The following is a 223646-nucleotide window of genomic DNA, read 5'->3' as shown; positions in this document are numbered from 1 at the left end:
TCTCGCCCTAGGAGATTGCGTCATAGGCGTAAATCGAAACTCTGGCAGTTGACCTCCCGCCTCCCCTCACCGAAACGCAAGCCATGCGCTACCTACTCGCCCTCCCCCTCATCGCCTTGGTCGCCATCGGCTCTGCCTTTTACTATGACCGATTGCGCACCTTCGATGCACTGGTGCCCAAGGACGCGGGCAGTGCGCTGATCGCGGAAGGGATCGCCTATGGCGAGCATCCGCTCCAGCAGCTCGACATCTACGCCCCCGCCACAGCCTCAGACGGCAGCCGCCCGGTGATCTTCTGGCTCTATGGCGGCAGCTGGAACAGTGGGACGCGAAGCGGCTATAGCTGGGTTGGGCGGGCGCTGGCGGCGCAGGGATTTGTCGTCGTGATTGCCGATTACCGTCTCGTCCCCGAAGTGCGCTTTCCCGGTTTTGTCGAGGATAGCGCGGCGGCCTTCCGCTGGGTGCGCGGCAATATCGCGCGCTTTGGCGGCGACGGGGAGCGGATCGTGATTGGCGGGCATTCAGCAGGGGCGTATAATGGTGCGATGCTGGCGCATGATCCGCGATGGCTGGGCGACGACCGCGACGCGGTGGCGGGCTTTGTCGGGCTGGCGGGGCCGTATGATTTCTATCCCTTCGATACCGACTCAACCATTGCCGCCTTCAGCCAGTGGCCGCAGCCGTTGGAGACGCAGCCGGTGACCTATGCCGACGAAACCGCGCCACCCGCGCTGCTGCTGACCGGCGATATCGACACCACGGTCAAACCGCGCAATTCCGAAGCCTTGCGCGCGCGGCTCACGGCTGCGGGGGTGGAGGCGGAGATGGTGGTCTATGCAGACATAGACCATATCGAGATCATCACCGCCATCTCCCGCCCCTTCCGCGACAAAGCGCCGGTGCTGGCGGATATTGCGGAATTCGCACATCGGGTGACACGGGATGCGCGCGCAGACTGAGCCGCGCCTTGGCTTTGGCGTCAACGCGCTGCTACCCAAGGCGCGCGGCGGCGGGGCTTTGCGGATGGGGCTGGCGGCGCTTTCCGAAAGCGAGTGGTTGCAGCCCGAGCCTGATCTCGCCGCGCGCGCGGCGGCGTTCGATGCGCTTCCTGATAGCGTGCAGGTGATGGCCTGCGCGCAAAATGCGGGGGCGGAACTGGCGGTGATGCTCGGCACTACTGTCGGGCTGGAAGGTGCCGCGCGTGCAGCGTGGGAGGATATGTGTCTGCTCATGCCCGATGCTGCGGGTGTCTACCGGCTGGCAGGTGCGGCGGTGGCATTTCCCACCGACTGGCATCCGGCGGACAAGATGGGCCAGCCGCTGATCGGTTTGCACAAGCCAATCCACGGCTATGCCGAGCAATTGGCGAGCGGGGTCGACCATTTTATGGCCTCGCTCAAACCCGGGAGGATTTTCGGGCGCTGCAACTGGTTCGTCGCGCCCACCCCTGCGCTGCGCTGGATCGATACCGAGCCGCAATCGGTCACCTTTGCGGGCGTGACGGCGGAGAATGCGGGCGAGACACTGTTCGTGCGCAGCGAGCGGCAGACCCTGCGACGCCTGCCGCAAACGGGCGCGATCGTGTTCACGATTGGCGTGTATGTGGAGCCGCTGGCTGCTTTGTCTCCCGACAATCTGGCGCGACTGGTGGAAGCAGTGGCAACGATACCGCCAGAGGAAGCGGAGCGACGCGGGGCGGAGTATTGGGCTTCGCAACTTATGCAATACGCGCAATCACAAGAAACCCGACTGCCCTGAGCTTGTCGAAGGGCTGCACTTTCTTCTGAAACTTGGCGCTTAGTCGAAAGAAAAAAGCAGTCCTTCGACAAGCTCAGGACAGACGGGTGTGGTAAGGGTAATCGATCACTAACGCTCCTGCATCGATTGCCGCGTGGTTTTGAGCAGCGGCTTGGTCAGATATTCCCACACTGTCTGGCTGCCGGTCAGGATTTCCGCCGTGGCGGTCATGCCCGGTTGAAGATCGATCCGCTCGCCTTCGTTGCGCGGGCGCATGGTGGCGGTGTCGACTTCCAAATTGACGCGGTAATAGATGTTGACCGTGCCGTCCGCTCCTTCCTCCGACAACGTATCGGGGCTGATGAACACCACTTCGCCATCGCCGCTGCCATAGACGGCGCTGTCATAGGCGTCGAAATTCACCCGCGCGCGCTGGCCCAGCGAGACAAAGGCGATATCGCGCGGCGGCACCTGCGCTTCGACGATCAGCCGTTCGCCCGTCGGCACGATTTGCAGCACCTCGTCACCCGGGCGCAGCACGCCGCCCACGGTGGTGAAGCGGACATTCTTCACAATCCCATCGGTCGGCGCGGTCAACGATGCCCCGCGCAAGCTATCCTGCCGCTGGGTGAGCAATTGCTGCGCGGCGACCAGTTCTTCCTCGGTCTGCGCGAATTCGGTTTGCAGATCGCGGATATATTGCGCGCGGATATTCGAAATGCGCCCTTCCGTCTCGACAATCGCGCGCTGCATCCGGATGATTTCGGACCGCGCGACATCGCCCGTTTCCAGCAGCGGCATATTCAGATCGAGCTCTTCCTGCTGCAAGTCGGCCATGCCCCGCAGCGATCCCGTTTCGGCGACCAGCGCCGCGCGGCGACGCTCGTAAAGCTGCCGCTGGTTGGCGGTGAATTCGGGAAAATCGTTGAGGCTGACAGGAAAGCTCAGCGGCTTGTCGAACAGTTCGGCATCGATCCGCGCCATCCGGCTTTCGAGCGCCGCCACGCGGCCCCGCGCTTCGGCCACGCCCGCGGTCAGCTGCACCGTATCGAGTTCGACCAGCAATTGCCCCGCTTCGACATAATCGCCCTCGCGCACCAGAATGCGGGAAATCGCGCCGCCTTCCTCGCTCTGCACCACCTGCACGCGGGCGTAAGGTACAACGCGGCCCGGCGCGCGGGTCACCTGATCGAGCTCGGCCCATTGCGACCAGGCGACAAAGCCCGCCACGCAAACCGCGATGGTCAGGATGATCCAGTGCGAGGTACGAAAGCGGCTCATGACAATTTCCTGCCTTTGACCGATGCGGTGATCGTGCCCTCGGTAGCGGCTGGCTTGACTGAAGCTGCGCCCGAAGCTGACCCCGGCCCTCTGGCCTGCGCCGCGCGCGCCTGCAATTCCTGTTTGAAGCTTTCGGTAGAACCGTCCTTGGTGATCTGGCCGTTCGCCATCACGATAATGCGGTCGAACCGTTCGAGCAGCTTCATCTTGTGCGTCACCATGACAAGGATCGAATCGGCTTCGAGCTGCGCGAAGATCGCCCCCAGCGCAGCGGTTTCGGTCGCCTCGTCCAGCGCGGCGGTCGGCTCGTCGAGCAGCCAGATTTTGGGTTCGGACAGCAACAGCCGGTTGATGCCCACCATCGCGCGCTGCCCGCCCGACAGGCCGCGCCCGCCTTCCTGGATTTGCAGGCTCAGCCCGTCCTGCTGGCCAGCGATCATCGCGTCGAGCCGCGTTCGGCGGGCGACTTCCATAATCTCTTCATCGGTCACATCGCCGATGCCCATCGCCAGATTGTCGCGCAAGGTGCCGTTGATCAGCCGCGCGTCCTGCGTGACGTAGCCGATGTGGCGACGGGTAATGTCTTCCGCCACTTGCCCCAGATCAAGATTGGCCAGCAGCACGCTGCCCTGTTGCGGCATATACAGCCCGCTCAGCAGCTTGATGAGCGTAGATTTGCCCGAGCCGATGCCGCCGATCACCGCGACCCGTTCGCCCGGTTCGATCTTGAGCGATTCGATCTGCAAGGCCGCGCGCTGCGCTCCGGCATAGCCGAAGGCGACATCTTTCAAGGCATAGCCGCCCTGCAAATTGTCGGGCCGCAGGGCGCCTGCACCGCTCGATGCGTCGAGCGGCAGCGCCATGATCGAATCGAGCGCTTTCAAAGAAGACTTCGCATAGCCCCATTGCACGATCAGATTGGGCAGCTGCGCCACCAGCGGGCCGTTGATGCGCCCGGCAATGATCGAACAGGCCAGCAGCGCGCCGGTGGTGATTTCGCCCTGCGAAGCAAGGAACGCACCCCAGCCCATGAGCGCGACATAGGCCGTCTGTTGCAGCGTGGAGAACAGCGATCCGGCAACCGAGGAGGCCTTCTTCACCGGCAGTTCGTAGTGATGGATTTCGCGCACCAGGCGATTCCAGCGGCCCATCATGAACCAGCCGCCGCGATTGGCCTTGATCGTCTCGGTCGCGTCGAGCGATTCGACCTGCATCCCGTTCTTGCGGTTGCCGCTCACTTGCGCGCGGTCGGTACCGTTGCGGATGATCCGGCTGAGGATAAACGCCAGCAGCATGGCAATCGGCAGGCTGACGATGGGCACCAACGCCAGCTGGCCGCCAATCGTCGCGATGACGACGATAAAGAAGATCGCGAACGGCAGATCGGCGAGCATGAACAGCGAGCCCGAGGACATGACCTGCCGCACTTGCTCTTGCCCGCGCAGCTGGCTGGCCATGGTGCCGATCCCCGGCGGGCGCGCATCAAGCCGGATCGCCTGCGCCCGCGCGAAGAAAAACTCGCTGACCTCGGCATCGATATCCTGCGCCTCGCGCTCGATCAGCAGCGCGCGCAAGCTCCGCAGCACCAGATCGAGTAGCAGCGCGAAGGCAACACCGGCGGTGAGCACGATCAGCGTGTCGTAACTCGCCAGCGGAATCACGCGGTCATACAGCTGCATCGAATAGAGCGAGGTCGCCAGCGTCAGCAGGTTGGCGAACACCGTGGCGAGGCCTGCCATCACCAGCGGCTGCTTGCGGCGCTTGATCGCGCGCCAGAACACCGCCGCCGCGCCGCCTGCATCTTTGGCCAGCGGATCGGGGATGTTGACGGTGAAGAATATCTGTTCGTGGTCGAACGGCAGCACGCCGCGCTCGCCCACCAGCGACATCACCTCTTCGCCATCCCATTGCCGCACCACGGCCCAGCCGACGGTTTCGTCAAAAACGATGAGCGGGAACTGGTCGGGGCGCGGGCGGCCTTTGATACGGCGCGCGGGCTGCCAGCCGATTCTGCCGAGGATCCCGGCCAAAGCATCCACGCCGTCGGGCAGGTTTTCACCCTGTAATTCCGCGTTCCATTGCGGTGCCAGCGGCTTCCCCGTGGCGCGGGCGAAATTGCGGATCGCGGTTTCTGCGGTGCCGTCGCTCATGGCGCGCCCACCCCTGCTTCGGGTTGCCAGCGGCAGGACAGCGCCAGAATGCGCGCGGTGGCCGCCGCCGCGCTAACCCGCGCATCGCTTTCCGACAGCCGCGCATTGGCCGCTTCGCGCACCGCATTCATCACATCGAGCCAGCTGCGCCGCCCGGCGATAAATTGCCGCTGGTAGCTGGCGATGATCTGGTCAGCCGCATCGGTGGCGAGCACGCCCGCCTCGATCCGCCGCTCGGCAGCGCGCACCAGCACATAATCGCGGCGGAGCTGTTCGCGCAGAACCCGCTCGGTTTCGGAAAACTCGGCGAGCGCACGGGTAATCCGCGCATCGCCCGCTTCTACCGCGCGCAATTGCGCATTGCCCGGGCCAAGCTGCGCGCGCAGCACCACGGCGGCACGGGTGCCGGTGATCTCGTTCTGCGAGACTTGCAGCAGCAATTGCGGCCACAGGCTGGAATAGGCGATATCGCGCTGCTCTTCGGCAACGGTGATGAGATTGGTCAGCGCCGCCAGGCTGGGGCTGCATCCGAGCGCATCGGCGAGCGCGACCTCCTCAGCGGGGAGCGAGCGCGAGACGCCGGGCGGCGGCATTTGCGGATCGACCTCCACCCCGCCGGTCAGCTCGGTCAGCCGGATCAGCGCGGTGTCGCGCGCTTCCATCGTGCTGGCGAGATCGAGTTCGACCTGAGCGGTGCGCGACAGGCCCAGCGTGTAATCGGAACGCGGCGAGACTTCCTGCGCCACCCGCCGGCCAATGGCGGCGAGCAGTTCGTTATGTTCCACAAGGCTCGCTTCGAGCACGGTGACCCGCTCCGCTGCCAGCACATAGTCGTAATAGGCGGCGACGACCCGCAGCACGATATCCCGCTCGGCCTCGTCAATCCGGTCTCGCCCGACACGGGAGGAGGCGCGGGCGCGATCGATCTCGTTATTGATCCGTCCCGCTGTCCAGAGCGGCTGTTCGAGCGTGGCGTTGAGCGCGAACCCGTCCTGATCGGAGAAGGACGAGCCTTCGGTAGCCAGCAGCGCCTCCACCGAGACGCTGGGATAGCGGCGGAAGCGGGCCCCACGCAGCTCGGCATCTAGGGCACTGGATTCGGCGGTGGCGGCATCCACCAGCGGATGCGTGTTCGCGGCAATCCGCGCCGCCAGATCAAGCGGATCGGGAATCGCGGCGGGCGTCGCCCCGTATGCCGGAGCAGGTTGCGCGGCGGTGGGGCCATAAACCGGGCCCGCGACCGGGCCGTAGACGGGGCCATCCATAGGGCCAGCTGCAGGCGGCAATTCCTGCCGCTCCTGCGCGCTCAGCCCGGCAGAGAGCGCAAGGCACCCGCATACGGCAATCAGTCTGGCAAGGGCGCGCATAGTCCGTTCGAACTCAAACCCGTTCATTGGGGGAAGCATCCGATGCTTGGCAAGCGAACCGGACCATTCAACCTTGTGTGCGAAACCCCCTCCGCCAGTCACAAGGCGCGTGCCAACGCACACTTTGTTTCGGATGCGCGTTCTCCCCATTTCCGCCATGCAAAGCAACCGCCTATTTGCATTCCGGCAGAAATTGCGACACTGGCGTATTACTCCCACAATACAGTTTGGTCGATAATTGTCGGCGCTTGGTGGATGGGGGACTGGCGTTGGTGCGTAGGGCAAGGCAGCTTTGTTGCTGAAAATCCACGGCTTGGCGGGAGCGGCAGGCTCTGGATAAGTCGCGGTTGGTGCATTGCCCAACACGCGCTAAGCACGGGAAGGGACGCAATATCAGGGGGCTTTCGTACATGGTTCGATCAGGCACAGCGGCGCGGCCCTTGGTGCTCGCCCCTGCCCTGCTGGCGCTGGCCGCCTGCGCCACGCCGCGCGCGGTGGAAGTGCCGACGCCTTCTATCGCCGTGCCCGAAAGCTGGGCGCAGAGCGATCCCACGCCGATCACCGCCGATATCACCGAATACTGGACGCAACTGGGCGATCCGCTGATTGACCGCTTTGTCGAGCAGGCGATTCTCGAAAACCGCGATCTTGCCGTCAGCGCCGCGCGGCTCGATCAGGCGCGCGCATCTTTGGTGCAGGCGCGCGCGGGCTATCTGCCCAGCGTGAGCGGCAGTGGCGGCGTGTCCACCAGCGCGGGCAATCTGTCGAACGAGGATGTGCGCTTCAATATCGGTGCCGATGCGGGGTGGGAGCTTGACCTGTTCGGCCAGATTTCCGGCGGGGTGCGCGCTGCCGAGGCTGATCTGGCGAGCGCCGGATATTCGCTCGCCGATTTGCAGCGGCTGATCGTCGGCCAAGTCGCCATCGCCACCATCAACGCCCGCGCCACCGCGCAGCAATTGCAACTGACGCGCGAGACGCTGGCCTATCAGGACGACAATCTGCAAATCGCCCGCTGGCGGAACCAGGCCGGGCTAGTGAGTAGCCTCGATGTCGAGCAAGCACGCGCGCAGCGGGCGCAAACAGCGGCGCAAATCCCCGCGCTCGAAGCCAGCCTGACGGGCACGGCCAACGCCATTTCGACGCTGATCGGCGAACCGCCGGGCCGCGTGCTCGATGCCATCCTCGCCAGCAGCGCGGCGCCGGTGCCCAATCCGCCCGCACTCGCCGGGTTCGCCGCGCCTGCCGACGTGCTACGCCGCCGCCCCGATGTGCGCGCGGCCGAAGCGACCCTGCTTTCCAGCAGCGCGCGCATCGGCATTGCCCGCGCGCAGTTGCTGCCGCTGGTGCGGCTGACCGGTTCGATCGGTACCGGCTCCAACCCGCTGGAAAGCATCTTTGACGTCATCACGGGCAATGTCTTTGCCAGCGTCAGCCAGTTGATTTTCGATGGTGGGCGCACGCAGGCGCAGGTCGACAGCGCCGAAGCCGGAGCCCGCGCTTCGCTCGCATCGTGGGAGCAGGCGATCCTCAACGCGCTGGAAGATGTGGAAACCGCCGCGGTTGACCAGCGCACCGCGAACGAGCGGGTGGCGCTGAACGAAGAGGCGCTGGATGCCGCCGATATGTCGGCGCTGCTGGCGCGCAGCCAGTATCAGGCGGGGTTGACCGATTTCCGCAATGTCCTCTCTGCCGAAAACCAGCTGCTGTCCGCGCAGAACCAGCTGGTGGCAGCCCAAGCCGACCGCGCCGTGGCCTTTGTCCGCCTGACGCAGGCATTGGGCGGTGGCTGGAACGCTGCAGATTACGATTTTCCGCTGGCCGGCGCGTCCGCCCAGCCCACTGACGGGAATGCCGAATGAGCACGAGTGACACCGCCATCGCCACTGATGGCAACGACATCGCCGACTATCTCGACAGCGCGAAGCCGAAGAAATGGTACAAGCGCAAACGCTGGTGGCTGCTGGCGATCATCATTCTCGCCCTGGTTGGCGCCAGCATTGCGTTCTCGGGTGGGGAGCAGCAGCCCAATTACATCACCGCCGAAGTGGAAGAGCGTTCGCTCGATCTCTCGGTGACCGCCACCGGCAGTCTGCGCCCGACCAACCAGGTGGAAGTCGGCTCCGAAGTTTCGGGCCGGATTGACCGCGTGCTGGTCGATGTGAACGACCGGGTGGAGCGCGGGCAGGTGCTGGCAATCATCAACACCGAAGTCATCAGCGACCAGATCCAGCAGGCCCGCGCTAATCTCAACGCCGCGCAGGCGCAGGTCGGACAAGCGCAGGCGACGCTCGACGGCGACCTCGCGCAGCTCAACCGCCTGCTCGAAGTGCAGCGGCTGTCCGATGGGCGGGTGCCCTCGGCTGCCGAGATCGACCTTGCCCGCGCCGCCGTGAACCGTGGCCGCGCCAGCGTCGCCGCCGCGCAGGCCAATGTCGCCGCCGCGCGCGCGCAGCTTTCGACCGCGCAGGTGAGCCTCGACCGCGCCACCATCCGCTCACCGGTGTCGGGCGTGGTCCTCGCCCGGCAAGTGGAGCCGGGGCAGACCGTGGTCGCCAGCTTCAACACGCCGACCCTGTTCGTACTCGCCGAAGACCTTGCGACGATGCAGTTGCGGGTCAATCTGGACGAGGCGGATGTCGGCCAGGTCGAAGCCGGTCAGGAAGCAAACTTCACCGTCGACGCCTATCCCGGCCGCCGCTTCCCCGCGACGGTGGAGCGGGTAGACCTCGCCTCCAACAATATCGCCACCACCGGACAGGCGCAGTCGGCGCAGGGCCAGCAAGTCGTCAGCTATGAAGCGCGGCTGATCGTCGGCAATGATGACGGCCTGCTGCGCCCCGGCATGACGGCAACCGCAACCATCGCCACACAAAGCACCGGCAGGCAATTGCTCGTGCCCAATGCTGCGCTGCGCTTTACGCCAGACGAGGAAGAGGAAGCGGGCGGAGTGTTCAGCGATCCGGAATTCGGCCTTGAAGAGAATGACGATGCCAGCATCGGCGTCGGCAGCCGACAGCGGGTACACGTTGTCGAAGCTGACGGCACCTTGCGGGCAATCGAAGTGGTCACCGGACAGAGCGACGGGCGCTTTACTGTCGTCACTTCGGAAGAGCTGACCGCCGATATGGAAGTCGTCACCGGCATCCAGGCGGCGACGGGCGGATAGGCGCAAACCGATGGCGTCCCGCCCCCTCAATCAAGAAGAACGCGACGAGCGCGACCGCTCGGCAGGCGCGCTGATCCAGCTTGAAGGCATCACCAAGGTCTTCGGCACCGGCCCGGCGGCATTCCGTGCGCTGAAAGGCGTAAACCTCACCATCGACCGGGGAGATTTCGTTGCGGTGATGGGGCCATCGGGGTCGGGCAAATCGACCACGATGAACATTCTCGGCTGTCTCGATGTGCCCACCAGCGGGGTGTTCAAATTCCGCGGGGTAGAAGTGCAGGCGCTCTCGCGAGACCAGCGCAGCCTGCTGCGGCGGCGCTATCTCGGCTTCGTGTTCCAGGGCTTCAACCTGCTGGCGCGCACTACCGCGCTAGAGAATGTCGAGCTGCCCCTGCTCTATCGCGGCGAAACCAAGAAGGCGCGGCGCATCGCGGCGGAACGCTCGCTCGACAAGGTGGGCCTGCTCCCTTGGGCCGACCACACCCCGGCAGAGCTTTCGGGCGGGCAGCAGCAGCGCGTCGCCATCGCCCGCGCGCTGGTGAGTGATCCCGATGTGCTGCTGGCGGACGAGCCGACGGGCAATCTCGATTCCGAACGCTCAATTGAAATCATGCAATTGCTCACTGAATTGAACCAGCAGGGCATCACCGTGCTGATGGTGACGCATGAGGACGAGATGGCGCAGTTCGCCAAAACCATCGTCCACTTCAAGGACGGGCTGGTGGAGCGTGTTGATCGCGGACGCCTCGCCGGTTCCCCGCTGGAGGAGCACGCCTGATGCGAATGTTCTTCGCTACGCTTCTGCTCGCCATGCGAGAGATACGCCGTCACTTGCTCCGAAGTTTCCTGACGACGTTGGGCATCATTATCGGTGTGGCCTCGGTCGTCACCATGGTCACGCTGGGCCAGGGGCTGACGGCAAACGTGCAGGACGACCTCGCCGGATTGGGATCGAATGTCTTCATCGTCGTCCCCCGCCAGCCCGACATCAACGTTCCGCGCCAGCCGTTCAAGGAAGAAGACATCCAAGCGGTGCGCAACCAGATTGCCGGGGTCGAATTCGCGGCCGGCGCGGTTTTCACCAATGCCACTGCCTTCCACAATGGACAGGACTGGCAGACGAGCATCAACGGCGCGAGCCGTGAATTCTTCTCCGCGCAGAACATCGATATAGGCGAAGGCCGCTCGTTTACTAACGAAGAAGAGGCGCGTGGGGAAAGCGTCTGCATCGTCGGGACAACCATCGTCGAAAAGATCTTCGTCGAGGATCAGGTGCTGGGCGAGGAAATGCGCCTCAACGATGTCTCCTGCACCGTGATCGGCATCGCCGACGAACGCACTGGCGCGAATGTCGGCGGCGGCAATGACGCGAACGATGCAGTCTACATGCCGCTGAAGACAGTGCAGCGCCGCTTTGTCGGCAATGACGATATCCAGTTCTTCGTCATCAAGTACAACGCCGATTACAGCACAGCGACGATCCAGAGCCAGCTGGTTGATCTGCTGCGCGAACGGCGCGTGGTGCAGGAAGGCGAGAACAACAATTTCGACGTGATCGATTCGCAGGAAATCTCCAATACAATTGGCGGGATTTTCCAGGCGATGACGGGCGTGGTGGCGATTATCGCTGCGATCAGCCTTGTTGTCGGTGGCATCGGCATCATGAATATCATGCTGGTGAGCGTGACCGAGCGCACCCGCGAAATCGGCATCCGCCTCGCTATCGGGGCGCTCGCCAAGGAAGTGCGGCTGCAATTCCTGACAGAGGCGGTGGTACTGTGCTGCTTTGGCGGGCTGATCGGCATTGCGTTGGCGCTGGGCCTGTCAATCCTGTTCGCCAGCCTGATCGATCTACCCTTCCTGTTCAATCCCGGCCTCAACCTGATGGCCTTCGCCTTTTGTGCGTTGATGGGAATTATCTTCGGCTTCTATCCCGCCTACCGCGCGAGCAAGCTCGACCCGATTGACGCGCTGCGGCACGAATAACGGCGCGCTTTCCTACATCGCCTTCGCTGTGCCAGCGCAAAGGCCATGGCACTACGCAACCCCTTTGTTTCAAACACAAACCCGCTGCACAGCGCGCGGTGTGCAGGCGGTTTCGTTTTTGCTCCAGGACTGTGTAACAGGTGTAACAGGTTAGTTGGATTACCCCGCGATCACCGCCCGGCATTCCCCCATGCCGATGCGCGCGAACCCGTCGCGCTCGGCATAAGCGCGGATGACGATCTCGTCGCCATCTTCAAGGAAAGTGCGCGTCTCGCCATTGGGCAGGGTGATAGCCTGCTTGCCGCCCTTGGTCAGCTCGATCAGGCTCCCCTCGCCGCCTTCCGCGCCGCTGGTCAGCGTGCCGGTGCCGAGCAGGTCACCCGGTTGCAGATTGCACCCGCCCGCGCTGTGATGCGCGACGAGCTGCGCGGCTGTCCAATACATCGCGGTCATCGGCCCGTGAGACAAGCGATGCGGCGCGTCGCCGCTTTCGCGCATTGTGGGCGTGGTGATGAGCACTTCCATCTGGATGCCGAACGCCGCGGCGCTCATATCGTGTTGCAGATACGGCAGGGGCTCCGGATCGCCAGCGGGACGCGGCGGCTGCGCGGTGCGGAAGGGCGCGAGCGCGTCCATCGTCACCACCCACGGGCTGATCGTCGAGGCGAAGTTCTTGGCGAGGAAGGGCCCCAGCGGCTGATACTCCCACGCTTGGATATCGCGCGCCGACCAGTCATTGAGGATCGAAATCCCGGCAATGTGCTGCTCCGCCTCGGTCACCGGAATCGGTTCGCCCAGAGCATTGCCCCGCCCGATCCAGAACGCCATTTCGAGCTCGTAATCGAGCCGCTTGGTCGGGCCGAAACTCGGCACATCGGCATCGGGCGCCTTGGTCTGCCCGTTGGGCCGCTTCACCGGCGTGCCCGACACGCAAATCGAAGAGCTGCGCCCGTGATAGCCGATGGGCACGTACTTGTAGTTCGGGAGCAGCGGATTGTCCGGACGGAACAGCTTGCCGATATTCTCGGCATGATGGATGCCGGTGTAGAAATCGGTGTAATCGTGGATCAGGAACGGCGCGTGCATGGTGCATTCGCTCGCCGGATAGAGATGCGGTTCCACGTCGGCTCGTTTGCTGTCATCGGTGAGCAGCGCGAAAACCGCCGCGCGCAGCTCCCGCACGGGGCCGCGCCCTTCGGCGAACAGCATATTAAGCACCGGCGCATTGGCGGTGAGCGCCGCATCCTCCGCCGGGTCTTCCAGCAGCATGGCGATGGCGGGCAGATCGAGGATCATATCGCCAATCGCCATGCCCCCACGCGGCGCGCTCTCGCCGTGGGAGAAGACGCCCAGCGGCAGGTTCTGCACCGGAAAATCGGGATGGCCGTTGGCGCTCTCCACCCAGCTGGTGGCGGAGATGTCATGCGTGTGGTCGGTGCGCTCGGTCATTTAGGGAAGTCTCGCTTTCGGAAATCCGCTCCAGCAGGCGTCGTAATCGCTTTGCAGCAGCCCGCCATTGATGGCGAATTCGGTGGTCTGGATGATCGCGCGGCTTTCGAACATGAAAGCGAGCGTGTTGTCGATCTTGTGCGGTTTGAGTTCGGCCGCCATCGCCTTCGCGGTGCTGTCGACATCAGGGCCGTGGCCATTGTGCTGGTTGTGCAGGCTCGCGCCGCCGGGGACGAAGCCTCCCTTACCATCTTTGGCGCCTTCCTTCGCGTCATATTCGCCGTGGATCAGCCCCATGAATTCGCTCATCACATTGCGGTGGAACCATGGCGGGCGGAACGTGTCCTCCCCCACCATCCAGCGCGGCGGGAAGATCACAAAATCGCAATTCGCAGTACCCGGCGTGTCAGACGGGCTGGTGAGGACGGTGAAAATGCTCGGATCGGGATGGTCAAAGCTGACCGTGCCGATGGTGTTGAACCGCGCCAGATCGTAACGATAGGGCGCGGAATTGCCGTGCCATGCCACAACGTCAAAGGGCGAGTGATCGATGGTGGTCGTCCAGAGCGAGCCGTTGAACTTCTGGACGATCTCGCACGGCTCGTCACGGTCTTCGAACCACGCCACCGGCGTTTCGAAATCGCGCGGATTGGCAAGGCCGTTGGCGCCGATGGGGCCGAGATCGGGCAGGCGGAACGGCGCGCCGTAATTCTCGCAGATATAGCCACGCGCAAGGCCGTCGGTGAGTTCGACGCGGCAACGCATTCCCTTGGGGATCACGCAGATGAAACCCGGCGGCACATCCATCCGCCCGCATTCGGTCGTGACCAACAGCGCGCCCTGCTGCGGGACGATGAGCATCTCGCCATCGCTGTTCTGGAAGGCGCGGTTGTCCATGTTCGCACTGGCTGCATAGAGGTGGATCGCAATCCCCTCATTCCCGCCATAGGTCACAAGGCCGTCGACGAAATCGACGCTGGCATCGGGCAAAGGCAGCGCGTCCCAGCGCAGACGATTGGGCGAGGTGTGGGCGGCAGCGGGCGCGGTCAGCAATGGCGCGCCGCCATACGGCAAAAACCGCCCGTGCTGCGTCGTGGGGCGCATCCGGTAAAGCCACGTCCGCCGGTTCTCGGCGCGCGGCGCGGTGAAGGCGCTGCTGCTGAACTGCTCGGCATAAAGGCCGAAAGCCGGGCGCTGCGGCGAATTGCGGCCCTCGGGCAAAGCGCCGGCAACGGCCTCTGTAGCGAAGTGGTTGAGAAACCCCGTTTGATAGCTCATAGTCATATAGTATCAGATGAAACTTTCACGCACAATCGCCTTGCCATGGTAGCACAGTAGCGATCAGGAGGTGACGATGAAACTCTACGGTTATTGGCGCAGCAGCACGAGTTACCGCCTGCGCTGCGCGCTCGAACTGAAAGGGCTCGCCTACGAGAATTGCCCGGTCAACCTGCTGGAATCCGCGCAGAAAGATGCCGCCTTCACTCGCCGCAATCCCTTTGCCGGTGTGCCGATGCTGGAAACCGATAGCGGCGACCGCGCGCAGAGCATGGCGATCATCGAATGGCTCGACGAAGCCTATCCCGCACGCCCGCTGCTGCCCGCCGGTATCGAAGACCGTTTCCGCGCCCGCGAGCTTGCCTATGCCATCGCGACCGAGCTGCACGCGCCGCTCAACCTGCCGGTGCTCAAATATCTCAAAGACCCGCTGGGCCACTCGCAGGACGAAATCGATGCCTGGTACCGCCACTGGCTCGCCAAAACGCTGCATCCGGTCGAGGCGCGGCTGGCACAGTTGGGAAGCGGCGATTTCCTGTTTGGCGCGCCGGGCTTCTTCGAATGCGTGCTGGTGCCGCAGCTCTACAATGCACGGCGGTTCGATTTTGACCTGTCACAATGCCCGCACATCACCCGGATCGAGGCGGCGTGCCTTGCCCTCCCCGCTTTCCAGCGCGCGCATCCTGATAATCAGATGGATGCTGGCTAAAGGACTTCGCCGAGCACCTCGTCAATCGCGCCGAACACCCGCCCCAGCTGCGCCTCGGTGATGCAATATGGCGGCTTCAGATAGATCGTGTTGCCGAGCGGGCGCAGCAGGATATCGCGGGCGTAAAACCCCTGGCGCATCTTCAGGCCGATATCGGCGAGATAGCCGCTCTCCCCGATGTCGACATCCATCGCGATTACCGTGCCCAGCTGGCGCAGATTGGTGATCGGATGCTTGGCGGCGATGGCCTCGAACCCCGCGCGCTCGCGTTTGGCAAGCGTGGCTATGCGTTCCAGCACCGGCTCCTCGCGCCAGATCGCCAGATTGGCATTGGCCGCCGCGCAGGCGATGGGGTTCGCGGTGAAGCTGGAGGAGTGAAAGAACATTTTGCTGCGGTCGGCGGAGTAATGCGCATCGTAAACCGGCGCCGTCGCCATCGTCACCGCCAGCGGCAGCGCGCCGCCCGTCAGCCCTTTGGCGAGGCAAAGGATATCGGGCACCACGCCCGCTTGCTCGCACGCCAGCAACGTGCCCGTGCGGCCCCAGCCGGTCATCACTTCATCGGCGATGAAAAGCACATTGTGGGCCGAGCAGATCTGCCGCATCTGTCGCAACACCTCGGGGGAATAGATCAGCATTCCGCCCGCGCCCAACACCAGCGGCTCGACGATAAACGCCGCTGCGTCGCCGCGCTTGCACGCCGTTTCCAGCGCGTCGAGCGTCGCCTGCTCCTGGCCTTCACGCGGGAAAGGGACGGTTTCGACATCGAACAGCAGCGGGGCATAGGCGCGGTTGAAGACACCGCGCTCCCCCACGCTCATCGCGCCGATCGTGTCGCCGTGATAGGAATGTTCCATGACCACGATTTTTGCGCGCGGTGCGCCGGTATTGGCCCAATAGCCGAGCGCCATTTTTAACGCGACTTCCACGGCGGTGGAGCCGGAATCGGAGAAGAACACATATTCCAGCGCACGCGGCATGATCGCGGTCAAACCGCGCGCCAGATCCTCGGCAGGCTGATGCGTCCATCCGGCGAAGATGAGCTGGTCAAGCTGCGCGGCTTGGCGCTGGATAGCCTCGACAATGCGCGGATGATTATGGCAGTGGGTGATGACCCACCAGCTGGAAATCACGTCCAACACCGCGCGCCCGTCGGAGGTGTGGAGCACCGCACCCTCGGCACGCGCGACGAGTGGAATGTCCTCGCCCAACCCGTGTTGGTGGAAGGGGTGCCAGACGGGGGAATGGCTCATGCGAGTTTGCCTAGGTCGACATTGGCGGCGAATGCCTCTGCCAAAGTGTCCGCGTCGAGCGGATCGAGGAAGGGCAAGCGGCCCAGCACGGGTGCGCCGCCCAGCCGCGCAATCGCCTTTTGCGCGACCGGCTCTTCCTCTCCCACGAACGCCACACCGGCCACCGTCACCCCGCGCGCGCGCAAGACTTCGAGCGTCATCAGCGTGTGGCTGATTGTGCCGAGCATGGTACGCGCCACGACGATGACAGGCAGCCCCCACTGCGCGAATATCTCTGCTGCCAGCATATCATCGGTATACGGCACCAGCGCCCCGCCCGCCCCTTCGACGACCAGCGGACGGTCGGTTTCGGGCAGCGTGAGCCGCGCCAGATCAATCGTCACCCCGTCAATCCGCGCCGCCTCATGCGGGGAGCATGGCGTCACCAGCCGATAGGCTTCGGGAATGATCGCCACATCGCGACCCGCCGTCAGCCGTTCCACCGCCTGCGTATCGGTTTCGTCCTCCAGCCCGCTTTGCACGGGCTTCCAATAGGCACCGCCCAGCGCGCCGGTGACACCGGCGGCAAAGATCGTCTTGCCGATGCCGGTATCGGTGCCGGTGACGATAAAGCCCTTCATTGCAATCCTCTCATCACGTCCAGAACCTTGCCGACCACGTCCGCATCATGCGCGGCGGAGAGCGAGAAGCGGATGCGGCTCGCGCCTTCGGGAACGGTCGGCGGACGGATCGCGACGCCGAGAATGCCCGCCACCTCCAGCGCCGCGCTGGCTGTCAGCGTATCAGCCTCGCTGCCGATCAGCACGGGGATAATCTGCGTCTCGGAGGTTCCGGTATCAAAGCCCAGATCGCGCAAACCCGCGCGCAGTCTTTCCGCCAGTGCCTGCAAATGGGCCCGCTCTGCCGCCATTGCCGGAACGATATCGAGCGCCGCATCCATCGCGCCCAGCACGGCAGGTGGCGGCGCCGTAGTGTACACAAAGCCGGAGGCAGCGTTCACAAGGTAATCGCAAATCTCCCGATCCGCGGCGACATAGGCACCAAATCCGCCCATCGCCTTGCTGAACGTGCCGATCACGATATCGGGCTTGTCCGCGAGCCCTTCGCTCAGCCCCGCCCCGTGCGCGCCGAACACGCCGGTCGCGTGCGCCTCGTCCACCACCAGCAAAGCATCATGCTTGCGGGCGAGCGCGACCAGCGCCGGCATATCCGCCCGGTCGCCATCCATGCTGAACACGCTTTCGGTGATGATGATGCGGGCAGGAGCCTTCGCGCCATGCTCCACCAGCAGCTCTTCCAGATGCGCCAGATCGTTGTGGCGAAAGGCGTGGTGCCGCGTTCGTCCGGCGCGGATGCCGTGATGGATGCTGGCATGGACGAGCCAGTCGGCGAAGACCGCCGCGTCTGGCTCCAGCTTCATCAGCGCTGGAATGATCGCGGCATTGGCCTGCCAGCCGGTGGCGAACAGCAGCGCAGCCTCGGTGCCCTTGAACGCGGCAACCTTCGCCTCGACCCTCTCATGCGCGTCCAGCGTGCCGGTCACCAACCGCGAGCCGCGCGAAGAGGTGCCGTATTGCTGCGTCCACGCCACCGCCCGGCGGGTCAATTCGGGGTGGTGCGCCAGGCCCAAATAGTCATTGCTAGAGAGGTCGATCAGCTCGCGACCGCCGCGCTGCACATGGCCTGCGCGCGCAGGCTGCACAGCTTTCAGCGTGCGCAACCGGTCTGCCGCTTTGCGCTGCGCGATGGCTTCGGCAAATCTTTTCCGCATCGCTCGGGCCTATTCGGCGGGAATGCTCTCCGGCGCGCAGGCTCCGGCACACGCCTTTTCCGCCCGCATCGGCTCTTCGCTTTCCATCGGCTTCAGGCCGAGCCGCGCAAACAGGGCCGCATCGCTATCGTCGCCCGCATTGGGCGCGGTGAGCAGTTTGTCGCCGGTGAAGATCGAATTCGCCCCCGCCATAAAGCAAAGCGCCTGCGTCGCATCGCTCATGCTTTCGCGCCCGGCGGAGAGGCGCACCATGCTCTTGGGCATACAGATGCGCGCCACCGCCACGGTGCGGACAAATTCGATATCGTCGATCTTGGCCATCGGCGTATCGGCCAGCATATCGCCCAGCGGCGTGCCCTTCACCGGCACCAGCGCGTTGACAGGCACGCTTTCGGGATGCCGCTCCAGCGTAGCCAGCGTATGCACAAAGCCGACCCGGTCGGCGCGCGTCTCACCCATGCCGACAATCCCGCCGCTGCACACATTGATGCCCGAATTGCGGACATGGGCCAGCGTATCGAGCCGATCCTGATAATTGCGCGTGGTGATCACACGGTCGTAATATTCCGGCCCGGTGTCGACATTGTGGTTGTAATAATCGAGCCCCGCCTCGGCCAATTGCTCCGCCTGTTCGGGGGAGAGCATTCCCAGCGTCATGCAGGTTTCCATGCCCATGGCGCGCACGCCCTGCACGATCTCCACGATCTTGGGCATATCGCGATCCTTGGGGTTCCGCCACGCAGCGCCCATGCAGAACCGCTGGCTGCCCGCATCCTTGGCCTGTGCGGCGCTTTGCAGAACCGCGCGCACATCCATCAGCTTGGTCGCTTCCACTCCGCTGTCGGCATGGGCGCTTTGCGAGCAATAGCCGCAATCTTCGGGGCAGCCGCCGGTTTTGATCGAGAGCAATGTGCACAATTGCACTTCGTCTGCCGCGTGGTGCGCGCGGTGCGTTTGTGCGGCGCGGAACAGCAATTCGGTGAGGGGCAGATCGAACAGCGCAGCGATTTCCTCGCGCGTCCAGTCGGTGCGGATAATGGCGGCTTCGGGCGGTGTCATGCTCATGCGCAGGCAATGGCGAAAAAGCCTGCGGAGGTAAAGATGTGAGCGGCTGGCAGCTGCGGCATTGCCGCTCTCTACTCCCGCCCCAGACAACGGCAACAGCCGTTAATGTTAGTCACACACTTGTAAAATCTAGTCAAAGTTACAGCCAAATCGGTGCGAAGTGATGGAATGTTGCGCGCACGCTGTGTAAAGCGGAAGTTACGGGAGAAACATAATACGGGGTGCGTTATACCGTGAGAATTGCAATTGCAGACGACGATCTGGAAGTCTTGAACCAGATTTCGTCCTGTCTCGAAGCGGCAGGCTATAATTACGACCGTTTCAATAACGGGAAGGATCTGCTCGTTGCCCTGCGGCGGGAGACGTATGACGTTGTCCTCGTGGACTGGAATATGCCCGGCGCCACCGGAATTGACGTGGTCAAATGGGGCACGGAAAATCTCGACAGCCCGCCCGCATTCATCCTCATCACCAGCCGTTCTGACAAGAGCGATGTGGTCAAGGGACTGGAACAGGGCGCGAGCGATTATATCGTCAAGCCCGAAAGCGAGGAGGTTATCCTTGCCCGGATCGAGGCTGCGGCGCGGCGCAAGCAGCAACCCGCCAAGCCCGAGCGGTTTCAGACCTACGGCCCCTATCGCATCGACCGGCTGAATGACGTGATCGAGCGCAATGGTGAAGCGATCAAGCTGACCGCGAAAGAATTCAAGGTCGCGGCGCTGTTCTTCGAAAATCTCAACCGCCCGCTTTCGCGCAGCTATATCTTCTCGCAGATCTGGGGAAATATGGGCGATATCGCCACGCGCACGCTGGATATGCACGTCAGCCGCGTGCGTTCCAAACTGGAATTGCGCCCGCATAACGGGTTTGCCATTCAAACTGTCTTCGGCTTCGGCTATCGCATGGATGCGTTTTTCGAAGAGGCCGATGATGCACGCGAAGCCGAGACGGTCACCAGCTGATCTGAAAGGTCCGACATTGCGCGCTTTAGGCGCCGCCATAATGGCGTCGGCGATGGCGGGCTGCGCCGTGATAACGCCCGCCAACATCACCTCGACCGAAGGCGCCATGCCGGCGGGTTCCGCCGTCCGGATGGCAGCAAGCGCGCCTGACGGATCGCTCCGCACCGCCTTTGCCACCGCGCTTGAACAATCGTTTCAGACGCATGGTGTGATGCTCGACACTGATGCCGGGATGATCGCCGAATTCGGCATTGCCGCGCGCAGTGCGCAGACCGGCCTCGCCAATCCTGACGCCTCGACCCCCGATGCTATCGTATGGGAATCGCTGCCCGCCGAATCGCATTGGTATAACGAATGCGAGGTGATCCGCCTGCGCGCGACAATGGTGCTGCTGGACCGCGAGGCAGGCACGATTGCCTATCGCGGCGTCGCCGAAAGGGATGTTTGCTCCTACAGTCAGGCCGATTTGCAGCAATTGGCCAACCTTTTGGTGGCCGACGCGCTTTAAGTCTTCCGTTCGAACGGCTGAAATTCGGGCACATCGATGCGGAAGCAAGTGCCCACTCCCGGCGCTGAATCGACCGTGATCGTGCCGTGATGCAGATCGACCACGCGCTTCACAAAGGTCAGCCCCAGCCCCACACTCGGCCCGGCCTGGGTTTCATGCGCCCCGAACCGCGCAAAGGGATTGGTGAGCCGTTCGGGCGGCAGCCCCGGCCCTTCATCGCACACACTCAGCTGCATCACGCTTTCGCTGACTTCGCGCAGGATCACCTTCACCGTGCTCGCTTCGGGCGAGAACTTGATCGCGTTGCCGACCAGATTGTCGAGCAGCCGTGCGATCAGCGAGGCATCGACTTCGGCGAAGAGCAAATCCTCCGGCAGATCGGGCAGCACGGTGATCGCCTTGGCGCGCGCTGCGGCATAGGCACGGTCCGTTGCCTCTTCCACCAGCGCCACCAGATCGGCTTCCTCGAATTGCGGCTTCGTTTCGGCAAGTCGTGCAATCTGCACGAAATCGTCGGCCAGCTTGAGCGTGCGCTCAGCCTGGTTGCGGATGCGCGGGCCGATATCGTGGTCGCTGCCATTGGTGCCGACCTTGCGCGAGAGGCCGATGATCGCGACCTGCGGCGTGCGCATATCGTGCGACAGGAATTCGAGCATTTCGCGCCGCTCCTGTTCGCGCTGGCGGATCTCGGTCACATCGCGCAGTGCCATGATCTCGCCGCTTTGCGCATCGCCTTCCAGCTCGAACCCCGCCCGCGCGACCAGAAATGCGGTGCCATCGGGAAAGGATATCTCGCCATCATCTGGCCTATGCGTTGCCATAGAATCCGCCAGCAAATCGGCGAGCGGTGCGGGTGTCTCCTCGGCAAAGCCGGGAAACAGCCGCTTGGCCGACTGGTTGGCCATCGTAACCAGCCCTTCGCGGTCTAGCACCAGAATGGCATCGGGCGCGGCCTCGATCACCTTGCCCAGAAAGGCAAAGCTGCGGCTGACGTAGTTCACCAGACGGCGCATCCGCGCCACCTGCCGCGCGAGCTGGTCAAACCCCTCGACATCGGCCTTCTGCGCGCCCGCCGGACGCAAGAAGGCGGCTTCCTCTTCCAGATAGGCGCTGACCGAAGTGAGTCGCCGCCAGCTCCACAAGGGATAGGCAAACAGCACCGCCAGCAGCGCGACGCCCGGACCGACCCAGAAATGGGTGAGCGGCACCAGCAGCACGGCGATCGCCAGCAAGGCGGCGCTGATCGAAATCGTCGCAATCAGCCCCGCACGGGCCGAGAGCTTCCAGAACACGAGGAACTGGATAAGCAATGCCAGCGCGCCCAGCAGCGCCGACCACAGCGCCGATGCATCACGCACAAGCGCGCCCTGCCGCAAGGCGTCGAGCAGATTGGCCTGCGTTTCGACCCCCGGCATCACGGCGACGCCGCCCGCGCCGACCGAATAGCGGTCTCCCATGCCTTGCGCGGTCGCCCCCACCAGCACCGTTTTGCCGCGTAGAAATTCGGCCGGAACCGTGCCGCTCAGGATGGCAGCAGCAGAATGGCGGGCATAGGCGCCGTCGCTGTGGAAGGAGACGATGGCGGCCTCGGGTGCATCAGCGGGTGTCACCCCGCTTGCCGCCAACACGAAATGGGGAAACGCTGCGCCATCGATGTCCCGCACCAGATCGAACCGGCGCAACACGCCGTCAGCATCGGGTGCGCTGGCGACATGGCCCACGCCCGCCGCCGCCTCTGCCAAAACAGGGATCGGCAAAGCCGGATCGATGGCGGATTGGGTATTTGCACGCGGGGCAAAGGTGTGCGGTAGATACACCGCGCCATGGCGTCGCATGGCAGCGGCTAGCGCGGCGTCGTCTGCGGGCGCGGTCGGCTCCAGAAACAGCACGTCGAACAGGATCGGCCCCGCTCCCGCTTCCGCCAAAGCATCGATCAGCGCGGCATGGCGCGCGCGCGGCCAGGGCCATGGGCCGATCGTTTCGAGGCTCGGATCGTCAAAAGCGACAACAACAATGTCCTCCGCCGGTGCCGGTCGGGCGAGTCCAGCGGCGCGGTCGAGCAGGCCCGCATCAAACCGCGCCATCAGATCGGCACGGGTGCCGAGCGCCACGAAAATCAGGCCGAGCGCAAGAAGTATTACCCATTCGGCAAGGAGCCTGCGAAACATGATTGGCCCTTATCGTGGCAAGCGGATGTGCAAAAACTACTCGGTGTCCACCGGCAAACGGGTGGGTTCGCTCCAGACCGTCAACAGGCCTTCCTCGGCATCGGTCTGCATCGCGCCGATACGCCAGACATACACACCGGGTTCGAGCGCGGTGACAAGGGTTGCGTCCCCCGGCAGCGCGATTTCGTCATAGAGCAGGACGCCGGGCTCGCCTTCGCGCCACAGCTGGAAGGCGAAATGCGTCAGTCCAGTGCCCTGCGCCGACCAGACAAAGCGGAACCCGTCCGCCAGCGTCGATTGTTCCACCGATCCTTCCGCCCCCAGCCGTTTGCGGCGGAAGCGGAATTCTTCGGAAAGGCCTTCCAGCCCGTTTTCCGCCACGCCGCGCACCCGCACGAGATAGCGTCCGTCTTCGAGCCCTGCAAAGCTGAAGGAGCCATCGCTGGAGAGGTCTTCGGCGATGACTTCGACGAAGGTTTCGTCGCGTGCGATCTGCACCCGGCTCGCAGCTCCGCCAGCAGGCGGCGCAACGGTGAAATCGACCGTCTCGGCCATTTGCACCGAAGCGATCTCCCCGACTTCGGGCGGCGGCAAAAGCTGCTCGACTTCGCCGACGCCTGCTTGCGATGCCGCGACGCCAAAACCAGCCTCGGGCAGGACTTCGCTGGCGAAGCTCTCATCTGCGGCGACAGCCACGCGGCCCTCGGTCACTTCGGCAGTGCCGATGCCGGTCGTGTCGTCATAGGACACGCGGTATTCGGTCCCGCGGACCGCCGTCACCGCCACCGGCGTGGAGGTGCGGAACCGTTCGTCGGTGCGCAAGACAGGCGCGCGGATTTCGCCGCGCCCGTCCAGCAAATCGAACTGGATGTCGCGCAAGTCGCCAAGCGCGTAAATCCGCGAACAGGCCAGCTGCGCGCGGGCATTGGCAGGCAGCGTGATCGTGGTGCTCCCGTCCGCCGATTGCAGCGTCAGGAAACTACCCGCGCTCGTTTCGATGCGCCCGCCATCGGGCACTTGCATGGCGCGGTTGGCCTGCACGCCGTTGATCTGCACCGTTCCGCTGGAATGGCGCACTTGCAGCCCGGCATCGCGATAGGTCAGATAGCGGCGCGGAATGCGCAATTCGGTGCCGACCGGGATGCGGCGCGGGTTGCGGATGCCGTTGAGCCGGGCGATCTGGCCGACCGCCGTCACGCCTCTGAAATACCGCTCGCTCAGGCCATACAGGGTATCGCCCTCCTGCATCCGGTAAGTAACATACCCGCTGTCGCATTCTGCCGCTGCGCCATTGGGCAGTGCCGCCAGCGCGAGCGGCGACACCGCAAGCATAGCGGCCTGGCGAAGCGGTCTGGTTAGCTTAGGCATAGTCGGTCTCTTACCTGTCTCTTGAAATGCACCATACGCGAAAAAAGCGCGCCGGGGAGGGGGGCTCCCCGACGCGCTTCCAGTTTTCCGGCAAGGCACCGACTTTGCTCGTACCTCGAATGCGACCTCGAAGGACTCAGCGTGCAAGGCGATGCTGGATGCGTGCATTTCACCAGGGGGGCTAGCGTGATGCGGCATCCGCCGGAAGTTGTAACTCTTGTGCCTGTTGATCGGCGGCTTCGGCAGGCGGGCCGGAAAGCATGGACGCAGCGAAAAAGCATCCGACCACGGCCATCCCCACCAGCGCCACGCCTAAACGCATGGCTACCCGTGACTTGGGCGATTTCTGCGCTGCGCCAACCATGCCTGTGCTCCCCTCTCCACCGGACTTCCGTTTGCAATACCACCGTCCGCAGCCGAGACCGAGTAAAGGCTTGTAAAGCTGGGTTCGCGGAGAAAAGCAGCACATTCCCATAAATCGGGGATTCCGCTTGCCCTGACGCTTAGACTTGTCCAGATTAGTGGACAGATGAGCCGTTTCCCATTTTCCGCCATCGTCGGCCAAGACGAAATGAAGTTGGCGCTGCTGATTGCGGCGGTCGATCCGGCGGTGGGCGGCGTGATGGTCTTCGGCGACCGTGGAACGGGCAAAAGCACGGCAGCGCGCGCGCTGGCGGCCTTACTCCCGCCCATCCCGATTGCCGATGGCTGCCGCTATGGCTGCACGCCCGATCAGGCGGGCACTTGCCCCGATCCCTGCACGTCAACGCGCGCGCGCAAAAGCCCCGTTCCCTTTGTCGATCTGCCGCTTGGCGCCACGGAAGACCGCGTGCTCGGCGCGCTCGATCTCGAAAAGGCGCTGCGTTCGGGCGAGAAGGCGTTCGAGCCGGGCCTGCTCGCCAAGGCGCATCGCGGTTTCCTCTACATTGACGAGATCAACCTGCTGGAAGACCATCTGGTCGATTTGCTGCTCGACGTCGCCGCTTCGGGCGAGAATGTCGTCGAGCGCGAAGGCCTGTCGATCCGCCACCGCGCGCGCTTCGTGCTGATCGGCAGCGGGAACCCGGAGGAAGGCGAATTGCGCCCGCAATTGCTCGACCGGTTTGGCCTTTCTGTGGAAGTGCGCACGCCCAAGGACATTCCCAGCCGCGTCGAAATCATGCGCCGCTGCGCCGCGCAGGAAGCCGATGCCACCGCCTTTGCTGCCGAATGGGCTGAGGAAGAGGGGAAAATCCTCAAGCAAATCGCGCGCGGCCAGAAGAAGGTGGCTTCGCTCACCGTGCCCGATGATGTGCTGACCGATGCGGCAGAACTTTGCGCGGCTGTGGGGGCAGATGGGCTACGGGGTGAACTTACGCTGATGCGCGCGGCCAAGGCGCTGGCGGCGCTGCGGGGCGCGAAAGCGGTGCGGCGGGAACATCTGGTCGATGTCGCCCCGCTGGCGCTGCGCCACCGCCTGCGCCGCGACGTGCTCGACGAGACGGGTTCGACTGTCAGGATCGAGCGCGCGATCGCCGAATTGTTCGGATGACGCATCCGGCGAATCCCCTCGCCGACGCCCTGCTCGCCGCGAAACTGCTTCTCGCTGCTCCGACGCGCCTTCGCGGCATGGTGCTGCGCGGCAGCGGCCCGGCGCGCGACGTGGTGCTCGATTACCTGCGCCAGCACGCCACCACCCGCCGCCTCCCCCCGCATATTGACGAGGCGCGGCTGCTCGGCGGGGTCGATATCGCGGCCAGCCTGACTGCCGGAAAGCCTGTCATGCAAAGCGGTTTGCTGGCCGAAATGGCGGGCGGCGTGCTGATCGCACCGATGGCCGAGCGGATGGGCGATGCGCTCGCCGGACGGTTGGCGCAGGCGATGGACGGTGCGGCGGACTTTGCGCTGGTGTTGCTCGACGACGGAGTCGAAGCGGACGAGCGTCCTCCGGCTGCGCTCATGGACCGCGTGGCGTTTCATTGCGATCTGTCAGGCGTCACCTCACTCGACATTGCGCCTGCGGACACAACGCTCTTTGCTGGCGCGGGAGCGGCAGAGGATTGCCTGCTTCCCCTCGCCAACGTGGCGACCGCTCTGGGCATCGACTCGGTGCGCGCGCTGCTTTTCGCGCAATCGGCTGCGGCTGCCCATGCGGCCGTGGCGGGGCGCGAGGATGTGGTGCAGGACGATGTGGCCGCCGCCGCGCGGCTGGTGCTCGCGCCGCGCGCGACCCGCCTGCCCCCGCCGCCAGCGCAGGACGAGGGTGAGGAAGCGCCCCCTCCCCCGCCCGAAAGCGGCGAGGATGCGGGCGACACCGATCGCGACGCGCTTTCGGAGATACCCGAGGACGTGATCCTCGAAGCCGCGCTCGCCGCGATCCCGCCTGACGTGCTCGAAATGATCGCCGGCAATGCCAAGCAGCGCCGCGCTTCGGGCGGTGGTTCGGGCAAGCGAACCAAGTCCAAGCTGCGCGGCAAGCTGCTAGGCGCGCGGCCCGGTATGCCGCGCGATGGCGCACGCCTCGCACTGATCGACACGCTACGCGCCGCTGTCCCTTTCCAGGAATTGCGCCGGAGGGAGCGCCGGAATGGCACAGGCTTCACTGCGCTTCAGGTTCGCAAAGAGGATTTGCGCATTCACCGGTTCGAGGAACGCGCCGCCAGCGTCACGGTTTTTTGCGTCGATGCGTCGGGCTCGGCAGCGGCGGCGCGGCTGGCGGAGGCGAAGGGCGCGGTCGAGCTGATCCTTGCGCAGGCCTATGTCAAACGCAGCGAGGTTGCGCTGATCGCCTTTCGCAAGGAAGGTGCGGAATTGCTCCTCCCGCCCACCCGCTCGCTCACCCGCGCAAGGCGCGCGCTGGCAGGGCTTCCGGGCGGCGGCGGCACGCCGCTTGCGTCGGGGCTTGCCCTCGCCCGCGAACTCGGCGCGACCATTGCCAGCCGTGGCAACACGCCATTCCTTGTCTTCCTGACAGATGGCAGCGCCAATATCGCCGCCGATGGCACGCCGGGCCGCAAGCAGGCGGGCGAGGACGCGGAAGCTGCGGCCAAAGCGATTGCGTCGAGCAGGCTGGATGCGGTGGTGATCGACATTTCCCCGCGCCCGCGCCCCGATGCGCGCAAGCTGGCAGAGACTATGCGCGCGCGATATTTGCCGCTGCCGGTGGCCGATGCGCAGTCCTTAAGCAAGGTCATCATGGCCGCACAGCCCGAAAGCGCCGCAGCATGAGCAGCGCTCTCGCTTGGGAGCGCGAAGGCAAGCTCTGGCCGCACCGCGAGGCCTCGCAATTTGTGACCGCTGGCGGACTGGACTGGCACGTCCAGCGGATGGGCAGCGGGCCGGAGCTGCTGCTGCTCCACGGCACCGGCGCGAGTTGCCATAGCTGGCAGGGGATGATGCCGCTGCTGGCGGAGCATTTTTCGCTGATCGTGCCCGACCTGCCCGGCCATGCCTTTACCGTTGGCCGTCTGCGCGGCGGGCCTAGCCTTGCCAATATGACCCGCGCGATTGGCGCGTTGCTGGCGGAGCTGGGCGCAACGCCTGCGGCCATTGCCGGCCATTCGGCAGGCGTTGCCATCGCGCTCGACCATGCGCGGCAGACCGATCCGGCGTTGCCAGTGATCGGCGTCGCCCCCGCCATCACCCCTTTCCCCGGCCTTGCCGCAAAGCTGTTTCCGGCGATGGCGAAGTTGCTCTTCGTCAATCCGCTGGTGCCCCGCATTTTTGCTGCCAGCACCCGCTTTCCCGGCGAGGCCAAGCGGTTCGTCTTCCGCTCCACCGGATCGCATACGGGCGCAGTGGAACTCGCCTGCTACGAGGCGCTATTGGGCAATGCGCGCCATTGCGAGGGCGCGCTCGAAATGATGGCGAACTGGGATCTGGAGGCGTTTGCCGAATCTCTGCCCGACATCGCCAATCCCCTGCTTCTGGTGCATGGAAACAAAGACAAGGCGGTTCCATACACGGCTGCCGAAGCGGCAGCTGAGTGCATCCCGAATTGTATTTTTGCTACTATTCATGGCGGGCATCTTTGCCATGAAGAGCAACCGGAATTGGTTTCTCGCCTGTTGGTCGGTCAAGGCCGCAAACATGGAATTCTGCCGCCGAAGGAGAGCGCATGAAAGAATTCATCAGCGCCAATCTCGGCCTTATCGAACTGGTCTTCTCGGCTAGCGTCGCGCTGGGGTTTGGCATCTGGCAATATGTCTCGATCAGCCGCGAGATTGCGCGCGACAAGGCGAAAAAGGCCGAAGAAGAAACTGCCTGCGAAGCCGACTAAACCCGCGGCATCCGGAACGGCAGCATGAATTGCACCACAGGAGAGGTGAAGCGGTCGAGATCGAGGCTTTCCTGCACTCCCACCACCCGCTCGCCATACAGCTGGGCGATGAAGGATGAGCGGGCGTAGAAGGGCGAATCCTCCCACGTATCCAGCACCCTTGCCTGCCCCTCATCCGCCCGCGTTCGCCGCTGCACCTGCCACAGTGTGTTGGGCAGCCGCGCCACATCGGGCAGTTCGGCAGGCTCGGGCGAGCCATGGCGGTCAAACCGCAGTGCGCTGGCGAAAGATGACCCGTCGCGGCGAAGGCCTTCATAATTCACCACGCTGCCATCACGGGTATGCGCGCGCGACCAGTGCCACATACGGAAACCGGCTTCCAATGACTCCTCGCCGAAATTGGAATCGAGATAGCCGTCGCCTTTCCAGCTGACATCGGGCTGGTGCATATCGACTTCGACATGGGCGCGCGGGGCGAGGCAATGCCAGCGGTGGCGCGCTGCGGGATCAAGGCCAAAGGCGACCGTGTTGACGGCTTTCGGGATCACCCGCACCGTGCCGCGCACCCGCCGGTGGATGGGGTTGAACAGCCGCGTATCACGCTCGACAATATCGATTTCCAGCGCCTCTCCCGTCCAGCGCAGATTGCTCGGCCCGATGGACAATTGGTCAGCCGTTTGCACCGCTGCGCCGCGTCCGCGCTCGGTCATCACCCAGCGCGCCTTGGGGCCGTAAAGCGCAACGTTAAGGCACACATGGTCAAGCGGATCACCGCGACCGCTGCGCTTGTAATAGGGGCTGAAGACGCTGCCGATGAAGGCGATGATCGTCAGGCCGTATTTTCCGTCCTTGCTGATCGCATCGACATACCACCAGCCATAGCCGCCGGGAGGAACCTCCGCGTCGAAGTGAGGTCGGCCATCACGGTTCGGGCTGCCAACTGCCCGGACAAGGCGGCCATCGGGACCCCGGCCCCCGGATGGGTGCTTCCCCCGGCGCAATACAGCCCCTTGATCCGCGTCCGCGTGCCTTGCCGCAGGAAGGAGGCCGCCCAGCCGTGCGACACGCGACCATAGATCGCTCCGCCCGTTCCCGGCAGGAAGTCCGCCCAGTCGTTGGGCGTCAGCAGGCGGTGTTGCCAGCTCTCCTCCAGCGTCAGACCGCAGCGGGCGAGGCGCTTCCTCATCGCTTGGGTGCATTGCTCTTTCTCCTCGGGTGAATAGGTGCGGGCGTCGCCATTGGCGGGCGCGTTGACGATGATTTGCAGGCGCTCTTTTCCATCCGGCTTGGCCGCGCCGAAACTTTCGCGGTCTTGCGCGCAGATATAGACGGTGGGGTCGACGGGCGGGCGACCCGCAGCGATATCGCCAAACTCGCGGGCGTAATCGGGGGAAAAGAACACGTTGTGATGCTTGAGCTCAAACCCGCTGGTTTGGGTATGGCCGAGCCAGACCATGGCGGAAAGCGACCGCTTGGCAGGCTTCAACGCGCCCACCGCACGCCGCGCATCCTCGCCCAGCAGACCCGCGCCGAGTGCAGCCGGATCGGCGTTGACGATCACCCTGTCCGCCGCGATCTGCTCGCCGCTTGCCAGCACAACGCCGGTGGCTTTGCCGCCGCTGGTCACGATCCGCTCGACCGCCGTGCCGAAGCGGTAACTTGCCCCCTGCCGCTCTCCGATAGTGCGCAGCGCCTTCGCCAAGGCCGCGATCCCGCCGTCGATCAGCCACACGCCTTGCGCCTCGACATGGGCGATCAGCATCAGCGTGGCAGGGCAATCGAAGGGCGAGGAGCCGCAATAGGTGGCGTAGCGGGCGTACAACTGGCGCAGGCGCGGATCGGCAAAATGCTCGCCCAGCACCTTCCACATGGTCTCGTAAGGCCGCGCCGCGCTGAGTTCGAAAAAGCGCGAGAGGCCGATGCGGAAGAGGAATTGCGGCGGCAGGTGGATTTTGCCTGCGCGGATGAAGCTGTGATCGAGCAGGTTGTAAATCCGCGCCGCCTCGGCCCGCATGGCGCGGTATCCGCGCGCGGCGTCGGCTCCGGCAAGGTCACCAATCGCTGCCTCGCTGCGCTGCGGATCGGCGAACAGGTCGAGCCGCTCGGTCTCGCTCCATGCATGGCGGGCCAGCGTTTCGGCAGGGCGCGTCGTGACATGATCGTCCAGCCGCTCTCCACAGGCATCGAAAATCGTGTCGAACACATCGCGCAAGGTAAAAACCGTCGGCCCTGCAGCAACCTGCGTATCGCCCACAGGCAGGGTTCGAGCCTTGCCGCCGGGCACCGGTTCCTTTTCGATCACCGTCACTCGCAGCCCCTTCGCCGCCAGCAGCGCGGCGGCAGAAAGTCCGCCAATCCCGGCGCCGATAATGGCCACATGAGTGGTAGGCGGTGCGCCCAAACGGAGTCTCCCTTACGCCAAGATCATTGACCTTTACAGTTCATCTGTCCAGTTGATTGGACATATGGGCAAAAATCATCTCTCGTGGAAAGCCCGCTGGCTGGCCTGGCGCAACCGGCTTTACGGCTCGCCAAGCTTCCAGAAATACAGTGCGGCAATCTGGCCGATCAGCCATGTGGCGCGGGCGCGCGCAGGCGGACTGTTCGATCTGGTGGCGGGCTTTGCTTACACGCAGACCCTGCTCGCCTGTGTCGAATCGGGGTTATTGGAGCTGCTGGCCGATGGCCCCGCCAATGTCCCCGCGATTGCGCGGCACTGTGATCTGTCCGCCGATGCCGCCGAGCGACTGGTGCGTGCGGCGGCGGGGCTGGAGCTGGCGGAGGTGGCGGGCGCGGACTGCTGGATGCTCGGCAAGCACGGCGCGGCCTTGCAGGCCAACCCCGGCGCGGTGGCGATGATCCGCCATCACCGGCTGCTCTACGCCGACCTCGCCGATCCGCTCGCCCTGCTGCGCGCCGACCGCCAAGAGGCGACGCAGTTGAGCCGCTTCTGGGCCTATGAAGGGGCGATCAACGGAGAGAAAGCTGCCGAATATTCGCAGCTGATGGCCGTATCGCACGCGATGGTGGCGGAGCAGACTTTCGCGGCTTACGACTTCTCCCGCCACCGGGCGGTGTTAGATGTGGGCGGCGGACACGGGGCCTTCGCCATGGCGCTTGCCAACCATGCGCCTGATGCGCGGATCGGGATTTTCGATCTGCCCGCCGTGTTGGACGGTACGACCGAAGTCTTGTCCCAAAAAGGCCTGACGGAGCGCATCACCCTGCATCCCGGTGATTTCTTCGCCACTGCTTTGCCCAGCGGGTATGATTGCATCACGCTCAACCGCATCCTGCACGATCATGACGATGCAGCAGCGCTGGCGATCCTGCGCGCGATCCGCGCGACTCTGCCCGCAGGCGGCCGACTGTTGATTGCCGAACCGATGGCCGAAACGCCCGGTGCACGGGCCATGGGGGACACCTATTTCGGCCTGTATCTCTGGGCGATGAATTCGGGGAAACCCCGCTCGGCTAAAGCGATCGGCACCCTACTGCGCGAGGCCGGATTTGCCAGCTGGCGCCAACGGCAAACGGCCCAACCGATCATCTCCAGCTGTGTTGTCAGTTTTGTATGACATCAAATAGTGTCGAGTTTAATTGACACTCTTCGGCTTTGCTCTAAAGTGAACCTTCGAGAAAGAGCATCTTCCGAGATGCCAGGGGCCCAAGGGTCGGAAAGGGGACGGAGCGAATGGATGCCATGGCAGTAACGCTACAGGCTCCCCGTCGCCTATCGATACAGCGCCATGCGCTGTGCGATTGCGGCCCGTCCGATTGCGTGGTCGATATCCATTATTCCGGCATCAGCACCGGCACCGAAAAACTCTTATGGAACGGGGAGATGCCGCGGTTTCCGGGCATGGGCTACCCGCTGGTTCCGGGGTACGAATCGGTGGGCCGTGTGGTTGATGCAGGGGCCGATGCGCAAGCGCGGATTGGCGAATGGGTCTTCGTGCCCGGCGCTACCTGCTATCAGGATGCGAAGGGGCTGTTCGGCGGCACAGCGGAGCGAGTCGTTGTTTCCAGCGCCCGCGCCCTGCCTGTTTCCGAGTCGCTGGGCCGTGACGGTACCTTGTTCGCCCTCGCCGCGACCGCGCTGCACGCACTTTCGGGGGAAAAGCCGCCCGAACTGATTGTCGGCCACGGCACGCTGGGCCGTCTGCTCGCTCGCCTGACCATTGCCATGGGCGCACCTGCGCCGGTGGTGTGGGACAACAAGGCCGAACGCCGCACCGGCGGGGTCGGCTATGATGTCATCGCTCCCAAGGATGATGACCGGCACAATTACGCCGCGATCTACGATGCCAGCGGCTATGCCGACGGGATCGACGTGCTGATTGGCCGCCTCGCCCATCGCGGCGAGCTGGTGCTGGCAGGATTTTACGCCAACCGCCCCAGCTTCGCCTTTCCTGCCGCCTTCCGCGCCGAAGCCCGCCTTCGGGTCGCCGCCGAATGGCAGCCGGACGATCTCGCAGCAACGCGCACCCTGATTGAAGACGGTGCGCTCGATCTCGCGGGCCTGATTTCGCACACCGCCCCGGCGGGCGCTGCGGAAGCAGCCTACCCCACCGCCTTTCACGATCCCGATTGCCTGAAAATGGTGCTCGACTGGAGCCAAGCCGCATGACTATGCTCGACGCCGATACTGCCCTTCGCGAAGAAGCCGCAATCGAACCCGATCCCGTACCCACGGGCGAGGTGAAGTCCGAAACGCAGATCATCGCGATCTACGGCAAGGGCGGCAGCGGCAAGAGCTTCGCGCTGTCCAATCTCAGCTACATGATGGCGCAGCAAGGCAAGCGCGTGCTGCTGATCGGATGCGATCCCAAATCGGACACCACCAGCCTGCTGTTCGGTGGCAAGAGCTGCCCGACGATCATCGAAACCTCCTCCGCCAAAAAGCTGGCGGGCGAAGAAGTGGCCATCGAAGATGTCTGCTTCCAGCGTGACGGCGTGTTCGCAATGGAGCTGGGCGGGCCCGAAGTCGGGCGCGGCTGCGGGGGGCGCGGGATTATCCATGGCTTCGAACTGCTGGAAAAGCTCGGCTTCCACGATTGGGGTTTCGATTACGTCCTGCTCGATTTCCTCGGCGATGTGGTGTGCGGCGGCTTCGGCCTGCCGATTGCCCGCGATATGTGCCAGAAGGTGATCGTGGTCGGATCGAACGATCTGCAATCGCTCTACGTCGCCAACAATGTTTGCAAGGCGGTCGAATACTTCCGCAAGATGGGCGGCAATGTCGGCGTGGCCGGCATGATTATCAACAAGGATGATGGCACGGGGGAGGCGCAGGCCTTTGCCGATGCGGTGGGCATTCCGGTGCTGACAGCCATCCCGGCGGATGAGGATATCCGCCGCAAATCCGCCAATTACCAGATTATCGGTAAGCCTGGTGGCGAATGGAGCGGGCTCTTTGAAGAGCTCGCCACCAACGTCGCCGAGGCTCCGCCGCGCCAACCCGCTCCTCTGGACCAGGACGGTTTGCTTGGCCTCTTCTCCCCTGAAGACACGGGTGGCAGCGTCACTTTGATGCCAGCCACACAGGCCGATATGCGCGGCGGTTCTTTCGAACCCAAGCCCTCCCTCGAAGTCATCTACGATGAGGTGTAGGCCATGACCGACATTAGCACATCTGTGCGCGAGCGCGATAGGCTCGATATCGGTTCTGCCGAAGGTGGCGGATGCAGCAGTGCGTCCACCATGCAGGAAGCCGCGCGCAAAGCGGGCAAGAGCGAGATTCTCGATCAATATGCGGCCGATTATCCCGTCGGCCCGCACGACCAGCCGCAAAGTATGTGCCCGGCTTTCGGGTCATTGCGCGTCGGTCTGCGGATGCGGCGCACCGCGACCGTGCTTTCGGGCTCGGCCTGCTGCGTTTACGGCCTCACCTTCACCAGCCATTTCTACGGCGCGCGGCGGACGGTGGGTTATGTGCCCTTCAGTTCGGAAACGCTCGTCACCGGCAAGCTGTTCGAAGACATCAAGGAAGCGGTCGAAAACCTCGCCGATCCGGAGAAATACGACACCATCATCGTCACCAATCTGTGCGTCCCCACCGCCAGCGGCGTGCCGCTACGGCTGCTCGCTGACCAGATCAACGGTGTGCGGGTGATAGGCATCGATGTGCCCGGTTTCGGCATCCCGACCCACGCCGAAGCCAAGGACGTGCTGGCAGGCGCGATGCTGAAATATGCGCGCGAAGAAGTGGCCGCCGGGCCGGTTGCCGCTCCGCGCGAGAAATCCGACAAGCCGACGATCGCTTTGCTGGGCGAAATGTTCCCCGCTGATCCGGTCGGCATTGGCATGATGCTGGAACCGCTCGGCCTTGCCGCCGGGCCAGTCGTCCCGACCCGCGAATGGCGCGAACTCTATTCCGCGCTCGATTGCGCGGCCGTGGGGGCAATCCACCCCTTCTACACCGCGAGCGTGCGCGAATTCGAAGCCGCTGGCCGCGCGATTGTCGGTTCAGCGCCGGTTGGCGCGGAAGGGACCGCCGCCTGGCTCGATGCCATTGGTGCTGCCTGCGGGGTCAAGCAGGCGCATATCGACGCCTCGAAGAACGCCTTTGTCGGCGCGATCCGGGGTGCGCTCGCGGCGAACCCGATCAAGGGCCGTATCACCGTTTCGGGCTACGAAGGCTCCGAATTGCTGGTGGCCCGGCTGCTGATCGAAAGCGGCGCGGATGTGCCCTATGTCGGCTCTGCCTGCCCCAAAACGCGCTGGTCCGATCCGGACCGCGAATGGCTGGAAGCAAAGGGCGTGCGGGTGAATTTCCGCGCCAGCCTCGAAGAAGATATCGCCGCCATTTCGGAATTCGGCCCTGATCTCGCCATCGGCACCACCCCCGTGGTGCAGCACGCGAAGCAGCGAGCGATCCCCTCGCTTTATTTCACCAACCTCATTTCCGCCCGCCCGCTGATGGGTGTGGCTGGCGCTGGCAGTCTGGCGCAGGTCATCAATGGTGCGCTGGCAAACAAGGGCCGGATGGACACGATGGCCGCCTTCTTCGATGGCGTCGGCACCGATCATGCGACCGGCGTGTGGGAAGACACCCCGCAGGATCGCCCCAATTTCAAAGCGAAATACGCGGCAATCAACGAAGCGGCGCGCAAGGCGGCGGAGGCGGTGGGCACATGAGCTACGTCCTCGATCACGATCGCGCCGGTGGATATTGGGGCGCAACCTACGTCTTCACTGCAGTGAAGGGCTTGCAGGTTATCATCGATGGCCCGGTCGGCTGCGAAAACCTGCCGGTCACGTCCGTGCTGCACTATACCGACGGCCTGCCGCCGCATGAACTGCCCATCGTGGTAACGGGTCTGGGCGAGGAAGAGCTCGGCAAAACCGGTACCGAAGGCGCGATGATGCGGGCGTGGAAGACGCTCGATCCCGAACTGCCCTGCGTAGTGGTCACCGGCTCGATTGCCGAAATGATCGGCGGCGGGGTGACGCCCGAAGGCACCAATATCAAGCGGTTCCTGCCGCGCACGATCGACGAAGACCAGTGGCAAAGCGCCGACCGCGCAATGAGCTGGCTGTGGACCGAATTCGGCCCGAAGAAAGTGCCCGCTTTGCGTCCGCGCAAGGAAGGCGCGAAGCCCAAGGTCAATATCCTCGGCCCCGCCTACGGGATGTTCAACATGGCAAGCGACCTTGCCGAAATCCGCCGTCTGATCGAAGGGATCGGCGCGGAAGTGAACATGGTTTTCCCGCTGGGCAGCCATCTGGCCGACATCCGCCGCCTCGCCGATGCAGAGGCCAATGTCTGTATGTACCGCGAGTTCGGCCGCAATCTGTGCGAGCTGATGGAGCGGCCCTTTTACCAGGCGCCTGTCGGTCTCGACAGCACCACCAAGTTCCTGCGTGCGCTGGGCGATGAGCTCGGGCTTGACCCCGAACCCTTTATCGAGCGCGAGAAGCACACCACGATCAAACCCTTGTGGGATCTGTGGCGCTCGGTCACGCAGGATTTCTTCGCTACCGCCAGCTTCGGCATTGTGGCGAACGAAACCTATGCGCGCGGCATCCGCAAATTCCTTGAAGACGATATGGGCCTGCCCTGCGCTTTCGCTTTCAGCCGGTCTGCGGGGGTCAAGCCCGACAACCAGGCTGTGCGCGCCGCAATCCATGCCAATCCGCCGCTGGTCGTGTTCGGCAGCTATAACGAGCGGATGTATATGGCCGAGTGCGGTTCGCGCGGGATTTACATTCCCGCCAGCTTCCCCGGTGCCGCAATCCGTCGCCACACGGGCACGCCCTTTATGGGCTATTCGGGCGCGACCTATCTGGTGCAGGAAGTGTGCAATGCGCTGTTCGATGCGCTGTTCCACATCATCCCGCTCAGCACCGATCTTGACCGGATCGATCCCACTCCGGCGCGTGCCGCCATGGCGTGGGATGCCGAAGCCAAGGCCAAGCTCGATGCGCTGGTCGACGCGCAGCCGGTGCTGATCCGCATTTCTGCCGCCAAACGGCTGCGCGACGCCGCCGAACAGGCCGCACGCAAAGCGGGCGAGGCGCGCGTTTCGGCAGACCGCCTTGCCGACATTTTGCTGACGGAGGGCGCGTTCTGATGCCCGCCTTCGCCACCACCAGATTACAAGTTTCGTATTACCCGGGTCCAGCGGGTTGCAGCCATCCACGCATCGTTTCGGCGGGCGCGGATAAACAGGAGGCATTTCGCCTCTCGCACAACAAACCTACTGGAGAAAAACTATGAGTGATCCCGATGATCGCTTCGGTGTTCGGACATATCTGACGCCGGAAGAGGCCAAGGAATTTCACAAGATTTTCATGGGCTGGTTCGTGGGCTACGTGGCGATCGCAGTCGTCGCACACGCCCTGATCTGGGCCTGGCGTCCGTGGATCGGCTGATCCGCATACCGGCTTGAGTTTCGTTTCAAGCCGCAGCCTTTGAAAAAACAAAAGGAATATTACCATGTGGAAAACTTGGACGATGTACGATCCACGTACGGCATTGGTTGGACTTCACGTCTTCCTCGCCGTGCTGGCTTTCACCATCCACTTCATCCTGCTTAGCACGGATACCTACAACTGGATGGATGGCCCCAACGCACGCGCAACGGCTCAGCTCACGGTTACCGAGTAGAGCCGGGACGTAACGTTTAGACCATTTGACTGTGCGAGAGGTGCGGCTGGCGTCAGCCAGCCGTGCCTCACAGTCGAAACAGCTGATCAACAATGGGCCCGCCAGCAGTGGCGGGGGAGGTATGGGCTATGGCGCTCCTCAGTTTTGAGCGAAAATATCGTGTGCGTGGCGGCACGCTGATCGGTGGAGATATGTTCGACTTCTGGGTCGGCCCCTTTTACGTGGGCTTGTTCGGAATCGTGACCGCTATCTTTGCCACTTTGGGGACGATGCTGATTTTCTATGCAGCATCCCAGGGGCCAACCTGGAACCCGTGGTTGATCAGTATTGCCCCGCCCGACTTGTCTTACGGTCTGGGCTTTGCGCCTTTGAACGAAGGCGGTTTCTGGCAGGTCATCACCGTTTGCGCGCTGATTTCCTTTACATCCTGGGCGCTCAGGGAAGTAGAAATCTGCCGCAAATTGGGCATGGGCTATCATGTGCCCTTTGCCTTTGGCATGGCAATCTTTGCCTATTTCACACTGGTGGTTATCCGCCCCGTGCTGATGGGCGGGTGGCATTTCGGCTTCCCTTACGGGATCTGGAGCCACCTCGATTGGGTGTCCAATACCGGCTACCAATATCTGCACTTCCATTACAATCCGGCGCATATGCTGGCGGTGAGCTTCTTCTTCACCACCACTCTGGCGCTGGCACTCCACGGCGCGCTGGTGCTCTCCGCCACGAACCCGGCTGCTGGCGAGGAAGTGAAGACTCCCGAATATGAAGACACCTTCTTCCGCGATCTCATCGGCTATTCGGTCGGCACGCTCGGTATCCACCGGGTTGGCCTGCTGCTGGCGCTGAATGCCGGTTTCTGGAGCGCGGTGTGCATCGTCATCAGTGGACCGTTGTGGACCAAAGGCTGGCCCGAATGGTGGACCTGGTGGCTCAACCTCCCGATCTGGTCGTGAAGGGGCACTGATCCATGGCACAATATCAAAACATCTTCACCCAGGTTCAGCTGACCGCCACGCCCGAAATGGGCATTCCGACAGCTGACTCGGGCCGCTCGCGCACCACACGCGCTACTTTCAACCATTGGCTGGGCCTGATCGGCCAGGCGCAGATCGGGCCGGTTTATCTCGGCTGGTGCGGCGTCCTGTCGCTCGTGCTGGGCTTGCTCGCTTTCGAGATCATCGGTTTCAATATGCTGGCTTCGGTCGGCTGGGATCCGGTGCAGTTCGTGCGCCAGCTGTTCTGGCTGTCGCTGGAGCCGCCGGGGCCGGAATACGGCTTTTCTCCCTTCGTGCCTTTGGCCGAGGGCGGATGGTTCATCCTCGCAGGCGCCTGCTTCTCGCTTTCGGTGATCTTGTGGTGGGTGCGCACTTATCGCCGCGCTTCGGCGCTTGGCATGGGCAAGCACGTGAGCTGGGCCTTTGCTTCCGCCATCTTCCTGATGCTGGTGCTGGGCTTTATCCGCCCGATGCTGATGGGCAGCTGGGCCGAAGCGGTGCCATACGGCGTCTTCCCGCACCTTGACTGGACGGCAGCCTTCTCGATCCGATACGGTAACCTGTTCTACAACCCGTTCCACGCGCTCTCGATTGTCTTCCTTTACGGTTCGACACTGCTGTTCGCGATGCACGGCGCCACCATTCTCGCCGTTGGTCGGTATGGCGGTGAACGCGAAATCGAGCAGATTACCGATCGCGGTACAGCTTCCGAGCGTGCAGCCCTTTTCTGGCGCTGGACGATGGGCTGGAACGCCACGATGGAATCGGTGCACCGCTGGGCCTGGTGGTTTGCTGTGCTGACGACGCTGACCGGCGGCATCGGCATTCTGTTGACGGGCACCGTGGTCGATAACTGGTATCTGTGGGCGCAGGAGCATGGCTACGCACCCGCATATCCCGACACCGGCGTGGTTGATCCCGCTGCCGCACCTGTAGGGGAGTAAGGACGATGGGTAAGATAAAGCTTCATCACATCGCTTTGCTGGCGGCGCCGCTTGCGCTCACCGCTTGCGAGCTTGCTCCCAAGACGACCGAGCAGGACGGGTTTCGCGGAACCGGCATGAATGCGGTGTATGTCACCGACTCTCGGGTGCCCGGCGACGTGCCGCCTCCGCCTTACGAGCTGGTGGTTGCGGAAGACGGGCCGCTGGCCTCCGAAGTCTATGAGAATGTCCAAGTGCTGGGCAATCTTTCAGCGGACGAGTTCAACTATCTGATGGCAGCGATCACCGAATGGGTCGCGCCGGAGCAAGGCTGCAATTACTGCCACAACCCCGCTAACATGGCCTCGGACGAGCTTTACACCAAGGGTGTGGCGCGTTCGATGCTGCTGATGACGCAGGATGTGAACCAGAACTGGCAAAGCCACGTTGCGCAAACCGGCGTCACCTGCTGGACGTGCCACCGCGGGAACAACATCCCGCAAGAAGTGTGGACTTTGCCCGAACCAGAGAATGCAGGCTCGATCGCCAATAACCGCCGCGGGCAAAACACCCCGATTGCGGCCAATGGCTACAGCTCGCTGCCCTATGGCGCGGTGGCGCGCTATCTGCTCGATGGCAGCTCGGCCGAAGGTATCCGCGTGGCTTCCACCGGAATGCATCCGGGCGACAATGCGACAACGACGATGGAAACAGAGGCGACCTATTCGCTGATGATGCATATGTCGCAGTCGCTGGGGGTGAACTGCACCTTCTGCCACAACACGCAGGCGTTCAGCAGCTGGAGCAATTCCACGCCGCAACGCACCACGGCGTGGCACGGCATCCGCATGGCGGGCAACATCAACGAGACCTACATTACGCCGCTGACCGATGTGTTCCCGGCGAACCGTCTCGGCCCGATGGGTGATCCCTACAAGGTCAACTGCACGACCTGCCACCAGGGCCTGAACCTTCCGATGGGCGGAGCGCGCATGGTGGCCGATTATCCGGGCCTGCAACGCCTGCTTATCAGCAATGATGCGAGCGATGCGGTAGAAGTCGAAGCGGTGCCCGCCACCGAGATGACCGACACCAACTGATCCGTCAGGGTCGCAAATGACAGGGGAAAGGGGAGCCTTCGCGCTCCCCTTTTTTTTGCGCTCAATCGCGGCGGCGCGCGCGGCGGGCGACATCCAACAGATGGACAGGGAAGGACAGCGCCAGTGGCAGGGCGATCCATAGCCACCCGGCGCCCGTCAAGGCAGCGCGCAGGCCCAGCAGCATCAGCACGCCGGGCAGCAGCAGCAGCGCGATATCACCCAACGCCCAGCCCCGGCTCTTCAGGTAAACCGCTTCCACCAGCATTACCGCCAGCACGATATCGACCGCGTGGCCGCTGGCGAACAGTTGCTGCATCACATGGCCAGCGTCGTTAGCCGAAGGGAGCGTTCAGCTGGACGATCTGCCAGTTGAGCGCGCCTGCTATCGTGACCCAGGCCAGATAAGGCAGCAGCACGAGGCTCGCCAGTTTCGACACGCGCCAGCAATAGACAATCAGCACTGCGATCGAGAGCCAGAGCAAGGTCAGCTCCCAGAACGCCCAATCGGGCCGCTGGATGCGGAAGAACAGCAGGCTCCAGGTTATGTTGAGGAAGGAATTGGCGGCAAACAGCCCAATCAGCGTATCGGCCACCTTGGTGCTGGTTGCCTTCCACCAAGCGGTGGTGAAGGAAATCACGGCAAAGCCGAACACCGTTGTCCAGACAATCGGGAAAACGAAAGCGGGCGGGTTCCAGTCGGGCTTTTCCAGCGCCTGATACCACGGCCCCAGATCGGTCAGCGTCCCGCCAATCGCGGCGACCGCAAAGGCGGCGAGCCCCGCCAGCACGGCGGGCATGATCCAGCTTTTGCTCATCGCGCGACGGGCTTCAGGCCGAGCAGATGCGCGGTATCTTTGAGGAAAATCCGCAAGTGCGCCATCGGCTTCGCGCGCACCAGCCGCTTGTTCATATAGGCCTGCCAGGTCAGCTGCTGCACATCCTTGTCGTCGCACATATCGACGAAGCGTTCGCGCCTTTTGTCGCTCGAATACCAGAAGTGCTGCATGATGCCGAGCACCCAGAACACGCGGCCATGTTCCTTCATGAACGCCTTGCGGGCCTTCTTCAGCACCGCGGGATTGGCAGTGCGCACAAACTCATCCGCCGTTTGCGCGGCGATGCGGCCGCATGTCATGGCGTAGTAGATGCCCTCGCCCGAGGCGGGAGCAACCACGCCTGCAGCATCGCCTGCCACCAGCACGTCGCGGCCATTGTCCCACTTTTTGAGCGGCTTCATCGGAATGGGCGCGCCTTCGCAGCGAACAGTCTCGCAGCTATCAAGGCCCATGTCCTCGCGCATGGTTTCCACAGCTCCCCGCAGCGAGAAGCCCTTGTGCGCGCTGCCCACGCCCACGCTCGCCTGTTCGCCATGCGGGAAGACCCAGGCGTAGAAATCGGGCGAGAGGTGGCCCTGATACAGCACATCGCAGCGCGAACCGTCAAAGCCCTGCGGCGTGCTTTCGGGCACGGCGATGACCTCGTGATAGGCGAAGACGCAGCGCATCTTCTCCGCATCCTTGATATTCTCGCGCGCCACGGCGGAGCGGGCACCGTCGGCCCCGATCACCAGCTTGGTACGCACACGCTGGAAATCGCCGCCACGTTCGGTGCGGAAGCACACGATTGCGCCTGCGCCTGCGTCGCGCTCGATGTGATCGAACGTGCCCGTTTGCCGCACCGCGCCCGCTGCGGCGGCCCGGCTGCGCAGCCATTCGTCGAACTCGTCGCGGTCCACCATGCCGACAAAGCCGATCTCGCCCACCGGCATATCGACCGCGCGGCCCGATGGCGCGACCATACGCGCGGACTTGGCCTTGGCCACCAGCAGGCTTTCGGGAACGGCGAAGTCTTCCAGCAGGCGGGGCGGCACTGCGCCGCCGCATGGCTTGATCCGTCCGGCCCGGTCGAGCAGCATCACCTTGCGACCGGCGCGTGCCAGATCGCAGGCAGCGGTTGCGCCCGAAGGCCCGCCACCGACAACGACCACGTCGTATACTGTCTCACTCATGCAAAAACCTCCCGCTCGCTATCTGTTGTGGGCTGCTCGCCCGCTGCCATGCTCGCGCGGACGGCTGCACCGCCCGTCGCCTTGATGGCGAGTATTGCTGCCAGCACGAAGGCCGCTGCTTCCAGGCTAAAAATCAGCTGGAACGCGCTGCCGTCATCGCTCATCGCGCGGCGCGCCAGATCGACGCCGACCGCGCCGGTCAGCCCGCCCAGCCCGAAGGCGATGGCTTGCGATGCGCCCCACACGCCCATGCGCACGCCTTCGCGCGTCGTCGCGCCCGCGCCTGCCAGCCCCATCATCGCGCCGATGGAGGACACGGCGAACACGCCATTGCCCAGCCCCAGCAGAAACACATTGAGTGCCAGCGGCCAGCCCGGCCCTGCCACCGCTGCCAGACCCAGCGCAGCCAGTGCCACGCCGGACATCAGACAGCCGCTCACCACCCAGATGCGCAGGCCATCGGGCCGCTTGCCGGTAAAGGCGCTGCCGCCGACACCGACGATAATCATGCCGAGAAGAATGCCGCCCTGATGCTGCCCGCCAAGTTGGGTGGACTCGCCGGGTGTCATGCCGAAGATCAATCCGGCAAAGGGCTCCAGAATCAGATCCTGCATCGAGAAGGCGATCATCGATACGAAAATGAAGATGGTGAACCGCCGCGCGGCGGGCTCGTGCCAAATCTCGGAAATTGCAGCGCGGAAATCAGGTGCGGCGTCATCCTTCGCAGCGTTGCCGAACTGCCCCGCCTGCCGCTCCAGCCGCCACGTGGCGAGCACGGTAAGCGCGAATGTGACGACCGCCAGTCCGGCAGCGACAAGCAGCAGGCGATCGGGCGAAAAGGGCTTGAGCAAAGCCCCCACCGTGATCGCCGAGACGACAATGCCAGCCACCATCATGATCCATGTTACCGCCGCAGCGGCAGCGCGGCGCTGCGGGGCGACGCCCGATGCGAGCAGCGCCAGTGCCGATGTGCCACCTGCGCCCACGCCCACGCCGATCAGTGTGTAGGCCAGCACCGCGAGGCTGAAGCCCAACACCGGCGCGCTCGCCAACAGCAAGGTGGCCTGTGTCGCCAGCAAAGATGCCGCGCCCAGCAGAGCGACGCCGCCGATGATCCACGGCGTGCGCGCGCGTCCTTTGTCCGATCCGTGGCCGAACAGCGGGCGGGCAAGCTGCACAGCGTAATGCCACGCGACCAATCCCGCCGGGATGGCCGCCGCCAGCGCGAATTCGACCACCATCAGCCGGTTGAGCACCGTGGTCGCCAGCATCACCAGCGCGCCGATGCTCGCCTGCACCAGTCCGATGCGGACAATTCCCAGCCAGCCAAAGCCGGTGGAAGCTGGCGCAGGCGAAAGCGAGCCATGCATCAGATATATCCCCCCAGCCCCAGCGCCGCCGCGAGCATTCCCAGCACATAAAGCGTCACGCCGGTGGCATTGTACCACGGCGCATATTTCGCCGGATCGCGCAGCATCTTGGGCATACAGGCTAGTTGCGCGGCGAGCAGCAGGCTGACCGTGAGCGGCGAAATCGCCAGATCCCAGCGCCACAAAAGCACGATCACCACAATCTGCGGCAGCGCCATCACCACGCAGGCCAGTTTGGCCGCGCGCTCCACGCCCAGCGTTACCGGCAGTGAGCGCAGGCCCGTCGCCCGGTCACCTTCCACCGCTTTGAAATCGTTGAGCGTCATAATCCCGTGCGCGCCCAGACTGTAGAGGCCGAGCACCAGCAGGATCGGCAGCGCAGGCAGCGCGCCTGCCATCACGCTCGCACCGGTAAACCAGCTTAGGCCCTCATAGGTCAGGCCGACCACGGCGGGGCCGATCCAGCCGCTGGTTTTGAAGCGGAACGGCGGCGCGGAGTAGGCCCATGCGGCGGCAAGCCCGAACACGGTGGCGGCAAACACCCATGGGCCGATCAGCCAGCCGGTGAGCAGGGACAGGCCCGTCCACAGGATAGCGATGCGCAGCCCCCAGTTGCCAGCAACGCGGCCCGAGGGGATCGGGCGGTCCGGTTCGTTAATGGCATCGACGTGCCGGTCAAACCAGTCATTGACCGCTTGGCTTGTCCCGCACACCAGTGGCCCGGTGAGGAGAATTCCGGCGATCAGCAACGGCCAGCGGCCATCCAGCCCCACGCCCGAAGACACCACGCCGCACATAAAGGCCCACATCGGCGGGAACCATGTGATCGGCTTGAGCAAGGCCAGCACATCGCGCGCGGCAGGCGGCGAAACGGGCGGAGTCGAAGCAACATGGTGGACCATTGCGAGAGGCTATGCCTGACGCAGCAAGGTGTCAAATTAAATGGACACTTGCGACCGGTTCGGGCTACTCGCCATCCGTCCCGAGATTGCCCAACCCGTGGCGGTGGAGCTTGGAATAGAGGCTCTGCCGGCTGAGGCCGAGAATTTCCGCCGCCGATGCGCGGTTGTCTGCTGTGCGGGACAGCGCCGCCTCGATACACAGGCGTTCGATCAGATCGGTGGATTCGCGGACGATGTCTTTCAGCGACATCCGGCCCACAAGTTCGGTCAGTTGCTCGACCGAGCGCGGCGTCTCGGCAGCCGCCGGTTGCAAGTCCCGCAGCCGCCGCCCCACAGGCCGGATCACCATGCCCAGATGCGGATCGTCGCTTTCGGTCTGCACGGCCGAAAGTTCCACTGGCTCGCCCTGGAAATCATCATTCGCGCCCACCACGGTGCTGACATTACGGGCCACGCCGTCCTTCGCCAATTGGCCTTTGACGAGCTCCAGATCGATACCCGGGCGGCCGATAAAGTGCCCCAGCGGCTTGCCGATCAGCTGATCGCTGTGCGCGGCACCCACCAGTTCGGCAAATTCGGTGTTTACGGCAACGATCTGCATCGCCGAATTGGCGAGCACAAAGGCATCGGGCATTCGCTGCACTATATCGAGCATCCGGTGCGCATCGCCGACTTGAGTCGGGGCAGTGATGCGGACGAACAGGTAAGGCTTGCCGCGCTGGCGAAACGTGACTGTGGACAAGGCGACTTCGCTATCATCGCTCGCCAAGGCCAGCGAGAGCGGCGACACGGTTTGCGTGGCGGTGGCCGCACCCAGAAAACCGATCAGCGCATCGCGCGATCCGCGTGCAAACACGCCAGACAGGCGGTTGCCGACAAGTTCACCCTGCGCGATCTTTAAAACGCGATGCGCCGCCGGATTCGCTTCGCGGATGCGGTGGGTGTCGGCTTCGACCACCAGCACGGCGTCGGTGACTTCATCAAACAGCAGGCGGTATCGCTGCTCTGCCTGCCGCAGCCGCAGATAATCGCGTTCAAGTGCCTGTTGCGCCTGCAGGAAACGCTGCTGCAACGCAGCTTCCTCGCGCATATCGCGGCCCAGTGCGAGACAGCGATCGGTGTTCTCGAACGAAACGATGGCATAGCGCACGGGAATATCCGCACCATTGCCATGGTGGTTGATCTGCCGCCAACGCTGCTGCCGGCCTGCGTGCATCGAGGCGATTAGATCGTTCACCTTGCCGCGACTATCCGCCGTGACTGTATCGAGCCACGCCTGACCGATCCAGCCTTCAAGCTCGGGATACAAGACCGGATCGGCACTGCCGCCCAGGATCACGCCGTCGCGGTCGATTACCAGACTGATATCGCCGGCAATAAGCGCAAGCTTGGCGGCTGCTTCGGGATCGCAGTCGTCAAAGATTCCAGCGAAATCGCCGAAGTGCAGCTTGCCTTCAATGCTGTGTTTGCGCGTGAGCATCCAGAAATGTAAACGCCATAGAGGACAGTTTATCCCGCAAATGCGGGCAACGGAACCAGCCGATCCGCCAGAGCAAGAGCAGTCTCGGCGGAACCCGCCGTACCGTCCGCGCCAGTTCTTTCGACCAGCGAAGGATCGGCCTGGACCGCCTGTCCTCCTATAATGACCTTGATCCCGGGAAGCTGGGAAACGCTACGGATCGCAGTCACCAGATTGGCTATGTCGCCGCTATGACAGTCGGTTGAGACCGTCAATCCCACAAGGTCAAATGCGTGTTCGCTGCATATTTGCAGCAATTGCGGACGCGCCGTCTCCGGCAGGACTTCGCTGTCCCAACCGGCGCGGGCGAAAAATTCTTCGAGCATCAATGCCCCGAAACTGTGCTGATCGCCTGGCATCGGAGCAAAAAGCGCGCTGCGCATCTGGGCGCTGCCGCGGGCGTGAACGGGGTAGCGCAAAGCGATTTCACGCATCAGTTCCTGCAATCGCCACAGGCCCATCGTCACATCGACGAAATCGCAGCTATCGTCTTCCCAGTATTCGCCCAATTTGCGCGCCGTGGGTGCCAGCAGATCGACAAAGATCGATTCGACTCGAACTCCGCGGGCAAGCATCGATTCTATCTGTTGGAAGAGCGCTTCGACTTCGACATCGAGGATCTTGGCGACAAAGCCGCGAATCTCTTCGCGCGTGAGTACGCTCGATTCGCTGCGCGCAATCGGAGCCGCGCGAACGGAGGCAATTGCACTGTGTGCTACCAGCAATCGCGGCAAGATTTCCCGCTCCACCATTTCGCCAAGAGACTTGGGATCGTCGATCAAACCGGCCCTGACATTGACCGCATCCGCCGGGAAAGCCGCTGATTTGCGGCGATAATCCCGCTCGGCATCGCCTAGATTGCGAGTTCGGTTGAAAGCTGGTCTCCCCGCTGGTCCGGATTGAGATGCCATAGCCGACCCTCCCAGGAATCGACGCGCATTGCGCTTTGTTCGAGCCACCTAGAACCGTCCAGGCACTGCAGCGAACACCAAGGAGCCTACGCCCATTTGTCCAATCTGGCAAACATTCCTGTGTCCATTTTTATTGTCGTCCAGTTTAGTTGACACATAGGCGTGTAAAGGCGTAGGTTCCTCTCTTAACGAGCGGAAGGCCAGTTCTGTGAAAGAAGTGGTCGCGCAATGAGGGGACAGGATTGGTGATGCGGAACGGGGCGATTACCCACGGGAAGCAAACCAGCGGCAAAGCGCCCGCTGCACCCCTTTACACGCCCGAGCAGCGCAAGCGCCGGGATGAAAGCTATTGGACGCTTGTCCAGGGCCTGCTCGCGCCGCTGCAATTTGTCGTCTTCCTCATCAGCGTGGTGCTGGTGTTGCGCTTTCTGGACACAGGGCGCGGCGCCTTCGCGGCTGATCTTTCGGTCGTGATCAAAACACTGGTGCTCTACACCATCATGATAACCGGCTCGATCTGGGAGAAGGTCGTGTTCGGCAAATGGCTGTTTGCCAAACCGTTCTTCTGGGAAGACGTGTTCTCCATGCTCGTGCTCGCGCTGCACACCGCCTATCTGGTGATGCTGCTGGCCGGGATCGGCACAATGGAGCAGCGGCTGTTCGTCGCACTGGCAGCCTACGCCACCTACGTTATCAACGCCGCGCAATTCATCATCAAGCTGCGCGCCGCCCGGATCGATGCATCGAGAGCGCGCCGCGCCGAAATGGCGACCGCATGACCGCCGGGCACACTGCCCCGATCACCCAGGGCGCGGACTGCGCTCCGGTGCTGCGGGAAAGAGGCCAGCGCGAAGTCTTTTGCGGCCTCACCGGCATTATCTGGCTCCACCGCAAGATGCAGGACGCCTTCTTCCTCGTCGTCGGCTCGCGCACCTGCGCCCACCTTTTGCAATCAGCCGCCGGGGTGATGATTTTCGCCGAGCCGCGCTTTGCCACCGCCATCATGGAAGAGCGCGATCTGGCCGGAATGGTCGATGCGCAGGACGAGCTTGACCGGATTGTCGAGCAATTGCTCGCCCGCCGTCCCGACATCAGCACGCTGTTCCTTGTCGGCTCCTGCCCGTCAGAAGTGATCAAGATGGATCTTGGCAAGGCGGCCCAGCGACTCGGCACCAAATATGCGGGGCGCACACGCATTCTCAACTATTCGGGCAGCGGGATCGAGACGACCTTTACCGAGGGCGAGGACGCCTGCCTTGCCTGCCTCGTTCCCGAAATGCCCGCGGGCGAGCCTGATGCAGCGCCCGAGCTGCTGATCGTTGGCGCGCTTCCCGATATCGTCGAGGACCAGTTCCTTCGCCTGTTTGCAGAGCTCGGCATCGAACGCGTGCATTGTCTGCCCGCGCGCCGTGCGAGCGACCTCCCCTCGGTCGGCACGCATACGCGCTATCTTTTGGCCCAGCCTTTCCTGACGGAAACCGCGCTGGCGCTGGAAGATCGCGGTGCGCAGCGGCTCGATGCCCTTTTTCCGTTCGGCGCGGAAGGCACGACTGATTGGCTGCGCGCCGCCGCCAATGCCTTTGGCGTCGATGAAATGCATTTCAACCGCGTGGTTGCACCGGGTCGCGAACGGGCCAAGCGCGCCATCGAACACAGCCGCGAACGGTTGGCGGGCAAGCGCATTACCTTCCTGCCCGATTCGCAGCTGGAAGTGCCGCTGGCGCGCTTTTTGGCGACCGAGCTTGGCATGGTGCCGGTCGAAGTGGGCACGCCTTACCTCCACCGCCATCACACCGCGAAAGAGCTGGCGCTGCTGCCCGCTGCCACGCGCATTTCCGAAGGCCAGGATGTCGACAAGCAGCTCGACCGGGTGCGCGCGGACAAGCCCGACCTCACCGTGTGCGGCCTTGGCCTCGCCAACCCGCTGGAGGCCGAGGGCTTCTCTACCAAATGGGCGATCGAACTCGTTTTCTCCCCCATCCATGGCTTCGAGCAGGCAGGCGACCTCGCCGAGCTCTTCGCCCGTCCGCTCCGGCGGCGTGATGTGTTGGAGGTGTAGGGGCAATGCAGCTTTCCGTCTGGACATATGAAGGCCCACCCCATGTCGGCGCGATGCGCGTCGCCACCGCGATGGAGCATATGCATTACGTGCTCCACGCGCCGCAGGGCGATACCTATGCCGATCTGCTGTTCACGATGATCGAGCGGCGCGCCAAGCGCCCGCCGGTCACCTACACCACGTTCCAGGCGCGCGATCTGGGCAAGGATACCGCGCAACTGTTCCAGGATGCCGCGCGCCAGGCGGTGGAACGCTTCCAGCCGCAGGCGATGCTGGTTGGCGCAAGCTGCACGGCGGAACTGATCCAGGACGATCCCGCCGGGATGGCCGAGGCGATGCAACTGCCCTGCCCCGTCATTCCGCTCGAACTGCCGAGCTACCAGCGCAAGGAAAACTGGGGCGCGGCGGAAACCTTCTATCAGGTAGTGCGCACGCTCGCCGACCCGTCGGTGACCCCGCGCGGCGAGAAGACCGCGCTGGTCAATATTCTCGGCCCCGCAGCGCTCGGCTTCCGCCACCGCGATGACGTAATCGAAATCCGCAAAATCCTTGATGCGCTGGGTATCGAGGTCAACATGGTGGCCCCGCTCGGCGCCAGCCCGGCGGACATTGCCCGCATCGGTGCGGCCGACTTCAACGTGGTGCTCTATCCCGAAATCGGGGATGAAGCCGCGCGCTGGCTGGAAAAGACCTTCCACCAGCCCGCCATCCGCACCGTTCCCATCGGCGTGGGCGCAACCCGGGAATTCATCACCGCCGTCGCTGCGCTTGCCGGTGTCGATCCGGCTCCGGCGCTGGGCGATAGCGGCAGCCGGATGCCGTGGTGGAGCCGTTCGGTCGATTCGACCTATCTCACCGGCAAACGGGTTTTCATTTTTGGCGATGCCACCCACGCCGTTGCCGCCGCCCGCATCGCGCATGAGGAGCTCGGCTTCGAGGTCTGCGGCCTTGGCTGTTACAACCGCGAATTTGCCCGCGATGTGCGTGCTGCCGCCAAGCTCTACGGTGTCGAGCCGCTGATTACCGACGACCATCTGGTGGTGGAAGACGCCATCACCGCCGCCGCGCCCGAACTGGTGCTCGGCACGCAGATGGAACGGCATATCGCCAAGCGTCTGGGCCTTGCCTGCGCGGTCATTTCCTCGCCCGTCCATGTGCAGGATTTCCCTGCCCGGCACAGCCCGCAAATGGGCTTTGAAGGCGCGAATGTCATTTTCGACAGCTGGGTGCACCCGCTGGTGATGGGGCTGGAAGAGCATCTGCTCACCATGTTCCGCGACGATTTCGAATTTTCGGACGAGGCGGGGCCGTCGCACCATGCGGCGCACGCTCCGAAAAAGGCCGAAGCGCATGCCGTGGTGGAAGAGCCCGTATTCGCAGGCGAACTCTGGACCGCCGAAGCCGAGCGCGAGCTCAAGAAAATTCCGTTTTTCGTGCGCGGCAAGGCGCGGCGCAACACCGAAGCATTTGCTGCCGACCAGGGTCGTGCGCGGATCGATCTCGACACGCTCTACGACGCAAAGGCGCATTATGCTCGGTAATCGCAAAGCCCCCGTGCGCGTTACCATCGTGACGCTGGACAATCACCTGAAAGGCGCCGTCGAGCGCGCCGGTGAAACCTTGCGCGACAGCGGCGTTTCGCTCTCGCTCCATGCCGCAGCGGACTGGGATCGCGGCAGCGCGCTGGAAGACACGAAGCGCGCCATTGCCGAGGCCGATTTCGTCATCGTCACCATGCTGTTCCTCGACGATCACGTGCGCACCATCCTGCCCGATCTGGAAGCACGGCGCGAACAGTGCGACGCCATGGTCTGCATGATGTCGACGGGCGAGGTCGTGAAACTGACCCGCATGGGGCAATACCGCATGGATGCCCCCGCCAAAGGGCCGCTGGCGCTGCTCAAAAAGCTGCGCGGCTCCAAGAAGGCAGGTTCCAGCTCGGGCGCGGGGCAAATGAAAATGCTGCGCCGCCTGCCCAAGATCCTCAAATTCATTCCCGGCACCGCGCAGGATGTGCGCGCCTATTTCCTCACCCTGCAATACTGGCTGGCCGGATCGGACGAGAATGTCGTGCACATGGTGCGCGCGCTCATCAACCGTTACGCCACCGGCGACCGCGCATGGCGCGCGGGCGAGGAAAAGGTCGAGGCACCGCGCGAATATCCCGAATGCGGGGTCTATCACCCGCGCACCGACCAGAAGATCAGCGAAAGCCTGCGGCTGCTGCCGCGCAAGGGCGGCGAGAACGGCACGGTCGGGCTGCTGCTGCTGCGCTCTTATCTGCTGGGCAAGGATGCCGGGCATTACGATGGCATGATCGCCGCGCTCGAGACGGCGGGCCTCCGTGTGATCCCCGCCTTTGCCAGCGGCCTTGATGCCCGCCCGGCGATAGAGAAATTCTTCGTCCGCGAAGGCCAGCCGACGGTGGACGCGGTCATCAACCTTACCGGCTTCTCGCTGGTGGGTGGCCCCGCCTATAACGATTCCGAAGCCGCGGTAGAGACCTTGGCGGGGCTCAACCTGCCCTATCTGGCCGCCCACGCCATCGAATTCCAAACCTTGGGCGAATGGCGCAAGCGCGATCAGGGCCTGCTGCCGCTGGAAGCGACGATGATGGTCGCGCTGCCCGAACTCGACGGTTCGATCTGCCCCAGCGTGTTTGGCGGCCGCTCCGATCCCGGCGGGCATTGCGAAGGGTGCGAGCGCCACTGCGCGACGCCTTCCACCGGAAATATCCGCGCGATGATGTGCTGCGAGGAGCGCGCCGAGGCTTTGTCCGCGAAGACGGTCAAGCTCATCCGCCAGAGCCGCGCCAAGCGGGCAGAGCGGCGTCTCGCCATCACGCTGTTCAATTTCCCGCCCAATGCCGGGGCCACCGGCACGGCAGCCTTCCTCGCGGTGTGGGAATCGCTGTTCGCCACGCTTTCCCGCCTCAAGACTGAAGGGTATGCGGTGCAGCTGCCCGCCTCGGTCGATGCGCTGCGCGAAGCGGTGCTGGTCGGCAATGCCGAACGCTACGGCGCGGACGCCAATGTCGCGGCGCGGATTGCGGCCGACGATCACGTACGGCGCGAACCGCATCTGGCCGAAATCGAAGCGCAATGGGGCCCGGCACCGGGCAAGATCCAGTCCGACGGGGCGAGCATCCATGTGCTCGGCGCGCATTTCGGCAATGTGTTTGTCGGCATCCAGCCGGCCTTCGGTTACGAAGGCGACCCGATGCGGCTGCTGTTTGACGGCACGTTCTCTCCCACCCACGCCTTTGCCGCCTATTACCGCTATCTGCGCGAGGATTTCCGCGCCCATGCCGTGCTGCATTTCGGCACGCATGGCGCACTCGAATTCATGCCCGGCAAGCAGTCGGGACTGTCGGGGGATTGCTGGCCCGAACGGCTGATCGGCGATCTGCCGAATTACTACCTCTACGCCTCGAACAACCCGTCCGAAGGCATTCTCGCCAAGCGCCGGTCTGGCGCGACATTGATCAGCTATCTGACGCCGAGCCTTGCCAAAGCGGGACTCTACAAAGGCTTTGCCGAGCTGAAGGCGAGCGTGGAACGTTGGCGCAGCCTGCCCGATGGCGCGGAGCGCGTGTCGCTAGAGGCGCTGATTGCTGACCAGTGCGACGTGCTGGACATCGATTGCGCCAATCCGGAAGATCTCGCCGCGCAGTTGTACGAGATGGAGCGCGCGCTGATCCCGCAGGGCCTGCACGTCCTCGGCCAGTCACCCGCCGGAACCGAGCGTGAGGAACTGCTCGACGCCATGATCGAGGCCGATCCGGAAGCCGATGCCAAGGCTCTCGGCGCCGCGTTTGACGCCTGTGACGAGCTGGGCGCGGTGATCCATGCGCTGGACGGCGGCTATACCAAGCCCGCACCGGGCGGCGATCTGCTCGCCAATCCAGACGTGCTGCCCACGGGCCGCAACATTCACGGCTTCGATCCTTTCCGCATCCCCAGCCGCTTCGCTTGCGAGGAAGGCCGCGTGCAGGCCGAAGGGCTGATCGCCCGCCATGTCTCCACCGGCCAGCCCTATCCCGAAAGCCTCGCCATGGTGCTGTGGGGCACGGACAATATGAAGAGCGAAGGCGTGCAGATTGCGCAGGCGATGACCCTGCTCGGCGCGCGCCCGCGGCATGATGGCTATGGCCGTCTATGCGGTGCGGAGCTGATCCCGCTGGCAGAGCTCGGCCGCCCGCGTATCGACGTCGTGATGACATTGTCGGGCATTTTCCGCGATCTCCTCCCGCTGCAAACGCGAATGCTGGCAGAGGCCGCTTTGCTCGCCGCGCAGGCGGACGAGCCTGCCGAGCAGAACTTCGTGCGCAAGAATTCGCTCGCCCATGCGGCAAAGCATGATTGCGACATGGAAACCGCCGCTTTGCGGGTCTTCTCCAATGCCGAGGGGATGTATGGCGCGAATGTGAACCAGATGATCGAGGGCGGCGTATGGGCCGATCCCGACGAGCTGGCGAACGCGTTCGAGACGCACAAAGGCTATGCCTACGGGGTGAACGGCGCGCCGGTGGCGCAGCGCGAGTTGCTCCGCAGCGCGCTCGCCGAAGTCGAATTTACCTACCAGAACCTCGAAAGCGTCGAAGTCGGGATTACCGATCTCGATCAATATGTTGACGGGCTTGGCGGGATCAGCCGTTCGGTGGCGCGGGCCAAGGGGCATGACGCGCCTGTCTATATTCTCGACGCGACGCAAGGCGCTGCCAAAGTCCGCACGCTGGCCGAGCAGGTCGCGCTCGAAACGCGCAGCCGCACGCTCAATCCCAAATGGTTCGAAGGGATGCTGAAGCACGGCTATGAAGGCGTGAAATATATTGAAGACCATGTGACGAACACGTTCGGCTGGTCTGCCACCACCGGCCAGGTTGACCCCTGGGTTTACCAAAAGATTTCCGAGACCTTCGTGCTCGATCCCGAAATGCGCGAGCGGTTGGCCGCGCTTAACCCAAAAAGCTCGGCGCGGGTTGCCACACGCCTGCTCGAAGCCTGCGAACGCCGTTTGTGGGAGCCGGATGACGAGACGCTGGAGGCGCTGCAAGCGGCCTCCAACGATCTTGAAGACCGGCTCGAAGGCATAGTCGCGGCTGAATGAGGACAATGTAATGAACTTGATGACACCCCCCAAAGCAATGCAGGCCGATGGCGAAGGATCGGTGCAAGTGCAGCTTGATCCGCAAGACAAGATCAAGGGCGCGAAAGTGTTCGCCGTTTATGGCAAGGGCGGGATCGGCAAATCGACCACTTCGTCCAATCTTTCCGCCGCTTTCAGCAAGCTGGGCCACCGCGTGCTGCAAATCGGCTGCGACCCCAAGCATGACAGCACTTTCACGCTCACCAAGAAGCTGATGCCGACGGTGATCGACGTGCTGGAAAGCGTGGAATTCCACTCCGAAGAGCTGCGCCCCGAAGATTATATGTTCGAAGGCTATAACGGGGTGATGTGCGTCGAGGCGGGCGGCCCCCCGGCGGGCACCGGCTGCGGCGGCTATGTGGTCGGCCAGACCGTCAAATTGCTCAAACAGCATCACCTGCTCGAAGATACCGATGTGGTGATTTTCGACGTGCTGGGCGATGTCGTGTGCGGCGGCTTTGCCGCACCCTTGCAGCACGCCGAGCGCGCGCTGGTGGTCGCCGCGAACGATTTTGACAGCATTTTCGCGATGAACCGCATCGTCGCCGCCATCGGCGCGAAAGCGAAGAATTACGAAGTCCGGCTGGCAGGCGTCATCGCCAACCGCTCTGCCGCCACCGACGAGATTGACCGCTTCGCCGATGCCATCGGCATGCAGCGCCTCGCCCATTTCAAGGATCTCGACGCGATCCGCCGCAGCCGCCTGAAAAAGTGCACCCTGTTCGAGATGGGCGGTGACGATCCCGAAGTTCTCGCCGCGCAGATGGAATATATGCGGCTGGCGCAAATGCTCTGGGACGGGGTGGAACCGCAGGTCGCCCAACCGATGAAAGACCGCGACATCTTTGACTTCCTGGGGTTCGAATAATGGCCAGCCATGCACCCACCCAATATGACGCGCAGCGCGAAAAGCTTGCCGCCTATTTCGACGGAACGGCGCGCAAAGCGTGGATCGATCTCACCTCGGATGCCAAGGTCAGCGGTATCCGTGCCACCGTGCGCGCAGGGCGTGACGAGATGCGCGGCACTTTGCTCGGCTGGCTGCCGGTCGATATGCGCCGCACCAGCCTGCTTGATGCGGGTTGCGGCACTGGTGCGCTCAGCATGGAAGCGGCGTGCAGGGGCGCGGAAATCACCGCGATCGACGTTGCTGGCGGGCTGGTAGACATCGCCGCGCGGCGCGCTGGCGGCTTTACCGGCCACGGCAAAATCCACTGGCGCACGGGCGATATGCTCGATCCCGCGCTGGGCACTTTCGATCACATCGTCGCCATGGATTCGCTGATCCATTATTCGCCCGACGATATGGTAACGACGCTCGCCAATCTCTCTCTGCGGTGCCGCCAATCGATCCTCTTTACCTTTGCCCCGCACACGCCGTTGCTCGGCGCGATGCACAAGGTCGGCAAGGTGTTTCCGCGCAGCGACCGCTCGCCCGCGATTGTGCCGGTGGCGGAAAAGCGCCTGCGCGAACGGCTGGTCGCCCTCGCCGATTGGCGCGTGGCGCGCAGCCATCGCGTGTCGAGCGGTTTCTACAAGTCCCAAGCATTCGAGCTGGTGCGCCGCTGATGGCTGGACGCGCTCCCCTTTCGGCAAAATGGACGCGGGTCGCGACGGCCTGGCTGCCCTTTGCCGATGCGGCGAGCACCGAGCTGCCGCTCGGCCAGTTGCTGCGCCTGTCGCTGTTCCAGGTGAGCGTGGGCATGGCGCTGGTGCTGCTGAACGGCACGCTCAACCGCGTGATGATTGTCGAGCTGGGCATTCCCGCGTGGCTGGTCGCGCTGATGATCGCGGTGCCGCTGCTGGTGGCCCCCTTTCGCGCGGCGCTGGGTCACCGTTCGGACAATCACCGGTCAGTGCTCGGCTGGAAGCGGGTGCCCTATATCTGGTTCGGCACGCTGGGGCAGTTTGGCGGCCTGGCCATCATGCCCTTCGCCCTCATCCTGATGAGCGGCCCGGAAACCTTTACGCTCGGCGTGATCGCCAGCATGGGCGCATTCCTGCTTGCCGGAGCGGGAATGCACACCACGCAAACCGCTGGGCTGGCGCTGGCGACCGATCTCGCCCCCGCAGGCAAGCGCCCGCGCGCCGTGGCGCTGCTTTATGTAATGCTGCTGGTCGGCATGATGTTCGCTGCCTTTGTCATCGGCGGGATGCTGCAGGATTATTCGCATACGCGGCTCGTGCAGGTGATCCAGAGCTGCGCGGTGATTACCGTGCTCTTGAACATGACCGCGCTGTGGAAGCAGGAAGCCCGCAACCGCGCGGCGACCGATATTGCCGAAGCGCCGCCCGCCTTTGCCACGGTTTGGCGCGAATACACTGCCCGGCCCAGCACGGTGCGGTTGCTGGTCGCGATTGCGCTGGGCACGATGGGCTTTGCTATGCAGGATGCGCTGCTCGAACCCTTTGGCGGCGAGATTCTTGGCCTCTCGGTGGGCGCGACAACGCGGCTGACCGGCGCATGGGCAATGGGCGCGCTGATCGGCTTTGCCTGGTCGGGCCACCGCCTGACTCGCGGCGGCGATCCGCTGCGCCTCTCAGGCGCGGGCGGTGTGATCGGCGTCACCGCCTTCCTGATCGTGCTGTTTGCAGCCCCGCTGTCCGCTCCCTTCCTCCTCACCGTTGGCGCGCTGATGATCGGCCTTGGCGTCGGAATGTTTTCGGTCGGCACGCTGGTGGCCGCGATGGATCTGGCGAAAGACCACAAGGCGGGCCTCGCGCTCGGCGCGTGGGGCGCGGTGCAGGCGACGGCGACTGGCGTTGCCATCGCCATGGGCGGCGCGATGCGCGATCTGATCGGCGATTATGCCGTGGCCGACGGTTTTGGTGCCGCGATGGCGGGCCGCGCGACCGGCTACACGGCGGTCTACACTCTCGAAATTCTTCTTTTGCTGGGCACGCTGGTTGTGCTCGGCCCCCTTGTCGGACGCAACCGCACCGACGCTTCCACGCCCGGAAGCGCCCGGTTCGGCTTGCAGGAGTTTCCGACATGATCCTCGTGAAAGGAACAAGCGATGGCTGACGGTAATATTGTTGGGTCGATAGACCTTGCGGAGATAGCACTTTCGCTATTCTTCCTGTTCTTTCTGGCGCTCGTCTTCTGGCTGCGGCGCGAAGACCGGCGCGAAGGCTATCCGCTGGAAGATGCGGTAACCGGCCATGTCGGGCAGTATGGTGGCCCGCTTAGCACGGCTGCGCCCAAGACCTTCAAACTGCCTTTCGGAAAGGGCACCGTGTCCTATCCGCGCAGCCGCCGCGAAGGGCGCGAGCCGGTGGAAATCGCCGCACGGCGCCGCGAAAACTTCGCCGGTGCGCCCTACTTCCCCACCGGCAATCCGCTGGCTGACGGCGTTGGCCCTGCCAGCTACGCCCAGCGTCAGGACTATCCGGACATGACCGCGCACGGCACGACGCGCATCGTGCCGATGTCGAGCGATGCCGACTTTGGTGTCGCCCACTTCCTGCTCAACATCGATCCGCGCGGGCTCGACGTGATCGGCGCAGACAAGAAGGTGGCGGGCAAGGTGCGCGACCTGTGGGTTGACCGCTCTGAACACATCGTGCGCTATCTCGAAGTCGATATCGGCGAGAAGACCGTGCTCGCACCGATGGCCATGGCGGTGGTGAAGCGCGGCTATGTCGAAATCGATGCGATCAATGCGGCGGATTATGCCGGGGTGCCTGCGCTCGCATCGGCGACCGAAATCACCCGCCTCGAAGAAGAGCGGGTCATCGGTTACTTCGGCGGCGGCTACCTTTACGCGAAGGAATGCCGGCAGGAGCCGCTGATATGATGGAATATGAGCACGAGCCGGTGCGCGGCCTGCCGGGGGAGCTGCCGCAAGGCGAGCGTATCCTCTGGCAGGGCGCGCCGGACTGGCGGATCTTCCTGCGCAGCGCGCTCTATTCGCGCTGGATCGCGCTCTATTTCGCCGCGCTTGCTCTGGTGAGCCTGGCGAGCGGATCGGTCGGCGGTACGATTGCAAGCGTGGTCGGCGGGCTGGGCACACTTGGCCTGCTGGCAGGCTTTGCCGTGCTGGTGGCGCGCACGACGGTCTACACCATCACCAACCGCCGCATCGTCCTGCGCATCGGTGTGGCATTGAACGCCTGCGTCAATCTGCCCTTGAAGATGATCGGCTCTGCCCATTTGCGATCGCAGCAGGGCGAGACGGGCGATATCGCGCTGGAGCTCGTGGGGCGTCACGGGCTTGGCTATGCGATGCTCTGGCCGCACGCGCGGCCGTGGCGGATCAGCCCGGCACAACCGATGCTGCGCGCTGTGCCCGATGCGCAAAACGTCGCCGCACTGCTCCGCGATGCCTGCTTTGCCGTCGCACCCAATGCGCGCGGCGCAGCGGATGCTTCGACGGACAAGGTTACACGCGGCGGGCTGGAGGAGGCCGCAGCATGAGCCATACGCACGATCACGAAAACACCGTCCCCGGCCCCGCGCTGGCCAGCGCCATGGCACTGGTGCTCGCTTGCCTCGGCCTAGCCACGGCATCCTCATTGGGCTTTGTCGACCGGCTCGCCGTGCCCGAGGTAACGCGGGCAGAAGCCAATGTCGGCGCGGTAGTCGAACGCAGCCTGCGCTTCACCGACCAAGCGGATGGCACCGTGCTTGTCAGCGATGCGGACAATGGGGAAACGGTGGCCGTGATCGATATGGAAACGCAAAGCGGCGGCTTCGTGCGCGGCGTGATGCGCGGCATGGCGCGCGAACGGCGAATGCATTCCGTCGGTGCCGAACCGCCCTTTGCACTCACCCTTTGGGAAGACGGCTCGCTCTCGCTTGTCGATACAGCGACCAGCCGCAGTATCGAACTGGGCGCATTCGGCCCCGACAACCGCACCGTCTTCCTCGAAATGCTCGACCAAGGGGATGCATCATGAACGCCCGCAGTTTCGATCTGCCTTGCCGCATCAGCGTGGAGCAGAGTGCGAACCACTTTCACGCCCATGTAGAACTGGCGGGCGATGTCGCCATCGAGCCCGGTGATAGCGTGCGGGTGCACGGCGCTCCGATCCAGATCGCGTTCGGCGAAACCGCCGTGTTCGACCGCATGGCCACCGTCACCCGCGCCACGCCGCTTGGCCGCGCATGGACGCGCCTTTCCGCCTATTTCGATCTCAAAGAGCTGTACGAAGTCAGCTTCAACCCGGGGAGGGTGCGATGAACGCCCACACACCAATTACCAGTGACGACACCATGGCGATGGCCACGCACGAGACCGTGCTATCCCCGCGCTTCTACACCACCGATTTCGCCGCGCTCGACGCGATCGACGTATCGCTGGTGCGCCGCGAATGGGATGCGCTGATCGCGGAAATGGTGGGCGACCCGAACAAGCAGCACTTCAAGAAGGATGACAGCTTCAAAGGCGCCATCGCCCGGCTGGAACCCGAACTGCGCGCCGAGTTTATCGACTTCCTCGTCAGCTCGCTCACTGCCGAATTCTCGGGCTGCGTGCTCTACGCCGAAATCGCCAAGCGGACGAAGAATCCGGACGTCAAGCAGCTGTTCAAACTGCTCGCCCGCGATGAAAGCCGCCATGCCGGTTTCATCAATGAAAGCCTGAAGGATGCCGGGATCGGGATTGATCTGGGCTTCCTGACGCGGACGAAGAAATACACTTTCTTCAAGCCGAAATTCATCTGGTACGCGGTCTATCTGTCGGAAAAGATCGGCTATTCGCGCTATATCACGATTTTCCGCCATCTCGCCGCCAACCCCGACAAGCAGATCCACCCGATCTTCAGCTGGTTCGAGGAATGGTGCAATGACGAGTTCCGTCATGGCGAGGCTTTCGCGCTGCTGATGCACGCCGATCCCAAGCTGCTGAAAGGCCACAACAAGCTGTGGATCCGCTTCTTCCTGCTCTCGGTCTATGCCACCATGTATGTGCGCGATCACGACCGGCCGGTGTTCCACGCCGCGCTGGGCATCGATCCGACCGAGTATGACTACAAGGTCTTCAACATCTGCAACCAGATTTGCCGCCAGGTCTTCCCGGTGGAGCTGGACATCGACAGCCCGGCCTTCCGCACGCAGATGGAAGCACTGCGCCGTGCCAATGACACGATCCAGGCGGGCAAGGAAAAAGGCGGTGTCGGCGGATATTTGACCCAGATCAATGGAATGGCGCGCGCGGGATGGCATTTCGCACGGATGTACTTCCACCGCACCAAGCCCAATACGGTCGACCAGCCGGTCATGCTGCGCCCGGCATGGTAAGCTGGAGCGGCCACATTCTGCCGGTTCTGGCGACCATTGCGATCTGGTTCATCGCCACAGGGCTTGTGGCGTGGCTGGATAATCGCGGCGAAAACACGTTCCCGCGCAGCCTCGCCTGGGGCGGGGCCGCTGGGCTGCTGGGTCTGTGCATCGTATTCCTCAGCATGGGCTCAGTCAGCGTGTGGGCGGCCTATGCCGCGTTTGGCGGCGCGCTGATGGTGTGGACTTGGCACGAGATCGGCTTCCTCACCGGCGCGGTCTCCGGCCCACGGCGTGTCGCCTGCGACCCGCACGTGAGCGGCTGGGAACGCTTCCGGCAGGCGAGCGAGACGCTGGTGCACCACGAAATCACGCTGGCGGTCACCGCCGTCCTGCTGATCTCGCTGACATGGAACGCCCCCAACCAGATCGCCGCGATGACCTTTGCCATGCTGTATACAATGCGGCTGTCGACCAAGCTCAACATCTTCCACGGCGTGCCCAATTCGGCGACCGATATCCTGCCGCCGCATCTGGCCTATCTGAAGAGCTATTACGGCCCGCAGCGGTTCAGCTGGCCGCTGATCGGCGCGATTGCCGCTGCCGCATCGCTCAGCTTCTGGCTGGGCACGCTGGCGATCGCTGCACCGGCGGGCAGCGCGGAGGCGGTGGGCGCAAGCCTGCTGTTCGCCTTCGCCGCGCTCGGCACGCTCGAACATCTGTTTCTCGCCCTGCCCTTCCGCGACGGTGTTTTGTGGGGCTGGGCCCTGCCGCGCCGCGCATCCGGAAAGGCGGCGCACCACACGATTACCAAAGGGGAATTATAGTCATGGATTTTGACGGCTTTTTCGCCAGCCAGTTGCAGGCCGTGCGGGAAGAAGGGCGCTACCGCGTCTTCACCGATATCGAGCGCAAGCGCGGGGCCTTTCCCCACGCTACCCGCTATGTGAATGACGGCACGCAGGAAGTCACCGTGTGGTGCTCCAATGACTATCTCGGCATGGGCCAGCATCCGGTGGTGCTGGAAGCGATGCACGAGGCGCTCGACAAATGCGGCGCCGGCGCGGGCGGCACGCGCAATATCTCGGGCACCAATCACAACCACGTGCTGCTGGAGGCGGAACTCGCCGATCTGCACGGCAAGGAAGCCGCGCTGCTGTTCACCAGCGGTTATGTTTCCAATTGGGCGGGCCTCGGCACGCTGGCAGGCAAGATCCCCGGCTGCGTCGTGTTTTCGGACGCGCTCAACCATGCGAGCATGATCGAGGGCATCCGCCACAGCCGCGCCGAATACAAGATCTGGAAACACAATGATCCGGCCGATCTTGACCGGCACCTGTCCGCCTACGGGCCCGATGTGCCCAAGCTGGTGGCGTTTGAAAGTGTCTACTCGATGGACGGGGACATCGCCCCCATCGCCGAGATTCTCGACGTGTGCGAAAAGCATGGCGCCATGAGCTATATCGACGAAGTCCATGCGGTCGGCCTGTACGGCCCGCGCGGCGGCGGCATCGCCGAACGCGAAGGGCTGATGGATCGCATCACCGTGATCGAAGGCACTTTGGGCAAGGCGTTCGGGGTGATGGGCGGCTATATCGCCGCTTCTGCTGATCTCGTTGATTTCGTGCGCACTTTCGCCAGCGGCTTTATCTTCTCGACTGCCCTGCCCCCGGCAGTCGCTGCAGGCGCCTGCGCCAGCATCAAGCATCTCAAGGCGAGCGAAGTCGAGCGCGAGAAGCAGCGCGACCGGGTGGAAACCGTGCGCCGCAAGCTCGATATGCTGGGCATTCCGCACCTGCCCAATCCCAGCCACATCATTCCGGTGATGGTGGGCGATGCGCGCAAGTGCAAGATGATCAGCGACTGGCTGATGGACAATCACGGCATCTATGTGCAGCCGATCAATTATCCGACCGTGCCGGTGGGCACCGAACGGCTGCGGCTGACGCCTTCGCCGGTGCATAATGATGGCGATATCGACCGTCTGATCCACGCGCTGAGCGACATCTGGTCGCAATGCGAACTGGCGCGCGGCCAGATCGCCGCCTGACCCCATCGCCAGACACAAAAAGGGGCGCGAACCTGTTGGTTCGCGCCCCTTTTGTTTGGCTTAAGCCGGAGCTTACTGGCCGGTCGAGGCGAGGTAAGCGATCACGTCCGCACGGTCCTGCGGGTTGGGCAGGCCGGCGAAGGCCATCTTCGTGCCGGGCACGACGCGGGCCGGATTTTCCAGATACTGGAACATCTTCTCGGCCGTCCAAGTGATGCCGCTGTTGGCATTGGCCGGCGTGTAGTTGTAGCCTTCGACCGAACCGGCCGCGCGGCCAACGATGCCGGCAAGCGACGGGCCCGTGCGGTTCACGCCGGGTTCCACAACGTGGCAGGCCGAGCACTGCGCAAAAATGGTTTCGCCATTCGCAGCATCGCCGGTAAAATCGGCAAACACGCTGCCATCGACAGTGGCAACATCGTCAGCAGCCGGCGCTTCGGGTGCGGCAGCAGCCGAGGCATCAGCGGCACCGGCAGCGCCATCGGCTGCGGGCGCATCGCCTTCATTGGCCGGAGCCGGAGCGTCAGAGCCCCCGCACGCGGCAAGCAGGCTGACGCCCGCGACAAGCGAAAGATACTGCAAACGGATTTTCATGTGATCCAAACCCCTTCTTTTTTCTGTCCAACCACGGCGAGAATAACAACACCATGAGGCACCGGAACGCCCTATATCGCAAACGGTGCCCGCAATAGAAGGATTTTTCTACAATCTTGCACAGCATCCGCGAAACTTGGGCTTTGGGCTAGGTGCGCCTTTACGCCGCTACCCTTGGAAGTCGGGCTTGCGCTTCTGTCTGAAAGCAGCAGTGCCTTCGGTGAAATCGGGTCCGCGAAACATGGCGGCAAAGCTGGCGAGCGAGTCGGCATCGTCCTCCCCCTGCCCGCCCTGCACCCGAGCCACGAAGCCCTTGAGCACCCTGATCGATTGCGGGCTCCCGGCGAGAACCGCGTCGAGCAGCGCCGCGCAATCATCCTCCAGCACTTCCACCAGCCCGATTCGCAAAGCCTCTGCTGCATCGATCAGCGCGCCGGTGAACAGCAGCCGCTTCGCCTGCCCCGGCCCGACCAGATCGACCAGCAGCTTCACATCGTGCAGCGGATAGGCGAGCCCCAAGCGCGAAGGCGTGATGCCGAAGCGCGCTTGCGGCGTGGCGACCCGGATATCGCAGGCCATGGCGAGCGCGCAGCCGCCGCCAATCGCATCGCCTTCGACAAAGGCGATGGTCGGCAGCGCAAAGCGAGCGAGCGCCAGTTGCGCGGCATTGATCGCCGCCTGCTGGCCAGCACACCAGTCGGCATCCGCCGCATTCTCCGCCATTCCGGCAATATCCGCGCCGGCGCAGAACACACCTCCCGGCGTTGCCGAGCGCAGTACTAGCGCGCGAACGCCTTCCGTAGCCGCGATCTCTTGCAGCAATTCCGGCACTGCTTCCCACATGGCGCGAGTGAAGGCGTTGCGCTTATCCACCCGGTCGATCAGCAAATGGGCAGTGCGCCCCTCGATTGCGAAGCGCAGGCTCATCCGCCCGCAGCGTCTGGATCGAGCGAGAAGCTGGCGGGGAGCAGCTCTGCGATGGTGTAGTGTTCGCGCGCCTCGCCTGCCGCGTCGCAGCAGATCACAGCGATATCGGCCTTCGCCCTGCCCGCCGCCTCGGCAATCGCTTGACGGCACCCGCCGCACGGAGTGATCGCGCCATTGCCGCCCGCCGTGTCCGTCCGGTGTCCGCCGACAATCGCGATCCGCGCGACATTCTCCAGCCCGAAGGCCTGCTGCGCTGCTGTGAGCGCGGATTGCTCGGCGCATACGCCCAGCCGGTAACAGGCGTTTTCCATATTCGCGCCAACCGCGATTTCGCCGCTGGTGCTCTCCGCCGCCGCGCCGACATAGAACTGCGAATAGGGCGCATGCGCCCGCATCCGTGCGGCCTTGGCGGCGGCGACAAGCGCGTCCTCGCTCATCGCTGGTCGAGCCGCTTGGCCAGCGCCACCGCGCCCGCAATCAGGAACGGCACCAGCACGAAGGACAGCGCAATCTTGGCGATGGCCTGGCCCACCAGCAGCTCGCCAATCGGGAACTCGCCGTAGAAAGCCAGCGTGATGAAGATCACCGTATCAATCGCCTGACTGATCGCCGAAGCAATCGCGCCGCGCGCCATCAGCCAGATCCCGCCGCCGTCGCCCGTCCCGCGCAATTTGTTGAAAATCCACACATTGAGCAACAGCGATACGCCATAAGCCACCGGCCCTGCCGCCATGATGCGCGGCGTTTGACCATGCACCCGCTCGAACGCGGCGAGGTTTTCGGCGGGCATATCGGGCGAGGCGGGGAGCGCCAGCACGATGCCGATCAGCACGATGGAGAAAGCCAGCGGAAGGAAGCCCCAGAGCACCAGCCGGTCTGCCGCCGCCTTGCCGTGGATTTGCGCAATCGCGCTGGAAATCACCACCAGCATCAGGAAGGCCAGAATACCGGCCTCGACTTTCAGCGGCCCGATGGCGAATTGCTTGAAGGCGAGCACGCCCGCAATCACCGTCATCCCACCGTAAAGCAGGGTCAACACGAACATGGAGCGGGTGATCGGTGCGGCCGGAGCCGGAGGGGCGGTGTCTGTCATGGGCGATGGCTAGGAAAGAATCACCGATATTGGCAAGCCTCACCGCGCGCAGGGCTGGGAATAGAATCGGCAAAAGCGTTGATTGCCGTCACACAATAGGCAAGACACCGCGTCATCCACCTGTTCAGGAGTTGCCGTGCCCCCGCAATTGATGTCGCTCGCCGGGATTGTTGTCATCCTGCTGATCGCTTTCCTGCTGTCGACGGGGAAGAAGCGGATCAAGCCCCGCGTGGTCGGCGCGGCCTTTGCCTTGCAGGCGGCGATGGCGGTGCTGGTGCTGTATGTGCCGTGGGGGCAGAGCGCGATCCAATTCCTGTCCAATGGCGTCATCGCGCTGCTCGATTATTCCAAGGTCGGGATCGAATCGGTGTTCGGCCCGATGGACGCCAACCCCTTCACCAACACCTTCGTTATCGCCGCGCTGCCGGTGATCGTGTTCTTCGCCGCTATCGTCTCGATCCTGTATCACTGGGGCGTGATGCAGCGGCTGGTGCGCTGGGTGGGCGGCGCGATTGGCTGGATTACCGGGATCAGTCAGGTGGAAGCGCTGGGCAGCGCGGCGAATATCTTTGTCGGCCAGTCGGAAAGCCCGCTGGTCGTCCGCCCCTATCTCGCCAGCCTGTCGCCTAGCCGCCTTTTCACGTTGATGACCGTGGGCATGGCGGGTGTCGCGGGCACTATTCTTGCCGCCTATGCCAGCTTTATCGGCGACGAAGCGGTGCCGATCCTGCTGGCGGCCGCCTTCATGTCGGCGCCGGGCGGGATCCTGATGGCGAAGATCATCATGCCCGATGACGAGAGCGACCTTGCCCGCGATGCGGCGGGAATGGCGGACATCAAGCTCCCCGATGCGCGCATCAGCGCCGAAGGCCCCGCCGCGATCACCGAGGGCGGCAAGGCGCATGAAGTGCAGATGGCCGAGACTTTCGAGGAAGGGCATAAGCCCGCCAATGTGATCGAAGCCGCCGCGCAAGGCACGCAGACTGGCGTGAAGCTGGCGGTGGCGGTCGGCGCGATGGTGATGGTGTTTGTGGCGCTGGTGGCACTGGCGAACGGCATTCTGGGCGGCGTTGGCGGCTGGGTCGGCTATCCTGACCTGACCTTCCAGCAAATGCTTGGCTATGTGTTCCAGCCGGTGATGTTCCTGATCGGCGTGCCGTGGGCAGAGGCTGACATCGCGGGCGGGCTGTTTGGCACCAAGATCGTGCTCAACGAATTTGTCGCCTTCATCGAACTGGGCGCGCTGGAGCAAGGCACGTTCTCTCCCCGCACCGCCGCGATTGTCACCTTTGCGCTGTGCGGCTTTGCCAATTTCAGCTCGATTGCGATACAGATGGCGGTGACCGGTGGCCTCGCTCCCAACCAGCGGCCCGTGATTGCCAAGCTGGGCCTGCGCGCGCTGGCAGCAGGGTCACTGGCCAATTTGATGAGCGCGGCTCTGGCGGGACTCATTCTGCCGGTTTAAGAGGCGCTTTATGTCCGAACTTGCATCAATTTCCCTCGCCCGCCCGCTGCCCGAAATCTCTGACGAACTGGGCCGCAGTTTCGCCGAATTCGGCTTTGCCATCGTGCGCGATCATGGCATCCCGCAGGACTTGATCGACCGCGCGGAGGCGATGGCGAAGGCCTTCTTCGCGCTGCCCGAGGAGGTGAAGCGTTCCTACATCGTCGCAGGCGGCGGCGGCGCGCGCGGATACACGCCGTTCGGCAAAGAAATCGCCAAGGATGCGCTGGTTCACGATCTGAAGGAATTCTGGCACGTGGGCCGCAGCTTGCCCGCAGGTCACGCGCTGGCCGATGTGATGGCCCCCAATCTGTGGCCCGCCGAGATCGACGGTTTCCGCGAGACGTTCGAAGCACTCTACCGCGAATTCGAGATTGCGGGCGACCGCATCCTGCGCGCTATCGCGCTGCACCTGAATCTGCCGGAAGACTGGTTCGCCAGCACGGTGGAAGACGGCAATTCGGTGATGCGCCTGCTGCATTATCCGCCGCTTGGCGATGATGCCCCCGCGGGCGCGGTGCGCGCGGCGGCGCATGGCGATATCAACACCATCACGCTGCTATTGGGCGCGGAAGAAGCCGGGCTAGAACTGCTCAACACGCAGGGCGAATGGGTGCCGGTGTCCCCGCCCAAGGGCGCGCTGGCGGTGAATGTCGGCGATATGCTCGACCGGCTGACCAATAGCCGCTTGCGTTCGACCACCCACCGCGTGGTCAATCCCGCAGGCGAGCGGGCGCGGCATTCGCGCTATTCCATGCCCTTCTTCCTGCATTTCCGGCCCGATTTCATGATCGAGCCGCTGCCGCAATGCGTGGCCGCAGGCGACACGCCGCCCGAACCGATTTCCGCGCACGAATTCCTGCAACAGCGGTTGCGCGAAATCGGCCTCGCCTGAGCGCACCACGAAGAAATTCGCGAGTCATGTTGCGTTGCAGCAACAGGCTCCGGAAAACCGGCTCTTCATGAGCGGTTCATGCTCAATTTATGTCAGCAATGTGTCCGCGAGACATTTACTTGCAACAAAACTGTCCCGAAAAGCGCCTACAGGCGCGGGGGAGCTCCGCAAGGACGATTCCTTCCGCGCGGAACTGCGACTCGTTCACTTCTCTCAACTCACGTCCACGAAGGAAACCAGGGACATGAAAATCAAGTATCTCCTTGCGGCCAGCGTCGCCAGCATTGCTGGTGTGGCTGTCCTGCCTGCTGTTGCCCATGCGCAGCAGATTACCTCGGGTATCCAGGGCACCGTCACCGATGTGGACGGCAACACCCTGCCCGGTGCCACTGTCACCGTGACCGACACCCGTACCGATGCCAGCCGCACCGCGACGGCCGACAATAGCGGCGCGTTCCGCTTCACCAACCTGGTTTCCGGCGGCCCCTACACCGTCACTGTGACTGCCCCCGGCTTCGAAGGCCAGACGGTGGAAAACCAGTTCATCAACATTTCGGGTAACACCAGCTACAGCTTCCAGCTGACCTCGGCTGCGGTTGCCGGCAACACCAACGTGATCGTCGTGACCGGCGCGCGTGCCGGTGCGCAGCAGCTCGCTGTTGGCCCGGGCACGGCCTTCGGCCAGCAGGTGCTGGAAGACTTCCCGTCGATCACGCGCGACGTGCGCGACATCATCCGCATCGACCCGCGCGTCAGCCTTGACCGCGACAACGAAGTTGACCGTATCTCCTGCCTCGGCGGCAATGATCGCGGCAACACCTTCACCGTTGACGGCACCATCCAGGCCGACGTGTTCGGCCTGAACGGCACGCCGTTCGCTGCCCGTAACGCGTTGCCGCTGCCGTTCGACACGATCCGTGAAACCTCGGTGGAATTCGCCCCGTTCGACGTTGAATATTCGGACTTCACCGGCTGTTTGGTGAACGTGGTGACCAAGTCGGGCACGAACCGCTTCTCCGGCTCGGCCTTCTTCTCCTACCGCGATTCGGCGCTGCGCGGCGATACGCTGAATGGCGACGACTTCTCGGTCGATCCGTTCCAGGAAAAGCGCTGGGGCGCGACGCTGGGCGGGCCGATCATCCCCGATCGCCTGTTCTTCTTCGCCGGTTATGAAGAAACCGATCTGGGCAGCGCCAATGATTTCGGCCCTGCCGGCGGCAACTTCCCCAACGAAGCGACCTTCGCCACGCAAGACCAGTTTGACGAGTTCTCGGAAATTGCTTCGGGCGTTTACGGTCAGGAAACCGGCGGATATCCGCGCAACCTGCCGCAAAGCTCGGTGCGTTATTTCGGCCGTCTCGATGCCTACATCAATGACGACCACCGCGTTGAAGCGACCTACCAGCGTCTGGAAGAAACCAATGTCGAAAGCGATTTCGGTGGCGACAACCTGACCGGTTTCAACTCGTTCGAAGATGAAGGCACGGTTTCGGATTACTACGCGCTGCGCCTGTATTCGCAGTGGAGCGATGTGCTTTCGACCGAAATCCGCCTGAGCCGTGCCGACGTGTCGGACGTGCAGGGCCCGGTCGGCGGCGGTGAAGCCCAGTCGGAAAGCCCGATTGTGCGTCTGGCTGTCGGCGTGACCGGCCCCGGTAATGACGGCATCCTCGGCAACGCCGATGACCGCGCCGGTATCCTCTCGACCGGCCCCGGCATTTTCCGTTCGGCCAACGCGCTGGAAACCAATATCGACCAGATCCGCGCGCAGGCGAACCTCGATCTTGATCGTCACACGATCAAGTTCGGCGCCGAAGTCAACGATCTGGAAGTGTACAACCTGTTCGCTGTGAACGCGACCGGTACGCTTTACTTCCGCAACCTCGCCGATTTCCGCGAAGGCATTCTGTCCAACGGAACCACGCTGTTCCCGAATGCCGGCCAGATCGGTTCGGGCGCTGCTGCGGGGGCGGACATCAACGCCACACCCACCGGTGACATCAACGAAGCAGCTGCGACCTTCAACCGTCGCATCTATTCGCTCTACATCCAGGACGAATTCCAGGCGACCGACCAGCTGACGCTGCTCGCCGGCCTGCGCTACCAGTTCTATGATGGCGATGCACCGCGCGAAAACCCCGAATTCATCAATCGCTATGGTTTCTCCAACGCGTTTTCGTTCAGCGATCTCGATCCGCTGTTCCTCCCGCGTCTTTCGGCAACCTACGAATTCGACAATGACGGGTTCTTCTCGGGCACCAGCATCACGGGCGGCGTCGGTCGCTTCGCTGGCGGCGATCCGGTGGTGTATTTCTCCAACGCCTTCTCGAACAACGGTTTCTCGACCGGTCTTGGCACCTCGCTGGATTGCGCTGTGAGGCCGACGGATGTCGTCGTGAACGGCCAGTTCACCGGCTTCCCGGATTGCGTCACGGACGCGGGTTCGGACCAGGCTGCGCGCGGCCTTGCCGACACCCAGTCGACCGATCCGGAGTTCAACATTCCGAGCGTGTGGCGCGCCAACCTTGGTCTCGCGACCGATTTCGGCACCGAAGGCGGGTTCTTCAGCGATTGGCGTCTGAACCTTGACTACATCTATAGCCGCTATGTCGACACGCTGAACTTCGTTGACCTGTCGCAGACGCCGCACGTTGGTCGTGGCCTGAACGGCTTCACCGTTGACGGTCGCCCGATCTATCAGGCGATTGACCCGACCGACTCGGACGCTGTGGGTTGTAACGCCAATCTGGTCTATGCTGGCGGCACTCCGCCGGTGTGGAACAACGTCACCACGGCCTGCTTCAACCGCATTGGCCGCGATGACGAAATCCAGCTGACCAACGGCCCGTCCTATGAAAGCCACTCGTTCTCGGCGATCCTGTCGAAGACGTTTGACGGCGGTCTGATCACCGATGGCGGCAGCGTGCGCTTCAATGTCGGCTATGCCTACACTGACGCGCAGAACAACCGGAACAACGGTTCGTCGACCGCGACCTCGTCTTATGACGTGACCGCAGCCTTCGACCGCCAGAACCCGGCTGTTTCGACCAGCAACTACGAAAGCCGTCACAACATCACCGTTGCGCTGTCGCTGCGTGAGGAGTTCTTCGACGGGTACGACACGGGCATTGGGATCTTCTTCAACGCACGTGCAGGCCGTCCGTACAGCCTCACCTTCAACAATGGCGGTGTGTTCAACGACAGCGCGTCGGGTAACGACAATGCGCTGCTCTACATCCCGACGGGCATTACCGATCCCAACCTCGCGCCGAATTCGGATATGGCGGCCGTTACGGCGCTGCTGAACTACCTCGGCACCAGCGAAGTTGGCGAGCAGTGCGATTTCGAACTGGGCCAGACCATTGAACGCAACACCTGCCGCAATGACTGGTCGTACGACATGGATCTGCGTTTCAGCCAGGAACTGCCGTTCCTAGGTTCGCTGACCGGTCTGGTTGATGATCGCATCGAAGCCTTCTTCGATTTCGACAACTTCCTGAACTTCATCGACGATGGCGCCAACATTTCGGCGCGTCGCGGCGGGTTCCAGCAGACTGTCGAACTGATCGATGCGGGCGGTGTTGATTCGCAGGGCCGTTACATCCTGCGCAACTTCAACCCGAACGATGAGGAATTCATCGGCCTCTCGGCTTCGATCTGGCGCATCCAGGTTGGTGTCCGTTACGAGTTCTAATCGGGCTCCCGGATAACCGGAAAGATCAGGCGGCGGCGTTCGAAAGAGCGCCGCCGCCTTTCTTTTGTCATCATCGCGGGTAAGACTGCACGGCATGACCCGTACCGTCCTCTTCGCCGCGCTCGCCAGCGTCTCGCTCGCCGCCTGCGCCACCACGCCCGCACCGCGGACCGAAAACGCACCGTCAATGGTGGAGGTGCAGATACTCGCCATCAATGATTTCCACGGCAATCTGGAAACCCCGCAAAGCCCGACGCGCTATCTCGACAACGGGACGGAGCAGAGCGCCCGACTGGGCGGCGCAAGCGCCCTCGCCGCAACATTGCAGCTGCTGCGCCGCGAAAACACCGTCACCGTTGCGGCAGGCGATCTGATCGGCGCGAGCCCGCTCGTCTCCTCGCTCTTCCTCGACGAACCCTCGATCAGCGCGCTCTCAACAATGGGGCTCGATATCGCGGCGGTGGGCAATCACGAATTCGATCGCGGCATTGCCGAATTGCGACGCATCCAGAATGGCGGCTGCGAACAGCACACGCGGCGCGAGCCTTGCGCGGTTGAACCATTCATGGGGGCGGGATTCCGCTATCTTGCGGCCAATGTGGTGGACGAAAACACCACCACGCTCTTCCCCGGCACCGAGCTGCGCCGCTTTGGCGACGTGGTGATCGGCTTTGTCGGCATGACGCTGGAAGGAACGCCCAGCCTTGTCGCGGCGCAGGCGACGGAAGGCTACGCCTTCCTCGACGAGGCAAGCACCGCCAATGCCGCCGCCCGCGCGCTGCTGGCCGACGGGGCAGACACGGTCGTGCTGCTGATCCACGAAGGCGGCGATGTTGATCCGCGCTTCAATATCGAAGGCTGCCCCGGCCTAAGCGGCCCCATCGTGCCGATTATCGAAGCGCTCGATCCGGCGATTTCGGTGGTAGTCTCCGGCCACACGCATCAGGCCTATGTCTGCAATGTCGCCACCAGTCAGGGGAGCGAAGTGCTGCTGACATCGGGCGGGCGGTATGGCGGCTTCGTAACCGATATCACCATGATGATTGATCCCGCTGCGAACCGTGTGACTGCGCTGGAAGCGCGCAACGTGCCCGTCGATGGCAGCGCGGGAGAGGACGCTGGCGTCGCCGCCCATGTCGCGCGTTATGCCGAGGCTGCAGGCCCTGTCGCCAACCGCGCTGTCGGCAGCATCACCGACAGCGGCGAGCGCGGAGAGGATTGCGGGGATCGCCCCGCCGACGGGTTGATCGCTGATGCTTATCAGGCGCAAGCGAGCGCGGCGATGGACGCGCCGGTCGATCTGGCGCTGGTCAATTCGGGCGGCGTGCGCACCGATCTTTCCGGCGCGGCGGACGGCGTGCTGACCTTTGGCGAGCTGGCCGCGATGGCCCCGTTCGGCAATAGCGTGCTGGTGCTGGAGATGACCGGCGCGGAGATCAGCGCAGTGCTGGAACAGCAATTCTGCGCCGAGAACGGCGCCATCGGCGTGTGCGATTCCATCATCGTCCCCTCGGCCAGCCTTGCCTACCGCGTCGATCTGACCCGGCCGCTCGGCCAGAATGTGGTCGACCTCATGCTAAATGGTGAGCCGATCGATCCTGCCGCCACCTATCGCCTCGCCACCAACAACTTTCTTGCCGGCGGCGGGGACGGTTTCACCCTGTTCACGCAGGCCAGCACCATCGCCAATACCGGTTTCGATATTGACGGGCTGGAAGCCTATGTCGCGCGCGGTGATCTCAGCGTGCCGGTGTGCGGCCGCGTGCGCGGGATTGCGCCGGTCGACTGATCGCTATCGCAGCGGCGGCTCGTCAAAGCTGCGCAGCTTGCGGCTGTGGAAGCTGTCGCCTTCCTGGCTCAACAGCGCGAGCGTTTCGATACCGATGCGCAAATGCTGGCTGATCGAGCGTTCGTAGAAGGCATTGGCCTGCCCCGGCAGCTTGATCTCACCATGCAACGGCTTGTCGCTGACGCATAGCAGCGTTCCGTAAGGCACGCGGAAGCGATAGCCTTGCGCGGCGACCGTGGCGCTCTCCATGTCAATCGCCACCGCCCGGCTCTGGTTGAAGCGCAGCGCCGAGCGGGTGTAGTGCAGTTCCCAGTTGCGATCATCGGTTGTGACCACCGTGCCGGTGCGCAGCCGCCGCTTCAGCGCCTCTTCGCCATCGCCGGTAATCTTGAGCGCAGCCTCGAACATCGCCGTCTGCACCTCGGCAATCGGCGGGATCGGAATCTCCGGCGGAATTTCCGTGTCGAGCACATGGTCGTCTCGCAGATAAGCGTGGGCGAGCACATAATCGCCAATCGTCTGGCTGGGACGCAGCCCACCGCAATGGCCGATCATCAACCACACTTGCGGCCGCAGCACCGCGATATGGTCACAAATCGTTTTCGCGTTGGACGGGCCGACGCCGATATTCACCAGCGTGATCCCCGAATTGTCCGGCCCGACTAGGTGATAGGCGGGCATCTGGTGCTTGCGCCATGTGCCCTCGGACACCTTCTCGCGCGCGCCATCCAGATCGCCCTTTTCAATCACCGCGCCGGGGCCGGAGAAATGGGTGTAAGGGCTGTCCGGATCGGCCAGTGCCGCCAGCGATACGTCAATGAATTCCTCGACATATCGGATATAGTTGGTGAACAGCACATATTTCTGGAAATGCTGCGCAGGCGTGCCCGAATAATGCCGCAGGCGCGCGAGACTGAAATCGGTGCGCAAAGCATCAAACAAAGCGAGCGGGCGGTGTCCACCGCCATCGCCCATCCACGTGCCGTCAACCACTTCATCGCCAATCTTGACGAGATCGGAGGCGGGGAAATGCCGAGTCAGTTCGGCGCTGCTGACGCCTTCCACATCCTTGCCCGTGCCATCAAGCACATACTGATAGGGAATCTCGTCGCTTGAACGGCTGACTGCCAGATCGACCGGATAGTCGCGCACCAGATGGGTCAGCTGCTCTTTCAGATAGGGGCGAAACAGGCCCGGCTCCGCGATAGAGCTGCAATAGGTGCCCTCCTGGTTGAGGCGGGCATAGGAACGTGCCGGGTGGGCAATCGGCCCGGCACTGTGGAACCGCAGCGTCAATTGCGGATAGGCGAAGCACCCTTCCTTGCGCGCCGATGGGCTGGGCGCAGTACCATCCGCTTTATACGCCGCCAGTGCATCGACAAGATTGCTGCGTGACCGGTCCGAAATCGCTTCGAGCTGGTCGAGAATGCCGTCAATATCGTCGATGGAAGTGGCCACATATGTTCCTTTGTGTTGTCGGGGTTTGCGATGCCGCTAGCAGAGGTGTCGCCCCCTGTCAGGCCTGATCAGCGAACACCTGGTCAAGATAGGCGGCCAGACGGATGCCCGATTGCGCCAGCCGTTCCTCTGCCGTGCCGACCCATTCCCACTGATAGCGGTAGCGCAGAACGCTGGGCGATTCCGCTGTGCCGAAACCGAATTCGTCGCTTGTGGCGGGGTAAATTCGGTCACGCAAAGCCGCGCTTTCGGCCATCCATGTGTCAGGATTGGCGTCCCACCACAGCAAAGTTTCCTCCGGCCCGATGCGGGTTTGCAGCCGCGCGGTGTACTCGCTGTAGGAGAGCTGCTGGCGGAGCAGCATACCTTCGTCCCACACCCAATGCAGGTTCGTCACCTCGTCGAACCAGTCGACGATAAAGTCATTCCCGCCGCGATCGCTGCCATTGCCCACATGGAGCGGCATATGCAGATCGGACACGATATGGACGATAAAGCGCAGCGCCAGCGCCTTGTCTTCCTGCGAGGCACCGGGATCGCGCAGCACGGCGGAGAATCGTTCGAGCGCGGTGGCCGCATCGCCTTCGGGCGGATGTTCCAACTGCTCGATCGTGCGGTCTTCGGGCAAGGTCACATAGTGATACGGCCCTGCTTCCTGCTGCCAGAAATCGAGCGGATTGCTGCGCTGCTCGTCCGGCCAGGTGCCCGCTTCGGCTAGGCTTTCATGCCCCAGAATGCGGCGGATTTCCGCCCGCGTGCGGCCCGAAATATTGGCCTCGGCAATTTCAGAAGTAATGCGGTGGCCGGTCGGCCCCCAAGCCTGTGCGGGAGCGGACAGCGCCAGCGAAGCGGCGGCGAGCGAGAGCGCGAATGTCTTGGTCATCATCCCTCCCTATTGGCGCGTGATGACAGAGCTGTGAAGAGGGATTGACCTACACACCTCACAAGCAAGCGCCGCGCGGCGACATCTGCGGTCTTATTGCTCCTGCGAGGTCAAACGGGAGTCGAGACTTTGCCTGCGTGTTCAACAATTCGCCTCTTGCGCGAAAATCACCATTCTGGGCATCCGCGAAGAGCGTGAGTGTTGTGCCGCCAATTTGCGTCCCGTTTGCGCCCTGCGGTGCGCTGGCACCGCCTTCCAAATGATTGTCGCTTATTTCAACCTGCGGGACAGGCGCGCCACCAAGCTGCATATGCTTGGCTACGTTGGCGGCGAGGAGATTATGCGTACCGATGGTCGATTGAGCCGGGTCCGGGATCCGAATACCTTGCCCGACGACGCTGTTGTGCACGATGACTACATGACTCGCATTACCACTAAAAGTGTCCATCCTTCCACCTTCATGGAACGGGCTGGCGGGATCGTGATGCCAAGCGTTGTTCACAAAGAACGCATCACGAAGATAGCCGGATCGCGCTGACCCCATGAATAGCGTGGCGTAGCTACCGCCAACGGCAGAATTTCCATAAAAGACTACGTTTTCCATCTCGGCGTCGTTGGGGCGCTGGTAAAAGTCGCCATGAATGTCGAAGTGCGTGAAGAGCTGCAATCCATCCGAACCAATCGCGGTGGGCGCAATTTGTGCTGAACGGCCATCGAGAAGTGACAAGGATGCTCCAAAGCGAGAATCGTCGTGCAGTTCGGCACTCCATCCGGGCAATGAAGCATTGATCCAAGCGGCCAGATTGGAAACATGATAGGTTCCGGACGGGCTGTTTTCAGGCGAGAGCGCATAGGCTTCTGCAGTGTTTGTAAGTGGCATTATTCCGACCGTTTGCCCGTCCTCCTTGAAAACAAAGGTCTTCCCCGGCGACAGGCTTTCTATTGTCGCAACAGAGGCCGTTCCCGCATAGCGTATTCTAATCGCGGGCAGGTACGTGCGAAGGCTATCATTCAGGTGACGCAGGCTGGTGCAACCGACAAGACAGGCCGCTCCCTGTGCGAAATCCTCTCTGGTGTCAGAAACTTGTACGCCCCGGGCCAAAGCAACCTTGTCGAGCGGATTGAAGATATTGGATATGCGGCTTTCCGTGTGCCAAGGTTGCCCTCTTACCGTAAAGGCAAGCAATCGGCGCGGCATTTTCCGCCATAGGCTGTCAGGCCCAGCAGAATTGGTTATCTGACATCCGTCGAACCAGTAATCGACATTTGCACCGGCATCGAGTTCGGCTGTCGCACGAAAATCGATCACGATGCCCTCGCCGCGAAAGCGGGTACGAATTCCTGCTGACATTCGTGGCGTATCGGCCTCGGTGGGCGTGCCATGCTGTACAAAACGCGCCTGCACTCCAGCTGCTGCTTCAACAGTTAGCCAGCCATTGATCCAGACCGAGTTGAGCCAATAGTCCAAGGCATATTCAGCGCTTTCGCTCACCAAAATGCGCGGATGCTGCGCCCCGCTGGCATAGGCGTACTGCACTGCATCTTTGCAGGTTTGAAAACGCCGCCCCGCAATGGCGGCCTGTGTGGGAGCAACTTCCAACTCCAGATCATATTCGCTTGTCGACGGAAAGAAACTGAACGGGCCAATTACCCGACGCTGCATTGCCCGATCGCGGGGAACTGCTTCGAAATATAAGTGGCCTTCGCCTTTGGCGTCGGATTGTCCGAGCTTGGCCCACCACCCGGCATATTTGACCTCACGCCCATTGGCATCACGAAATGCCTCAACTGTGGGTTCGGTCAATTCCACTCTCCCGCCCTCATAATGCACGATTACCTTTTCGAGGCCGAAGGCTTCGAACATGGTGCCACCGTTGTTGGCCATTGCGATTACACCGACCAGAAGAGTTTCGCTGAAGCGTTGGCGCGGCGGCACGAGCAGGCGACAGGCAGGCTTCGCCGTCGTTCGCTGCGGATCGGTCGGAACATTCGCGAAACCGCTACCTGCAACACCGTTCCATTGCGGTGAGGGCCTGACGACGGGCGGGCCACTTTGCGTGACGATATTGGTGTTTAGCGTTAAACCGGATGAGTTTGATGATGACTGCGAGGAGGATGACTCTCCCCCACAGCCTACCAGCAAACCCGCAATTGCTGCCGAGCTGCCCATAACGAAATGACGACGGCTGAGCGTGCACAGGACAGGGCCGTACGCTCCGCGAAACGAGCAGTGGTCCATCTTTGCTTCTCCCGATGCTTAGCAGCGATCTAGAAGAGCAAGTGATACGAACAGGACTTAGCTCGCCATCCGTAACAATGCCTAAGTAGCTTCACGGTTTGCGCAATCGAGGTTCCAACAAGCGCGGTCTTCGCGTTGTTGAAAGCAGGTCTGGCGGCTGTATGACGCGCAGAAATGGCAAACTCTGCGACACTGATTGGAGCCGAAAAAAGGGTATGTCCAACGCTGTCATAATGCGATAGCAATTGCGCCATGGGCGGATCGATCACATTCACACTCGTAACCTGCATCGCGGTGATGGCCGCCATTGCATGGATCAGCTGGCTGAAAACGCGCGGAGGAGCCGAGACGCGCGACGGATATTTTCTCGCCGGGCGCGGGTTGACGGCGGGGTTTATCGCCGGATCGCTGTTGCTGACGAACCTTTCGGCAGAACAGCTCATCGGCCTCAATGGCTCGGCCTATGGCTACAACCTGTCGAGCATGGCGTGGGAAGTGACCGCTGCGGTGGCGACAGTGGCGATGGCATTTCTGTTCCTGCCCAAATATCTCGCCGGTGCCTTCACCACCCTGCCCGAATTTCTTGCCGAACGCTTCGATGCGAGCGTCCGGCGGATGTCGGTGCTGCTTTTCATGCTCGGCTACGGCTTCGTCACCATTCCCTCGGTGCTCTATTCGGGGTCGCTGGCTGTGATGCGCTTCTTCGATGTGCCCGCCATGACTGGGCTCGACCTGTTCCCCGCGCTGGTGGCGACAGTGGTCGTGATCGGCGTGACGGGCGCGGCCTACGCCGTGTTCGGCGGGCTGCGCGCGGTGGCTGTGTCCGATACGCTAAACGGGATCGGCCTACTGGTGATAGGCTCGCTGGTGCCCATTCTCGGCCTGATCGCGCTGGGCGAAGGCAGCCTTGCCGAAGGGTTCAACCGCCTGCTGGTCGATCATCCGGAAAAACTGAACGCGATTGGCAGCGCGGATGATCCGACGCCATTCGGTACGATCTTTACCGGAATGATCTTCGCCAATCTGTTTTACTGGTGCACCAACCAGTATGTGATCCAGCGGGCGCTGGGCGCGCAGTCGCTCGCGGCGGGGCAGAAGGGCGTGCTCGCATCGGGCTTTTTCAAAGTGCTGGTGCCGTTCATGATGATGATCCCCGGGGTGATCGCCTTCCACCTCTACGGCCCCGGCTTCGCCTCGATTGACGAGGCCTATCCGCGACTGGTCGCCGATCTGCTGCCCGCCTATCTGGGCGGGATTTTCCTCGCTGTGCTGCTGGGCGCGGTGTTCAGCTCGTTCAACTCGCTGCTCAACAGCGCAGCGACACTGTTCACGCTCGACATTTACGCGCCCGCTTTGCGCAATCCGCCCAGCGATGCGCATCTGGTGCGGGTGGCAAAAATTGCGAGCGTCGTGATCGCGCTGTTTTCTTTCGCGGTCGCGCCCATGCTCTATTTTGCCGAGGAAGGGCTGTGGCAGGTGGTGCGCGTCTTCACCGGCTTCTACAACATCCCAACCGTCGTGATCGTGATCATCGGACTGTTCACCACGCGCGTTCCGGCGCTGGGAGCGAAGCTGGTGATCGTGTTCCACGTCATCACCTATGGTTTGCTGCGCTTCGTCTTCGATGATGTGGTGACGCTGCACTTCATCCACCAATATGCGGTGCTGTTCGTGCTCGAGATCGGCATCATGCTGGCGGCAGGATATTGGCGCCCGCGCGCCGAAGCCTATGTGCCGGCAGACCGGCACGCGGTCGATATGACAGAGTGGCGCTTTGCCCGCCCCACCGCATTTACCCTGCTGTCCTGCGTGGTGGGTCTCTATCTGGTGTTCTCGCCGATCGGATATGCCAGTGCAGACGGCCCGGGGACGACCTTCGCGGTGCTGATGGCGGCCCTGGCGGCGGCCAATGCGGCGGTCTGGGCAATGGCGTTGCGGCGGCGCGCGAGCGCCTGAGCACTTGGCGCAAAACGCGCATACATCATCCGCCAATCAGGTGCATTTGCTCTGGCAGGGCCATCATTTGCGCTTCCAAGCGGCAGATTTTGCCCTGCGCGACACCTCAAGGAAGTGCTCCGAATCTTCGTCGGCTGGATGAAACACAAAGCCGTCTGCTTCAGGCTCTTCCCAGTCCGCTATAGTCATTTCGCCGCCCGTTAGCCTCTGCCATATGCCGGGCTCGGGAAAGCGGTTCTGCGCGGCGTCGCGGCGCTGGCGGTCGCGCGCCAGACGTGCCACGAAGTCCTCCAGTTCGTGATCGCGCCCGGCCCAATCAACCCAGCCGGTGCGATTGTCTTGGCAATAGGCGTTGTTGTTGCCCGCTTGGCTGCGCCGAAACTCGTCACCGGCGGTGAGCATGATCGTGCCGGTCGAGGCGAACAGCGTGGCGAGCAGGGCGCGCTGATAGGCGCTTCGATGCGCTATGACTTCAGGATCGGTGGTTGGCCCCTCCACACCGCAGTTCCATGAGTGGTTTTCGCCATGGCCGTCCCGGTTGTCCTCTCCATTGGCGTGATTATGCCGCTCGGCATAGGAGACGGTATCGGCCAGCGTGAAGCCGTCATGCGCTGCGAGGAAATTGACGCTCCGGCAGTCACCTCCGAACAGGTCAGACGAACCGGCGAGCCGTGTGGCCAGCGCTCCGATCCCGCCGTCGCCGCGCCAGAACCGGCGCACATCGTCGCGAAAGAGATCATTCCATTCGAGCCAGCCGGGCGGGAATTGGCCCAGCTGGTAGCCTCCTGGCCCGATGTCCCACGGCTCGGCGATCAGTATGCGGTCGGCGAGCACGGGGTCGTCGGCCAGTTCGGCAAATATCGGTGCATCTTTCGAAAAGCCCGGCCCACGCGCCATGATCGTTGCCAGATCGAACCGGAAGCCGTCGATCCCGCAGCGGCGCACAAAGTGCCGCAGGGTTGCCAAGGTCAGCGCGCGAACGGCGGGATTGGCGAAATCGAGCGTGTTGCCGCAGCCTGTATCATTGATCAGCGTGCCATCAGCGGCATGGGCGTAGGCGGCATTGTCGAGCCCGCGCAGCGAAAGCACACCGCCTTGGCAATCGCTTTCGCCGGTGTGATTGAACACAAGGTCGAGGATCACGTCGATGCCTGCCTTGTGCAGCGCGGCCACGGTCTCGCGCAGTTCCGCGACCCCGCCGGGGCACAGGCCCGGATCGAGCGCCATCGGCACCACCGGGTTGTATCCCCAGGCATTGGTGAGGCCGATCGGCGGCAGGTGTCGCTCGTCAATCCAGGCCGTAACCGGCATCAGCTCGACTGCGCTGACCCGCAGCTTGCGCAAATGCGCCACCACCGCAGGGTGCGCCAGCGCCGCCACGGTGCCGCGCTGCGCTGCGGGAATGTCCGGATGGAGCATGGTAAAGCCGCGGACGTTGATTTCGTAAATCAGTCCGCCGCGCACAAAGCGCGGCTTGCGGCGCCGCACATTGGGCATGGCGCCGGGAACGAAAGCGCGCGGCACCAATGCCGCCGTATCCGCCCTATAGACGCCCAAGCTGGGGTGCTGGACGAAACGCCGGTCAAGCTCCAGCGCGTGCGGATCAACCAGCAGCTTTGCAGGATCAAACCACAGCCCGCGCTCGGGTGCCCATTCGCCCTCGGCGCGGTAGCCATAGCGTTGGCCAGCAAGATTTCCGGGAAGGTGGGCGAGCCAGTCATCGCCCTCACGCTGCATCGCAATGCGCGTTTCGGCCTCTCCATCAAACAGGCAGAGCCAGACTGCCAATGCGAGTGGCGAACGGACGGCGAAGTGCGTTTTGTTTTTGCCCGCTCGCGCGCCGTATTCGCGCGTCACGTCACGACGTCGGGTCTGGTGCGGCCGGTATAGTGCGCAATCCCGGCGATTGCCTCTGCCGCCGCGATTAGGCCGGTGAGCATATCCGGCGTGTCGCGATCAAGATCACCGCCTACGGGTTCGTAGCGTTCAAGATAGACCCGCAGCGTCGCGCCCTCGGTGCCGGTGCCGGAAAGGCGGAACACCACACGCGAACCGCCTGCGAACAACACCCGAATGCCCTGGTTGGCGCTGGTCGATCCGTCGACCGGATCGGTATAGGCAAAGCTGTCCGCTTCGCTAACGGTCAGCTCGCCGAAACGTTTGCCCGGCAAGCCGGGCAGCGATGCGATCAGCTGGCCCATCAAAGCATCAGCGCGTGCGGTCTCGATCGCTTCATAATCGTGGCGGGCGTAGTAATTGCGCCCGAACCTGGCCCAATGTTCGCGGGCGAGCGCATCAACGCCGATTTTCCGCACCACCAGAATGTTGAGCCATAGCAGCACGGCCCAGAGCCCGTCCTTTTCGCGAACGTGGTCAGAACCGGTTCCGGCGCTTTCTTCGCCGCAAATCGTCGCTTTGTCGCCATCGAGCAGCGTGCCGAAGAATTTCCATCCGGTCGGGGTCTCGAAACACGGCACGCCCAGCGCCTCTGCAACGCGGTCTGCGGCAGCACTTGTCGGCATGGAGCGGGCAATGCCCTTAAGCCCGCCCGCATAGCCCGGCGCAAGGTGGGCATTGGCGGCGAGCATCGCCAGGGAGTCCGAAGGCGTTACGAAGCGGTGCCTGCCAATAATCAGGTTGCGGTCGCCATCACCGTCCGAGGCTGCGCCGAAGTCGGGCGCATCGGGCGCCATCATCAGATCGTAGAGCGCTTTGGCATGGACCAGATTGGGATCGGGATGATCGCCGCCAAAGTCTTCCAGCGGCTGGCCATTGCGCACCGTTCCCGGCGCAAAGCCCAGCCGCCGTTCGAGGATTTCGGTCGCATAAGGGCCGGTCACCGCGCTCATGGCGTCGAAGGCCATGGTGAAGCCGCCTGCCACCGCCTGCCGGATCGCATCGAAATCGAACAGCTCCTCCATCAGCGCGGCATAGTCGGCAACCGGATCGATGACTTCGACCGCCATGCCGCCAACTTCGCAGCTGCCCAGCGTATCGAGATCGATGTCGGCTGCCTCGACCGCCATCCAGCGCTCGATGGTCTGTGTCCGGGCATAGATCGCTTCGGTCACCGCTTCGGGCGCGGGGCCGCCATTGGCGATGTTGTACTTGATCCCGAAATCTTCCTCGGGCCCGCCGGGATTGTGGCTGGCCGAGAGGATCAAGCCGCCGTTCGCGCCGTATTTGCGGATCACATGGCTGGCAGCAGGCGTAGACAAAATGCCGCCTTGGCCGACCAGAACCCGGCCATAGCCGTTGGCAGCCGCGATACGGATCGCAATCTGGATGACGGTGCGGTTGTGAAAGCGCCCGTCGCCGCCAATCACCAGCGTTGAACCAGCCGGAGCCCCGACCGCGTCAAACGTCGCCTGTATGAAGTTTTCGGCATAGTTGGGCTGCTGGAACACGCGGACTTTCTTGCGCAAGCCCGAAGTGCCCGGCTTTTGTCCGGCAATGGGCGTGGTAGCGTGGGTTATTGCCGTCATTGTGCACTCACCAATTCGCGATAAAGCTCGGCATAGGCGCTGCCGCTACTGTTCCATGAGAAATCGGCCTTCATGGCGTTGCGCTGGATCGCCCGCCACACGTCTGGCTGGTGATAGAGCGCCACTGTCCGGCTGACCGCTGCTGCAAGCGTGGGATAGTCGACTCCGGAGAACTGCACACCGGTTGCCGCACCCGCCGCGATTGCGGCAAGGTTGGCATCGATCACAGTGTCGGCCAGCCCGCCAGTCCGCGCCACCACCGGCACGCAGCCATAGGCCAAGCCATAAAGTTGTGTCAGCCCGCAGGGTTCGAACCGGCTCGGCACGAGGATAGCATCGCCGCCGCCCTGCATACGGTGCGACAGGCCTTCGTCATAACCGATGCGCACGCCGATCCGGCCGGGATGGCGCGCTGCGGCGGCGGCGAGTTCGGCCTCCATCGCGCGGTCGCCCGAACCCAGCAGGGCCAGCCTGCCGCCGATCCCCACCAGATGGTCAAGCACTTCGAGCAGCACGTCCATGCCCTTTTGCCAGGTCAGGCGGCTGACGACGATGAACAGCGGGCCATCGCCCGGCTCCAGCCCGAATTCTTCTTCGAGTGCGCGCTTGTTGGCGGCACGTTTGCCAAGGGATCGCGCGGTAAAATTCGCGGGAAGCTGCGCGTCATGGGCCGGGTTCCACTCGGCGTGGTCGATGCCGTTGACGATCCCGCGCACGCGGTCACCGCGGCTGACGACAAGCCCTTCCAAGCCCATGCCGAATTCGGCGCTCCGAATCTCGCGGGCGTAGGTCGGGCTGACCGTGGTGATGACACTCGCCGCTTCCATCCCCGCTTTGAGAAAGCTGACGCCCTTGTGATACTCGACCCCGTCGATCGCCCAAGCCCGCTTTGGCAGGCCCAGATACTTGAACACCTCGCGCGCATAATAGCCTTGAAAGGCCATGTTATGAACGGTCATCACCGAAGGCACGGGCGCGCTTCCGGCAACAGGCGCGAAGCGCAGATAGGCAGGCGCCATCCCGGCCTGCCAGTCATGCGCGTGGAGCAGATCGAACTTTGGCAGTTTGACCATCCCGCCGACAACGTCCGCCGCGGCCCGGCCCAGCGCGGCAAAGCGGCGCCAATTGTCGTCCCAGTCCTTGCCTGCCGGATCGCCATAGAGGCCGCCTTCGCGGGCATAGAACCCGGGCGCGTCGAGCACGATCATTGGATGATCGCCGAGCTTGCTGGAAAGCAGCCGCGCCGGTTCGCCCAGCAGGCTGTCATAGGTGTGCAGCACCTTGCCGCGCTTGACCGTCCGCATCACCGCCGGATAGCCCGGGAGCAGCGTTGTCAATCGCACCCCATGTGGCGCGAGCGCGGCAGGGAGCGCGCCCGCGACATCGGCCAGCCCGCCAGTCTTGACCAAAGGCACCGCTTCGGAAGCGACCGAGAGGACGTTGAGCGCCATCGTCAGGCCTTGAGTTGCTCGATCATGGCGCGGGTGATCAGGCATACGCCGCTCTCGCTGCGGCGGAACCGCTTGGCATCGAGCTCCGGATCTTCGCCGACCACCATACCCTCGGGGATGCGAACCCCCGAGTCGAGGATGACCCGGTTGAGGCGCGCACCGCGACCAATGTTGCAGTGCGGCAGGATCACCGCCTCATTGACACTGGAAAAGCTGCCCATCTTGACGCCGGTAAACAGCAAGCTGCGCTGCGCCACCGCGCCCGAAACGATACAATCCTGACTGATCAGCGAGGAGATCGCGTGGCCTCTGCGGCCCTCCTCGTCATGGACGAACTTGGCCGGAGCTGCGACGATCTGGTCAGTCCAGATCGGCCAATCGCGATCGTACAGATTGAGTTTGGGGACGGTGTCGGTCAGATCAAGATTGGCATCGAAATAGGCGTCAAGCGTTCCGACATCGCGCCAGTATTCCTCGATCTGCTCGGCAGCGCGGACGCAACTGTCGGTGAACCGGTGGGCCACCGCCTTGCCGTGCTTGACGATGTAGGGGATGATGTCGCCGCCGAAATCGCGTTTTGACCCCGGCGTGGCTGCATCGCGGCGCAGCTGTTCGAACAGGAAGGCGGTCTCGAAAACGTAGATCCCCATCGAAGCAAGGGCATGGTCGGGATCGCCGGGAATGGCGGGCGGGTCCGCAGGCTTTTCGACAAAATCTGTGATCACACCCTTCTTGTCGACCGCCATCACGCCGAAGCCAGTCGCTTCTTCGCGCGGCACGACAAGGCAGCCCACCGTCACATCCGCGCCCGAATTGACGTGCTGTTGCAGCATCAGCTCGTAATCCATCTTGTAGATGTGATCGCCCGCCAGAATGACCATGTATTTGGGCATATGCGACTGGATGATATCGATGTTCTGGTACACCGCATCCGCTGTGCCTTCGTACCAAAGCTGCTCAGAAATGCGCTGCGAGGCGGGCAGGATGTCGAAACTTTCATTGCGTTCGGGCCGCATGAAGTTCCAGGCGCGGTTCATATGCCGGATCAGCGAGTGCGCCTTGTACTGGGTGGCGACGCCGATACGGCGAATGCCCGAATTGATCGCGTTTGACAGGGCGAAATCGATAATCCGCGACATCCCGCCGAAATAGACGGCCGGTTTGGCCCGGCGGTCCGTCAATTCGAGCAGGCGGCTTCCGCGCCCGCCTGCCAGAACATAGGCCATTGCATCACGCGCCAGCGGCGATTGTCGTATCTCGACCATACCTACTCTCTCCCGGTTCACGCCATTCTGGCGTTTGTTATCCTGCAAATTCGAACATCACCGTTGCGAGCGGCGGCAGCACGATTTGCGCTGCGCCATGCTCTACCTTGATCGCGCCAAGGTTCCCCTGGCCGCTGCCGCCATAAATCTCCGCATCGCTGTTGAGCACTTCGCGCCACGTCCCATCGCAGGGCAATGGCAACCGGTAGTGGCTGTGGAGCGCCGGCGTCATATTGCTGACGACCGCAATCGGCGGCGCGCCGGGGGCCTTGCGGAGCCACGCGAAGACCGAGGCAGAAGCATCATCAACCACCAGCCATTCGAAGCCCTCTGCCTCGCAGTCGCGTGCATGGAGCGCCGGCTTTTCGCGATAGAGGTGATTGAGATCCTGCACCAAGCGGCTCACGCCCGCGTGTGCGGGGCTATCCAACAGTTCCCAGTCGAGCGCGCGTTCCTCACTCCATTCGCGGCGCTGGGCAAATTCCTGTCCCATAAACAGCAGCTTCTTGCCAGGATAGCCCCACATCAGCCCATAGTAAGCGCGCAGATTGGCGAATTTCTGCCAGTCGTCCCCGCTCATCTTGCTGAGCAGCGAGCCCTTTCCATGAACGACTTCGTCATGGCTGAGCGGCAGGACGAAATTTTCGCTGAAGGCATAAACCAGCCCGAACGTGATCTCGTCGTGATGGAATTTCCGGTGCACCGGATCACGCGCCATATATTGCAGCGTGTCATGCATGAAACCCATGTTCCACTTGAACCCGAAACCAAGACCGTCTTCATGCACCGGCTTGGAGACTCCGGGCCATGAGGTCGATTCCTCGGCAATCGTCACAATCCCGGCGTGGCTGCCATACAGCGCCGTGTTCATCTGCCGCAGGAAATCGACCGCTTCCCAGTTTTCACGGCCGCCTTGCGCGTTGGGAATCCATTCCCCGTCCTTGCGGCTGTAATCGCGGTAAAGCATCGAGGCGACCGCATCGACGCGCAGTCCATCGACATGGTAGTGCTCGGCCCAGAACAGTGCGTTGTTGACAAGGAAGCTGGCCACTTCGCGCCGCCCGAAATTGTAAATCGCCGTGTTCCAGTCGGGATGAAAGCCGAGCCGGGGATCTTCGTGTTCGTAAAGCGCAGTGCCATCGAACAGGGCCAGCCCGTGTTCGTCGACGGGAAAGTGCGCCGGAACCCAGTCGATCAGCACCGAAATCCCCGCGCGGTGCGCACCGTCGATGAACCGCGCGAACCCGTCAGGCCCGCCAAACCGCGCTGACGGAGCGTATAGCCCGGTGGTCTGATAACCCCAGCTCGGATCGTAGGGATGCTCGCTGACCGGGAGGAACTCGATATGGGTGAAGCCCATCTTAGCCGCATAGGGGATCAGCGTCTCGGCCATGGTGTCCCACGTCTGGAACCAGCCATTCTCGTCGCGCTGCCACGATCCGGGGTGAACCTCGTAAATCGACATGGGCTCGCGGCGGGCGTCGGCACTGGCCCAATGCGCGCGGTGCGCGGCGTCGCCCCAATCGGGCTTGGCTGGCTGCTCGGTTACCGATGCGGTGGCGGGGCGCAGTTCGGCGGCGAAGGCATAGGGATCGGCCTTGAGCGGCAGCACAGTGCCATCGGCTGCAACAATCCTGAACTTGTAGGCCCGACCGGCGCCGATATCCGGAATGAAGATCTCCCACACCCCGATATCGACGCGCAGACGCATCGGGTGGCGGCGATGATCCCAATCGTTGAAGTCACCGACCAGGCTGACGAGCCTGGCATTGGGTGCCCAGACGGCGAAGTGGACGCCGCTCGCGCCCTGATGCTCGATCAGATGCGCCCCAAGTTTGTCGAACAGGCGCAGATGCGTGCCTTCGGCGATCAGGAAATCGTCGGTCGGGCCCAGCACCGGGCCGAAGCTGTAGGCATCGGTCACCCACCATTCGTGCGTGCCTGCAGTGCAGCGGTATTTGACCGGTTGGCGGGCACCTTTGACCTTGCCTTCGAACAGGCCGCGATCATCGCTGCGCTTCAGCTTGCCCAGCTTCTTGCCCGAGAGGTCATGCGCCTCTGCGGTTTCTGCCCCGGGCAACACCGCCCGGGCGAAAGAACCGTCCGGCCCGTCGTGAACGCCAAGCAGCGAGAAGGGGTCGGCGTGGGTCCCTTCCAGCAACGCAGCAATAGCCTCTCCCGATGGCTTCATGAGCCTCAGACTTTCCAGATATCCTTCGCATATTCCGCGATGGTGCGGTCGGACGAAAACCAGCCGACATTGGCGATGTTGTGTATTGCGCTCTTGCGCCAGCCTTGCTGGTCGCGCCAGCGACGCTCGACGTCGCGCTGCGCGGCGGCGTAGCTTTCGAAATCGGCGGCGAGCATGAACCAGTCGCTGTTGTAGAGCCCGTCCATCAAGCCGGTGTAGCGATGCGGGTCGTCTGGCGAGAATACGCCCAAAGAAATCGCCTCCACCGCCTGGTGCAGCTCGCGGTTGCCTTCGATCAGCGCGCGCGGGTCATAACCGTTCGCCCGCTGCGCGGCGACTTCATCCGCAGTCAGGCCGAAGATCACGATATTCTCGTCTCCGACACGATCCTTGATTTCGATATTGGCCCCGTCGAGCGTGCCGATCGTCAGCGCGCCGTTCAAGGCGAACTTCATATTGCCCGTGCCCGAGGCTTCCATCCCGGCGGTCGAAATCTGTTCGGACAGGTCAGCGGCCGGAATGATCCGCTCGGCCAGACTGACATTGTAATTGGGGACGAACACCACTTTGAGCACGCCGCCAACCGACGGGTCGGCGTTGATCCGCCGCGCGATGTCGTTGGCCAGTTTGATGATCAGCTTGGCGTTGTGATAGCTCGACGCTGCCTTGCCGCCGAAAATTTTCACCCGCGGCACCCAATCGCGCTCCGGGTGGCTGCGGATCTGGTCATAGAGCGCGACGGTCTCGACAAGGTTGAGCAGTTGCCGCTTGTATTCGTGAATGCGTTTGACTTGAACATCGAACAGAGCGTCGGGGTTCAGGCGGATGCCCGTGAGGTCTTTCAAATGGGCGGCAAGCGCCACCTTGTTGGCACGCTTCACCTCGGCAATACGTTCACCGAGAATTGCGTCACCCGCCACCGCGTTGAGCGCAACAAGCTGCTCTGCATCGTCGAGGAAGGCATCGCCAATCGCATCGCGCAGCGTTGCCGTCAGCCCGGGATTGCACTGTTGCAGCCAGCGGCGCGGCGTAACGCCGTTGGTCTTGTTGTTGATCTTGCCGGGGTACAGCTTGTGCAGGCTGGAAAACACCGTGCTTTTCATCAGATCGGTGTGCAGCGCCGCAACCCCGTTGACGCTATGCGCGCCGGCAAAGGCAAGGTTGGCCATCCGCACCCGGCGGTCTCCACCTTCGTCGATCAGCGAGATCGCCGAGACCTCGGCGTCATCCATGCCGATTTTGCGCGCTTCACGCAGCACGCGGGAATTGATCGCATAGATGATCTGCATATGGCGCGGCAGCAGCCGCTCGAACAGCGGCAGCGGCCAGGATTCGAGCGCTTCAGGCAGCAGGGTATGGTTGGTGTAGCCGACGGTCCGCTGCGTAATATCCCATGCCTCATCATACCCCAGCGCATGAATGTCGATCAGGATGCGCATGATCTCAGCCACGGCGACAGCCGGGTGCGTATCGTTGAGCTGGATCGCCGCCTTGTCTGGCAAAGTGCGGACATCGCCGTGATGCTGCATATGGCGGCGGAAAATGTCCTGGATTGAAGCCGACGTGAAAAAGTATTCCTGCCGCAGCCGCAGTTCCTGCCCGGCCGGACTGGAGTCCGCCGGATACAGCACCCGCACCAGACTGTCCGCGCGCATCTGGTCAGCCAGCGCGCCAAGGTGATCGCCCGCGTTGAACGCATCGAGCCGGATCGGATCGAGCGCACTGGCGCTCCACAGCCGCAGCGTATTGACCCGCTTCCCGCGCCAACCGACGACCGGGGTATCAAACGCCGTGGCTTCAACCTGCTCGGCGGGCCGCCATGCCACAGCGTCACCATCGGCGATGACCTCGCCGCCATAGCCGATCCTGTAGGAACTCTCGCGCCGTTCGAATTCCCACGGGTTACCATGTGCCAGCCAGGTTTCCGGCAGTTCCACCTGCCAGCCATCGTCTACGCGCTGGCGGAACATCCCGTTCACATAACGGATGCCGTATCCGTAAGCGGGGATATCGAGGCTGGCGAGGCTTTCCATAAAACATGCAGCCAGACGGCCAAGCCCGCCATTACCCAGAGCAGCGTCAGGCTCCAGCTCTTCCAAGGCGGATAGATCGAGCCCGTGCCCCCGCAGCGCCTGTTCCATCTCGCGCACCAGCCCGAGATTGGTCATGGCATCGCGAAGCAGGCGACCGATCAGGAATTCAAGGCTGAGGTAATAGACCCGCTTACCATCAGCCTCGTAGGTCTTGCGGGTCGATTCCATCCAGCGATCGATCACATCGTCGCGGAGCGCCAATACGGCGGCGTTAAACCAGTCATGCGGTTTGGCAGCGCGCTCGTCTTTACCGACCCGGTGCCTTAGAACGTCAAGAATTCGCGCTTCGAGCAGTTCGGCCTCGGGATTGGGACTGATTTGCACGAACCACAGACTCCTGGACACGATTGGCACGGCGAGCCGAAGGCGGCCCCCGCAGATTTCAGGCTTGATTTGGATTACCCTTGCCCTGCCGCAGACTAGTCTGTGTGCCGTGCGGATAGCAACCGCAGATTTGTCTATGCCTTCGTATTCATGCCCGCATTTGGCGCGCCAGACGGTTGCCAAACCCTAGGCTGGGCGGGATGTTGATGGCGCTATGGCCAAAGCGACGAATCCCGAATTGCACGAACTGGCGGCGGCGGCGGGTCTCGCGCGCCACTGGCGGGATGTCGATGGATGCGATCAGCAGGTTGACGACGATGCATTGACCGCCATTCTGGATGCGCTGGGCCATGAGACCACGAGCACACGCCAGATCAAGGCGAGCCTTGCACGGCTTGCCGAGCGCGGTAACGGCCTTCCGCCCATGGTGGTAACCGATGCGGGATTGCCGACACCTATGCACACACGCGCGATCAGCGCCGAGCTAACGGACGAAGACGGCACGCGCGAAGTGCTGCCCATCACGGACGGCCAGTTGGCCCCTATCTTCAAGCCCGGCTATTACGACATGGCCATTGATCGCCAGCACCTCCGTCTGGCAGTCGCGCCGCGCCAGTGCCCGCTACCCACCGGCGATGGGCGGCGCTTTTGGGGCACCTCGATCCAGATCCCGGCTTTGCGCGGAGAGGGAGCGCAAGCCTTCGGCGGATTTGGCGAACTGGCAGGTGCCGTCCAAACGCTTGGCCGTCTGGGCTGCGGTGCCGTGGCGATCAATCCGGTGCACGCCCTGTTTCCGGGGGTGGGCGAGGATTTCAGCCCCTACTCGCCTTCCAGCCGGACTTTCCTCAACACGGCGATGGGCGATCCGGCGCTTCTGGGTCTGCCGCCCCTCGACAGCAGCCCGCAAACCGCAGAACTCATCGACTGGCCCAAGGCCATGCCAGGCCGGCTCGCCGCGCTGCGCAAGAGCTTTGCCGCTCTCGGCGCGGACAAGCGTGCGTTGATAAAAGCGGCGAGCGCGGACGAAGGCCCGGCCTTGCACCGGCACGCGCTGTTCGACGCGCTCTATTGCCACTTCCGCGCCCTTGGCAGCGCCGACTGGCGCGCATGGCCGGCGGAGTACAGGAGTCCTGACAGCGCGGCGGTGCAACGTTTCGCGTCGGAAAACAGCGAGGAAGTGGCAATCCACCTCTACGCGCAGTGGCTGGCCCGCGAAGGACTGGACACAGCGCAGCGCGAAGCGACCGCCGCAGGCATGGCGATAGGCCTCGTCACCGACCTTGCCGTTGGCGTGCATTGCGGCGGCAGCGATTGCTGGTCGATGCCTGATACCATGTTGCAGGGCCTCACGATCGGCGCTCCGCCGGATCCGTTAGGGCCGCTCGGGCAGAACTGGTCGATCACGGGGTTTTCCCCCGACGGCCTGCGTAGCAGCGGCTATTCCCCGTGGATCGCCATGCTGAGATCGGCGCTGCGCAGCGCAGGCGGTCTGCGGATCGACCATGCATTTGGCCTTGCGCGTCTGTGGGTCATTCCCGCTGGCGGCAGTTCGGCGCAGGGCGCCTATCTCAGCTATCCGTTTCACGATCTCTTGCGTCTGGTCACACTCGAAGCCCACCGCGCTTCAGCGCTGATCATCGCCGAGGATCTGGGCACCAGTCCGCATGGGTTCACCGAGGCCGTTTCCGAGCGCAACATGCTGGGAATGCGGGTCCTGTGGTTTGAGCGCGCCGCCGATAACGGTTTCATCGGCGCAAGCGATTATCCGGCCAACAGCGTGGCAATGACCGGAACGCACGATACGCCGACGGTCGCCGGATGGTGGCGCGGACGCGATCTTGATTGGGCCGACACGCTCGGTCGTCTGCCCGACGATGTTGACCGTCAGAAGGCCGAAGAGATTCGGGACTGGGACCGGGGACTTTTGTGGTCGACAATGGCCGAGGGGCCGCGGCCAGCCCCTGATGATCCCGAACCTGTTGTTATTGCAGCCCTCGATCATGTCGCCAAAACGCCCGCCTTGCTCGCCATCGCGCCGCTGGAGGACTTGCTGGCAGAGGCCGAACAGCCCAATCTGCCGGGTACCACAACCGAACATCCCAATTGGCGTCGCAGACTGTCCGCCCCGCTCGATGAACTCCTGCAAGAACCGCAAGTATCGGCACGGGTGGCAGCGATAGCCAACCGAAATTGATGCATGGCCTCGGGTGCTTGGCGGAGCAGTCGGTCTGCTGCGAACCGCTCTCTGCGTAATTTTCCCATGTCCGTGGGAAAGTAGTGGGAAAACCGGCTAGTCCGGCACGTGATGAGGCGTTCCGGGAAGACGCAAGCCGCAGATTTCCGTGCTTTGTCGGCCGTTTCCCATGTTTGGGTTGCTGGGAAGATTGACGCCCTTGCCGGGAAGTCCCCGAGTTTCTCATGGCAATCGAGCAAGTTTCGGGTTGCCTCTTCCCAGACTGTTCTGTATTTGATCTGACGTCCAAAGACGCAAACCCACCACAGAAAACGTGATTGAAACGCTTTTCGAAAGGTGGCTTGCTATGCCCAAATCAAATTTCCCGCAGTTTACCGAGCTGAGCATCCGGTGGTGCTCGGTTGATGATCTTAAGCCGTATTCGGACAACCCCCGGACGCACTCGCGCGCTCAAATCCGGAAACTGCAAAGAAGCCTCGAGACCAGGGGCTGGACCAACCCCCTGCTTATCGATGATGGTGGCAACCTGCTTGCCGGCCACGGACGCCTTGAAGCAGCTATCCAGAGCGGTGAGACCCACGTTCCAGTAATCAGCCTGGGGCAGATGAGCGAGGCTGAAAGGCGGGCCTATATCATCGCAGACAACAAGCTCGCTGAGGCCGCCGGCTGGTCAAAGGAACTGCTGCGCTCGGAACTCTCGGGTCTGATCGAGCTCGGCTACGATGTTGAGCTCACAGGGTTCGACACGTTCGAGATCGATGGCCTTCTCTCATTCGATGATGACGTTGTCGACGAAGACAGCGTCGAACTGCTTGATGACAAGGCCGTTCCGGTGTGTCGCACCGGCGACCGCTGGTCAATTGGTGATCACAAGCTTGCAGTCGGTGACTGCCGCAACAGCGAATTGATCGCCGGGTTACTGGATGGCGAACTCGTCCGGATGGTCCTGACCGATCCGCCTTATGGGTGCCGTATCAAGAACAACGTCTCGGGCAATGGCAGGGTCAAACACGATGACTTCCTGGCGGGGGCAGGTGATGTCCCACTCCCCGAGTTCGGCGCTACACTGATCCGTCCAGCGTTTGCTGCTGTGGCACCGCATTGTCTTGCAGGTGCCCTCTGTTATGTGTTCACCGATTGGCGGGCGGCACCTTACATGTTCGCGGCAGCCGATGGGATATTTCTTGAAACAAAGAACCTGATCGTCTGGGTCAAGGATCCGGGCATGGGCAACTTCTACCGCTCTGCCCACGAACTCTGCTACGTCTTCAAGGTCAGCGCAGGCGATCACACCAGCAATATCGNGCGCCGCTGGCCGATCCGACATACCCTGCATTGCGGGCCCGGTCGTGAATGAAATACACCCCGCGCCACTGCGCAAGCGCCGCCTTCCACGAGGATGGCATGCTGCCAAGCTCGGCCCATGACAGGACAATGTCGCGCCAGTCGGGAACAGCAACGGTGAAGAGATTGTCGGTAGCGATCGAGGATACCGGAATGGCGCCCCGCCCTCCCCAGCGCCACCACTGCTGGTAGGGCGGCGGCCAGGTAACCGAGAGCCTGCCGATCCAGTCATCATGGAAAGGCTTTGGTTGCAGATCAAATGCGAGGCAGTCGGGCATGTCTTCGCGGCGACCCGTCATTCCCAGTTTTTCGAGCTCGGCATTGCCAGGGAATGTTCGGTACCCCTCATGATCGAGCACCTCCCAATCGCCGATGGTGTAGAAGCCTGCAAATGTGGCCGATGCAGCTTCAAGGCCAATGAACGAAGCGATATGGCTTGCCCGCGCCATTGCCTTCTCGAAACTGGCCCACTGGATCCGCTGGTACGCCAGCCAGAGATCAGGGCGCTCCACCACCAGCCATGGGAGCACACGCGTCAGATCCTTCTCAACGGGCGCATGGCGGACGATCAGAGTGGTGACAGGATCGTAGCCAGCCAGTTCGAGCAGGCTATTGAGGTCGAGCGACCGGGTTCGATCATGCGAATACACACTATAGTTGATAAATAAGACCGCGGCACATCGCCAATGGTTTCTGGCATGGATATGCGGAAACTTGTTGGCGATAACTGTGCCCGGCTCCGCAAGGCAAAAGGGTGGACACAGGAACAGCTCGCCGAGCGCTCGGGGTTCTCCCAGCAATATCTCTCCGATCTGGAGCGCGGTGAGCGTAACCCGACCATCGTGACCATCTATGAGATCGCCCAAGCGCTGGACGTGTCGCATATCGAGCTCGTGGCACCGGCAGACGACGGGTAGTGCCGACGGCGCCATTTTCCGCCTGCAGATGACTTGTCGTCGCCGCACCCTGTGATCGCGTTAAGTCGGGCTTTGATCTCTCCTGTTGCCCTCGCGAGCATCAGCGCTGCGTGGTTCCACCTTCCGGACACAGGGCCGGGTTCGCAAGCGCCTCACGCGCTACGTCCATGCACAATTGTGATCGTGAAGGCCGATAGCGTGTGTTCGAACCTACTGAGCATTGTGAGATGGCAAAGCGATGACTCCTGTGTGCGCTACTTACTCCGGCGGTCGGCGGCGCATGGTGGATTGAGGGTGCTGTCAGTCTAACCGCAACGTGTCTCTGGTCGGCGCAGCTATCCCTTACCCGCTGTGAGATCAGGCCATAACATTCTGCCAGTGAGCCAGTGCGGCTGAGCGGGGTTCTTGTAGGCTTCTCTGTCGATCAGGTGGCGTTCGAGGTTGAGGTGGTTGTGGACGTTGGCATGGACCGATGCGAACTTCTGTAGCGATCGCATCTGCCGGAACCGCAGCATTGCCCGCTCTCGTCGTCGGAACGGCAGGTGGCTGTTCTCCACCCGGTTGTTGGCCCAGAGCATCACCTCCTGCATGTCGGGGTTCCCGAGCTCGGTCATTGCCGCCCTGTAGGAACGCAGCCCATCGGTGGTGATTGTCTCAGGTGAGCCGTGACGTTCAGCGCCTTCTTCATGAAGCTCAGCGCTGCCTGCTTGTCCCTTGTCTTGGTGACATAGCTCTCCAGCACCTCGCCTTCCTGGTCGACTGCTCGCCACAGGTAATGCATCTCGCCGTTGATCTTTACGTAGACCTCGTCGAGGTGCCATCTCCACTGCCTGAAGCCCTTCATCCGGCTCACCCGCTGGCGGCGAACATCGGCAGCAAACAGCGGGCCGAACCAGTTCCATCAATACCGCACAGTCTCGTGGCAGATGTCGATCCCGCGCTCGGCAAGCAGGTCTTCAGCATACCGCAGGATCAGCGGGAGGCGGACATACAGCATCACAACCAGGCGGATGATCTCTGGAGACGAGTGGAAATAGCGGAGCGGGCTGGCTAGCTTTAGCGGGCGTAGCTTTCCACCCCCCATTGCTCCAGTTGCGCCACTTGTCCATTTGCTCTGACAGGGCCCGGCTGGCCCGATCAGCACGAGATGTTCGGTTTCTAAGCCAACAACCAAACACTCATCCCGTGCCGCCCAGATGGCGAGGAGAGAAACTCTCCATTCCGGCGCGCAATCAAGGTTTTCCCAGGTTCTCTACGGTACCGAAATGGGCGCGGAATGAAGCAATTCTGCAGGATTTTAGCGGCCCATCTTATTACTTTATATCAATGTTTTAAGTAGTAGCAGCGCGGGGGGGGAGTCTCGAAAAGGTCACCTAACACACTGTTTCAGAAATGCCTGTTTGAATTCCAAATAAATTTCGGCCACCCTTGTTGCCCCCAATAGACTTTAGCAGCTGGATCTGCCGAGGCGCTCTGGCGTGGATCACGTTCATACACAGTGCTTTAGTTGATGATCGGCATTCCGCAGAAGTTCAGGCGCGACTTCTGCGCGCGCTTCCACCAGCTTGCGGCCTTGGACGTAGTCCTTCATCGCATTGACGCAGTCGAGTGCAACGACCTTGCCTGCCTTTAGATAGATTACCGAGAAGCTGCGGGTAGCGGGATCGCCGCGCAGCACAGTCTGGTCATGGCCGACAGAAAGACCAACCGTCTGGAGCTTCAAGTCATACTGGTTGGACCAAAACCATGGTGTGGCCTCGTAAGGCACCGGATTGCCACAAATATCCCTGGCTGCCGTGTTCGCCATGTCATTCGCGTTCTGCACGCTTTCCAGCCGGATCATCGCGCCTTCGGCAAAGCTGTTGGCGTGAAGCGCAAGGTCGCCGATTGCATGTACATGCGGCAGGCTGGAGCGGCAAAATTCGTCTACGGCCACGCCGTTTGGTGCATTGGCCCCAGCATCCACAAGGACACCCACCGCAGGAACGATTCCGATCCCAACGATCACGATATCGCAAGCGATGACTTCGCCGTCTGCTAGCTTGACGCCAGTGACCCGGCTGCCGTCGCCCTCAATGCAATCGACCAGAGCGCCGAGTCGCAGGTCCACACCCTGGCGACGGTGTTCGTTCTCAAAGAAGCGGGACAGTTCCTCGCCGGCGACGCGTGCGAGGACGCGATCCAGCGCCTCGAGCAGAACGACATCGCAGCCGAGCTTGCGCAACACCGCCGCAGCTTCAAGGCCGATATAGCCGCCCCCGATTACGACCGCCCGCCTCGCGCCATTGTCAAGCTGGCATATAATGGCGTCGACATCGGATTTGTCGCGCACGGCATGCACACCAGCCAGCTCGGCGCCAGAGCAAGTAAGCTTTCGCGGCGACCCCCCGGCTGCCCAGATCAGTTCGCTGTATTCCAGCATGCGACCATCATGCAGAGAAATGATCTTCGCCTGCGCATCTATGACCACCACTTCGCTTTCGAGCAGCAAATCGATCTGCTTGTCTTCCCAGAATTTTGCCGGGCGGATCAGTATGCGTTCGAACTCCTTTTCCCGCGCGAGGTATTCCTTGCTCAGCGGCGGACGCTCGTAAGGCGGCTCCTTGTCGCGGCCGACCATCGCGATGCTGCCCGTAAACCCGTTCTGGCGCAGCGCCAGCGCAGCCTGTGCTCCGCCATGTCCGGTGCCGACGACAATGGCGTCGTAGTGCTCCATGATCAATCCTCTTCGGCGATGCGCACCTTGATGCCATCGTGTGACGCGTCGAGCCTGATCTGGCACGAAAGGCGCGAAGCCCCGTCGCGATGGTCCGAGCTTTCGAGCAGGTCGTCCTCATCGTCACTTATGGGACGCAACTTTTCAGCGAAGGCGGGATCGACATGGACATGGCACGTTGCACAGGAGCAGCAACCTCCACAAAGAGCCAGCAGCTGATCGAAGCCGTTGTCGCGAATGGCTTCCATCAGTGTCAGGCCTTCTTCGACCGAGATTTCGCTGCTCTCCCCATCACGGGTGGTAACGCTAAGTTTGATCATCCTAGAATCCTTGAAATCTTGTTGAGCAGGGTCGATCAGCTGACGTAGTGTGCTGTGGTCTTCGCCGCCACTTCCTCGGCGGTTACACCGGGGGCCATTTCGATCAGCCGGAACGGGCTGTCATGGTCGGGCCGGTGGAACACGGCGAGATCGGTGATGATCATGTCAACGACATTGGTGCCGGTCAGCGGCAGGGTGCATTCGGGGATGAATTTGGGGTCACCATGCTTGCTGGTGTGTTCCATCACCACGATGATCTTCTTGACGCCCGCAACCAGATCCATCGCGCCGCCCATGCCCTTCACCATTTTGCCCGGGATCATCCAGTTGGCGATATCGCCGTTCTGCGCCACTTCCATCGCGCCCAGCACCGTCAGGTCTATATGCCCGCCACGGATCATGCCGAAGCTGGTCGCGCTGTCGAAATAGGCGCTGTGCGGCAGTTCGCTGATGGTTTGCTTGCCCGCATTGATGAGGTCGGCATCCACTTCGTCCGCGTAGGGGAACGGGCCGATGCCGAGCATCCCGTTCTCGCTTTGCAGCGTCACCTGCATCCCTTCGGGAATATGGTTTGCCACCAGCGTGGGAATGCCGATGCCGAGATTGACGTAGTAGCCGTCTTGCAGCTCCTTGGCGGCGCGGGCGGCCATTTCATCGCGGGTCCAGGGCATTATGCGGTCTCCCTTTCCCGCGTGGTCACGAACTCGATCTTCTTGTCATACGGCGCGCCCACGATCATGCGCTGCACGAAGACGCCGGGCAGGTGGATGCTGTCGGGGTCGAGCGCGCCTGCGGGCACCACTTCCTCGACTTCCACCACGCATACCTTGCCGCAGGTGGCGGCGGGCTGGTTGAAATTGCGCGCGGTCTTGCGGAAGACGAGATTGCCTGTCTCGTCCGCTTTCCACGCCTTGACGATAGCCAGGTCGGCGAAGATGCCGTGTTCAAGGATGTAGGTTTCACCGTTGAAATCCTTGTGCTCCTTGCCCTCGGCCACCTGCGTGCCGACACCGGTTTTGGTGTAGAAGCCGGGAATACCCGCGCCTCCCGCGCGCATCCGTTCGGCCAAAGTGCCTTGCGGACAGAATTCGACTTCCAGCTCGCCCGCCAGATATTGCCGTTCGAATTCCTTGTTCTCACCGACATAGCTGGAGATCATTTTCGACACCTGCTTGGTGCGCAGCAGCTTGCCGATGCCTTCATTGTCGATCCCTGCATTGTTGCTGGCGAAGGTCAGGTTCTTCACCCCGCTCGCCTGGATCGCATCGAGCAGCCGTTCGGGAATGCCGCACAGGCCGAACCCGCCCGAAGCGACAAACAGACCGTCTTTCAGCAAGCCGTCAAGGGCGGCTTCGGAGGTGGGATAAAGTTTATGCATCAAACCTTCTCCGTCAGCTCCGGCACTGCGGTGAACAGATCCGCCACAAGGCCGATATCTGCCACCTGGAAGATCGGAGCGTCGGGGTCCTTGTTGATCGCGACGATCACCTTGGAATCTTTCATGCCCGCCAGATGCTGGATCGCGCCCGAAATGCCGACCGCGACGTAGAGTTCCGGCGCAACGATTTTACCCGTCTGCCCGACCTGGTAATCATTGGGCACATAGCCCGCATCCACTGCCGCGCGCGAGGCACCGATGGCGGCGCCCAGCTTGTCGGCGAGCGGGGTGATATATTGCTCGAACGTCGGCCCGTCCTTCAGCGCGCGTCCACCCGAGACGATGATCCCGGCGCTGGTCAGCTCGGGGCGGTCGCTCTTCACCGCGTCCAGCTTCACGAACTGCGAAATCCCCGCATCGCCTGCGCCTGCAACCGCCTCGACTCTGGCTGAACCGCCTTCGGCAGCCGCCTTTTCAAACGCGGTGGTGCGTACGGTGATGACCAGTTTCGGATCAGAGGATTCGACGGTCGCAATGGCGTTCCCGGCATAGATCGGGCGCTTGAAGGCCTTGGGGCCGTCCACCGCGATAATATCCGACAGCTGCATCACATCGAGCATCGCGGCGACGCGCGGCAGCACGTTCTTGCCGGTGGTGGTGGCCGGCGCGAGCACCGCGTCATAGCCGTCCATCAGCCCCGCGATCAGCGGCGCGACGTTTTCGGCAAGGCTGTTCGCATAGGCTGCATCGACGGCATGGAGAACTTTCGACACGCCAACGATCTTTGCGGCGGCATCTGCGGCGGCCGCAGACCCGGCGACCAGCACGTGAACATCGCCGCCAAGCTGGGCAGCAGCGGTGACAGTCGCGAGAGTTGCATCAGCGATGGCATCGCCAGCGGTTTCAGCAAGGACAAGATTGGCCATTGTATTCCTACCTCAAAATCCGTTCGCCCTGAGCCTGTCGAAGGGCTGCACTGCAATTTCTAAACCCCGCTCCGAAAGAAAGGACAGTCCTTCGACAAGCTCAGGACGCGCGGGGGATGTGTCTTACGTCACCCCGAGCGCTTTGAGTTTGGCGACCAGCGCGTCCACATCGGCGACGATCTCGCCTGCCTTGCGCACCGGCGGTTCGGCCACATGAATGGTGGTGATGCGCGGGGTGGTGTCCACGCCGTAATCGGCGGGGGTTTTGACCGCGAGTTCCTTCTTCTTCGCCTTCATGATGTTGGGCAGGCTGGCATAGCGCGGCTCGTTCAGGCGCAGATCGGTGGTGACGATTGCGGGAAGGGTGAGCTTCACCGTTTCCAGCCCGCCATCGACTTCGCGGGTGACGCTGACGCTGTCGCCCTCGATAGCCACTTCGCTGGCGAAGGTGCCCTGCGGTCGCCCCATCAGCGCGGCGAGCATCTGCCCGGTCTGGTTCGAATCATCGTCAATCGCCTGCTTGCCGAGCATCACCAGCCCCGGCTGTTCCTCATCGGCGATGGCCTTGAGGATCTTGGCGACCGCGAGCGGCTCCACCGCATCCTCGGTTTCCACCAGAATCGCGCGATCCGCCCCCATGGCGAGCGCGGTGCGCAGCGTTTCCTGCGCCTTGGCCGGGCCGACGCTGACCGCGATGATTTCTTCCGCCTTGCCCGCTTCCTTCAGCCGGATCGCCTCTTCCACGGCGATTTCGCAGAACGGATTCATGCTCATTTTGACATTGGCGAGATCGACGCCCGAGCCGTCCGCTTTGACGCGCGGCTTCACATTGTAATCAATCACCCGTTTGACGGGGACGAGAATTTTCATCGCTGTGCCCTCTCTAATTGGGAAATCTCAGGTAACCTCGGCTGCGGCCTTCTCCTTCGTTGCGCAGCCACCCGAGCAGCCGCCGACGGTGCGCATCGGCTCCTGGCCTTCCATCGGCTTGAGGCCAAGGCGTGCAAACAGCGCTGAGTCGCTGTCATCGCCAGCATTGGGCGCGGTGAGCAGGCGATCGCCGGTGAAGATCGAATTCGCGCCTGCGAGGAAGCACAGCGCCTGCGTCACTTCGCTCATGCTTTCGCGCCCGGCGGAGAGACGCACCATGCTGAGCGGCATGGCGATCCGCGCTACTGCGACGGTGCGGACGAATTCGATATCGTCGATCTTCGCCAGCGGCGAATCTTCCAGCATGTCCCCCAGAACCGTGCCTTTGACCGGTACCAGCGCGTTGACCGGCACGGACTCGGGATGGCGTTCAAGCGTCGCTAGCGTGTGCACAAAACCCACGCGATCTGCCCGTGTCTCACCCATGCCGACGATCCCGCCGCTGCACACGTTGATCCCCGCCTGCCGGACATTGTCCAGCGTCGCAAGCCGGTCCTCGTACTTGCGGGTGGTGATGACGCGCTCGTAATATTCGGGGCCGGTATCGACATTATGGTTGTAGTAATCGAGCCCCGCTTCGGCGAGCTGTTCGGCCTGCTTAGGCGTCAGCATACCCAATGTCATGCAGGTTTCCAGCCCCATAGCTCGGACGCCTTTCACGATTTCGACTATCGCGGGCATGTCCCGGTCCTTGGGATTGCGCCAGGCGGCACCCATGCAGAACCGCTGTGATCCGGCATCCCGCGCCTGCGCCGCGCTTTGCAGCACCTGTCGCACATCCATCAATTTGGTCGCTTCGACCCCGCTGTCGGCCGAGGCGCTTTGCGAGCAATAGCCGCAATCTTCCGGGCAACCACCGGTCTTGATGCTGAGCAGCGTGCACAGCTGCACCTCGTCCGCCGCGTGGTGCTGGTGGTGCACGCTGGCTGCGCGGAACAGCAGTTTGGTAAAGGACAGGTCGAACAGCGCTGCGATCTCCTCGCGGGTCCAGTCGGTGCGGATTGAGCCTGTCATGATATCGTCCGCTGCTCCACAATCGAGAGACCATGCCCTTCCAGCGCGACAAGCGACTTCGGCGTGTTGGTCAGGAGGATCATTGCCTGCACACCCAGATCACTCAGGATCTGGGCCCCTCCGCCATAGTCACGCAGTTCCTGTGCGCCTTTGAGCGGACCATCCATTGGCACCAGCGTCCTGCTGACGTAGTCGGATACGAACCGGTTGATGAGGACGATTACCCCGGCACCTTCTTCGGCAATTTTTCGCATCGACGCTTCCAATAGTCCGGTTCTGGCGGCGTCTTCGGCGAAGACATCGTGAAATATCGACAGCAGATGCATTCTGACGAGCGTCGGGCGCTCGGGTGCGATATCGCCTAATACCATAGCAAGCGTTTCTTCCCCGTTGGCCTTGTTCCGGTATGCAATGGCTCGCCACTCGCCGCCAAAACGACTTCTGACAGATCGCTCGCCAACTTGTTCAAGCATGCGGTCATTTGTCCGACGATAGGCGATGAGGTCCCTTACCGACGTAATCCGCAAGTCGTGTTCGGAAGCAAGTTCGCGAATTTCCGGCAATCGCGCCACGTCGCCGGCAGCGTTCATGATCTTGCAGATTGCAGCCGAGGGGTTTAGCCCGGCCAGCCTTGCAATATCTACAGCGGCTTCAACCTGGCCCGCCCGCATTAGCACGCCGCCGGGACTAGCGACGACCGGGAACACGTGCCCCGGCGTGACGATGTCGTCTGGGCCCTTGCCCGCATCGATAGCCACGGAAATTGTTCGCGCACGGTCTTCCGCGCTGATCCCTGTCGTGACGCCCTTTCGTGCCTCGATGGAAGTCGCAAAGCACTCGTCCGGTCGCGACCGGTTGCGCGCATGCATAAGGTTCAGGCCGAGCTGTTCAATGCGATCCTGCTGCAGCGCGAGACAAATAAGTCCCCTTCCGTGTGCAGCCATGAAGTTGACCGCAATCGGTGTCGCCATCTGCCCAACAACGACGAGCGCGCCCGTACTCGCCGGCTCATTCTCATCAACGAGGATGAAGATGCGCCCTGCACGAGCCTCTTCAAGGATTTCCTCAATCGGAGTGATGGCCGTTCTCCCCTTGGTGCAACTTTGCGCAGACTTGGCTTGCTTTCTGCAAAACCCGTTATAAAGTAATCCGACGTTTATTCGGAATTATATGGCGATGTCAAACAGCGAAATCAAAGCTCCATCCCCGGAAAGTCACCGGACTCAGTTCGTCACCCAAATGCGCCGGGTTCCAGGCCCTGTCGCTATCATCTCCTCGGCAGACGGCGAAGATCGCACGGGCATGGCCGCAACCGCTTGGAATTCGCTGTGTGCTGATCCTCCGTTGATGCTCGTATGCGTAAACCGCAACGCGAGTGTGCATCCGCTGATCGTGCGTACCAGACTGTTTTCGCTGAATCTCCTGCAAGCCAACGAAGTAGAGACTGTTGCAATCTTCTCGGCACAAAAGGGGCTGGAGGGGCGCGACCGGTTTATCAACGGTAAGTGGGTCGATTCCCCGGCTGGACAGCCCTTTCTGAAGGGTGCGACCGCCTCCTTCGAATGCGAACTGCTCGATAGTCATGTGTACGAAACACACGAGATATTCATTGGAAAGGTTCGCCACATGGGGATGGCCGAAACATTCGATCCTATGCTCTACTTTAACGGAGCCTTCTGCCGCGCGACACCAATCGAAGCGCCGACAAGCTAAAACCAGCAGGTGTCGCGCTGGACGAAGTGCCAAAGACAGCTTGCGAAATATCCTCACATCTCTACTATATCCGAAAAGTTATCGGAATTTGGAGTGATGCAAGGTGATCGACAAGCAGGCCAGTACAGTCGCGCAGGCCCTGACGGGTTTGCAGGATGGAGCCGCCATTATGATCGGCGGCTTCGGCGAGGCCGGCGTGCCCGCAGAACTGGTTGAAGGCGTTGTGGCGCAAGGCGCTACCGACCTGACCATCATCAGCAATAACGCGGGCACCGGCGATGTTGGCATCGCTGCCCTGATTGGTGCGGGCAGAGTGCGCAAGATTATCTGCTCCTACCCGCGCATGGTCGGGTCCCGCCATTTCGAGGAACGCTATCGCGCCGGCGAACTGGAGCTGGAGCTTGTTCCGCAAGGTAATCTCGCCGCACGCATCCAGGCGGCGGGCTCGGGCCTTGGGGCCATATTCACGCCAACCGGCTTCGGGACCAAGCTGGCCAAGGGCAAGGAAACCCGCGAAATCGACGGGCGCCACTATGTCCTGGAATATCCGATTCATGCCGATCTGGCGCTCGTGAAGGCCCACAGGGCCGATCGTTGGGGGAACCTCGTCTACCGCAAGGCAGCACGAAATTTTGGCCCGATCATGGCCATGGCTGGTAAGACCACCGTAGTTCAGGTGGAAGAGATTGATCCGCTCGGATCGCTCGATCCGGAAACCGTGGTCACACCGGGAATTTTCGTGGACCACATCGTGCAGATCGCAGAAGCAGGAAAGGCCGCCGCATGAGCGCCGCAGACGCAATCCAGCGCCTTGACAAGCAGCAGCTGGCAAAGCGAGTTTCCCAAGACATTCCCGAAGGCGCTTACGTCAACCTCGGCATCGGTCTGCCGACCCAGGTCGCCAATTACCTTGAGCAGGATGGCGACTATTTCCTGCACAGCGAAAACGGCATTCTCGGCATGGGTCCTGCACCCGACGAGGCCGACATCGACTGGGATCTGATCAACGCAGGCAAACAGCCCGTTACGCTACTGAACGGCGGCTGCTTCTTCCATCACGGTGACAGCTTCTCGATGATGCGCGGCGGCCATATCGATATCTGCGTGATGGGCGCCTATCAGGTTTCCACGCACGGCGACCTAGCAAACTGGCATACCGGCGACCCCGATGCGATCCCGGCGGTCGGCGGGGCCATGGACTTGGCAATCGGCGCCAAGCAGGTTTTCGTGATGATGAACCTCCTCACCAAGACCGGCGAAAGCAAGCTGGTTGAGGAATGCACATATCCACTGACGGGCCTTGGCTGCGTTTCGCGGATCTACTGCGAGCTGGGCGTTATTGATCTCGGTCCGGACGGGGCGAAGGTGGTGGAACTGGTCGAAGGACTGACGCTGGAAGAGTTACGGGAGATGACCGGCGTGAACCTGACAATGGCATCCTGATGTACGGAAAAGAGAGCACCGATGCCGTCAAGTTCGGCGCGTTCTCGATCGAATTGCGCGACAATGGTGTTGCCCTCGTCACCTTCTCGCGTCCGCCGGTCAACGCTCTATCGCTCGAAACCTATGAAGACATCCGGGCTTTCGCCGACTACGTTTCCGAAAACGACCGGATAAAGGTGATCGTGATTGCTGCGCCCGACGATGCGCGCGCGTGGTGCGGCGGTGCGGACTTGCGCGAATTCGAAGGGATGACAGCCGCGCGCCGCAAGGAACGCTACGACTTCATCAACGAATGCCTGCCGCGTTTTCACCGCATTGATCGCCCGATGATCGCCGCCATTCGCAGCGCCGCGGTCGGCGTCGGCGTTATGCTGGCGGGAATGTGTGACTTGCGGATAGCCAGCACCAATGCCCGGTTTGCTTGTCCCGAAGTCGACTATGGCCTGATCGGCGGTAGCGCGGGTCTGCTGGCAAGCCTTGGAATGCCCGAAGCCAAGGTGCGCGAAATGGTCTACACCGGCCGCGCTTTCACCGCGAAGGAACTGGAAGATACCGGCTTCTTCAATTACGTCGTGCCGCCGTCAGCGGTGCTGCCACTGGCGCTCGACCTTGCCGATACGATCGCGTCAAAGTCCCTTCCCGCGCTCAAGGCCAGAAAGCTTGCCTCACTGATGTTCGAAGGGCCCGAATGGATGGACGCCTATCTCAAGGCGCAAGAGGCTTCCTCGGCGCTTGTCGAGAATCCGGAAAGCAATGCCGCAGTGCGCGCGGCGCTGGGCAAAGACGACGAGGAATGAGCAATTGCGAGCGGATCGGCGACTTCGAACTTGAAGTGCTGCCGTCGGGCGTAGCCGTCGCGACCTTTAGCCGACCGCCGGTCAACGCATTTTCGCTCGCGGTCTACGAAGCGCTTGGCAAGCTGACCGATCGCATTGCCGCCGATGACGCGATCAAGGCGCTGGTCATGCGCGCTCCGGAGGAGGCGCGAGCCTGGTGCGGCGGGGCTGACCTGAAGGACTTCGAGGGCATTACCAAGACGCAGCGCGAGGAACGCTACGCCTTCATCAATCGCCAGCTGCCCAAGTTCCATGCGCTGGACCGCCCGACAATCGCGGCAATTGCCAAGCCTGCCGTGGGCATCGGCATGGTGCTGTCGAGCCTGTTCGATTTCCGGGTCGCCGCGCGCGAAGCGAAATTCGCTCTGCCAGAAGTGGACTTCGGGTTGTTGAGCGGCTGCGCGGGGCGCTTTGTGGCCCTGCGCCTGCCTGAGCCGAAGCTACGCGAAATGCTCTATACCGGACGTAAGTATACCGCCGCCGAACTCCAGCCGACGGGATTCTTCAACTACGTGGTCGACGCCGATGACGTGCTGCCGCGCGCCATGGCGCTGGCGGAGGAGGTGGCGGCGAAGGACAGCGCGATAATGCGCGCGCGCAAACACGATTCGCTCAAGCTGGAAGGCGACGCCTGGTTCGAGGCCTATCTTGCCGCGCAGCAAGGTTCTGCCGCGATGGTCGAGAACGATGCCAGCCGTGCTGGCGTTGCCGCCGCCTTGCACCGCAAAGGCTAGTCCCGGCCCGCGAGCATTCCTTGCAACCGGTCTGCAATAATCGCCCGCGCTTCATCCATGATCCCCGAAATCAGCGCATCGCAGGTCGGGATGTCGTGGATCAGGCCTTGCGCCATGCTCGCCCAGAAAATGCCGCTGTCGAGGTCGCCGCTCTCCAGCAACAGCTTGCCGCGTTGGCCTGAGACCAGGTCTGCCACGTCTTCGAAGGCTGGATTAGTGCCCGCGGTTCGCTCCAGAACTTCCTGCGACATCGCGTTGCGGCCCACACGGGCGCTGTTTCTAAAGGGCCGAAGGATAAGGTCCGTCTGTCGTTCGTCATTGGCGACATAGGCCTGCTTCACATTCTCATGAATCTCGGCCTCTTGCGTGGCACAAAACCGCGTCCCCATGTTGACGGCATCGGCCCCGAGAGAGAGCGCGGCGACCAGCCCACGGGCATCGGCAATGCCCCCGCTGGCGATCACCGGAATCTCCAGCTTGTCGACCGCCGCCGGGATGAGGACGAGGCCGGGAATGTCGTCTTCGCCCGGATGGCCGGCACATTCGAAGCCGTCGATCGAAATCATGTCGACGCCGTGCCGCTGCGATGACAGCGCGTGCCGCACCGACGTGCACTTGTGAATGATCCTGATGTCGTGGGCCTTCAGCAGCTTCCAGACATCCCGCACCTCGGGCGTCCCCGCAGTCTCTACCGTTTCGATTCCGGAATCAGCGATGACCTGGACGATCTCGCCATAGTCAGGCGGGCGCATGGTCGGGAAGACCGAGATATTCACCGCGAACGGTGCCGAGGTGAGTTGGCGGCACAGCGCGATCTCTTCAGCCAGCGCCTGCGGGGTCGGGAAAGTAAGCGCGGTTATCATGCCCAGCCCGCCAGCTTGCGAAACCGCCGCCGCCAGCCGCGCGCGCCCGACATTCTGCATGCCGCCCTGGATGATCGGGTGGCGGATCCCGAGAAGCTCGGTAACCCGGGTCTTCAGCGGCCCGACCATTCCGGGTCACGCTTTTCGAGGAAAGCGGCAACGCCTTCCTTTTTGTCAGCCGTCCCGAAAAGGGCCGAGAACGCCTGACGCTCCATCGCCAGATGGGCGGTCTGCGGCGTCTCAAAAGCAGCGCGGACCATTGCCTTGCCCTGTTGCATGGCAACCGGCGCACGGGCGGCGATTCTGGCCGCAAGGGCCAGAGCCGTTTCCAGTGCCTTGCCGGCTTCAACGACTTCGCAGATCAGTCCGGCGGCAAGTGCCTCCTGGGCAGAAATCGGTTCGCCCAGCAGCACCATCTTCATTGCGCGTGTCCGGCCGACGAGCCGGGGCAAGGTCGCGGTTCCGCCCGCGCCGGGAATGATACCGAGGTTGGTTTCCGGCTGCCCGAACTTGCCCTTCTCACCGCTCACAGCGAGGTCGCAGCACATGACCAGCTCGTTGCCAGCACCGAGCGACCAGCCCTCCACGGCCGCAATCAGCGGCTTCGGAAATGCCCGAATGCGCGCCCACAGGCCAGGGCGCGGATCAGCCAGGGCACCATCAGTATCGCGTTGCGCTAGCTCGTTGATGTCAGCACCCGCCGCAAACACCTTGTCCGAGCCGGTAATGACGGCAGCTCGCACTTCTGGATCGCCCGCGACAGCATCCAGCGCGTCGGCAATTTCGGCCAGCAGGTCCGTTGCCAGCGCATTGGACTTCTCCGGCCGGTTAAGCCGAAGCAACAGGACCATATCGCTTCGCTTTTCGCTCAGCAGGATCTCGGAAGCTCTCACTTGACGCTCCAGTATTGGGAGGGTTGATACATCGGCTGCCCCGATTCGTCGGCGATATTGCGGAGGGACGCGATAAGGCTCTCGCGCCCCACGCGGTCAGCAAATGCGAACGGTCCGAATGGATAGTTCACACCATAGCGCATGGCCAAATCGATGCCTTCTTCGTCAGCAACGTGCTCGAATACGGCGTCGCCTGCGGCATTGGCAATCTGGGCAAGGGTACGAAACACGATCAGGCCAGGTCGGTCTGTCAAGCGCACGGCTGATCGCCGAAGACCTGCTGCGACCGCTTGCGCGACGTGCTCCGGACCATCGTCAGACACGGCGTAGCCTAACGGTCCGTCATTGTCGGGGTCGATAAGGTCGAACAGCACGACCGGCTTACCGGCGGTCCTCGCTTCGTTTGCAGCAGTCTTCCCGCGCGTCAGGCCGAGCAGAACACCATCGCTTTCAAGCAGGGTTCCGGCTTTGAGGCCAAGCACCTTGCCAGCCAGCTCACGATCTGCACCGCTTGGGTCTCGCGGCTTGGCGTTCAGCTCACTCGCATCCGCCCGATCACTGTAGCTGTACACGCCCTGCCCCGTTTTCCGCCCAAGCCAGCCGGCGTCGACTAGCGCGGCCTGGCGTAGCTGGGGAACAAACCGCGTCTGGCCGAAATAGGAATCGAAAATCGAGCGAGCGACCGAGTAATTCACATCCTGGCCAATCAAGTCAGTCAACTCGAGCGGCCCCATGCGAAAACCGTTAGCACGGAACAGGGCATCGATCACATGCGGCTGCGCGACCTGTTCGTTGAACGCAGTAAAGGCCTCTCCATAGAAGGGCCGAGCCACCCGATTGACGATAAAACCCGGGACATCGGCCACCGGAATGGCTACCTTGCCCCAGGCCCTCGCGGTTTCCGCCACTGTGTCCGCGACTGACGGATCGGTAGCAGGGCCAGACACCACTTCAACCAGTTTCATGATTGTTGCCGGATTGAAGAAGTGCATGCCGCAGAACCGGGCAGAATTCCGCAAATTGCGCGCGAGGCGGCCGATAGGAAGCGAAGAGGTGTTACTGGCGATAATTGCATCGTCCGGCAGGACATCTTCGAGCCCGCCAAAGAGGCTCGCCTTGATATCGGCATCCTCGATCACCGCCTCGATCACAAGCTCGCGATCAGCCATCTCCGCAAGATCGCCGATCCACTGCATGCGCTGCAGCGCCTCATCACCCTGTGCGCTCGTCAGTTTGCCCTTTTCGACAAGACGCGCGATCGACTTTCCGATCATGGCCTCGCTGCTCTTTAGAGCATCCGCATTAACATCGAATACCTTCACGTCGGCACCGCGCTGCGCCGCGACCTCGGCAATGCCCGAGCCCATGGCCCCGGCACCGCAGACGCCGATGCGTTTGGCTACACTTGCTGTCATTCTTCTGCCGCAATCTGTAGGATGGTGATGCCAAATTCGACCAGCTCGCCGACCGCCACATCCACACCGGCCACACGACCGTCATTCGATGCCCGGATTTCAGTGACCTCATCGAGGACCGACAGGCGTGCCAGCGGCTTGCCAGCGGCAAAAACCGTGCCCGGCTCTGCCACCCAGGCAATCGTCGCCACATGCGGCGCAGCAATCACAGTGACCTGAGTTGTTGCAGCGGACGCGGGCGACGCGGAAGAATCAATGGCGGTGAACATAGGGTTCGGCCCACCGCCATCGCGGGCTAAAAACAGCTCGAAATCGTCGCCGGAAATGTGCAGTTCCTGCCAATCGCTTGCCAGAATTGCATCGATGAATGCACGCGCGTCGTCGATCGCTGCGGCGACTGCGGGATCGTTCTTGCCGCTCATGCCGCATCCTTTCCGAACCGGGGCAGCAGCACCTGTTCGAGCCAGCGGGTGTGAATATTGTTGGCAACGAAATCGGGATGCGTTGCAATCGCGCGTTGTAAACCGAGCGTGGTGGGTACACCTTCGATGACGAAGTCATCGATTGCCCCGACAAGCCTGTCGATTGCCTCGGCGCGGTCCTTCCCATGCGCGATCAGCTTGCCGACCATGCTGTCGTAGAACGGCGGAATCATGGCGCCCTCGGTCATATGGCTATCCAGCCTGATGCCTTCACCTGACGGTGCATCCCAACGGGTAATACGGCCCGGCGATGGTGCAAAATCCCGTTCGGCATCCTCGGCATTGATACGGCATTCGATTGCATGGCCTGACAACACGATGTCGTCCTGACCGACCGAAAGATCAGCGCCGCCTGCGATGCGGAGCTGTTCCTGCACTAGGTCGAAGCCCGAGATCATTTCGCTTACCGGATGCTCAACCTGGATACGCGCGTTGACCTCGATGAAATAGAATTCCTGCCGCCGCACATCGAACAGGAACTCGGCGGTTCCAGCGTTGCGGTAATTCACGCTCGCCGCCAGATCGACGGCAGACTGGTGAAGACGGGCGCGCAATTCGTCTGACATGGCCGCACAGGGCGCTTCCTCGATCAGCTTCTGATAGCGTCGTTGCACCGAGCAGTCGCGTTCGCCAAAGTGGAGGACTTTACCCTTGCCATCGCCCATCAGCTGGACTTCGACATGGCGCGCTTCGGGCACGAAGCGTTCCATGAACATCGTGCCATCGCCGAAGGCAGCTTGTGCTTCGGAAGAGGCGCGCTGGAATCCCGCCTCGGCCTCGTCACCATTGTTGGCAATCACCATGCCGCGACCGCCGCCACCGGCCGCAGCCTTGAGCAACACCGGATAGCCGATGCGGTCACCTTCCCGGCGAGCATCAGCAGGACTGGCAATGTTTTCGCTGCCCGGAACGAGCGGAACGCCCGCCGCCCCCGCCAACGCGCGTGCCTGCAACTTGTCGCCCAGCGAGTCGATGACGTCTGGCCGCGGACCGACGAAGGCAATGCCATGCTGTTCGCACAGGCGCGGCAGGATCGCCCGTTCCGACAGGAATCCGTAACCGGGATGCAGGCCATCGCAGCCGCTTTCACGCGCGGCGTGCACGATCAGGCGCGGGTCGAGATAGCTCTTGGCGGCCGCGGCCGGACCGATCACAATGGCGCGATCCGCCAGCGCGGCAGCCGCACTGTCACGATCTGCATCGGACACCGCCACAACCGTCTCGATGTTCAAGGCCTGCGCGGCCCTGACTATGCGCAGGGCGATTTCTCCGCGATTGGCAACAAATAGTCGCTTGATCGGCATCAGGCTTCCCTCACCGCGAACAGCGGTTGGCCGGCTTCGACCATCGAGCCGTCTTCCACCAATACGGCCTCCACCGTCCCCGCCACTTCGCATTTGACGGTCGTAAAAAGCTTCATCACCTCAATCAGGCACATTTCCGCGCCGGCGGCGATCTGCTGTCCGACTTCCACGAAGGGTGGAGTGCCGGGCTTGGGCGAGCGATAGAAGGTCCCCAGGTTCGGCGCCGAAATCACGATCGTCCCTTCAGGAGCGTTTCGGGTAAACGAGCCGCCTTTGGCAGGCGCGGCCTCGGCCACCTTTCGTGCCGGAGTCGGGGCCTCGACTTTGCTCGGCACAGCGCTGGCTTGGCGCCGCGGCGCGCGGATTGCCGTATCGGCGTGGGATAGCAGAACTTCGAAATCGCCCTTTCGGATGTGCAGTTCGCGTAAGCCGGAGCGATTGAACTCCTCGATCAGGTAACGGAGATTTTCGGGGAGGTCGTGATCGGTCATGTTCGGGCTTTCCACAAGGAAACGGGCACGATCTTCCGCCAAAAAGACCGTGCCCGCAACTTTCGATCCATCAATACCGGTAGCTGATTGAGGCTCCATAGGTCGAGGGCGCGCCCCGGTACCGGATCAGCGTATCCAGGAAAGTTGACACCGCCGTAGTGTACGATTCGTTGGTCACGTTTTCGCCGAAAAGCGTGAAGCGCCACCGGTCATCATCGGTTGCAAGGCCGGCACGAAGTCCTAGCAAGGTCCGCGATTCGATCACGAAGTCGTCCGCCGGGAGCAGCGGGGTCACAAAGCTCGCGTTCTGCTCACCCTGGTACACCAGCGTCCCGCCAAGGAAGGCGTTCATCGACGACGACACGGGGAATTCGTACTGCGCATCAAAGGTGGCGCTGAAATCGGGCGTGTAAGGCAGTTCCGATCCGGCAAAGTCGCCGGTGTAACCCGCCGCGTTGTAGACCGCCGAACCGTCGGGCGTTTCGGTGAAGGTGCCGGTGACTTCGGAATTGAGCCAGGTTGCGCTGAGCGACAGGTTCAGCCCGTCCACCGGTCGTGCGACGAATTCGCCTTCGATACCCCAGATGTAGGATTCGGGCACATTAAGCATCTTTTCGAGCAAGCCGAAGACGACGTCCTGGACGCGGCCACGAACCTGCTTGTCGCTGTAATCGTAGTAGAAGGCAGCGGCGTTGAACTGGATCGCATCATCGGCCAGCGGGAGCTTGAAACCGGCTTCATAGGCGATCACCCGTTCCTGCGTTGCAGGATCGTATTGCAGCACGCGCGAGGCGCCGATGGCCGAGAAAATCCCCGCCTTGTAACCCTGGCTCACGTTGGCATAGAGTAGAGCGCCGCTGTCAAAGCTGTAACTGGCACCCAGGCGGAAAGAAATGTTATCCTCGTCGAACGCCCTTTCGACCGGATCGATAGTCGACGCCGCAGTTCCCAGCAGCAGGTCGCCCGTGGTCGGAAAACACTCGCCGGGATTGATGGTGATCGGCACACTGTTGAGGGCAGCGCCAAAGAGGGTTGCCGTGCCTTGAGCCGTATCCTCTGGCGGATCGTTGTAGCAGTAGTCGGCTTCCAGGTCGTTCTGCGTGTAGCGGATGCCGCCCTGCAAGGTCAGATTGTCGGTAATATCGTATTCGATGTTCCCGAACACCGCATAACTGCGCGACCGCGAATTGAAGTTGTTCAAGGTCAGCGTGATGAGGTCGGCGTTGGCAGAATAATCGCCGAGGAAGAAGAAGTTGTTCTGCGAGGTGCGGACATTGTCATAGGACACGCCGACAATCGCATAGGCCGTCCCGTCATCATAGGCGACGCGCAATTCCTGGTTAAAGCTGCGGACGTCGCCGAACAGCGGCACGTCGACCACGCGCGCTGTTGTCCCGTCGAGATCCTGAGCGTAGTCTAGATCCTTTTCCGCGAGTGCGGTGATCGAAGTCAGAGTGATCGTTTCGGAAAGGTCGAGATCGACGCGTCCGGCAAGCTGGTAATACGAGTTGTCCGATGCCCCCAGCAGACCGGGGGTCCACTCGGCATCGCGAGTGTTATCGCTGATCGGCGTGCCCAGCAGAGCGCGCGCACCCGCGGCAACAGAAGCGTTGGGGGACGACAGGCGGCCAACGACTACCGACTGACGACCGAGGAAGCTAGCATCGAAGCCGGCAGAAGTCGGGGTCGTCAGATCGGCGTACCGCTGCGCGTCCACCACGGCGAAGGGATTGCCGGAAGCGGCGGCCGCTGCCGGTGTCGGATAGAGATTGAGCAGCGTTCCGGCATATTGCGGAGCGAGCGGATCGGACTCGTCGATCGCGGCAGTACCAGTCAGCTGGATGGTCAGGCCATCGGTCGGCTCGATATCGACCGTCAGTCGTCCTGCGTAACGACGCTGGTCGCCGTTTTCGTCATCGGGGCGGGAAATGCTGCGCTGCCAGGCCCCACCGTTGACGACGCCAAGCGCGAGGCGTGCGTTGACGCCTTCGGTGATCGGGCCGCTGACGAAGCCGCTCGCCTCGATCCGGTCAAAGCGCTCGTATGAGGCGTTGAAGCCGGCCTCGAAGGTATCGGTCGGCTGCCCGAGTACGTAGTTCACGGCACCGCCGGTGGCACTCTGGCCGAACAGGGTTCCCTGTGGCCCCTTGAGCACCTCGACCCGCTCGACATCGAGATTGAGCGCATCGGACATCGTCGGTACGTTGCGCGGAATCTGATCGGTGTAAATGGCCACCGAAGGCGATGCGCCGAATGTTGCATCGTACAAGCCGATGCCTCGCAGGGTGTAGACCGGGGTTGAATATAGCGACTGCGTAAAGGTGAAACCAGGAACCAGATTGCCGAGGTCTTCCGGACCGTTGATGCCGCGCGCGATCAAGGCCTCTCCAGATGCGGCCGTGATGGTGAGGCCGACATCGTTGACCGCCTCTTCGCGCTTGGTCGCGGTCACGATGATCGTATTGGGGTTGTTGTCCTCGGCTTCTGCCGTTTGACCTTGGCTATCCTGCGCGAAAGCCGGAATCGCAATCACCAACGAAAGGCCGCTTACGGTCGCTTTCAATACGTTTTTTAACTGCATATTATCCTCCCCAGGATGGGTTCATTATTGCTGCTGGCAATTCGGGGCCGGCTAACCCGCGATCATGGCACCGTCGACGACGTGTTCGGCACCACTTACGAAACTCGATTCATCTGAAGCCAGAAACAGGACCACCCGCGTAACTTCGTCGGGTTTTGCGAGACGTCCCAGCGGGATGACTTCTTTCGCCCCGCCGCCTTCCTCATCGGTTGCGGCGATCATCATCGGCGTGAGAATGTAGCCGGGGTGCACCGAATTGACGCGGATTCCGGCATGGCCCCATTGCGCGGCGATCAGTTTGCTCATCCCGCGCACGGCAAATTTGGTCGAACAGTAGGCGGCGTTGGACGAGGCCCGCGTGCCCAACATTCCGGCGATCGATGAGATATTGACGATCGATCCGCCGCCTGCCGCGATCATATCCGGCAGCACGGCCTTCATACCGAGGAACACGCCGAGCTCGTTGACCTTGAAGACCTCGGTAAATTCTTCCGCCGAGAAGTCGAGGATGCCCTTTACCGGTCCAATGATCCCGGCATTGTTGACTAACACATTAACGGGGCCGAAGCGATCATGCGCCTGCACCATCACCGCGTCCCATCCGGCGGGATCGCCGACATCGTGGCTCAAACCAAGGGCATTCTCGCCGAGTTCATCGGCCAGCCGCCGCACGCCATCGCCGTTCACATCGGTTAGGATGACTCGCGCACCCTCGGCCGCGAAGGCGCGGGCGTGCGCCTCGCCCATTCCTTGAGCGGCCCCGGTAATAATCGCCGTCTTGCCGACAAGCCGATCGAGTGCACGCGCCATTGTTAGGCTGCTCCGGTCCCGATGTGCGGGGCAACTTCGTTCACCAGCAGGTCCATCGAATGCTCCCAAGGTTCGGGATCATCGATGTAATCGTGGCTGTAGATTAGCAGCGTGCCGAACGGTCCGCCCAATTCATCCATCCAGTGGCTAAGCTTCTGTCGGACGGTCTCGACAGAACCGACGATCCAGACGTGCTCGGCCAAGTATTCGGCATCGACATCGGCAGGGTCAACACTCGGATCGTGGAGCAGACCCTTGAGAACGCCGAAGCGCTCGTAAGTCGGTTTGAGATATTCCGCCCAGGCGAGGCCCAGACCGCTGTCGATCGCGAGGCGGCGCGCCTCGGCATCGGTTTCCGCGACCACCACATCACGAACAACGCGGTGCGCAGAGCGATCGGACTCGCGTCCCGCCTTGCTCATTTCTTCGCGATAGGTTTCGAAGTGGCTCTTGAGAAAGTCGTTTCCGGCGTAGACCGAGGCCGGGATAAAGCCGTTCTTGCCGGCAAAACCGATCGATGGCGAGGGAGCCGAGAGGCCGGTCATGGCCATCTGGATATCGTCACCCCACGGGCGGATATCGCGCAGCGGCTTCTTGCCGTCGTTCTCGGGATAGCCCGCGTTCCAGAACTTGCCTTCGAATTGGAAAGGTTCTGCCTTCCAGACCTTCTGCATGATGTCGATCGCCTCGAGCATCATCTCGTGGTTCTGCTTCATGTCGGTGATGCCACGCAGCGCCGCGTCCGTCGGATAGGCGCCAGTGGCGACGCCGAGCATGTAACGACCTTCGAGGATCTGGCTGAGCCAGGCCGTCTGGACTGCGAGGGTTGCCGGATGGTGATAGGGCAGCAAGTGGGCAAGCGGCCCGAACTTGATCTGCTCGGTCTGCAGGGCGGCGGCCGCAATTACCAGCTCGGGACTGGGAATGCCTTCCCAGTTGAGGGTGCCATGCTCGCCAACCCAGTACTCGCTGAAACCGATCTTGTCGGCATGAACGGCCTGCCGCAGCGCCCATTGAAAAACCTGGCGCGGCGACCGCTCGGGCCTGACGAACGGCGTTTGAAACATTCCGACTTTCATTGCGATTTCTCCACTCTCGTGTCTTGTCTGGGCTATTCGGATTCGCCGATCAGCCGTAGTCCTTCCACTCGACGAGCAACCCCTCGTCATTAAAGCGCATGACGCTGCAGAATTTCAGGCGGAAGCTTTCGCCTGCATCGCCAAATCCCGGTAAGTCCACCTTCGTTGTGCCGACGTACCAAGACTCGAGCACTGCCGTATCGCCGCACTCAGTTATCCGCTCCGAAGGCTCGAAATGACGTTCGGCCATATAATCGGTCACGAAGGTTTCGAGCACCGCGATCAATTCGTCACGCTTTTTCAAGGAGAAGCCGCGATTGAAATGGGCGAAATCGAGGTCTTCGACGATCAGGGCGCGCATTCCCTCGAAGTCCTGGCGGTTGTAGGCATCTATGAGCCTCTTGGCGCATTCGGCAGGGCTGCTCATCGACCAGCCTCCACCGCAATGCAGTTGCGCAACATGGGCCAAACTTGAAGGCAGGGTTTGAAGCCTGAAATCATCGACATCTCTCCAACGAGGGTTTTTCACCCCTTCATTTGCGATGGTCGGTCTATCCAGCCCAAGCGCCAGCGTCAAATAAAATCGAAAAATAGTCGGAAAAAATCTCTTGGGGTCCCGACAAACCGGTAGACGCCTGTGCTCCGCCCTCGGCCTCATATCTTCTATCAAAGGGGCGAATTTGCTTGTTAGAGTGAGAACAAGCGAGACAGATTGGTCGATGCTTGACGCATCGCCGCAGTCGTGCAAAGTCGACGAAATTTCCGAAATGGGTAAGAGTCTTGGCAAGCGAAGTGCAAATTGGGCCCGAATCTTTCACAGCGGCAAAAGCACCCGAGGCAGCGCCAGAGTGGGACCTTCTGCTCGACGATGTAATCGCGCGCTCAAGCCGGGAGTCCGAGCGCAAGCAGGATCGCAGTCGTCGAACCGAGAAACAGATCCTCAACGCCGCACTGCGCGTTTTCGGCCGCGACGGAATATCTCGCGCCCGCATTGCCGACATCGCTGCAGAGGCAGGTATTTCGACCTCTACGCTCTATGAATACTACGCGAGCAAGGAGGATCTCGCATACGAAATCCCCATGACGCACCTGTCGGAATTCTTTTGTTCCTATCGCGATGCTACAAATGCGGAGATGTCGGCACGCGACAGGCTGCTGATCTATCTGACCATGTCAGCTGATTACGCGCGCGAACACTCGGAGTGGGCGCGCCTGCTCTACCTAGAAATCTGGCCCAGCGTGTTCGTTGGCGAGACGGGCCTTAAGGCCAATATTGACGACTTTACGCGGATCATTCGTCACCTTGTCGAGCAAGGTATGGACGAAGGCTGGATCACGCGTAAAGCCAACAAGTACGAAACGGCAGCACTGATCGTCGGCAGCACCAACCAGACAATCATAACCTGGTTGCTTTATCGCAAGCCCAGGAACCTCACCAAGGCCGGCACCGAGATGGCCGAACGGATCATCCGGATGCTGGAAATCGAAGCATCGCAGGCCTGATCCGTAGCGCTTCTCAACCCGCGGGACTCCATACTAGGTTGAATGGCTTGACGCTGCCTACGATTCCGTTGGTGTAGGACAGCGGCTCTTCGTTCTCGAGCGTAAATTCAGGAATCCGGGCAAACCATTCGCGCAGGACGATCTTCATTTCCATTCGCGCCAGATGTGCACCAGGGCAGGTGTGCGACCCCTTGCCAAAGGTTGAATGTTTGCGCCCCGGGCGATGGATCTGGAAATCCAAAGGACTGTCCGCACTGGCCGTGTCCATCGCGACCACGATCGTGGGGCACATGACCATGTCGCCAGCGCGCAGATGCACACCCGCCCATGCTGTATCGCGCTTCACTTCGCGCGAAGAGGAAACCACCGGGAAGCGGCGGAAGAATTCAAGCAATGCATCGCCAATTAGATCGGGATCGGCGGCAATGGACCGTCGCAATTCGTGATCGCGTGCAAGATAGGAAAATGTGAAGCCAAGCATGTTTACGACTGTATCGAGCCCGCCCACCAGCACCTGTGTACAGATATTCAGCGCTTCGATCTCTGTCATGGGTCGATCATCGACTGGGGCGTTGATGACCTGCGTGATAAGGTCTTGCTCGCCCCCACCTCTGCGCGCTTCCAGCACGGGCGTGAGGTAGTCGCGAAAGGCCTGCAGAACCTCAGGATAGGTCATCGAGCCATCGGGGCGCGTGAACTGGTCTGCAAGATGCTTCAGCTTCGGCAGGTCGGCAATAGGCAAGTCGACCAGCATCATGAAGATGGTGACCGGCAACCGTTCCGCAAAATCGGTTACAAAGTTGCAGCGGCCCTTGTCCTTGAAACTTTCGATCAGCTCGATGGTCAGCTGCTCGATGGGCTCCTCGAATGCGCGCAACGGCTTCGGGCCAAGGTTATCGTTCAGCAATTTGCGGAAAGGCCGGTGCTCCGGCGGATCGAGCGACAGGGGAATCAGGCGATAGGCCTCGCCTGCCGTTTCCTTGGGCACGAGCACGGTGTTGTTGGAAAACGGATCGGGCTCGGACATGACCTGGTCCGAAAGCTCCGCCGATAAGGCGACCCAATGCCCTTCATTATGGGGTGTCCACATCACGTCGAAAGGCGCCGCATCCATGACCTCTCGCCAGAATGCATGGAAGTCCATCCCGTCAGGGATATCGCGATAGATATCGAAGTCGAACACTCGCTCAGCTGGAACATTCTCCGGTCTTGGCATCGCCAGAATGTCATCGGGGCGCAGGGATGCAACTTCCATAAAAAATTCCTCTTCCAGCTTGTGACCTTTAACCTAACGCGAATGCTGGACAGAAAAAAGAATTTTTTTCGGATTTTGACTGAAGATGTAGATTTATCATCAGCCTTTGCTAAAGTCCCCTAGGTTTTTCCGATGAACTTTCGGTTTAGGAGAGGTGGAATGGGACGTCTTGAAGGCAAAGTTGCGATAATCACTGGTGCAGCACAGGGCATGGGAGCGGAACACGCGCGTCGCTTTGTTGCCGAAGGTGCAAAGACCGTGTTTACCGATATCAACGCCGAGGCGGGCGCTGCGCTGGAGGCCGAGCTTGGCGAGAACGCCATGTTCGTCAAACACGACGTCGGCAGCGAAGCGGAATGGCAAGCTGTAGTTGAAGCCACCGGCAGGAGATTTGGTCCGGTCAATGTGCTGATCAATAATGCTGGGATACTTGGCCCTGGCGCCAAAGCCGCCGACCTGTCTGTCGAGGATTTCGAGAAGGTCTGCCTGATCAACCAGACGGCAATTTTCCTTGGCACCAAGCACGTCATCCCGGCGATGATCGCTGCCGGTGGCGGTTCGATCGTCAACATCTCGTCGATTTCAGGGATCGTGGCGATCTACGGCACACCCAATGTCGCCTATGCCGCCAGCAAGTTTGCCGTGCGCGGAATCACCAAGCAGGTGGCTATCGAATATGGCGAGAACAACATCCGCGCCAACTCGGTGCACCCCGGCTACATCCGCACACCGATGATGACCGCTGCTCTGGACGAAGAGCAGATCAAGATCGCCAGCGCCTCGGTGCCGATCAAGCGGGTCGGCGAAGTCGAGGACGTGTCCAATCTCGCGGTGTTCCTCGCCTCGGACGAGTCCGGCTTCATTACCGGCAGCGAGTATATCATCGACGGTGGCCTTACCGCGCTGTGACACCTGTCAGCATGCCTGCGTCGGCACGCGGGGAATGGGGGCGCAATTGGCCGCTAGTCATTCTGACCGCTCTGGCTCTGACCAGTTCCCCTGCCACGCTGCCGGTCTATTCGATCGGGGTCCTTACGGAACCGCTGCAGGCGGAATTCGGCTGGAGCCGTGCGACCATACAGGCGGCGATCACCTTCAGCACCGGGCTTGGGCTATTCGGCGGGCCGCTTGGAGGCTGGATGATCGAAAGGTTTGGCGTCAGGAAATCCATCCTTGGCGGTATCGTCGGCTTGAGTGCGTCCGTGCTGGCCTGCGCTGCGATGACCGGCAGCGCGTGGCAACTCTACCTGTTCTACGCAGCAATGGCCCTGCTGGGCGCTGGTGCCGGAGCGGTTAGCTGGACCTTCCTGATCGCAGACAGGTTCATCAGGAGCCGCGGACTGGCTCTCGGCGTGGCCTTGTCCGGGACGGGTCTGGCAGCAGTCGTCGCACCCAGGGTTGCCACCGCAGGGCTGGCGTGGGGAGGATGGCAAGGAGCCTATCTCTTCCTGGCCGGATACGGTGTGCTGATGATCCTGCCCCTGTGCCTGCTGGGTCTGCCGCGCAGGCGGGGGCAACCAGAGGCGCAGAACCTGCCCGAGGTGGCCGCGCCGCGCTTGGGGCTGACGCTGGGCGAAGCCGTGCGCGGTTATCGCTTCTGGCTGATCGGCGTGGCGACGTTCTGCATCTATGTTGCCGTTGGAGGCCTCATTCCGAACATGGTACCCGCCCTTACTGACAGCGGTCTTTCCCAGAGTGAAGCCGTTTCTATCATGGGTTTTTTCGGGCTGTCGATCATTGCCGGAAGGATCCTCGTCGGCTTTCTGGTCGATATCTACTGGGCGCCGCTTGTTGCCGCAGCCGTATTGATACCGGCGGCTATTGCCTGCTTCATGATCCAGCAACCGATGGGCTTCCTCGCCTATGCCACCGCCGCGATGGTGATTGGCATGGCCACTGGCATGGAATTCGACATGCTGGGCTTTCTTGCGGCACGCTACCTGGGGCTGGCCTATTTCGCCCGCATCTACGGCAGGCTCTACATCTTCGTGGCGCTCGGCGCGGGGCTCGCGCCGCCGGCATTCGGCTTCGCCTACGACACCTTCGGCAACTATGCTTGGCCGCTGACCATTTCGGCAGGCCTGCTCGTGCTAGGGGCGACCTGTTTCCTTGCGCTCGGACGTTATCCGACCGAGGAGTAATTCAGCCTATCGGCGCAGCGATATATCCAGCCCGGCAGTCTTGACTTCTACGACCGGAGACTTGGCAATTCGCATTAGCTTACGCGCCTGTTCTAGTTCGGGCGAGGACAGCAGCGGATAGTCCCGTCGTACCGGCCCGGCCGCGCGCATCTTGTCGATATCGGCTTGCGGAACCGTGGCGCGATAGATGAGTTCATCAAGGTCTTCGGTCCCATACTGCTTTTTGAGCTCGTCGAGATCGGGGTCCGGCGGAGGATTGTCGAGGACTTCCTTGGCGCGCGGAGCGTTCATGATGCGATCCATCACATCAGGATCGACCGGGGCCACGGTTTCCCCATAGAAACCTGCAGCATACTGTACAACTTCATCGGGCACCGTGCCGTAGCGCTCACCGGTAACGATGTTGAGCACCGCCTGGATGCCGACCAGCTGGCTGAACGGTGTCGCCATTCCGGGATAGCCAAGGTCGCGCCGGACGGCGGCGACTTCATCCAGTACGTCAGACAGGCGATCCATCATATTGTGCTGCGCCAGCTGCGCCTTGAAGGTGCCCATCATCCCGCCGGGGATCTGGTGCTCTTCGGAAAAGGCATCGTATTCCGCAAACTGGTCGACGAGGAACCCGGCCGACTTGCCGACAGCGCGGAAATGGTCGGCCACTGGCTGGAACAGGCTCTTGTCGAGCGAGTGGGTGTGCCCCTTCAGCTCCATGTTGCGGGCCGTGATTTCGGTCGACGGCACCGAAGGGCCGTTCGCCATTGGCTTGCTGGCCGTATGCAAGACGCTCACCCCCAGGTCAACGGCATCGCAGTAGGCCTTGCCCGACAGACCCAACAGGTTGTTGGCGTGGAATTCGATCGGCTTGCCTTTGGCCTGTGCCACCAACTTGGGCAGCAGGCCTTCGAGCCGTTCCTTCTCCAGCACACCGGCCGTGTCGTAGAGCAGGATGGAATCGATATCGGGGCTGCTGGCGAGCTGGCGAACCTTGTCGGCGAAGTAATCGTTGGTGTGGACCGGCGAGAGCGCGAACATGATCGCGCCGGCCACCTTGGCATCTGATTCCTTGGCCACTTTTGCCAGGCGCAGCATGTTGTCCATGCCGAACAACACGTCGTAGATCCAGAACGAGCGGATACCATGGGCACACAGACGGCGCACCCACAAGTCCATAAGCGCGCGCGGGCTGACGCTGAAAGTGACATTGGCATTGGCACGAAGGCCCGCGCGCAAAGGGGTCTCGGGCATGGCTTCGACCAGCAGGTCAAGCCCTTCCCAATAGTTCTCCTGGCAATAGCGGGTCAGCACGTCGAGCATGCCGCCGCCGGTCAGGTCGATGGTGGAGAAGCCCGTCTGGTCAAGCAGCGGTGCGACCGGCAAAGCCATGCCTGCCCGCATCCGCAAGCCCCACAGGCTTTGCTGACCATCCCGCATGGTCTCGTCCAGAAATTCTACATGGGCCATTGTCAGTTCCTCTCGCCGACAGCCGTGTCGACCGGCATTCTATTCAAGTTCGATATACATCAGCGGCTGGCCGCCCTCGACGAGTTCGGCATCGGCGGCGGCGATGTGGCGAATTGTGCCTGTCTGGTCCGCGCGTACCGAGGTGAACAGCTTCATCACCTCGATCAGGCACAGCTCTGCGCCACTTGCCACCTTCTGCCCCACTTCTACAAACGCGGGAGAACCGGGCTTTGGCGAGCGGTAGAAGGTGCCAAGATTAGGGGCTTTCACGACCGCCCAAGCGGGGTCAATGTCGCCGGACGTTGCTTGCAGAGGCGCGGATGGCTCTGCCGTCGCCAGCTTTTCCTCCGCGATTGGCGCTGCCTGGCGAGCAGCTGCGCGCTCACCGGGAACTTCGCCCGGCGTTTGCGAAAGGTTGACAATCAGGTTGTCGCTGACGACGCGCAGACTCTTCCAGCCACCCTCTTCCATCAGGCCGGTCAGGATCTCCAGATCTCGCAGAAACTTTTCGTCCATGGCCGGTCAGGCTGCGTCTCGATGCGCCGCGTTCTCGACTTCACGCGCGGCGAGGGCCTCGGTCACCACGCGATCGTAATGCCATGCGCGGCTGCCCACCGCATGTTCGATCACCTGAGCCCTGCGCAAATAGCGGTGCAGGCCGAGTTCCCAGGTGAACCCCATGCCGCCGTGCACCTGGATCGCGTCATTGCATGCATTGCAGCCGATTTCTCCGCAATAGGCCTTGGCCGCAGAGGCCGCGCCGGACCGATCCTCGGAATTCTCCGAACACGCCCAGAAGGCATAGTGCGATGTTGCCTTGCCAGCTTCGACGGCGACCGCAAGATCGGCGCAACGATGCTTAATCGCCTGAAATGAACCGATGGGCTTGCCAAATTGTTCGCGCTGTGAGGCAAAGGCGACGCTGCGCCTTAGCATGACTTCGGCAATCCCCATGGCCATCCCGGAGTGGACCGTTGCACCCAGGTCAACGAGCGTGTCCAAGGCGTCGATCGAGGCCCTGGCGAGTTGCTGTCCAGCAGCGACGGCGACATTGTCGAACACGACGCGGCACAGACCAGCGGAGGGATCAATATCCGAGTGAGCCGTGATTGTCACACCCGCTGCATCGGTTGGCACCAGAACAAGCACAGGTGCGCTTTCAGTCCGAGCAATGACCAGCAACTCTTGCGCCACATCGGCGCCCGCTACAGCGATCTTCTTGCCTGACAGCTTGCCATCGAGCAGGCGACACTCGGCAAAGAACGGGTCTTTGCCCCGGCCCAGTTCGGCAGAGGCAATTGCAATCGCGGTTTCCCCGATGGCGATTTCCGGCAGCAGCTTCGCGCGTTGGTCTGACGATCCGAGCCGTTTGATTGCCTCGGTCGCCACGAGGGTGGAGGCGATCAGAGGAGACGCGAGACCCGAACCCAGCGCTTCGATGGAGGGTGCAAGGTCCACGAAGGCCAGGCCGACGCCGTCATGCTCTTCAGGCACGAGCAGGGAAAACAGACCAAGCTCGGCCAGCGCGCCCCAAACCTCCGCCTCACTATCGCGAGACGGGTCGGGCGCAGTCAGCGCAGCAAAGTCGGCAAGGACTTGCCCAACGGTCTCGCCAAGGCTGGTCTGCTCTTCATTGAACAGGAAATTCATCTGGAAGTCCTTCCTACCTCGGCAGGCCGAGCATACGCTCACCGATTATGTTGCGCTGGATTTCCGACGAACCGGAATAGATCGAGAATGCCTTGGATTGCAGGTAGCTGGTCTGGAAACGACCACTGGCTTTGGCATCTTCATCACCCTCGGCCAACACGGCAGTGGGACCAAGAATGTCCAGCGCTGCTTCGTTCATGCGCTGCGCTGCATGGCTCCAATAGAGCTTGATGACCGAAGCATCCGGTCCGCGCTCGTCGCCTGCATGGATGCGGCTGAAACTCTTGAGAGCGACGAGCCGCATTGCTTCGATTTCCACGATCGACCGGCCCAGTTTCTGGCGGACGATGGGGTCGTCGGACAAGACGCCGTTCGCGGTCGGCTCTGCCGAGCAAACTTCGAGCAGCTTTTCCATTTCCTGCTTGAAGCGCACCTGGCGACCAAGGCAGTCTTCTGGGCCACGCTCGTAGGCGAGAGTTGTCATGGCTATACGCCAGCCATCATTCTCTTCACCAACGAGGTTCTCGACAGGCACTTCGACATCTTCGAAGAATGTCTCGTTGAATTCGGACTCGCCAGAGATCTGGCGCAGCGGCCGGATTAAGATTCCCGGACTTTTCATGTCGATCAGCAGGAAGCTGAGCCCCTTGTGCTTGGGCGCGTCTACATCGGTCCGCACCAGCGCAAAGCACCATTGCGAGTATTGTGCGTAGCTCGTCCAGATCTTCTGACCGTTGACGATGTATTTGTCGCCGTGGCGCACTGCCTTGGTGCGGACCGAAGCCAGGTCAGAACCCGCGTTGGGTTCGGAAAAACCCTGGCACCAGATCTCGTCATTGGCGATTATCGGCGGCAGAAAGCGATCCTTCTGCGCTTGGGTACCGTGATGCAGGATGGTGGTCCCGGCAAGGTTGTGGCCGATTATGTTGAGGCTTTCCGGCGCCTTGGCACGCGCCATTTCCTCGGCGAAGATGCCACGTTCAACCAGTGTCGCGCCCCGACCGCCGTACTCGACGGGCCAGTTGATTCCGGACCAGCCGCCCGAACTCAGCTTCTTGTCCCAATCCCTGCGAAAGAGATAGCGCTCTTCCTCGTCTTCCGGTTCGAAGACCGTGTCGCCCCAACCAGCGGGAAGGGCGGAAGCCAGCCAGTCGCGCAGTTCAAAGCGGAACTTGCGCTCTTCATCTGTGTAATTGAAGTCCACACCAAATCTCCCGTACGCTCAGCGCCATGTCTCGTTGTCTGTTTGCGCGGGGCCGCCCTTGAACTCTGGCTTGCGTTTTTCGCGGAACGCCGTGACCCCTTCCATGTAGTCCGGAGACACGAACGCCGCAGTCTGGGCATAGGCCTCGAATTCCACCATCTGGTCGAATGTCGAATAGTCCGACTTGTTGATGAGAGTCTTCATCATCCCGACTGCAGTCGGCGCGTTGCGAGCGATAGCTAAAGCCGTTTCGCGCGCTGCAGAAAGCAGTTCGTCGTGCGGTACAACCTTCTGCACCAAACCCATCTCTAGTGCTTCGTTCGCATCAACCTTGCGGGCGGTAAAGACCAACTCCTTGGCCCGAGCCCTTCCGACTGCGCGCTGCAGAAAGAACAGTCCGCCGAGATCGGCAACAAGGCCGACCCGCGCAAAGGCCTGCGTGAAGCTCGCATTCTCGCTGGCGTAGGCGAAATCGCAGGCCAGAGGGATATTGGCGCCCGCCCCGGCTGCTGCGCCGTTTACCGCCGCGATAACCGGTTTCTCCATTTCGTAGAGAGGCCGCAGCACGTTGGTGAGGATCCAGCGGTGACGTGCACTCAATTGCAGTGGCGTCAGGTCCGTTCGCCGGTTCTTGAGATCGGCTCCGGCACAGAAGCCCCGGCCCGCACCCGTAAGGATCACGCAGGCGACTTCGGGATTGGTGCGCAATTGCGGCAACAATTCCGCTAGCTCGCCATAAAGACCGTCAGTCGTTGCGTTAAGCGCGTCGGGCCGGTTCAACGTAACCGTCGCAATACGGTCCTCGATCTCAAGCAGAACATTTTCCATTTTCATGACTGTCCTTTGGCCAATTCTTCAGTTTCGCGATCAGGGGGAACGCCGGCCAGGTCGCCGTCATTGCTTTCGGGAATTTCCCACCAGTCGTCCGGAATGCGGACCGGGATGCGAAAGTCGTGCGCCGGGATCACGATGTCGGATTCGGATTGCACGCGGCGCATCGCTGCTTGCCAGTCGCGCTCGCTTTCGCTGCGGATGTTGCCCGTCAGGTAAGCATCGGCAAGCGAACGCTGAGGCCGCTTGGTCGCGCGTGCATCGGCCGGAAACCAGTAGCGATAATGATCGCCAAGATCCGAAGCGATGGCCACGTCACCTTTCGCCGTCGTCAGGATCGGCACCTGCATTCCCGGCGTGTGGCTTGGCACCTTGAGGATACGAAAGCCGGGAAACAGTTGGCAGTCGCCGTCCAGCGTGCGAATCTGCTGCTGGCGGCGGCGCGCCACCAGGTTTTCGATCGTAGTGTTCCAGTAGAAGATGCGCTGCGACGGCACCGGATCGGTGGCATGGGCCAGCTCAGCGCGCTGGATAACGACGCAGGCATCAGGGAACAGGTCGAGATTGTCGGCGTGATCGAAATGACCGTGGGTCAGCACGATATGGTCGATATCCGACGGCGCAAGACCCTCGGCTGCCAGCGCCCTGGTCAGATATGCGTGGCCGCCGCCCCAGCCTTCGACCTTGAGCCGCTTGTTGACCATGGCGATGTCGGTCATGCCAGTGTCGACCAGCACGTTGTGCTCGCCGTCGCGGGCCAGCCAGCAATGTATCGGGTCGCGCTGTATCGCCCCGTCGTGCGGCAGGTAGATTTCGCCTATGCGCAGCGACGTAACGGTCCAGTTGCTCACTCGTCGATAACCTCGAAACGCTCGATGTCGGCCATCGAGCCCTTGCGCTCGCCTTGGGTCCAGATCGCCCGTACGCGCGTGCCGGGGCCGATGTTCTTTTTGGCATATTCCACGTCGTCGATCTCGATGAAGTGGATCAGGCGTGTCGAGGCACCGTCAAGCACGATCTCGGCATAGACATAGGGCGGCTTCAGGGTCTGCCCGATGAATTCCATGTTGATGATCGAGCAGCCGCGGATCGTGCCGGTGTCGGCGCAAGTCTTCCACGTACCGGTCGGCTTGTGCGTGATGTCATCGATTTCGCGCGGCGGCAGCAGGGCATCGTCGTTGCTGGACCCGCGAACACCCATGACCCGGCCAAAGCCTTTGATCTCGTCGAACATGCGCCCGTAATACGGGCCATAGGCATGCTCATATTGCAGCGCCATCGAATAGGGGAGCGAACCGATAGCCTCCTCGACCTCATCGAGTGCGCGCACTGTTCCCACCTCTGCATCGGGCGCAAGCACGAAGCCCTTGATCGCCAGGATGGACTGCTCGACGCCGTCCTCCCACTCGGCCTTTACCCGGGCGCCGATCTTCACATTGTCAAGTTGATCGAGGATACGATGGGGAAACTGATTGCTGCATCCATCAAGACGGATGAAGGCAATGATATTGCCGTCCACTCGCGTAAAGGCAGTGATCTCGCCAGTCTGCGGTGCTTCGACAAAGTTTGTCATCGGCTCGCCATCGCTCGCGGAGAAGTCCTGCGCAGGCGCAACTATATCGCCATTCGCCATGCGCGACCCGACAATCCGCTTGTTCTTCATTTCGGCAAGGAACGTGCCAGCCGCGCGGCCTGGCGTAAGCGTATAGGGAAGACTGATTTCCGCGTGAAAGGTGGGCATGTCCAAAGGCATCGATTCAGGTGCTGAAAACATCTTCGCTCTCCCTTATGCGCTCAGCACGGCACAGCCGCGCAGATTGGCCCAGCCGCCGCCGGACTGCACCAGAGCCAACTTGGCATCTTTGATCTGGTGACTCTCGTTGCGCCCCATGACTTGGGTTGCAGCTTCAATCAAGCGAACCACCCCGACAGCACCGATAGGATTAGCCCCCATGCAGCCGCCTGACGGGTTGACCGGAATGTCGCCATCAAGATCGGTGGCACCCGAGGCAACGAGGTCTGCGGCTTCACCGGGCGGGCAGAGGCCCAGGCTCTCGTAATAATTGAGCTCGAAGCAGGAGTAGGGCTCTTGCACCTCCACCACGTCGAACTGGCGACGCGGGTTGGTAATGCCGGCGGCCCGATAGACTTTCTTTGCCGCAATCGCGAGCGGTTCCGAGATCATCAGCGAGCGCTCGGGCGCATTGTCCGCCTCGCAGCAATAGGCCATGCCCTTGATGATGGCGGGCCGCTGCGTGGATTTGGCCGCAAGTTTCTCGTTCGAGAGCACAATGGCGGCCGCGCCGTCCGAGATCGGCGGCACGTCAAGCAGCTTGATCGGCCAGCACAGTGGCTTGGAATTGAGCACGTCCTCGACGGTCACTTCCTTTTTCATATGCGCATAGGGATTGGCGATGGAATTGCGCCGGTTCTTGACCGAAACCATTGCTGCGGCTTCCTCGGTATGACCAAGGACATCCATCCGGGCACGCCAGTATGCTGCGGAAAAGCCCATGATCCCGACTGCGAACTCCCGGCCCCAGAAGGGATCGTAGAGCGTCGAAATCGAATATTGCAGTGGCCCTTCGGACAATTTGTCATAAGCCACCACCAGCGTGCGCCCGGCATAGCCGCCCGCCACCTGATAATAGCCTGCCAGTGCGCCGGCGAATCCGGCGCCGCCGCCACTGGTGACGCGCACGATCGGCTTGCCTTGTGCGCCAATCGCATTCGCCACCCAAAGTTCGGGATGGTTTACTGCGCCGAACAGGACGGGACCGGTGGCGACCACTATCGTGTCGATATCGCCCATTTCCATGTTCGCGTCAGCCAGCGCCCGGTCGACCGCTTCACGGACGAGACCTGCCTGGCTTACATCTGTACGCCGGCGGGCATGATGCGTCTGGCCCACCCCGACGATTGCTACATGATGACCCATGTTCCTAAACCTCCAGCGTCATGACGCAATTGTTCTGCATGCCCACGCCTTGCGTGCCGTGCACCAAGGCGCGCGACGGAGAGCCGCCGTCGTAGAGCTGCGGTTCGCGCAATTGCCGCACCGCTTCGACGGCCCGGCACAGGCCGGTTGCCATGATCGGATCGGCGGGCAGCGCACCGCCGGAGCGATTCACAGCCGCCTTGCCTTCATCGAGACCGAGTATTTCGATCGCCAGCATCTCGCCAACCACGGACGGAGCCGACAATTCCACGATGTCGGCCTCTTTGGCAGACCAGCCCGCAGCCCGTGCAGCCATGGCGGCCGCCGCTTCAAGCGAAGTGAGTTTCAGCGGATCGCGGTCAGCATAGGCGTGGCTATCGGTGCCACTGCCCATTCCGGTGATGAAGACGGGATTGTTGCCTGCGCGGCGAGCCGAGGCTTCGTCGACGATCAGCATGGCAATCGCGCCGTCAACCGGACGCGACATCATCAATTGCGTCAATGGCAAGGCACTTTCACTGGATGCGAGCACGGCTTCGGCATCGGGCAGGTCGTCAATCTGGACCCGGGCGTTCGCCTTAGCATCCGCCCACCGGCGCGCCGCAAACTCAGCAAGGTCACGCACCGAACGACCGCGGTCCGCCAGATAGCGCTGGGCCTGGATGCCTGCCGCAGCCCGTTGGGAGAAACCGACCGGGCGCTGGTAGAACGGCTCCACTTGGGAAGCCCAATAGTTTTCCACCATCGATTCCGATGGCTTGGAGTAAGCAACGATCAGGCCGACCGACGACGCACCCGAGCGGATCTTGTTGACGCCGTATTGCAGCGCCCAGATGCCGTCCGCCTCCACACGGGCCTCTTCTTTGTGATGCGCACCCAGAGCGCCAAGGAAACCGCAGTTGGAAATCGAGCGGCCGTCGAGCACGTCGCTGCCAGAGTCGATCACGAAATCTACATCGTCGATCGAAAAGCCGGTTCCCTTGAACACCGACCTAACCACCGCCGAAATCAGGTCGATATGCTGCGCCTCACCCCAGACGGGTCGCAATTCGGTCTGGGCGGTCCCGACGATCGCCACTTTTCCAAGCGCCATTGAGCACTCCTGTCATCTTCCGGCATCTAACTTCAGGACGGTAGGCAAGGCACCATACCGCGGCCGGCTCGGCAATGTTGTTATGGACGTGGAATTGTCCGGTCAAGTTTTTTCGACGTTTTTTCGGTTTTTGTTGATTGGATCGATTTTGCGGTATAGTGCATACAAATAAGGCAGTTCAGTCCTAGGCGATTTGTTCGCCTGCTGATCGGAGTCGGAAAAACCCGAAAGAACATCGGGAGAGGAGGATCTGGGTTTGGGCCTCGATGTCACCGGCCAATACCGTTATCCGCCACCCGATCCGGAGTGGCTCGCGCTTTCACGTGAGAGCGTGCTCGAACCCGAATTACCTATTGTCGATACTCACCATCACCTGTGGGAGCAACACGACGAACCATACTTACTTCAAGCCTTCGAGGAAGATCTGCGCGACGGGCACAATGTGGTCGCCAGTGTCTGCGTCGAGGCGCATTACGGTTATCGCACCGAAGGACCGGATTCCCTTGCACCTGTCGGCGAGACCGAGAAAATCATGGCAATGCGCAGTGCTGCTCGCCAGAACTCTGCGCCGATTCTGGTGGCCGAGGGCATCGTGGCGAAAGCCGATTTGTCGCTCGGCGAGGCTGTTGACGAGGTTCTCGACGCCCACGAGGCATTGGCGGGCGAAGCCCTGGTAGGCATCCGCCACAGCGTTTCGAGGGATGAGAATTTCCCCGATGGCATCGTGTTGCGTCCCGGTCCGGCAGCACTTCTTGGCGATCCAGACTACCGCAAGGGCCTTTCCCGCCTAGCAACGCGAGGCCTGACATATGACGCAATGCTTTATCACCAGCAGTTACCGGAACTGACAGCAATGGCTCGCGCCACGCCCGATTTGCAGATCGTGCTCGATCATATCGGCTCGATTATCGGCGTCGGACCCTATGAACTGTGTGAGGAAGAAGTGCGCAAGGCCTGGGCACTGGACATGCAAGACCTCGCCCAATGCCCGAACGTGTCCGTCAAGATCGGCGGCTTCGGCATGATCATCGGCGGCGCGAAGTGGCATCTGGCCGAATCTCCGCCATCTTCGGAAAGGCTCGCCAACGCCTGGCGCCCCTATGTCGAGACCTGCATCGATCTGTTCGGGCCGCAGCGCTGCATGTTCGAGAGCAACTTCCCGGTCGACAAGGCGATGTACTCCTATCGCACGCTCTGGAACGCCTTCAAGCGACTGGCACAGCAGTACAGCATGGACGAGAAGGAAGCTCTTTTTCTCGGCTCGGCACGGCAAGCCTACCGCCTGGGTGAGGTTACCGCTCCGGTGTCGGCAGATGGCTAATCGCGCGGCCCACCTGTTTCGGCGCGCCGAAGAAATGGCCGACAAGCCCGCAATCATTTTCGGACAGGAAAGCCTGACTTTCGGGGAACTGGCTTCGCGTGTCCGGGCGATGGCGGCGGCGCTGGCAAACCTCGGGATCGGCAAGGGTGCGCGAGTAGGCATCTACTTGCCCTCGTCCCCGGATATCGTGGTCGTTCAGCAGGCCCTCTTTGTCCTCGGCGCAACGGTCACGCCCTTGAATGTCATGTATCGTACCGGCGAGATCGCCCACGCAATCGCATGCTGTGAACTCCACTTCATCCTCACCGATGATGCGCTTGGCGCACCCATTGCCTGTGAGGCTGAACGGCTGGACTGTCGGGCTTTCTCGATCGACGACGAAGTGCTCCAGGCTTTGAATAAACTGAACGCGCCGGGGCAGCCAGCCGAGGTTTCTCCTGCCGATCCCGCCATGCTCCTGCTCACCAGCGCAACCACTGGCAAGGCAAAAGGCGTGATCCTCAGCGCAGCGAACCTTGCCGCAAATTACGACGCGACGCCCAACTGGCTGGGCCTGTCCAGCGAAGACACGATCCTGTGTGCGCTGCCACTCTACAACACCTTCGGCCTGAATCAGGGCATCAATGCCATGCTGGTGACGGGGGCAACGATGATCCTGCTTCCGCGGTTCGACGTGGAGCAGGTAATCGCCGCGATAAGTCATCATGCATGCACATTCCTGCCTGCCGTTCCCACGATGCTCCAACGCATCTTCGACCACCCTGAAGCTTCGGATGGATCACTGCGCTCATTGCGCCGGATCATGACGGGTGGCGCGCCCGTGCCAGGGGCATTGTTGGCTCGCATTCTCGAAAAGGCTCCCGAGGTCGAAGTCTTGACAGGATACGGCCTGACAGAAGCCACCGCGCTCGTGACACTTGCCAAGGTCGAACTCGGGCAAGACGGCGAATTGCTGCACGGCCGCACGATCGGCCGCGTACTTGACGGCATGCGCCTGGCCATTCGCGACGACCGGGGGCAGGACTGTGCCGCGGGATACTCCGGCGAAATAGTCGTCCAAGGTCCGAACGTGATGCAAGGTTATCACAAGGCACCGGACGATACGGCATCTGTCTTGCGCGATGGATGGCTTCACACTGGAGACATCGGTTACCTTGATGCAGATGGCTATGCCTTCATTGTCGATCGCAAGAAGGACGTGATCATACGCGGTGGGCAGAATATCTACCCGATTGAAATTGAAGACGTTCTTTATCGCTGTAGCAATGTCGCCGAAGCCGCGGTGATTGCCGGCGATGACGAGGATCTTGGCGAAGTACCGGTTGCCTTCGTCGCCCCGACTGCCGGTTGCCGGATCGACACGAATGAACTTGCGGAATGCTGCCGGGCAGAACTGGCGCACTACAAACGTCCAGCAGCAATCCACGTGCTCGACGAATTGCCCAAAGGGCCCACCGGCAAGATCCTGCGGCGCGCCTTGCGCGAAATGGCCTTATAACGATGATGCGACCCGAAAGCCGCTTTGTCAGACCGGGTGAAATCCGCTTGCATGTCACCACATGGGGGGACGAAAACGCGCCGCCGGTGCTGCTGGTGCACGGCCTGTGGGATCACAATCGCAGCTGGGATTGGATCGCGGCGAAGCTTGCCCAGTCCCATTACGTCATCGCCCCCGATTTGCGCGGCCATGGTGATAGTCAGTGGGCAGGACCGGATGGCTACACGCTCGGCGCCTATGTTCTGGACCTCGCTGACCTGATCGACGCGATGGAGTTGGATGACCTGCTGCTCGTCGGTCATTCGCTTGGCGGTGCACTGGGCCTCCGGCTTGCGGCCGCATACCCGGACCGCATTGCGGCGCTGTTCGGGATAGAATGCGTCACTCTGCCGATCCAGCGCGACGAAATGGCCGCACCCACACCCTATCCGAGCCGGTTGCGCGAATGGATCGAAAAGCGTCGCGAGAAGCGATCGACCGCGCGTACCCGGTTCGCAAATGAAGAAGAAGCACGGCAGCGCCTCGCCAGCAATCATCCCAGCCTTGATGCGGACACCATCAAACGGCTCGTCGTCTACGGCCTGCGCGAACTTCCCGACGGCGGCTACGCCTGGAAGTTCGATCCCTTGGTGCGGGGCCGCCCGCCCGAAGACCAGAGGGCCTACGACCTTCGCGACGTACTCGCAGGCGTCGCCTGCCCTACCCTCCTCGTCTACGGCGACAGCGCCAAGCGCCCCGCCCCCGGCCCGGACCTGCTTGCCCTGATGCGCGACGTACGGCTGGAAATCATGCCGGGCGGCTCACACTCGCTGCATCACCAAATGCGCGATGCATTACTCGACCTTCTCACTCCATTTCTCGAACAACACTCCCGAAAGGCCTGCCATGCGTGAAGCTGCAATCGTCTCAACCGCACGTACGGGCGTCGCCCGCGCTTTCAAGGGCGCCCTCAACGACACCGATGCTCCCGAATTCACCGGCCATGTGATGAAGGCAGCGATCGAACGGGCGGGCATCGATCCTGAACGCATCGACGACGTTCTCATCGGCGTGGGAACACAATACGGCACGCAAGGCAGCAATCTTGCCCGCACAGCCATTTTTGCGGCAGGTCTGCCGATTTCGCTCCCAGGGACGACGCTTGACCGCAAATGCGGCTCCGGCCTCACCACCCTCGCCTTCGGCGCGCGCGGCATTATGGCGAATGATATGGATGTCGCGCTGACGGGCGGAGCGGAAAGCATTACGCATACGCGCAACAACCACATGCCAACCTATCGGGCTCAGCCGCAGGCGGTCACCGATCGGCAGCCGCACGCCTACATGGCGATGATCGAAACTGCCGAGATCGTGGCGGACAAATATGGAATCAGTCGTGAAGAGCAGGATGCCATCGCCGCAATCAGCCACCAGCGCGCGGCGGCCGCGACCGAGGCAGGAAGATTGGGCGAGGAAATCGCGCCGATGACTGTTATCCAGAACATCATCGCAAAGGACGGCAGCGTGGCTGGCCACGAAGAGGTCACGCTAGCGGCCGACGAGGGAATCCGCGCAGAAACGACAGCAGAGAAGCTGGCGGGACTGAAGCCTGTCTGGAAGGACGGGCAGGTCGTCAAGCAAGGTCAACACGTGACCGCTGGCAACGCCAGCCAGCTTTCTGACGGCGCGGCTGCCCAGGTCCTGATGGAACGCAGCCTGGCGGAAGCCGAAGGCAAGGACATTCTCGGCATCTTCCGCGGCTTCCAGTCAGCCGGTTGTGCGCCGGAGGAGATGGGCATCGGCCCGGTCTTCGCCATTCCCAAGCTGCTCCATCGCGCGGGGCTGAAGGTGGAGGATATCGGCCTGTGGGAAATCAACGAGGCTTTTGCCAGCCAGTACCTTTATTGCCGCGACAAGCTCGGCATCGATCCGGAGAAGATCAACGTCAACGGGGGCGCGATTGCACTTGGCCATCCGTTCGGGATGACAGGTGCGCGCCTAACTGGCAGCATATTGCTGGAAGCGCGTCGCCGCGGTGTTCGTTACGCCGTGGTGTCCATGTGTGTCGCGGGCGGCATGGGTTCGGCTGGTCTCTTTGAAATCCCCGGCTGAGCGAAATCAGCATGAGAAATCCGCTGGAAGTCAGCCCGTTCAGTCCAGCTGAATTGCTCGCCGAGGCAAGCAGCCGCGACGAACGCGAATGGATTCCGGCGAGCATCGAAGGCGTGTGGCTTCGGCCGCTGCTGTTCGATACGGTTGCCGGAGCCTGGGCGAATGTGACGCGGATCGCGCGTGAAGGTTTCATCAGTCGGCACGCCCACCCTTGCCCCGTCCACGCCTATGTCCTGTCCGGATCGTGGAAATATGCGGAGCGCGACTGGACGGCTAAAGCAGGTGCCTACCTGTTTGAGCCTCCAGGCGACATTCACACGCTGATCGGCCTGCCCGGCGGATCGGAGACGCTTTTCTGGATTGGCGGCGCTCTGATCGAGCTGGATGAAGAAGGTCGTACGCTCGGGCATTCGGACGTCTTCACCCGGATCGAGCAGGCTGCCGATCACTTCGCCGCAGCAGGACTTGGGCGCGACTACGTGAAGCAATTCATCAGATGAGCAGAATTCGACAAGGAGAGGGAAATGACAATGCGGTTTGACGACGACGTCGTGATTGTAACCGGCGCGGGACAAGGTCTTGGCCGGGAATATGCACTCGCCTTCGCCGCGCGCGGAGCAAGCGTCGTGGTCAACGACATCGATCCGGACGTGGCGGGGAAAGTGGTAGCAGAAATCGAAGACGCCGGCGGCAAGGCTGTCGCCGACACCAATTCTGTCGCCGAGCGTGAGGGCGCGCGAGCGATCGTGGCCACTGCTACCGAGCAGTTCGGAAAGCTTACAGTGCTGGTCAACAATGCTGGGATCATAAACTTCGCCGCGATTCCCGACATTAGCGAGGACGATTGGCGGACAATGCAATCGGTGACGCTGGACGGCGCGTTTCACATGTGCGCCGCGGCTTGGCCGCACATGGTCAAGAATGGTTACGGCAGGATCGTCAACACCACCTCGAACGCGGGGTTCGCCGGAAATGAAACGCTGGGTGCCTACGGGGCGGCAAAACTTGCGGTAGCCGGGCTGACCAAATGTGCGGCGCAGGATGCGATCAGCACCGGTATCACGGTCAACGCCGTTGCCCCCATGGCCGTTACCCGGATGAACCGCGACGCCTTCTTTGGGGGCAAGGAGTCCGAAGGCGAAGACTGGCGCGAGGATATTGCACAAGGGAAGGTCCCGATGGGGCCGCCCTCCATCGTGGCACCCACCGTCCTGTGGCTCGCGCATCGCGACACCCAGATCAACGGCGAGATCTTTTCCAGTTCATCTGGCAAGGTGGCAAGGGTCGGGTTCGTCGTCGGCGAGGGCTATTTCAACCCGGACCACTCGCCCGAGGACCTGGCAAAGCACGAAGCGCAAATCCGCGAGCTAGGCGAATACCTCGATCCGAAATCGACTGGAGAGGAACTGCTCGTCATCCCACCGCTTTTTGTAAAGGGCTGACGCAGGCGAGCGGCTCAGCGTCACCTGCCCGCGCTGTTGGCGCCACGGGGCAGGACGGCGATTGCTTGAACCATCATGTCTAGCAATTCGTCGTACCAGCGCTCCACGGGTATAGCGTAGCGAGACGGGTTTGCTGCAAATTCGACCATGCCGAGCAGGAACATGGTTCCGACACACTCAAGCCTGCGTGTAGGAAGATCTGGGCCAAGCACAGCGAGCCGCCTGTCGAGCAGGTCCATTGCCTCGCGCATGGCCGATGTAGCCGGGCTTGCCCGGTCGACCGGATGATCCACGCCGCGCGGCCTGTGCGTCGTCAGGTAAGCCGCGTGGCAGCGCATGTAGGAAATGTTTCCGTTCTCGGCGTACATCCGGAAATTTGGCTCGAACAGAACACGCAGGATCTGGCGCAGGTCCCCTGTCAATCCGTGCTCCCTGGTCTCTTCCAGAATGGCGAGGCGTTGTGGTTGCAGCTGCTCTTCACGGTATTCGAAAACGGCGTAGAGAAGGCCCTCCAAGTCGCCGAAATGGTACTGTACCGAGCCTGCGAATTTCTGGCCGGCCGCCTCACAGATCATGCGCATGGTCACGCCATCAATCCCCTTTTCCGCGAACAGCCGCTCGGCTTCGAGAATCAGGCGCTCGCGAGTCTCAATTTGCGGTTCGGCTTTGGGTTTCGAGAGGGTTTTTGTCGACATCTGCTGGGCGTGCTCCACAACGGCTCAGCTGTCAAGGATAGGACATGTGTAATATATATTGCACATAATCGGCGGAATCCAACACCAATCAATTGACACGTTCGCTATATAATATAACAGGTGTGCTAATCAGGTGAAAATGACCGATGGAGGATGTCATGGAAGTAGGAATGTTTCAGACCCCTTTTTTGCCGCCCGAGCGCACACCGGCGGAGGTGTTCGACTGGGCCGTCAACCAGGCGATCGTTGCCGATAAGGTGGGCTTTTCGGAATACTGGGTAGGCGAACACGTCACTCTGAACTGGGAAGCCATTCCCAGCCCGGAACTGGTGGTCGCGGCGGCCGCGCGCGAAACAACGCGAATCAAGCTCGGCCCGCTCGCCCACCTGCTGCCCTACTATCACCCCGCAACACTCGCAGCGCAGGCCGCCTGGCTGAGCCAGATCCTGAAGGGCCGCTACCAAATGGGCGTGGCACCTGGTGCCTATCCCACCGACGCCAAATTGCGCGGGCTCAACGACATGAAGCAGAACCATAGGATGATGCAGGAGTCGGTCCAGATTATGGAAATGCTGTGGAAGGGCGAGCCGTTCGAATATCAGGGCGAGTTCTGGAGCGCGGCCCTGCCCGAAGGCGACGAAGCTCACCCGATCCGCGACCAAACGCCTTGGGGCGGCTCCATGCCTATGGCCATGACCGGCCTTAGCCCCAATTCGCCGTCGATTCGCTATGCCGGTGCCCACGGCTACTCGCCCGCATCAGTCTATTCGAGCAATTCGGCGCTGCTTGACCACTTCAAGGTCTATCGCGAAGCTGCCGCCGAAGCCGGTCGCCACGGCGACCGCTCGATGCACCGCGTGGTCCGTGACATCTTCATTGCTGACACGGATGCCGAAGCGCGCAAGCTCGCGCTTGAAGGCGGCATGGGACGTGCGTGGAAGGAATACCTGCTGCCCACCTATCATTCTTTCGGGCTGGCCGAAGCGATGACCGAAGGAACCGGCTATGCGGTCTCCGACGTGACACCGGAATTCCTGGCTGACCACTTCTGGATCGTCGGTTCAGTAGAAACCGTTCGCGAGAAGTTCGAGAGTTGGATGGACAAACTCGGCGGCGGCTTCGGCACGCTCCTGACCTATAGCTACGACTACATCGACAATCCCACGCCGTGGGAAGAATCGATGGCACGGCTGGCGCAGGATGTTGTCCCGAACCTGCCAGCTGGCGCACTCGAAGCAGCGGAGTAAAGCCATGACCGATGCCGCGATCGCCCAACCGGAAGCGGCGATCAGGCCTGCGGGCCTGCCAGACGGCCGGGTAGTGTACTTCAGGTATACAATCCGTACCATGGCGGACATAACCTGCATGAAGCTTGGACCCAGCTAAGGGATTCCACGCACTATGCCATCGTCTGGACGCCGCACAATGAAGGACATTGGATGGCACTCTCGCCGGAACTGATCTGCGAAGTCTATTCCGATTCCTCGCGCTTTTCGAGCCGGGTCGTGCAGGTGCCGAAGTCGACTGCAGGGGAGGCTTATATCGACCTGCTGCCACTGTCTCTCTATCCGCCGATCCACCGCCCTTATCGCAAGGTGCTGAACAACAAACTCTATCGTTCGACGATCAAGCCGTTCGAACCGAAGCGGCGAAAGCTCACCGCAGAATGGATCGACGGCTTATTCGCCAACGGACGCTGCGATTTCGTTCATGAATGCGTAGAGCAACTTTAGGGTCCGGACCCATAAACGGGCTTCACAAGGGCGTCATCATGTGATTCATCTGCTTCCAGCGAGGAGGCGGTTTGAATGGCGGATTTCTTCTGGTTTTCAGATGATCGGTGGGCGCGGATTGAACCGTTGCTACCGACCGACACGCGGGGCATGCCGAGGGTCGAGGACCGGCGCGTGCTCTCGGGGATTGTCCACGCTCTGAAGAGCGGCGGTCGCTGGGGCGATTGCCCGGAGCATGTCTACGGGCCGAAGAAGACGCTCTACAACCGCTTCCGGCGCTGGGCCGAACGCGGCGTGTGGGAACGGATCTTCACCTAACTCGCCGGGGTCGATGGCGTCCCGGGCAGGCTGTTCATCGACAGTAGCTGCATCAAGGTCCATCACACCGCTGGAGGCGCAAAAGAGGGGCCTTGGCTCATGGTATCGGCATCAGCAAAGGCGGACGCAACACCAAGCTCCATGCCGTCTGCGACGAGAAAGGCCGCCTCCACGTCCTCCTGCTGACGCCCGGCAATACGCATGATGCCAAGGTCGTCATGCTGGCGATCAATGCCGTGCTGCCAGCAGAGTACCTCGTTGCCGACAAGGGCTATGACAGCAACGCATTGCGCTCCGGGCTGATCGAGCGCGGCACCATGCCGGTCATCCCCGCCAAGTCCAACCGCAAGATGCACATCGAGCACGACCGGCAAATATACCGACAGCGCAACGTCGTCGAACGCATGTTCTGCCGCTTCAAGGACTGGCGCCGCGTCCCAACTCGCTTCGACCGCAACATCAAGACCGTCATAGCCACCATCGCCATCGCCGCCTACGGCACATGGTGGCTCTAATGAGTCCGGACCCTAGACTAGGGCGCGAAGCAGCCAACGCTAGAAAGCTGCGTCTCGACTTCAGCGCGGGTTAGGCCATGTGCAGGTCATGCCGACTCTTGAATCAGACCTGCACAACGAACTGATCGCTGCACTTGTTCTCAAATTCGGCAGGCTCGTTGAGGATGCAGCGCCCGGTCTCGCACGCGAGTGGCCCAGCCATCCAGGGATGCAGCAGCAACGCCTGACCGAGCTTTCGGAGCTGGCAGCGGCGCTTGGTGCCCTTGCTGCGGCTGCATCCACCCTGCACCGGCTGCAATCGACAAAATCAGGCTGAGAGGGCCACATTCCATTCGACTTCCAAGCAAAGTCAGGGATTGGTGTCATCACTGAATTGTTCCGCTCAGGCGGTGTAGCCCCCCGGCGAGTTCGAACTCGCGGGGCTTGCGGTGGTGGGAACAGCATGTCGCTGCTCCTGAGAAGGAGAACCACCGATGACAAAGACAACCAACAATAAGCCCAAGCGCCGCTATGCCCGCACGCAAAAACCGGCACAGGAAGTAGGGACAGAGCCCACTTCGACCATTGAGGCGGATACACCGCGGCGCGAGACCAAAATCGGCAAGGTCATTACCATGCTTGGCCGCGAGGAAGGGGCCACGCTCGACCAGATCGTGGCGGCAACCGGATGGCAAGCCCACACGGCGCGCGCTGCAATGACCGGCCTCAAGAAGAAGGGCCACACGATCGTGCGCGAAGCGGTGGACGGTATCTCACACTACCGCATCAGCGCGGCCACTAAGGCATGACCATGCTCGATGAGCAGCTTGCTGCGCTTGAGAAGCTCGGCAAGTCTGAGCTTGGTGACCGGTGGGCAAAGCTCACCGGTCAACCACCCCCCAATGTCAGCGCAGCCCTGCTGCGCCTTGCGGTCGGATATGAGCTGCAGGCAAGGACGCTGGGTAAGCTGTCGCGTAAGACGAGCAAGGCGCTTGAGGCTGGTACGAGCAGCAAGGCGACCACTCGCGGCATCCGGCCCGGCATGCGGCTGGCGCGCGAGCATGGTGGCAAGGTCCATGTGGTCACCATCGGTGATGCGGGCGAGATCATCTGGAATAGCCGGCAGTGGAACTCTCTGAGCGAGGTCGCCCGAGCGATCACCGGCACGCGCTGGTCAGGCCCTGCCTTCTTCGGGTTGCGACAAACGGCCAAGGCAGCGTGAAGAAGGTCCGCTGCGCCATCTACACCCGCAAGTCGAGCGAGGAGGGTCTGGAGCAGGACTTCAACTCGCTCCATGCGCAGCGCGAAGCGTGCGAGGCCTACATCAGAAGTCAGGCATCCGAGGGCTGGTCGCTGATCGACACAAGCTTTGATGATGGCGGCCTGTCTGGCGGGACCATGCAGCGCCCTGCCCTGCAGCGCCTGCTGGACGATATCCGCGCTGGCAAGATCGACATTGTGGTCGTCTACAAGGTTGATCGGCTGACCCGTTCACTTCTCGACTTCGCGAAGCTGGTCGAGACCATGGACAAGGCCGAGGTCAGCTTTGTCTCGGTAACCCAATCGTTCAACACCACCACCAGCATGGGACGGTTGACGCTCAATATGCTGCTATCGTTCGCGCAGTTCGAACGCGAGGTGACCGCCGAACGGATCCGCGACAAGATCGCAGCTTCCAAAGCCAGAGGCATGTGGATGGGCGGGATACCACCGCTGGGCTACGAACCTGATGGACGATCGCTGCGCATTGTCGAAGATCACGCTGCAATCATCCGTGACCTGTTCGAACGCTATCGGGGGCTCGGTAATGTTCGACTGGTGTTTGAACAGCTGGCAAACGAACAGGCCAAGGTCCCACGGCGCACTCTGAGCACAGGCAAGATCATCGGCGGCGGCAGCTTTACCCGTGGACAGATCTACAAGATCCTCTCCAACCCGATCTATGTCGGCGAGATCCACCACGCTGGCAAAGCCTACAAGGGTCAGCACGATCCCATCATCGAGCGCGAGCTGTGGATCGCCGTTCAGTGCAAGCTTGGGGAGAACAGGCAAGGCGAGCAGCGCGCAGCGACGATCCGGTCACCCAGCTTGCTCGCCGGAAAGGTGTTCGACCAGAACGGCGAGCCGTTGGTCGCCAGCCATGCCTGCAAGGGCAAGGTGCGCTATCGCTATTATGTCAGCATGTCGCTCCAGCACGATGGAGAGAGCACGAAGGATAGCTGGAGGATCCCTGCCAGGGAACTCGAAGGAACGGTCATCGAGCGATTGGCAAGCGAGCTTCAGCAGCCGCTTGGATTGATCGACGAGATGGGTGTTGACCTCACCGCCAACAGCTTCTTGACGCTCACACACAAAGCTGAGGATCTGATCTCGCGCATTCGCAGGAAGAGGGTGTCATCGATTCGTCCGCTTATTGAGCGCGTGCAGGTCTCACTCGAGAGGCTGACTATAACGCTTGATGCAGCCGAGCTTTGCTCCGAGCTGGGCATCCCTGCCACCATGGCTACTCGCAACCCTGAGCTCGTGGTCCACGTCAGTCTCAAGCGAACAGGCATGGCACTCCAACTCGTTCACTCCAACGGGCGTAGTGATAACCGGCTGGTCGATACCACGCTCCTGCAACTCATCCAGCAGGGCAGAACCTGGTGGGACGAAATCGTATCGAGCCGAAAGTCGGTCGCCCAGTTCGCGCGCGACAATAATGTCACCGCCTCCTACGTCACCCGTATTGTCAGGCTCGCATTTCTCTCTCCTCGTGTCATCGAAGCCATCACCGCAGGCACGCAGCCGGTGTCGATAACTGCCGACCGGCTCCGCCGCATCGAGCTCCCAGCAAGCTGGTCCGATCAGCACGAGATATTCGGCCTCTAAGCCATCAACCAAACTCACATCCCGTACTGCCGAAATGGCGAGCAGAGAAACTCTCCATTCTGGCGCGCAACGATGGTTTTCTCAGGCTCTCTGCGGTACCGGGATGGGCGCAGAATGGCGCAGTTCTGCGGGGTTCTGGCGAACCCATTTATTATTCTATAACAGTGGCTTAAGTAGTGGCGGAGCGGGAGGGATTCGAACCCTCGATACGGGGTTACCGTATACACACTTTCCAGGCGTGCGCCTTCGACCACTCGGCCACCGCTCCGCATTCTTGTTGGCGCTACCGCTTCGCTACTTGAGCGCGGCGGGGTCAGACAAGAGCGCGGGCATCTAGCGGGGGTTGGGGCGGATGACAAGCGCCCTTCGGTCTCCTAGTAAGTCAGCCATGACCCGCACCATTGCCCTCGCCCCCTCGATTGCCGAAATGCAGGCCACGGCAGAGGCTGCGCTGCGCCAATTGCCGTCCGCGTTTGCAGCGCGGTTGGGCGACATCGTGCTGGTGGTGGAGGACTGGCCGGACGAGGAAACATTGGCCGAGCTGGGGATCGACAACCACTACGAGCTCACCGGCGTGTATGAAGGCCTGCCGCTTACCGAACGCAGCATCGAGCATTCGGGCACCCTGCCCGACCGCGTGCGCCTGTTCCGCCGCCCGATCCTCGACGAATGGGCCGAGCGCGGGGACGAGACGCTGGAGCATCTCGTCGCCCATGTGGTGGTGCACGAAATCGGGCATCACTTCGGGCTTTCGGACGAGGATATGCATGCGCTGGAGGAGATGGTGGGGTGATGCCCCCTCAAATCCGACCGTGCTGAGCTTGTCGGATGCGAAGCTGGCCAGGGGCCTACGACTGTTTTTCTTCTCTTGGCCAACGAGTTTGAAGCGAAAGTACAGCCCTTCGACAAGCTCAGGGCAATCGGGGTTTGGTTTTCCAAGAATTCGTGCAAATCTGCGCAGATGAAAAAGCTACTTACCTTGTCCGCCCTTCTCCTCGCCACACCCGCCGCCGCGCAGGAGGCAGGCGAGCCTGCCACGCCCGGATCGGTGATCGCAGGGGCGACGGCGGAAGAATGGCTCCCCATCGCGCCTGATGATCTGCTGGTGATGGAACTTGCGCCAGACAGCACGGGTCGGCCGCGCACAATTATCATCCAGCTGATCCGGCCGCCCTTCAGCCAGCCCTGGGTGGAGAACATCCGCACCCTCGCCCGAGCGCATTGGTGGGACGGGACGAGCGTCAACCGGGTGCAGGACAATTACGTCACGCAATGGGGCGATGTGACCGAGCAGAAGCCGCTGCCCGAGGGGGTGGTGGCTCCGATGGCTACCTATGTCGCTGAACCGATACCAGCTAGCCTCAACGAGTTGGCACTTGACTTAGGGAATGCCGAGTATCCGGAGCTCCTTGCTAATCTTGACTCTTACTCCGAGGGAACGATGCACTGGTCAGGTTGGCCCGTCGCTTCCGACTTTCAATCCGCCTGGCCCATCCACTGCTACGGCTATGTCGGCGTCGGGCGCGGCTATGCGCCCGATACCGGTACCGGAGCCGAACTCTACACCATTATCGGCCAGCCGCAGCGGCATATGGATCGCAACCTTGCGGTGGTCGGGAGAGTGATCGAGGGGATGGAGCATCTCTCCAGCCTGCCGCGCGGCTCGGGCGATCTGGGGTTCTACACCGAGGAGGAAGCGGACTTGCGCGTGCCGATCCTCTCGGTGCGGCTGGGGAGCGAAGTGCCCGATGCTCCGGCTTTTGAGTATCTCGACACGTCGAGCGAAAGCTTCGCCCGCCTTGTCCAGGTGCGCGCCAATCGTGACGATGCCTTCTACACCGTGCCCGCAGGCGGCGTGGATATTTGCAGCGTCGGCGTCCCCGTGCGCCGGGCGGAGTGAGAAAAACACCCCTCCCGTTAGGGAGGGGCAGCGAGACTTGGCGAGCGAAGCGAGGCTAGTCGCAGCGGGGTGGGTTTGCCGCGTTCGATAAACGGGCGGCAGTACCCCCATCCCCCGACCCCTTCCCCTAGGGGAAGGGGAGTTTGTTCTCCACACTACCTCACCAGACCTAAATCCTGTCCGTCTGCGCCACCGCGTCAGTCGCGCGCAGACTGCTCATAATGCGGGTCAAATGCGCCAAATCCTGCACTTCCAGATCGACCTCGTAGGTATGGAACGGATCGTCGCGCTGGGTCAGTTCGAGGTTCATCACATTGGCGTTGTTCTTGGCGAAGACCCCCGCCATTTCCGCCAGCGTACCGGGGCGGTTATAGAGCACCACACTGAGCCGTCCGACCGCGCCGTGCGAGCGTTCGCCCCATGACAGATCGACCCAGTCGGCATCCACGCCATTGGCCAGATCGAGGCAGTCAATCGCATGGACTTCCACGCCTACGCCCTTGCGCCTTAGCCCCACGATCCGGTCGCCGGGCACCGGATGGCAGCATTCGGCCAGCGTGAAGCCGACACCTGCCGTCAGCCCCTTGATCGAAATGGCGCGTTCCTGCGACGGCTCCTCGGGCAGATCGGCGGTGCTGCCGGGCACCAGCGCTTCCATCACTTCGCGGTCGGAGAGTTTGGCAGACCCGATGGCGTACATCAGGTCTTCCTCTTCCTCCAGCTCCAGCCGCTCGACCGCCTGCCTGATGGCCTTCTTGCCGACTTTGGTGGGCAGGTGGACAGCGATTTCGTCGAACAGTTTGCGGCCGATTTCGGCCACTTCTTCGCGCTCTTTCAGCCGCACCGCGCGGCGGATGCTGGCGCGCGCCTTGCCGGTGACGACAAAGCCCAGCCACGACAATTGCGGCTCGGCATTCTTGCTTTTGATGATTTCCACGACGTCGCCATTTTGCATCTGCGTGCGCAGCGGCATATGGCGGCCATTTATCTTCGCCCCCACCGTCTGCGCGCCCAGATCGGTGTGGACGGCGAAGGCGAAATCCACCGGCGTTGCCCCCTTGGGCAGCTGGAACAGCGCGCCCTTGGGGGTGAACGCGAAAATCCTGTCCTGGTAAATCGCCAGCTTGGTGTGTTCGAGCAGTTCCTCCGCATCGTGGCTGGCATCGACGATTTCAATCAGGTCGCGCAGCCAGCCCACCGCGCCATCGGGCCGGTCGCCCTGCTTGTAGGCCCAGTGCGCCGCGAGGCCGAATTCGTTGGTCTGGTTCATCTCGCGGGTGCGGATCTGCACCTCGACCCGCATCGACTGGTCGTAAAACAAGGTCGTGTGCAGGCTTCGATAGCCATTGTTTTTGGGGGTGGAGATATAGTCCTTGAAGCGGCCGGGCACGAATTGGAACGTGGTGTGCAGAATGCCCAGCGCGCGGTAGCAATCCTCCACCTTGGGAGCCACCACGCGGAAAGCCATAATATCGGTCACCTGTTCGAACGGCAGGTGGCGCTCGGCCATCTTCTTCCAGATCGAATAGGGATGCTTCTCGCGCCCCCAGACTTCGACTTCCAAGCCCGCCTCGCTCAAAGCCTGCTTGATGTCGAGCGCGATCCGGTCAACCTGCCCGGTGTCCGATGTGCGCAGCTGTTCGAGCCGCTTGGTGATAGTATGATACGCTTCGGGCTCCAGCTGCTCGAAAGCGAGCAGCTGCATCTCGCGCATATATTCATACATCCCCACCCGCTCGGCCAGCGGGGCGTAGATATCCATCGTTTCGCGGGCGATGCGCTGGCGCTTTTCCAGCTTCTTGATGTGGTGCAGCGTGCGCATATTGTGCAGCCGGTCTGCCAGCTTGACCAGCAGCACGCGCAGATCTTCGGACATGGCGAGGAGGAATTTGCGCAGGTTTTCAGCCGCCCGCTCGTTCTCCGGCATCTGCTCGATTTTGGAAAGCTTGGTAACGCCGTCCACCAGCCGCGCGACTTCCGGCCCGAAATTCTTCTCCACATCTTCGATCGTGGCGAGCGTATCCTCCACCGTATCATGGAGCAGCGCGGTGATGATGGTTTCCTGATCCAGCTTCAGATCGGTCATCAACCCTGCGACTTCGACCGGATGGCTGAAATAGGGATCCCCCGATGCGCGTAGCTGGCTGCCATGCTTCTGCACCGTATAGACATAGGCACGGTTGAGCATCGCCTCGTCAGCGTCGGGGTCATAGGCCTTGACCCGTTCAACAAGTTCGTATTGGCGCAACATCGTTTTGCGAATGTGCGGTTTCGCGTGCTTTTCGGCAAGCGGAAATGCGGGGTGCGGGGAATTCAGGTTGAATATCTGCGATTGGCGCGTTATAACTTCTGTATGAACGCAAAAGCCAAGGTCACCAAGGTCGGAAATTCGGCAGCAGTCATTCTGTCGAAGGAAATGCTTGCCCGCTTGCGGGTCGAGATTGGCGACACCATCCATTTCAGCGAAGCGCCGGATGGATGGCGGATCACGCCATATGATCCGGAATTCGAGCGGCAGATGAAGATCGCCGAAGATATCATGCGTGAAGACCGCGAAATCCTTCGCGAGCTTGCCAAGTAGCCATTCGCCATGACCGACGAACGGAGGGAGCCGATCTGGCTCGATGCACGGTTCGCGCTAGCCGTACATGACCGCCAATTGGCCGAGCATGGCGGCGCATCCGGAATACGCGATGCCAATGCGTTGGAATCTGCCTTGTCACGCCCGGTCAATCGATGGGCTTATGGCGAGGATGAACTAGCGGCACTCACAGCGGCCTACGCATTCGGCATCGCGCGCAACCACCCGTTTGCAGACGGCAACAAGCGAACCGCTTGGGTTGTCGCACGTACTTTCCTCAGATTGAACGGCGCAGCCCTTTCGTTCGAACAGGTAGATGCTGTGCTAACTGTCCAAGCCCTCGCCGCCGGGGAACTCAGCGAGGAAGAACTCGCCGACTGGTTTCGCCAGCGGATCGCCGCAACTTCCCCCTAAGTCGCCGCAAACGCCTCGATGGCTTCGACCCGGCCTGACACCACCAGCACATCGCCGGGCAGGATCAGCGTATCGGGATCGGCGTGGATAAAGTCCTCGCCCGCGCGCTTCACGCCGATCACCGTCACGTCATGCCGTTTGCGGCATTCGCTCGTCATCAGTGGCAGGCCGACAATCGGCGATGGCGCGACCAGTTTGGCAATCGCGTAATCATTGTCGAAGGCGATGAAATCGAGCAGGTTTTCGTTGAGCAACCGCGCCACCCGCTCGCCCATTTTCTGTTCTGGGAAGATGACGTGATGCGCGCCGGTCTTCTCCAGAATGCGGCCGTGCTTTTCATTGGTGGCCTTGGCCCAGATCGATGCAACACCAAGGTCTGACAGCGCCAGCACTGTCAGCACGCTGGCTTCGATGTTGGAGCCGATGCCGACGACAGCAGAGGTAAACTCGCTCGCGCCAAGACTTTCCAGGCAACCGGGATCGGTGCAATCGGCCTGCACTACGTGGGTCAGCCTGTCGGCGTGTTCCTGTACCAATTCCTCATTGGTATCCACGCCGAGCACTTCGTGGCCCATGCGTTCGAGCGCTTGCGCCACCGCGCCGCCAAATCTGCCCAGCCCGATGACCAGAACGGGTTTGCGTTTAGCCGACAATGGGAGTCTCCTCTGGATAACGATAGGGGCGCTGTTTCGCCCCGCCAAGCGCAAGGGCGGTGGCAACCGTAATGGTTCCCACGCGGCCCACAAACATCAACACGCACAACACGAATAGTGAGGATCGCGGCAGATCGGCGGTGATTCCGGTGGACAGGCCGACGGTCGAAAAGGCGGAGATGGTTTCAAACAGGACGTCGCGGATAGGCAGATTGGTGACGCTCAGGATATACATGGTGGCGACCATAATCAGCAGCGCGGCCAACATGGTGATGGCCAGCGCCTGCCGCTCCACCGGGTGCCCCATGCGCCGCCCGAAGATCGCCGCGTCGCGCTGCCGCCGGGCCTCTGCCCAGACTATTACAAGCAGCACCACAAAGGTGGTGATCTTGATGCCGCCTGCCGTACCCGCGCTGCCCCCGCCGATGAACATCAGCACGTAGTTCAGCATAATGCTCTCACCGCGCATTTCGGCCATGTCGAGCGAGTTGAAACCGGCGGTGCGCGGCATCACCGAATGGAACATCGCGTTGAGCATTTTCGCCCCCGGCTCCAGCGCACCCAGCGTCCCCGGATTGTGCCATTCCTTCGCCAGCAGCGAGAGAAAACCGATGGCGAGCAGCACCCCGGTCGCGGTGACAGTGATCTTGGAATGCACCGTCCATTTGCGGAAGGCAAAGCCCTTGGCGCGCACTTCCTGCATCACAGGAAAGCCGAGCGCGGTGATGATGACCGACAGCATGATCGGTACCAGCACCACAGCATCGGTCTGGAACCCCATCAGGCTGTCCGAGAAGGTCGAGAATCCCGCATTGTTGAACGCGCTCACCGAGTGGAACAGGCCGTGCCACACTGCCTCGCCCAACGGGAAATCATAGGTCGTGGCAAAACGCCAGACGAGAACCGCCGCCACCAGCAGTTCCACGCTGATCGTGATGCCGAGGATAAGTCGAAGCACCGAACCTGTGTCGCCAAATTGCAAGCGGCCCCGCTCCACCTGCGTTGCCAGCCGGTCGCGGAGGCCAAAGCCCCGCCCCGCCATAATGCCGAGCAAGGTCGCCGCTGCCATGATCCCGAAGCCGCCGATCTGGAACATGAGCAGGATCACCACCTGCCCGAAGCCAGACCAGTACGTGCCGGTATCGACCACCACCAGACCGGTCACCGCAACCGCGCTGGTGGCGGTGAAAAAGGCCGTCATCAGCGGCGGCTGTTCGCCGCTGGCGGTGGCGAGCGGGTTCCACAAAAGCAGCGTGCCGATCATGATCGCCGCCGCAAACAGCAGCGGGATCAGCCGGACGGGATCGCGGGTGACATGCATTGCGCGCCGCTATACGCGCAAGCCCTTGCGGCAGCCAGAGTCAATCGTCAGCCGGACAATCACCCTCGCCCATTGACCACGCAATGCCGCCAGTAATCAGGCTGCGCATCCCTTCTTCGGAATAGCTGGATGCCGTGTGACCCATCGCATTGTAGAAGCTGCGCCCTTCACCGACACAACGCATCCAGACGATGGGGTGATCTTCCGCCGTGGAAATAGCCGAGCCGTCCACCCAGCTACCGCGGACATAACTGCTGTTGTCCAGCGTTGCGAGGACGTGGAACTTGCCGCGTGCACTTGCATCGAAGCTGTACCATTCGTCGGTGCGGTACCATGTTTCGGGCAGGCCCTGCGTTGCGGGATGGTCGGTATCCTCGATCCGCAGTGTGCCGGTGCGCTCTCCGGGATTAAGCGGGTGGCCGATAAAGCGCGGCCCGATCAGCTCGCTCTGGTACCAGTCCCAGTCGAGGCTGGCGTCGCCCGCCGAATGCAGGCCGACGAAACCCCCGCCATTCTCCACGAAGGCGCGGAAGCTCGCCTGCTGCTCTCCGGTCAGCGAATTGCCCGAGGACAGCGCGAATACGACGGTGTCGAAGGCGGCGATCCGGTCAGCCTCGAGCCAGCGGGCATCCTCGGTGAAGGTGACGCTCCAGCCTTGCTCGTGGGCGATATCCGCGATGGCAGACCATGCCGCATCGATACTGTCATGGCGCCAGCCGACAGTGCGGCTGTAGACGAGGATCGAACCCTGTTCGCCGTCAATCGCCGGGCTGGGCGTGTTGATTTGCGCGGCAACCGGGCTCGCCATCGCGCCCAGCGCAAAGGCGGCGATAGCCGCGAGCGCGCGGTTCATTCGCCTTGCGCCTGATACCCCACAATCTCGTCCACATTGCCGCGCGTGTAGCTGTGATAACCACCGCGTGTCGTTGCGTAGAGCGCGCTCGCCTTGGGCTGGCCCCAGGCGCCCGTGCCCCACATCGCGCGGAACAGCGGGGCGACGAACTTGTTGCGGCCGACGCGGGCGAGGAATTCCTCAGCCTGCGGGACGGCTGGATCGTAGGAATTGCGCATCGCTGCCTCCAGCCACAGGAACAGCACTTCGTTATTGCCGCTTTCCGACAGGCCTAGCGTATCGTTGAGCGCAGCAAGCTGCTCGTCGCCCAGTTCGTCGGGCAGGGTTTCGAGGAAACGGCGCTGCGAGGCGGCCGTCCATTCGCCCCATGAGTCGGTATCCGGCAAAGTGCCGTCCGCTGCATAGGCTGCCGCCGCCGCATCAGCATCGGCGAAGGCTTCCGGATCGGGCGCCAGCGCGTTCGCCGGAATGCCCGTGCCATACACCCACTCGTCCAGCATCAGCGCTTCTTCCAGCTCGGCATTATCGCCGATGAGGTTGGCACGCATATCGGCGAGCAACATTTCGGACGTGACCGGCTGGAATGCATGGCTGTCGAACCACTGCGTCAGCCACGCATCGAATTCCTCGCGGCCGACGATATTCTCGACCGTGCGCAGGAACACTGTGCCCTTGTCGTAAATCGCGGGGCCGACCGTGTCGAACGGGCTGGTGCCGGCGGGCGTGCGCATCGCGGTGGTCGGCGCGTCCGTTCCCGCTTCCTCGACGGCTTCGACCAGCGAGGCATAGCTCAGCGTGTATTCCTGCTCGGCGCGCAGCTCGCCATACACCGCTTCGGTGATGCGGTTCTCGATATAGCTGGTGACGCCTTCGTTCAGCCACCCGTCGCGCCAGCTGGCATAGGTGGTGAGATTGCCCGACCAGCTATGCGCCAGCTCATGCGCAACCAGGCCATTGTTCGACCGGTCGCCCGCAATGAATGTGGGGGTGAGGAAGGTCATCACCGGATTTTCCATCCCGCCATAGGGGAAGGCGGGCGGCAGGATGATCATGTCATAGCGGCCCCAGCGATATTCGCCGAACAGGTCGATCCCGGCATCGATCAGCTCTTCGGTATCGCCCAGTTCCTGCTCTGCCGCAGCGATCATTTCGGGTTCTGCCCATACGCCCGAGCGCGGGCCAAGTTCGGCAAATTCGATATTCCCCGCCGCAATCGCGACCAGATAGGGCGGTACCGAATTGTCCATCACGAATTCAAAAACGCGCAGGCCTTCCGCGCCGTCCACCGTTTCGGGATCGCCGCGGCTGATGCCCGACATCACCACGGTGAGCGGTTCGGGCGCGGTGATGCGCGCTTCCCATGTCTGGCGGATGCCCGGGCTGTCCTGCGTCGGGATCCACGTACGGTTGAGGATCGCCTGGCCTTGGCTGAAGACGAAGGGATGCTCCCCGCCCTCGGTCTGTTCGGGATCGAGCCATTGCAGCGCGGCGGCTTCCGGCCCGCTGGCATAGGTGATGACGATCTGCTGCAATTCCGGCCCGGTCAGCTCGCCCAGTTGCACGGTGATCGGCTCACCCTTTTCGGCGTTCTCCGCATCGGCTTCACCGATGGTGAAGTCGAGCGCATTGCCGTTCCCGTCGGTCACCCCGCCGATGACGAGGCCGTTCGAATCGAGCACGATTTCGGTCGCGCCTTCTGCCGCCTGGATATCCAACGTGGCGGTGCCTTCGACCTTCATGGCTTCGAAATCGAGCGCCAAATCGAGCGCCACGTGCGTCACCCGCGCCTCGGTCGGGCGGGCATAGGTGAACTCGTCAAACGCCTGTTCGGTGGTCAGGATCGGGGCGACGACCCGCTCGCTTTCGCCCAGCCCTTCCACCGTGCAGCCGGTGATGACGAGCGCCGCAAAAGCGACAATAGCGGGACGGGAAAAGGCGGTGAAGGCCATGGGAACTCCGCGAAATAATATCAGTGTCGGGCGCGTGTCATAGGCGCGCAATCGTGCCCTGTCATCTCACGCTGTCATCTTACCCTGCCATCTGTCGATAGGATTAGGCACTTGAACGAGAGCATAATGCGGGAAACTTTGCTATCGTTCAGGCATTATCCAGCGAGCGCAGCGTGTTATGCGCGCGCTTTCCTTTTAAGAGCGAGACCCGATCCGATGCCTCTCAATCGCTTCCTCCGCCGCAGCGCCGCCTTGGCGTGCGCGCTCCCGCTGTTCGTGGCGGCCCCCGCTTTGGCGCAGGACGCCATCATCGTTGAGGGCGAGCGGATCGAAACTGCCGACATCCGCAACACCGCGCGCGATATCACCATCGGTTCCTACTCCGCGCAGGTGCCGATCGCCCGCTTCCAGCGCCCCGTATGCCCCGGCGTGTGGGGTCTAACCGAGGAAAACGCGCAGGCCGTGCTCGACCGGATCGTGTTCAACGCGCTGGAGGCTGACATTCCGGTGTCGGACGAGCCTGATTGCGGCGCGAATGTCTGGGTGATCGTGGTCGATGATGCGCCCGCCACCTTCGAACGGCTGCGCGATGAGGATTCCTTCCTCACCCGCCACCTCACCCGCTATCAGGAGCGCAAGGTGCGCGATCAGGAGGGCGCGGTGCGCGGCTGGAACCTTATCTCCACCCGCAATCCGGAAACCGGCGTCGTCCAGCCCGACGGGTTTGAACTGGCGAGCGCGTTTCAGGAAGCTATCACCAACGGCACCCCGCCGCCGGTCAACGAGGTGAACCGCATTTCGCGGCTCGATCTGGGAATCCGTACCGACATCGAATTGTCGGTCGTGCTGGTCGAACGCTCCGCGCTGGCGGGCGTGGATAGCGTCGCGCTGGCCGATTACGCGACCATGCGGCTGCTCGCCTATACCGAACCGCCATCGGAAGACGGTCCTGTATCGACCGTGCTGACGCTGTTCGCGCCGGGTGAAGCGGGCGAATTCGCGCCCGAGCGGATGACCGCGTTCGACCGCGCCTATCTCCGTGCCATCTACCGCAGCAGCCCGACGCGGCCTGCGCGCATGGCGCTGGGCAATATTGCCGGTGCGATGGAGAACATCGAAACGCCGTAGGATTGGGAACCTGACCAGAAAGTGAAACTCAAGGATGCCGGATTTTCACCAATACTTTAGAATCGCTTGCGGGATGGCAACCGCGCTCCCGTTCCTGGCAGCCACACCGTCCATTGCGCAGAATACGATCACCGTCCAAGGCGAGAGCATAGAGACCGCCGACGTGCGCAGCACCGCGCGAGAAATTACGGTAGGCTCCTTTTCGGCGCAGTTCCCCCTTGCGCGTTTCCAGCGCCCCGTCTGCCCCGGCGTCTGGGGCATGACCGAAGAGAATGCGCAGGCCGTGCTCGACCGGATTGTGTTCAACGCGCTGGAGGCGGACATTCCGGTGTCGGACGAGCCTGATTGCGGCGCCAATGTCTGGGTGATCGTCGTCGAAGATGCCAATGCCACGTTCGAGCAGCTTCTCGAGGAGGATTCTTTCCTCACCCGCCATCTCACGCGATTCCAGCTGCGTCAGGTGCGCGGCGAGGAAGGCGCGGCTCGCGGCTGGAACCTGATTTCGACACGCAATCCGGCAACCGGAGTCACACTGCCCGACGGGTTCTACATGGCGTCGGAATTCCAGGAGGCCCTGACACGCGGCCCGATTACTCGGGGCAGCGCTATCAATCCACCCGTGAACGAGCGCGAAAGCGCGTCGCGCCTCGAACTTGCCATCCGCACCGACATCGAGCTGTCGGTCGTTCTGGTCGAGCGCGCTGCACTGGCCGAAATCGACAGCCATGCGCTCGCCGATTATGCGACGATGCGGCTGCTTGCCCACACGCAGCCGCCCGAAGGCGAAGGGTCCGTCGCGACCGTCTTGAGGCTGTTCGCACCGGGAGCGGAGGGCGGCTCTGCCCAGCAGCGCATGACCGAGTTCGACCGCGCCTATCTACGGGCGCTCTACCGCAGCAGCCCGGTCCGGCCCGGGTATATGGCGCTGGGCAATATTGCCGGTGCGATGGAGACAATCGAAACGCCGTAGGGCCTTAAGAAAGGCGCGTGACAAGCGCGGGCGCGCGCGTTACATCTTTGATATGAGAACGTTCACATCCTCGCTCGCCCTGCTTCCCGCGCTCACCCTCACCGCCTGTCAGGCGACCGCTCCGGCGGGCGGTGATGGCGCGTCACCCACCTTGCGCGCGGATCGCGAGCTGATCTTTGCTGACGAATTCAACACCGGCGAGCTCGACCGCAGCAAGTGGACGCCGGTCGGCATGGAATTCTGGGTCAACCAGGAAGAGCAGGCCTATGTCGATTCGCCCGAAACGATCCAGTTCGCCGACAATGTAGAAGGCGCGGATGGCGGCGTTCTGGTGCTGCGCCCGGTGTTCCAGCCGGGGCAAGATACCAATGCCGAACGCAATGCCGATTTCCTCTCCGGCCGGATCGAGAGCATCGGCAATTTCGAATTCACCTATGGCCGCGCCGAAGCGCGCATCCGGATGCCCGATGCGACCGGCGTGTGGCCCGCCTTCTGGCTGCTGGGCGATGCGCCCTGGCCGAGCGAGGGCGAGATCGACATTATGGAATATATCGGCGAGGCCGACTGGACAGGCGTCGCCGTGCACGGCCCCGGCTATTCGGGCGATATGGGCATTGCCGACCGGCAGTATTTCCCTGAAGGCACGGACGTCACCGACTGGCACGTCTACGCCGCCGAATGGACGCCGGAGGAAATCCGCTTCTACGTGGACGACGTGCTGACCTTCCGCGTGCCCAAGGCCAACACCGAATTCTTCGGCGAATGGGTGTTCGATCATCCCCAATATGTGATCCTGAACTTCGCCGTGGGCGGCATCTACCCGCGCAAGATCAACGGCATTACAGAGCCCTATGTGGGAATGCCGCAAGCGACAGCCGACCGGATCGCGGCGGGCGAGATCAGCATGGAAGTGGACTGGGTGCGGGTTTATTCTGGGGAGTAGTCTACATTACGGGAGTCCGTATTCTGGCCTCAACTCATTCCACATCTGGAGTATCTCCTCGTACCTGCTCCGAAAAAGAAACTCCTCATTGCCCTTTAAGCTCAGGTTGGCTCCTCGAAATCCTGTACCTCGAAGAACATCCAACACGTCCATCTCGACTATCGAAAGATCGGGGAAGGCTTCTGTCATCATCCAGAGGCCGACACGCGCCCACTGCTCACTCAAGGGCGGGGCTTTAGCGAAGTATGGGTAAATTAACCGAAATTTATCTTTTCCAATCTCGAGGCCAATAAGATTGTCGACCTTGACGACTAAAGCCATGTCCGAAAACTCAACATGCTTGTGAAACTTTGCGTCTGACCAACCGACTGTTTCGTTAGTCGCTCGCTTTAGGCCGTCAAACCACTTCAAGAAACCGGCACATAGTTTTGGATACAGGTTCTTCCTCTGACCCGAAGCCTCCACCCTTATGGTAGTCAACTCGGTCAACTGGGCTTTGCCTTTTACATGGTCTTTCGCATCTGCCCAGAATGGAGTGTAAAAGTCCATCCCGCCTTCATCTGAACCATCGAGTCTATCTCGCTCGCGGCGCAACTCGGTTCTTAGCTCAGAAATCAGTTTGTTCTCTGGAAGTGCAAAAAACTTCAAAATCTTACTCAAGTGGATCGTCTTCTTAGACATACGAATCTCCTCGCAAGATGCGGTTCAGACCCTCCCCTTGATTCTTTTGTTTCGCATTCCTTAGCACTCTCGCAAGAAGAGTGCTAGATTCATTTTTTGTTCTATCTCCAAAATGGACCTAACTCCAAACCGCCTCAGGCGGCAGGCTCATCAAAATCGCGTCGATATTGCCGCCGGTCTTCAGGCCGAACAGCGTCCCCCGGTCATACACCAGATTGAACTCCGCATAGCGACCGCGCCATTCGAGTTGTTGCAGCTTTTCCGCGTCGTTCCATTCCATATCCATCCGCCCGCGGACCAGCTTGGGGTAGATATCGAGGAAGGCCTCGCCCACATCGCGGGTGAAGGCAAAGTTGCGGTCGAAGCTCGGATCGTCGTCGCATTCCAGATGGTCGTAGAAAATCCCGCCCACGCCGCGCGCCACATTGCGGTGGGGAATGAAGAAATACTCGTCCGCCCATTGCTTGAAACGGTCGTAATAGGTCGGGTTGTGCGCCGCGCAGGCCGCGCGCAGGCGGGCGTGGAAGGCCTCGGTGTCCTCGGCGTAAGGCAGCGCGGGGTTCAAATCCGCCCCGCCGCCAAACCACGCCTTCTGCGTCGTCAGGAATCGGGTGTTCATATGCACATTGGGCGCATGCGGATTGCGCATATGCGCGACCAGCGAAATGCCGGTGGCGGTGAAATGCGGATGCTCCTCGCTCGCGCCGTTCACTTGCGCGGCGAATTGCGGAGAGAAGGTGCCGGAAACGGTGGAGACGTTGACGCCGACCTTCTCGAACACCTTGCCCTTCATCAGCCCCTGCGTGCCGCCGCCGCCATGCGAGCCGTCCTCGGTCTCGCGGTCCCACGCAGTGTATGCGAAGCTGGCGTCAGAGCCTGCATCGCGCTCGATTGATTCGAAGGCTGCGCAGATTTGATCGCGCAGGCTTTCAAACCATGTGCGGGCCTGCTGGGTTTCGTTCGTCCAATCCATAAGAAAACCGATCATCCTGAGCTTGTCGAAGGATTGCCCTTCTCTTTGGAAACACCACTAGAAGAAAAAGCAGTCCTTCGACAAGCTCAGGACAAACGGAAAAGGAGGCTTGTGCAACTCCCTCAAGATTGTCAGTAAGAAGTCATGGTTCCCCTTTCGTTCACCTTCCCCTTTTGCGGCGACGAATTCGTGCTGGTGCCGCAGCACGGCGGCGCAAAGGCGCTGTTCTGGCCGGGGGAGAATGCGCTGCTGGTGGCCGATCTGCATCTGGAAAAGGCGAGCTTCTACGCCCGCCACGGGCAGATGCTGCCCCCCTATGACAGCCGCGAGACGCTGGAACGGGTGGCCGATGCGATTCGGCTGACGGGCGCGCGGCGGGTGTATACGCTGGGGGACAATTTTCACGATTCGGATGGCTCGCAGCGGTTGGAGGAACACGCCGCCGGAATGCTCGCCGCCCTTACCCGCGCGGTCGACTGGGTGTGGATTACCGGCAACCATGATAGCGAGATGGAGGCGAAATCGGGCGGCACGGTGGTCGAGGAGCTGGAGGTGGGCGGCACCGTGCTGCGCCACATCGCCAAGCCGGGCGAGACGCGACCCGAACTCTCCGGCCATTTCCACCCCAAGCTACAGGTCGAAATCCGCAATCGCCGGATTCGCCGCGCGTGCGCGGTCGTCTCGTCGAGCGAGAATGGTGCAGGCCGCATGATCCTCCCCGCCTTCGGCGCGCTGACCGGCGGGATGGATGCCGCAGACCCCGCGATCCTCGCCGCGCTGCAACCCGCAAACAGCGTTGATGCGCTGGTTCCGGCAGGCAAGAAGCTGGCAAGATTTCCCTTGTATAGAAACGCCGCTTGAAGCTCTGGCGTTTATCGCCGTTTCGCCTTACATAGCGCGCACAATCCGCAATTTCAGGAGCAGCAACATACCACGTCCACCCCGCCGCACTATGGCACCGCCGATCAAATCCGGCCCGAAATACGATCACTTCATCCAAGCAGAGAAAGTCCGCGTCATTGATGGCGAGGGCGAGAACCTTGGCGTGATGTACACCAACGAAGCGATCGAGCAGGCCAACGAAGCTGGCCTCAATCTTGTCGAGGTTTCGCCCAATGCGAACCCGCCGGTGTGCAAATTCCTCGATGTCGGCAAGTACCGCTACGAAGCGCAGAAAAAGGCCAACGCCGCGCGCAAGTCGCAGAAGACGCAGGACATCAAGGAAATCAAGATGCGTCCCAACATCGATGATCACGATTACGATGTGAAGATGCGCGCGATGAACAAGTTTATCGACAATGGCGACAAGGTGAAGGTCACCCTGCGCTTCCGTGGCCGCGAAATGGCGCACCAGCACTTGGGCATGGACCTGCTGAAGCGGGTACAGGACGATATGGCCGAAACCGCCAAGATCGAAGCCTTCCCAAGGCTGGAAGGGCGGCAGATGCTGATGGTGCTGTCGCCGAAATAGGCCTAGCACACAAAAGCCCTTCCCTAGGGGGAAGGGTTGGGATGGGGGCTCCACGTTCCTGAAGCGGCGCAACAGCTCGGATGTCGTACCCCCACCCCCGACCCCTCCCCTTAGGGAGGGGAGAAGAGGTGCGAGCAGCTTTGCGCCTAACCCTGCCCCAGCTCGCGTAGCAGCTCCACAAACCAGTCCTGCGACGGATCGAAGTGCTTCCCGCCCTTGATCCGGGCAAATTCGATGGCGCGCAGGGTATCGCCGCGTTCCTCGTCTTGCCCCACCACGCCGGACTCGCCGCGCAGGGCCGCGTCCACCGCGTAATCGGTGCAGGCACGGATCAGCGCGAGGTCCGCGGCGTTGGCCGGGGCCGAGCGGGAGAAATAGCCCGATTTCTGCACCAGCACCTTTTCCGCGCCCACCGCTTCAGCCAGCTTGGTGGCGAACCATTGGCCGGGGTTCACCTTGTCCAATTTCACATGGCCGAAGGCATCGCGCGGCACCTCCTCGCCCGCCGCTTCCATCGCGGCGACGATCTCTGCCACCCCCGCGCCTTCGGAGATGAACAGGTTCACCCCGTCCTGCGCGTCCATCACCGCGCGCAATCGCGCCGCTTCGGCAGCGATGTCGAAAGCGCGTTCGGGGATGTAGACCCCGTGCACATCCCAGCGCGCTGCAGCGTTTTCGGGCCACTCGGCAAAGGGCGCAGCTTTAACCCAGTCGTGATGCGCAGCGGCGGTGGCGGCGGTGAGCCAGCCGCAGTGACGACCCATCACCTCATGCACGATGAGCATACGAGGGTTGGCCGAGTGTTCGGCAATGATGTTGCGGGCATAGACCACGCCCTGCTCCGCCGCCGTGAAGGCGCCCAATGACTGCTTGATCGGGATCACGTCATTATCGATGGTCTTGGGCAGACCGACCACGGTGAGCGCGTAGCCATTGACTTTCAGATAGGCCGCCAAGTCCGCAGCCGCCGTATTGGTATCGTCCCCGCCAATGGTGTGGAGCACATCCACTCCGTCGCGCGTCAACTGCTCTGCGGCGACCGCGAGCGGGTTCTGCCCTTCCTGAACCAGCCCGCGCTTCACGCAGTCATCGACATTGGTAAGCTTGACCCGGCTGTTGCCGATGGGTGAGCCGCCAAAAGCATGGAGTCTTCCAGCGGTTGCACGAACGCTGTCGGGCACTTCGACATAATCGCCGGTCAGCAGTCCGGCATAGCCGTTGCGGTACGCGATCAGCCGGATGTCGGGCGCGACCTCGGTATACCGCTCGATCAACCCGCCAACAGCGGAAGAAAGACAGGGCGCGAGCCCCCCGGCGGTGAGCATTGCTACGGTTTTGACAGCCATACGGTGCGTTCTGCCAAGGGATGCAGGGGGACGCTAGGGGTTAGTTTCGCAAGTGGGGTGGAATGACGCCATCGACAGTACGCGCGTTCACATCGCGCTGACGACGAACGACCTCGAAAATTTCATGAACCTGTCGTTGAAATTGCCCAAAATCCTCCGGTGAGCGTAGCTCGGAACCGCATGCTTCGCTGACTCCCGAAAGAAGAAGGCGAGTTTCGCGGTCGACCGTGGCAAAGTTTTCTGCATCGGATTTCGTTTCAAAGTCAGCGGACGGCAATTCCCACTCGAGACGGGTCTCGCATCCGTCGTGTCCAACATTCACTCGAAAATACAATTGATCATAGCTGGGGCCGTCGTCATCGCGGAACAGTACGAATAGAGTTGTGCCGTCCAGACAAGATACTCTGTCGCCTTGGAGGTGGTGGAAAGCCGTCGCAGAGAAGTTCTGGCTACCGCCCAAACTCCGGTCTCCGTTTGAGCAATCACCATAGTTTTCCCACTTGCTAACGGGCCTTACTCCGGGATGTCCAAGTAGCGCCTCTGCCGGTGTCCCATCGGCGACTTCGATAGTCACTCGGTCGTTCTCAGGGTTAGGAGAACAGCCAGCGGCAAGTGCCAGAAATCCGATAACTGCGACCACCAGCCGCATCACCCCGCCTCCCAAAGCTCCACCGGATTGCCGTCGCAGTCCTCGATGCGGGCGAATTCGCCGACGCCGTCCATGCCTTCGCGGTGGGTGTGCTCCACGCCTGCTTCGGCCAGCTTCTCCAACAGCGCCTCCAGCCCTTCCACCCGCAGATTGAGCATCACTTGCCGGTCTGCCGCGAAGTAATCGCTATCCGCCTTGAAGCCCGCAAACACCGTTGGCCCGGCTTCTTGCATCCACACCCATTCGCCTTCGGGCGTCGGCTCCCCGCTGGCAGTCGCCGCGATGCCGAGGTGGTCGCGGTACCATGCCGCCAAGCGCTGCGGATCGGCCGAGCGGATGAAGAGCCCGCCAATTCCAACGACTTTGCCTTCTGCCATTATCCCCTCCCTTGCGATTATCCCGTTTCCGCTTAACACTCGTGCCACAAAACGGGGATGAGGGAAATGCGAAGGCTATGACCGCAGAACGCATCGGCTTCTGGCTAGGCCCGGCGCTGTTTATCCTGACCCTGCTCACCACGCCGCCCGGAGACATGGGTGCGCCCGCTTGGGCAGCGGCGGGGCTGACCGCGTGGATGGCGGTGTGGTGGACGACGCAGGCGGTGCCGCTGCCGGTGACCGGCCTCCTTCCTTTCACCATTGCACCGTTCTTCGGCGGGGGCAGTGCGAATGATGTGGCGGGGGATTACTATTCTCCGATCATCTTCCTGCTGCTGGGCGGGGCCTTTATCGCCCTCGCTATCGAACGGACAGGGCTGCACAAGCGGCTGGCGGCGTGGATCCTCGACACGACCGGCGGGCGCGGGGGCGAGTTCGGGCTGCTACTGGGATTTATGGCGGCGGCGGCGATCCTTTCCGGAATTATCAGCAACACCTCGACCGCGCTCATCATGATGCCGATGGTGCTGGCAGTGCTGGCAGGTGGTGCGATGGGAGAAGAGGACGCTCCCCATAATGAGGGGTTATTTGGAGCCTTGCCGATGGGCCTTGCTTTTGCAGCGTCAATTGGCGGGCTTGGCACTATCATCGGCTCCCCCACCAACGCCATCGGGGCAGACCTGTTGCGCGAGATTTCCGGCCTGCAAATCACCTTCGCCACATGGTCGCTGTTCGGCCTGCCGGTTGTGCTGATGGGCGTGCCGCTTGCCGCGATCATCATCGCCAAGGTGCAGCGGATTGCCGATCACCCCTTCGATATACGCGCCGCACGCGCGGCGATTGATCCGCCGGGGGAATGGAGCAGCGCGGAACGGCGCGTTGTGCCGGTGATTGCTGCGGCCTTTGTCGCATGGATGCTGAGCAGCTTTGTCGGGCCTTACCTCCCTGACGACTCGCTCACCGATGGCACCATCGCCATCGCCGCCAGCCTGGCGCTGTTCGTGCTGCCCGATGGCACGGGCCGCCGCCTGCTCGATTGGCGCGAGGCGGATCAGGCACCGTGGGGCGTCTTGCTGATGTTTGGCGGCGGGCTGGCGCTGGCGGGGGTGATGACGCGCACGGGGTTGGCAGATTCGCTGGGGCAGGCGCTCCTGCCGCTGGCGGGTGTGCCGCTGGTCGTGATCGCGCTGGCGCTGGTGGCGATGGTGATCCTCGTCACCGAATTTGCCAGCAATGTGGCGACCGCGAGCGGGATCATGCCCGTGGTCGCGGCCTTGGCAGTGGCGCTGGGCGGAGACACCGAAACGATCCTGCTTCTCGCCATGCCGGTGGCGCTGGCGGCGAGCTGGGGCTTTGTCCTCCCCGCGGGCACCGGCCCCAATGCGATTGCCTGGGCAACGGGCCGCGTCGCGCTGCCGCGCCTGATCAAAGCGGGGCTGACGCTGGACGTACTCGGCGCGTTCCTGATTGTCGGCGTCGTCTTCGCTGTGGGCCCACTGATCCACTGAGGCTTGCCCCGACTCGCCGCTCAATATAATTGCGCGTGAAACCGGTTGCCGGGCAGTTGCGCTTCTGTGGAGGTTAGGAGCGGGTGGCGCGGCAGGCCGTATGGCCCCTGCCTTCCTAGGGGTGAAACACATGGAAGGATGCCAGCATCATGGCCGACCAGCACGACGATCCGCGCGATGACCCCTTGGGTTCCGTCACTCCCCCCACCCCGCGCCGCAAGCCCAAGCCCAAGGTGACGACAATCGGCGGCCGCCCGCTGAAGCCGTCCACACTGATGATGGGCCACGGGTTCGATCCGGCGCTCTCCGAAGGATCGCTCAAAGCCCCGATTTTCCTCACCAGCACTTTCGCGTTCGAGAATGCAGCGGCGGGCAAGCGGCATTTTGAAGGCATTACCGGCAAGCGACCCGGCGGCGCGGAAGGGCTGGTCTACTCGCGTTTCAACGGGCCGAACCAGGAAATCCTCGAAGACCGCCTCGCCATCTGGGACGGGGCGGAGGATGCTTTGTGCTTCTCCAGCGGCATGACCGCGATTGCCGTGCTGATGCTAGCGGCGTGCAATGCGGGCGATGTGATCGTGCATTCCGGCCCGCTTTACGCCGCATCCGAAGGCTTCGTTGCGAAGGTGATGGCGAAATACGGCGTCACCTATATCGCCTTCCCCGCCGGTGCGACGCGCGAAGAACTGGACGCCGTTATGGTGGAAGCCAAGGCCAAGGCCGAGGCGCAGGGCGGCGAAGTGCCGCTGATCTATCTCGAAAGCCCCGGCAACCCGACCAATGCGCTGGTCGATATCGAAGCGGTGCGCGATGCGCGCGATGCGCACTTCGATCCGGACCGCTGCCCGATTGCGATCGACAATACGTTCCTCGGCCCCCTGTGGCAGCGCCCGCTGGAACACGGTGCCGATCTGGTGGTCTATTCGCTCACCAAATATGTCGGCGGGCATTCCGATCTGGTCGCGGGCAGTATTGCGGGCGGCAAGAAGTGGGTGAATGCGGTGCGCGCTCTGCGCAACACGATGGGCGGCATCGCCGATCCGCACACCGCATGGATGCTGCTGCGCTCGCTCGAAACCGTGGAATTGCGGATGCAGCGCGCGGGCGAAAATGCGGCGAAGGTGTGCGAATTCCTGACAAGCCACCCCAAGGTGGAAGGCCTCGGTTATCTCGGGATGATTGCGGATGCGCGCCAGCAGGACATTTACGACCGCCACTGTTTGGGCGCAGGCTCCACCTTCTCGGTGTTTATCAAGGGCGGGGAGGCGGAATGCTTTGCCTTCCTCGACGCGCTCAAAGTCGCCAAGCTGGCGGTGAGCCTGGGTGGGACCGAAACGCTCGCCAGCCATCCGGCCAGCATGACGCACCTATCGGTGCCCGATGAACGCAAGGCAATGCTGGGGATCACCGACAATCTGGTGCGCATTTCCATCGGGATCGAAGATGCGGACGATCTGATCGCCGACTTCGCGCAAGCGCTGGACGCGGTATGAGCGGATTGCCGGTGCGGGTGGGGTTCCTCGCCTGCGAGACCACCCTCCCCGGCTCCCCCATCCGCCGCAGCGATGCTTTCGAGCATGATTTGCAAGTTGCCGCGCTCGCGCCTGCTCTGGCGGCGCACGGCATCGGCATGGTCGAACTCGACTGGGTGGGGCCGCTCGAGAGCTTTACCGGTATCGAGCTTGTGATGATCGGCACATCGTGGAACTATCAGGACAGGCAAGAGGAATTCCTCACCCGCCTCGACACGCTGGCGGCGCGCGGCATCGTCGTTTGCAATCCGCCTGAAGTGGTGCGCTGGAATATCGGCAAGGCCTATTTGCGCGAACTCGCCGAAGCGGGCGCGGTGACGATCCCGACTTTGTGGCCCGATGCCGCAGGGCCGGAGGATATCGCCCGCGCTTTCGATCATTTCGGCTGCGACCGCGTGGTCATCAAGCGGCAGGTGGGTGCGGGCGCGATGGGGCAGGAGATGTTCTCCCGTGCCGCACCGCCTGCCGCCGGTTGGCGTTTTGACCGGCCCGCGATGATCCAGCCGTTACAGCATGCGATTCGCGAGGAAGGCGAGTATTCGTTCCTCTTCTTCGACGGCGCGTTCAGCCACGCGATCCTGAAACAGGCACAGCCGGGCGAATATCGTATCCAGTCGATGTATGGCGGGAGCGAGCTGGCGATCACGCCGGAAGCCGGGCAAGTTGCAGCCGCCGCCGATGTGATCGCCAAGCTGCCTTTCCCCGCCCCGCTCTATGCCCGCGTCGATATGCTGCGGCTGGATGACGGGCGCATGGCGGTGATCGAAGTGGAGATGATCGAGCCCTATCTCTACCCCGAACAGGGGCCGCAAATGGGTGAAATGCTGGCCAATGGCATCGCCCAGCGGATCGGCTGACGCGGCGAGTGGCACATTAAGCGGCAAACGCCGCTTGCCCCGCGCCGTGCCAGACAGCTAAGGGACAGGTTCGGCGGCGTAAAGGTCGCATTGCTCTACGGGTTACAGACGGGAATTATCGTGCTCCGGAAAATCGGTCTTCTGCTTGGCGCTGCTTCACTTGGCGTATTGGTTACTTCTTGCGGCGATGACGAAACGCCAACGCCCACGCCGACTTCTGCGGATACGAGCACCCCAACCCCGACGCCGACGCCGACCTCTACCGCACCGATTGCCTTTTCGGTGACGCAGGATTTTGCGGCCAGCTCCGCCAATACCAACGCGATTGTCGGCTTCTTCACGCCCGATGGCAGCACCAGCGAAGTGTTCAGCAGCGCGGCACGGGTCAACGGCACGGCCGTGATCGAATTGGACACGACGCCCGATACGGCCAGCTTCGGCTTTCCCGATATCGCCACTCTGCTGGTGTTCGCCGCTGCCGATTTCGTGAGCGTCAGCGCGACCGAACGCCGCTATGCGCGCGGGGACGAGGCGCTCACGTTGTTCCTGCCTGCCACCCACATCATGCGCGTAACCTATGATCTGGACGACCAGGCGTTCACCCGCGACAATGTGGCGGGCACGCTGCGCAGCCGCCGCTCGTCCTTGTTCTTCAATCCGGTGACGACGACTGACGACATCACTGCTGCGCTCACCTATACCGGAACCGCAGAGGCTTTTGGCGGCGCACCGGGAGTGACTCCTTCGGGCATTCTGACCGTCACCGCGACCAATCTGGTTGTCACGCCGGGCGCAACTGCCACCGCGGCGGACACGGTGACAATCACGATCGAAATCTTCGAAACCGTAAACAACGTCTCCACCCGCGTCGCCACGCTGGTGATGACCGATGATGTTACGACCAACGGCACGTTCTTTGGTGATATCGACGACAACACTTTCGGCCTCGACGGCGAATTTGCCGGCTCACTGGCCGGGCCAAACCGCGAAGAGGCGTTTCTGGTGTTCTCGGTAACCGATGATGATCCTGCCGATGCCGATAACCGCCGCTTTGTCGGTTCGTGGATCGGCGCGCGCTAAGGCCCCAGCCAGCCTTTTCGGATCAGCCTTTCCAGACGCGCCGTTCCTCGGCAGCTTTCAGCACTTCATAGGCGAGCTGAAGCTTCTGGAATTCGTCCGCAGCGGCCTTGTCCCCCGGCTTCACATCCGGGTGAACCTTCTTTGCCCGCGCACGCCATTCGCGCTTGATCGCGTCGAAATCGGCATCGGCTTCCAGCTCCAGCACTTCGAGCGCGCGCATTTCATCGGCTGAGCGGGAGCCGTCGCCGCTGCTCGCCCAGCCGTAATGTTGCGCCTCGGCATAGCCTGCGCTCTCGGTCTGTTCGGCCTTGGCGCGGGCCTTCGCCTCTTCCTTGTCGAGCCCTTCGAAATAGTCCCAGCCCTTGTTGTATTCGGCTGCATGGCGCTGGCAGAAATACCAGCGTTCCTTGCTGTTGGGACTTTTCGGAGCGGGGCAATCGCCCTTCTCGTTGCAGCCATAGCGGTCGCACAAGCGCACTTCGACAGCTTCCCGGCTGTCTTCATAACCGCGCCAGCGCGGGAAGCCCCAATCGTTGGAGCGTGCCATCAGGAAAGGCTCGAAACACTGTTCATGCGAGGCCTATAGGCGAGCCGAGGCGATTGGTGAACCTTGTTGCTGCCTTGCTTGGACTTTAGTCCATGGGCGGGAACCGTTCATCGGTGTGCAACGTCTGTTCACATAATGCTGCAATGCACCATCGCGCTGGCGCGCTAGTCCGCAGCGGTGACAACCAAGGACAAATTGTGAGCAAGCAACTGGCCATTTCCGCAGCCGCATCGATCATGGCGATGGCGAGCTTTGCCGTGCTTGCGACGCCCACGCCTTCGCCAGATAACGCCTATGCCGCCCACGAAAAAGGCGCGCAGACCGAAGTCCACGCGCCCTTTATCGTGCTTGGCGAATAGCTCAGCGGCCGATCATCACCGTCACCGAACGCCGGTTCTGCGCCCAGGCTGCTTCGTTCGAAGCGGTCGCGCGCGGGCGTTCTTCGCCATAGCTCACCGTACGCAAGCGGCTTTCGGGCACGCCCAGGCTAACCAGATAGTTCTTCGCCGCATTGGCGCGGCGTTCGCCCAGCGCAAGGTTATAGTCGCGCGTGCCGCGTTCGTCCGCATGGCCTTCTACCGTGGCAGTGGCGGTGGGATATTGCAGCAGATATTCGGCCTGACGGCGCAGAGCCGCCGCGTCCTCGCTATCGATGTTGAAGCGATCAGTATCGAACAGGATCGTATCCGCCCCCATCATCGCTGAAGCGAAGTGTGCTTGGCTGCCGGGCAGCGGCACGGTGGAGACCGGCGTGGTGCTCCCAGTGGTGGGCGTATTGGTCGCAACATCCTGCGGCACGGGCGGGGTGCTTTCGGGCGGCGTACGGCTGCACGCGGCGAGCGCCAGCGCGCTGGTGAGGGACAGGGCAATCATATTACGCTTCTTCATATCGCTCTCCTTGGATCATGCGGCCCTTTGGGGTATAAAACGCTGTCAGTTCAGAACCGGCCCCCATGCCGGGTCTGATGCTCCCACCGGCGTGCGCAGGCGACGTTCGTTCTCTCCGGTGAGATCCACCTGATAGATCGCGGAATCGCCCGAACCTTGCTCGGTACGGAAGAACTGGATGATGCGGCCATTGGGCGCCCAGCTGGGGCCTTCGTCGTGCCAAGCATCGGTCAACTGTCGCATATTGCGTCCTTCCGGCGTCATCACCGCGATGCGGAAATTGCCGGCAATGTGAGTGAAGGCGATCTGGTCACCGCGCGGGCTCCATTCGGGGCTGGCACAGCGGCCGCCGAAAAAGCTGATGCGCCGCTGATTGGTGCCGTCGGCATCCATCACATAGCATTGCTGGCTGCCCGACTGGTCGCTTTCGAACACGATCCGGCTGCCATCGGGGGAGAAGGAACCGCCCACTTCGATTGAAGGCTGGTTGGTGAGCCGCAGCGGCGTGCCGGAGCCATCTGCGCGGATGCGGTAGATGTCGGTATTGCCCGCCACCGCCATGGAATAGAGGATGTAGCGGCCATCGGGGCTCCAGCGCGGGGCGAAGGTCGGATTGCTGCTCTCGGTCACCAGAGTCTGCCGCCCGCTGTCGATTTCGTAGACATAGATGCGCGGATTGCCGTCCTGATAGGAGAGGTAGGCGATGCGCGAATAATCGGGCGAGTAGCGGGGCGAAAGCGCGGTTGACTGGCCGTTGGTTATGAAGCGGTGGTTGGCCCCGTCGCTATCCATAATGGCGAGCCGCTTCACGCGGTTATCCTTCGGCCCGGTCTCTGCGATATAGGCGATGCGGCTGTCAAAGAACGGGCTTTCGCCCGAGAGGCGCGAATAGACGAGATCGGCACAGCGGTGTGCGGCACGGCGCCATTCGCCGGGCGCGACTTCCCAGCCTTCGCGCACCAGCTCGGTCTGCAACACGACGTCATACAGATAGCAGCCGACGGTCAGATTGCCGTTGTCATTGGCGCGGACAAAGCCGTGGACGAGCATTTCTGCCGAACGCCCGCTCCACGTGCTCCAGGCAGGCGCGGTCGTCTGGGCATAGGTCGGGCGCGGCAGCGCATCGGGGCCGACAGGGCGGAACAGGCCGTTGAAGCGCAGATCGTTGTAAACGACGCTCGCCAGCTCAAACCCCAGCGCGGCGGTGCCGTTCGCATTGGCGGGGGTGGCCACATCCCGATTGGTGGCGAAGGAGGCGATGGCGATGCCGATATCCTGCCATGCCGAATCGTCGGTGACGACAACCGAGATGCCGCCCTCATCATCCGGATCGGCTTCCTGCGCCATCGCGGGCACGGCTCCGAAGACGAAAAACAGCGCGGCAAAAACAAGCTTTTTCATCACTCACAACCTTCGGTCGAATTGGGACGTAACGGTACGCCATTGATCGTAGAACTGTTCGGGCAAATTGAAAGGCGCAGCAAGCCGGACGGCGCGGACGGCGCGCTCGCAATGCACAGAGACTTGCGCGCGGTTGCTGGGCGTTTCGCCCGACTGTCGGATACAGGACGGTTCCCCGTTCAGGCTGCCATTGCGGTTGAGGCGGAAGCGGACAACTGTAACGAGCAACTCCGCATCCGCCCCCTGCGGCGCTGTCCAATGCGGGCGCAATTCGCGCTGGATAGCGGCGTTGAGCGAGGCTGCTTCGGTCGGGCCGAAATTCGCCGCAGGCTGGCCGGTGTCATTGGTGTTTTGCGTCCCTGTGCCGGGGCTAAAGGCCTCATTAAAGCGGCTTCCGCCGCCACGTCGCGAAGGCGATGGCGTTGGTGTAGGGCGCGGTGCTGACGAGCGGCTGGGCGTAGGCGTCGGGCGGGGCGCGTTGGAGCGGGTCGGCGTGGGTCGCGGCGCGGCGCTGCGGGTGGCAGTGGGTGCTGGGCGTGGCGGAGGCGCAGTCGTGCGCGGGGTTCGCGTCGGCACAGCCTCTGGTTCCGGCGGCGCCAGTTCGGACTCCGGCGGGGCGGGTAATTCGCTCACCACCGGCGCAAAGCTGGCGGCAGGCTCGGCGCTGGGATCGGGCGCGGTGCTTTCCAGGCTGATTTCGGTCGCGAGGCTCACATCGATCCGCTCGGGCGGCTTGATCGGCTCGACCTCTTGCATTGCGTGCCACACCAGCAAAGCCGCCAGCGCGCCGTGCGCCACAACGGCCACGCCGATGCCAAGGCCTTCTTCGCCGGAAAGGGACGCGGGATTGCTCATATCACCCGGTAGGCTGGCTTTCAGCGGCTGAACCGTCACTGACCGGCGCGGCTTCTTCGATCACCTCGGCCGGAACACTGTCCACGCTCTCGATGGAATCACCAGCAGGCATCGCCGAAGGTTCGGGCGCGCTGGTGGTAATCATCGAGATCGAGGTGAAACCGGCGCGATTGAGCTCGCCCATCACCGCCATCACGCGGCCATAGTCAATCGTGCGGTCGGCGCGCAGATTGATAAGCGGCGGCTCCCCGCCCCCGCCCGCCGCCAGCGATTCGAGCAATTCGGGAAACGATCCGGTTTCCACCCGCATACTCTCGATATCGGTGGATTCGATGTAGATGAAGCCTTCGCGGTCGATGGTCACGCTCACCTGATCGGGTTCCTGATCCACCGGATTGGCGCGGCTTTCGGGCAGGTTCACCGGCACTCCGGCCGCCAGCAGCGGCGCGGTGACCATGAAGATGATGAGCAGCACCAGCATCACATCGACAAACGGCGTGACGTTGATTTCCGCCATCGGCGCGCGCTTGCTGCCGCGGCCTCTCCGGCCCGAGGAGGCGATACCCATCGCCATGGCTACACCGCCTCCATTTCGCGGCTGACCTGCGCGTGCACACGGTCGGCAAAGCGGGTCATGCGCGCTTCGAAGCCGTTCACCGTGTGCGAGAGGCGGTTATAGGCGATCACCGCCGGAATGGCCGCGAACAGGCCGATGGCGGTCGCAAACAGCGCCTCGGCAATCCCCGGCGCCACCACGGCGAGCGAGCTGTTCTGCTGGATGCCGATCTGGAAGAAGCTGTTCATGATGCCCCAAACGGTGCCGAACAGACCGACAAACGGCGCGACCGAGCCGACCGTCGCCAGAAAACCCAGCCGGTCTGCCAGCGCATCGGCTTCGAACGCCACTTGCCCGTCCATCGCCTGCGCAATGCGCGCGCGCGCCGCGTCCCGATCGCGCAAGCCCGCCTTGTGGCTGCGGCGGAATTCGTTGATCCCGGCAGCGGCGATACGCGCCGAGGGGTTGTCCTTCTTCCCCCGCCCGTCGAGCAGCGCGTCAAGATCGGCATTGCTCCAGAACTCGTCTTCAAACGCGCTGCATTTGCGCTTCACATTGGCCATTTTCAGCGAGAAGCCGAAAATGATCGCCCACACCCAGATCGAGGCAAGCACCAGGCCGACAATCACCGCCTGCACGATGATATCGGCAGCCATGAACAGCTCGACCGGATCGAGCCGCGTGGGGGCAGCCGCGGCGGCGGCGGAAAGCGTGGCAAAAAGGCTCATTCAGGGTCTTTCTGGACAAAAGTTGCAAAGGCCGCGCGCCAGGCAGCAGGTTGGCGCTGCGGGCGGCCTTCGGAGGAGAGAAAAGCGGCGGTAATGGCAATCTCGGCGAGCAATTCCTCGCCGCGCATGACGCGCTGTAGCATATGCGCACTGGCGGCGCGAAGTTTTGTGCAGGTGGTCTCCACAAGCAGCACATCGTCAAGGCCCGCCGGAAGTTTCCACTTTATGTTGGCTTCGGAGACGGCGTAATAGCCCTCCCCTGCTTCCATCGCCGCGCGCTGGTCTATGCCGAGCACGCGCAACAGATCGCTGCGCGCGCGTTCGCACCATTTCAGGTAATTGGCGTGGTAAGCGATGCCGGACAAATCGGTATCCTCAAAGAAAACGCGCACCGCATAAAGGTGCCGCGTCCCGTCGATAAAACCTGAGGGAGGATACAATTGGTCGCGCATGGCTGAATGCTCGCTTACAGCGCGGTCGGGCGTAAAAAAAGAGGGTTAAGCGGCAGAGCGAATCTTTGCTGCGGTAGGCGGAACGCGCGCCGGAGGATCAGCCCGCCAGCATCGGCCCCAGCGGCCCTCCGCCGAACAGGTGGATGTGCAGATGCGGCACTTCCTGCCCGCCATTGCGCCCGATATTGCCGAGCAGCCGGTATCCGCGCACCACCAGCCCCTGCTCGCGCGCGACATGGCCCACCGCGCGCACGAAACCGGCGATCTCCGCTTCGCTCGCGCTGGCGGAAAAATCGTCCCAGCTAACATAGGCGCCCTTGGGCACCACCAGAATATGCACCGGCGCCTGCGGGTTGATGTCGTGGAAGGCGAGCGCGTGCTCATCCTCATACACCGTGTTGCAGGGGATTTCCCCGCGCAGGATTTTGGCGAAGATATTGTCTGGATCGTACGGCTTGGCCGGATCGACTGTCATGCGGTTTCCCCCCTTGCGGCCTTTTCGGCGAGGCCCGAAACGCCTTCCCTGCGCTCCAGTTCGGCCAGAACATCGGCGAGCGCAATCCCTTTTGCGCCGAGCAGCACGAGCAGGTGGAACAGCAGGTCTGCCGCTTCGCCGGTCAGATCGGCATCGCCACCCACCAGCGCGGCGACGACGGTTTCGGTCGCTTCCTCGCCCAGTTTCTCGGCGATTTTGGGCAGGCCCTTCGCGTGCAGGCTGGCGACATAGCTTGCATCGGGTGCGGCGCTACGGCGCGCGGCGATCAAGGCTTCGAGGCGGGTGAGAGTGTCCATCGCCACGGCCTTGCCACGGCGCGCCGGACAGTCAAGCGGTCAGTCGTCCCTGTCCGACCGGCGCGTCGACAAACGCCGCCCGACAATCACGCCGAGCACTCCGAGCGCGAAGAGCGTGATGCTGTTGGCCTCGGGAATTTGGGCAAAGCCCTGCGCTGCTGCGGGGGAAGCGGCGATCAGGACAAGCGCGGCGGGGGCAAACCAGTGTGTCATGCGGGGCAGCAAATCCGCCTTTTTGCCGCATTGCACAAGCGCGCTGGCGGGGCTGTCCCGCCATGGCACTGGCAGACTGCGAAGGTGTAAATTGTCGTATCGAATCAGACGCCTCTTGCAGGCAATCCGGCAGCACGCAGGGCGGCGTGGGCTTCGGCAATCGTGTGCGCTCCGAAGTGGAAAATGCTCGCCGCCAGCACCGCGCTTGCGCCGCCCTTGGTGACGCCCTCGACCAGATGCTGGAGATTGCCGACGCCGCCGCTCGCGACCACCGGAATGCTCACCGCATCGGAGATGGCGCGGGTGAGGGCGAGATCATATCCCGCCTGCGTTCCGTCGCCATCCATGCTGGTGACGAGCAATTCGCCCGCGCCCAGTTCGGCGAGCCTGACCGCATGTTCGAGCGCATCGATGCCCGTCGCGCGCCGCCCGCCATGGGTGAAGATTTCCCAGCGTCCTGGCTCGACCCTGCGCGCATCCACGCTGGCGACCGCGCATTGGCTGCCCATCCGGTCGGCAATATCGGCCATGATTTCGGGGCGTTTCACCGCAGCGGAGTTCACTGCCACCTTGTCCGCGCCAGCCAGCAGCAGCTTGCGCGCATCTTCCACGCTCGAGACGCCGCCGCCTACGGTTAGCGGCATAAAGCACACTTCCGCCGTGCGGCGCACAATATCGAGCAGCGTCCCGCGCCCTTCATGGCTGGCGGAAATGTCGAGAAAACACAGCTCGTCCGCCCCCGCCGCATCATAGGCCTGCGCCTGCTCGACCGGATCGCCCGCGTCCTTAAGGTCGACGAAATTCACACCCTTCACCACGCGGCCGTCGGCAACGTCGAGACATGGGATGACGCGGATGCGGACGGTCATGTGATAATTCGCTCTATTGTCAGCCATCCAACGGTAAGAAGTTGGCATACACAGGCTAGGGTGAACAGAGCGAACATACCCCAGAATCCAACCGGATCGCGACTTCGCGTGAAAGCATAGCCGTCAGGTGAGAAGAAGCTCCCAGACAGGAAGCTGCGCCAAACCCAGATAATGGACATGATGCAGCTCACCGCAGCAGCAATATGAAGCCAAAGCGGAATCACCGGTTCGCCATCGCAATCGCGGTCGCCAGATCGAGCCGGCCTTCATAGAGCGCCCGCCCCGTAATCACGCCCTCGATCCCCTCGTTGCGGTGCAGCGCGAGCATGTGGATGTCGTCCAGCCCTTTCACGCCGCCGCTGGCGATAACCGGAATATCCACGCTGCGCGCCAGATCGACCGTCGCTTGCACGTTGCAGCCTTTCAGCAGCCCGTCGCGCCCGATATCGGTGAAAAGCAGGCTCGCAACGCCCGCATCCTCGAACCGGCGCGCCATCTCGGTGACCGGAACGTCGGATACTTCAGCCCAGCCCTCGGTCGCCACCATGCCGTCCCGCGCATCGACGGCAACAACGATGCCGCCTTCCCATTCACGCGCCATGTCCTTGACGAAATCGGGGTTCTTGAGCGCGGCAGAACCCATCACGATGCGCGCCACGCCAAGGTTGAACCACGCTTCCACCTGCGCCGCGTTGCGGATGCCGCCGCCCAGTTGGACATAGCCGGGGAAGGCTTTGACAATCGCCTCCACCGCCTCGCGGTTTTTCGTCTCGCCCGCAAAGCTACCGTCGAGATCGACCACATGGAGATGCTGCGCGCCTGCCCCGGCAAAGATCATCGCCTGCGCGGCGGGATCGTCTCCATAAAAAGTGGCGCGATCCATATCGCCCTCGGCAAGGCGCACGACTTCGCCACTTTTGAGGTCGATGGCGGGGAATACGATCATGGCTTCCACTCCAGAAACCGGGCGAGCAAATCCAGCCCGTAACGCTGGCTCTTTTCGGGATGGAACTGCACGCCGAGAATATTGTCACGCGCCACCGCGGCGACAAGGCCTCCGCCGTGATCGGTCATCGCGGCGATATCGTGGCCATTTTCGGGCGCGAAGTGGTAGGAATGGAGGAAATAGGCCTCGCCCTCCTCCAGCGGCGGATGCGCCCGCGCATGCGGCGTGAGCGCAACATCGTTCCAGCCCATATGCGGGACTTTGATTAGCGGGTCGGTGCGCTCGATCAGTTTCACATCGCCCGCTATCCAGCCGAGCCCCTTATGCGTGCCGTGCTCCAGCCCGCGTGTGGCGAGCAGCTGCATCCCGACGCAAATGCCGAGGAAGGGGACGCCTTTCTCGATAACGCGCTCTTCCAGCGCCTCGATCATGCCGGGGATCGCCCAGAGGCCCTTGCGGCACGCGCCGAAAGCTCCCACGCCAGGCAGCACAATGCGCTGCGCGCCGCGCACCAGCTTGGGATCGGCGGTGACAGCTACGTGCCCCGCTCCCGCAGCGTTCAGGGCGTTGTAGACAGAATGCAAGTTGCCCGCGCCGTAATCGATGAGGGCGATTGCTTCAGACATTTTTGTTTTGCGCATGCCCATCCGGGCGCGCTTCCTCGCTAGACGGCCTCCGCTCCGCTGCGGCCCCGCTGCGGGCGGGCGGTCGCCCTTGCGATCCTGCGGATCGTTCAACCACCAAGCTGGCCCTTGGTCGAAGGCACCGCCCCGCCTTTGCGCGGGTCGAGCTCCACCGCTTGGCGCATCGCGCGGGCGAAACCTTTGTAGATGCTCTCGCAAATATGGTGGTTGTTGCTTCCGTAGAGCAGCTGGATGTGCAGCGTCAGACCCGCTGTCTGCGCGACAGAGTGGAACCAGTGCTCGATTAGCTCGGTGTCCCATTCGCCCAGCTTTTCCTGCGTGAAACGGGCTTTCCACACCAGATAGGGCCGGCCCGAAATATCGAGCACAACGCGCGCCAGCGTCTCGTCCATCGGCGAATGCGCTTCGCCGTAGCGGCCGATGCCGCCCTTGTCGCCCATCGCCGCCGCCAAGGCCTGCCCCAAAGCCAGGGCGCTGTCTTCGGTGGTGTGGTGCTGGTCGATATGCAGATCGCCGTCGACTTTCATGGTCACGTCGATCAGCGAATGGCGGCTTAATTGTTCCACCATATGATCGAGAAAGCCGATCCCGGTGTGAATATCATAGGTGCCCGTCCCGTCGAGATTGACCTCTACGAGGATGTCGGTTTCCTTGGTTTTGCGTTCTATCCGGCCTGTTCGCATGGCGCTTGCCTATAGGCCGCCTGTCGCGTCGCGCAAGCCATCTGAAAGCCCGCATAACCGCCGATTGCCGCTTGACCTGAGCAATTGCCGCCGCCACCTAGCGGATATGAGCGACAACACGCCCGATAGCCTTATTCCGTATGACGAGATCGTGCAGGAAGCCCTGCGCGCGGTGGTGGGGCGCGTGCTCGGATCGGTGCAGGAAACCGGCGGATCGCTGCCGGGGGCGCACCATTTCTATATCACGTTCAAAACCGGCGCGCCGGGGGTGGATATTCCCAAGTCCCTGCGCGAACGCTTCCCCGATGAAATGACCATCGTGTTGCAGAACAAGTTCTGGGATTTGAACGTGCGCGAGGACGGATTTTCGGTGGGGCTGAGCTTCAACCAGATCCCGTCGAAGCTGAATATTCCCTTCGCCGCGATCACCGCTTTCGTCGATCCGGCGGTCGATTTCGGGCTGCAATTCCAGGCGATTGTGGAAGATGACACGCCCGCCGAGCATGACGATGCGACCAATGACGGTTCTGCCGACGGGGACGGCCCCGATTTGGCCGATATCACGTCGAGCGAGGACGGCTCCAATGTCGTCACAGTGGATTTCGGGCGGAAGAAGTAGCGGCAACGGAGTGTAAGGCGATGGCGAGTTCGGATGACCAGCGTGACGCGCCCGATACGGTGCCCGCGCTTGGCCCCAGCCCCAATCCGGACACCAATCTGCTGATTGCCGAAATCGTGCTCGGTGCAGTTACCTTTGTCTCGCGCGAGGCGGCAGCGCGGGCCTTGCTTGGACAGCAATATTCGCGAGCCTTTGCCAAGAAGGCGATGAAAAGCCGCTCCACAGCTCACCGCGTCACCCGCTTTGCCGCCACGCGGCTCGCGGCGCGATCATTGCCCGGCCTCGCACTGGTGGGCACCGGCCTTGTCGCCAAGACGTTGTTCGATCGCAGCCAGCTCAAGCGCAAGGCAAAGCAGCAGCGCGCGCCCCGCGATTAACCGCGCATAGCAGCGAAGGACGCTTGATTTCGGGTGCTCCCCTGCGGCAGAGGCAGACAATGGCTCGATCGGACAATCTTCAACGCCGCGGACTGATGTTCATCCTCTCCTCGCCATCGGGGACGGGCAAGACGACGATTGCCCGCCGCCTGCTGGCCGAGGACGCGGACATCGCCATGTCGGTATCGGTCACCACCCGCCCGCCGCGCCCGGGCGAAGTCGACGGGGTGGATTACCACTTTATCGACGAGGCCGAGTTCCAGCGGATGGTCGAAGCGGGCGAGCTGGTTGAATGGGCCGAGGTGTTCGGCAACAATTACGGCACGCCCAAGGCGCAGATCAAAGCGGGCCTGAAGGAAGGCTGCGATTTCCTCTTCGATATCGACTGGCAGGGCACCCAGCAGCTTTACCAGCGGATGGAGACGGATGTTGTCCGCGTGTTCCTGCTGCCGCCCAGCATTGACGAATTGGAAGAGCGCCTGCGCGGCCGCGCGACCGACAGCGACGCGGTGATCGAAAGCCGGATGGCGCGGGCGCGCAACGAAATCAGCCATTGGGACGGCTATGACTATGTCGTCGTCAATGACGATATCGACGCCTGCTTTGCCAAGGTGCGGATGATCCTCGAAGCCGAGCGGATGCGCCGCGCGCGGCAGACGGGCCTTGTTGATTTCACCCGAAACCTGATGCGTTGAACCGGCTCTAGAAAGCGCGCGACCATCGCACGGCTACGCCGATATCCGCGGGCTGGCGGGCGAAATGCCCCGGCTGGTGGCGGTAGAACAGGCTCGCACCGCCAAAGCCGTACAGCAACCGACCGCGCCACGCCAATTCGCCGGTCAGCTCACGCCCGTCAGGCGAGAGGCTGAGCGTGCGGATCGTATAGGCATCGGGTTGCAGGGTTTCGTAGCTGAAACTGCTCGGCAAGAGCAGGTTGAGCCCGCCATCGCTGACCCGCAGCGGCTGCGACAGGCGCAGCGCCAGCGTGTCGTCCGATGCGAGGAAGCCCCGGCGTTCGACATCCATGCTCCAGCCATAGCTGGTCAGCCGTGACCCCTCGCCCACCAGTGGCGCGTCGCGCAGCGACGTAAAGCCGTGCCGCCAACTTGCCCCCAGCCGCCAGTGCGGATCGATGCGCCAGCCGATATCGGCATCGGCAAACAGCGTGTCGCTGCCTGCAAGGCCGAACCCTTCGTGGAAGCGCGCGCCAAGCACGGTCTGCTCCTCGGCGAGCCAGGTGAGGCCGAAGGCGGTTTCGAGCGTGCCCAGCCGCCGGTCGAGCGCAAGGCCGAAGCTCGCCACGTTCTCGTCCAGCCGCTGTCCACGCAGCAAGGCCGCATGGCGGACAGTGGCGGCGGTGTATGTCGAACCGCTTTCGGCACTCACCGTCAGTCCCCACGGCCCGATCTGCTGGCGCACAGCAATCGCCGCATCGTGGCTTTTCAGCCCGCCGCTGTCACCGCGCGGCGAGGCGGCGATCATAAAGGCCGGGCGATCCTGCCCTTGCAAGCCCGCCACCACGCCATCCGCGCTCTGCCGGTAACCGAAAGCCAACTGCGTTTCGGGCGCGAGGTGCAGCGCAACCTGCGCGGCCAGCACCCGCGCGGTTTCGGCTTCGGTGCGGGTCAGTTGCAAGGGCTGCGGCCCGCGATCATCGATGGTGAAGGCGAGACTCGCCCCGCCCACCCCGCCGGAGAGCGAGCGCGTCTGCCCGCCCACCGCCCCGTGCAGGCGCGGCCGCAGTTCGGCGCTGCGCACCGTGCCACCCAGATCGGTCTCGAACGCCCGTTGGTAACGGTCGGTCACCAGCGTGGGGAGCGAGGCCGTGCCCAGCGCATCGCCCATCGCGGGCGAACCGACCAACGTGCTGTCTGCCAGCGCAAGGCCGACATTCTGCCCCGCAATCGCCGTGGCTCCCAACGGCCGGAACGCTGCCGCAATATCAAGAATGCCGCGCCCGAACACCGGATCGGCTCCCGCTGCGCCTGCATCGAAGGCGGTTTCGAGCAGGATCTCGGCAATCTGCCGCCCGGTCAAATGCGGGAAGGCCTGCGCCAGCAACGCAGCGGCACCGGCAACTTGCGGGGAGGCGAAGCTGGTGCCCGAAAACAGGAAGACAAAGCCTTCATCGTCCACGAATAGCTGGCCATCCTGATAGACGCAGCAAATGCTGCTCCCTCTGGCGGACAAGAACCTGTCCGCATCCTGTCCGGCGCGGTTGGTGAAATCCGAAACGGAATAATCCTCGTCAACCGATCCCACGATGATCAGCCCGCCATCGCCTGCAGCGGCCAATTGCCGTCCGAACCCGTCCAGTTCGTCCATCCCGTCATTGCCCGAGGCAACGACGATGAGGACACCGGCATCGACTGCATTGATGACGGAGGTGCGCAGTTGCGCAGAAATCCCGTCCGACCCGCCGAGCGAGATATTGATGACCTTCGCCCCGTTTGCCACCGCATGGTCAATCCCCGCAGCAATATCCTCGTCGAAGAAAGAGCAGGTGAGATCGGAAGACGCACCGTTTTCCTGACAGCTCCCGACCGAATCGGCGCGGATCGCAAGGATGGTCGCATCGAAGGCGATCCCCTGAATGCCGGTATCATCGCGCGCGGCGGCAGCAACGAGCGAGACCAGCGTGCCGTGATCGTCCGGCGCTTCGAGCCCGCGATCGGCGACAATATCGATCGAGGCGGGGGAAAGACGCCCCGCAAATTCGGGATTGTCGGGGTCAATGCCGGTATCGATCACCGCGATGGTGACCGCTTGCCCGGTTGCACCTTGCGCCCATGCGCTGGCGGCATTGTGCTGGCCCGGCCCGTCAGACTGGCGGAATTCGCGGGTGTTGAACGCGGGCGGCACCGCCTGCACCGGAAAGCCGCCGACAGGGGGCGGAGTCGGAGTGGGCGTCGGAGTTGGCGTGGGAGTAGGTGTCGGTGTCGGTGTCGGTGTCGGCACGGGCGCGGGGCGACTGATCGGCGGGCGCGCGCCTGCCCCGCCGCCGCACGCCGTCAGCGCCAGCAGCGCGGCACCGGCGACACCGCAATGCCAGCTTCGCCACACTGTCGAAGATTCCAAACGTCCCAATCGCGACCCCGTTTTTGCGGACTTACTGCCTGCCAGATATCGCCATAACCAGCAATGAACACGCAAGCGTTCCCCGCAGCTTGCCGCCAAGCGGGCTTGTGCCGCCTTCCGCAAGTGGCTAGCCGCTTCAGCAAATGTTCGCCGCAAGGGAAAGGCCAGTTACATGAGCGCAGAATTGATCGCAGGTATCGAAGCCGCGTGGGAAGACCGCACCAATGTAACCCCTGCCAGCACCGATGTGCGGCGCATGGTCGAAGAAGCGATCGAACTGCTCGACAAGGGCGAGGCGCGCGTGGCCGAGCCGGTCGATGGCGGCAGCTGGCAAGTGAACCAGTGGCTCAAGAAGGCGGTGCTCTTGTCGTTCCGGCTGTCGGACAACCGCGTGATCGAAGGCGGCAGCGCGGGGCATCCTGCCTATGACAAGGTGCCGAGCAAATTTGCCGGTTGGGGCAAGGATCGCTTTGCCGAGGCAGGCTTCCGCGTGGTGCCGGGCGCAGTGGCGCGCCGCGGTGCTTACATTGCGCCGAACACGGTGCTGATGCCCAGCTTCGTCAATATCGGCGCCTATGTCGATGAAGGGACGATGGTGGACACCTGGGCCACGGTCGGCTCCTGCGCGCAAATCGGCAAGAATGTGCATATCTCCGGCGGCGCGGGGATTGGCGGGGTGCTCGAACCCTTGCAGGCCGGCCCGGTGATCATCGGCGACGGTGCCTTTATCGGCGCGCGCGCAGAAGTGGCCGAGGGCGTGCGCGTGGGCGAAGGCGCGGTGCTCTCCATGGGCGTGTATCTGGGCGCGTCGACCAAGATCGTGAACCGCGAAACGGGCGAAGTGCATCGCGGCGAAGTGCCGCCCTATGCGGTGGTCGTTCCCGGCGCGCTGCCTGGCAAGCCGCTTCCCGATGGCACGCCGGGGCCGAGCCTGTATTGCGCCGTGATCGTCAAAACGGTGGACGCGCAAACCCGCTCCAAAACCGGCATTAACGAGCTTTTGCGCGACTAGGCCTGCGGGGATTTGCGGAACCTCGCGCCTTCCCGTCCGTAAATCCGGTTAGGACAACCGAAACGGACGGAAAGGCATGGCTATGAGCGAGCAAGACAAGGACCAAATCCACATCGAGGATGACGATGCGATGGCGGGCGAAAAGACCGGCCATGTCCGCTGGATTCTGGCGGTCAGCCTGCTGGCGACAATCGGTATCCTGTCCGCCATCTGGATTTTCGGGGCGTTTTCGCAAGGCGGCTGAACCGCGCGCCTTCCGGCAATGTAAAACGGGCGGGTAGCCTGCTGGCCGCCCGCCCGTTTTTCGTGTCAGTCTGATAGCAGAGCGATCAGCTCATGTGCTTGGAAACGGCACCCGTCATCTTGAACATCGAGATTTGCTCAGTGCCGATCACCGCGCCCAGCTTGGCGTCGGGATTGATCATGCGCTTGTCCTTGGAATCCTGCAGGCTGTTCGCCTTGATGTGATCCCACACCTTTTTGGTAACTTCGGCGCGGGTCATCGGGCCTTTGCCTACGACGGCCTCCAACTCCGATGACAGGTTCACCGGCTTGTTGAGAGCATTGTTCTTGGCAGCCATTGTTGAATTTTCCTTTCAGTCAAAAATGCCGGAGACGGGTCTATACGCTTCAATCGGCCTCGTCTTCGCCTTCCCAGTCGTAATCCCCGCCTTCTTCACGGGCATAAGTTGCTGTAACCATTGCCAAGCCGATCACATGGCCATCCATGGCCGCGATCAGCTCCTCCCGATTCGCGCCCGGCATCAGTGTCAGAGGCAGGTCGAGCGCGAAAAGCTGGAATACATAATCATGCGGTTTGTCGCCCGTTGGCGGGTCGGGCAGCAGCCATTCGGAATTGCCGAAAGCGTTCTTGCCCACGCGCGGCGGAGCCTCGCCTTCGAGCAGCTTGCCCTGCTGGCCGGGCAATCCCCACACCAGCCAGTGGCAGAACGGCTCCCCCGTCTGGAAATCGGCGTCCTCGACGATCAGCACCAGTTCCATCGTGCCCGCAGGCGGCGCTGTCCATTCGAGCGGCGGGGCGACCGAGTCCTCCTCATCAGCAGTAAAGGACGGATCGAGTTCCCCGCCCGCTCGGAAGGCGGGGGAGGACAGGGTAAAGCCGGATTTCCCCGTCACCTCTGCCGAGCCAAACCGCGCGGCGACGAGCTTGCCATGGCCCTGGCGCAGTTCGCCCGCGCCTTTGCCCAGCGCGGCGGCGAGCCATTGGGGGGGAGTGTCTGCCATGCGTAACATCCTGCAACTTGCGCGCTGCCCTTTTGCAGCGCCGGTAAAGGCGAATCCGCAAGAGGCTCTGCCGCCTGCCCCGCGCCAATGCAAGACTGCGCTTCGTTCAGCCTGTCGAAGGAATCGGCTTGGCAGAAGGGGCGGCGGAATTTGACACAGCTTGACTTGCCACCGCCCCGCGCCAGCGATAGGCTTCGCGACGGTGGGGACATGACAGGCACCTGAAAGAGAACCGGTTTCTATGCGCACTTCGAAAATCGCACTCGCCATCGCCACAGCTGCTATGCTGGTTTCCTGCGGCGGCGGCAGCAGCCCGACACCAACTCCGATTGCCACGGGCGGCGGGGGCGGCGGCGGAGGTGGCACCGGCTGCACCATCGGCCAACGGCTCGACTTTATCGATGACGTGATGGAAGACTGGTATCTCTTCCCCAATCTGGTCGCCAGCAATGTCAGCCGTGCCGGGATTACCGACCCGCAGGATTATATCGATGATCTGGTCGCCCCCGCGCGGGCGCAGAATATCGACCGCTTCTTCAGCTTCATCACCTCCATCCAGGAAGAAGAGGCCTTCAACAATAGCGGGGCGACCGCCGGGTTCGGCTTCCGCCTCGCATATGACAGCGGCAATCGCCGCGCTTTTGTGATCGAAACGTTCGAAGGCACTCCGGCACTCGGCGCGAATATTGATCGCGGTTCGGAAATTCTCGCCATTGGCACCAGTTCCGCGAACCTGCAGACCGTCAATTCGCTGTTCGCCACTGGCGGCGCGGCGGCGGTGTCCAATGCGCTTGGCCCCAGCACGCCGGGCACCAGCCGCGTATTGCGCGTGCTAGACCAGGACGGGGTGACGCGTGAAGTTACGCTCGCCAAGGCCGATTTCTCGCTCGATCCGGTATCGGACCGCTATGGCGCGCTCATCATCAATGATGGCGGCAAGCAGGTTGGTTATATCAATCTGCGCACCTTCTCGGTGGAAAGCGCCAATGACGATCTGCGCACCGCTTTCCGCAGCTTCCGCGCGGCCGGGATTACCGAGCTGATTATCGACTTCCGCTATAACGGCGGCGGTCGGATTTCGGTGGCCGATGTGATGGGTGATCTGATGGGCGCGGGCCTGACAGGCCAGATCTACAGCCAGATCGAATTCCGGCAGGAACGGGCGAACAACAACTCGGTACACCGCTTCGCACCCACCGCCGATTCGATTGCGCCGACCAAGATCGCTTTCATCGGCACCCGCTCCACCGCCTCGGCGAGCGAGCTCGTCATCAATTCGATGCAGCCTTATGTCGACATCGCGCTGATCGGCGAAAACACCTTCGGCAAGCCGGTGGGGCAATCGGGGTTCGATCTCGCGGCGTGCGATGACCGGTTCCGCCCGGTGACAATCCAGATCACCAATCGCGACGGGTTGGGCGAATATTTCACCGGCCTTGCCAGCACCGTGCCCAATAGCTGCCGCGCCAATGACGATATCTTCACCCAGCTGGGTGATCCGAGCGAGACGATGATCGCCACCGCGCTCGATTATCTCGCCGGGCGTAGCTGCACCGCGATTGCCGGTGGTGGCGTGGGCGTGCAGTCGGTGGATGATGCAGGCCCGCTCACGCCGAACCTGCGCGATATGAGCTATGCGCAATACGAGGTGCCGGGGCTGTTTTAAGGCAGCTTACGGCTCCCCGAGCGCGTCAACGCCCTCGCGCCAGGCGCAGCCTTCGCGCGTCTCTCCGCCGATCTGCACGACGGCGAAGAAGGGATAGGTGCGGTCGCTCATTCCGTCCGAACAGTCCCCCGGCACGATGGAGATATCGAGCGCCGCGCCCTCCAGCTCGCCGCTGAAAGACAAGCCGCCGCGCCCTGCAAAGCGGGTGATCGGCACGGTGATGCCATCGGGCAATTCGGACGTTGACCATTGCAGCGTATCACCGGCAATCGTTGCGCCCCAGAACGGCTCTGTGCCGGTCAGCCGCAAAGTGTCTTCGGGCGCGATTGCGGCAAAGGGTTCCATATCCCCGGTATCGCCGGGCGCGGCATCGGACACGGCATTGCTGCACCCCGCTAGCGCGAACGCGGCCAATACGGCAGCGCGGGCAGCCCGCCTCGCAATACAAACCGTCATCACCCACGCTCCTTCATGCCGCAACATCTTGACCCTGTCCGCCCTGCCTATAATGCAAGCGGCGGGAGAGGCCATGATATCGCTCGTATATGTCAGCACAAGCAGCGGCGCGCTAGCCGCTGAGGAGCTTGCCGCATTACAGGCGCAGGCCTCGCGCACCAATGCCCGCTGCGGGGTTACCGGAATGCTGGTGTATGATGGCGCGCGCTTCATGCAATTGCTCGAAGGAGCGGAGCGGGTGGTCAACGCCACCATGGGCCGCATCCAACAGGATAGCCGCCATCAGGGCCTCAGCATCCTGCGCCGTGACGAGATCACCGAACGCGAATGCCCCGACTGGTCGATGCGGGTCATCGCCCTGCCCTTGACCGCCGCGGGAAGCGCCACCGAATTCGCGGGCAGCCTGCCGGGCGAGATGGCGCCCGAAACACGGATGCTGTTCACCAGCTTCGCCTCCTCGGCGGGCAAAGAACGCTAAAGCTAGTTTCCCTAGCCTACGGCGAGCGCCAGCGTCGCAAGGCCCAATCCCAGCGACAGGGGGACGCGCAGGCCCATCCACCATACAGGGCGGATCGTGACCAGCCGCGTGTCCACCAGCGGGCTCAACAGAATGCCAATGCCGAGCACCAACAGTGACGGAATGGGCCAAGTGTAACCAAACACCCATGGGGCGAAGGTAGCAAAAGCAATCAGGCTGGGGACGACTGCCGCGAACCAGATCCAGGCAGGCGCACGGCGGGCCTCGTCAGGAGAACCGGCAGCCAGACCCCACCACAATCCGCCCAGAAAGCTGAAGATCAACGCGGCATAGGCCCAGCCCATCGCCAAGGCTGTCCAGCGCCATTCCTCCGGCCCGAACCATATGGCGAGCGCGCAGGCCAGTTGGGGGAGCAGCCCGGCAAAGCCGAGCAGGCGGGCAAGCGGCGGTGTCATGGGCCAAATCCTGTTAGCAAGGCGATGTCGGGCAAGAAAAAGGCGGGCCGCAACCGACCCGCCTTTTCCCTTTGTGTCATGCAATGCCCAATTACTGCGGCATCAGCACCGTATCGATGACGTGGATCACGCCGTTCGACGCGGCCACATCGGTGGCAACCACGGTCGAGGTGCCGCCAGCGGCGTCGGTCAGCACCACGTTCTCGCCGTCGAGCGTCGCGGTCAGCGTGCCGCCACCCACGGTGGTGACGGTGTAACCCGCATCGCCCGCATCCGTGATCGCCTGCACCAGCGTCGCCGCATCCACATTGCCTTCCACCACGTGATAGGTGAGGATCGCGGTCAGCGTATCGGTGTCGTTGGTGGTCAGTTCGGTCAGCGTTTCAGCCGGAATCTTGGCGAAAGCGGCGTTGTTCGGCGCGAAAACGGTGAACGGGCCTTCACCCGAAAGCGTTTCACCCAGACCCGCTTCGGTCACAGCCGCGACCAGCGTCGAGAAGTCTTCATTGCCGCTGGCAACATCCACGATCGTGCCGGTGGCGGGCGCGTCGGTCATCGTCTCATCCGCCATTGCGGTTTCGTCGGCGGCGGTGTCGGTTTCTTCAGCGGGGGTGCCACAGGCGACCAGCGCCAGCGATGCAGCAGAAGCGAGAACAAGAGTAAGCTTTTTCATCATGCGTCCTTTCGGAAATTTTCCGGTTTGCGAGATGGTAGAAACGAGCGTCACGCGCAGATTATTTCGCGCAAGCGTTCGGGCCATCAACGCCAGCTACGTAGCGATGTTCCGAATAAGTGCGCCGCCTGCCCTAAATCCCGTAGGCGGCGCCAAAGGGTCGCGGAAATCGCGCGGGCGGCGGGAACGCAATCGCCTCTCCTCCGGTTGAAGCCGCATGGATTTTGCCCCCAACCGCTCCACCGGATTGAACCGGCTTTACGGCTTTGTCTCCCATGCCGGGCGCAAATATGCTGCATCCCGCAATCACGATAACGGCGTGAAGCGGGACAATGTCTCGCAATTGTCCCCGTGGCTGCACGCCGGCCTGCTGGGCGAGCGCGAAGTGCTGGCGGCCGTGCTGACCAAGCACTCGCCCGATCAGGCCGAGAAGTTCATCGCCGAGGTGTTCTGGCGCCTTTATTTCAAAGGCTATCTGGAACAGCGTCCGTCCATCTGGGCAGCCTATGGTCGCCAGCGGGACGAAGCTTTCGCCGCGTTGACGGGCAATGCGGGTTTGACGAAAGCCTATGCCGAAGCCATCGAGGGCCGCACCGGCATCGCCGCGTTCGATCATTGGGCGCGCGAACTGGTGGCGACAGGCTATCTCCACAACCACGCGCGGATGTGGTTCGCCAGCATCTGGATTTTCACGCTGAAGCTCGACTGGGCCTTGGGCGCTGATTTCTTTTTGCGGCATTTGATGGACGGCGATGCGGCCTCCAACACACTGAGCTGGCGCTGGGTCGGCGGGCTGCATACGGTGGGCAAAACCTATCTGGCGCGGGCCGAGAATATTGCCCGCTATACGGAGCATCACCCCGACGGGCCGCTGACAGCAGAGGGGCTTGCGCGGCACGTCGAACCGCTCACCGAAGGGGAACAGCATGGCCGCCAAAGACTCGGCCTGCCACCCGCGCCCTATCCGTCCGCCTTCGCGCAGCCTTTTGCGCTGCTGTTGCACGATGAAGGCGCGAGCCATTGCCTGCTCGACCTGCCGCATCCCCCGGCGCTGGTGATCGGTGCCGCGCGGCCCCACGCCCGCTCGCCGCAGCCCGTCGGCACCTATGCAAGCGACTTCGCACATGGCGCGGTGCGCAGCGGGATGGAAGCGGCGGGCGCGGCTTTTGCCTGCCCGACAGCGGAATGGACGCAGGAAACATCGCTGGCTTCGCTGTTGGAGAATGCAGGCCTTACCCGGATCGTCACCCCCTACCTGCCCACCGGATGGACGCGCGATGCGCTCTGGCCGGGGCTGGAGCGTCATGCCCCCATCCAGCTATTGCCCGAAACCAGCCGCCAAACCTTCCCCCACGCCCGCGCGGGCTTCTTCGCGGTGAAGAAGGAAATCCCGCAGATCCTGCACGCCACGAGGCTAGCTTAGAAGGGAGCCGCTGCGGAACGCTGTGCTCTTTGAGGCATTGAGCTTGCATGACACCCCGCATCGCCATCGCCGCCGCACTTGCCCTTTCGCTTCCCGCCTGCGTCGGTTCGCCCGGCCCTGTCGGCAATGTGGCTGTGCCCGAGCCCGCGCAGCCGGTGGCGCTGGAGGCCTATCTTGGCACATGGTACGAATATGGCCGCTACGAAGCCCCGTTCCAACGTGGCTGCGAAGGCGTGACTGCCGAATACTCGCTGCGCGAGACCAGCGGCGCGTCGACCATCCGCGTGGTCAATTCCTGCTATCAGGACGGGCTCGACGGCGAATTCCGCCAGTCCGAAGGGCGTGCAAGGGTGGTGGATGGCAGCAATGGCGCGAAGCTGGAAGTCAGCTTCTTCGGCCCCTTCTTCGGCGACTACTGGGTGCTCGACCGCGGGGAACCCGACGCCAGCGGACAGTATAGCTGGTCGATCGTGGGCGAGCCGAGCGGGCGATATCTGTGGATGCTGACCCGCGAAGCGCAGCCCGATGCCGCCACCCGCGCGCTCCTCGAAGCGCGGGTGCGCGAACTGGGTTATGACTGGAGCCTTGTACGGCTAACGCAGCAACCGGAAGGTTAACCTCTATTCGCCTCGCGCAGCCTCAATGGCCGCGAGCAACGGTGCGTAATCGACATAATCCCGATGCTCGGTGACCTTGCCATCCGCCACGGTTAGCAAAACCACCATCGGGGTGACACTATCCACGATGGTGCCGTTCCCCAGATCAAGGCCCCAATGCAGCACACCTTCATAAATCCCGTTCTCACCCGAAACGATGCGGGTGCCGTGCGTGAACTCCATATGCGTGATACTGGCATAGCTGACGCGGAAGCGCTGCATAATGGCTTCGCGCCCCTCTGACAGGACCGGGCCGAACAGCCGCGTTGCGGTTGTATCGGAGAAGCGCGCATCATCGGCCAGCAGCGGCTCCAGCGCATCCCAGTCGCGGCGGGTGTAAGCGGCGATATAGGCATCGGTAACCGGCGCGGTTTCGACAGAGACCTGCGTATAATCGGGCGTCTCCTGCGCCGCAGCAGGGATCGCGAACGCCAGCGCAGCACCGGCGAGTATCATTCTGAGCATAGTGTGTTTCCCTTCACCGTCCCACCCACTGCTTAAAGCATTTCCTCCAACAGAGCTAAACCCCGCCCCTTGCACCACTTGGCGATTTGGCGCAGCATTGCGCGCATGGGCACCAACCGTTTCACGACCTTCGAACAGTTCTGGCCGTTCTATTTGCAGGAACACGCGCGGCCTTTGACGCGTGCGCTGCATTATGTCGGCACCAGCCTTGTCTTCATCATAGCCGCTTTCGCCTTGGCCAGCGGCAATCTGTGGTGGCTTTTCGCCATGCCGCTCGCCGGATATTTCTTCGCGTGGCTCGCCCATTTCACCGTCGAGAAGAACCGTCCGGCAACCTTCACCTATCCCGGCTGGAGCCTGCGCGCCGATTTCCAAATGTACTTTATGTGGCTCACCGGCAGGCTGGGGCCAGAGCTGCGCAAGGCCGGGGTGGCTGGCTGAACAAAGCAGTCAACAAGCGGTCATTGCGCGTTCAGAAGGCGCGTGCCAGCTTTCGAATTGCCCGATGCGACCATGGGCCAGACTAGGGGGAGTAACAGAGTATGAAACGCGCACACCGCACAACCCGTCGATCCTTTCTCGTCCGCGTGGCGGGCGCGGCTGCCGTCGGCTCGGGCCTCTCGGGCTGTGTCGGCATCGGGCCGACAGATGCCGATAGCGGGCCCTACGCCGATCCCGCCGGAATGGGGCGCGGCACTGCCGGCCGCTATGGCACATCGGGCATTACCGACAGCGATGCCGGGCAATATGCCGACCCCGCTGGCAATGGCCGGGGTGGAGGCTATTCCACCGGCGTGACCGACAGCGATAGCGGCCAGTATGCCGATCCTGCAGGGCGCGGGCGCGGCACGGGCGTGACCGACAGCGACAGCGGCGCCTATGCCGACCCCGCCGGACAAGGGCGCGGGCGAGGCAGCTACCAGTCGGGCCTGACCGATAGCGATTCTGGCCAATATGCCGACCCGGCGGGCAATGGCCGCGGCACCGGCTATACCGACCGCGATTCGGGCCAATATGCCGACCCTGCCGGACGAGGACGCGGGCCCGGCTAACCTGTGTGAGCGCATCCGCGCTCACATCCTCGGTGCTGTTCGCTCAGCCGGGACTACGTTCCGGCTGCGCGGCACCTGCGGGTCGCGCCTTGCGCTCGGTCGGTCGCAAAGCGCCCGAATTGAGTGCAACTCGCCCCGTCCGCGCCCGCCTTACATCACCTTGTCGGGCCGCGGATCGTGCTTGTGCTTGGCTTCCTTGCCGAGCACGCGTTCGAGCCGCTGCACCATCGTGTTCGCCGCCTTGCGCGCCGCATCGTCGACCTTCGCCGCGTGTTCGGTGACGCCAATCGGCTTGCCACCGCGCGGACGCGCTTCGATCATGCAGGCCTTGTCTTCCCCGCCGCCCTTGCGCCCGTTTTCGTCCGAGACATGGACTTCGAGCCGCGTCAGCCGGTCGGCAAAGCGCGCGAATTTGTCGTGCAGCATGGCCTCGATCCGCGCGGCCACTTCCTGCGTGCCCATTACCGAACTGTCGGAATTGAACTGGATGGTCAGGTTCTCGGTCATCGGGGGGATGCTCCTCTCATATGTGATGGTATCTCACCGATATGGGGAGCGATGCGGCAGGTTCCAGCGATTTCGGCGCGGATTCCGAACGGTTCGGGTGACAAAGGTGACACCGCGTCACTTTTCATGCTCCGCATCAAACGCCTGTAAATGCGCGATAAGCTCTGCGTCGGACAGGCCGGACGGACAGGGCAAGGCAGCCGTGTTTGCGCGCGCCATCCCGCCGATCCGCAACCCGTCAAACTCGCCCGGATCCTCCGGCGTCAGCGCACCCGTTGCCACCGCCTCCCCGTTTTCGAGCCTCGCCAGCAGCGCCTCGAAATCGCGCGCATGGCACTCGGTCGTCGCGCCCGGCCGCCCGAAGGCGGGATTGCCGCCCATGGTGAAGCGCGCCAGCAGCGCCACCGTCAGCCGCTCGTCATATTTGCGATAGCTGCCGACCTGCTCGCCCTGGAAGAACACCGGCACTTCCACCCCGTTCAGCGCCCGCTCCAGCGCGGCATGGGCGAGCACATCGTAGGAATGGTGGAACGCGACTTCCCACGCGAGATCGAACGCCTGCCCCTTCAATCGCGAGCGCAGCCGATAGGCCGACTGCCGCGACATCCCGACAGACCGCGCCGCCTCGGTCACCGAGTGGGTGGCGGAAAGCTGGCGCAGAAACGCCGCCTGCTTGGCGAGCGACCAGCCATCATGGCGGGTGGCGGGGTTGTCAGAAGGGGCGGCGGAGGGGTGATCGTGCTTGCTCATCCGGCAGGATGAGGCACAGATTGGGGTGTGTAGGAAAGGGTTTTAGAATCATCGATTTCGGACATAATCATATGGTACGGCTTGCCCAGATTCGCGGAACTCTGTAGACCCTAATGGGGCGGAACAAAGGAGGTTCGTTTTGTCGCAGTTTTCGGCACTAAGGGAAGAGGCTGGTGTTGAAATTCACGACATTGTCGACGAATTCTCAGCGAGCTACCATGATGTTTTAGAATGGGAAACGGGTCGCAAGTCGCCGCCACCAGAACTTATGAGAGCGTTGAGAACTAAAGAGACCACGAGCACAGTTTGTAAGGCAGATCAATATATAAACACTCTCTTTGAGGGTGATTGCCTTGATATACTTCCAACAATTCCGGATGAATCGGTCAATCTTGTGCTTTGCGACCTCCCCTACGGCACTACACAGAACAAGTGGGACTCTGTCATAAATCTTGAGCGACTGTGGGCAGAGTATCGGCGTGTTCTCAAGGATAACGGTGTCGTTGTCCTTACGTCTCAAGGCATTTTTACGGCGAAACTGATCCTCTCCAATGAAGAGTGGTTCAAATACAAAATCGTATGGGAAAAATCAAAGTCGACCAATTTTCTCAATGCCAAAAAGCAGCCCCTTCGAAAGCACGAAGATATCTGCGTATTCTACGGAAAGCCTCCAACATATAATCCGCAGATGAAAGCCGGGAAGCCGTACGACAAAGGTGTACGCAAGGATCAGCTTTCGGGATGTTACGGCGACTTCCAGCCGGTTCATGTGAAAAGCGAAGGCTCAAGATATCCTTCAGATATTGTCTATTTTAAAACTGCAGAAAGCGAACCCGGTCGCCAAGTATGGCACCCCACGCAGAAGCCCTTGGACCTAGGACGCTACTTGGTGAGAACATACACAAATGTAGGTGACGTAGTACTCGACAACGCCTTCGGTAGCGGTAGCTTCCTTTTAGCAGCGGCGTTGGAAGAGCGGCGCTTCATTGGAATTGAGAGGAACCAAGAATCCGTCCAATTCAAGAACAAACCTGCTGATTTCATTGAGATAGCTGACTCTAGACTACGGGACGCAAGGGTTTCGCCGCACCTGGTTCGTCGTATCTAAAAAACTCCGTAGTTCCGACCTCCCACTCCCGGCTTCGTGCGGCCAGAAAGCTTCCCATCCTCGGCCCGAACGACCAATTTCTTGTATTCGTCACTGTCAAGCTCAACGAAACTGACCAGAAAAGTGGCTTCGGCCGTCGGATCGTCCGACAACAGAACTGCTTTGGTAGATGGTTGCAGCTTTCCATTTGCCTTCATTCGGAGCCTGTCCGAGCCCGGTATTTCCTTTGGAATGTGAATTCTCCACATCCCATTGTCTTCACGAAACTTGAATGTCGCCGCAACTACATCACCAGCCTTACCCCTGAGGGAAACTTCGACCGGAGCCTTCCCTTGAGCAGGCAAGCCAAGGTATTGCGTCATTGCCTTCGGGAATTCGATTTCCCGCCCGTTGGCCATGGCCGAGCGAATGTCGATCCAACGAACCCCATTATGCGCAAGAGGCTCGTCCTTCTTGGACTCAAGTTCCCCGTCCCCCAAAATAGCAAGCTTTGATTTCTTCGAGGTTTTCGAACGTGATTTCTTGGCTCGTTTGTACTCTACCTCGTACTCGGCGAGCCGTTCCGCGCTGAGATTTTCGCCAAATGATATTAGGGAATTCCAAGCTCTCCGATGTTGTTTTGCTTCATTGTTGGTTTGAGCCAGTAGAAGCGCTCCAGCCTCGGCGTTCCTCTTAAGGCCGTGGTTGGTCAAGTTCCCGCTGCCAAGCAGTAGGGCCGATCTCTTCGCATTGTGACTAGACCAGAAACGAAATACCTTCGGGTGAAAACGTCGTCTGGGGCCTAATGAGCAAACATTCAGAAGACTGTCTTCCCTATCCCAAAGAAGCTTGAGCACACTTGGCTGGGTTATCGCATCATCAAGTCCAAGCAACCAAGTAATCTGAAAATCACGTCCCTCTATCGCGTCCAATACGATATTTACGCCACCGGTGGTCGCATAAGCAACAGCTACATCCAGCCGATCAAACTTACCTTCTTGGACGATTTCTTGGATCGTGTCGGCAAAGGTTGTGCCTCCCACACCTCCTTGTACATAGAGACTTGTTTCCATCACTCACCCCTCCCGCACATACAAATCCCCGCCCTCGCGGAATTTCGCACTCATCTCCTCCATCCCCCGCAGCGCCGCCTGGCGGCTTTCCTCGGCCGTATCCGCGCCGGATTTGGTCGAGGCGAGGAAGCTGTCGGGGTCGCTGTCCTCCATCACCGCCCGATTACGCCGCTTTTGGCGCAGGAGCGCCGCGCAGCAGGCCTTCGGTGCTCAGGTCTTCGTCGAGATCGGGCCAGTGGATGCCGTAGCCGCCGCCGCAGGTCTGCCAGTTGGCGCGCTGCTCGGGAGAAGCGCCTGCGAGGCGGGGATACCAGGCGAGCGGCACGGTGATTGTGCGGCCATCCATCAGATCGACAACCAGCGCGTCCTCGGTGCAGCGAACATCGCTGACGCGCTCGTCAGTCAGTCGTTCCGAAATACTCATGCCACGCCTCCTTCAAACTGGCCCGGTGCTCGCTCACAATCGCCAATATGGCATTGATCCCTTTCGGGCGAAAGCCACGACTGCGCGCGAGCGAAACGTCTGCCAGCCAGACCTTTGCCGTCGCCTCGTCGCGATCGAGATGAATATGCGGCGGTTCGTTCGGTTCGTGGCTGTAGAAATAGAAGCGGTACGGGCCGATCCGGAGAACGGTGGGCATCAGTCATCCGATTTCACATACAAATCCCCGCCCTCGCGGAATTTCGCACTCATCTCCTCCATCCCCCGTAGCGCCGCCTGGCGGCTTTCCTCGGCGGTATCCGCGCCGGATTTGGTCGAGGCGAGGAAGCTGTCGGGGTCGCTGTTCTGCTTGGAGGCAAAATCGCGCACGTCCTGGCTGATCTTCATCGAGCAGAATTTCGGCCCGCACATCGAACAGAAATGCGCCGTCTTCGCGCCTTCGGCGGGGAGGGTCTGGTCGTGGAAGGCTTCCGCCGTGTCGGGGTCGAGTGACAGGTTGAACTGGTCGCGCCAGCGGAATTCGAAGCGCGCTTTGCTCAGCGCATCGTCGCGCACTTGCGCTGCCGGATGGCCCTTCGCCAGATCCGCCGCGTGGGCGGCCAGCTTGTAGGTCACCACGCCCACCTTCACATCGTCGCGGTCGGGCAGGCCGAGATGCTCCTTCGGCGTCACGTAGCAAAGCATCGCCGTGCCGTACCAGCCGATCTGCGCCGCGCCGATGCCGCTGGTGATATGGTCATATCCCGGCGCGATATCGGTGACGAGCGGCCCCAGCGTGTAGAACGGCGCTTCGCCGCACACCTCCAGCTGCTTTTCCATATTCTCCTTGATCTTGTGCATGGGCACATGGCCCGGCCCTTCGATCATCACCTGCACATCCTGCTTCCACGCGCGGTGGGTAAGCTCGCCCAGCGTGTAGAGCTCGGCAAATTGCGCTTCGTCATTGGCGTCCGCGATGCTGCCGGGGCGCAGGCCGTCACCCAGCGAATAGGCGATGTCATACGCCTTCATGATCTCGGTGATCTCGTCGAACTTCTCGTAGAGGAAACTCTCCTTGTGATGCGCAAGGCACCATTTCGCCATGATGCTGCCGCCGCGCGAGACGATGCCGGTCACGCGCTTGGCGGCCATCGGCACATAGGGCAGGCGCACGCCCGCATGGATGGTGAAATAGTCGACGCCCTGCTCGGCCTGCTCGATCAGCGTATCGCGGAAAATCTCCCAGGTGAGGTCTTCGGCGACGCCGCCGACCTTCTCCAGCGCCTGATAGATCGGCACGGTGCCGATGGGGACGGGGGAGTTGCGGATGATCCATTCGCGGGTGTCGTGGATGTTGCGGCCGGTGGAGAGATCCATGACGGTGTCCGCGCCCCAGCGGATCGACCAGACCATCTTATCGACTTCGTTCGCCACGTCGGATGCGACGGCGCTGTTCCCGATATTGGCGTTGATCTTGACGAGGAAGTTGCGGCCAATCGCCATCGGCTCGCATTCGGGGTGGTTGACGTTGGAGGGGATGATGGCGCGGCCCCTGGCGACTTCATCACGCACAAATTCGGGGGTGACATAGTCGGGGATGCTGGCGCCCCAGCTTTGCCCGCGATCATGGCTCGCTTGGCGCAGCTGCGCGCGGCCAAGATTCTCGCGCTCCGCCACATATTCCATTTCCGGCGTGATGATCCCGCGCCGGGCGTAGTGCATTTGCGAGAGGTTCGCACCGGGTTTGGCGCGCAGCACGCGCTTGGCAACATTGGGGAATGCGGGGACGCCGCCGCTGCGGTCGGGGCCGAGTTGGCCGTTATCCTCCGGCTTGATTTCGCGCGCGTCATATTCCTCGACATCGCCGCGTTCCAGCTGCCATTCGCGGCGCAGCTTGGGCAGGCCGGCGCGGATATCGATCTTCGCTTCTGGGTCGGTATAGGGGCCGGACGTGTCATACACCCGCACCGGCGGCTCGCCCGAAGTCGGCTCCAGATCGATCTCCCGCATAGCGACGCGGCGATCCCCGACATAGATCTTGCGGCTGCCGCGAATGGGGCCTGTCGTTACGCCGATTTCGAACTGCGAATTGATGTCGGCCATGTGCTCTCTCTCCAAAAGGCAGAGGGAATGCGGGCCTTAAAGACTGCCCTTCCCTCCGCCCGTGCTAACGGGTTCAGGTTCAACGGGTCGTGGGTTGCGAAACCCACCTCTCAGCCGCGCGGCTCCCCGGGGATGGCAGTGGTGTAGGGTCTTGGAGTGGCGAAGTCTAGGTGGTCTGAGATTGCCTGTCGTGAAGCAGGCCGATTGTCATGAGGCCCAAAGCAACCATCGCCCAGAAGCCGCCGAGCAGATCAAGGCGAAAGGCTTCCATGGGGACGAAGGTGGCAGAAATCGCAAGGATGGTGATGACGGCGTGAATACCGGCGAACCAGATAGGCCAGTACCGATCGCTGCGAAGAGCGAAGCGCACTAGAAAGATGAGGAGGACAAGGTCGATTAGCGCGACCGATTCTTCGATTAACGAAGGGGCGAACAGAAACTCGGCAACCAAAGAAGCGAACGCCGATAAGGCAATGACCGCGACGAGTTGCCTATCGTTGCGGGTGCCCGCTTGCCATCCAAGAGCCAGCGCAGTGCAAAGAAGCGCAAGGAAGACAAGCGGCAACACCATAGCAGCAACTACTCCGAAGATTGCAAAACCGGATGATCGGTGAGGCTTCCGGATGTCCGCCGGTCACCCGGACAACCAAAGTCCATCTTTTCCAAGTTCGACTTGCGCTGGATTGCTGTCAGTTCGCGCGTGGCGGCGGCGATGTCTGCACGGCTGGCGATCATGCTGTTCAGGCTCGCCCCGGCATTGGCCAGCGCCGCCTGTGCGGTGCCGACTGGCATATTCGACGCCGTGCTTACCTCAATGATGCTGGCGCATAGCGTCGCGAGGCTGGCGACGGCCTGATCGACCGCTTCGACCGAAGCGCGCGTGTCCCCGGCAATGACCTGTCCGGCGGTTTTCTCGATTGTCTGCATGATAGTCTCCGTTGCGACCGCACCCGGAATGGGCCGGTTTGGAATGGAGACCGCGAAAGCCGTCATTGCGCCATCTCGATTAGCCCGAGAATGGACAGAATTGCCGCACAAGTCAGCATCATCGCGCAAAGTGCAATACGCACTATCCAGCCCAACCGGATGGCAATCGGTGCCTGATTGGCTGAACCGCCAATTCGCGGCAGAAGCGGCCATTCAGCACGCGCTTTGGGCGCACCCTTGGTCGCAGGCACGTCGCACGCGATAAGGTCTGCTTCAACAGGCGAGGATGGCACACGCAGCATCATCGGCGCGTCTTCAACCGGCGGGGCCTTCTGCCTTTTCATTGCAAGGTAACGCGTCACAGCATCCAGCCGGTTTTTTGCCCCCAGCGCGCCAATCGCCGCCGCGATATGCTGCTCTACAGTGCGGTGGGAAATATTGAGCTCACGCGCAATATGCTTGGCGGTGAAACCTTGTGTTACCCATTCCATACATTCTTTTTGGCGCCGTGTCAGGCAGGATGAAAACGCATCGCTTTGCATTTCCCGATAATGTCCAAAACGGAGCAAATTTGTAAAATTAAATGCCTGCAACCTCTTTTGGGACAGCGCGCAAGATTTGTCGGCTGGCGACTCTACTCCACCCCGCCCGCCGCTTGCCACTCTGCAATCGCGTCTATGGGAAACAGCAGCATGATGACGTTCAGCGTCAGTCCGTCGCGCACCACGTAACCGGCGACAAGCTCGCCGATAATCGCCAGCGCCACCGTCACCCGCACCGGCAGGCGCAAAGCGAGCCAGAAGCCGAACGCCATCCAGCCGATATCGGCGGCGGAGTTCAAAACGCTGTCGCCCGAATAGCCGAAATTGGCGGTGACCGAGCGGAAGCGGTTGATGACCATTTCGGTGTTCTCCAGCACTTCCCACGCCGCCTCTAGCAGCACGGCGAGCGGCAGGCCCCAGCGCACCGCATTCACCCCGCCGATCCCCCGCCGGGCAAACAGCCACCAGCCGAGCGCGTAGAAGATCATCCCGTGGATGATGTGGCTGGGCGTATACCAGTCGGAAATATGCTGGCTGTTGCCCGCATCGTTGATCTGCCCGTGCCACAGCTTGACGTATCCGCACTCGCAAATCGGCGGGCGGTTCATCAGCAGCAGGATGGCGATGGCGGCGATGGTGATCGCCAGCGCGACGAGGATCGTGCGGCGGTTCGGAACGAGTTGGCCCATGCGCCTATGGCTAGAGCAAATCGCTGATCTGGCAAGCTGCGCGCAGCGCGTTCTGCGCACATACGGTCATCCCCCAGTCATATGCAGGCCTTGAGTATCGCGCCAATGCCGCTACGCAAAGCAATCCGCCATCCCGCGACCCTTACCGAGGCCTCCCGATGACCGAACTCCCCGCCACCACCACGCAATACGCCAAAGGCAAGCGCAATGCCTTCACCCGCTTTCTCGACGGGGTAGAATGGTTGGGGAACCTGCTGCCGCATCCGGTGACTCTGTTCGCGCTGCTTGCGGTGGGCATCGTCCTGCTCTCCGGCCTGCTCGGCTGGCTGGGTGTGGCGGTGGACGACCCGCGACCCGCAGGATCGAATGGCGTCGCGGAAGACGGGATGATCCGCGCGGTCAGCCTGCTAAATGGCGACGGAGTGCGGCGAATTTTCACCGGGCTGGTCGACAATTTCACCGGCTTTGCGCCCCTGGGCGTGGTGCTGGTGGCCATGCTGGGGGTGGGCGTGGCGGAGAAATCCGGGCTGCTCAGCGCCGCTGTGCGCGCCATGGTGATGAACGCGCCGCCCAAGCTGGTGACCTTTGCCATCGTCTTTGCCGGAATCATCTCCAACACGGCGAGCGAGGTCGGCTATGTCGTGCTGATCCCGCTCGGCGGAGCGGTCTATTACGCGCTGGGGCGGCATCCGCTGGCGGGCATGGCGGCGGCCTTTGCCGGGGTTTCGGGCGGCTATTCGGCGAATTTGCTGATTGGCACGATCGATCCGCTGCTGGCAGGCATCACGCAGGAGGCCGCGCAGCTGATCGATCCCGACTATACCGTGCTCGCCACCGCGAACTGGTATTTCATGTTCGCCTCCACCTTCCTGATCGCCGGTATCGGCACGCTGGTGAGCCTGTACATCGTCGAGCCCAAGCTGGGCGAATTCGACGCAAGCAAGGCGGAACCGGAAATCCTTGACGACGCGATGATGCAGCCGATCACCGATACCGAGCGCAAGGGCCTGCGCTGGGCAGGGCTGGCGCTGCTCGGCGTGCTCGGTCTGATGGCGCTGACGCTGGTTCCGGACTGGGGTGTGCTGCGCAATGCAGAGACGGGCGACCGGATGGACTCGCCCTTCTTTGACGGGTTCGTGGTGTGGATCCTCATCTTCTTCATCGCCATCGGTTATGCCTATGGCCGCGCGGCGGGCACGATGAAAACCGACCGCGACGTGATCGACGCGATGGCGGCGGCTCTGTCCTCGCTTGGCCTGTATATCGTGCTGGTGTTCTTCGCCGCGCAGTTCGTGGCCTTTTTCGGCTGGACGAATATGGGCGCAATCTCGGCGGTGACGGGGGCGAATTTCCTGCAGGAAACGGGCATGACCGGCCCCGCGCTGTTCTTCGCGTTCATCCTGATTTGCGCGATTATCAATCTCTCACTGGGCAGCGCCAGCGCGCAATGGGCGGTGACCGCGCCGATCTTTGTGCCGATGCTGATGCTGATCGGCTATTCCCCCGAAGCGATCCAGGCCGCCTATCGCATCGGTGACAGCACCACCAATGTCATCACCCCCATGATGAGCTATTTCGGGCTGATCCTCGCTTGGGCAACGCGCTACCAGAAGGATCTGGGCGTGGGCACGATGATCGCGATGATGCTGCCCTACACGATCTTCTTCCTGACCGCGTGGAGCCTGTTCTTCTACCTCTGGACATTCGTGCTGGGCCTTCCGGTGGGGCCGGGTTCGCCGACCTATTACACGGTTCCGGGATAGACAGACGGCGCGGCGCGCCGACAGTTGGGATGGGGGTGCAGCGTCACCACCGGACGAAATTTATTTCTGTCAGCGCCGACGGTTTAACCAGTTGTTAGCTACGATTTCCTAGCACAGCAGGCCTAACCGGAGTGACAGTCCATGAATGCGCCGCTGAACGTTCTTGACCAATATGAAGGCCAGCAGCAAGCGGGCGAGAGCCTGCCTGCCCGCACGTCGTCCGGTGTGGCGCTCAAGTTCTCACGCGCCCTTGGGCGGCGGCCGCTGATGGAGAAGATCGGCTTCTACAACAAAAGCCTGCTCGCGATCCTCGGCGTGCTGGTGGCTTGCGACCTGATCATCATGTTCTGGAGCGACTACCAAGCCCCGGCCAAAATCGCCGCGCTGGCGATCACGCTGGGCGCGGTTTTCTGGATCACCTTCGTCAACCGGATGATGCAGCGCGATGTTGCTGCGCCCGTCTTTGCCATCACCGCCGAGATGCGCCGCCTGTCGCAGGGCGCGCGCGATATCACCATTACCGGCCAGCGGCGGCAGGACGAGATCGGCGAACTGGCGCGGGCGCTGGGGGCGTTCACCAACGACTATGCGCGGCTCGATGCGCTGCTGGCAGAGCGCGAGGCGAACGAACAGCTCGCTGCCCAGATCGCCGAGGAGCGCCAGCGTGAACTGGTGCGGCTTGCTGCCGACTTCGAAACGACTGTGGGCGAGATCGCTGGCAGCGTCGCGGCGGCTGCCACGCAATTGAACGCCACTGCGGCTGCCATGGCGCAGACCGCGCATGGCTCCTCGCAAACCGCGCAGCTGGTCGCCGATGCAGTCAAGCGCGCTTCGAGCGGGGCGACTGCGGCGGCTGCGGCCTCGGACGAGTTTGCGCTCTCGATTGAAGAAATCAGCCGTCAGGCTACCCAGTCCGAAGAACTGGCGCGCAACGCCGCGCGGGTGACCGAGGAAACCGACCAGACCATTTCGACCCTCGCTAGCTCAGCGAAGGAAGTCAGCCAGATCGTTGAACTGATCCAGGCGATTGCCAGCCGCACCAATTTGCTCGCCTTGAACGCTTCGATCGAAGCGGCGCGCGGCGGGGAAAGCGGGCGCGGCTTTGCCGTGGTGGCCTCCGAAGTGAAGGAGCTTGCCGCACAAACCAGCCGCGCGACGCAGGATGTCAGCGGCCAGATCCGCACCATGCAGCAATCGACCGACACCGGCGTTGCCGAACTGCGCGCGATTGGCGAGCGTATCCGCGAGTTGGAAACAACGTCGGTCTCCATCGCCGCCGCGGTCGATCAGCAATCGGTGGCGGGCAAGGAGCTGGCGCGCAGCATCGATATGTCGGCACGCGAAACGGGCGATGTGGAAAGCCACGCCAACGAATTGCTGGCGCAGGCAACCAGCGTCGGCTCGGCAGCCGACCAGTTGCTCGGCTCTTCGAAGGACCTGGAAGCGCAGGCGAGTATGCTGACCGAACGCGCGCGCACTTTCGTCGAACGCATCCGCGCCGCCTAAGGGTGCGGTTGACACCCGCGCTGCTGGCCCGCAATCACGCGGGGCATGAGCCAAGCCCAAGTCGATATCCAGCGCCTCGGAAATGAAGGCGAGCCACTCGTCATTATCGACGGGTTCAGCGGCATTCCCGGCGAGTTGCTGGAGCGCGGACGCAGCGCGACCTATCAGGATGCGGGCGCGATGTATCCGGGCCTTCGCAGCTGGTGCGAGCCCGACTATCTCGACCGCAACCGCGATCTGATGTTCCAGGTGCTGCAGCAGGTGTTCGGCTTCCGGCAGGGGATCAGCCTCGATGTCTCCACCTTCTCGCTGGTGACGCTGGCGCCGGAGGACTTGGCCCCCATCCAGCGCATCCCGCATTACGACCATGCCAGCGGCGAAGTCGTGGCGATCATGCATTACCTGCTCGGCCCCGAAACCGGCGGGACGGCGTTTTACCGCCACAAGCGCACCGGCTTCGAGACGATCACCGATGACCGCGAGGCGGCGTATAACGCGGGGTTGGAAGCCGACGAGGCCGAATACGGGATGCCGCCGCCCGAATATTGCTACGGCGACAGCGACCGCTACGAACTGATCGGCGAAGTCGAAGCGCGGCCCGACCGGCTGGTGCTTTACCGCGGGCGGCAATTGCATTCGGGCGTCATCCCCAACCCGCACGAGCTGAGCACAGACCCCAAGACGGGGCGGCTGACGATCAATATGTTCCTGCGCGGACGGTGAGGGCCGCGTGACGACGCTCTATCGCTGCGATGCCGATGCGGGCGCGATTGCGTCCACTTTCGGCATAGCGGCGGGCGAGGATCCGTGGAGCGGCGGCTATGTCGCGCCGGGCAGGTTTGCGCCGGTGATTACTGCGGGCCGCGAGTTTGTCGCCGGGCCGGGAGGGGAACGCCAGCCATGGCGGATGGTGCCACGCCTGTGGGGCGTCCCCCCGCCCCGCACCGCGCATGATGCGGGCCGCCCGGTATTGCGCGTGCGCAATCCCGACAGCCCGTTCTGGATCGGAAGCCTGCGCAATCCCGAATTCCGCTGCCTTGTGCCAGCCACGGCGATCATGGAATGGGGTTTGGAGGGACGCAACGCGAAGCGCCGCCAGCACTGGCTCGCCTGCACCGACCAGCAAGTGTTCGCGATGGCGGGCGTGTGGATGGACAGCGAGGTGCCCTCGTTTGCGCTGCTGACTGCGGAGCCGAACGCGGTTTTCAAGCGGCTGAGGCGCGATGCGATGCCCGCGATCCTGCCGCCCGATCCGCGCGTGTGGCGGGCTTGGCTGCATGGCGGCTGGGATGCGGCGAGCGGGTTACTCCAGCCGTATTCGTCAGGGTTGATGGGGGAATTTGATCCCAACATCCGCTCGTCCTGAGCTTGTCGAAGGACGTTGGAGTTTCCCCTAAACCCGACTGCCCTGAGCTTGTCGAAGGGCTGTACTTTCTTTTTGGAGCTTGGCGCTTGGAAAAAGAAAAAGCAGTCCTTCGACAAGCTCAGGACGAGCGTATTCTTAGGTTCTGCCTAAAGACAAAACCGGTCCCCCCGCCGTGCGACATTGAACCCGCGCGCTTCAACCTCGCGGCTCTCGGGCGAGTCGGGGTCGCGGATGGAGTTGGTGTGGTTGTAGTGAATGAAATGCACCTTGGCGCGCTCGCTGGCGGGCAGGTCTTGCAGCAAGTCCATCGTTGCGGTGACGCGCGGATGCGGGATTTCGCTCATATCGCGCCCGGGCAGTTCGTTATCGTCCCAGAAGGTCGCATCGATGAAGGCATAATCCAACTGCGGCAGAATCTGGCGAAGGAAATTACCGCCCTCCACTTCCTGCCAGTAGTCGATATCGGGAAGATACAGCACATTCCCCAGTTCCGGCTGATAAAAAACGAAAGCCGCCGTTTCCGAAAATTCGTCACGATGAGGTACCGGGACCGCGCTAACAAAAATGCGCCCACCGGCTGACAATGGGGTCATTTCAACCATCTCTTGCAGGCGAATATTCCCCAGTTCCACCAACTGGCTCCACGGCCCGTTGCTGCGCAGAAACTCCGCCATGCGCGGCATCGCGTAGACCGGCACCCCGCTCGCCCCCGCCGCTTCACGCCCGAAATAGGCGAGGCCGAGATAGTGGCCGATATGCGCGTGGGTGAGGAAGACTCCGTCCACGCCTAGCCCTTGCGCAGGCGGCTCGATCGCGTCGAGCATGGCGAGTTGCTCGGTGATCGCGGGGGTTGCATCGAACAGGTAGCGGCGGCCCGCCATGCGGTCGATCAGGCCGAGCGAGCTTGGCAGCAAGCCCGGCCCGGTATCCTCAGCATTGCCGATCTGCGGCGCACCCGCATCCTGCCCTGCGCCGAGCACGACCAGCTCGTAATCGCAGGGCGCGTCCGCCTCTTGCGCAAACAAAGGGCTGGCAAGCGCCAGTGAAGACACCGCCAGCCCCAAAGTGATCGCTCTTTTCATGCCCCGCGCCCCTCCATCTTTGAGGAGGCACGCTAGGCTATTCGCTTAGGCTTCGGAAGGCGCTTTCACGAAGAACAGCGCGAGCGCGAGCAAGGCCGCCGCCGCCGTGCCCGCCGCGCCTGCGGGGAACATCAGGTCGCTCGCGGGGAACACCGCCGCCGTGTTGATCACAATCGCTGCAAGCCCCGTCAGCCCCGCCAGCGCGCCGACGATCTTGCCCGCACCGCTTGTCGCCCACAGCGCAACCGCCGCCGCCACCGCTGCCACGCCAAAGGCGATTTTCGCGGTGAAATAGAGCAGGAAAGCCATCGCCAGCACCGCGCTGAACACGGGCGCCAATGCCTCGCCACCCTCCATTAGGGGGCCGAACATCACGAGCCCCATCCCGGCCTGAATGGTGTTGAGAATGCCGCCCGTCGCCAGCCCCGCGCCGATCAGCGGGCGCGCCGGAAGCAGGGCAAGCCCGGAGATGGCAATGCCGACAAACAAAATCGTCTCCACCGACCAGATAATGTCGCGCGGCGGCGTCCCTCCGCCATTGCTGATGGTGATGTAGATGATCTGCGTCACCACTGTGATGAGGAGCGCGATGGCGGCAATTTGCGCCGCCCCTTTGAAACCGGTCGTCATATGGTGCATTCCCCTTGTTGTGATGTCGCCCGTCATTCGCGCTTCAGGTGCAGGCGGTTACATCGGCAACTTTCCAGCGGGCGCAGCAGCCGCTATGCCGTGCCGCGCCAGTTACTACGAGAGGATAGAGATGACCCATTTCCGCCCCGCTTTGCTCGCCACGGCGCTGATCCTGCCCGCCGTCCCCGCTGCAGCGCAAGAGGTAATGACGCCCGCCGATGTCGCGCGCATCGAAAGCACCGGCACCATCGCGCTCAGCAATGACGGTTCCACCATCGCCTACACCCGCGTCCACGCACCCGATGTGTCGCAGGGCGAGCCTGATGGCGGTTCGCGCCAGCAGCTGATGCTCGCCGAAGGCCCGATGGATGTGGCCGCGTGGCTGCCCGAGGATATGCGCATTTCCGGCGTGGACTTCACGCCCGATGGCAGCATGGTGACCTTCCTCTGGACGCCCACCGGCGGGGATCGCGGCGTCTATGGCGTTCCGGTGGGCGGCGGTGCCTATCGCCAGCTCGGCGGCGTAGCGGGGGCAGGCGTGCAGGCCTATGGCTTCGCGCCCGATGGCAGCCAGCTGTATATGCTGGTCGGCCCCGCTTCCAACCCGCAGCGCGCCGCTGAAAGTCGCGCGGGCTTTGATGCGGTCGTTTACGAGGAAGAGCTGCAATTTAACCGGATGTTCGTCGCCAACACCGGCGACAGCGTAGACACCGCTCCGCGCGAAATCGCCATTCCCGGCTATGTCGACAGTTTCCAGATCGCGCCGGGCGGGGATTGGGCGCTGATCACCAGCGCGCCGACGCCGCTGGTGGATGACAGCTACACCGCCAAGCGCCCGCATATCCTCAATCTGACCGATGGCAGCCTGCTGACGATCGAGACGCCGGGCAAGCTGGGCGATCTGGAAATCTCCCCTGACGGCCGCCAGCTTTCCATGATCGCAGGCGTTTCGGCCAACGATCCGGCGGATACCACGCTCCACCTCGTCGATACCGCAACAGGCGCTTTCCGCGCGATCAATGCGGGCGCTGCCGAAGCGGCGACCGATACCGAGTGGATGGCCGATGGCCGCTTGGCCGTCAGCGTCGATGTCGGCGTGCAGAGCGTGCTGCGCTTCTATTCCGCCGACGGCGCCCTGCTGCGCGAATATGATACGGACGGGCTGATCCTCACCGGTCTGGAGCAGGGCGGCAACCGGCTGGCGGTGGAAGCCAATTCGCCGAGCCATCCCAACGAGCTGTTCCTGTTCACCGGACGCGGGTTTGAACGCTGGACCGATCACAATCCGTGGCTGGAGAATATCGCTATGGGTGCCCAGCGCGCCTACACCTATACCGCGCGTGACGGTGCCGAGATCGAAGGCGTGCTGATCGAGCCGGTGGGCGGCGTGCCCGAAGGCGGCGCTCCGCTGATCCTCGATGTGCATGGCGGGCCGGAAGCGCATGAAAGCAATGGCTGGGTCACCAATTATTCCGGCCCCGGCCAGGTCGCTGCGGGACAGGGCTATGCCGTGTTCCTGCCCAATTATCGCGGCTCCACCGCCTACGGCACGGAATTTTCCATGCAGCATCAAGGCGATGCGGCGGGCGTAGAATTTGACGATCTGGTCGATGCCAAGCGCGCACTGGTGGCAGAGGGCATCGCCGATGCCGACCGCACCGGCGTGACCGGCGGCTCCTATGGCGGCTATGCCACCGCGTGGAGCAGCACGCATTATTCGGAGGAATTTGCCGCAGGCGTGATGTTTGTCGGCATTTCCAACATCCTCTCCAAATGGGGGACCACCGATATTCCGACCGAGGAATACAATGTTCACGCCCGCCGCTATCCGTGGGAGGAATACGAACAGACCTTGCAGCGCAGCCCCGTCTATTGGGCCGACCGCGCCGATACGCCTTTGCTGATCCTCCACGGCGATGCCGACCCGCGCGTTAGCCCGACGCAGAGCGCGGAACTGTATCGCCACATCCGCGTGCGTCGTCCCGACACGCCGGTGCGGCTGGTGTGGTATCCCGATGAAGGCCACGGCAATGCCATGGCGGCGGCCCGCTATGACTACAATCTGCGAATGATGGAGTGGTTCGACACCTATCTGAAGACAGGCGACCGCGACGCCCCAATGCCCGCCCCGCGCCCTGATCTCGGGTTGGGTGACTGATCGGCAATGCGCGGCAGTGCAGGATAGCAACACGCCTGCGCTGCCGCGACAGTAACACGCGATGAACTTTCAGGCCTTCCTTCTGATCACCGCCATCGGGATTGGCCTTGCAGCTTTCGCGCTCACCGGAGTGACGGCGGGAGGAACTGATGCGTCTTTATTGGCCCGCGCTGCTGTTGCCCCATTGGCTGCGCTTTGCCTGTGGGGCGGCTTATCTGGCCTGCATTCGATCTGGCGGGCGCACCGTGCTCGCAAGGCCGGAACACCCGTAAGCGGGCATCTCTACGGCTGGTTCTCGGCCCGTGAGGGGCGTTCGCGTGCGGTGACTTGCCTGTTCGTCGCCGACGGCGCGGTCTACAGGATGAGCATTCTGGAAGAGCGATACGATCTGCGTGCGCACCCTCTCGGAACCGGGCATCCGGTGAAGGCGTGGATTGACGCGGGCGAAATCGTTGCAATCGACCGCAACGGCATTCCCATGCGCCTTCAAGCGCCGGGGCCAGAGATTGATCCCGAAGAACAGTACGCCCTGCCGCCCGGCCTGCTCTCGCAGCTGGATGGCCGCGCAAGCCGGATTTGAACGAGCTTACAACCCGAACGTGTAAGTCAGTCCGATCCCGCCCAGAAACTGGTCGCGCGAGCCGCGCAGGCTGGTGAAGGGCGTTTCCGCCGCGTCGCCCAGCAGGCGCGAATATCCGGCGATCACGATCACGCCCAGCCCGCCATTCAGCGCATTGCCATCAAGATCGAAGCCCAGCAGCAGCGTGCTGCTGACCGAGCGGAAGCCTCCACTGTCCGGCTCGAACGCGGGCAGCGCGTCCTGCGCCGGGCCGGTGAAGGCGAGCGGATCGGAGCGAAGGTAGTAATCCTGGAAATTCTCGTCCGCCCATTCGGCCCCGAACGTCAGATTGGCAAAAATGCCGAGGCTCAAGGGAGTGCTATAGGACACGGTCGGATTGACCGTAAAACCGTCATGCGCGCCCGCCACATCGAACAATACCGCCGTCCCGACACTGATCGAATCGACCGGGATCAGCACGCCGTCAAAGCTGACGCTGGCGTGCGGGCCGACTTCGATCGCGGTATCAAGCTCGCCATATTGCTCGGCAATCTCGTCCTCGATGCGGCCATTGCGATCCCCGCGAACCCGCGCGGCAAGGCCGAAATCGAACGACACATCGCCCTCACCGTCGGGGATGAAATCGATCTGCACGCCGCCCGCACTGGGGTTGATATCGACGCCGCCGATGGAGCCAATAATCACCGGCAAGACATTGGGCGTGTAATCGTCAGAGCCCGAATAGGACGGGGAAAGCGCGCCGCCCACGCCTACGGTCACAAAATCGCCGCCCAGCACCGAGTTTGCAAAGTCAATCTGCGGGCGACCGCTGGGGCTATCCTCGCTCTCTTGCGCATGCGCGGCGGCGGGGATGGCGAATGCAAGCAGGGCCGCGCAGGAGGCGGCGGGGCGAAGAAACATGGTGCAACAATTCCCGTCTAATGTGCTGCTGAAACTGCCCAGCGGGGCAAGCGGTTCCGTGCTGGGGTAAATTCTTGGCACCGCATCACGCGGCACTTTGCCCGTTCGCGTCCCGGTGGTATCACAGGGCCATGCACAAACTCCTCCTCGCAGCCGCTGCCACGCTCGCCTTTTTGCCCGCCCCTGCGGCCTTTGCTGCTCCGGCAGCCGCAAACTCCACCGTGCTCGCCCCGCAGACCGAGGGGTATGAGCGGCTTTACCGCGTGCTGGTGTCCGATCCGGATGATCTGGGCGCGCGGCGGCTGGCGGATATTATGGTGGACATCATGGGCGCAGCCACCCCGCTCCATGCGGAGATCGAGACCGCCCATCCCGGGTTCGAAGCGGCTTTGGCCGATGCGATGATGCCGCTGGTGACCGCTTACATGACCCGCAACCGCGCGCTCCATCAGGATGACTTTCTCGCCGCCATTGCCCCGCTGATGAGCGAGGAGGAAGCGGTGGAAATCGCCGAATTCTACGAAAGCGAAATGGGCCAGCGGATGCTGCGCGCCGCGCGGCGCAATTACCAGCTGTCCATAAGCCAGGAACGGCTGATGTCGGACGAGGAATTTACCCGCGAAGACGCGCAGCGGTCGGTCGAAGCCACCCGCGCCAGCGCGATGCAGGATCTCTCGCCGGCCGAATTCGATGCCATCGGAGACACCCTCATGGCCAATCCGCGCCTGCTGCAAAACATCATGGCGTTGCGCGAACCGATGCTCGCCATCCGCGTGTCGATGGATAACGAGCCGATGACCGGTGCCGAGGAAGCGCAGCTGGAAGCGATCTACACCACCGTTCTGGCCCGTTACGGCTACTGACGAGGCAGGACTGCCAAGCGGGGCATTGCGCCCGCCCCGTGATACGCTAAGGCACAGCGCATGAGCGGTCGCACCTGTGATATTGCCATTATCGGCGGCGGATTGTCGGGCGGGCTGATCGCGCTCGCGCTTCGCCAGCAGCGCCCTGAATTGACCGTGCGCGTCATCGAAGGCGGCCCGGCGATTGGCGGTAACCACCGCTGGAGCTGGTTTTCCACCGACCTTTCGCCTGCGGGCGAGGCGCTGATGGCCCCTTTCCGCAAGACCGAATGGACGCACGGCTATGACGTGCGCTTTCCGGGACTCGAACGCACACTCGAAGCCGATTACCGCTCGCTCGCCAGCCCCGATTTCGCCGCGACGCTGGCCCGCGAACTGGCTCCCGGCACGCTGCTGACGAACCGGCCCGTCGCGCAGATCGCAGCAGACCGCGTGCTGCTGGAAAGCGGCGAGGAGATCACCGCGCGCTGCGTGATCGATTGCCGCGGCTTTACCCCGTCCGCAACGCTGCGCGGCGGCTGGCAGGTGTTCATGGGCCGCCATATCCGCACCGCCGGGCCGCATGGCATCACCCGCCCGGTCATCATGGACGCGCAGGTTGACCAGTTGGCCCCGGCGGGCAATGGCGGGGCCTACCGCTTCGTCTATGTCCTGCCGCTGGGGCTGGAAGAGGTGTTTGTCGAGGACACCTATTACGCCGATACGCCGCAGCTTGATCGCAGCGCGCTGTCGGGCCGGATCGACCAATATTGCCGCGCGCATGGCATTGATGGCGAGCCTGTGGGGTTCGAGACCGGCGTGCTGCCCGTCATCACCGGCGGCGATTTTGCCGCCTATCAGGCAGAGCAGCGCATTCCCGGCGTGGCGATTGCGGGCGGGCGCGGCGGGTTTGTCCACCCGCTCACCAGCTACACCCTGCCGATCGCGGTCAATATCGCGCTGGCAATTGCCGAAGACGCGGATTTGCCCGGCGAACAACTCGCTGCCAAGCTGGAAAGCGCCGCGCGCCAGCATTGGCGCCGGATGGGCTTTTACCGCGCGCTGGGCCGGATGCTGTTCCACGGCGCGGCGGCGCACCAGCGATACCGCATTTTTGGACGGTTTTACGGACTGCCCGAGCCGCTTATCGAGCGCTTCTATGCCGGGGGCTCGACACTTTTTGACAAGTTGCGCGTTCTCTCCGGCAAACCGCCCATACCCATCCATCGCGGCGCGCGGGCACTGCTGGCCAAATCGCCCAGCCTCCTCGCGCCAGACACCAAGGACATTCGATGAGCACTCCTGAAGGAAGCACCGCCAAGGGGCGCACTGCCTGCGTGATCGGCGCGGGGTTCGGCGGCATGGCGCTCGCCATGCGGCTGCAAAGCGCAGGGATCGCCACCACCGTGATCGAAGGCCGCGATAAGGTGGGCGGGCGCGCTTATCATTGGCAGCAGGACGGCTTCACCTTTGACGCCGGCCCCACCGTCATCACCGATCCCCCCTGCCTGAAAGAGCTGTGGGAGCTGACCGGCCACGATATGGCGGAAGACGTCGAGCTGATGAATGTCATGCCGTTCTACCGCCTCAACTGGCCCGACGGCACGAACTTCGATTATTCGAATGACGAGGTCGATCTGCGCAAGAATATCGCCAAGCTCGATCCCGCCGATGTCGCAGGTTACGACCGCTTCCTGCAATATTCGGCCGATGTGCACCGCGAAGGCTATCTGAAGCTGGGCACGGTGCCCTTCCTCGATTTCAAGTCGATGCTGAAAGCCGCCCCTGCGCTCGCCAAGTATCAGGCATGGCGCAGCGTTTACGCGACCGTCAGCCGCTTTGTCCGCAACGAGAAGCTGCGCGAGGCGCTCTCCTTCCACACGCTGCTGGTCGGCGGCAGCCCGTTCAAGACAAGCGGCATCTACGCGCTGATCCACAAGCTGGAAAAGGATGGCGGCGTGTGGTGGGCGCGCGGCGGCACCAACCGCCTGATCGCCGGAATGGTGCGCCATTTCGAGCGGCTGGGCGGCACAATGATCGTCGGCGATCCGGTGGAAAAGGTCGAAACCCTGGGCAACCGCGCCACTGGCGTCATCACCAAAAGCGGCTGGCAGGGCAAATTCGATGCGGTGGCCAGCAATGCCGACATCATGCACTCGTACAAAGACCTGCTGGGTGACAGCCAGCGCGGCAAAAGCTACGCCAAGTCGCTGAAGCGCAAGAGCTTCTCGCCCTCGCTCTTCGTCGTGCATTTCGGGCTCGAAGGCACCTGGCCGGGCATTCCGCACCACATGATCCTGTTCGGCCCGCGCTATAAGGGACTGGTGGACGATATCTACGCCAAGGGCACGCTGCCCGCCGATTTCTCGATCTATCTGCACCACCCGACCGTCACCGATCCGAGCATGGCGCCCGAAGGCAAGAGCACGTTCTACGCGCTGGTGCCGGTCGCCAATATGGGCAAGATGCCGATCGACTGGGACACGGTGGGGCCGGAGCTGGAGAAGCGCGTGCTCGACGAGGTGGGCCGCCGCCTGATCCCCGATATCCACGACCGTATCGTGACCAAGTTCCACTATGCGCCGAAGGACTTCGCGCAGGATCTGAACGCGCATCTGGGCAGCGCCTTCAGTCTTGAGCCGGTGCTGTGGCAAAGCGCCTATTTCCGCGGCCACAACCGCGATGATGTGATCAACAACTTCTATCTGGTGGGCGCAGGCACACATCCGGGCGCGGGTATTCCGGGCGTGGTCGGCAGCGCGAAGGCGACCGCCGGGTTGATGGTGGAGGATTTGCTGGGGTGAATTGCGTCAAACGGCGACGCGGAGAAGCGGTGGGACACGGCGGCGAAGCCGCTGTTGGTTTCATTCGCTCGCAGAGGCGCAGAGGCGCAGAGACGTTGCGCACCACCTCGGCGCCTCTGCGCCTCTGCGAGCGCCTAAATGTTTCAAGCGCCTACGGAGTAATTGAACCTCCCTCCGTTTCTCTGCATCTCCGCGTAAATCAACATCGGAGTGCATTATGAACCGCATCGCTGTCTATTGCGGCTCTGCCTCGCCCGCAGACCCGCGTTATATCGAACTCGCCCGCGAAGTCGGCACCACGCTGGCGACACGCGGAATTGGCGTTGTCTATGGCGGCGGCAAGGCGGGCCTTATGGGCGCGATTGCCTATGCCGCGCTCGAAGCGGGGGGCGAAGTGATCGGGGTTATCCCGCAGGCGCTTGTCGATATGGAAGTCGCCAATCACGATTGCACCGAACTCCACGTCGTGCAGACCATGCACCAGCGCAAGCAGCTCTTCACCGATCTGTCGGACGGGTTCATCACCCTGCCCGGCGGGGTCGGCACGATGGACGAATTGTGGGAAGCGATCAGCTGGGCGCAATTGGGCTATCACAGCGATCCGGTGGGGCTGCTCAACGCCTTTGGCTATTATGACGGGCTGGTCGAATTCTACGCCAAGATGGCGGAAACGGGCTTCGTCCGCCCGATGCACAAAGACATTATGATCGTCGCCGAAACGCTGCCTGATCTCCTCGCCCGGATGGAAGCCTTCGAGCCGATCCAGACCATCGTGCAGATGAAGGTCGAGGATTTGTGAAGCGGATAAAGCCGCGCCCCCTAGTCGCCAGCCATGTGGTGAAAGCCACGCCGCGGCAGGTGGGCGGCGGGCGGCCCCGCGCGGCGCTGGTCGAAAAGGCCAAGGCGAGCATCGCCAAGGGTTCCAAAAGTTTTGCCGTCGCGTCCATGCTGCTCGACCGGACGACGCGCGAGCGCACGCATCTGCTCTACGCTTGGTGCCGCCGCTGCGATGATATTGCCGACGGGCAGGATCATGGCGGCGAATTGTCGCTCGACAAAGCCAGCGCGCTTGACCGCGTGGAGGCCATCCGCATCCTCACCCACCGCGCGCTGGACGGGCAGCCGACCGCCGATGTGGCGTTTGACGCGCTGGGGCAAGTCGCCAGCGAGGTCGGACTCACGCGGCAAATGGCGGATGATGTGATCGACGGGTTCCAGCTGGATGCCGAAGGCTGGCGGCCGCGTAGCGAGGCTGACCTGATGCGCTATTGCTACCACGTCGCGGGCGCAGTGGGCGTGATGATGGCGCAGGTGATGGGCGTGCCCGCTGACGCCGAAGACACGCTCGACCGTGCCTGCGATCTGGGCCTTGCCTTCCAGCTCAACAATATCGTGCGCGATATCTGGGAGGATGACGCGGCGGGCCGCTGCTACATCCCCGAAGAATGGCTGGTGGAGGCGGATATTCCCCCCGGCCAGCACATGAAAGTCACGAACCGCGACGCGCTGGTGGCGATTGTGCAGCGGATGGTCGATATGGCGCGGCTGCACGATGCCCATGCGCGCATCGGCGCAGGGCACCTCGCTTTTCGGCAACGCTGGGCAATTCTGGCGGCAGCGAATATTTATGGCGAGATCGGGCGCGAGGTTGTCGCGCAAGGGCCTGCCGCGTGGGATCACCGCGTCCACACCGGCAGTTTGCAAAAGCTGGGACTGGTGGGTGCGGGGCTGGTCGAAGCGGTCAGCGGCTCCTACCCGCCCGAGGCCGAGCCTGTATGGACGCGCGGCAAGCTGATCGCCCTGGCGCGCAAAGATCGCCCCGCACCCGATATCCGCGAGACCCCTCTGCCCGACGAGGGTGTGCGCCCCGCCTGACGCCGCGACGTTCATCGGCTTTCGGTTGCAATTGCAGGCCGCCACGGGCATCTCTGCGCCGGAGGAGGAACCCCGATGAAACGCCTGTTTGCACCCCTTTTTGCAGCGCTTGCCCTGCTTGTTGCCCCCGCCACGCTCCACGCACAGGACGCCGGGCCGGAAGCGACCGTGATCGCCTTTATGGACGCCTTCAGCGCCAAGGACGCCGAGACGATGACCGCGCTGATGATGCCGGATACGGTGGTCGCATCGGTGCAGGAGCTGGAGGGGCCCGATGATGTCGGCTTCAGCCCGATGGCCGATCTGGTCGCGCAATTGGCGGGCCTGCCCTTCGACATTGCCGAGCCACTGTGGGATCTGCGCACGGAGGAATTCGGCACGGTGGCGGTGGTTTCGGCCAGCTATGACTTCCTTATCAGCGGCAATCGCAGCCATTGCGGGACGGATATTTTCACGCTGATGCGGGTCGACGGCGCGTGGAAAATCGCCACCATTACCTACAGCCACGAAACCGAAGGCTGCGAGGGGCCGCCCGCCGAATGATTGCCAAACTCCTGATCGCCAATCGCGGCGAGATTGCCTGCCGGATTATCCGCACCGCCCGCGCGCTGGGCGTGGCGACGGTGGCGGTCTATTCGGATGCCGATGCCAAGGCGCTGCACGTGCGCCAAGCGGATGAAGCGGTGCATATCGGCCCCTCGCCCGCTGCCGAGAGCTATCTGGTGGGCGAGCGGATTATCGCGGCGGCCAAAGCGACGGGCGCGGAGGCGGTTCACCCTGGTTACGGGTTCCTGAGCGAGAACGCCGACTTCGCGCAGGCGGTGCTGGATGCAGGGCTGATCTGGGTCGGCCCCAAGCCCGCCAGCATCCGCGCGATGGGTCTGAAGGACGCGGCCAAACAGCTGATGCGCGCGGCGGGCGTGCCAGTGACGCCGGGCTATGACGGCTCCGACCAGTCGGTCGAACGGCTCACCAAGGAGGCCGAGGCGATAGGCTACCCCGTGCTCATCAAAGCCGTGGCAGGCGGCGGCGGCAAGGGGATGCGCAAGGTCGATGCGCCCGAGGATTTCGTGGCCGCGCTGGAATCCTGCCGCCGCGAGGCCAAGGCCAGCTTCGGCAATGACGAAGTTCTGCTCGAAAAGTGGATCACCTCGCCCCGCCATATCGAGGTGCAGGTGTTCGGCGACGCCCACGGCAACGTAGTCCACCTGTTCGAACGCGACTGCTCGCTCCAGCGACGCCACCAGAAGGTGATCGAGGAGGCCCCCGCCCCCGGCATGGACGCCGCCACCCGCGAAGCGATCTGCGCCGCCGCCGTGCGCGCCGCGAAAGCGGTCGATTACGAAGGCGCGGGCACCATCGAATTCATCGCCGATGCCAGCGAAGGCCTGCGCGCCGACCGCATATTCTTCATGGAGATGAACACCCGCCTGCAGGTCGAACACCCCGTCACCGAGGAAATCACCGGGGTCGATCTGGTCGAATGGCAGTTGCGCGTGGCGAGCGGTGAGCCGGTTCCGCTCCGCCAAGAAGAGCTGAGTATCAACGGCTGGGCCATCGAGGCGCGGCTATATGCCGAGGACCCGGCGAAGGGGTTTCTGCCGAGCCCCGGCAGGATCGACGCCCTCTTCTTAGATAATCGCGCTCGGATAGAGACGGGGGTCGAAGATGGTGACGAGGTCAATGCCTTTTACGATCCAATGATCGCAAAAATCGTCGTTCACGGGGAGGATCGTGAAGCAGCACGACAGGCATTACTGTCGGCTCTCAACAACAGTTATGTCGCGCCGCTGCAAACGAACCAAGGGTTCCTGTTTGAATGCGCTGCACTTGATGAGTTCGCGCATGAGGAACTCGATACCGGACTGATCGAGCGCGAAGGCGATGCGCTAATGCCAGACACTGAGCCGCCTCAGACCGTAATCGACGCCGCCGCCCGTCGTTATCGCCGCGATTACTTGGACTGGTCCCAACCCTCGTTCACTCCCGAGGGAGCCTTGCGCTCGGAGTTGTTTGGCTTTCGCCTTAATGCCGATGGGCGCCAAACCGTCGTTCTTCACACGAGCAAAGGCGCAAAGTCCGGCGATAGTAGCCGCCACGACGAGGACTTTGGTATCCCGACTACCATGACTTCGGACGGCGTGATTTTTGTCACCGAGCGCGGCCAAACGTATGTGTTCTCAGTGCGTGGGGACAATTCCGAAGGTGCAACCGCCGCCCACGACGGCGATATCCTCGCACCCATGCCGGGCAAGGTCATCGCGGTCGATGTCAGCGAAGGCCAAGCCGTCACCGCCGGGCAGCGGCTGCTGGTGCTCGAAGCGATGAAGATGGAGCACGCCCTCACCGCGCCCTTCGACGGGGTGGTGGCGGAGCTTTCCGCCAGCGAAGGCGCGCAGGTTCAGGTCGAGGCTTTGCTCGCGCGGGTAGTGGCGGCAGAATAGCCGCCTCCCCGGCTCCGGCTCCTAGCGTTCGGGCGGCGGCACCACCGGCATCCGCTTGCCGATATTCACCCGCCGGAACAAATGCCCGCGCTCGCTGAACAGCACCACGGCGAGCGCCAGCAGCGCGCAGCCCAGCATCGAGAAGGCGAGCGGCTGCGCGGTGCCGTTATACAGCCCGCCGATCACCGCCCCCAGCACCGCGCCGGTCGTCATCCGCACCGCGGTTTGCGCGCTGCTCGCCGCGCCCGCGATGTGATAAAACGGCTGCATCGCGATGGAGCTGAAATTCGCCCCGATAAAGCCGAGCATCGCCATCGAAACGCTCATCAGCACGATAAACTGCCACAAGGGCTGCACCGCCTGCCCCGCGCTCCACACCTGCACGATGCTGGTGACGATAAACACGATCAGCGCGCTCTGGCTCACCCGCCGCGCGCCGAAATTCTCGACAATCCGCGAATTGGTGAAATTGGCCGCGACCATGCCCAGCACCGCGCCGCCGAAAATCAGCGCGAAGTAATCGCCTTGCCCGAAGGTTTCGGAAATCAGCTGCTGGCTGGAATTGAGGAAGCCGAACAAGGAGCCAAACACCAGCGCGCTGCCAATGACGTAACCGATGCTCTCCCGCGCCCAGAGCGCCTGGCCCATATTGCGCAGAATAGTCCCGACGCGCACATCCTGCACATTGTCCTCATTCAAGGTTTCGGGCAGCCGCGCCCACGCCCACAGGCCCACCACTGTGCCCATGATCGCCATCACGCCGAAAATCGCGCGCCAGCCGAGAAAGTGCATGATCGCCTGCCCGATGGCAGGGGCCAGCAGCGGGACGACGAGGAAAATCATCATGATAAGGCTCATCAAGCGCGCCATCTTGTCGCCGCCCACCTGGTCGCGGACAATCGCGGCGGGCACCACGGTCAGCCCCGCGCAGAGCACGCCCTGAAGCAGCCGGAAGGCGAGCAGCAGCGTGTAATCGGTCACCAGCGAACAGGCGAGCGAGAGCACGACATAGCTGATGATCGCCAGCGCCAGCACCGGGCGGCGGCCAAAGCGGTCGGCAAAGGCTCCGGGGAAAAACGCCCCGATCCCGCCGCCGAGGAAATAGGCGCCGATGACATATTGCCGCGCATTGCCGGTCACCCCCATATCGGTGGCGATCTGGCCGAGCGCGGGCAGCATCGAATCGATGCCGAAGGCCTGCAGGCTCATCAGCGAGGCCATCAGCACGATCATCTCGCGCTCGCTCAAGGGTTTGCCGCGATGGGCGGGAAGGCTGGGCGCACTGCTCATGCCAGCGTTCTTGCGCGTATGGGTTGCAAAAGGAAAGCCTTTTGCCCCGCGCCTTTCGTCTGCCTATATCGCGGCCATGGCGGATGCGCATGACAGCGATGGCGAGGAAGAGGCGAACGGCCTGCGCAAGATCATCCATGTCGATATGGACGCCTTTTTTGCCAGCGTGGAGCAGCGCGACCATCCCGAATTGCGCGGCAAGCCGGTCGCGGTAGGCGGCGCAGGCGGGCGCGGCGTGGTGGCGGCGGCGAGTTACGAGGCGCGCAAATTCGGCGTCAAAAGCGCAATGCCCGGCATCACCGCGCGGCGCAAATGCCCCGATCTGATTTTCGTCAAGCACCGCTTTGAAGTGTACCGCGAAGTCTCGGCGCAAATCCGCGCGATCTTCCACCACCACACCCCGCTGGTCGAGCCGCTGAGCCTCGACGAGGCCTATCTCGATGTGACCGAGGATATCCACGGCATCGGCAGCGCCACCGCCATCGCGCAGGCGATCCGCAAGGCCATCCGCGAACAGACGCAGCTGACCGCGAGTGCGGGGGTGAGTTACAACAAATTCCTCGCCAAGCTGGCGAGCGACCAGAACAAGCCCGATGGCCTGTGCGTCATCCGCCCCGGCGAAGGCGCGGCCTTCGTCCAATCGCTCCCCGTGCGGCGGTTCCACGGTGTGGGGCCGAAGGGCGCGGAAAAGATGGCGCGGCTCGGCATCGAAACGGGGGCCGATCTGGCGGCGAAGGATGCCGACTGGCTGCGCGCGCATTTCGGCAGCTTTGGCGACTATCTGTTCCAGGCGGCGCGCGGCATTGACCTGCGCCCCGTGCGCGCGAACCGCATCCGCAAGAGCATTGGCGGCGAACGCACCTTTGGCGAGGATTTGTCGTCCGGCAGCGCGCTGCGCGAGACGCTGGACGGGATTATCGACATCGTGTGGGAGCGGATTGCCGAGAAGGACGCGCAGGGGCGCACGGTGACGTTGAAGCTCAAATTCACCGACTTCCAAACGATGACCCGCGCCCGCTCGCTCGACCGCGCGGTGGCGCACAAGGCGGAGTTTGCGCGCCTGGCGCATGAGCTGCTGGCGGCAGAATTGCCGCTGAGACTGCCGATCCGGCTGATGGGGCTCACGCTCAGTAATCTGGAGCAGGAGGCGGAGGAGGAGCCGCGCGAGGATCGCCAGCTTTCGCTCCTGTAAAAGCACCCCTCCCTGCAGGGAGGGGCAGCGAGACTTAACGAGCGAAGCGAGGTTAGTCGCAGCGGGGTGGGCTAGCGGCGCTGGTTTAGCGACAGGCCCTCCCCCGGCCCCTCCCGCAAGCGGGAGGGGAGGCTATAGCAGCCCCACCGCCGCCAAGCGCTCCCGCGTCACCCGCGTCAGTCTGGCCGCCGCCAGTTCCTCGACGACAAACCAGCGGGCTTCGGCCAGTTCGCGGCCATCGACCACCGGTTCGCGGGCAGGGCGCGCGGTGAACAGGTGCCCGGTATGCGCCGCGCCCGAAATCGCTTCGGAGAACGTCCGCAGCAGCGCCAACTCCTGCAATTCGCAGCCCAGCTCCTCGCGCATTTCGCGGCGGGCTCCCTCTGCAGGATCGTCATGACGGCCGATGCCGCCTCCGGGCAGCGCCCAGCCGTCAGGGCCATAGCTGTGCCGCACCAGCAGCACCCGCCCCGCTTCATCGCGCAGCAGCACGGCGACCCCGAACAGGTCGGGCCGCACAATCTTGCGGAACTGCCGCCGTACGCGGTGCGCCCATTGCAGGCCCAGCCGGTGCAGCGGCGCGGGGATCAGGTGAAGCATACCACTTTCTGATTGGCCGCGCCGAGCAGCCGCGCCACCGGCAAATCATGCCCGCCCGCCGCGCCCGCATCGAAAACGCTGCGCTTTTCGTCCCCGCGGATAACGAACATCAGTGCGTCGCTGTTCAGCAGCGCGGGGATGGTGAGCGTTATGCGATCGAAGGGTGCTTCGGGCGGCAGCGGATCGGGGGTGAGGCGCTTGATTGGCGCGGGCTCGTCCACCTGCGGATCGGTATTGGGAAAGAGCGATGCGATATGCCCGTCCGCCCCCATGCCGAGCCACACCAGCGCAAAGCGCGGCGGCTGGGCGGTCTCGGAAAGCGTCACAACACTGGCGCCCACCGGCTCCAGCAAAGCGCGGATTTTGCCGGTATTGCTCGCGGGGTGGTCTTCCGGAACGATCCGGTCATCGCCCGGCCATACATCGATAAGCGACCAGTCGAGGCCGGTATTGGTCAGCGCCGCAAAAATCGGGAACGGGGTGGAGCCGCCCGGCACGCTGATGGCGATGCGGCCTTCGGTTTGGCCAAGGCAGCCTTGCAGATAGTCCTCCAGAAACGCGGCAATCTGCGCGTCACTGGCGTTTTCGATGATGTCGATGTCAGCCATACCTCTGCCCTAAACACAAAACCGCCACCGGGCGAGACCCGGCGGCGGTTTTCGATACGTATGCGCGGGGCGCGCCGTTAGCTCAGCGTCGAGCTGAGGAACCACACGCGCTCCTCGGCCATATCCGTCCAGTCATCGAGCAGCCCGTCGGTCGCATTATCACCCGCCGCCTCGGCGTGCTTCTTCAGCGCCTTCAGCCGTTCGACCAGCTTCTGGTTATCATCGCGCAGCTCTTCGATCATCGCTTCGGCCTTGAGCGTGGTATCGTCCTGATCGGCGATCTGCGTGTGCTGCGCCACCGAGCCGATGCTGGTGAGCGTCATCGCGCCGTTCTTGCGCACCCGCTCTCCAATCGCATCGATCTGGTCACGGATTTCGATCGCCTGCTCGTCAAACAGCAAATGCAGGTCGCGGAAGCGCGGCCCGGTGACGTGCCAGTGAAAATTCTTGGTCTTGAAATAGAGCGCCAGGTGATCGGCCAGAAGGCCGTTCAGCCCGTCGATCAGTGCGGTTTTCGAATTGTCTCCGGCGTGTGCCATAAATGTGTCCTTTCAATGTCTTCTTTGCCCTACCAACGGGCGAGGACGGGACATTGTTCCGGAAAACAATCGACAGTCTTGATCGCTTTTGACGATTACTGGAGCGCCGCAGGCGGGAAGAATACGATTATTGCGCCAGCCGCCAGCAGCACACCACCAACCGCAAAGCGCAAGGGCACGCGGGGCAATTTGTACCAATCCTCGCCCGCCAGCGCGGCAAAGCCAGTGACGATAATAACCGCCAAAGCGGCGCCAATGGCTACGAGCACCGGCTCTGCCGTCGCCACCGCAAGCGACAGGATCACCAGGCCGCTGGCATCGGCGAGGACACCGGCAAACAGCACAATGCCCAGCGCGCCAAGCGACCGGGTCGGTTCCTTGGGAGCGGGCGGCGCGTCGAGGAATATGACTTCCAGCCCGGCAAACACCAGCGCGGCGGCGACAAACCAGCTTTGCTGGCGCGGTGTAAAGAGCGGCGCAAACTCGCCCGCGAGCCATGCCGCCAGCGCGCAGGCACCGATGGAAACCAGCGTGATAAGGACGAGCAATGCGGGCGCAGATGCCCCCGCCGCCGAAAACCGCGCCACCCGCACCGCCTCTCGCCCCGCCAGCATGGCAAGCGCGGTGGCGAGGAAGGCGAGGAAGAGAGCGGTGATGGCGGCAGCTCCGCATTTTCTGGAGCGGGTGAAGGGAATCGAACCCTCGTCGTCAGCTTGGGAAGCTGCTGCTCTACCATTGAGCTACACCCGCGTTCCGCCCGTCCGATACTAGCGACGTGCGTGGTGGTCAATCGGGCGCGATCAATCAGGTGGGGCGGCGGTTTTGCAGGCTTGTGCGCTGACAACTCGCCACCAGCGTCCCTTGCTGGTTGTAGGCGCGGTGAGCGAAGGTGACGATGCCTTGCGCCGGGCGGCTCTTGCTTTCGCGCAGCGCCAGCACTTCGGTTTCTATCCGCAGCGTATCGCCGACAAACACCGGCGCGGGGAAGCGCACTTCGTCCCAGCCGAGATTGGCCGCGGCTGTCCCTTGCGTAGTGTCATTGACGCTGATCCCCACCATCAGGCTGAGGGTGAAGCACGAATTGACCAGCACGCGGCCATATTCGGTGCCCTTCATATATTCGGCATCCAGATGCAGCGCGGCGGGATTGTGCGTCATGGTGGTGATGATGACATTATCGGTTTCGGTCACCGTGCGCCGCAGCGGGTGATCGAATCTTTGCCCGACAGTAAATTCCTCGAACCACAAACCGGCCATAAGCGCACCTCTCCTCTGGCACAGCCGCCTAGCGGGTTTGCGCGCTTTGCGCTAGAATGCGGGGTATGAAACAGCTTTGCACCATCCTCGCCCTACCCTTGCTCGCCGCCTGCGCCACCACTGCGCCTGATACGGGCGAAGACCCGCCGATGCGCGCCGCGCCGGAGGGCGAATGCGATGCGACCCGCGCGCAAGCGCATCTGGGGGAGCGCGCCACCGCCGAATTGGGCCAGCACCTGCTGGGCGCAACCGGCGCGCGCTCGCTGCGCTGGATCCCCCCGCGCTCTGCCGTGACGATGGATTACCGAATGGACCGGGTGAATGTGGAATATGACGATTCCTTCACCATCACGCGGATATCTTGTGGCTGAACCCCTATGCGAATCACTTGTTACGAGAGGCACGATGCATCCGCTGAAACCTGTCTCCCTGCTCGTTCTGCCGCTGCTGTTGACGGCTTGCGGCGATGATCTGGAAAGCCGCAATGCGGCGCTGGGCCTCGATAGCGATGACCGCCCCTTGCCTGTCGCCGAGCGCACCGTCAGCGATGCGGACGCGGCGAGCAATCGCGAACCGCAAACCGCCAGTGCTGCCGAAGCAGACGATGGCGAAGGCCCGCCCACCGTGCTGGCGGAGCCGCGCGATCTGGTAATCGGCACCGAAGGTTTTGCGCCCGAACCGATGGATGATGCGACCGGCTTTGCACCCGAACCAACCGCGCCCGAGCCGTTCAACCCCAATCCGGTTCCCGAACAACCGGTGCCGGTGCAGCGCCCGCAATAATACCGCCCATTAATACGGCCCATTGCAATGGTTGCACCTGCAATCGCTTCCTGACATTGGGAGCCGCAGGAGAGACATTTGCGATGACCGGACAATTCCAGCTCAATGAAGACCAACTCGCCATTCAGGACATGGCGCAGCGTTTCACGGCGGACAATATCACCCCCCATGCGGGCGAGTGGGACGAGCAACACCATTTCCCCGTCGATCTCATCAAAAGCACGGCAGAGCTGGGCTTTGGCGGGATTTATGTCAGCGAAGAATCGGGCGGTATTGGCCTCGGCCGGTTGGAAGCCGCACTCATCATGGAAGCCATGGCCTATGGCTGCCCGACGACGAGCGCGTTCATCTCGATCCACAATATGGCCGCGTGGATGATCGACACGTTCGGCTCGGACGATCTCAAATCCCGCTATCTCGCCGATCTGATCGCGATGGAAAAGCTGGCGAGCTATTGCCTGACCGAGCCGGGCAGCGGTTCGGATGCGGCGGCGCTCACCACCAGCGCGCGGCTCGATGGAGAGCATTATGTGCTCAACGGCACCAAGCAGTTCATCAGCGGCGGCGGGGTGAACGATATCTATGTCGTGATGGTGCGCACGGGCGAACACAAGACGCGCGGCATTACCTGCCTGGTGGTGGACAAGGACACGCCCGGCGTGAGCTTCGGCGCGCCGGAGAAGAAGCTCGGCTGGAATGCCAGCCCCACCGCGCAGGTGATTTTTGAAGACGCGCGCGTGCCGCTGGCAAACCGCGTGGGCGGCGAAGGCGAAGGCTTTAGCTTTGCGATGGCGGGGCTGGATGGCGGTCGGCTGAATATCGGCGCGTGCTCGCTGGGCGGGGCGCAGCGTTGCCTTGATGAAGCGATTGCTTACGCCAAGGATCGCCAGCAATTCGGCCAGCCGATTGCCGATTTCCAGAACACCCAGTTCATGCTTGCTGACATGGCAACCGAGCTGGAAGCGGCGCGCGCGCTGCTTTACCTCGCGGCGGCGAAAGTGACCGATGGCGCGCCCGACAAAACCCGCTTCTCCGCCATGGCCAAGCGGCTGGCGACCGATAGCGGATCGAACGTCGTCAACAATGCGCTGCAGATTTTCGGCGGCTACGGCTATCTGAAAGACTACCCCATCGAACGCTTCTGGCGCGATCTGCGGGTGCATTCGATCCTCGAAGGCACCAATCAGGTGATGCGGATGATAGTCGGGCGGGATTTGCTGCGGCAGTAGGAGAAAATCCTCCCTCCTCTTTAGGGGAGGGATAACGAGACTTGGCGGCTTGCCGCCTAGTCGCAGTAGGGTGGGGCTTGCAGCCCCAGCGGCTCGCCCCGCTCCCCGCCCCCACCCCTTAATCC

General features: G+C 62.5%; 221 protein-coding genes, 2 tRNA genes, 3 pseudogenes and 1 riboswitch. Of the genes and pseudogenes, 109 read left to right on the top strand and 117 right to left on the bottom strand.

From position 1 onward, the window contains the following. Window positions 1-83 precede the first annotated feature (83 nt). Window positions 84-959, top strand: a complete 876-nt coding sequence (locus GC121_RS08765) for an alpha/beta hydrolase (protein ID WP_151973919.1) — start codon at window positions 84-86, stop codon at window positions 957-959. Then, window positions 943-1758, top strand: coding sequence for a DUF3445 domain-containing protein (locus tag GC121_RS08760; RefSeq protein ID WP_151973918.1), 816 nt, complete (start codon window positions 943-945; stop codon window positions 1756-1758). The genes GC121_RS08765 and GC121_RS08760 overlap by 17 nt, the downstream gene beginning before the upstream one ends. A gap of 108 nt (window positions 1759-1866) precedes the next feature. On the opposite strand, the gene GC121_RS08755 is transcribed toward GC121_RS08760, so the two are convergent. The 3 genes from GC121_RS08755 to GC121_RS08745 are packed head-to-tail and all read right to left on the bottom strand — an operon-like array spanning window position 1867 to window position 6562. Beyond that, a complete protein-coding gene (locus tag GC121_RS08755) occupies window positions 1867-3018 on the bottom strand; it encodes an HlyD family efflux transporter periplasmic adaptor subunit (protein WP_151973917.1) in 1152 nt (383 codons plus the stop codon). Further along, a complete protein-coding gene (locus GC121_RS08750; RefSeq protein WP_151973916.1) occupies window positions 3015-5168 on the bottom strand; it encodes an ATP-binding cassette domain-containing protein in 2154 nt (717 codons plus the stop codon). The genes GC121_RS08755 and GC121_RS08750 overlap by 4 nt, the downstream gene beginning before the upstream one ends. Continuing rightward, on the bottom strand, window positions 5165-6562 hold the full coding sequence (locus GC121_RS08745) for a TolC family protein (RefSeq protein ID WP_199857812.1): 1398 nt from the start codon (window positions 6560-6562) through the stop codon (window positions 5165-5167). The genes GC121_RS08750 and GC121_RS08745 overlap by 4 nt, the downstream gene beginning before the upstream one ends. Before the next feature lie 383 nt (window positions 6563-6945). Between GC121_RS08745 and GC121_RS08740 the strand changes: the two genes are divergently transcribed. The 4 genes from GC121_RS08740 to GC121_RS08725 are packed head-to-tail and all read left to right on the top strand — an operon-like array spanning window position 6946 to window position 11690. Further along, window positions 6946-8397 (top strand): efflux transporter outer membrane subunit, encoded by a 1452-nt coding sequence (locus GC121_RS08740; protein WP_151973914.1) that lies wholly within the window; start codon window positions 6946-6948, stop codon window positions 8395-8397. Further along, window positions 8394-9704 (top strand): efflux RND transporter periplasmic adaptor subunit, encoded by a 1311-nt coding sequence (locus GC121_RS08735; protein ID WP_151973913.1) that lies wholly within the window; start codon window positions 8394-8396, stop codon window positions 9702-9704. The genes GC121_RS08740 and GC121_RS08735 overlap by 4 nt, the downstream gene beginning before the upstream one ends. A 10-nt stretch (window positions 9705-9714) precedes the next feature. Further along, a complete protein-coding gene (locus GC121_RS08730) occupies window positions 9715-10482 on the top strand; it encodes an ABC transporter ATP-binding protein (protein WP_151973912.1) in 768 nt (255 codons plus the stop codon). Between the two features lie 5 nt (window positions 10483-10487). Then, a complete protein-coding gene (locus GC121_RS08725; RefSeq protein ID WP_151975671.1) occupies window positions 10488-11690 on the top strand; it encodes an ABC transporter permease in 1203 nt (400 codons plus the stop codon). Window positions 11691-11849: 159 nt separating this feature from the next. Here GC121_RS08725 and fahA read toward each other — a convergent pair whose 3' ends face one another. Then, window positions 11850-13139 carry a fumarylacetoacetase gene (fahA, locus tag GC121_RS08720; protein WP_151973911.1) on the bottom strand — a complete coding sequence of 430 codons (1290 nt, stop codon included), beginning with the start codon at window positions 13137-13139 and terminating at the stop codon, window positions 11850-11852. Beyond that, entirely contained in the window at window positions 13140-14423 is a 1284-nt protein-coding gene (gene hmgA, locus GC121_RS08715) for a homogentisate 1,2-dioxygenase (protein ID WP_151973910.1), read from the bottom strand. A 70-nt stretch (window positions 14424-14493) separates the two neighbouring features. Between hmgA and maiA the strand changes: the two genes are divergently transcribed. Next, window positions 14494-15126 carry a maleylacetoacetate isomerase gene (gene maiA / locus GC121_RS08710; RefSeq protein ID WP_151973909.1) on the top strand — a complete coding sequence of 211 codons (633 nt, stop codon included), beginning with the start codon at window positions 14494-14496 and terminating at the stop codon, window positions 15124-15126. On the opposite strand, the gene GC121_RS08705 is transcribed toward maiA, so the two are convergent. The 4 genes from GC121_RS08705 to bioB (GC121_RS08690) are packed head-to-tail and all read right to left on the bottom strand — an operon-like array spanning window position 15123 to window position 19209. After that, window positions 15123-16379: an adenosylmethionine--8-amino-7-oxononanoate transaminase gene (locus tag GC121_RS08705; protein WP_151973908.1), complete on the bottom strand. Its 1257-nt coding sequence runs from the start codon at window positions 16377-16379 to the stop codon at window positions 15123-15125. The genes maiA and GC121_RS08705 overlap by 4 nt on opposite strands. Next, the gene (gene bioD, locus GC121_RS08700) at window positions 16376-16999 is read right to left on the bottom strand and encodes a dethiobiotin synthase (protein WP_151973907.1); all 624 of its coding nucleotides are present in this window, start codon (window positions 16997-16999) and stop codon (window positions 16376-16378) included. The genes GC121_RS08705 and bioD overlap by 4 nt, the downstream gene beginning before the upstream one ends. Further along, window positions 16996-18150, bottom strand: coding sequence for an 8-amino-7-oxononanoate synthase (locus GC121_RS08695; protein ID WP_151973906.1), 1155 nt, complete (start codon window positions 18148-18150; stop codon window positions 16996-16998). The genes bioD and GC121_RS08695 overlap by 4 nt, the downstream gene beginning before the upstream one ends. Window positions 18151-18159: 9 nt before the next feature. Beyond that, window positions 18160-19209 (bottom strand): biotin synthase BioB, encoded by a 1050-nt coding sequence (gene bioB / locus GC121_RS08690; protein WP_151975670.1) that lies wholly within the window; start codon window positions 19207-19209, stop codon window positions 18160-18162. A gap of 239 nt (window positions 19210-19448) precedes the next feature. Here bioB (GC121_RS08690) and GC121_RS08685 point away from each other — a divergent pair, with 239 nt between their 5' ends. Next, window positions 19449-20177, top strand: a complete 729-nt coding sequence (locus GC121_RS08685) for a response regulator transcription factor (RefSeq protein ID WP_151973905.1) — start codon at window positions 19449-19451, stop codon at window positions 20175-20177. A 40-nt stretch (window positions 20178-20217) separates the two neighbouring features. After that, window positions 20218-20685, top strand: a complete 468-nt coding sequence (locus GC121_RS08680) for a hypothetical protein (RefSeq protein WP_151973904.1) — start codon at window positions 20218-20220, stop codon at window positions 20683-20685. On the opposite strand, the gene GC121_RS08675 is transcribed toward GC121_RS08680, so the two are convergent. The 3 genes from GC121_RS08675 to GC121_RS15315 form a co-directional block, all read right to left on the bottom strand. Then, window positions 20682-22853 carry a CHASE2 domain-containing protein gene (locus GC121_RS08675; RefSeq protein ID WP_151973903.1) on the bottom strand — a complete coding sequence of 724 codons (2172 nt, stop codon included), beginning with the start codon at window positions 22851-22853 and terminating at the stop codon, window positions 20682-20684. The genes GC121_RS08680 and GC121_RS08675 overlap by 4 nt on opposite strands. 36 nt (window positions 22854-22889) lie before the next feature. After that, window positions 22890-24185, bottom strand: a complete 1296-nt coding sequence (locus tag GC121_RS08670; RefSeq protein ID WP_199857811.1) for a LysM peptidoglycan-binding domain-containing protein — start codon at window positions 24183-24185, stop codon at window positions 22890-22892. Window positions 24186-24402: 217 nt separating this feature from the next. Further along, a complete protein-coding gene (locus tag GC121_RS15315; RefSeq protein WP_199857810.1) occupies window positions 24403-24543 on the bottom strand; it encodes a hypothetical protein in 141 nt (46 codons plus the stop codon). A 207-nt stretch (window positions 24544-24750) separates the two neighbouring features. Here GC121_RS15315 and bchI point away from each other — a divergent pair, with 207 nt between their 5' ends. From bchI to GC121_RS15310, 4 genes are read left to right on the top strand one after another with little or no spacing between them, the layout of a single operon-like run. Continuing rightward, window positions 24751-25752: a magnesium chelatase ATPase subunit I gene (gene bchI / locus GC121_RS08665; RefSeq protein WP_151973901.1), complete on the top strand. Its 1002-nt coding sequence runs from the start codon at window positions 24751-24753 to the stop codon at window positions 25750-25752. Then, a complete protein-coding gene (locus GC121_RS08660; protein ID WP_151973900.1) occupies window positions 25749-27428 on the top strand; it encodes a magnesium chelatase subunit D in 1680 nt (559 codons plus the stop codon). Before bchI ends, GC121_RS08660 begins: the two co-directional genes overlap by 4 nt. Next, window positions 27425-28321: an alpha/beta fold hydrolase BchO gene (bchO, locus tag GC121_RS08655; protein WP_151973899.1), complete on the top strand. Its 897-nt coding sequence runs from the start codon at window positions 27425-27427 to the stop codon at window positions 28319-28321. Before GC121_RS08660 ends, bchO begins: the two co-directional genes overlap by 4 nt. After that, a complete protein-coding gene (locus tag GC121_RS15310) occupies window positions 28318-28479 on the top strand; it encodes a hypothetical protein (RefSeq protein WP_199857809.1) in 162 nt (53 codons plus the stop codon). Before bchO ends, GC121_RS15310 begins: the two co-directional genes overlap by 4 nt. Here the strand turns inward: GC121_RS15310 and GC121_RS08650 are convergent. Further along, a complete protein-coding gene (locus GC121_RS08650; RefSeq protein ID WP_151973898.1) occupies window positions 28476-29189 on the bottom strand; it encodes a hydroxyneurosporene dehydrogenase in 714 nt (237 codons plus the stop codon). The two genes, GC121_RS15310 and GC121_RS08650, sit on opposite strands and share 4 nt — an antisense overlap. A 119-nt stretch (window positions 29190-29308) precedes the next feature. Then, complete coding sequence (crtD, locus tag GC121_RS08645; RefSeq protein WP_151973897.1) at window positions 29309-30856, bottom strand: 1-hydroxycarotenoid 3,4-desaturase CrtD; 1548 nt, start codon at window positions 30854-30856, stop codon at window positions 29309-29311. A gap of 88 nt (window positions 30857-30944) precedes the next feature. Here crtD and GC121_RS08640 point away from each other — a divergent pair, with 88 nt between their 5' ends. The 10 genes from GC121_RS08640 to pufC all read left to right on the top strand — a co-directional run bounded on the left by GC121_RS08640 (window position 30945) and on the right by pufC (window position 40609). Next, entirely contained in the window at window positions 30945-32057 is a 1113-nt protein-coding gene (locus GC121_RS08640; RefSeq protein ID WP_151973896.1) for a methyltransferase, read from the top strand. A gap of 116 nt (window positions 32058-32173) precedes the next feature. Next, the gene (gene bchC / locus GC121_RS08635) at window positions 32174-33109 is read left to right on the top strand and encodes a chlorophyll synthesis pathway protein BchC (RefSeq protein WP_151973895.1); all 936 of its coding nucleotides are present in this window, start codon (window positions 32174-32176) and stop codon (window positions 33107-33109) included. Further along, window positions 33106-34092: a chlorophyllide a reductase iron protein subunit X gene (locus tag GC121_RS08630; protein WP_151973894.1), complete on the top strand. Its 987-nt coding sequence runs from the start codon at window positions 33106-33108 to the stop codon at window positions 34090-34092. Before bchC ends, GC121_RS08630 begins: the two co-directional genes overlap by 4 nt. A gap of 3 nt (window positions 34093-34095) precedes the next feature. Further along, window positions 34096-35619, top strand: a complete 1524-nt coding sequence (bchY, locus tag GC121_RS08625; RefSeq protein ID WP_151973893.1) for a chlorophyllide a reductase subunit Y — start codon at window positions 34096-34098, stop codon at window positions 35617-35619. Further along, the gene (gene bchZ / locus GC121_RS08620) at window positions 35616-37055 is read left to right on the top strand and encodes a chlorophyllide a reductase subunit Z (protein ID WP_151973892.1); all 1440 of its coding nucleotides are present in this window, start codon (window positions 35616-35618) and stop codon (window positions 37053-37055) included. Before bchY ends, bchZ begins: the two co-directional genes overlap by 4 nt. Window positions 37056-37197: 142 nt before the next feature. Continuing rightward, on the top strand, window positions 37198-37356 hold the full coding sequence (gene pufB, locus GC121_RS08615; protein ID WP_151973891.1) for a light-harvesting antenna LH1, beta subunit: 159 nt from the start codon (window positions 37198-37200) through the stop codon (window positions 37354-37356). Window positions 37357-37420: 64 nt separating this feature from the next. Next, window positions 37421-37591 (top strand): light-harvesting antenna LH1, alpha subunit, encoded by a 171-nt coding sequence (gene pufA / locus GC121_RS08610; protein WP_151973890.1) that lies wholly within the window; start codon window positions 37421-37423, stop codon window positions 37589-37591. Between the two features lie 128 nt (window positions 37592-37719). After that, complete coding sequence (gene pufL, locus GC121_RS08605; protein ID WP_151973889.1) at window positions 37720-38544, top strand: photosynthetic reaction center subunit L; 825 nt, start codon at window positions 37720-37722, stop codon at window positions 38542-38544. A gap of 14 nt (window positions 38545-38558) precedes the next feature. After that, window positions 38559-39530 (top strand): photosynthetic reaction center subunit M, encoded by a 972-nt coding sequence (pufM, locus tag GC121_RS08600; protein WP_151973888.1) that lies wholly within the window; start codon window positions 38559-38561, stop codon window positions 39528-39530. A gap of 5 nt (window positions 39531-39535) precedes the next feature. Beyond that, window positions 39536-40609: a photosynthetic reaction center cytochrome PufC gene (gene pufC, locus GC121_RS08595; RefSeq protein ID WP_151973887.1), complete on the top strand. Its 1074-nt coding sequence runs from the start codon at window positions 39536-39538 to the stop codon at window positions 40607-40609. A gap of 61 nt (window positions 40610-40670) precedes the next feature. Here the strand turns inward: pufC and GC121_RS08590 are convergent, their stop codons facing one another. The 7 genes from GC121_RS08590 to GC121_RS08560 form a co-directional block, all read right to left on the bottom strand. Then, a complete protein-coding gene (locus tag GC121_RS08590) occupies window positions 40671-40925 on the bottom strand; it encodes a hypothetical protein (protein ID WP_151973886.1) in 255 nt (84 codons plus the stop codon). Window positions 40926-40941: 16 nt separating this feature from the next. Next, on the bottom strand, window positions 40942-41424 hold the full coding sequence (locus GC121_RS08585) for a TspO/MBR family protein (protein WP_151973885.1): 483 nt from the start codon (window positions 41422-41424) through the stop codon (window positions 40942-40944). Beyond that, on the bottom strand, window positions 41421-42617 hold the full coding sequence (locus GC121_RS08580; protein WP_151973884.1) for a geranylgeranyl diphosphate reductase: 1197 nt from the start codon (window positions 42615-42617) through the stop codon (window positions 41421-41423). The genes GC121_RS08585 and GC121_RS08580 overlap by 4 nt, the downstream gene beginning before the upstream one ends. Next, the gene (locus GC121_RS08575; RefSeq protein ID WP_151973883.1) at window positions 42614-43987 is read right to left on the bottom strand and encodes a BCD family MFS transporter; all 1374 of its coding nucleotides are present in this window, start codon (window positions 43985-43987) and stop codon (window positions 42614-42616) included. Before GC121_RS08575 ends, GC121_RS08580 begins: the two co-directional genes overlap by 4 nt. Beyond that, entirely contained in the window at window positions 43987-44889 is a 903-nt protein-coding gene (gene chlG / locus GC121_RS08570) for a chlorophyll synthase ChlG (protein WP_151973882.1), read from the bottom strand. Before chlG ends, GC121_RS08575 begins: the two co-directional genes overlap by 1 nt. A 64-nt stretch (window positions 44890-44953) precedes the next feature. After that, on the bottom strand, window positions 44954-46369 hold the full coding sequence (ppsR, locus tag GC121_RS08565) for a transcriptional regulator PpsR (protein WP_151973881.1): 1416 nt from the start codon (window positions 46367-46369) through the stop codon (window positions 44954-44956). 29 nt (window positions 46370-46398) lie between these two features. Further along, window positions 46399-47319, bottom strand: a complete 921-nt coding sequence (locus GC121_RS08560) for a B12-binding domain-containing protein (protein WP_151973880.1) — start codon at window positions 47317-47319, stop codon at window positions 46399-46401. Window positions 47320-47567: 248 nt separating this feature from the next. Between GC121_RS08560 and bchF the strand changes: the two genes are divergently transcribed. The 14 genes from bchF to hemA are packed head-to-tail and all read left to right on the top strand — an operon-like array spanning window position 47568 to window position 62796. Further along, entirely contained in the window at window positions 47568-48098 is a 531-nt protein-coding gene (gene bchF / locus GC121_RS08555) for a 2-vinyl bacteriochlorophyllide hydratase (protein WP_151973879.1), read from the top strand. Further along, a complete protein-coding gene (locus tag GC121_RS08550; protein ID WP_151973878.1) occupies window positions 48095-49378 on the top strand; it encodes a ferredoxin:protochlorophyllide reductase (ATP-dependent) subunit N in 1284 nt (427 codons plus the stop codon). Before bchF ends, GC121_RS08550 begins: the two co-directional genes overlap by 4 nt. A gap of 5 nt (window positions 49379-49383) precedes the next feature. After that, entirely contained in the window at window positions 49384-50919 is a 1536-nt protein-coding gene (bchB, locus tag GC121_RS08545) for a ferredoxin:protochlorophyllide reductase (ATP-dependent) subunit B (RefSeq protein ID WP_151973877.1), read from the top strand. Continuing rightward, complete coding sequence (locus tag GC121_RS08540) at window positions 50909-54487, top strand: magnesium chelatase subunit H (RefSeq protein ID WP_151973876.1); 3579 nt, start codon at window positions 50909-50911, stop codon at window positions 54485-54487. Before bchB ends, GC121_RS08540 begins: the two co-directional genes overlap by 11 nt. A 10-nt stretch (window positions 54488-54497) precedes the next feature. After that, a complete protein-coding gene (gene bchL, locus GC121_RS08535) occupies window positions 54498-55394 on the top strand; it encodes a ferredoxin:protochlorophyllide reductase (ATP-dependent) iron-sulfur ATP-binding protein (protein WP_199857808.1) in 897 nt (298 codons plus the stop codon). Further along, window positions 55394-56095, top strand: a complete 702-nt coding sequence (bchM, locus tag GC121_RS08530; protein ID WP_151973875.1) for a magnesium protoporphyrin IX methyltransferase — start codon at window positions 55394-55396, stop codon at window positions 56093-56095. Before bchL ends, bchM begins: the two co-directional genes overlap by 1 nt. After that, window positions 56095-57522 carry a BCD family MFS transporter gene (locus GC121_RS08525; RefSeq protein ID WP_151973874.1) on the top strand — a complete coding sequence of 476 codons (1428 nt, stop codon included), beginning with the start codon at window positions 56095-56097 and terminating at the stop codon, window positions 57520-57522. The genes bchM and GC121_RS08525 overlap by 1 nt, the downstream gene beginning before the upstream one ends. A 21-nt stretch (window positions 57523-57543) precedes the next feature. Further along, entirely contained in the window at window positions 57544-58323 is a 780-nt protein-coding gene (gene puhA, locus GC121_RS08520; protein WP_151973873.1) for a photosynthetic reaction center subunit H, read from the top strand. Next, the gene (puhB, locus tag GC121_RS08515; protein WP_151973872.1) at window positions 58320-58943 is read left to right on the top strand and encodes a photosynthetic complex putative assembly protein PuhB; all 624 of its coding nucleotides are present in this window, start codon (window positions 58320-58322) and stop codon (window positions 58941-58943) included. The genes puhA and puhB overlap by 4 nt, the downstream gene beginning before the upstream one ends. After that, window positions 58940-59425 (top strand): photosynthetic complex assembly protein PuhC, encoded by a 486-nt coding sequence (puhC, locus tag GC121_RS08510; RefSeq protein ID WP_151973871.1) that lies wholly within the window; start codon window positions 58940-58942, stop codon window positions 59423-59425. The genes puhB and puhC overlap by 4 nt, the downstream gene beginning before the upstream one ends. After that, entirely contained in the window at window positions 59422-59709 is a 288-nt protein-coding gene (locus tag GC121_RS08505; RefSeq protein ID WP_151973870.1) for a hypothetical protein, read from the top strand. The genes puhC and GC121_RS08505 overlap by 4 nt, the downstream gene beginning before the upstream one ends. After that, window positions 59706-60767, top strand: a complete 1062-nt coding sequence (acsF, locus tag GC121_RS08500) for a magnesium-protoporphyrin IX monomethyl ester (oxidative) cyclase (protein ID WP_151973869.1) — start codon at window positions 59706-59708, stop codon at window positions 60765-60767. Before GC121_RS08505 ends, acsF begins: the two co-directional genes overlap by 4 nt. Then, window positions 60761-61573, top strand: a complete 813-nt coding sequence (gene puhE, locus GC121_RS08495) for a putative photosynthetic complex assembly protein PuhE (protein WP_151973868.1) — start codon at window positions 60761-60763, stop codon at window positions 61571-61573. Before acsF ends, puhE begins: the two co-directional genes overlap by 7 nt. A 2-nt stretch (window positions 61574-61575) precedes the next feature. After that, a complete protein-coding gene (hemA, locus tag GC121_RS08490) occupies window positions 61576-62796 on the top strand; it encodes a 5-aminolevulinate synthase (RefSeq protein ID WP_151973867.1) in 1221 nt (406 codons plus the stop codon). A 72-nt stretch (window positions 62797-62868) separates the two neighbouring features. Here the strand turns inward: hemA and GC121_RS08485 are convergent, their stop codons facing one another. From GC121_RS08485 to GC121_RS08470, 4 genes are all read right to left on the bottom strand, one after another. After that, complete coding sequence (locus tag GC121_RS08485; protein ID WP_151973866.1) at window positions 62869-63390, bottom strand: cytochrome c family protein; 522 nt, start codon at window positions 63388-63390, stop codon at window positions 62869-62871. Window positions 63391-63558: 168 nt separating this feature from the next. After that, window positions 63559-64317 (bottom strand): enoyl-CoA hydratase/isomerase family protein, encoded by a 759-nt coding sequence (locus GC121_RS08480; RefSeq protein WP_151973865.1) that lies wholly within the window; start codon window positions 64315-64317, stop codon window positions 63559-63561. Further along, on the bottom strand, window positions 64314-64754 hold the full coding sequence (locus GC121_RS08475; protein WP_151973864.1) for a cytidine deaminase: 441 nt from the start codon (window positions 64752-64754) through the stop codon (window positions 64314-64316). The genes GC121_RS08480 and GC121_RS08475 overlap by 4 nt, the downstream gene beginning before the upstream one ends. Further along, window positions 64751-65410, bottom strand: coding sequence for a queuosine precursor transporter (locus tag GC121_RS08470; RefSeq protein ID WP_151973863.1), 660 nt, complete (start codon window positions 65408-65410; stop codon window positions 64751-64753). Before GC121_RS08470 ends, GC121_RS08475 begins: the two co-directional genes overlap by 4 nt. A 151-nt stretch (window positions 65411-65561) precedes the next feature. Between GC121_RS08470 and GC121_RS08465 the strand changes: the two genes are divergently transcribed. The 4 genes from GC121_RS08465 (at window position 65562) to GC121_RS08450 (ending at window position 73292) form a co-directional block, all read left to right on the top strand. Continuing rightward, entirely contained in the window at window positions 65562-66875 is a 1314-nt protein-coding gene (locus tag GC121_RS08465) for a NupC/NupG family nucleoside CNT transporter (RefSeq protein ID WP_151975668.1), read from the top strand. A 10-nt stretch (window positions 66876-66885) separates the two neighbouring features. Beyond that, window positions 66886-67809, top strand: coding sequence for an isopenicillin N synthase family oxygenase (locus GC121_RS08460; RefSeq protein ID WP_151973862.1), 924 nt, complete (start codon window positions 66886-66888; stop codon window positions 67807-67809). A 244-nt stretch (window positions 67810-68053) separates the two neighbouring features. Beyond that, complete coding sequence (locus tag GC121_RS08455) at window positions 68054-71503, top strand: TonB-dependent receptor domain-containing protein (RefSeq protein ID WP_151973861.1); 3450 nt, start codon at window positions 68054-68056, stop codon at window positions 71501-71503. A 94-nt stretch (window positions 71504-71597) separates the two neighbouring features. Continuing rightward, entirely contained in the window at window positions 71598-73292 is a 1695-nt protein-coding gene (locus GC121_RS08450; protein ID WP_151973860.1) for a bifunctional UDP-sugar hydrolase/5'-nucleotidase, read from the top strand. 3 nt (window positions 73293-73295) lie between these two features. Here GC121_RS08450 and GC121_RS08445 read toward each other — a convergent pair whose 3' ends face one another. From GC121_RS08445 to GC121_RS08435, 3 genes are read right to left on the bottom strand one after another with little or no spacing between them, the layout of a single operon-like run. Further along, window positions 73296-74750 (bottom strand): AMP nucleosidase, encoded by a 1455-nt coding sequence (locus tag GC121_RS08445; RefSeq protein ID WP_151973859.1) that lies wholly within the window; start codon window positions 74748-74750, stop codon window positions 73296-73298. A 58-nt stretch (window positions 74751-74808) separates the two neighbouring features. Further along, on the bottom strand, window positions 74809-75633 hold the full coding sequence (locus tag GC121_RS08440) for a S1/P1 nuclease (protein WP_151973858.1): 825 nt from the start codon (window positions 75631-75633) through the stop codon (window positions 74809-74811). A 58-nt stretch (window positions 75634-75691) separates the two neighbouring features. Beyond that, window positions 75692-77872 (bottom strand): hypothetical protein, encoded by a 2181-nt coding sequence (locus GC121_RS08435; RefSeq protein ID WP_151973857.1) that lies wholly within the window; start codon window positions 77870-77872, stop codon window positions 75692-75694. Between the two features lie 252 nt (window positions 77873-78124). Between GC121_RS08435 and GC121_RS08430 the strand changes: the two genes are divergently transcribed. Beyond that, complete coding sequence (locus GC121_RS08430) at window positions 78125-79828, top strand: solute:sodium symporter family transporter (protein ID WP_151973856.1); 1704 nt, start codon at window positions 78125-78127, stop codon at window positions 79826-79828. A 63-nt stretch (window positions 79829-79891) separates the two neighbouring features. Here GC121_RS08430 and glgX read toward each other — a convergent pair whose 3' ends face one another. Genes glgX through GC121_RS08400 form a run of 6 tightly spaced genes read right to left on the bottom strand, consistent with a single transcriptional unit; the run spans window position 79892 to window position 90637 of the window. Further along, window positions 79892-81685, bottom strand: a complete 1794-nt coding sequence (gene glgX, locus GC121_RS08425) for a glycogen debranching protein GlgX (RefSeq protein WP_151973855.1) — start codon at window positions 81683-81685, stop codon at window positions 79892-79894. Beyond that, the gene (locus GC121_RS08420; RefSeq protein WP_151973854.1) at window positions 81682-83313 is read right to left on the bottom strand and encodes an alpha-D-glucose phosphate-specific phosphoglucomutase; all 1632 of its coding nucleotides are present in this window, start codon (window positions 83311-83313) and stop codon (window positions 81682-81684) included. The genes glgX and GC121_RS08420 overlap by 4 nt, the downstream gene beginning before the upstream one ends. After that, window positions 83310-84764 (bottom strand): glycogen synthase GlgA, encoded by a 1455-nt coding sequence (gene glgA / locus GC121_RS08415; protein WP_151975667.1) that lies wholly within the window; start codon window positions 84762-84764, stop codon window positions 83310-83312. Before glgA ends, GC121_RS08420 begins: the two co-directional genes overlap by 4 nt. 2 nt (window positions 84765-84766) lie before the next feature. Continuing rightward, window positions 84767-86029, bottom strand: coding sequence for a glucose-1-phosphate adenylyltransferase (gene glgC / locus GC121_RS08410; RefSeq protein ID WP_151973853.1), 1263 nt, complete (start codon window positions 86027-86029; stop codon window positions 84767-84769). A gap of 37 nt (window positions 86030-86066) precedes the next feature. Then, window positions 86067-88220, bottom strand: coding sequence for a 1,4-alpha-glucan branching protein GlgB (glgB, locus tag GC121_RS08405; protein WP_151973852.1), 2154 nt, complete (start codon window positions 88218-88220; stop codon window positions 86067-86069). Window positions 88221-88225: 5 nt separating this feature from the next. After that, window positions 88226-90637 (bottom strand): glycogen/starch/alpha-glucan phosphorylase, encoded by a 2412-nt coding sequence (locus tag GC121_RS08400; RefSeq protein WP_199857807.1) that lies wholly within the window; start codon window positions 90635-90637, stop codon window positions 88226-88228. A 214-nt stretch (window positions 90638-90851) separates the two neighbouring features. Here GC121_RS08400 and malQ point away from each other — a divergent pair, with 214 nt between their 5' ends. The 3 genes and pseudogenes from malQ (at window position 90852) to GC121_RS08380 (ending at window position 95092) form a co-directional block, all read left to right on the top strand. After that, the gene (malQ, locus tag GC121_RS08395) at window positions 90852-92831 is read left to right on the top strand and encodes a 4-alpha-glucanotransferase (protein WP_151973851.1); all 1980 of its coding nucleotides are present in this window, start codon (window positions 90852-90854) and stop codon (window positions 92829-92831) included. Between the two features lie 346 nt (window positions 92832-93177). Beyond that, window positions 93178-94135 (top strand): annotated as a pseudogene (locus tag GC121_RS15865) (ParB N-terminal domain-containing protein); the annotation flags it as partial. Between the two features lie 738 nt (window positions 94136-94873). After that, window positions 94874-95092: a helix-turn-helix domain-containing protein gene (locus GC121_RS08380; RefSeq protein WP_151973848.1), complete on the top strand. Its 219-nt coding sequence runs from the start codon at window positions 94874-94876 to the stop codon at window positions 95090-95092. Window positions 95093-95427: 335 nt separating this feature from the next. Here the strand turns inward: GC121_RS08380 and GC121_RS15705 are convergent. The 9 genes and pseudogenes from GC121_RS15705 to ribB all read right to left on the bottom strand — a co-directional run bounded on the left by GC121_RS15705 (window position 95428) and on the right by ribB (window position 103446). Then, window positions 95428-95873 (bottom strand): annotated as a pseudogene (locus GC121_RS15705) (transposase). 708 nt (window positions 95874-96581) lie between these two features. Then, window positions 96582-97808, bottom strand: a complete 1227-nt coding sequence (locus GC121_RS08370; protein WP_151973847.1) for an NAD(P)/FAD-dependent oxidoreductase — start codon at window positions 97806-97808, stop codon at window positions 96582-96584. A 2-nt stretch (window positions 97809-97810) separates the two neighbouring features. Next, window positions 97811-98128, bottom strand: coding sequence for a 2Fe-2S iron-sulfur cluster-binding protein (locus GC121_RS08365; RefSeq protein ID WP_151973846.1), 318 nt, complete (start codon window positions 98126-98128; stop codon window positions 97811-97813). Window positions 98129-98163: 35 nt separating this feature from the next. Continuing rightward, window positions 98164-98799 carry a CoA transferase subunit B gene (locus tag GC121_RS08360; protein ID WP_151973845.1) on the bottom strand — a complete coding sequence of 212 codons (636 nt, stop codon included), beginning with the start codon at window positions 98797-98799 and terminating at the stop codon, window positions 98164-98166. Next, window positions 98799-99506 carry a CoA transferase subunit A gene (locus GC121_RS08355; RefSeq protein ID WP_151973843.1) on the bottom strand — a complete coding sequence of 236 codons (708 nt, stop codon included), beginning with the start codon at window positions 99504-99506 and terminating at the stop codon, window positions 98799-98801. Before GC121_RS08355 ends, GC121_RS08360 begins: the two co-directional genes overlap by 1 nt. After that, window positions 99506-100432, bottom strand: a complete 927-nt coding sequence (locus GC121_RS08350; RefSeq protein ID WP_151973841.1) for an electron transfer flavoprotein subunit alpha/FixB family protein — start codon at window positions 100430-100432, stop codon at window positions 99506-99508. Before GC121_RS08350 ends, GC121_RS08355 begins: the two co-directional genes overlap by 1 nt. A gap of 123 nt (window positions 100433-100555) precedes the next feature. Then, complete coding sequence (locus GC121_RS08345; protein ID WP_151973839.1) at window positions 100556-101302, bottom strand: electron transfer flavoprotein subunit beta/FixA family protein; 747 nt, start codon at window positions 101300-101302, stop codon at window positions 100556-100558. A 27-nt stretch (window positions 101303-101329) separates the two neighbouring features. Then, window positions 101330-102376, bottom strand: a complete 1047-nt coding sequence (gene bioB / locus GC121_RS08340) for a biotin synthase BioB (protein WP_151973837.1) — start codon at window positions 102374-102376, stop codon at window positions 101330-101332. Continuing rightward, the gene (gene ribB / locus GC121_RS08335; RefSeq protein WP_255478902.1) at window positions 102373-103446 is read right to left on the bottom strand and encodes a 3,4-dihydroxy-2-butanone-4-phosphate synthase; all 1074 of its coding nucleotides are present in this window, start codon (window positions 103444-103446) and stop codon (window positions 102373-102375) included. The genes bioB (GC121_RS08340) and ribB overlap by 4 nt, the downstream gene beginning before the upstream one ends. Window positions 103447-103552: 106 nt before the next feature. Here ribB and GC121_RS08330 point away from each other — a divergent pair, with 106 nt between their 5' ends. The 5 genes from GC121_RS08330 (at window position 103553) to GC121_RS08310 (ending at window position 107102) form a co-directional block, all read left to right on the top strand. After that, window positions 103553-104089 (top strand): flavin reductase family protein, encoded by a 537-nt coding sequence (locus tag GC121_RS08330; protein WP_151973833.1) that lies wholly within the window; start codon window positions 103553-103555, stop codon window positions 104087-104089. 103 nt (window positions 104090-104192) lie between these two features. Then, a complete protein-coding gene (locus tag GC121_RS08325) occupies window positions 104193-104876 on the top strand; it encodes a 3-oxoacid CoA-transferase subunit A (protein WP_151973831.1) in 684 nt (227 codons plus the stop codon). Beyond that, the gene (locus GC121_RS08320; RefSeq protein ID WP_199857806.1) at window positions 104873-105532 is read left to right on the top strand and encodes a 3-oxoacid CoA-transferase subunit B; all 660 of its coding nucleotides are present in this window, start codon (window positions 104873-104875) and stop codon (window positions 105530-105532) included. The genes GC121_RS08325 and GC121_RS08320 overlap by 4 nt, the downstream gene beginning before the upstream one ends. Further along, the gene (locus tag GC121_RS08315; RefSeq protein ID WP_151973829.1) at window positions 105532-106329 is read left to right on the top strand and encodes an enoyl-CoA hydratase/isomerase family protein; all 798 of its coding nucleotides are present in this window, start codon (window positions 105532-105534) and stop codon (window positions 106327-106329) included. The genes GC121_RS08320 and GC121_RS08315 overlap by 1 nt, the downstream gene beginning before the upstream one ends. Next, window positions 106326-107102, top strand: a complete 777-nt coding sequence (locus GC121_RS08310) for an enoyl-CoA hydratase/isomerase family protein (RefSeq protein WP_151973827.1) — start codon at window positions 106326-106328, stop codon at window positions 107100-107102. Before GC121_RS08315 ends, GC121_RS08310 begins: the two co-directional genes overlap by 4 nt. On the opposite strand, the gene GC121_RS08305 is transcribed toward GC121_RS08310, so the two are convergent. From GC121_RS08305 to GC121_RS08260, 10 genes are all read right to left on the bottom strand, one after another. Continuing rightward, complete coding sequence (locus GC121_RS08305) at window positions 107099-108094, bottom strand: nitronate monooxygenase family protein (protein WP_151973825.1); 996 nt, start codon at window positions 108092-108094, stop codon at window positions 107099-107101. The two genes, GC121_RS08310 and GC121_RS08305, sit on opposite strands and share 4 nt — an antisense overlap. Continuing rightward, complete coding sequence (locus GC121_RS08300; RefSeq protein WP_234421169.1) at window positions 108079-108858, bottom strand: enoyl-CoA hydratase-related protein; 780 nt, start codon at window positions 108856-108858, stop codon at window positions 108079-108081. The genes GC121_RS08305 and GC121_RS08300 overlap by 16 nt, the downstream gene beginning before the upstream one ends. Continuing rightward, entirely contained in the window at window positions 108855-110273 is a 1419-nt protein-coding gene (locus GC121_RS08295; RefSeq protein ID WP_151973823.1) for a 3-hydroxyacyl-CoA dehydrogenase NAD-binding domain-containing protein, read from the bottom strand. Before GC121_RS08295 ends, GC121_RS08300 begins: the two co-directional genes overlap by 4 nt. Continuing rightward, window positions 110270-110695, bottom strand: coding sequence for a biotin/lipoyl-containing protein (locus GC121_RS08290; RefSeq protein WP_151973821.1), 426 nt, complete (start codon window positions 110693-110695; stop codon window positions 110270-110272). Before GC121_RS08290 ends, GC121_RS08295 begins: the two co-directional genes overlap by 4 nt. After that, window positions 110692-112059: an acetyl/propionyl/methylcrotonyl-CoA carboxylase subunit alpha gene (locus tag GC121_RS08285; protein WP_151973819.1), complete on the bottom strand. Its 1368-nt coding sequence runs from the start codon at window positions 112057-112059 to the stop codon at window positions 110692-110694. The genes GC121_RS08290 and GC121_RS08285 overlap by 4 nt, the downstream gene beginning before the upstream one ends. Then, window positions 112059-112550 carry an acetyl-CoA carboxylase biotin carboxyl carrier protein gene (gene accB, locus GC121_RS08280; protein WP_151973817.1) on the bottom strand — a complete coding sequence of 164 codons (492 nt, stop codon included), beginning with the start codon at window positions 112548-112550 and terminating at the stop codon, window positions 112059-112061. Before accB ends, GC121_RS08285 begins: the two co-directional genes overlap by 1 nt. A gap of 70 nt (window positions 112551-112620) precedes the next feature. Then, the gene (locus GC121_RS08275) at window positions 112621-115131 is read right to left on the bottom strand and encodes a TonB-dependent receptor (RefSeq protein WP_151973815.1); all 2511 of its coding nucleotides are present in this window, start codon (window positions 115129-115131) and stop codon (window positions 112621-112623) included. 51 nt (window positions 115132-115182) lie between these two features. Next, a complete protein-coding gene (locus tag GC121_RS08270) occupies window positions 115183-115941 on the bottom strand; it encodes an SDR family NAD(P)-dependent oxidoreductase (protein WP_151973813.1) in 759 nt (252 codons plus the stop codon). Window positions 115942-115943: 2 nt separating this feature from the next. Beyond that, window positions 115944-117020 (bottom strand): LLM class flavin-dependent oxidoreductase, encoded by a 1077-nt coding sequence (locus GC121_RS08265; RefSeq protein WP_151973811.1) that lies wholly within the window; start codon window positions 117018-117020, stop codon window positions 115944-115946. 49 nt (window positions 117021-117069) lie between these two features. Continuing rightward, on the bottom strand, window positions 117070-117597 hold the full coding sequence (locus GC121_RS08260; RefSeq protein ID WP_234421168.1) for a nuclear transport factor 2 family protein: 528 nt from the start codon (window positions 117595-117597) through the stop codon (window positions 117070-117072). Window positions 117598-117800: 203 nt separating this feature from the next. Between GC121_RS08260 and GC121_RS08255 the strand changes: the two genes are divergently transcribed. Next, window positions 117801-118523, top strand: coding sequence for a TetR/AcrR family transcriptional regulator (locus tag GC121_RS08255; RefSeq protein WP_234421167.1), 723 nt, complete (start codon window positions 117801-117803; stop codon window positions 118521-118523). A 13-nt stretch (window positions 118524-118536) separates the two neighbouring features. Here the strand turns inward: GC121_RS08255 and GC121_RS08250 are convergent, their stop codons facing one another. Next, entirely contained in the window at window positions 118537-119778 is a 1242-nt protein-coding gene (locus GC121_RS08250) for a cytochrome P450 (RefSeq protein ID WP_151973809.1), read from the bottom strand. Between the two features lie 159 nt (window positions 119779-119937). On the opposite strand from GC121_RS08250, the gene GC121_RS08245 reads away from it, so the two are divergent. Both GC121_RS08245 and GC121_RS08240 read left to right on the top strand, forming a co-directional pair. Next, window positions 119938-120687, top strand: a complete 750-nt coding sequence (locus tag GC121_RS08245; protein WP_151973807.1) for a glucose 1-dehydrogenase — start codon at window positions 119938-119940, stop codon at window positions 120685-120687. Between the two features lie 11 nt (window positions 120688-120698). Further along, entirely contained in the window at window positions 120699-121919 is a 1221-nt protein-coding gene (locus GC121_RS08240) for an MFS transporter (RefSeq protein ID WP_151973805.1), read from the top strand. A 6-nt stretch (window positions 121920-121925) separates the two neighbouring features. On the opposite strand, the gene GC121_RS08235 is transcribed toward GC121_RS08240, so the two are convergent. The 9 genes from GC121_RS08235 to GC121_RS08195 all read right to left on the bottom strand — a co-directional run bounded on the left by GC121_RS08235 (window position 121926) and on the right by GC121_RS08195 (window position 131096). Further along, on the bottom strand, window positions 121926-123380 hold the full coding sequence (locus GC121_RS08235) for a pyruvate carboxylase (RefSeq protein WP_151973803.1): 1455 nt from the start codon (window positions 123378-123380) through the stop codon (window positions 121926-121928). A gap of 39 nt (window positions 123381-123419) precedes the next feature. Then, window positions 123420-123896, bottom strand: coding sequence for a biotin/lipoyl-containing protein (locus GC121_RS08230; RefSeq protein WP_151973801.1), 477 nt, complete (start codon window positions 123894-123896; stop codon window positions 123420-123422). Window positions 123897-123902: 6 nt separating this feature from the next. Beyond that, the gene (locus GC121_RS08225) at window positions 123903-125030 is read right to left on the bottom strand and encodes an acyl-CoA dehydrogenase family protein (RefSeq protein ID WP_151973799.1); all 1128 of its coding nucleotides are present in this window, start codon (window positions 125028-125030) and stop codon (window positions 123903-123905) included. 13 nt (window positions 125031-125043) lie between these two features. Next, entirely contained in the window at window positions 125044-126234 is a 1191-nt protein-coding gene (locus tag GC121_RS08220) for an acyl-CoA dehydrogenase family protein (RefSeq protein ID WP_151973797.1), read from the bottom strand. A gap of 18 nt (window positions 126235-126252) precedes the next feature. Next, window positions 126253-127068: an enoyl-CoA hydratase/isomerase family protein gene (locus GC121_RS08215; protein ID WP_151973796.1), complete on the bottom strand. Its 816-nt coding sequence runs from the start codon at window positions 127066-127068 to the stop codon at window positions 126253-126255. After that, complete coding sequence (locus GC121_RS08210) at window positions 127065-127916, bottom strand: N-acyl homoserine lactonase family protein (RefSeq protein WP_151973794.1); 852 nt, start codon at window positions 127914-127916, stop codon at window positions 127065-127067. Before GC121_RS08210 ends, GC121_RS08215 begins: the two co-directional genes overlap by 4 nt. Further along, entirely contained in the window at window positions 127913-128728 is an 816-nt protein-coding gene (locus tag GC121_RS08205; protein ID WP_234421166.1) for an OB-fold domain-containing protein, read from the bottom strand. The genes GC121_RS08210 and GC121_RS08205 overlap by 4 nt, the downstream gene beginning before the upstream one ends. Before the next feature lie 123 nt (window positions 128729-128851). Continuing rightward, window positions 128852-129877: a propanoyl-CoA acyltransferase gene (locus GC121_RS08200; RefSeq protein ID WP_234421165.1), complete on the bottom strand. Its 1026-nt coding sequence runs from the start codon at window positions 129875-129877 to the stop codon at window positions 128852-128854. A gap of 130 nt (window positions 129878-130007) precedes the next feature. Further along, window positions 130008-131096, bottom strand: a complete 1089-nt coding sequence (locus GC121_RS08195) for a 3-ketoacyl-CoA thiolase (protein ID WP_151973788.1) — start codon at window positions 131094-131096, stop codon at window positions 130008-130010. Between the two features lie 256 nt (window positions 131097-131352). Here GC121_RS08195 and GC121_RS08190 point away from each other — a divergent pair, with 256 nt between their 5' ends. The 6 genes from GC121_RS08190 to GC121_RS08165 are packed head-to-tail and all read left to right on the top strand — an operon-like array spanning window position 131353 to window position 137448. Next, window positions 131353-132417: an amidohydrolase gene (locus tag GC121_RS08190; RefSeq protein ID WP_151973787.1), complete on the top strand. Its 1065-nt coding sequence runs from the start codon at window positions 131353-131355 to the stop codon at window positions 132415-132417. Beyond that, entirely contained in the window at window positions 132410-133915 is a 1506-nt protein-coding gene (locus GC121_RS08185) for a class I adenylate-forming enzyme family protein (RefSeq protein ID WP_151973785.1), read from the top strand. Before GC121_RS08190 ends, GC121_RS08185 begins: the two co-directional genes overlap by 8 nt. A 2-nt stretch (window positions 133916-133917) precedes the next feature. Beyond that, complete coding sequence (locus GC121_RS08180; RefSeq protein WP_199857804.1) at window positions 133918-134808, top strand: alpha/beta fold hydrolase; 891 nt, start codon at window positions 133918-133920, stop codon at window positions 134806-134808. Next, window positions 134801-136006 (top strand): thiolase family protein, encoded by a 1206-nt coding sequence (locus tag GC121_RS08175; protein WP_151973781.1) that lies wholly within the window; start codon window positions 134801-134803, stop codon window positions 136004-136006. Before GC121_RS08180 ends, GC121_RS08175 begins: the two co-directional genes overlap by 8 nt. An 11-nt stretch (window positions 136007-136017) precedes the next feature. Further along, window positions 136018-136506 carry a 2,4'-dihydroxyacetophenone dioxygenase family protein gene (locus GC121_RS08170; protein ID WP_151973779.1) on the top strand — a complete coding sequence of 163 codons (489 nt, stop codon included), beginning with the start codon at window positions 136018-136020 and terminating at the stop codon, window positions 136504-136506. A gap of 30 nt (window positions 136507-136536) precedes the next feature. Then, entirely contained in the window at window positions 136537-137448 is a 912-nt protein-coding gene (locus GC121_RS08165) for an SDR family NAD(P)-dependent oxidoreductase (RefSeq protein ID WP_199857803.1), read from the top strand. 20 nt (window positions 137449-137468) lie between these two features. Here GC121_RS08165 and GC121_RS08160 read toward each other — a convergent pair whose 3' ends face one another. Continuing rightward, window positions 137469-138143: a TetR/AcrR family transcriptional regulator gene (locus GC121_RS08160; protein ID WP_151973775.1), complete on the bottom strand. Its 675-nt coding sequence runs from the start codon at window positions 138141-138143 to the stop codon at window positions 137469-137471. Window positions 138144-138301: 158 nt separating this feature from the next. Between GC121_RS08160 and GC121_RS08155 the strand changes: the two genes are divergently transcribed. The 7 genes and pseudogenes from GC121_RS08155 to GC121_RS08125 all read left to right on the top strand — a co-directional run bounded on the left by GC121_RS08155 (window position 138302) and on the right by GC121_RS08125 (window position 143559). Then, entirely contained in the window at window positions 138302-139390 is a 1089-nt protein-coding gene (locus tag GC121_RS08155; RefSeq protein WP_151973773.1) for an LLM class flavin-dependent oxidoreductase, read from the top strand. A gap of 192 nt (window positions 139391-139582) precedes the next feature. Beyond that, the gene (locus tag GC121_RS08150) at window positions 139583-139876 is read left to right on the top strand and encodes a hypothetical protein (RefSeq protein ID WP_151973771.1); all 294 of its coding nucleotides are present in this window, start codon (window positions 139583-139585) and stop codon (window positions 139874-139876) included. 75 nt (window positions 139877-139951) lie between these two features. After that, window positions 139952-140709, top strand: a pseudogene (locus tag GC121_RS08145) (IS5 family transposase). An 88-nt stretch (window positions 140710-140797) separates the two neighbouring features. After that, window positions 140798-141025, top strand: coding sequence for a hypothetical protein (locus tag GC121_RS08140; protein ID WP_151973769.1), 228 nt, complete (start codon window positions 140798-140800; stop codon window positions 141023-141025). A 157-nt stretch (window positions 141026-141182) separates the two neighbouring features. After that, a complete protein-coding gene (locus GC121_RS08135; protein ID WP_151973767.1) occupies window positions 141183-141497 on the top strand; it encodes a DUF3489 domain-containing protein in 315 nt (104 codons plus the stop codon). After that, the gene (locus tag GC121_RS08130; RefSeq protein WP_151973765.1) at window positions 141494-141910 is read left to right on the top strand and encodes a DUF2924 domain-containing protein; all 417 of its coding nucleotides are present in this window, start codon (window positions 141494-141496) and stop codon (window positions 141908-141910) included. The genes GC121_RS08135 and GC121_RS08130 overlap by 4 nt, the downstream gene beginning before the upstream one ends. Then, a complete protein-coding gene (locus GC121_RS08125; RefSeq protein WP_151973763.1) occupies window positions 141907-143559 on the top strand; it encodes a recombinase family protein in 1653 nt (550 codons plus the stop codon). Before GC121_RS08130 ends, GC121_RS08125 begins: the two co-directional genes overlap by 4 nt. A gap of 177 nt (window positions 143560-143736) precedes the next feature. Here the strand turns inward: GC121_RS08125 and GC121_RS08120 are convergent. Next, a tRNA-Ser gene (locus GC121_RS08120) sits at window positions 143737-143827 on the bottom strand. 120 nt (window positions 143828-143947) lie between these two features. Between GC121_RS08120 and GC121_RS08115 the strand changes: the two genes are divergently transcribed. Together GC121_RS08115 and GC121_RS08110 are read left to right on the top strand one after the other, a co-directional pair. Further along, a complete protein-coding gene (locus tag GC121_RS08115) occupies window positions 143948-144352 on the top strand; it encodes a metallopeptidase family protein (protein ID WP_151973761.1) in 405 nt (134 codons plus the stop codon). A 168-nt stretch (window positions 144353-144520) separates the two neighbouring features. After that, window positions 144521-145459, top strand: a complete 939-nt coding sequence (locus tag GC121_RS08110) for a peptidylprolyl isomerase (protein WP_151973760.1) — start codon at window positions 144521-144523, stop codon at window positions 145457-145459. A 169-nt stretch (window positions 145460-145628) separates the two neighbouring features. Here the strand turns inward: GC121_RS08110 and GC121_RS08105 are convergent, their stop codons facing one another. Continuing rightward, entirely contained in the window at window positions 145629-147710 is a 2082-nt protein-coding gene (locus GC121_RS08105; protein ID WP_151973758.1) for a bifunctional (p)ppGpp synthetase/guanosine-3',5'-bis(diphosphate) 3'-pyrophosphohydrolase, read from the bottom strand. A 102-nt stretch (window positions 147711-147812) separates the two neighbouring features. On the opposite strand from GC121_RS08105, the gene GC121_RS08100 reads away from it, so the two are divergent. Continuing rightward, window positions 147813-148040, top strand: a complete 228-nt coding sequence (locus tag GC121_RS08100) for an AbrB/MazE/SpoVT family DNA-binding domain-containing protein (RefSeq protein ID WP_151973756.1) — start codon at window positions 147813-147815, stop codon at window positions 148038-148040. Between the two features lie 9 nt (window positions 148041-148049). After that, window positions 148050-148454, top strand: coding sequence for a type II toxin-antitoxin system death-on-curing family toxin (locus GC121_RS08095; RefSeq protein WP_151973754.1), 405 nt, complete (start codon window positions 148050-148052; stop codon window positions 148452-148454). Here GC121_RS08095 and GC121_RS08090 read toward each other — a convergent pair. Genes GC121_RS08090 through GC121_RS08075 form a run of 4 tightly spaced genes read right to left on the bottom strand, consistent with a single transcriptional unit; the run spans window position 148451 to window position 153230 of the window. Beyond that, window positions 148451-149107, bottom strand: a complete 657-nt coding sequence (locus GC121_RS08090) for a TrkA family potassium uptake protein (RefSeq protein ID WP_151973752.1) — start codon at window positions 149105-149107, stop codon at window positions 148451-148453. The genes GC121_RS08095 and GC121_RS08090 overlap by 4 nt on opposite strands. Then, entirely contained in the window at window positions 149097-150428 is a 1332-nt protein-coding gene (locus tag GC121_RS08085) for a TrkH family potassium uptake protein (protein WP_151973750.1), read from the bottom strand. The genes GC121_RS08090 and GC121_RS08085 overlap by 11 nt, the downstream gene beginning before the upstream one ends. A gap of 40 nt (window positions 150429-150468) precedes the next feature. Then, a complete protein-coding gene (locus tag GC121_RS08080; protein ID WP_151973749.1) occupies window positions 150469-151281 on the bottom strand; it encodes a ThuA domain-containing protein in 813 nt (270 codons plus the stop codon). Beyond that, window positions 151278-153230 (bottom strand): M1 family metallopeptidase, encoded by a 1953-nt coding sequence (locus GC121_RS08075; protein WP_151973747.1) that lies wholly within the window; start codon window positions 153228-153230, stop codon window positions 151278-151280. Before GC121_RS08075 ends, GC121_RS08080 begins: the two co-directional genes overlap by 4 nt. Window positions 153231-153446: 216 nt before the next feature. Between GC121_RS08075 and GC121_RS08070 the strand changes: the two genes are divergently transcribed. The 3 genes from GC121_RS08070 to GC121_RS08060 all read left to right on the top strand — a co-directional run bounded on the left by GC121_RS08070 (window position 153447) and on the right by GC121_RS08060 (window position 156271). After that, the gene (locus tag GC121_RS08070) at window positions 153447-154358 is read left to right on the top strand and encodes a hypothetical protein (protein ID WP_151973745.1); all 912 of its coding nucleotides are present in this window, start codon (window positions 153447-153449) and stop codon (window positions 154356-154358) included. A 73-nt stretch (window positions 154359-154431) separates the two neighbouring features. Then, the gene (locus GC121_RS08065; RefSeq protein WP_151973744.1) at window positions 154432-155328 is read left to right on the top strand and encodes a hypothetical protein; all 897 of its coding nucleotides are present in this window, start codon (window positions 154432-154434) and stop codon (window positions 155326-155328) included. A gap of 52 nt (window positions 155329-155380) precedes the next feature. Further along, window positions 155381-156271: a family 16 glycosylhydrolase gene (locus GC121_RS08060; RefSeq protein ID WP_151973742.1), complete on the top strand. Its 891-nt coding sequence runs from the start codon at window positions 155381-155383 to the stop codon at window positions 156269-156271. A 6-nt stretch (window positions 156272-156277) separates the two neighbouring features. On the opposite strand, the gene GC121_RS08055 is transcribed toward GC121_RS08060, so the two are convergent. Then, complete coding sequence (locus tag GC121_RS08055; protein WP_151973740.1) at window positions 156278-156952, bottom strand: hypothetical protein; 675 nt, start codon at window positions 156950-156952, stop codon at window positions 156278-156280. Between the two features lie 118 nt (window positions 156953-157070). After that, a complete protein-coding gene (gene hemF, locus GC121_RS08050; protein ID WP_151973738.1) occupies window positions 157071-157940 on the bottom strand; it encodes an oxygen-dependent coproporphyrinogen oxidase in 870 nt (289 codons plus the stop codon). A gap of 129 nt (window positions 157941-158069) precedes the next feature. Between hemF and pdeM the strand changes: the two genes are divergently transcribed. Together pdeM and infC are read left to right on the top strand one after the other, a co-directional pair. Continuing rightward, complete coding sequence (pdeM, locus tag GC121_RS08045; protein WP_151973736.1) at window positions 158070-158786, top strand: ligase-associated DNA damage response endonuclease PdeM; 717 nt, start codon at window positions 158070-158072, stop codon at window positions 158784-158786. Window positions 158787-158877: 91 nt separating this feature from the next. Then, entirely contained in the window at window positions 158878-159396 is a 519-nt protein-coding gene (gene infC, locus GC121_RS08040) for a translation initiation factor IF-3 (protein WP_151973734.1), read from the top strand. Between the two features lie 146 nt (window positions 159397-159542). On the opposite strand, the gene GC121_RS08035 is transcribed toward infC, so the two are convergent. From GC121_RS08035 to GC121_RS08025, 3 genes are all read right to left on the bottom strand, one after another. After that, window positions 159543-160742 carry a pyrophosphate--fructose-6-phosphate 1-phosphotransferase gene (locus tag GC121_RS08035; RefSeq protein ID WP_151973732.1) on the bottom strand — a complete coding sequence of 400 codons (1200 nt, stop codon included), beginning with the start codon at window positions 160740-160742 and terminating at the stop codon, window positions 159543-159545. Window positions 160743-160782: 40 nt separating this feature from the next. Next, window positions 160783-161316, bottom strand: coding sequence for a hypothetical protein (locus GC121_RS08030; protein ID WP_151973730.1), 534 nt, complete (start codon window positions 161314-161316; stop codon window positions 160783-160785). A gap of 74 nt (window positions 161317-161390) precedes the next feature. Next, window positions 161391-161768 (bottom strand): VOC family protein, encoded by a 378-nt coding sequence (locus tag GC121_RS08025; RefSeq protein WP_151973728.1) that lies wholly within the window; start codon window positions 161766-161768, stop codon window positions 161391-161393. Between the two features lie 77 nt (window positions 161769-161845). On the opposite strand from GC121_RS08025, the gene GC121_RS08020 reads away from it, so the two are divergent. The 4 genes from GC121_RS08020 to GC121_RS08005 all read left to right on the top strand — a co-directional run bounded on the left by GC121_RS08020 (window position 161846) and on the right by GC121_RS08005 (window position 166745). Further along, window positions 161846-163276, top strand: coding sequence for a DASS family sodium-coupled anion symporter (locus GC121_RS08020; RefSeq protein ID WP_151973726.1), 1431 nt, complete (start codon window positions 161846-161848; stop codon window positions 163274-163276). Window positions 163277-163425: 149 nt separating this feature from the next. Then, complete coding sequence (locus GC121_RS08015; RefSeq protein WP_151973724.1) at window positions 163426-164769, top strand: cystathionine gamma-synthase family protein; 1344 nt, start codon at window positions 163426-163428, stop codon at window positions 164767-164769. Continuing rightward, on the top strand, window positions 164766-165665 hold the full coding sequence (locus tag GC121_RS08010) for a RimK family alpha-L-glutamate ligase (protein ID WP_234421164.1): 900 nt from the start codon (window positions 164766-164768) through the stop codon (window positions 165663-165665). Before GC121_RS08015 ends, GC121_RS08010 begins: the two co-directional genes overlap by 4 nt. Window positions 165666-165833: 168 nt before the next feature. Then, window positions 165834-166745: a hypothetical protein gene (locus GC121_RS08005; protein ID WP_151973722.1), complete on the top strand. Its 912-nt coding sequence runs from the start codon at window positions 165834-165836 to the stop codon at window positions 166743-166745. Between the two features lie 22 nt (window positions 166746-166767). Here the strand turns inward: GC121_RS08005 and GC121_RS08000 are convergent, their stop codons facing one another. Continuing rightward, window positions 166768-167292: a J domain-containing protein gene (locus GC121_RS08000; protein WP_151973720.1), complete on the bottom strand. Its 525-nt coding sequence runs from the start codon at window positions 167290-167292 to the stop codon at window positions 166768-166770. Window positions 167293-167489: 197 nt separating this feature from the next. Between GC121_RS08000 and GC121_RS15305 the strand changes: the two genes are divergently transcribed. Then, window positions 167490-167651, top strand: coding sequence for a hypothetical protein (locus GC121_RS15305; RefSeq protein ID WP_199857802.1), 162 nt, complete (start codon window positions 167490-167492; stop codon window positions 167649-167651). Between the two features lies 1 nt (window position 167652). Here GC121_RS15305 and pal read toward each other — a convergent pair whose 3' ends face one another. From pal to hisB, 13 genes are all read right to left on the bottom strand, one after another. Beyond that, window positions 167653-168180: a peptidoglycan-associated lipoprotein Pal gene (gene pal / locus GC121_RS07995; protein ID WP_151973718.1), complete on the bottom strand. Its 528-nt coding sequence runs from the start codon at window positions 168178-168180 to the stop codon at window positions 167653-167655. A 45-nt stretch (window positions 168181-168225) separates the two neighbouring features. Beyond that, window positions 168226-169581, bottom strand: coding sequence for a Tol-Pal system beta propeller repeat protein TolB (gene tolB, locus GC121_RS07990; protein WP_151973716.1), 1356 nt, complete (start codon window positions 169579-169581; stop codon window positions 168226-168228). Window positions 169582-169584: 3 nt separating this feature from the next. Then, window positions 169585-170436: an energy transducer TonB gene (locus GC121_RS07985; RefSeq protein ID WP_151973714.1), complete on the bottom strand. Its 852-nt coding sequence runs from the start codon at window positions 170434-170436 to the stop codon at window positions 169585-169587. A 1-nt stretch (window position 170437) separates the two neighbouring features. Then, window positions 170438-171010: an ExbD/TolR family protein gene (locus tag GC121_RS07980; protein ID WP_151973712.1), complete on the bottom strand. Its 573-nt coding sequence runs from the start codon at window positions 171008-171010 to the stop codon at window positions 170438-170440. Between the two features lie 2 nt (window positions 171011-171012). Beyond that, the gene (gene tolQ / locus GC121_RS07975; protein ID WP_151973710.1) at window positions 171013-171720 is read right to left on the bottom strand and encodes a protein TolQ; all 708 of its coding nucleotides are present in this window, start codon (window positions 171718-171720) and stop codon (window positions 171013-171015) included. After that, a complete protein-coding gene (locus GC121_RS07970; protein ID WP_151973708.1) occupies window positions 171717-172172 on the bottom strand; it encodes a YbgC/FadM family acyl-CoA thioesterase in 456 nt (151 codons plus the stop codon). Before GC121_RS07970 ends, tolQ begins: the two co-directional genes overlap by 4 nt. Window positions 172173-172269: 97 nt before the next feature. Then, on the bottom strand, window positions 172270-172647 hold the full coding sequence (locus tag GC121_RS07965) for a histidine triad nucleotide-binding protein (RefSeq protein ID WP_151973706.1): 378 nt from the start codon (window positions 172645-172647) through the stop codon (window positions 172270-172272). Further along, entirely contained in the window at window positions 172644-172964 is a 321-nt protein-coding gene (locus GC121_RS07960; RefSeq protein ID WP_151973704.1) for a phosphoribosyl-ATP diphosphatase, read from the bottom strand. The genes GC121_RS07965 and GC121_RS07960 overlap by 4 nt, the downstream gene beginning before the upstream one ends. 39 nt (window positions 172965-173003) lie before the next feature. Beyond that, window positions 173004-173177 (bottom strand): PEP-CTERM sorting domain-containing protein, encoded by a 174-nt coding sequence (locus GC121_RS07955; RefSeq protein ID WP_151973702.1) that lies wholly within the window; start codon window positions 173175-173177, stop codon window positions 173004-173006. 104 nt (window positions 173178-173281) lie between these two features. Beyond that, window positions 173282-174046, bottom strand: coding sequence for an imidazole glycerol phosphate synthase subunit HisF (gene hisF / locus GC121_RS07950; protein WP_151975660.1), 765 nt, complete (start codon window positions 174044-174046; stop codon window positions 173282-173284). Between the two features lie 220 nt (window positions 174047-174266). Then, window positions 174267-174992 (bottom strand): 1-(5-phosphoribosyl)-5-[(5-phosphoribosylamino)methylideneamino]imidazole-4-carboxamide isomerase, encoded by a 726-nt coding sequence (hisA, locus tag GC121_RS07945; RefSeq protein ID WP_151973700.1) that lies wholly within the window; start codon window positions 174990-174992, stop codon window positions 174267-174269. Continuing rightward, window positions 174989-175618, bottom strand: coding sequence for an imidazole glycerol phosphate synthase subunit HisH (hisH, locus tag GC121_RS07940; protein WP_151973698.1), 630 nt, complete (start codon window positions 175616-175618; stop codon window positions 174989-174991). The genes hisA and hisH overlap by 4 nt, the downstream gene beginning before the upstream one ends. A gap of 107 nt (window positions 175619-175725) precedes the next feature. Next, entirely contained in the window at window positions 175726-176319 is a 594-nt protein-coding gene (hisB, locus tag GC121_RS07935) for an imidazoleglycerol-phosphate dehydratase HisB (RefSeq protein WP_151973696.1), read from the bottom strand. A 106-nt stretch (window positions 176320-176425) separates the two neighbouring features. Here hisB and GC121_RS07930 point away from each other — a divergent pair, with 106 nt between their 5' ends. From GC121_RS07930 to gmk, 3 genes are all read left to right on the top strand, one after another. After that, on the top strand, window positions 176426-176938 hold the full coding sequence (locus GC121_RS07930; protein ID WP_151973694.1) for an SspB family protein: 513 nt from the start codon (window positions 176426-176428) through the stop codon (window positions 176936-176938). Window positions 176939-176958: 20 nt separating this feature from the next. Continuing rightward, the gene (locus GC121_RS07925) at window positions 176959-177315 is read left to right on the top strand and encodes a hypothetical protein (protein ID WP_151973692.1); all 357 of its coding nucleotides are present in this window, start codon (window positions 176959-176961) and stop codon (window positions 177313-177315) included. 95 nt (window positions 177316-177410) lie between these two features. Continuing rightward, window positions 177411-178010, top strand: coding sequence for a guanylate kinase (gene gmk / locus GC121_RS07920; RefSeq protein WP_151973690.1), 600 nt, complete (start codon window positions 177411-177413; stop codon window positions 178008-178010). A gap of 7 nt (window positions 178011-178017) precedes the next feature. Here the strand turns inward: gmk and GC121_RS07915 are convergent, their stop codons facing one another. After that, window positions 178018-180393, bottom strand: a complete 2376-nt coding sequence (locus GC121_RS07915; protein ID WP_151975659.1) for a S8 family peptidase — start codon at window positions 180391-180393, stop codon at window positions 178018-178020. Window positions 180394-180565: 172 nt separating this feature from the next. Here GC121_RS07915 and dapD point away from each other — a divergent pair, with 172 nt between their 5' ends. Beyond that, window positions 180566-181405 carry a 2,3,4,5-tetrahydropyridine-2,6-dicarboxylate N-succinyltransferase gene (dapD, locus tag GC121_RS07910; protein ID WP_151973688.1) on the top strand — a complete coding sequence of 280 codons (840 nt, stop codon included), beginning with the start codon at window positions 180566-180568 and terminating at the stop codon, window positions 181403-181405. Window positions 181406-181487: 82 nt separating this feature from the next. Then, the gene (locus GC121_RS15300; protein WP_199857801.1) at window positions 181488-181649 is read left to right on the top strand and encodes a hypothetical protein; all 162 of its coding nucleotides are present in this window, start codon (window positions 181488-181490) and stop codon (window positions 181647-181649) included. An 85-nt stretch (window positions 181650-181734) separates the two neighbouring features. Here GC121_RS15300 and GC121_RS07905 read toward each other — a convergent pair whose 3' ends face one another. Continuing rightward, a complete protein-coding gene (locus GC121_RS07905; RefSeq protein ID WP_151973686.1) occupies window positions 181735-181986 on the bottom strand; it encodes an SWIB/MDM2 domain-containing protein in 252 nt (83 codons plus the stop codon). A gap of 49 nt (window positions 181987-182035) precedes the next feature. After that, entirely contained in the window at window positions 182036-182650 is a 615-nt protein-coding gene (locus tag GC121_RS07900; RefSeq protein ID WP_151973684.1) for a YbhB/YbcL family Raf kinase inhibitor-like protein, read from the bottom strand. Between the two features lie 241 nt (window positions 182651-182891). On the opposite strand from GC121_RS07900, the gene GC121_RS07895 reads away from it, so the two are divergent. Next, window positions 182892-184316, top strand: a complete 1425-nt coding sequence (locus GC121_RS07895; protein ID WP_151973682.1) for a S41 family peptidase — start codon at window positions 182892-182894, stop codon at window positions 184314-184316. A gap of 6 nt (window positions 184317-184322) precedes the next feature. Here the strand turns inward: GC121_RS07895 and GC121_RS07890 are convergent, their stop codons facing one another. Continuing rightward, window positions 184323-184772: a COG3650 family protein gene (locus tag GC121_RS07890; protein ID WP_151973680.1), complete on the bottom strand. Its 450-nt coding sequence runs from the start codon at window positions 184770-184772 to the stop codon at window positions 184323-184325. Between the two features lie 73 nt (window positions 184773-184845). Between GC121_RS07890 and GC121_RS07885 the strand changes: the two genes are divergently transcribed. Next, complete coding sequence (locus GC121_RS07885) at window positions 184846-185250, top strand: BLUF domain-containing protein (protein WP_199857800.1); 405 nt, start codon at window positions 184846-184848, stop codon at window positions 185248-185250. An 11-nt stretch (window positions 185251-185261) separates the two neighbouring features. Here the strand turns inward: GC121_RS07885 and GC121_RS07880 are convergent, their stop codons facing one another. Both GC121_RS07880 and GC121_RS07875 read right to left on the bottom strand, forming a co-directional pair. Next, window positions 185262-185705, bottom strand: coding sequence for a DUF3429 domain-containing protein (locus GC121_RS07880; RefSeq protein WP_151973676.1), 444 nt, complete (start codon window positions 185703-185705; stop codon window positions 185262-185264). Window positions 185706-185796: 91 nt separating this feature from the next. Beyond that, window positions 185797-186378: a fasciclin domain-containing protein gene (locus GC121_RS07875; protein WP_151973674.1), complete on the bottom strand. Its 582-nt coding sequence runs from the start codon at window positions 186376-186378 to the stop codon at window positions 185797-185799. Window positions 186379-186595: 217 nt separating this feature from the next. Here GC121_RS07875 and GC121_RS07870 point away from each other — a divergent pair, with 217 nt between their 5' ends. Together GC121_RS07870 and GC121_RS07865 are read left to right on the top strand one after the other, a co-directional pair. Further along, complete coding sequence (locus GC121_RS07870) at window positions 186596-187801, top strand: FAD-binding domain-containing protein (RefSeq protein ID WP_151973672.1); 1206 nt, start codon at window positions 186596-186598, stop codon at window positions 187799-187801. A 47-nt stretch (window positions 187802-187848) separates the two neighbouring features. Next, window positions 187849-188418 (top strand): lipocalin family protein, encoded by a 570-nt coding sequence (locus tag GC121_RS07865; protein WP_151973671.1) that lies wholly within the window; start codon window positions 187849-187851, stop codon window positions 188416-188418. A 3-nt stretch (window positions 188419-188421) separates the two neighbouring features. On the opposite strand, the gene GC121_RS07860 is transcribed toward GC121_RS07865, so the two are convergent. Continuing rightward, window positions 188422-188922, bottom strand: a complete 501-nt coding sequence (locus tag GC121_RS07860; RefSeq protein ID WP_199857799.1) for a nuclear transport factor 2 family protein — start codon at window positions 188920-188922, stop codon at window positions 188422-188424. 105 nt (window positions 188923-189027) lie between these two features. On the opposite strand from GC121_RS07860, the gene GC121_RS07855 reads away from it, so the two are divergent. Continuing rightward, window positions 189028-189363, top strand: coding sequence for a DUF962 domain-containing protein (locus GC121_RS07855; RefSeq protein ID WP_151973668.1), 336 nt, complete (start codon window positions 189028-189030; stop codon window positions 189361-189363). Between the two features lie 101 nt (window positions 189364-189464). Beyond that, window positions 189465-189974, top strand: a complete 510-nt coding sequence (locus tag GC121_RS07850) for a hypothetical protein (protein WP_151973666.1) — start codon at window positions 189465-189467, stop codon at window positions 189972-189974. A gap of 150 nt (window positions 189975-190124) precedes the next feature. On the opposite strand, the gene GC121_RS07845 is transcribed toward GC121_RS07850, so the two are convergent. Beyond that, the gene (locus GC121_RS07845) at window positions 190125-190481 is read right to left on the bottom strand and encodes an HPF/RaiA family ribosome-associated protein (protein ID WP_234421163.1); all 357 of its coding nucleotides are present in this window, start codon (window positions 190479-190481) and stop codon (window positions 190125-190127) included. A 117-nt stretch (window positions 190482-190598) separates the two neighbouring features. Continuing rightward, a complete protein-coding gene (locus GC121_RS07840; RefSeq protein ID WP_151973664.1) occupies window positions 190599-191231 on the bottom strand; it encodes a hypothetical protein in 633 nt (210 codons plus the stop codon). Between the two features lie 139 nt (window positions 191232-191370). On the opposite strand from GC121_RS07840, the gene GC121_RS07835 reads away from it, so the two are divergent. After that, window positions 191371-192339, top strand: a complete 969-nt coding sequence (locus GC121_RS07835; RefSeq protein ID WP_199857798.1) for a site-specific DNA-methyltransferase — start codon at window positions 191371-191373, stop codon at window positions 192337-192339. Here GC121_RS07835 and GC121_RS07830 read toward each other — a convergent pair. The 9 genes from GC121_RS07830 to GC121_RS07795 form a co-directional block, all read right to left on the bottom strand. Further along, a complete protein-coding gene (locus GC121_RS07830; RefSeq protein WP_151973663.1) occupies window positions 192336-193391 on the bottom strand; it encodes a phospholipase D family protein in 1056 nt (351 codons plus the stop codon). The two genes, GC121_RS07835 and GC121_RS07830, sit on opposite strands and share 4 nt — an antisense overlap. A 3-nt stretch (window positions 193392-193394) precedes the next feature. Continuing rightward, a complete protein-coding gene (locus GC121_RS15295; protein ID WP_199857797.1) occupies window positions 193395-193544 on the bottom strand; it encodes a hypothetical protein in 150 nt (49 codons plus the stop codon). 10 nt (window positions 193545-193554) lie between these two features. Continuing rightward, a complete protein-coding gene (locus GC121_RS07825; RefSeq protein WP_151973661.1) occupies window positions 193555-193815 on the bottom strand; it encodes a DUF2442 domain-containing protein in 261 nt (86 codons plus the stop codon). Continuing rightward, entirely contained in the window at window positions 193790-194032 is a 243-nt protein-coding gene (locus GC121_RS07820) for a DUF4160 domain-containing protein (RefSeq protein WP_151973659.1), read from the bottom strand. Before GC121_RS07820 ends, GC121_RS07825 begins: the two co-directional genes overlap by 26 nt. Then, on the bottom strand, window positions 194032-195915 hold the full coding sequence (gene thiC / locus GC121_RS07815) for a phosphomethylpyrimidine synthase ThiC (RefSeq protein WP_151973657.1): 1884 nt from the start codon (window positions 195913-195915) through the stop codon (window positions 194032-194034). Before thiC ends, GC121_RS07820 begins: the two co-directional genes overlap by 1 nt. A gap of 33 nt (window positions 195916-195948) precedes the next feature. Next, window positions 195949-196054: riboswitch (TPP riboswitch) on the bottom strand. A gap of 27 nt (window positions 196055-196081) precedes the next feature. Next, entirely contained in the window at window positions 196082-196486 is a 405-nt protein-coding gene (locus tag GC121_RS07810) for a hypothetical protein (RefSeq protein ID WP_151973655.1), read from the bottom strand. Window positions 196487-196494: 8 nt separating this feature from the next. Beyond that, complete coding sequence (locus GC121_RS07805) at window positions 196495-196842, bottom strand: hypothetical protein (protein WP_151973653.1); 348 nt, start codon at window positions 196840-196842, stop codon at window positions 196495-196497. A gap of 62 nt (window positions 196843-196904) precedes the next feature. After that, complete coding sequence (locus GC121_RS07800; RefSeq protein WP_151973651.1) at window positions 196905-197384, bottom strand: helix-turn-helix transcriptional regulator; 480 nt, start codon at window positions 197382-197384, stop codon at window positions 196905-196907. 92 nt (window positions 197385-197476) lie between these two features. Continuing rightward, window positions 197477-198073, bottom strand: a complete 597-nt coding sequence (locus tag GC121_RS07795; RefSeq protein WP_151973649.1) for a DUF2585 family protein — start codon at window positions 198071-198073, stop codon at window positions 197477-197479. A 158-nt stretch (window positions 198074-198231) separates the two neighbouring features. On the opposite strand from GC121_RS07795, the gene GC121_RS07790 reads away from it, so the two are divergent. The 4 genes from GC121_RS07790 to GC121_RS07775 all read left to right on the top strand — a co-directional run bounded on the left by GC121_RS07790 (window position 198232) and on the right by GC121_RS07775 (window position 202708). Beyond that, window positions 198232-199836, top strand: coding sequence for an AbgT family transporter (locus GC121_RS07790; RefSeq protein ID WP_151973647.1), 1605 nt, complete (start codon window positions 198232-198234; stop codon window positions 199834-199836). Window positions 199837-199977: 141 nt separating this feature from the next. Then, entirely contained in the window at window positions 199978-201342 is a 1365-nt protein-coding gene (locus tag GC121_RS07785; RefSeq protein ID WP_151973645.1) for a methyl-accepting chemotaxis protein, read from the top strand. A 45-nt stretch (window positions 201343-201387) separates the two neighbouring features. Further along, complete coding sequence (locus GC121_RS07780; RefSeq protein WP_151973643.1) at window positions 201388-202065, top strand: DUF6445 family protein; 678 nt, start codon at window positions 201388-201390, stop codon at window positions 202063-202065. A gap of 7 nt (window positions 202066-202072) precedes the next feature. Further along, complete coding sequence (locus tag GC121_RS07775; RefSeq protein WP_151973641.1) at window positions 202073-202708, top strand: SOS response-associated peptidase family protein; 636 nt, start codon at window positions 202073-202075, stop codon at window positions 202706-202708. 146 nt (window positions 202709-202854) lie between these two features. Here the strand turns inward: GC121_RS07775 and GC121_RS07770 are convergent, their stop codons facing one another. Together GC121_RS07770 and GC121_RS07765 are read right to left on the bottom strand one after the other, a co-directional pair. Then, a complete protein-coding gene (locus tag GC121_RS07770; RefSeq protein ID WP_151973639.1) occupies window positions 202855-203790 on the bottom strand; it encodes an MBL fold metallo-hydrolase in 936 nt (311 codons plus the stop codon). 45 nt (window positions 203791-203835) lie between these two features. After that, window positions 203836-204420, bottom strand: a complete 585-nt coding sequence (locus GC121_RS07765) for a hypothetical protein (protein ID WP_151973637.1) — start codon at window positions 204418-204420, stop codon at window positions 203836-203838. Between the two features lie 130 nt (window positions 204421-204550). On the opposite strand from GC121_RS07765, the gene GC121_RS07760 reads away from it, so the two are divergent. Both GC121_RS07760 and GC121_RS07755 read left to right on the top strand, forming a co-directional pair. Then, window positions 204551-206578 carry a S9 family peptidase gene (locus tag GC121_RS07760; protein WP_151973635.1) on the top strand — a complete coding sequence of 676 codons (2028 nt, stop codon included), beginning with the start codon at window positions 204551-204553 and terminating at the stop codon, window positions 206576-206578. A 61-nt stretch (window positions 206579-206639) separates the two neighbouring features. After that, complete coding sequence (locus tag GC121_RS07755; protein WP_151973633.1) at window positions 206640-207158, top strand: hypothetical protein; 519 nt, start codon at window positions 206640-206642, stop codon at window positions 207156-207158. Window positions 207159-207164: 6 nt separating this feature from the next. On the opposite strand, the gene GC121_RS07750 is transcribed toward GC121_RS07755, so the two are convergent. Further along, on the bottom strand, window positions 207165-208058 hold the full coding sequence (locus GC121_RS07750) for a MipA/OmpV family protein (RefSeq protein WP_151973631.1): 894 nt from the start codon (window positions 208056-208058) through the stop codon (window positions 207165-207167). A 131-nt stretch (window positions 208059-208189) separates the two neighbouring features. Between GC121_RS07750 and GC121_RS07745 the strand changes: the two genes are divergently transcribed. The 7 genes from GC121_RS07745 to GC121_RS07715 all read left to right on the top strand — a co-directional run bounded on the left by GC121_RS07745 (window position 208190) and on the right by GC121_RS07715 (window position 216023). Continuing rightward, complete coding sequence (locus tag GC121_RS07745; protein ID WP_151973629.1) at window positions 208190-208921, top strand: hypothetical protein; 732 nt, start codon at window positions 208190-208192, stop codon at window positions 208919-208921. Window positions 208922-208981: 60 nt separating this feature from the next. Then, window positions 208982-210196 carry a lycopene beta-cyclase CrtY gene (gene crtY, locus GC121_RS07740; protein WP_151973627.1) on the top strand — a complete coding sequence of 405 codons (1215 nt, stop codon included), beginning with the start codon at window positions 208982-208984 and terminating at the stop codon, window positions 210194-210196. After that, window positions 210193-211704, top strand: a complete 1512-nt coding sequence (locus GC121_RS07735) for a phytoene desaturase (protein ID WP_151973625.1) — start codon at window positions 210193-210195, stop codon at window positions 211702-211704. Before crtY ends, GC121_RS07735 begins: the two co-directional genes overlap by 4 nt. Before the next feature lie 217 nt (window positions 211705-211921). Further along, window positions 211922-212503, top strand: coding sequence for a TIGR00730 family Rossman fold protein (locus GC121_RS07730; protein WP_151973623.1), 582 nt, complete (start codon window positions 211922-211924; stop codon window positions 212501-212503). Further along, window positions 212500-213579, top strand: a complete 1080-nt coding sequence (locus tag GC121_RS07725) for a phytoene/squalene synthase family protein (protein WP_199857796.1) — start codon at window positions 212500-212502, stop codon at window positions 213577-213579. Before GC121_RS07730 ends, GC121_RS07725 begins: the two co-directional genes overlap by 4 nt. A gap of 75 nt (window positions 213580-213654) precedes the next feature. Next, window positions 213655-214122 (top strand): DUF4440 domain-containing protein, encoded by a 468-nt coding sequence (locus GC121_RS07720; protein WP_151973621.1) that lies wholly within the window; start codon window positions 213655-213657, stop codon window positions 214120-214122. Beyond that, window positions 214119-216023 (top strand): biotin carboxylase N-terminal domain-containing protein, encoded by a 1905-nt coding sequence (locus GC121_RS07715; RefSeq protein ID WP_151973619.1) that lies wholly within the window; start codon window positions 214119-214121, stop codon window positions 216021-216023. The genes GC121_RS07720 and GC121_RS07715 overlap by 4 nt, the downstream gene beginning before the upstream one ends. Window positions 216024-216044: 21 nt before the next feature. Here the strand turns inward: GC121_RS07715 and GC121_RS07710 are convergent, their stop codons facing one another. Then, on the bottom strand, window positions 216045-217313 hold the full coding sequence (locus GC121_RS07710) for a multidrug effflux MFS transporter (protein ID WP_151973617.1): 1269 nt from the start codon (window positions 217311-217313) through the stop codon (window positions 216045-216047). Window positions 217314-217389: 76 nt separating this feature from the next. On the opposite strand from GC121_RS07710, the gene dinB reads away from it, so the two are divergent. Next, the gene (gene dinB / locus GC121_RS07705; RefSeq protein WP_151973615.1) at window positions 217390-218505 is read left to right on the top strand and encodes a DNA polymerase IV; all 1116 of its coding nucleotides are present in this window, start codon (window positions 217390-217392) and stop codon (window positions 218503-218505) included. A gap of 132 nt (window positions 218506-218637) precedes the next feature. On the opposite strand, the gene GC121_RS07700 is transcribed toward dinB, so the two are convergent. The 6 genes from GC121_RS07700 to GC121_RS07675 all read right to left on the bottom strand — a co-directional run bounded on the left by GC121_RS07700 (window position 218638) and on the right by GC121_RS07675 (window position 221533). Then, window positions 218638-219105: an NUDIX hydrolase gene (locus GC121_RS07700; protein WP_151973613.1), complete on the bottom strand. Its 468-nt coding sequence runs from the start codon at window positions 219103-219105 to the stop codon at window positions 218638-218640. Then, window positions 219093-219713 carry a 6-phosphogluconolactonase gene (locus tag GC121_RS07695; protein ID WP_151973611.1) on the bottom strand — a complete coding sequence of 207 codons (621 nt, stop codon included), beginning with the start codon at window positions 219711-219713 and terminating at the stop codon, window positions 219093-219095. Before GC121_RS07695 ends, GC121_RS07700 begins: the two co-directional genes overlap by 13 nt. Before the next feature lie 77 nt (window positions 219714-219790). After that, the gene (locus GC121_RS07690) at window positions 219791-220252 is read right to left on the bottom strand and encodes a Dps family protein (RefSeq protein WP_151973609.1); all 462 of its coding nucleotides are present in this window, start codon (window positions 220250-220252) and stop codon (window positions 219791-219793) included. 95 nt (window positions 220253-220347) lie between these two features. Continuing rightward, window positions 220348-220866 carry a hypothetical protein gene (locus GC121_RS07685; protein WP_151973607.1) on the bottom strand — a complete coding sequence of 173 codons (519 nt, stop codon included), beginning with the start codon at window positions 220864-220866 and terminating at the stop codon, window positions 220348-220350. 62 nt (window positions 220867-220928) lie between these two features. Beyond that, window positions 220929-221002, bottom strand: a tRNA-Gly gene (locus GC121_RS07680). A gap of 54 nt (window positions 221003-221056) precedes the next feature. Then, a complete protein-coding gene (locus GC121_RS07675) occupies window positions 221057-221533 on the bottom strand; it encodes a MaoC family dehydratase (RefSeq protein ID WP_339390199.1) in 477 nt (158 codons plus the stop codon). Between the two features lie 41 nt (window positions 221534-221574). On the opposite strand from GC121_RS07675, the gene GC121_RS07670 reads away from it, so the two are divergent. The 3 genes from GC121_RS07670 (at window position 221575) to GC121_RS07660 (ending at window position 223521) form a co-directional block, all read left to right on the top strand. Beyond that, the gene (locus tag GC121_RS07670; protein ID WP_151973604.1) at window positions 221575-221880 is read left to right on the top strand and encodes an I78 family peptidase inhibitor; all 306 of its coding nucleotides are present in this window, start codon (window positions 221575-221577) and stop codon (window positions 221878-221880) included. Between the two features lie 34 nt (window positions 221881-221914). After that, the gene (locus GC121_RS07665; protein WP_151973603.1) at window positions 221915-222292 is read left to right on the top strand and encodes a hypothetical protein; all 378 of its coding nucleotides are present in this window, start codon (window positions 221915-221917) and stop codon (window positions 222290-222292) included. 83 nt (window positions 222293-222375) lie between these two features. Next, window positions 222376-223521, top strand: coding sequence for an acyl-CoA dehydrogenase family protein (locus tag GC121_RS07660; protein WP_151973601.1), 1146 nt, complete (start codon window positions 222376-222378; stop codon window positions 223519-223521). The last annotated feature ends 125 nt before the right edge of the window (window positions 223522-223646 follow it).

It is taken from the genome of Erythrobacter sp. EC-HK427, from assembly GCF_902498745.1.
In the GTDB taxonomy this organism is placed as follows: domain Bacteria; phylum Pseudomonadota; class Alphaproteobacteria; order Sphingomonadales; family Sphingomonadaceae; genus Alteraurantiacibacter.
The sequence above is the reverse complement of the archived record's forward strand: the minus strand, read 5'-3'. Positions and strand labels throughout refer to the sequence as shown.

Excerpts from the sequence above, each read along its gene's own strand:
- GC121_RS08765 (WP_151973919.1), top strand. The coding sequence starts at position 84 with ATGCGCTACCTACTCGCCCTCCCCCTCATCGCCTTGGTCGCCATCGGC.
- GC121_RS08760 (WP_151973918.1), top strand. The coding sequence starts at position 943 with ATGCGCGCGCAGACTGAGCCGCGCCTTGGCTTTGGCGTCAACGCGCTG.
- GC121_RS08755 (WP_151973917.1), bottom strand. The coding sequence starts at position 3,018 with ATGAGCCGCTTTCGTACCTCGCACTGGATCATCCTGACCATCGCGGTT.
- GC121_RS08750 (WP_151973916.1), bottom strand. The coding sequence starts at position 5,168 with ATGAGCGACGGCACCGCAGAAACCGCGATCCGCAATTTCGCCCGCGCC.
- GC121_RS08745 (WP_199857812.1), bottom strand. The coding sequence starts at position 6,562 with ATGAACGGGTTTGAGTTCGAACGGACTATGCGCGCCCTTGCCAGACTG.
- GC121_RS08740 (WP_151973914.1), top strand. The coding sequence starts at position 6,946 with ATGGTTCGATCAGGCACAGCGGCGCGGCCCTTGGTGCTCGCCCCTGCC.
- GC121_RS08735 (WP_151973913.1), top strand. The coding sequence starts at position 8,394 with ATGAGCACGAGTGACACCGCCATCGCCACTGATGGCAACGACATCGCC.
- GC121_RS08730 (WP_151973912.1), top strand. The coding sequence starts at position 9,715 with ATGGCGTCCCGCCCCCTCAATCAAGAAGAACGCGACGAGCGCGACCGC.
- GC121_RS08725 (WP_151975671.1), top strand. The coding sequence starts at position 10,488 with ATGTTCTTCGCTACGCTTCTGCTCGCCATGCGAGAGATACGCCGTCAC.
- fahA (WP_151973911.1), bottom strand. The coding sequence starts at position 13,139 with ATGACCGAGCGCACCGACCACACGCATGACATCTCCGCCACCAGCTGG.
- hmgA (WP_151973910.1), bottom strand. The coding sequence starts at position 14,423 with ATGACTATGAGCTATCAAACGGGGTTTCTCAACCACTTCGCTACAGAG.
- maiA (WP_151973909.1), top strand. The coding sequence starts at position 14,494 with ATGAAACTCTACGGTTATTGGCGCAGCAGCACGAGTTACCGCCTGCGC.
- GC121_RS08705 (WP_151973908.1), bottom strand. The coding sequence starts at position 16,379 with ATGAGCCATTCCCCCGTCTGGCACCCCTTCCACCAACACGGGTTGGGC.
- bioD (WP_151973907.1), bottom strand. The coding sequence starts at position 16,999 with ATGAAGGGCTTTATCGTCACCGGCACCGATACCGGCATCGGCAAGACG.
- GC121_RS08695 (WP_151973906.1), bottom strand. The coding sequence starts at position 18,150 with ATGCGGAAAAGATTTGCCGAAGCCATCGCGCAGCGCAAAGCGGCAGAC.
- bioB (WP_151975670.1), bottom strand. The coding sequence starts at position 19,209 with ATGACACCGCCCGAAGCCGCCATTATCCGCACCGACTGGACGCGCGAG.
- GC121_RS08680 (WP_151973904.1), top strand. The coding sequence starts at position 20,218 with ATGGCGTCGGCGATGGCGGGCTGCGCCGTGATAACGCCCGCCAACATC.
- GC121_RS08675 (WP_151973903.1), bottom strand. The coding sequence starts at position 22,853 with ATGTTTCGCAGGCTCCTTGCCGAATGGGTAATACTTCTTGCGCTCGGC.
- GC121_RS08670 (WP_199857811.1), bottom strand. The coding sequence starts at position 24,185 with ATGCTTGCGGTGTCGCCGCTCGCGCTGGCGGCACTGCCCAATGGCGCA.
- GC121_RS15315 (WP_199857810.1), bottom strand. The coding sequence starts at position 24,543 with ATGCGTTTAGGCGTGGCGCTGGTGGGGATGGCCGTGGTCGGATGCTTT.
- bchI (WP_151973901.1), top strand. The coding sequence starts at position 24,751 with ATGAGCCGTTTCCCATTTTCCGCCATCGTCGGCCAAGACGAAATGAAG.
- GC121_RS08660 (WP_151973900.1), top strand. The coding sequence starts at position 25,749 with ATGACGCATCCGGCGAATCCCCTCGCCGACGCCCTGCTCGCCGCGAAA.
- bchO (WP_151973899.1), top strand. The coding sequence starts at position 27,425 with ATGAGCAGCGCTCTCGCTTGGGAGCGCGAAGGCAAGCTCTGGCCGCAC.
- GC121_RS15310 (WP_199857809.1), top strand. The coding sequence starts at position 28,318 with ATGAAAGAATTCATCAGCGCCAATCTCGGCCTTATCGAACTGGTCTTC.
- GC121_RS08650 (WP_151973898.1), bottom strand. The coding sequence starts at position 29,189 with ATGACCGAGCGCGGACGCGGCGCAGCGGTGCAAACGGCTGACCAATTG.
- GC121_RS08640 (WP_151973896.1), top strand. The coding sequence starts at position 30,945 with ATGGGCAAAAATCATCTCTCGTGGAAAGCCCGCTGGCTGGCCTGGCGC.
- bchC (WP_151973895.1), top strand. The coding sequence starts at position 32,174 with ATGGATGCCATGGCAGTAACGCTACAGGCTCCCCGTCGCCTATCGATA.
- GC121_RS08630 (WP_151973894.1), top strand. The coding sequence starts at position 33,106 with ATGACTATGCTCGACGCCGATACTGCCCTTCGCGAAGAAGCCGCAATC.
- bchY (WP_151973893.1), top strand. The coding sequence starts at position 34,096 with ATGACCGACATTAGCACATCTGTGCGCGAGCGCGATAGGCTCGATATC.
- bchZ (WP_151973892.1), top strand. The coding sequence starts at position 35,616 with ATGAGCTACGTCCTCGATCACGATCGCGCCGGTGGATATTGGGGCGCA.
- pufB (WP_151973891.1), top strand. The coding sequence starts at position 37,198 with ATGAGTGATCCCGATGATCGCTTCGGTGTTCGGACATATCTGACGCCG.
- pufA (WP_151973890.1), top strand. The coding sequence starts at position 37,421 with ATGTGGAAAACTTGGACGATGTACGATCCACGTACGGCATTGGTTGGA.
- pufL (WP_151973889.1), top strand. The coding sequence starts at position 37,720 with ATGGCGCTCCTCAGTTTTGAGCGAAAATATCGTGTGCGTGGCGGCACG.
- pufM (WP_151973888.1), top strand. The coding sequence starts at position 38,559 with ATGGCACAATATCAAAACATCTTCACCCAGGTTCAGCTGACCGCCACG.
- pufC (WP_151973887.1), top strand. The coding sequence starts at position 39,536 with ATGGGTAAGATAAAGCTTCATCACATCGCTTTGCTGGCGGCGCCGCTT.
- GC121_RS08590 (WP_151973886.1), bottom strand. The coding sequence starts at position 40,925 with ATGCAGCAACTGTTCGCCAGCGGCCACGCGGTCGATATCGTGCTGGCG.
- GC121_RS08585 (WP_151973885.1), bottom strand. The coding sequence starts at position 41,424 with ATGAGCAAAAGCTGGATCATGCCCGCCGTGCTGGCGGGGCTCGCCGCC.
- GC121_RS08580 (WP_151973884.1), bottom strand. The coding sequence starts at position 42,617 with ATGAGTGAGACAGTATACGACGTGGTCGTTGTCGGTGGCGGGCCTTCG.
- GC121_RS08575 (WP_151973883.1), bottom strand. The coding sequence starts at position 43,987 with ATGCATGGCTCGCTTTCGCCTGCGCCAGCTTCCACCGGCTTTGGCTGG.
- chlG (WP_151973882.1), bottom strand. The coding sequence starts at position 44,889 with ATGGTCCACCATGTTGCTTCGACTCCGCCCGTTTCGCCGCCTGCCGCG.
- ppsR (WP_151973881.1), bottom strand. The coding sequence starts at position 46,369 with ATGCTCACGCGCAAACACAGCATTGAAGGCAAGCTGCACTTCGGCGAT.
- GC121_RS08560 (WP_151973880.1), bottom strand. The coding sequence starts at position 47,319 with ATGGCATCTCAATCCGGACCAGCGGGGAGACCAGCTTTCAACCGAACT.
- bchF (WP_151973879.1), top strand. The coding sequence starts at position 47,568 with ATGCGGAACGGGGCGATTACCCACGGGAAGCAAACCAGCGGCAAAGCG.
- GC121_RS08550 (WP_151973878.1), top strand. The coding sequence starts at position 48,095 with ATGACCGCCGGGCACACTGCCCCGATCACCCAGGGCGCGGACTGCGCT.
- bchB (WP_151973877.1), top strand. The coding sequence starts at position 49,384 with ATGCAGCTTTCCGTCTGGACATATGAAGGCCCACCCCATGTCGGCGCG.
- GC121_RS08540 (WP_151973876.1), top strand. The coding sequence starts at position 50,909 with ATGCTCGGTAATCGCAAAGCCCCCGTGCGCGTTACCATCGTGACGCTG.
- bchL (WP_199857808.1), top strand. The coding sequence starts at position 54,498 with ATGAACTTGATGACACCCCCCAAAGCAATGCAGGCCGATGGCGAAGGA.
- bchM (WP_151973875.1), top strand. The coding sequence starts at position 55,394 with ATGGCCAGCCATGCACCCACCCAATATGACGCGCAGCGCGAAAAGCTT.
- GC121_RS08525 (WP_151973874.1), top strand. The coding sequence starts at position 56,095 with ATGGCTGGACGCGCTCCCCTTTCGGCAAAATGGACGCGGGTCGCGACG.
- puhA (WP_151973873.1), top strand. The coding sequence starts at position 57,544 with ATGGCTGACGGTAATATTGTTGGGTCGATAGACCTTGCGGAGATAGCA.
- puhB (WP_151973872.1), top strand. The coding sequence starts at position 58,320 with ATGATGGAATATGAGCACGAGCCGGTGCGCGGCCTGCCGGGGGAGCTG.
- puhC (WP_151973871.1), top strand. The coding sequence starts at position 58,940 with ATGAGCCATACGCACGATCACGAAAACACCGTCCCCGGCCCCGCGCTG.
- GC121_RS08505 (WP_151973870.1), top strand. The coding sequence starts at position 59,422 with ATGAACGCCCGCAGTTTCGATCTGCCTTGCCGCATCAGCGTGGAGCAG.
- acsF (WP_151973869.1), top strand. The coding sequence starts at position 59,706 with ATGAACGCCCACACACCAATTACCAGTGACGACACCATGGCGATGGCC.
- puhE (WP_151973868.1), top strand. The coding sequence starts at position 60,761 with ATGGTAAGCTGGAGCGGCCACATTCTGCCGGTTCTGGCGACCATTGCG.
- hemA (WP_151973867.1), top strand. The coding sequence starts at position 61,576 with ATGGATTTTGACGGCTTTTTCGCCAGCCAGTTGCAGGCCGTGCGGGAA.
- GC121_RS08485 (WP_151973866.1), bottom strand. The coding sequence starts at position 63,390 with ATGAAAATCCGTTTGCAGTATCTTTCGCTTGTCGCGGGCGTCAGCCTG.
- GC121_RS08480 (WP_151973865.1), bottom strand. The coding sequence starts at position 64,317 with ATGAGCCTGCGCTTCGCAATCGAGGGGCGCACTGCCCATTTGCTGATC.
- GC121_RS08475 (WP_151973864.1), bottom strand. The coding sequence starts at position 64,754 with ATGAGCGAGGACGCGCTTGTCGCCGCCGCCAAGGCCGCACGGATGCGG.
- GC121_RS08470 (WP_151973863.1), bottom strand. The coding sequence starts at position 65,410 with ATGACAGACACCGCCCCTCCGGCTCCGGCCGCACCGATCACCCGCTCC.
- GC121_RS08465 (WP_151975668.1), top strand. The coding sequence starts at position 65,562 with ATGTCGCTCGCCGGGATTGTTGTCATCCTGCTGATCGCTTTCCTGCTG.
- GC121_RS08460 (WP_151973862.1), top strand. The coding sequence starts at position 66,886 with ATGTCCGAACTTGCATCAATTTCCCTCGCCCGCCCGCTGCCCGAAATC.
- GC121_RS08455 (WP_151973861.1), top strand. The coding sequence starts at position 68,054 with ATGAAAATCAAGTATCTCCTTGCGGCCAGCGTCGCCAGCATTGCTGGT.
- GC121_RS08450 (WP_151973860.1), top strand. The coding sequence starts at position 71,598 with ATGACCCGTACCGTCCTCTTCGCCGCGCTCGCCAGCGTCTCGCTCGCC.
- GC121_RS08440 (WP_151973858.1), bottom strand. The coding sequence starts at position 75,633 with ATGACCAAGACATTCGCGCTCTCGCTCGCCGCCGCTTCGCTGGCGCTG.
- GC121_RS08435 (WP_151973857.1), bottom strand. The coding sequence starts at position 77,872 with ATGGACCACTGCTCGTTTCGCGGAGCGTACGGCCCTGTCCTGTGCACG.
- GC121_RS08430 (WP_151973856.1), top strand. The coding sequence starts at position 78,125 with ATGGGCGGATCGATCACATTCACACTCGTAACCTGCATCGCGGTGATG.
- GC121_RS08420 (WP_151973854.1), bottom strand. The coding sequence starts at position 83,313 with ATGACGGCAATAACCCACGCTACCACGCCCATTGCCGGACAAAAGCCG.
- glgA (WP_151975667.1), bottom strand. The coding sequence starts at position 84,764 with ATGGCGCTCAACGTCCTCTCGGTCGCTTCCGAAGCGGTGCCTTTGGTC.
- glgC (WP_151973853.1), bottom strand. The coding sequence starts at position 86,029 with ATGGTCGAGATACGACAATCGCCGCTGGCGCGTGATGCAATGGCCTAT.
- glgB (WP_151973852.1), bottom strand. The coding sequence starts at position 88,220 with ATGAAGCCATCGGGAGAGGCTATTGCTGCGTTGCTGGAAGGGACCCAC.
- malQ (WP_151973851.1), top strand. The coding sequence starts at position 90,852 with ATGGCCAAAGCGACGAATCCCGAATTGCACGAACTGGCGGCGGCGGCG.
- GC121_RS08380 (WP_151973848.1), top strand. The coding sequence starts at position 94,874 with ATGGATATGCGGAAACTTGTTGGCGATAACTGTGCCCGGCTCCGCAAG.
- GC121_RS08370 (WP_151973847.1), bottom strand. The coding sequence starts at position 97,808 with ATGGAGCACTACGACGCCATTGTCGTCGGCACCGGACATGGCGGAGCA.
- GC121_RS08365 (WP_151973846.1), bottom strand. The coding sequence starts at position 98,128 with ATGATCAAACTTAGCGTTACCACCCGTGATGGGGAGAGCAGCGAAATC.
- GC121_RS08360 (WP_151973845.1), bottom strand. The coding sequence starts at position 98,799 with ATGCCCTGGACCCGCGATGAAATGGCCGCCCGCGCCGCCAAGGAGCTG.
- GC121_RS08355 (WP_151973843.1), bottom strand. The coding sequence starts at position 99,506 with ATGCATAAACTTTATCCCACCTCCGAAGCCGCCCTTGACGGCTTGCTG.
- GC121_RS08350 (WP_151973841.1), bottom strand. The coding sequence starts at position 100,432 with ATGGCCAATCTTGTCCTTGCTGAAACCGCTGGCGATGCCATCGCTGAT.
- GC121_RS08345 (WP_151973839.1), bottom strand. The coding sequence starts at position 101,302 with ATGAAAATTCTCGTCCCCGTCAAACGGGTGATTGATTACAATGTGAAG.
- bioB (WP_151973837.1), bottom strand. The coding sequence starts at position 102,376 with ATGACAGGCTCAATCCGCACCGACTGGACCCGCGAGGAGATCGCAGCG.
- GC121_RS08330 (WP_151973833.1), top strand. The coding sequence starts at position 103,553 with ATGTCAAACAGCGAAATCAAAGCTCCATCCCCGGAAAGTCACCGGACT.
- GC121_RS08320 (WP_199857806.1), top strand. The coding sequence starts at position 104,873 with ATGAGCGCCGCAGACGCAATCCAGCGCCTTGACAAGCAGCAGCTGGCA.
- GC121_RS08315 (WP_151973829.1), top strand. The coding sequence starts at position 105,532 with ATGTACGGAAAAGAGAGCACCGATGCCGTCAAGTTCGGCGCGTTCTCG.
- GC121_RS08310 (WP_151973827.1), top strand. The coding sequence starts at position 106,326 with ATGAGCAATTGCGAGCGGATCGGCGACTTCGAACTTGAAGTGCTGCCG.
- GC121_RS08305 (WP_151973825.1), bottom strand. The coding sequence starts at position 108,094 with ATGGTCGGGCCGCTGAAGACCCGGGTTACCGAGCTTCTCGGGATCCGC.
- GC121_RS08295 (WP_151973823.1), bottom strand. The coding sequence starts at position 110,273 with ATGACAGCAAGTGTAGCCAAACGCATCGGCGTCTGCGGTGCCGGGGCC.
- GC121_RS08290 (WP_151973821.1), bottom strand. The coding sequence starts at position 110,695 with ATGAGCGGCAAGAACGATCCCGCAGTCGCCGCAGCGATCGACGACGCG.
- GC121_RS08285 (WP_151973819.1), bottom strand. The coding sequence starts at position 112,059 with ATGCCGATCAAGCGACTATTTGTTGCCAATCGCGGAGAAATCGCCCTG.
- accB (WP_151973817.1), bottom strand. The coding sequence starts at position 112,550 with ATGACCGATCACGACCTCCCCGAAAATCTCCGTTACCTGATCGAGGAG.
- GC121_RS08275 (WP_151973815.1), bottom strand. The coding sequence starts at position 115,131 with ATGCAGTTAAAAAACGTATTGAAAGCGACCGTAAGCGGCCTTTCGTTG.
- GC121_RS08270 (WP_151973813.1), bottom strand. The coding sequence starts at position 115,941 with ATGGCGCGTGCACTCGATCGGCTTGTCGGCAAGACGGCGATTATTACC.
- GC121_RS08265 (WP_151973811.1), bottom strand. The coding sequence starts at position 117,020 with ATGAAAGTCGGAATGTTTCAAACGCCGTTCGTCAGGCCCGAGCGGTCG.
- GC121_RS08250 (WP_151973809.1), bottom strand. The coding sequence starts at position 119,778 with ATGGAAGTTGCATCCCTGCGCCCCGATGACATTCTGGCGATGCCAAGA.
- GC121_RS08245 (WP_151973807.1), top strand. The coding sequence starts at position 119,938 with ATGGGACGTCTTGAAGGCAAAGTTGCGATAATCACTGGTGCAGCACAG.
- GC121_RS08240 (WP_151973805.1), top strand. The coding sequence starts at position 120,699 with ATGCCTGCGTCGGCACGCGGGGAATGGGGGCGCAATTGGCCGCTAGTC.
- GC121_RS08235 (WP_151973803.1), bottom strand. The coding sequence starts at position 123,380 with ATGGCCCATGTAGAATTTCTGGACGAGACCATGCGGGATGGTCAGCAA.
- GC121_RS08230 (WP_151973801.1), bottom strand. The coding sequence starts at position 123,896 with ATGGACGAAAAGTTTCTGCGAGATCTGGAGATCCTGACCGGCCTGATG.
- GC121_RS08225 (WP_151973799.1), bottom strand. The coding sequence starts at position 125,030 with ATGAATTTCCTGTTCAATGAAGAGCAGACCAGCCTTGGCGAGACCGTT.
- GC121_RS08215 (WP_151973796.1), bottom strand. The coding sequence starts at position 127,068 with ATGAAAATGGAAAATGTTCTGCTTGAGATCGAGGACCGTATTGCGACG.
- GC121_RS08205 (WP_234421166.1), bottom strand. The coding sequence starts at position 128,728 with ATGAAGAACAAGCGGATTGTCGGGTCGCGCATGGCGAATGGCGATATA.
- GC121_RS08200 (WP_234421165.1), bottom strand. The coding sequence starts at position 129,877 with ATGGGCGATATCGACACGATAGTGGTCGCCACCGGTCCCGTCCTGTTC.
- GC121_RS08195 (WP_151973788.1), bottom strand. The coding sequence starts at position 131,096 with ATGGCGCTTGGAAAAGTGGCGATCGTCGGGACCGCCCAGACCGAATTG.
- GC121_RS08185 (WP_151973785.1), top strand. The coding sequence starts at position 132,410 with ATGGCTAATCGCGCGGCCCACCTGTTTCGGCGCGCCGAAGAAATGGCC.
- GC121_RS08180 (WP_199857804.1), top strand. The coding sequence starts at position 133,918 with ATGATGCGACCCGAAAGCCGCTTTGTCAGACCGGGTGAAATCCGCTTG.
- GC121_RS08175 (WP_151973781.1), top strand. The coding sequence starts at position 134,801 with ATGCGTGAAGCTGCAATCGTCTCAACCGCACGTACGGGCGTCGCCCGC.
- GC121_RS08170 (WP_151973779.1), top strand. The coding sequence starts at position 136,018 with ATGAGAAATCCGCTGGAAGTCAGCCCGTTCAGTCCAGCTGAATTGCTC.
- GC121_RS08165 (WP_199857803.1), top strand. The coding sequence starts at position 136,537 with ATGCGGTTTGACGACGACGTCGTGATTGTAACCGGCGCGGGACAAGGT.
- GC121_RS08160 (WP_151973775.1), bottom strand. The coding sequence starts at position 138,143 with ATGTCGACAAAAACCCTCTCGAAACCCAAAGCCGAACCGCAAATTGAG.
- GC121_RS08155 (WP_151973773.1), top strand. The coding sequence starts at position 138,302 with ATGGAAGTAGGAATGTTTCAGACCCCTTTTTTGCCGCCCGAGCGCACA.
- GC121_RS08150 (WP_151973771.1), top strand. The coding sequence starts at position 139,583 with ATGGCACTCTCGCCGGAACTGATCTGCGAAGTCTATTCCGATTCCTCG.
- GC121_RS08140 (WP_151973769.1), top strand. The coding sequence starts at position 140,798 with ATGCCGACTCTTGAATCAGACCTGCACAACGAACTGATCGCTGCACTT.
- GC121_RS08135 (WP_151973767.1), top strand. The coding sequence starts at position 141,183 with ATGACAAAGACAACCAACAATAAGCCCAAGCGCCGCTATGCCCGCACG.
- GC121_RS08130 (WP_151973765.1), top strand. The coding sequence starts at position 141,494 with ATGACCATGCTCGATGAGCAGCTTGCTGCGCTTGAGAAGCTCGGCAAG.
- GC121_RS08115 (WP_151973761.1), top strand. The coding sequence starts at position 143,948 with ATGACCCGCACCATTGCCCTCGCCCCCTCGATTGCCGAAATGCAGGCC.
- GC121_RS08110 (WP_151973760.1), top strand. The coding sequence starts at position 144,521 with ATGAAAAAGCTACTTACCTTGTCCGCCCTTCTCCTCGCCACACCCGCC.
- GC121_RS08105 (WP_151973758.1), bottom strand. The coding sequence starts at position 147,710 with ATGTTGCGCCAATACGAACTTGTTGAACGGGTCAAGGCCTATGACCCC.
- GC121_RS08100 (WP_151973756.1), top strand. The coding sequence starts at position 147,813 with ATGAACGCAAAAGCCAAGGTCACCAAGGTCGGAAATTCGGCAGCAGTC.
- GC121_RS08095 (WP_151973754.1), top strand. The coding sequence starts at position 148,050 with ATGACCGACGAACGGAGGGAGCCGATCTGGCTCGATGCACGGTTCGCG.
- GC121_RS08085 (WP_151973750.1), bottom strand. The coding sequence starts at position 150,428 with ATGCATGTCACCCGCGATCCCGTCCGGCTGATCCCGCTGCTGTTTGCG.
- GC121_RS08080 (WP_151973749.1), bottom strand. The coding sequence starts at position 151,281 with ATGAACCGCGCGCTCGCGGCTATCGCCGCCTTTGCGCTGGGCGCGATG.
- GC121_RS08075 (WP_151973747.1), bottom strand. The coding sequence starts at position 153,230 with ATGGCCTTCACCGCCTTTTCCCGTCCCGCTATTGTCGCTTTTGCGGCG.
- GC121_RS08070 (WP_151973745.1), top strand. The coding sequence starts at position 153,447 with ATGCCTCTCAATCGCTTCCTCCGCCGCAGCGCCGCCTTGGCGTGCGCG.
- GC121_RS08065 (WP_151973744.1), top strand. The coding sequence starts at position 154,432 with ATGGCAACCGCGCTCCCGTTCCTGGCAGCCACACCGTCCATTGCGCAG.
- GC121_RS08060 (WP_151973742.1), top strand. The coding sequence starts at position 155,381 with ATGAGAACGTTCACATCCTCGCTCGCCCTGCTTCCCGCGCTCACCCTC.
- GC121_RS08055 (WP_151973740.1), bottom strand. The coding sequence starts at position 156,952 with ATGTCTAAGAAGACGATCCACTTGAGTAAGATTTTGAAGTTTTTTGCA.
- hemF (WP_151973738.1), bottom strand. The coding sequence starts at position 157,940 with ATGATCGGTTTTCTTATGGATTGGACGAACGAAACCCAGCAGGCCCGC.
- pdeM (WP_151973736.1), top strand. The coding sequence starts at position 158,070 with ATGGTTCCCCTTTCGTTCACCTTCCCCTTTTGCGGCGACGAATTCGTG.
- infC (WP_151973734.1), top strand. The coding sequence starts at position 158,878 with ATGGCACCGCCGATCAAATCCGGCCCGAAATACGATCACTTCATCCAA.
- GC121_RS08035 (WP_151973732.1), bottom strand. The coding sequence starts at position 160,742 with ATGGCTGTCAAAACCGTAGCAATGCTCACCGCCGGGGGGCTCGCGCCC.
- GC121_RS08025 (WP_151973728.1), bottom strand. The coding sequence starts at position 161,768 with ATGGCAGAAGGCAAAGTCGTTGGAATTGGCGGGCTCTTCATCCGCTCG.
- GC121_RS08020 (WP_151973726.1), top strand. The coding sequence starts at position 161,846 with ATGACCGCAGAACGCATCGGCTTCTGGCTAGGCCCGGCGCTGTTTATC.
- GC121_RS08015 (WP_151973724.1), top strand. The coding sequence starts at position 163,426 with ATGGCCGACCAGCACGACGATCCGCGCGATGACCCCTTGGGTTCCGTC.
- GC121_RS08010 (WP_234421164.1), top strand. The coding sequence starts at position 164,766 with ATGAGCGGATTGCCGGTGCGGGTGGGGTTCCTCGCCTGCGAGACCACC.
- GC121_RS08000 (WP_151973720.1), bottom strand. The coding sequence starts at position 167,292 with ATGGCACGCTCCAACGATTGGGGCTTCCCGCGCTGGCGCGGTTATGAA.
- pal (WP_151973718.1), bottom strand. The coding sequence starts at position 168,180 with ATGAAGAAGCGTAATATGATTGCCCTGTCCCTCACCAGCGCGCTGGCG.
- tolB (WP_151973716.1), bottom strand. The coding sequence starts at position 169,581 with ATGAAAAAGCTTGTTTTTGCCGCGCTGTTTTTCGTCTTCGGAGCCGTG.
- GC121_RS07985 (WP_151973714.1), bottom strand. The coding sequence starts at position 170,436 with ATGAGCAATCCCGCGTCCCTTTCCGGCGAAGAAGGCCTTGGCATCGGC.
- GC121_RS07980 (WP_151973712.1), bottom strand. The coding sequence starts at position 171,010 with ATGGCGATGGGTATCGCCTCCTCGGGCCGGAGAGGCCGCGGCAGCAAG.
- tolQ (WP_151973710.1), bottom strand. The coding sequence starts at position 171,720 with ATGAGCCTTTTTGCCACGCTTTCCGCCGCCGCCGCGGCTGCCCCCACG.
- GC121_RS07970 (WP_151973708.1), bottom strand. The coding sequence starts at position 172,172 with ATGCGCGACCAATTGTATCCTCCCTCAGGTTTTATCGACGGGACGCGG.
- GC121_RS07965 (WP_151973706.1), bottom strand. The coding sequence starts at position 172,647 with ATGACAGTCGATCCGGCCAAGCCGTACGATCCAGACAATATCTTCGCC.
- GC121_RS07960 (WP_151973704.1), bottom strand. The coding sequence starts at position 172,964 with ATGGACACTCTCACCCGCCTCGAAGCCTTGATCGCCGCGCGCCGTAGC.
- GC121_RS07955 (WP_151973702.1), bottom strand. The coding sequence starts at position 173,177 with ATGACACACTGGTTTGCCCCCGCCGCGCTTGTCCTGATCGCCGCTTCC.
- hisF (WP_151975660.1), bottom strand. The coding sequence starts at position 174,046 with ATGACCGTCCGCATCCGCGTCATCCCATGTCTCGACGTTGCCGACGGC.
- hisA (WP_151973700.1), bottom strand. The coding sequence starts at position 174,992 with ATGATCGTATTCCCCGCCATCGACCTCAAAAGTGGCGAAGTCGTGCGC.
- hisH (WP_151973698.1), bottom strand. The coding sequence starts at position 175,618 with ATGTCTGAAGCAATCGCCCTCATCGATTACGGCGCGGGCAACTTGCAT.
- hisB (WP_151973696.1), bottom strand. The coding sequence starts at position 176,319 with ATGCGAACAGGCCGGATAGAACGCAAAACCAAGGAAACCGACATCCTC.
- GC121_RS07930 (WP_151973694.1), top strand. The coding sequence starts at position 176,426 with ATGAGCGACAACACGCCCGATAGCCTTATTCCGTATGACGAGATCGTG.
- GC121_RS07925 (WP_151973692.1), top strand. The coding sequence starts at position 176,959 with ATGGCGAGTTCGGATGACCAGCGTGACGCGCCCGATACGGTGCCCGCG.
- gmk (WP_151973690.1), top strand. The coding sequence starts at position 177,411 with ATGTTCATCCTCTCCTCGCCATCGGGGACGGGCAAGACGACGATTGCC.
- dapD (WP_151973688.1), top strand. The coding sequence starts at position 180,566 with ATGAGCGCAGAATTGATCGCAGGTATCGAAGCCGCGTGGGAAGACCGC.
- GC121_RS15300 (WP_199857801.1), top strand. The coding sequence starts at position 181,488 with ATGAGCGAGCAAGACAAGGACCAAATCCACATCGAGGATGACGATGCG.
- GC121_RS07905 (WP_151973686.1), bottom strand. The coding sequence starts at position 181,986 with ATGGCTGCCAAGAACAATGCTCTCAACAAGCCGGTGAACCTGTCATCG.
- GC121_RS07900 (WP_151973684.1), bottom strand. The coding sequence starts at position 182,650 with ATGGCAGACACTCCCCCCCAATGGCTCGCCGCCGCGCTGGGCAAAGGC.
- GC121_RS07895 (WP_151973682.1), top strand. The coding sequence starts at position 182,892 with ATGCGCACTTCGAAAATCGCACTCGCCATCGCCACAGCTGCTATGCTG.
- GC121_RS07890 (WP_151973680.1), bottom strand. The coding sequence starts at position 184,772 with ATGACGGTTTGTATTGCGAGGCGGGCTGCCCGCGCTGCCGTATTGGCC.
- GC121_RS07885 (WP_199857800.1), top strand. The coding sequence starts at position 184,846 with ATGATATCGCTCGTATATGTCAGCACAAGCAGCGGCGCGCTAGCCGCT.
- GC121_RS07880 (WP_151973676.1), bottom strand. The coding sequence starts at position 185,705 with ATGACACCGCCGCTTGCCCGCCTGCTCGGCTTTGCCGGGCTGCTCCCC.
- GC121_RS07875 (WP_151973674.1), bottom strand. The coding sequence starts at position 186,378 with ATGAAAAAGCTTACTCTTGTTCTCGCTTCTGCTGCATCGCTGGCGCTG.
- GC121_RS07870 (WP_151973672.1), top strand. The coding sequence starts at position 186,596 with ATGGATTTTGCCCCCAACCGCTCCACCGGATTGAACCGGCTTTACGGC.
- GC121_RS07865 (WP_151973671.1), top strand. The coding sequence starts at position 187,849 with ATGACACCCCGCATCGCCATCGCCGCCGCACTTGCCCTTTCGCTTCCC.
- GC121_RS07860 (WP_199857799.1), bottom strand. The coding sequence starts at position 188,922 with ATGCTCAGAATGATACTCGCCGGTGCTGCGCTGGCGTTCGCGATCCCT.
- GC121_RS07855 (WP_151973668.1), top strand. The coding sequence starts at position 189,028 with ATGGGCACCAACCGTTTCACGACCTTCGAACAGTTCTGGCCGTTCTAT.
- GC121_RS07850 (WP_151973666.1), top strand. The coding sequence starts at position 189,465 with ATGAAACGCGCACACCGCACAACCCGTCGATCCTTTCTCGTCCGCGTG.
- GC121_RS07845 (WP_234421163.1), bottom strand. The coding sequence starts at position 190,481 with ATGACCGAGAACCTGACCATCCAGTTCAATTCCGACAGTTCGGTAATG.
- GC121_RS07840 (WP_151973664.1), bottom strand. The coding sequence starts at position 191,231 with ATGAGCAAGCACGATCACCCCTCCGCCGCCCCTTCTGACAACCCCGCC.
- GC121_RS07830 (WP_151973663.1), bottom strand. The coding sequence starts at position 193,391 with ATGGAAACAAGTCTCTATGTACAAGGAGGTGTGGGAGGCACAACCTTT.
- GC121_RS15295 (WP_199857797.1), bottom strand. The coding sequence starts at position 193,544 with ATGGAGGACAGCGACCCCGACAGCTTCCTCGCCTCGACCAAATCCGGC.
- GC121_RS07825 (WP_151973661.1), bottom strand. The coding sequence starts at position 193,815 with ATGAGTATTTCGGAACGACTGACTGACGAGCGCGTCAGCGATGTTCGC.
- GC121_RS07820 (WP_151973659.1), bottom strand. The coding sequence starts at position 194,032 with ATGCCCACCGTTCTCCGGATCGGCCCGTACCGCTTCTATTTCTACAGC.
- thiC (WP_151973657.1), bottom strand. The coding sequence starts at position 195,915 with ATGGCCGACATCAATTCGCAGTTCGAAATCGGCGTAACGACAGGCCCC.
- GC121_RS07810 (WP_151973655.1), bottom strand. The coding sequence starts at position 196,486 with ATGGTGTTGCCGCTTGTCTTCCTTGCGCTTCTTTGCACTGCGCTGGCT.
- GC121_RS07805 (WP_151973653.1), bottom strand. The coding sequence starts at position 196,842 with ATGCAGACAATCGAGAAAACCGCCGGACAGGTCATTGCCGGGGACACG.
- GC121_RS07800 (WP_151973651.1), bottom strand. The coding sequence starts at position 197,384 with ATGCAAAGCGATGCGTTTTCATCCTGCCTGACACGGCGCCAAAAAGAA.
- GC121_RS07795 (WP_151973649.1), bottom strand. The coding sequence starts at position 198,073 with ATGGGCCAACTCGTTCCGAACCGCCGCACGATCCTCGTCGCGCTGGCG.
- GC121_RS07790 (WP_151973647.1), top strand. The coding sequence starts at position 198,232 with ATGACCGAACTCCCCGCCACCACCACGCAATACGCCAAAGGCAAGCGC.
- GC121_RS07785 (WP_151973645.1), top strand. The coding sequence starts at position 199,978 with ATGAATGCGCCGCTGAACGTTCTTGACCAATATGAAGGCCAGCAGCAA.
- GC121_RS07780 (WP_151973643.1), top strand. The coding sequence starts at position 201,388 with ATGAGCCAAGCCCAAGTCGATATCCAGCGCCTCGGAAATGAAGGCGAG.
- GC121_RS07770 (WP_151973639.1), bottom strand. The coding sequence starts at position 203,790 with ATGAAAAGAGCGATCACTTTGGGGCTGGCGGTGTCTTCACTGGCGCTT.
- GC121_RS07765 (WP_151973637.1), bottom strand. The coding sequence starts at position 204,420 with ATGACGACCGGTTTCAAAGGGGCGGCGCAAATTGCCGCCATCGCGCTC.
- GC121_RS07760 (WP_151973635.1), top strand. The coding sequence starts at position 204,551 with ATGACCCATTTCCGCCCCGCTTTGCTCGCCACGGCGCTGATCCTGCCC.
- GC121_RS07755 (WP_151973633.1), top strand. The coding sequence starts at position 206,640 with ATGAACTTTCAGGCCTTCCTTCTGATCACCGCCATCGGGATTGGCCTT.
- GC121_RS07750 (WP_151973631.1), bottom strand. The coding sequence starts at position 208,058 with ATGTTTCTTCGCCCCGCCGCCTCCTGCGCGGCCCTGCTTGCATTCGCC.
- GC121_RS07745 (WP_151973629.1), top strand. The coding sequence starts at position 208,190 with ATGCACAAACTCCTCCTCGCAGCCGCTGCCACGCTCGCCTTTTTGCCC.
- crtY (WP_151973627.1), top strand. The coding sequence starts at position 208,982 with ATGAGCGGTCGCACCTGTGATATTGCCATTATCGGCGGCGGATTGTCG.
- GC121_RS07735 (WP_151973625.1), top strand. The coding sequence starts at position 210,193 with ATGAGCACTCCTGAAGGAAGCACCGCCAAGGGGCGCACTGCCTGCGTG.
- GC121_RS07730 (WP_151973623.1), top strand. The coding sequence starts at position 211,922 with ATGAACCGCATCGCTGTCTATTGCGGCTCTGCCTCGCCCGCAGACCCG.
- GC121_RS07720 (WP_151973621.1), top strand. The coding sequence starts at position 213,655 with ATGAAACGCCTGTTTGCACCCCTTTTTGCAGCGCTTGCCCTGCTTGTT.
- GC121_RS07715 (WP_151973619.1), top strand. The coding sequence starts at position 214,119 with ATGATTGCCAAACTCCTGATCGCCAATCGCGGCGAGATTGCCTGCCGG.
- GC121_RS07710 (WP_151973617.1), bottom strand. The coding sequence starts at position 217,313 with ATGAGCAGTGCGCCCAGCCTTCCCGCCCATCGCGGCAAACCCTTGAGC.
- dinB (WP_151973615.1), top strand. The coding sequence starts at position 217,390 with ATGGCGGATGCGCATGACAGCGATGGCGAGGAAGAGGCGAACGGCCTG.
- GC121_RS07700 (WP_151973613.1), bottom strand. The coding sequence starts at position 219,105 with ATGCTTCACCTGATCCCCGCGCCGCTGCACCGGCTGGGCCTGCAATGG.
- GC121_RS07695 (WP_151973611.1), bottom strand. The coding sequence starts at position 219,713 with ATGGCTGACATCGACATCATCGAAAACGCCAGTGACGCGCAGATTGCC.
- GC121_RS07690 (WP_151973609.1), bottom strand. The coding sequence starts at position 220,252 with ATGGCACACGCCGGAGACAATTCGAAAACCGCACTGATCGACGGGCTG.
- GC121_RS07685 (WP_151973607.1), bottom strand. The coding sequence starts at position 220,866 with ATGCTGGCGGGGCGAGAGGCGGTGCGGGTGGCGCGGTTTTCGGCGGCG.
- GC121_RS07670 (WP_151973604.1), top strand. The coding sequence starts at position 221,575 with ATGAAACAGCTTTGCACCATCCTCGCCCTACCCTTGCTCGCCGCCTGC.
- GC121_RS07665 (WP_151973603.1), top strand. The coding sequence starts at position 221,915 with ATGCATCCGCTGAAACCTGTCTCCCTGCTCGTTCTGCCGCTGCTGTTG.
- GC121_RS07660 (WP_151973601.1), top strand. The coding sequence starts at position 222,376 with ATGACCGGACAATTCCAGCTCAATGAAGACCAACTCGCCATTCAGGAC.